The sequence below is a fragment of the Chloroflexota bacterium genome (assembly GCA_026708035.1).
Lineage (GTDB): Bacteria > Chloroflexota > UBA11872 > UBA11872 > UBA11872 > JAJECS01.
Map to the genome: position 1 here is coordinate 115,343 of JAPOVQ010000006.1, position 180,550 is coordinate 295,892.

Consider the following 180,550-nt stretch of genomic DNA (forward strand, 5'->3'; position numbering starts at 1 on the left):
GCCTGGGACATCGAGCGGATCGCCGCCGCCGTCACCCCGCGCTCGGTGGCCATCGTGGTCAACACCCCGGTAAATCCCACGGGCGTGGTGCTGGAGGAGGGCACGCTGCGCGCCATTGCCGACCTGGCCGAGCGCCGCGACCTGCTGATCGTGTCCGACGAGTCCTACGACACCATGGTCTACGACGGACGCCGGCATGTGAGTTGCGCGAGCATCGGAAACGCCGCCTCGCGCACCGTGCTGATTCGCAGCTTCACCAAGAGTTTCGCGATGCCGGCGTGGCGGGTGGGCTATATTGTCGGCCCCCGAAGCATCATCGACGCGAGCACCAAGGCGCTCGAATGGGAACAGCTTCACGGCAACCACGTCGCACAAGCCGGAGCTGCGGCCGCGATGCGCCATCCGGTGTATCCCGGGGACAGCATGGCTCGCGAATTCCAACAACTCCGCGACGTGATTCATCCATTCGTATCGTCCGATCGTCCGCTGCACGCCCTGAAGCCGGCCGGAGGGCCATTCGTGTTCATCAACGTGTCCGGGGCGTTCGACTCATCGACGCAGGCCTCGGCGGCCCTGCTGGAGACCGGCATCCCGACCACCGCGGGGCACTTCTGCCGGTCGGACCGGCACGTGCGCATGGCATTCGGCGCGTCTCCGGAAGTCCTTCGCGAAGCCGGACGCCGCATGGCGGACGTCGTCGCCACCCATACCAGCGATCAACCAATTCAAGCCGAGCAAGCAGCGAATAGGAGGGCCGTACTTAGCACCAGGTAGTTGAAGGACACACAGTCAAGATCATCCCGCTAGGACGTTCCTGGACATGGGCTGATCTGAGACGGGGAGGATGTTTGTGACAGGAAAACGAGCACTATCGAAGGCCCTCAGCCGCCGGATGATTCTGCGGAGCGGAGCCGCCGCCGTCGCTGGCGGCGTTGGCGCTGCCGCGCTCGCGGCGTGTGGCGAGGCTGAGGTCGTCGAAAAGACCGTGACGGTCACCGTCACCGAGGTCAAGGAAGTCGTCAAGGAAGTTCCGGTCGAGACGGTCGTCACCAAGGAAGTCGTCAAGGAAGTTCCGGTCGAGACGGTCGTCACCAAGGAAGTCATCAAGGAAGTTCCGGTCGTCGAGGTCAAAGAGGTCGAGGTCGAGAAGGTCGTAACCCAGGAGAAGATCGTCGAGGTCGAGGTCGAGAAGGTCGTGACGCAGGAGAAGGTCGTCGAGGTCATGGTCGAGAACCCGAAGGCCGACAGCCTCGTCATCGGGCTTCCGGTGACGGCGCGGGTCGACGATCTCGACGGATCGCAGGTCTATGAGTTCCAGACCAAGATCCACGCCTTCTGCACCTCGGAGAGCTTGCTGCTCTACGACTATCAGACCCAGACGCTGAAGCCCCGCCTGGCCGAGAGCTGGGAGGTCGCGCCCGACGCCACGTCGGTCACCTTCACCCTGCGTGAAGGCGTCACCTGGCACAACGGCGACCCGTTCACGCCGGAAGACGTGGTCTTCAACTTCAACCGGATCTTCCGGGACGACGACCCGTACCACGCCGAGGGCACGTTCTACTACAACGGGTTCGCGCAGCCGTTCTACGGCGACACCGAGGTGCTCGACGGCCGCACGGTGCGCGTAAACCTGACGCAGCCCGACGCGCTGGCGGCGGAGAAGTTCGGTGCGTTGGACAGCTCGTACATGGCCCATCCGCCGAGCGTGATGGAGCATGGCAACCGCGAGTACTCCACCGATGTGGACAAGTACGTCGGCACGGGGCCCTACATCCCCGTGGAGCTGAGACCGGCCGAGCTGGTGCGCATGGTGCGCAACGAGAACTGGTGGGGCCCCAAGCCCGACTTCGACGAGCTGATCTTCCGCCTCTTCCCGGGCGGGCAGGCAGGGGCCGACGCGCGGGTGAACGCGCTGCTGGCCGGCGAGGTCGACGTGGCGCTGTACACGCCGGCCACGCGGCGCAATGATCTGTTTCGCACCCCCGGAATCGGCGCCAAGTGGTTCTCCAACTTCGTGCTGGGGTACTTCTACATCAACCACACGTTCCCGCTGTTCCAGGACAACCGGGTGCGCCAGGCCGTGGCGCGATCGTTCGACCGCGTCAGCTTCTACGAGGCCACCGCCGGCCCAACCGTGCTGCCGTGGGGCAGGTTCTGGTTCCCCGGCTCGCCGTATCTGAACGACGCGGCGGAGCTGGACTACGACCCGGCGCAAGTCGCGTCGTTGATGCAGGACGCCGGCTTCTCCATGGGCGGCGACGGTGTGTGGGCCAATGGCGACATGCGGGCCGAGTTCAAGATCCAGTACTCTGGCGACCCGGGCGCGCCGCCGGACCGCGAGACGTTCTGGATGCAGGGCTTGAACGATCTTGGATTCTCCGTGGAGCTCGACGCCTGGGATCCCGCGATCCGCGCCGACTTCGACAGCGGCCCCTTCGCCCAGCAGAACCTGAACGTGGGCGGTTGGGGTGTCGGCGTGTTCCTGGGCGACCCGGCCTTCGCCTATCAGCGTTGGACGGCGGGCGATTTCTTTGCCCTCAGCTACATGGACAACGCTGAGATGAACCAGCTCTACCAGGACATCCTGGTCGAGGCCGACGCCGACAACCGGACGTCGAAGGTGCACCGGATGCAGGAGATCGCCGCCGATCAGGTCCCCTGGATTCCGTCCACGGTATCCACGCTCGGTGCGGCCTGGCGGGAAGAGAAAGTCACCAACGTGACCTCCGGCGCGACCCAGTACAGCTACCCGTGGCTGTACAAGGTGGCGCCCGTTTAGGAGTTGCCTTGGTGGCGGGGATTCGCGCTCGCGGTCTTAACGGACCGCAGGCGCGGGTCCCCGCTTCCCCGCCTCGCCACGGACCGGCCTCCCCATCATGACCCGATACATCGCGCGCCGTCTTCTGTCAGTCATCCCGCTGCTCATCGCGGTGAGCCTCATCGTGTTCGGGATGAGCAAGGCCTTGCCGGGCGACCCTGTCGCGATCTTCCTGCAGCAAGCGGACATAGCGAATCCAGAATTAGTAAACGCCATGCGGGACAAGTATGGCCTCAATGACCCATTGCCGGTGCAGTATTGGACCTGGCTCAGCCTTATGTTTCAAGGCGATATGGGCGAGTCGATTCGGCGGGGTGAACGCGTTTCCGACCTGCTCTTCCGGGGGATGCGAAACACGTTCAGCGTCGCCACCGCCTCGGTCGCTCTCGTGATCGTGGTCGGGTGGACGATGGGCGTCCTTTCCGCGGTCGTCCACAACCGCGCCTGGCCTCAGGCCATCACGCGTTTCCTGGCTCAGGCTCCGGTCTTGATGATCAGCATCCCCGGATTCGCCGTCGCGGTATTCATGGTGCTCATCTTCGGCATCTCCCTCGGATGGCTGCCCACCAGCGGTGTATCCAATCCCCGGGAAGGCGACGACGTCATTGACCTCGCCAAGCACCTCATCCTGCCGACTATCGGGCTGGCGCTGGCCTCGGTCGGCGGGAATTGGCGGCTGGCGCGAAACACCATGATCGAGGTATTGCGTGAAGACTATATTCGAATGGCCCACGCCAAAGGCCTACCGCTCTGGCGCGTCTACTTTGTGCATGGCCTTCGCACAACCCTTGTCCCGCTCCTGACAAGCGCCGGACTGCTGTTCGGATCTCTGCTGACGGGATCGTTCATCCTGGAATACATCTTCGCCTGGCCCGGCATCGGCTTACTTCTCGTCGAGTCTACGGTAAATCGTGATGTTCCGGTCGTCATGGGCGCAACAATCTTGATCGCTTCGCTGTATATCGTCCTTAACCTAGCAGTCGATATTCTCTACGCCATCGTCGACCCGCGTGTACGCTATGCATAGCGCGCTATCACCGAATAAACCCGCCGGGCAACGCTTAAGGCGGACTGCCACATTTCTGCGTGATCATCCGGTCTTGAGCGCATCGCTCATTCCCATTCTCCTCCTCATCATCATCGCCCTCATCGCACCGTTGCTGCCCATCACCGATCCGAATCGAGCCAATCTATCCGTTCGCTATCTTCCACCGCTATCCGAAGCCTATATCTTGGGGACTGATCGCCAGGGCAACGACGTCGTACACGCGGAACGAAACCCAGACCTGTTCCCCTCAAGCGTCGTTGAGCGCTATGAGCCTCCGGTACGCAAGCACTACGTTCTCGGGGCCGATAGCCTCGGCCGCGACATCGTCTCCCGGCTCATATGGGGCAGCCGCGTCTCATTGCTGATTGGCATTTTCGCCAATGTCGCGGTCGTGCTGATTTCGGTCTTCTTCGGCCTGCTCGCCGGATATCTCGGCGGGCGTGTGGACGGCGTGATCATGCGCCTGGTCGACATCGGGCTTGCGTTTCCGGGCCTGCTGCTGGCGCTCCTCATCCTTACCGTGCTCGGACCGTCGGTCATCAACATGGCGGTTGCCGTCATCCTGTCGTCCGTGCCACTCAACATTCGATTCTTCCGCGGCCAAGTGCTAACCGTGAGAAACGCCAAATACGTCGAGGCTGCGCGCCTGCTTGGGTACAACAATCTGCGAATCATGTTCCGAGAAGTGCTGCCGAACGTGATGCCGCTGATCATCACGGTGACGGCCCTGAATGCCACGAGCTTCTTCATTTTCACCGCCGGCTTCAGCCTGATCGGCATGGGTCTCCAGCCGCCCGACCCCGACTGGGGAACCATCATGTCGGACGGCCTGCGCGCGCTCTATGAGCAGCCCGCGGTGATCCTGGGCCCGACGATCCTAATCTCTATTCTGGCGATCTGCTTCAACATCCTCGGCGACGAGGTCCAGAAGATCCTCAGCCCGCGCGAAAGCCAGCTTTAGGATGAGCGTCACCGCCGCGACGGAACCGGTGCTCGCCGTGAAGGACCTGCACACGCACTTCTTCACCAAGACGGCGACGGTGCGCGCCGTCAACGGCGTGAGCTTCAGCATCTATCCCGGAGAGATCGTGGGTCTCGTCGGCGAATCCGGCTGCGGCAAGTCGGTAACCGCAATGTCCATTCTGGGGCTGGTTGACACCCCGGGACGGGTGGTGAACGGCACCATCACCTTCGATGGTCGCGACATGCGCAGGATGTCCGGCGGCCAGCTTCGCCGCGTCCGGGGTCATGAGATCGCCATGATCTTTCAGAATCCCATTGGCGCCCTGAACCCGGTGTTCAGCGTCGGGCGTCAGCTCGTCGAGGCCATCCGCACCCACCAGCGTGTCGGCCGCCGCGAGGCGTACCAACAAGCCGTCGGCCTGCTCGAGCGCGTCGGGATTCCCGATCCCGAGCAGCGGTTGCCGCAATTCCCCCATCAGTTCAGCGGCGGCATGGCGCAGCGGGTTGTCATCGCCATGGCGCTGGCCAACCGGCCCAAGTTGCTCATCGCCGACGAGCCGACGACGGCGTTGGACGTCACCATCCAGGCGCAGATCATCGACCTGCTGGCCGAGCTGAACCAGGAGTTCGGCATGGCCGTGCTGCACATCACCCACAACATGGCGCTGGTGGCCGAAAGCTGCGCCCGCACCATCGTGATGTACGGCGGAAAGATCGCCGAGAGCGGCGAAACGCCGGTGGTCTTCGACGATCCAAAGCATCCCTACACCCAGGCGCTGCTCGGGTCAGTCCCAGACCTCGATCAGCCCGACCAGATCATCGATCCGCTCGAAGGGTTCCCGCCCGACATCACCCGGGAGTGGCCGGGCTGCGAGTTCGAGCCGCGGTGCAGTCAGCGCTTCGAGCGCTGTCCGGTCGAAAACCCACTGCTGCGCGAGGTAGCCGTCGGACACGCCGTGCGCTGCCACCTCTATGAGGCGGCCTCATGAGCGACACCGTTGCCCCACTGCTGCAATGCGAAGGGCTGGTCAAGGCGTTCAGCCTGCCCCGCACAAAACTCATGGAACGGCGGCGGTCACTGCTCGCGGTTGGCGGGGTCGACCTCAGCCTCGACGCCGAGGAAACGCTGGGCCTGGTCGGCGAGTCGGGCTGCGGCAAGACCACGCTGGGACGCCTGATCGTCGGACTGGAGCAGCCCACCAGCGGCAGCGTCATCTTCAGCGCACGCAAGGCGTCGTCTTCCGGTGGAAATGAACGCCTCGACGTGGCGAGGAATGCTCAAATGGTCTTTCAGGACCCGTTGGGATCGCTCAATCCGCGAAAGCGCATCCGCGACGCCATTGCCGAGCCGCTGAAGATTCACGAGATCGTCCCCGACGACGCGATTGACGAGCGCGTCAACGATTTGCTGCAGGAAGTCGGGCTACCGATCGAGTTCGGCGCGCGCTTCCCGATGCAGGTGAGCGGCGGACAGCAGCAGCGCGTGGCCATCGCGCGAGCCCTGTCGGTGGAAAGCGAGTTGCTGGTCGCCGACGAGCCGTTGTCGTCGTTGGACGTATCCGTGCAGGCGCAGATCCTGGACCTGCTGCGGCACATCCGTGACCGGCGGCGCCTGAGCGTCATCTTCATTTCCCACGACCTGGCCGTGGTCCAGCAACTGTGCAACCGGGTGGCGGTGATGTACCTCGGCAAGATCGTGGAAGAAGGGGAAACTCGCAGGCTGTTTCAGCGCCCGCGGCATCCCTACACCACCGCCCTGCTCTCGGCGGTGCCCCGAGTCAAGACAGCCGCCGGCGAGCGAATCCGCCTGTCCGGTGAACCGGCCAGCGCCGCCAACATTCCGCCTGGATGCCCCTTCCACACGCGCTGCTGGAAGGCCGCCGATATCTGCCGCACCGACGTGCCGAAGCTTGAGTCCCTGGACGGCGCTCAGGTCGCTTGCCACTTTCCCGAGTGACGCGCGTGGGCTTGCTGCAAGATCGAGTCGCCATCGTCACCGGCGCCGGTGGCTTGCACGGCATCGGACGCGCCATCGCGCTGGCGTATGCCGAGCATGGCTGCCGCGTGGCCGTCGCCGGCGGCAGCGCCGTCGAGCAGGTCGCGGACGGAATCCGAGCGGACGGCGGAACAGCCATCGCCATCGACTGCGACGTGTCGATCCCCAGCGACATCGAGCATATGGTGGAGCGCACCGAGGCCGAGCTCGGCCCCATCGACATCCTGTGCAACAACGCCGGCATCCTGCGCCGAGGGCACTGGCACGAGATCACGCTCGAGGACTGGAATCACACGCTCGCGGTCAACCTGACGGGGCTCTTTCTTTGCACGCAAGCCGCGGCCACGCGCATGACGGCCCGCGGCGCCGGCGGCCGCATCGTCAACATCTCGTCGCTGTGCGCGCACCAGGGATGCCCCGGCCAGGTGAGCTACGCGGCCTCCAAGGCCGGGGTCGAGGGCTTCACCAGGTCAATCGCCGAGGACCTGGGAAAGCATGGCATCACCGCGAACTGCATTGCCCCCGGCCCCGTCTACACCAACATGACGGGCAAGGCAGCCCCAGCGGGCCAGCAGGCAGTGCGCTGGAGCGGGGCGCCGATACCCGACTTCGGGCTGCCGCCCGACGTGGCCGGCGCGGCGGTGTTTCTGGCCAGCGACCTCGCCAATTGGATCACTGCCGCCACCCTGGTGGTCGACGGCGGGCGGTTGGTGCAGTGACGCGCGGGGGCTCGCCGAAGCCGCCCACGCGCTAGACCGGCGGATCGAGCCGTGGCAGCCGTCAAGATCGTCGTCATCGGGGCCAGCCGCGTCTTCGCCCCAAGCATCGTGGCTGACCTCTGGCACGCCCGCGAAGACCTGGCCGGAAGCACTGTCGCCCTCTGCGACGTCGACGCGGACACGCTCAACGTCACCACGCGCGTCATCCAGCGCATGGTCGCCGAGCGGGATATGCCCTACCGGGTCGATTCGTCGACCGACCGCCGCGACTTGCTAGACGGCGCGGACTACGTGATTGTCGCCATCGCGCTGGACCACCGACGCCTGTGGACCATCGACCTCGACATCGCCGAGAAGCACGGCATGGTCCTCACCACGGGCGACACCGTCGGTCCCGGCGGGTGGTCGCGGGCCCTGCGCACCGTGCCGGTGTTCCAGGCGATCGCCGAGGACATGGAAGACCTGTGCCCCGACGCCTGGCTCTTCAACTACACCAATCCCATGTGCGCCATCTGCCGCACGCTGGCCAAGACGTCGGACCTCAAGGTCGTGGGCCTGTGCCACGGCATCGAAGGCACCACGCGGCGGCTGGCGCAGGTTCTCGACCTTCCCCAGCACGACCTCTCCGCGCGCGCCGCCGGCATCAACCACCTGCAATGGATTCTCGATCTGCGCCACAACGGCACGGACCTTTACCCCACGCTCAAGGCCGCCCAGCGCCCGCCCGCGAGCGAGCGGCTGGACGTGAGCTGGGACCTGATGGAGCTGTACGGCTTCTTCCCCTCACCCGGCGATCGCCATGTCAGCGAGTTCTTCCCCTGGTATTCGCGCCCAGGCGACGACGGCAAGCTGCCGCGCGGGCTGTTCAGCTTCGACATGGACGAGTACTTCGATCGCGGGGCCGAGGTTCAGCAGCGGTTCACGGAGATTGCCGGCGGATCGGCGCCGCTGCCCGACTCGCTGTTCAAGGCCACCAGCGAAAAGGCCGTCAAGCTGATCGCGGCCTTGGCGGCCGGCCGCGGCGGCAGCTACCACGTCAACATTCCCAACGAGGGCGCCGTCAGCAATCTCGCACCGTGGGCCAACGTCGAGGTGCCGGCCTGGTTCGACGCGAGCGGCATGGCCCGCGAGCCGGTGGGCGCGCTCCCTGAAGCCGTCGCCGGGACGCTGCGTCCCTGGATCGACCAACTGGAACTCCTCGCCGACGCCATCATCCAGCGCGACCGCGAGCTCGCCCTGCTGGCGCTCCTCGCCGACCGCACAATCGTGGACGTTGACGTCGGCCTCGCCATGGGCCGCGAGCTGCTGGACGCCCACGCCGACTACCTGCGCGAGTACCGCTAGGCTTCTAGGAGAGGAGTCCTTCGTCAACTACCGTCATTCCGGCGGAAGTCGGAATCCAGTCCGGGCGAACCTGGGGCGCGCTGAGGACTAGATGTAGGGGCGGGTCTCAGACCCGCCCGTCAGTGGTGCTGGCAGAATTCTCGACAAGGAGATCACCCAATGCCATTCGTCGACCCAACAACCGCCAATAACCTGACGCACGACGCCATCGCCGCCATCAAGCAGCGCAACGGCTCGGGCACCTGGCGCGAACGCATCAGCGCCACTACCGAGCACCGCAGCGTGCTGCTGCACTGGCCGCCGGGAACCGCCCAGGCCGCGCACTACCACCCCGACTGCGAAGAGGTCTTCGTCGTGCACGAGGGCTGCGCCGAGTTCACCTTCGACGACGAGCCGCCGCTCGAGGCGAGCCCCGGTTCGGTGCTCTACGCCCCCCGCGGCTACCGGCATTCGCTCCGCGTCGTCGGCGACGCCCCGCTGCTGATGATGTGCTTCCTCGCGCCCAACCTCCCGGACGACGAGGTTTCGGCCTGAGTCGACCAGCCGGCGGAACCTAGTCGTCCGCCCTCAGCGAGCCAACTCCAAACGCGGGTCGCGGTGGGCGTCGGGGCGCAGCTCGGATAGGCGGATCAGGCCGCGGTGCCAGGGGTATCCGCGCGGCACGCGCTCGGCGTTGATCGCCGGGCTCGTCCAGAAGTACTGGACCACCGCGTCTTCCGGCGCCGTATAGGTCTTGATGTGGTTGCCGGCCAGGTCTTCAAGCACGCCCACCCGCTGGCCCTTGCTCACCTTCTGACCGATGCTGACTTCCGACTGCCAATAGCCGCTCTCCAGCGATTCCATGCTCCACCGCCGAGGACCGAGGATCGCCTGCGGCGGAACCTCCACGGGCTCGCCGTCGATCATGTCGAAGCGCTTCAGGGCATTCGCTAGCGACTGGTACTGAAGCTCGATCTCCGCCGGATCCTGGACGCCGTTCTGACCGATCTCCGTCCAGACGTTCGCGACGCCCTCGCGCAGCAGCGTGAACGGCAACCCCTGGTCCAATTCGGAGAACTTGTCCTGGATGTCGGCCTGGCGCGGGTCCAGGTAGGGCACCGGCATGGAACCGGCCAGCCGCCAGGTGTCCCGCCGCAGGCGCTCGTTCGTCGTCGGGTCGGCGAACGCCACCCACGGGTCCAGCGCCTGCACGTATTCGCCCGCGTGCATGTCGACGTGAAAATCGAGGTCGCGCAGCAGATTGAAGACGCAGTCGATCTGGAATTCGGAGTAGTTCCCCTCGGGCCGGCCCGCCGGCTGGAAATGCAGCTCGCGCTCGTCGACCGGGGATAGCTGCGTCGACCGGGCGAAGAACGCCCGCGTGCTCATGATGGGGATGATGCGGACCTCGCCGCGCAGCGTCGCCGGATCGAGCTCGCGCCAGAGACGAATCGCGGCGCGCATGCCCGCAAACTCGCCCGAGTGCATGCCGGATGAGATGCCGAACTTGGGGCCCGACCGCGCCCCGACGACCGTGCCTACGGGGATCTCCAACTCCTCGCCCGAATGGTGGACATACCGCTCGACCCGAGCAGTCTTGGACCCGCCGCGAGCGCTCATGCCGCCTCCCACCCGCACCAGTCGAGGACGAAGGCAATCGCCGTCTTCGTCACCGGGGCCAGATCGTTCAAGTCGAAGAACTCATCCACCGAGTGCGCCCCGCCGCCGCTGCCGGGACCAAAGAGGCAGCCCGGCGTTGGCCGTCGCAGGCTGTGCTGGTGCAGGTCGCAGAAGCCGGTGATCGCCACCGGCCCGAGCGGCTGCCCCGTGGTGATCTGATGCGCCTCGGCCAGATGCTTCACCACGGCGTTGTCGTCCCCCATGTCCAGCGGCTCCAACGCCAGACCTTGGAACGTGACCTGCGGCGGATGATCCCGCAGCCATTCGTCCTGCGCGGCGGCCTGGGCCACGGTCGCCTCGATCTCCGCCCGCGCGTCGGCCACGGTCTCGGGCGGCATGAAGCCCAACGCCGCGTCCAGCACGCAGCGAGCGGCAACCGTGCCGACCCACTCACCGCCGGCGATGCCGTAGACGTTGAAGTGAATTGGTTGGTCGGTGCCGGCCCAGCGCGGCGGGATGCTCTCGTTCTTCTTCGCCTCGAGCTCGCGCAGCGCCCGGATCACCACCCACGCTTTCTCGATGGCGTTCACACCGTGGGTGGCCGAGATGTACGGCACCGGCTTGCCGTGGATCGTGACGCGGAAGGCCACGTGACCGGGGTGGGCCACGATCGCTCGACCCAGTCCGGTGCCGTCCAGCATCAGCACGCCGTCGGCCTCGTATCCCGCCGCGACCAGCGCCAGCGAACCGTTGCCGGAACACTCCTCGTCGATGGTGGTCTCGAGAATGAGGTCGCCCTTCAGACGCAGGCCCGCGTCCTGCAGCGCCTGCACCACGAACAACATCTCGCAGCAGCCGGCCTTGTCGTCCTGGGCGCCGCGCGCATAGAGGCGATTGCCGTCGATTTCGCCGCCCCAGGGGTCGCGGCTCCACAGCTCCACCGGCTCCGGGGAGGTGGTGTCCACGTGCGCGTTGAGGATCAGCGACCGCCCGCCGCCGGCACCGGGCCAGCGGCCCGCCACGTTCGGCCGGTTCTCATAGGACCAGTCGGTGGAGCTCCAGGTGGGATAGCGGGCCAGCGCGTCGGGGTCGCATTCGATCATCTCCACGTCCAGCCCGAGGTCTCGCATGCGGCGCGCCATCCACTGCTGCGCCGCCAGCTCCTCCCCGCGCGGGCTGGGAATGCGCACAAACTGCTGGAGGCTGGCGACGTGTTCGTCATGGCGCCGGTCGAAGGCCTCCCAGGCCGCCGCCCGCGCGGCGACGAGGTCAAGCGTCGCGGTCATCTCGACCTGCCTCCGCCACCGTGACCGTGCGCGCGAACCATGGATCGCCGTCAGGGTCGGGCTCGACATTGACGGCCATGCTGGTGGTAACCGCTAGGACCGCGCCGTCGAATGGCGCGGTCACCTCTTGGACTGGCTCGCCGAAGTAATCCCAGATTTGACCAAGCGTTTCACCGGCGGCTACTTTCGCCCCCGGACTGGTTGCCGGCACCCATAGCCCCGGGGAGTCGACCACGTGGCTCCAGATCTCCGGACCGACGACACGCAGCGGCACCGCGCGGTCCGTCACGACTCCGTCGATCACATCCAGGGCATCCAGCACGCGCAGCAGGTCGTCCAATAGGACCTGGGCGTCGCCGACGACGTCGCTTACGCCGCCGCCGCCCGTAACGATGAGCGCCGCGCGGCCTCGAGTCGCCATGTGACCGGCGGCACCCAATTCGATTGCCGTCGGGTCATTCGGATCCACGGCAACGCGCATCTCGACTCCGGAAGCCACGGCCAGGGCCAGGGACTCGAACTGCGAAGCCGCTGGCGGAACGGCGGCCCAGTGGGCGTGCAGCTCGGTCAGCTCGCCGCCGCGAACGTCGATGTGAACGTCGGCGTCCGCCAGGGCTTCGGTCACGGCCTGGGCGATACGGTCGCTCGCCGACGGCTTCCCCGCTCTCTCGGCGGCGGCGAAAGCCCCGGCCACTGCGCGGCCATCCAGCGGGCAGAAACGGGCGGCCCGTCCATAGAACCCCGTCACATCCACAACCGGCACGATGCGCACGCGTCCCCTGGTCAGAAGCCCAGGCAAGCGCTTGGCCAACATGCGGCACGCCGAGATGCCCGGATACGCCGTGCCGGCAAGGCCGCCGACGATGTTGATCAACGGCCCCGGCGTCGCGGCGGAGATTTCGGTCAGCGGGATTTCGGCCGAGGGATGCCCAGGCACGACAATCGCCCGAACTTCTCGCTCAGCCGTCATGCGTCAACCACCTGGCGCTGGCCCTTGCGATCAGACGATTTTGAGCGGCACGCATCGCATGCGTTGTCCGGTCGGCAATGCCGGAGCATGAAGATCCCAACAGGATTGCAGCGCCGGAGTTTAGCATTCTGACAATATGGGTGATTGTGATCTACGGACCGGAGACCGATAGAGTCGCCAATCAATTCCGGACTGCTTCCAATCACTTCACACGAATCTAAATTGTGCTTTATAAGTATATTCACCCCAACGTTTCTCTTGATATTCAAGCCGAATCTGACCACATGCTATCATTTACACCACCATTGCATTGATGCGTATCGGATCATTACATGGTCACCCCACGGCTTGCGGGCAAGATAGCCATCGTCACCGGCGCGGCGTCCGGCATCGGACGCGCCAGCGCCATTCGCTTCGCCCGCGAAGGCGCCAACGTAGTGATCGCCGATATCAACACAGCCGGAGGCGAGCGGACCGTCGAATTGATCGATCAAGAAGGCGGCGAAGCGTCGTTCATCCATTGCGACGTTTCCGACACCGAAAACGTGCAGGCACTCGTCGAGGAGACTCTCGCCACCCACGGCCGCATCGACATCCTCTTCGCCAACGCCGCCTACCTGGACGAGCTCTTCGGCGTGGCCGAGACCTCGGAGGAGGTCTGGGACCGGCACATCGGCGTCACCCTCACCGGCGTCTACCTGTGCTGCAAGTACGTCATTCCACACATGATTCAAGCCGGCGGCGGATCGATCCTCGCAACCTCATCGGTCGGCGGCTCGGTCGCCTTCGATCGTCAGTCGGCCTACTGCACCGCCAAGGCGGGCGTTGAGATGCTGATGAAGACCATCGCGCGGGACTACGGCCGCGCCGGCATCCGGGCCAACGCCCTCGCGCCCGGCGCCGTATATACGCCGGTGATGGAGGACGTAAAGCGCCGCAATCCCGACGGCTGGGACCAGGTGCTGCGCGACATGAGCCTGATGGAGCGCCTCTGGGCCGAGCCCGAGGACATCGCGGCCGCCGCCGCCTACCTCGTCAGCGACGAAGCGGCCTTCGTCACGGGCACCGTGCTCACCGTCGACGGCGGCTGGACGGCCCACTAGCCCTGGATCCGTCCGGTCGACCACTACGCCCGCTCGAGGAACACCTGGATAACCCGTCCATCGGTGCGAATCATGACGGCGCCGGCAAGGTCGGTGCGAAAGACCTCCGCGCCACGCGCACGGAGTCGACGCAGAGCGCCATCCCGCGGGTGGTCGAAGGCGTTGTAGCGTCCGGCTGACACCACCGCGATCTGAGGGCCGACGGCCTCCAGGAATGCAGCGGTGGACGAGCTATTGGAGCCGTGGTGCGGCACTTTGAGCACGTCGGCAGGCTGCAGGAGCCCGGACTCCAGGAGTTCCTGCTCCGCAGACGCTTCGATGTCGCCCGTCAAGAGCATCGCCGATGTCCGATAGGCCAGATGCAGCACGACCGACCGGTCGTTGTCGGCGTCCGGACCCGGTTCCGGCGGGTTGAGCACCGACAGGTCCACCCGTGGGTGCCATGCCAGCGCGTCGCCCCGCTTCACCGGCTGAACCACCACGCCGGCGTCACGGGCCAGGTCGATCACCTCGCGCATCACCGGATGGCTCAGATCATCATCGGCGTGCACCACGGTCCCGACGGCGAACTCGCGCATGACCGTCGGCGCGCCGCCAATATGGTCTCCGTCGGCATGCGTCAGTATTAGGTAGTCGAGGCGCTCCACGCCCAGTCGCCGCAGCCGCGGCACGATCGCCGCGCCGGCGGTCCGCGCATCGGGTCCCGCGTCGACCAGCATGGTCGCGTCGTCCAGCCGCATGAGTAGGGCGTCGCCCTGACCGACATCCAGTGCGCGCAGCTCGAGCTCGCCGCCCACGAGCGGCGGCAGCGCGCCCGAGTCCGGACGCGCCCGGATCACGCTGGCGACCACGATGAGCAGCGCCGCCAGCAATAGGAGCGCCGCCAGGCGGGGTCTCACCGCCGGACCGACGGGCGGCAATCCTGCCTGTCGCAGGCGCCGACCAATGGCGTCAATCCAGGCGGCGAAGAGCGCGATCAGTGGCACGAGCGAAGGCGTTGCGGGCCCGGTCCCGCTGCTACCGGATCAGGACGCGCTATTTGTGAGGCCGCGCCGCCGCGCAGGACGCCGCCGGCCACGTGCCGGGACAGAGATCGGCGGCAGACGGTCAGAGCGGGCGGACGTGCCCATCGCCGCGCACGACCCATTTGTACGTGGTCAGCTCGCGCAGGCCCATCGGCCCCCGGGCGTGCAGCTTCTGGGTGCTGATGCCCACCTCGGCGCCGAGTCCGAACTCGCCGCCGTCCGTGAACTGGGTGGACGCGTTCACGTACACCGCCGCCGCGTCGACCTCGTCGAGGAAGCGCTCGGCATTGGTGAGCGAGCGGGTCACGATCGCCTCCGAGTGGCCCGATCCGTGCGTCTGGATGTGGTCCAGCGCCTCATCGATGCCGTCCACGACGACCACCGACATGCGCAGGTCTTGCCATTCGGTGTCCAGGTCATCGCCCGTTAGGTTCACAACCCGGGCAAGGCCGTCCAGGAGCGGCAGCGCCTCGGCGTCAGCGTGCATCTCCACGTCCTTGTCCGCCAGGGCCTGCCCCACGGTCGGCACGAACTCCGACGCCACCGATCGATCGACCAGCAGGGTGTCGAGGGCGTTGCAGATCGACGGCCGCCGGGTCTTGGCGTTCACCACGATGCGCTCGGCCGCCGCCAGATCGGCGCCTGCGTCCACATAGGTGTGGCACACGCCCCAGCCGGTTTCGATCACCGGCACCGAAGCCGTCTTGGTCACGAATTCGATCAGCCCTTGGCCGCCGCGAGGCACCACGACATCCACGCCATGGCGCGCCTGCAACAGCTCGCGCACCAGGTCCCGGTCGGGATTGGTGATGGCCTGAATCGCGTCGGCCGGCACGCCGGCCGCCTGCAGCGCCTCGCGCGCCAGCCGAACCAGCGCGCCGGTGCTGTGCTGGGACTCGCTGCCGCCGCGCAGAATCACCGCGTTGCCGGACTTGAGGCCCAAGGCCGAGATATCGATGGCCACGTTGGGGCGCGACTCGAAGACTGCCCCGATCACCCCCAGCGGCACGCGACGTCGGGCCACCTCCAGGCCGTTGGGCAACCGACGCGCGTCGACCGACTCGCCCACCGGGTCGGGGAGACCGATCACCGTGCCGAGCGCGTCCGCGATCCCGTCGATCCGCGCCGGTGTAAGCGTGAGACGGTCGATATAGGCGTCCTCACGACCCGCGGCACGCGCTTGCGCCACGTCCCGCGCGTTTGCCGCCAGCACATCGGTCTGCTCGGCTCGGAGCGCCGCGGCCATCGCCTCGAGCGCCTGGTTCTTGGCGTCGGCGTCCAGCTTGGCGACTTCACGCGCGGCGCGGCGCGCCGCCGCGACCAGATCGGGAACGCTCGGCCGAACGGCGGTTGGCGCGTCAATTGCGGCGTTGATGACGACCTCCTCGGTCAGGCGTGGGCACTGTCGAGCAAGACCAGGTTATTGCGATGCACGGCTTCCGCCCCGTGGTCGTAATCGAGGATCGACGCAATCAAGTGTGACGGCCGACCCAAGATCCGCACCAAGTCGTGCGAGGCATAGTTTACGAGTCCGCGGGCGAAGACTCGTTCATCGGGCCCGGCCACCGCCACCACGTCACCCCGGATGAAGTCGCCATCCACGGCGCAGATGCCGGCGGGAAGCAGGCTCCGCCCAGCATCGGTGAGCGCTTCCTTGGCGCCTCCGTCGACGCGCAGGGTGCCGCGCTCGGTGGCCGCGGAGCTGAGCCAGCGGGCTCGGCTGGTGCGGGTCACTGGTCGCGGCGCAAATCGCGTGCCGATGCGCTCGCCGGCAGCGATGCGCGAAAGGACGTCGGGCTCGTTGCCGCTGGCGACGACGACCTCGATACCGTCGAAGCTAGCGCTGCGAGCCGCCTCGACCTTCGATCGGACGCCTCCCGAGCCGCCGGCGCCGGCCGCTCCCGCGGCGCTGGCCAACAACTCGTCCGTTATCGCATGTCCGTCCCGAATCAGCTCCGCGTCCGGATGGCGACGAGGATCCCCGGTATAGAGACCGTCGGTTGCCGTGAGCAGGATCAGCAGATCGGCGTCAACCAGCTGCGCAATCAGGGCCGACAGCGGGTCGTTGTCGCCAAACCGCAGCTCCTCCGTCGCAACCACGTCGTTCTCGTTGGCGATCGGCAACACGCCCTGATCCAGCAAGCCGGTGAGGGCGTTGCGCGCGTTGAGAAACCCGTCGCGCGTGGTCAGGTCGGCGCGGGACATCAACGTCTGCGCCACGGTGATGTCGTGCGCCGCGAACACCGTGCCGTAGCGGGCGATGAGCGGCGCCTGTCCCACGGCGGCCAGGACCTGGCGCGTGGTGAGCTGATTGCCTTGCAGGTGGAGCCTGGCGCGTCCTGCCGCCACCGCCCCTGAGGACACGAGCACCACCTCGGCGCCACCCCGCATGAGCGAGGAAATCTGCGCCGCGATCTGCTCGATGTAGGGCTCGTTGAGGCCGGCAGGCGTCGTGAGCAGCTGCGTGCCGCACTTGACGACGATGCGCTTTCGACCAGACATGGTGACCGGGGCTCCAGATCCGCCGTGCCGCTCGGGTGCGTGATTGTAGGGACTCGCCGATATAATGGCGCTCCCCCGCGCCGCGCGCCTTGTGGCGTGCCCAGCCCGAAGGAACTCACGGCCATGGATCGGGACAACAGCGACACGATCCGGAACGTGGTGTTCGTGGCGCACAGCGGCGCCGGCAAGACCTCGCTCACCGAGGCCATGGCCTTCGTGACCGGGCAGACTTCGCGTCTTGGTCGGGTGGAAGACGGCAACACCATCTCCGACTTCGACCCGGACGAGGTGGAACGGGGCATGTCGATCAACCTTTCGGTCGTGCCCTGCCCCTGGCGCGGCGCCACGGTCAACGTCATCGATACGCCGGGATATCCGGACTTCATCGGCGACGTGGTCTCGGGTCTGCGGGCGGCGGATGCGGCGATCGTGGTGATCGACGCCACCGCTGGCATTCAGGTCGGCACCGAAATCGTGTGGCGGCTCGTCGACCGACGGGACCGCCCGCGACTCGTGGTCGTGAATCGCATGGACCGCGAAAACGTGAACTGGGAAAACGTCGTCCAGGAGCTGCGCGACAAGTTTGGCGCGGCCATCGCCCCCATCCAGATCCCGCTGGGCGACGCGCCGGCGTTCGACGGCGTGGTCGATCTACTTGACGGCACGGCCCGCGCGTTCACCGACAGCGGCAGCGAGCCGATCCCGGTGCCTGACGAGTTGGCCGAGACGGTCGAGATCGCGCGCGAGCAACTCACCGACGCGGTGGCCGCCACCGACGACGACCTGCTTGAAAAGTATCTGGAGGGCGAAGAGCTCGAGCGCAGCGATCTCGAGCGGGCGCTGCGGGAAGGCGTGCGCGCCGGAGAGGTCTACCCCGTCGTGTTTACCGCCGCCACGGCGACCCACGGCGCGCGCGAATTGCTCGACGCCATCACCGCCGTGTTGCCGGCGCCGTCGGACCTGCCCGTCGCGCCCACCGCAAACGGCGCGACCATTGACTTCGCAAGCGACGGGCCGGTCGTCGCCCAGGTGTTCAAGACCCTCGCCGACCCGTTCGTGGGCAAGGTGTCCCTGCTGCGCCTCTACACCGGGACGATCTCGGGGGACGTCGAGTTGCGCAACCAGACCAGCGGCCGGAACGAGCGGCTCTCGGGCTTCCAATACCCCGTCGGCAAGGGCGGCGAGCAAGCGCGAGTCGTCGTGGCCGGCGACATCGCGTTCGTCACCAAGCTGGAGAACGTCGCCACCGGTGACACGCTGGTGTCGGACGGCTCCGCGGACAAGATGGGCGCGCTGGACATGCCCACGCCGCTGTTCGAGGCCGCCATCACGCCGGCGACCCAGGCCGACCTGGACAAGATGGGCCAGGTGCTCGCGCGAATCGCGGAGGAGGACCCGTCGCTGCGCGTGGGGCGCGACGAGCAGACCGGAGAGACCATCCTGGCCGGTCTGGGCGAGTCGCACGTGCATATCAGCCTCGAGCGCATCCGGCGCAAGTTCGGCGTGAACCTGTTGTCCGACGTGCCGCGGGTGCCCTATCTCGAGACCATTCGCAAGACTGTGAACGCGCATGGGCGGCACAAGCGGCAATCCGGCGGTCGCGGGCAGTTCGGGGACGTGCACATCGAGTTCTCCCCGCGGGAGCGAGGCGCGGGCTTCGAGTTCGCGGACCGCATCAAGGGCGGCGCGATTCCCAGGCAATACCTGCCCGCCGTGGAGAAGGGGCTCGTCGAGTGCTTTGCCAGTGGCTCGCTGGCGGGATACCCCGTGGTGGACATCAAGGCGGCGGCGTTCGACGGGCAATACCACGACGTCGACTCGTCCGACGAGTCCTTCCGCAACGCCGCCCGGCTGGCGGTGGAGGACGGCTACCACCAAGCCAGCCCCGTGATCCTGGAGCCGATTGTCAAGCTCGCCATCGAAATCCCGGACCTGAACACGGGTGACGTGATCGGCGACATCAGCGCGCGGCGCGGGCACGTGCTGGGCATGAATCCCGCCGATTACGACGGCGCCACGATCGTCGAAGTCGAGGTACCAAAGGCGGAGGTGCAGCGCTACGCCACCGACCTGCGCTCGATCACGCAGGGACGGGGACAGTTCACCAGCGCCTTCGTTCGCTACCAGGAAGTGCCGCCGCACGTGCAGGATCGCCTCGTCGCCGAGGCGGCCGCCGAGAACGGCTAGCGCGCCGGATGGACGACGCGGGCCGGGAGTTCCTGCAGCGGCTGATCGACGCGCCAAGCCCGTCCGGCTACGAGCAGGCGGTGCGCCGGGTCTGGCACGACACTGTCGCCGAGTTCGCCGACGAGGTGCGCGGCGACGTCCACGGCAACGTCATTGCGACACGAAATCCGGGCGGCAGCCCCAGGCTGATGTTCGCCGGGCACTGCGACGAGCTGGGCCTGCAAGTCAACTACATCTCGGACCAGGGGTTTCTGTACTTCAACACCATCGGCGGTCACGACCCGAGCCTGATCTCGGGGCGGCGCGTGATCGTCCACACCCAGGACGGCCCGGTGCGCGGAGTGACCGGAAGACTGGCCGTTCACCTGACGCCGCGAGACAAGCGCGGCGCGGCGCAAAAGGTCGAGGACATCTGGATCGACGTCGGCGTGAAGGGCAAGGCCGAGGCCGAGTCGTTGGTGCGCGTGGGCGACGCGGTGACCTATGAGCTCGGCATGCAACCGCTGCGCAACGGGCTGGGCGTGGCGCGGGCCTTCGACAACAAGATTGGCGCCTGGGTGGTGGCCGAGGCCCTGCGCCGCATCGACGCCGCCAACTGCTCGGCGGAGGTGGTATCCGTGGCCACGGTGCAGGAAGAGATTGGCCTGCGCGGCGCTATGACGAGCGCGTTTGGCATCGACCCGTTGGTCGGCGTGGCGGTCGACGTGACCCACGCCACCGACCATCCCAACGTGAGCAAGATCACCGCCGGCGACATCAGCCTGGACGGCGGTCCGGTCATCACCCGCGGCGCCAACGTGAACCCCGTGGTGGAGCGGCTGCTCATGGAGAGCGCCGAGGCGCTCGGGATGGAAGTCCAGATCGAGGCTGAGCCCCGCGGAACAGGCACGGACGCCAACGCCATGCAACTCTCACGCGCGGGCGTGGCGACGGGTCTGGTGAGCGTGCCGCTGCGCTACATGCACACGCCGTCGGAAATCATCTCGCTCGACGTGGCCAACCAGGCCGCGAATCTCCTGGCGGCTTTCGCCCAACGACTGACGCCGGAGATGGACTTTTCGCCATAGAGCGGGTCGGTCACAGTTCCGCTTGTCGTTGCTCGCGCTTTACCACCAATCGACGCGCCCGAACCGGCCACCGTGTCACTCCGAGCGCAGCAAGGTGTCTAAGGGGCGGCGAGAAATCCCAACGTCCTTAGATTCCTCACTGCGTTCGGAATGTCGAACTCGGCGCCAGGGCGTATGTCACCGCATCGGCAGCCCAGCACGACAGGCGGCCCTCTTTCGCCGGATTCGTCACACTGGCGTGCCTGGGACGAGGCTATGCTCGAAGCGTGGCTTTCACGCCGGTGAACGGCTCCATGCACTTTGCCGACATTTCTAGCGGCTGGCGGTCCCGGATACGTCTGCGAGGCGGACGAGGCCGGGCGCAGCCTGGCCGCGCGGCCTGGATGGCAGCGCTGATGGTCGGAATCGCAGTCATGCTGCTGGCTGTAGCGGCCTGCGGTGAGGACGAGCCGCCGCCGGAGCCGGCCACGCCGACCGTCGCGGCCGCGGCGCCTTCGCCCGCGCCGCAGCCGCCCACGCCCACCGCACCCGTGACAGCGGCACTCACCGCCGCGCCAACGGCCACTCCCACCCCGACGATCACGCCCACGGAGACTCCAACCCCAACGCCGACTCCAAGCCCAAGCCCCACGGCCACGCCTTCGCCGACTCCCACGCCGGAGCCGACTGCCGAGGCTCTCGACGCGTCCGACTTCGACCGAGATCGGCTGCACGAGGCCGTCGCGAACAACACGCCGGAGACGGTTCGCATGACGACCCAGGCTCGCCTGATTCCCATGGTCGAGGGCGAGATCGCGGTGACGCTCGAGCTCGTGCTCGCCGACGAGGCCATCCGAATGCTGATGGTGCTTGGGGCGGATGACCAGCAACTGAGCCTCGAGCTGATCGTGATCGGCGACACCCAGTACTTCCGCACCGTGGATCCGGACGGAACCGAGAGCCCGTGGCTGGCGTCGTCGATCAACCCCGGTGAACCGGCGCTTATCGACGCGCTGGGCGCCGGTGACCTGCTGGACGACATGATTCCCGACGACGACCAGGCGCCCATCGAAGCGGTCGGCGTGGAGGCCTGCGGCGACGGCCGGCAGTGCTTTGTGCTCACAAGTCCCGAGGAAGCCTGGGTGCAGCTGCTGGTGGATGCCGAGACCTATCTGCCCGTCGCATTTCGCGGCCCCGCGCTCGGCGAGGGCTTCGGAACGGACGTTGAGATGCGCTTGGAATGGAACGCCGATATCTCGATCAGCGCGCCGGAAGACTCGCAGCGCGTGTCCCCCGACGAATTCGGCCTCGCCCTGATCGGATTCTTCTTTGGCTCGGCGGGCATTACGCAGGGACCGACCCTGCCGCCCAGTACCGGGGGACAGCCCGGAACCGCCGTTGAAATCGTGGCCCCCGACGAGCGCGCCGCCTTGTGGCTGGAGCTCGGCGCGTCGCCCTATGGAGAGGCGCTCGACGAGACCGGCGATCTGTTCCACGGCGACCCCGGCGTCTCGCCGGTGCGCTACGACCCCACGGTGGACATCTGGAACTGGGGCGCAGGGAGCATTGAGCTGGCGGAGGCCACGGCGGATGAGCTGTTCGGGCCGGACGGCGCATTCCCCTGCGGCTCGCTGGATCCGGTGGTCGCCTGCGGCGCGGATGGCGTAGGTCCCGGGACCTACCTGCTGATCTGGAGCGAAATGCTAGACCCGGTCCCGCTGGATGACGCCGCCTACGTTCGCACCTTCTGGGCCCTGTTCCAGGACGGCGACCCGGCAAACGATTGGGAGGCGCTGCCGCAGTTCGCCAACGACGTGCTGGACGGCAGCGACTCGCACTACTGGATTGCGGCAATACCGGACGGCTGGGAGTTGCGCCGCACCTTCGGCCCACAGTTGGAGCCGCGGCCGACCGATGGCGCGGCCATGATCCTGGCGAACGTCGTGGTCTTCTGGGTGCCGGTGTCGGAGCTTGGCGATCTGGACGCCCTCAGCCTGGGCGTGGCCAGTTTCAGCGGCCCCGTGGAAGACCCCTACGGCGTGAACGGAACCCTCGACCGGTCACCCGAGCCGCAGCAGCCGCTGACGCCGCTCGACGAGGTGGGGTTCTAGGGAGCGCACTTCCCGCAACCGGTCCCACGCTGCACGCAGCGCGAGCTGCCGCGGGCGAGATTCGTCGCGGTGTTGCTGATTTGACCGTGTGACTATGCTTAGGATCTGCCGTTCGCCCTGGGTAATGAGACGCTGCACGGCGCAGGCAATCTCGACTCAATGCCAGGGATGCGGTCGCATGGATAAGTCGATGCCGCAATCTCGTGTCGCGGCGTGGGCGGGAATGCTGGCGATAGGGACGCTCCTGACGCTGGCCGTCGTTGGGTGCGGCGAGGACGAGCCTCCGCCGGAGCCGGCCACTCCGACCCCGACCGTCGAGGCTGCGGCGCCTTCGCCAACGCCCCAGACGCCCGCAGCCGTGACGGCAGCGCCAACCGCCACGGCCTCTCCTACGCCGACGGCCGCGCCAACGGCGACGCCGAGCCCAAGCCCAACCGCCACGGCCACTCCCACCCCGACGATCGCGCCAACGGCGACGCCGACGCCCACGCCGACCCCGAGCCCGAGTCCCACGGCCACGCCTTCGCCAACTCCGACGCCCGAGCCGACTGCCGCGGCCCTCGACGCGTCCGACTTCGATCGCAGCCGACTGCACCAAGCCATTGCGAGCAATCCGCTCGAGTCGCTGCGACTCTCCACCGAGGCCGGCCTGCTGCCGATGGTCGAGGGCGACATCGCGGTGACACTCGAGGTCGTGCCGGGGGACGATGCGGCGCGAATGCTGATGTCATTCGGTGCGGACGACCAAGAAGTGAGCCTCGAGCTGATCGTGATCGGCGACACGCAGTACCTGCGCGGAGTAGATCTGACGGGCATCGAGAGCCCGTGGGTAGCGACCAGGATCACTGCGAGCGCGCCGGCGCTGGTCGACGCCATCGGATCAGGCGACCTTGTTGACGACATAATCCCCGGCGACGACCAGGCGCCCATCGTGGCAGTCGGCGTGGAGGCCTGCGGCGACGGCCGGCAGTGCTTCGTGCTCACCAGTCCTGAGGACACCTCGGTGCGGCTGCTGGTCGATACCGAGACCTATTTGCCCGTGATGTCTCGCCGCCCGGCCGTCGGCGAGGATCTCGACACGGACGTCGAGTCGCTGATCGAGTGGAACGCCGAGGTTTCGATCAGCGCGCCGGCTGACGCGCGGCTTGTCTCCCACGATGAGTTCGCCCTCACCTATGCCAGCTTCTTCTTTAGCATGATGGGCCTCGCACAAGGGTCGCCCCCGCCGACCGCCACCATCGTCGGCCAAGAGACCATCAGAGAAGTGCCGGCGGAGACTGTCGTCACCAAGGAAATCGTCAAGGAAGTGCCAGTCGAGACAATCGTCACTCGGGAGGTAGTCAGAGAATTACCGGTCGAGGCAGTCGTCGACACCCAGCGATCGGCGTTGTGGCTGGCGTTGGGTGCATCGCTCTATGGAGAGGCTCTCGACGACAGGGGAGATCTTTTCCACGGCGACCCAGGCATTTCGCCGGTGCGCTTCGACCCCACGGTGGACATCTGGAACTGGGGCGCGGGACGGATTGAGCTGGCCGAGGCCACGGCGCGCGAGCTGTTCGGGCCGGACGGCGAATTCCCCTGCGGCTCGCTGGATCCGGTGGTCGCCTGCGGCGCGGATGGCGTCGCCCCGGGGGACTACCTGCTGATCTGGAGCGAGATGCTCGAACCGGTGCCGCTCGACGACGCCGCTTTCATTCGCACCTTCTGGGCCCTGTTCCAGGACGGCGATCCGGCGAACGACTGGGAGGCGCTGCCACAGTTCGCCAATGATGTGCTGGACGGTAGCGACACGCACTACTGGATTGCGGCAATTCCGGGCGGCTGGGAGCTACGCCGCACCTTCGGCCCGCAGCTGCAGCCCATGCCGACCGATGGCGCGGCCATGATCCTGACGAACGTCGTGGTCTTCTGGGTGCCGGTGTCGGAGCTTGGCGATCTGGACGCCTTGAGCCTGGGCGTGGCCAGCTTCAGCGGTCCCGTCGAAGATCCATCTGGCGTGGACGGAACCCTCGACCGGTCACCCGAGCCACAGCAGCCGCTGACGCCGCTGGACGAGGTGGGGTTCTAGGGAGCGCATTCCCGCCGCCGTTCCCACATGGCACGCGGGTCGCGGCGTGGCGTTCGAGACTCGCCAGGCTGGGGCTGCTCGGGCAGCGGCTATGCTCACGCCGTGCAATTGGCGTCGTAGTTCGGCTTCATGCGCTACACGAAGAGACTCCGCCCAATGATTGATACGTTGGTGCCAGGGAAGGCGCCGGGCATCCGCCGCACGGTCAGCGTCGTCACCCTGGCCCTTGGAACCGTGGTCATGCTCGCCGTTGCGGCCTGCGGCGAGGACGCCCCTCCACCCGAGGCGGCCACGCCGGCGCCCACGGCGGAGGCGGCGCTTTCCCCGACACCGCAGCCGGACACGACCACGCCAACTCCCACCGCAACCCCAACGGCAACACCCCAACCGACCGCCACTCCGGCGTCAACGCCGCAGCCCTCGCCGGCGGCGCCCGCCGATGCCTCGCTCGGCCGCGCCCAAGCCGTGGGCTTCGATGCCAGCCGGTTCGAGGACGCCCTCCAGAACGTCGCCGGAAACGCCACCCGGGTATCGATTGATATGGGCCCGCCGCTCTTCAAACCAGGGGAGCTCACGCTGATGGTCGAGACCGGGCCGGCGGGCGACACGATGCGCACGCTGATTACCAGCGCGTCTTCAGGCCGCCCGCTGAGCATCGAGATGCTTCGAGTTGAAACCACGGCATTTGCCCGTGGCCAAGACGCCGACGGCAACTGGACTCCGTGGGTGGGGTCGATCGTCGCCGACGACCTCGGCTTGCCTTCCGCCGCCATGGGGACGGCGATTGAAGATCTCGAGGCCCTCGGCGTCTCGGGCGACGATCCCGGCTACAGCGTCATCGGCACGGTCGGGTGCCCGGACGGCGGAACGTGCTTTCTCCTCCAACTCCCCGACTTTGGAGAAGGGCAATTCGCGGAGCTGCTGGTTGACACGGAGACATATCTGCCGGTGGTGATGCGCCTGCGACCCGAGGGATTCCCCGGCTTCTACGACATGCTCATCGACTGGAACGCCGACGTCGCCATCACGGCGCCGCAGGATGCGCAGTTGCTCACTCCGGAGGAGTTCGCAACGGCGGTCTCGAGGCTGATCGCCGTACAGACGGGCGCCAACGTAGATGCCAACCTGCCCGACCCGGCAACCGCGAGCGGCCAGGAGGGGGCCCTCCGGGAGTTGGTTCGGCTGCTTCCCGAGCTCGGCGCGTTGCCGGGCACCGAGGCGCGCGACGGCAGCGGCGACTTGTTCCACCCCGATCTAGACAGCGCGAACGTGCGCAGCGATTCCACGATTGATATCGACACCTGGGGCGCCGGAGTGGTCGACCTGAGCGACTCAGGGGCGCGCGAGCTGTTCGGACCGGACGGGACGCTGTCCTGCGGCCCGGCGAATCCCGGTGTGGTCTGCGGCGCCACCGAAGTCGCTCCCGGACAGTATCTCGTGGTCTGGATGGCGCTCGTCGACGAGCTTCGCCCGGACGACGACAGTCACTTCCACACCTTCTGGGCCGTGTTCGACGACGGCGACCCGGCAAACGACCCTCCGCAGCTGCCTATGATCTCCCGCGATGTGCTGGAGAGCGCCGACCAGAACTATCGGATCGAGGAAACGCGTAGCGGCTGGCGGCTTGTTCGCACCTTCGGGCCGGAGTTTGAACGCACGCCGACCGGCGGCGCGGCGATCCTCGCCGAGGCCGTCGTGCTCTTTTGGTTGCCCGTGTCGGAGCTCGGCGATCCGGAGGCGCTGAGTCTGGGCGTGGCCAGCTCGAGCGGCTCACGCTTGAATCCGTTCGGCCCGGATGGGGCCTTCGACCGGTCGCCGGACCCCGGGCAGCCGCTGACGCCGCTCGAGGAAGTCCTGCCGCCAGCTCCCGTGAAGCGCTAACCCTGATCGGCGCCGTAAAGCGTCGTGGCGGGGTGGAAGGACGACCAGCCGAGCCAGTAGGCCAGGTGGCCCGGTAGGCGGGCGAGCTGAGCGCCGTCGGGGCGCACCAGCGCCTCTTCGGTGACCTGCCAAACCGTTCCTTGCTCGTCGACGACCGTGCGCGGTTCGCTGCCCGGCGCGAATTCCCGCTCGGCGCGCTCGAATGCGCGCACCGCCGCCCCGGCGCTCCAGGAGACATTGCCCCGCCGCCGGTCGATGCCGTCGATCGTCAGTTCCTCCCCGAGCGCGACGAGCACCACCGGCTGGTCGGCGACGGTGTCGTTGAGCACCCGGGCCTGGACCACGTCGGCCACCGCATAGGCGCGGGCGGAGTCCCCCAGCACGAGCGCGAATACGCGGTCCTTGGGGGCCAGGCCATCCGCCGTCGGCGCCGGGAACATCAGGTCGGGGCCGGCGAAGTAGCCGCCGTAGGCCGCGCCGGGCGAATAGTCGCGCCGGTGGCCCGTGTTGATGCTGAGAACCGCGGTCGTGGGGTTGGCCGTGCGCCAGGCGTCCCAGGTGGTCGTGACGATGGGGATGACATCCAGCCGGCCCGGATCGGCCGCCAGCGGCCCAAGCACGGGCTCACCGGTCAACTGATTCCAGAGCGTGAACGTGCCGCGGTCGTACATCAGCTTGTTGCTGCGCATCAGGAAACCCGACGTGCCGATGCTGAGCACGTCGCCGCGGTAGCGCCGGCTGAACAGCACGCCCGCGCCGCAGAGGGTGCAGTAGGCCAGCGCCACGGGCTCGCCGCCCACAACGTCGTTGGCCATCTCGTGCCAGTCCAGGATACGGAGCGGATAGGCGCGATAGTCGCCGTTGATCGCGACGCCGAAGACCACGTCGTCGGGTTCCAGGTAGGCCGCACTCTCGGCCGCGACCATCGGGGCCGACTCCAGCGGTGGGATGCCGTCCAGGCGCACGCCGCCCCAGACGATCTCCTCGAAGCGGATGCTGCGGGGCGCGCGCTCGTCGAAGAATCGGGCGAACTGGGGATCGATGCGGCTGTAGATGCGGCCTTTCCAGGCGCCGAATCCCGGCACGGCGGTCAGGTCGGTCCTGGCGTACCACTCGGCCCACTCCGCCCACGATTCGTGTTGTTCGCCGGTGAGTTGGAACAGACCCTGCCGAGCGTTGTCCCACGCGTCGGGATGAAACGCCCCAAGCTGCGCCGCCCGCAGGACCTCGATGAGCACCGAAATCAGCCGCTCGTCGCCGGTCGTGCCCATGTATGCGACCAGCTCCACCTGCGCCTCCGGATAGGTCGGGTCGAGCAGCAGGCCGTCAAGCAGCGATTGCGCCTGCTCGTCCGATAGCCGGCGGTCGTCCGGCACCGGGGTGCCGGCAAGCGCCGGCCGCGGCGTGGCCTCGGCGGTCGGTGTGGGCGTGGGCGCGGCGGTTGGCGTCGGCGCGGGTGTGGCCGTGGGGCTGGGTGTTGGCGATGGAGGCGCGGTGACGATCACTCTGGCGGCAGCGGCGGGCCTGGTCGGCGAGGCTGTCGACGGGGTGTCGTCGCAAGCCGCCAGCGCGGCCGCCGCGCCCGCGGTCGCCAGCAGCCCAAGCGCACGGCGGCGCGACACCACCGCGCGTCGCGGGGCGGCTTGCTGTCTCCGCGCGCGCCCGGCTCCCTCTCCCCTGGAGAGAGAGGGCTGGGGTGAGGGGGATCCGAGACTCGGGCGTGGAAGATCGGCCATTTATGCAAGGGTCTCTTTCAAGGGGGACGGGACCGTACTTCGGCGGCGGTGGCGGGGTGTCTCACCCTGACCACAATGACCGGCTCCATCTTGAGCAGCCATGCGCGCCCTTGAGCTATCATCGCCGCTACTGTCAGTGGCCCCATTGTCAGGCCGCCGTATTTCACATGCGCTATTGACGTCCATTGCCAAGACTCCGGTGGGGGGCCTTCATCAAGCCATACGTATTCGGCCGCGATGCCGTTTGGCCTACCGTGGCAAAGCCACCGTTCGGGCACATGATGCCGACCATCTTGCCGAGCGGCTGACGTGACTGTCGACGCCAAGGACCTTCCCTCGCCCGAGGACCTGCACTTTGGGCACTTCGCGGCGGTGCCCGAGTATCGCCAAGTCAACCGCGAGCTCGTGCAAGAGCTGTTTCGCCACATGCCGAATCCCTTCGTGCACGTCGACCTGGCCACGGGCACGGGACTCGTGCCGCAGCTCCTGATCGAGGAGGCCGAGAAGCAGGGATTCCGGGGCACGATCATCGGCATCGACCGCAGCCCCAAGGCGCTGGAAATCGCCGAGGCCACCACGCCCCGACCGTCAAACATCGACCTGCGCTTCGTGGAAGCCGACGCGCGCTATCTCGAGCGGCTGCAAGGCGATGAGCTACCCGCCGACGGCGCCGACAGCCTGAGCATTCACGACGCCATCCACGAGATCACCGACCAGGAGGGGCAGCGCCAGGTCTACAGCGGCATGGCGGCCATCGCGCGCGAGGGCGCCCTGCTGTCGTCGAACAGCACGTTCACGACCGTCTCGATGGCAGTGGCGAACTCGATGCGGGGACACGGCGAGTGGAAGCTGCACTTCATGCGACTCACCGGCGCCCGCCGCAACGACAAGGGCGGCTCGCTGCCCTATCGCCGGCCCGAGGACTACCGCAAGATGATCGAGGAGGCGGGATTCAAGGTCGTGCACGAGCTGGAGCGGGCAATCCACCTCACGCGCGAAGCCCTCAAGGCCATCGCCCGCTATCCCGCGTTCGTGGAAGGCGTGGCAGGCGACCTGGACTTTCCGCGCAAATTCAGCCTGGCGGAGCAGAGCCACTACCTGAGCCTGGCCGTCGACAAAGTGCGCTACGACGGCCTGCCGCGCATCTGGCACGAGATCATCGGGCGGAGACGCGCGAAGCCGTAGGCGCGACTGTTCGTCGGCGCGCGAGTCCGTCATTCCCGCGAAAAGCCTGTCCCGAAGGTGGCTACTGGTGCGGGGGCAACATGCACTTCGGCGATGACGTCCCCTCATCCCACCCTTCTCCCCAGGGGAGAAGGAGCCGAACGAACCGCCCGATTAGCGACGCATCCGCCAAAAGACTCCCGCCCCACCCGCGGGCCGGGACCGCCGGTCCGGTCCCCTCTCCCACAGGGAGAGGGCTAGGGTGAGGGGCTCCGGCGCGGCTACCATGCCCCCATGCCGCGGCTGACGAACGCAGTCGAGCTTTCGAGCCTAGTCGACAACTTTTGCCCCACCGTGCGGGACTGGTTCGTCGAGCGGTTTGGCTCGCCGACGGATGCGCAGGCGGCCGGGTGGCCCGCGATCATGAGCGGGCGCGACACGCTGCTGGCGGCGCCGACCGGCTCGGGCAAGACGCTGGCCGCCTTCATGGCCGGGATCGACCGGCTGGTGCGTCAGGCCGAGGCCGGGAGCCTCGAGGCCGAAACCTCGATCGTCTACGTCTCGCCCTTGAAGGCTCTCAGCAACGACATCCAGCGCAACCTGGAAGAGCCGCTGGAGGGCATCCGCCGGCGCGCCATCGCGGAGGGTCAGGAGCCTCCGCCAATCCGGACCGGCCTTCGCACCGGCGACACGCCCGCCAACGAGCGGCAGCAGCTGGTGCGTCGGCCGCCGCACATCCTCATCACCACCCCCGAGTCGCTCTACCTGATGGTCACCGCGCAGCGCAGCCGCGAAACGCTGCGCCGCGTGACCACCGTGATCGTGGACGAGATCCACGCACTGGCGCGGGACCGCCGCGGCTCGCACCTGGCCCTCACGCTGGCGCGGCTGGACCACATTGCCGACGCGCGGCCGCAGCGGGTCGGGCTCTCGGCCACGCAGCGGCCCATAGAGGGGATCGCGCGATTCCTGACCGGCGTCGACGCGGATGCGGCGCCGCGGGCGTGCGATGTCGTGGATCTCGGCCACCAGCGCGACCTCGAACTGGCGATCGAAGTCCCGCCCACCGACCTGGAAGCCGTGGCGCCGGGCGAGCAGTGGGGCGAGATCTACGACCGCCTGGCCGAACTGGTCACCGCGCACCGCACGACGCTGATTTTCGTCAACACGCGCAAGCTGTCGGAGCGGGTGGCGCACAACCTGGCCGAGCGGCTGGGCGACGAGGCGGTGGCCAGCCACCACGGCAGCCTCTCCAAGGAGCGCCGGCACCGGGTCGAGCAGCGGCTCAAGTCCGGCGACCTCACGGCACTGGTGGCCACGGCCTCGCTGGAGCTCGGCATCGACATCGGCAGCATCGACCTGGTGTGCCAGATCGGATCGCCGCGCAGCATTGCGACGTTCGTGCAGCGCATCGGGCGCTCCGGGCACGCCCTGGGCCTGCGCCCCCACGGGCGACTGTTCCCGACGACGCGCGACGAGCTGATCGAGGCCGCGGCGCTGATTCGGGCGGTGCGCGCGGGCCGGCTGGACCGCATTCAGGTGCCCCAGGCGCCGCGCGACGTGCTGGCGCAGCAAATCGTGGCCGAAAGCGCCAGCGAGGACTGGCCGGAACACGAACTGTTCGACCTCATGCGCACCGCCGAGCCCTTCGCGGAGCTGGCGCGGGACGAATTCGATGAGATCGCGGAGATGCTCGCCCGTGGCATCGGCGAAGGCGCCGGCCGGTCCGCGCCGTTGATTCACCGCGATCGCATTCACGGCATGGTGCGGGGACGGCGGGGCGCCCGCCTCGCCGCCATCACCAACGGCGGGACCATCCCCGAGCTGGGCGACTACCAGGTCGTGGCCGAGCCCGACGACGCGGTGGTGGGATCGGTGAACGAGGACTTCGCCATGGAGAGCATGGCGGGCGACATCTTCCTGCTGGGCAGCACGTCGTGGCGCATCCGCCGGGTGGAGCAGAGCACCGTGCGGGTCGTCGACGCCCAGGGAGCGCCGCCCACGATTCCCTTCTGGCTGGGCGAGGCCCCGGGTCGAACGCGTGAGCTTTCGCAAGAAGTCGGCCAGCTGCGCCGAGACATCGCGGACGGCCTGGACGATCCATCTCGCCTGCACGCGCGACTGCAACAGGAATGCGCGCTTTCCCCGACGGCAGCGGCTCAGATGATCGACTACGTCCGCGCCACGCGCGACGGTCTGGGCCTGGTGCCGTCCGACCAGGATGTGGTCTACGAGCGGTTCTTCGACGATTCGGGCGGCATGCAGCTGGTGGTGCACGCGCCGTTCGGCCAGCGTGTCAACCGGGCCTGGGGCCTGGCGCTGCGCAAGCGCTTCTGCGTGCGCTTCGACTTCGAGCTGCAGGCGGCGGCCAACGACGATGCCATCCTGCTGTCGCTCGGTCCGCAGCACTCGTTTCCGCTCGAGGAGACCTTCCGCTACGTCACGTCGCGCAACTTGGCGAAATCGCTCCGGCAAGCCATTCTCTACGTGCCGCTGTTTCCAACCCGCTGGCGCTGGAACGTCACCCGCGCCCTGGCAGTGCCGCGCCAGCGCGGCGGGAAGCGCGTGCCGCCATTTCTGCAGCGCCTCAGATCCGACGATCTGCTCGCCGCCGTGTTCCCCGACCAAGTCGGCTGCCAGGAGAACGTCACGGGGCCGCTCGAGATTCCGGATCATCCCCTGATCGAGCAAACGGTGCGGGATTGCCTCACCGAGGCGATGGCCCTGCCGGAGCTCGTGGGCATCCTGGAGCACATCGAGTCTGGTGAGATCCGGCTGCACGCGCGAGACACCGTGGAGCCCTCGCCCATGGCCCACGAGATCGTGAGCGGCAAGCCCTACACCTACCTCGACGACGCGCCCATCGAGGAACGCCGCACGCGAGCCGTCAGCTTGCGGCGGGCGCTGCCCGAAAGCGCGCGGGATCTGGGCCAGTTGGACGCCGACGCCATCGCACGAGTCGCTGAGGAAGCCTGGCCGGATCCCCGCAATGCGGAGGAGGTGCACGACGCGCTGCTGAGCTTGGTGGCGGTTGCCGAACCGGTCGTCGGCGATTGGCTCGACTGGCTCCACGAGCTGCGCGCGGCCGGCCGGGCACTCAGTTTCTCCGTCGCTGACACGGACCTGTGGGCACCGGCGGAGCACGTGCAGGCCCTGCGGCTGCTGTACCCCGAGGCGTCCGTGCCGGACGTGCGGCTGCCTCCACGCGCCGAGCTTCCGGTCGACGACCGCGAATCGGCCCGTCAGCTCCTGCTTCGGGGCCATTCCGAGGTCCTGGGCCCGTTCACCGCGGACGAGCTCGCCGGGCGCACGGGACTGCCGGCCGACGACGTGGCGCGCGGGTTGGTGCAGCTCGAGGCGGGCGGCTTCGTGCTGCGCGGGCACTTCACGCCGGGTCTGGGCGAGGAAGAGTTTTGCGACCGGCGGCTGCTGGCCCGCATGCACCGGGCCACGCTCGACCGGCTGCGGCGGGCCATCGACCCCGTGTCGGCGCAGGACTACATGCGCTTCCTCGTCGAATGGCAGGGACTCGAGCCCGCCGGTCGGTTCGAGGGCCGCGCGGGCCTGCGCACCGCCATCCAGCGGCTCCAGGGATTCGAGGCCCCGGTGGCCGCTTGGGAGAGCGTGCTGCTTCCGAGCCGTGTGCGGGACTTCCAGCCCAGCTGGCTCGACGAGCTGTGCCTGAGCGGCGAGGTGGCGTGGGGCCGCCTGTCGCAGCCGCGCCCCAATGGCCACGCGCCAATCACGGGCTACACCCTGGCCGCCACGCGCGCGACGCCCATCACCCTTGTCCCGCGTCGGGACCTCCCCCTGCTGCTTGCGGCCGCACGCGGCGTGGATGTCGAAGCGGCCTTGCCCCCAACGGTGGGCGCCGGCGGCGAGATCCATCGGCTGCTCGAATCCCGCGGCGCGCTGTTCTTCGACGAAATCGCCGCGGCCCTCCGGCGTCTGCCGACCGATGTCGAGGAGGGACTGCGGGCCCTCATCGGCGGCGGGTGGGTCGCTTCCGACGGCTTCCACGGCGTGCGCGCGCTGGCCGGTCGGCGCCGCCGTGGTGGCTGGCGACGCCGGGGCGGCCGGCACGCCCTCGGCGCGGCGGCCTCACCACCCGGCCGATGGTCGCTGCTGGCCGCAGCTCCGGACTCCGAAGCCATGGCCGACGACCTGGCCGAGCGCGTGGCGCACGTGATGCTGGGGCGCTACGGCGTAGTCTTCCGCGACTTGCGCCGCCGCGAACCATTCACGCTGCCCTGGCGTGACGTGCTCCGCGCCCTCCGGCAGCTCGAAGCCAGAGGCGCCGTCCGCGGCGGGAGATTCGTGACGGGATTCGTTGGCGAGCAATACGCCCTCCCCGAGGCCGTGACGGCCCTGCGCCGCCACCGCTCCGAGGCGGCGAATGGCCGGCGCGTCCGGATCAGCGCCGTGGACCCGTTGAACCTGACTGGCATCGTGACGCCCGGCGAGCGCCTGCCGGCGTATCCGGGACGCTCGATCGAGCTGATCGACGGCCTGCCTTCCCTGGAGCACGACGCCGTCGCTCGCTGACAAGCCCGACGCGGCGCTGCACAATCCACCCAAGGGCCCAATGCGTACTGATTCAAGGAGACGGAGCGCCCACTGAAGCCCGCCCGACACGGTGGGCCGCTACAGACGCCATTGGCCACTTGGGGCGCGCGCAACCGCCCAGCGTCGGACGCGCGCCACCGCCGGGCAGCGGAGATTGAGCATGACGGATCGAATGCGTTGGCTAGGTCTGGCGGGGGCCCTCGCCGCCATCGTGGCGATCATCGCCGTCATCCTTGTCGTGGTGCAGCCGCCGCAGGCCGTCAGCGTGGTTCCCGGACCGGACGAACCGACCGCGCCCGAGACCGCGCCCACGGTGGCGCAGGCCGTACCGGCAACGCCGCAAGTCGCAGCCCCGGCGTCGTGGGCGGCGCCGGCCACATCGCAGGCGACGGCGCCGCCCACGCCCCAGGCAGCGGCAACGCCCGAGCCTTCGGGGCCGCTGGCGCCCGAGTTCGTGCGCGTCACCCAGTGGCTAAACAGCCCGGCGCTGAGCCTGGCCGAGCTGCGCGGCCGGGTGGTGCTGATCGATGTGTGGACCTTTGGCTGCTACAACTGCCGCAACACCCTGCCCTACCTCCGCGACTGGCACGCGAAGTACGCCTCCGAGGGCTTGCAGATCGTCGGGGTGCACACGCCCGAGTTTGAGTTCGAGCAGGTCGAGGCCAACGTGCGCGAGGCCATGATCCGGCTGAACGTGACCTGGCCGGTAGCCATGGACAACAACTGGGGCACCTGGCGCGCCTACCAGAATCGCTATTGGCCGCGTAAATACCTGGTGGATCAGCAGGGCCGAATCCGGTTCGACGTGATCGGTGAAGGGTCCTACGCGGAGATGGAACGCCGCATTCGCGAGCTGCTCACCGAGGGCGGGGCCTCGCTCGACCACATCCCCGTGGGCGGCGTGGACGAAGGCGCCGCGCCTGCGCAGACGGCGCTGTTCACGGGTGACTCGTGGGACGAAGGTCGGTTCCTGGCCGTCGAGGGCACGGGAGAAGCGGCCAGACTCGGGCTGCGCGGTGGCTGGACCGTGGAGTCCGACCGCGTGCAGCCGGACCCGGACGTGGGATCGACCGCTTGGGACGCGACCGTCGTCGTGACATCGGGCATGGCGAACCTTTCCGCGGCGGCGACCTCGGAAGTGCCGGTGCTCGTGAAGGTGACGCTGGACGGGATGCCTGTTCCGGAACCGCTGCGCGGTGCTCACGTCTTCGCGGGGTACGACGGCGCGACGTTTGTCGAGATAGGTGCCTTCGGCACCTATGGACTGCTGCGCAACGGCGACGCCGGACCGCGTGAGCTGCGGCTGCACACCTCCGACGCCGGCCTGTCGCTCTATACCTTCGTTTTCGGTGCGTAGCGCCTCCCGCCGTGGACCAATCGGTCAACCTGGCGGTGGCGTTCGGAGCGGGGGTGGCCTCGTTCATCGCGCCGTGCACGCTCGCGCTGGTGCCGGCCTACGTGCTCTATCTCGGCGGCCTCACCTTGAGCGACGGAGACGCGGCGGGCGCCCGCGCGACCCGCGGCGCGACGCTGCGAAGCGTCTTGGCCTTCACGGTTGGTTTCACGTCGGTATTCGTGATTCTCGGGGCTTCGCTCGGAGCGCTCACGCAGACCCTGGCCGACCATTCGGTGTGGCTGAACCGGGTGGGCGGCACGCTGATCATCCTGCTGGGGCTGATGGCCCTGGGGCTGCTGCGGGTTCCGCTGGCGCAGCGCGGCTTTGCGTTCCGCCCGCAGGTGTCCTCCCAGCTGCACGTGGCGGGCGCATTCCTGGTCGGCGGCACGTTCGCGGTCAGCTGGGTTCCCTGCGTGGGACCCATCCTCGGAGCGATCCTGGTGCTGGCGGCCACCACGGCATCCGTGGGCGAAGGTGCGCTGCTGCTGCTGGCCTACTCGCTGGGCATGATGCTGCCGTTCGCGGCCGCCGGGGCATTCTCCGGGTGGACGCGCGCGCTGCTCCAGCGCCACGGCCAGGCGCTCGGCTACGCGACCCACGCGGGGGGCATCCTGCTCATCGCGCTGGGGATCGTGGTTTTCACCAATCTCATGCCCGTTATCGCGAGATATATCCCAATTGGCGTATGACGGGCGCGACGAACGGAATAGAATGGAGCAGGGTCACGGATGTGCGGCGACGCGCGACGGGCGCGGCCGGCGCAGGGCCTGGACCCTAGGACGGAGCGAGGAACATGAACAGCACGCCGGACAGCCAGGCCGCGGCGCGGCTCGCCGCCGCCGTTGGGCAGATCCTTCCCGTGGATGGCGAGCGCTCGCTGATGGCGGTTGCCGCCAAGTACGACCTCGAAGTCGCGCCCGCCGATGACGGGGAGACATTCGCCGGCCAATTGATCGTCGCGGCCGGCGAGGCCGACCGCCTCGATGACGTGGTGCGGGACCTGGTCACCGAGAGCGTCCTGTACCGACGGGAAGCGCGTGAGCCGGTCGACTCCGTCGAATACGGCGAGCTGTCGGCGGCGGCGCAGGCACTTGGAGTTGCGGCGCCGCTATTGGAGGAGATCGACGGCGCAACCGCGGATGTCGACGGCGCCGAGCGGCGCACCCGGCTCTTGGGCGCCATGTTTGCGCTCTACTCCGACATGATGAGCGGTCCGGAAGAGGATCGGCCCCTGAAGCTGGCGAATGTCCTCGGCGGGCTGCTGCGGGCCAACGAAATCGACATCTTGCGTCTGCCCCAAGCCCGCGCCGACGATGTGCGCGGCGTCGTGCGCATGGGCGGCATCGAGCACCTCCTCACGGCCGTGTGGGAAGCCGGTGACGACCCGCTGACGGTCGACACGTCGGAAGAATCCATCCAGGCGCAGGATCGGCGCACGCTGATCGTGGCGCTCCAAGGGTTCCCGCGCGAAATGCGGCTGCATCCGGAACGTGACCGCCGCAAGATCCTGCTCGACGGCCGCGATCTGACCCTGCTGCTGGAAGGCCGTTGGACCGTGCCGCACGCCGTGCGCTGGAAGGCCCGCGAGCAGCGCGAAACGGGAGTGTTTGCGCGCCTGCCAATGGCCCCGCCCGAAAACGATCCGACGGCGCTGGCGCTGTCGTCGGACACCGCCGAGATCGTCGAGGTTGAGGCCGACCAGAAGACGCTGGCGGCCAACGTCGCCGAATTCGACCAGACGATCTCGGAGGAGATCGAGGCGTCGGAAGCGGAAGCCAAGCGCCTCCGCGTCGTCGGATTCATTCTGGCCGGAATCGCCGCGGTCGTGATCGCGGGTCTGTTCATCAATTCCAAGGTCCAAGAGTCGATCGCGGCCGGGAACCTCGACGCCGCCAGCGTCACGGCCATGCGCGCCGCCCAGGCGCAAGAAGATGCCCTGGAACGGCTTGAGATCACCGGCCTGAACCGGTACTTCTCTGACGACGTCATTGCCAGCATTCGGCAGCAAATCGAAAGTTTGCGCGCGAACAACGTTTACATCACCGCCCGCATCGACCGCGAGGTCTTGCGCGAAAACTCAGGCGTACAAGACGAGTTGGCGTTCATCGCCTTTCGCGAGACGGGGGAAACCGAGCTGCGCGGCCAGGGCGACGGGCGCATTATCAGCAGTGATCCGGCGTACCGCGCCGTTCTGGGCTTCATCATGTCTCGGAGCGAGGCCGGCCAATGGATGGTCACGGACCGGCGCGTGTTCGACAGCAGCTAACGCCGCGACGGGCTGAACCGGCCCGAATCGCCGTTAGGTATTCTGGCGCGCGGTTCGGGGCCGCCAGGGCGACGTAGCCAAGTGGTAAGGCGGGGGTCTGCAAAACCCCTATTCCTCGGTTCGATTCCGAGCGTCGCCTCCAATTGAGGTCCTGATCGGACCGACCGCGACTCTCCCACCGGTCGGCGCGCCTAACCGTGCGCCGCGCGCCGCACGCGCTCCCACACCTGCTCGACGAGTTCTCGATCTAGGCCACCCGGAGGCGCCGGCAGAAACTCGTCCCGCCCGGCGCGGGCGTGCAGCCACGAAATGACGATATTGCGATGGTCGTCCGACACGGACTCATTGGACTGGCGGGGCTTTAGGAGGTCCTGCAGCGCGCGGCGAATCCCACCGCGGCGCGGGCGCGTCAAAACCACGTGCCGCGCGATCTGGCCGTCGGCGATGAGCGCAATCTCCGCGTCGCCCGGCCGCCGACCGCTGTCCACGACGATCACGCGCTCGCCCCCGAGACCACCGGCGAGTGGCAGACGCTCGGCGCGCGAACGTCGCAGCCGCCGCACGATCGACTCCCGCTCCTCGGCCGGTGCATCGGCATCGGTCACGACGGCGATCGCCGCCTCTCGGCCACCGCGCAGATAGTCCAACGCCGCGGCACGCCGCCAGGGTTCGACGGAGCACGCGCCCCGAGCCGGCAAGTCCAGGAGCCGGCGCGCGGCCTGTGCGGCCAGCCGCGCGTCCCGGGCCGTAGGGAACGGCCCCACGTAGTCGCCGGACTCACCCCGCATCGTCGCTGCGGTGTTGACCACCGCCGCCACCGCCGGACCGACGTGGACCAATAGCCGCGAGGCGCGGCGTTGGCGCTGCACGTTGTAGATCGGCGCTAGCTCCGCGATGAGCTCCGCCTCGCGCAGGAGCGCGCGCAGCTCCGATCCCGTGACCTCCCAATCTATGTGATCGATTCGCGGCAGCATGTCGGCCCGTTGGCGCACGAAGCTGTGCGACGTGGTGAAGTGGGCCCGAACGCGGCGCTGGAGCGAGACGGTCTTGCCCACGTAGAGCGCTCGACCGGAGGGATCACGAAACACATAGGCGCCGGGAGACGGTGGCAAGTTTCGCGAGGCCCAACGCGCCAGCTCCTTGGCCCGCTGGGGCATCTGTCCCTCGGGACCGCCCTCCGCGCCCAGCGCGCGCAGCGCCTCGACGGTGGTGACGTCGCGGGCGCGCGCCCGGTCCACCAGCGCGGCGAATAGCCGATGCGTGGCGCGAGCGTCCGGCAGCGCCCGGTGGCGGGGCGACTCCTGCTCGCCAAGCAGCTCCAGCGCATCCGCCAGGCCGGAGACTTCGGCCTCCGGCATCAGCACCTGCATCAGCTCCATGGTGTCCAGGCCGTCGCCGGGAAAGAGCGGGCGCTGGGCCCACACGGCCTCCCGGTTGAGGTAGCCGAGATCGGTGGGCAGGTTGTGCGCGACGAGCACCGCGCCCGATTGAAATTCGCGGAAATCGTCCAGCACTCGCTCGATCGGCGGTGCGTCAATCAGCATCTCGTCGGTGACGCCGGTGTAGCGCGTGATGAACTTTGAGACGCGACCGGGAATGCGGACCAGGGTTTCGAACGTGCCGACGACCGTTCCGCCGCGCACGCGCTCGGCGCCGACTTCGAGGACACGATGCCGCCCTCCACGTCCGCCATTCGTCTCGATGTCGAAGATCACGAACTCCGCGTCGTTCAGGTCTTCAGCGCGGTGCCGCCACGCGGCCAGCTCCCACTGCCCTGCCGGCGCCTGCCGCAGTCGCTCGTCCTCCAGCAAAAGCGGCTCGAGCGCCCGAGTCGCCACGGCCGCGGCCTTCGACTCCACGTGGAGCACCGCCCGAGCCAGATGTTGCAGCGACAGCGGCCGGTCGGCGTCGGTGAGCTCGCCGATGGCGGCCTCAACGAGCGCGCTGCGCCGCGGACGGGCCGGTCCGTCCGCCACGGTCACGCGGCGTGAGCGCGGCGCGTCATTCCTTGCGACCGCCGAGCAAAACGGACCCGACCATGTTGATCACGCCGACAATGATCGAACCGATCACCGCGCCGACCACGGTGCGAATCTCGATGGCCTCCACCGCTTGCGCCGCCAGCCAAAAGACCCCCGCGCTGACCAGCACGTGCGATAGCCCGAGGGTGAGGACGCCTAGCACGCAGGTGACTGGCTTGAGCAGCACATCCACCACCGGTCGCACGTACGCATTTACCAGCGCCAGCACGGCGGCAAACGCCGCGATCGTGGTCCAGAAGTCGCGCGTGCCCTGCGGCGGAAACACGATGCCGTCGGGCACAAAGGCCGCCACGGCCATCGCCGCGAAGAAGCAGGTGACGAAACGCGCGAGGAGATAGCGCAGCTCGCGGGTCATGCACGACCCGTCGCAACACCGGCGGCAGCGGCCGCATGGCTACGCGGAGTCGCCGGAGCGAACCTCCACACCCGCAAGCTCCTCGAGCGGCTTGATCAGCGCCGCCGCATCCAGGTCGCCCAGCCCCTTGTGGCGCACCTCTTGATAGAGCTGGTCGGCCAGCGTCGTCGCCAGCAGGCGCACGTTGCTGCGCCGTCCCAACTCCAGCGCGAGGCCCAGGTCCTTGAGCAACAGCTCGACGCCGAATCGGGCCTCGAAATCGCCCGGAAACACGAGATTCGGCATGTCCACTTCCATGCAGCGGCTGGCGGCGTAGGCCCCCATGAGCGTGTCGAAGAGCTGCTGGGGGTTGATGCCGTTCTTGACCGCCAGCACGTAAGCCTCCGCGTTGGCGGCGCGAACCCCGGCAATGATCATTTGGTTGGCCAGCTTGGCCACGCAGCCCGCGCCCACCGGGCCGAAGTGCTGCACGTTGCCGCCCACGATGTCGAGCAGCTCCTGGCCGGCTTGCCAGTCCTCGGCCGTGCCGCCGACGAATACGGCAAGCGTGCCCGCCGTTGCGCCGGCCGGACCGCCGCTCACGGGAGCATCCAGGTAGCCAACGCCCTTGCCCGCGGCCTCGGCGGCGCAATGCTGCGCGGTGTCGGGACCGTTGGTGCCGAAGTCGATCCAAAGCTGGCCGTCTCGGGCCGTCTCGATGGCCCCGTTCTCGCCCAGCAGGATCTCCAAAGAGTCCTGCGGCAGCGGCACGTTGAGGCACACCACGTCCGACTGTGCGGCGACTTCCGCCGGCGTGTCGGCGGCCGTGCCGCCGTCCGCGACAAAGTCGTCCACCTTGCCGCGGCTGCGGTTGTGCACGATCAGGTCGTGCCCGGCCGCTCGCAGGTTCGTCGCCATGGGGAGGCCCATCTTGCCGAGGCCGATATATCCAATTCGCATGCGCGGCTAGCTCCTTAAGTCACTCAGTCAATTCGGCGGCGCGCCGCAGCCCTGATCCCGCCCGCGGGTGTGACCGTTCGGCGTCCGCGCCGCCGCTGGGGCATTCCCAGCCTCCGCAAACCATACCAACGGACTCAGACGCGCGCCCACGCCGCGGCAAAGGTGCGCTTGGCGTTGCCGATGATTTCGGCGGTCGTCTGGTAGGGCGCCGGCTTCATCTCGAAGCTGACCAGCGGCATGGGCGTCGGCAGGTCCTTGTCGAAATAGCCGATCTCGAACAGCGCGCGCAGGAACGCAGTCAACTCGGGCACGTCGTTCACCCCGCCCGGCTCACCGAACACCGGATGCTGGTCGCCCCATTGCGGGTGGGAGCGGTCGCTGATGAGGCAATTGCCGATGTGGGCCTGGATGATGTGATCCGCCGCCTTTCGCACCGAGGTCGGCGGGTCCTCGCCCAGCAGCGGCAGATGGCTGAGGTCCAGGCAGAGCCCGAAGTTGGGCGTCTCGGCCCGAACCATCTCGCTCACGCGAATACACAGCTCGACCGGACCGAGCAGCGAGCACTTTTCGATGTCGCGGTCGAACTGCTCCAGCGCGATCCATATGCCCAAGCGGGCGGCGTGGTGGCAGATCTGCTTGAGCGAGTCGGCCAGGCGGACCAGCGCCGGTTCAACGTCGTCGTCGGTCGCCGGGGCCGAGTTGGGACCGTCGAGCACGCCGACCAGCGTGGCGTCCAGCTCGTGCGCCTCATCGACTCCGCGCAGCATCGCCTCGATGCCCCGCTCGCGCACGTCGGGATCGGCCGATGAGAGATCGAGCTTCTCCAGCAGCAGCGCCGGGTGCGCCCCGTAGCCAAGCGCCAGCCGGGCCGTGCGCGCGCGGCGGGCCAGCTCCGCGCGCGTCGCGTCGTCATTGACGTGCGTGACCTCGAGCGCGTGAAAGAAGCCGTCGGTGGCCAACGCCTCGACCGATTCGAGAATCGGCCCGTCGCCGCTTTGCAGCTCCGGATGCAGCATGAAGTGCACGATGCCCACGTGCATGTAGGCCTCGGGTGGTCGGTCCATCGCACGGTCCTCCGTCACACGGCATTGCGCGCATCTTGGCCCGAGAGGCTGCGCCTGTCGAGATTCCGGGCGGTGGGGCTAGTTGGATTCGGCCGGCGCCCGCTCCACCACCACGTTGTCGGGTTCGTACTCCCGGGCCACTTGCGCCACCAGCTCGGGGCTGGCGCTCACGGCCTTGGGCCAGCGCAAGCGCGTCACGTCGCCGTCGGGCGCCTCGACGTGCAGGTCGAGCGGAACCTCGCCGGGATGGGCGGCGGCCGCTTCGTCCAGCCGGCGCAGCAGGTCGATGTCATGCCCCAGGTCCGGGCTGCGGCGCAGCACCACGACGACGCGTCGCGGCGCGCCGCCGTTCGTCGCGCCGTTCGATTCCCCGGATACCGCGCACGCATCGTCGCCATTCGCGGAACCGTGCGGCGCGTCGTCATCGCTCGGCGGCACGTATTCGCTGCCCGCGGCTTGGACCTCCAGGCTGCCGGCCACGGGCGTCGACTCGACCGGAGCATCGGCATCTGCCGCCGGGGCGGCTGCCTCGGCGCCCATCGCGTCGCCGTTGACCGCGGGTTCAACGTCCACCACCGGATCGTCGCCGATGTCCGAAGCGCTTGGCATCGCCACGGCCCCGACGTCGGCCGCAGGGACCTGGCCGATACGGGCGTCGGGTTCTAATTCGCTTACGGGCATCGCCGCATCCTGCGAATCATCTGCGGTGGGTTGTGGCGGGAATAGGTTCTCCGCGACCAGCTGCAGCGATCCCCGCCGGTCCTCGAGCCTGCCCCGGGCCACGATCACGCGGTCGATCTCCAGACTGTCGCCAATCTGCGCCCATATTCGCGGGAACACGACGACTTCAATCGTTCCCGGCGCATCCTCGAGGGTGACGATGGCCATGGTGTCACCCTTTTGCGTGATGAGTTGCCGCACGTCCGCCACCAGACCTCCAACGCTGAGGTTCTGGCCGACGTGCGACGGGTCCAGATCGAATATCTGGGTGTCGACGCTGGCGCGCAGGGCCTCGCGTATGCCCGGGTTCGACAGGGGACTGGGCGAGACATGCAGCCCGAGCAGATCCTTCTCCCAGCGCCGTCGATCGGCGTTGTCAGCCGGTTCGACATCCGGCAATGCGTCGTCGCTGGTCTCACTGGCGGGCAGCGCACCCATTTCGAACATGGTGGTCTGCCCCGCCACGCGGTCGCTCCGCGCCTGCTGGCCGCGCTTGAACGCGGCTTCCAGTCCGGCAAGCAGCCCATTTCGCTCGCCCAGGCCGTCGAGGGCGCCGACTTTGATCAGCGCTTCGATGGTTCGGCGCGTCACGACCCGTCCGTCGATCCTGGCGCACACGTCGGCCAGCGACTCGAACGGCCCACCGTCCTCGCGCGCGTCCAAGATCGCGACGACCGCCTGCTCCCCGACGGTCTTCACGGTCCCGAGGCCAAAGACGATCTGGCGTCCGCGGTGCACGAAGGAGGCGCCGCTCCGGTTGACGTCGGGCGCCAGCACGTCCAGATCGAGCACCTCGGCCTCGGACTTGGCCCGGGCCACCTTGGCCAGATCGCCGCTGTCGGTGTCCAGCAAGGCGGTGAGGAATTGCACCGGATAGACCGCCTTCAGCCAGGCCGTCCAGTAGGCGATGACGGCATAGGACACCGCGTGCGCCTTGTTGAATCCGTACCCCGCGAACGGCTCGATCAACCCGAACACGTCCTCGGCGACGGCCGGCGTAAGCCCGTTGGCCGTCGCCCGTTCGATGAACTCCGTGCGCTCCTTCTCCAGCGCCGCGCGAATCTTCTTGCCGACGGCCTTGCGGAAGCGATCGGCTTCGTCCCAGTCATAGCCCGCCAGTTCGCGCACCACCCGCAGCACCTGGTCGGCGTAGACGAGCACCCCGTGCGTCTCGCGCAGGATCGGCTCGAGCTTCTCGTGGGGGTACGTGGGCTGCACGCGCCCGTGCATCGTGTCGATGTAGCGGTCGATGTGCTGCATGGGACCGGGGCGATAGAGGGCGATGATCGCCGCCAGATCGTCAATCGTCCTGGGTTGCAGGCGGCGCAGGGTGGAGGTCATGCCGCTGCTCTCGAGTTGGAACATGCCCACCGTGCGCCCGGCCCGCAGCATGGCGAAGGCCCGGTCGTCGTCCAGCGGGATTTCCTGCGGCGCAATCTCGTCTCCGGTGTCCTCGCGGACCAGCTCGAGCGCGTGCGTGATCGTCCGGAAGTTGGACAGCCCCAGGATGTCGAGCTTGAGGATGCCGATGCGATCAATGGTCTGCCCCGTGAACTGCGCCACGGGCTGACCATCGGCCGAGCGCATCAGCGGCACGTGCTCGATGAGGGGCTCCCGCGACACCACCAGCCCCGCGGCGTGCGTCGAGGCGTGTCGGGACACCCCCTCCACCTCGCGCGCCCGGTCGAGCAATCGCCGGATCTCGTCGTTGGCGTGGTAGAGCTGCTGCAGCTCCGTCACGGTTTCCAGCGACCGCTCGATGGTGAAGGGATTCACCGGATTCACCGGAATCAGCTTGGCCACGCGGTCCACGTCGGGCAGCGGCAGGTCCATCACGCGGCCCACGTCGCGCACGGCCGCCCGCGCCGCCAGGGTGCCGAACGTCGCGATCTGCGCCACGTGATCCGACCCGTAGGTGTCGGAGATGTAGTTGATGACCTCGTCCCGCCGGTCGCTGGGAAAGTCGAGGTCCACGTCGGGCATGGACCCCTTGCGCCCGACGGTGAGGAAGCGCTCGAACATGATGTCGTGCTTGATCGGGTCGATGTCCGACATGCCCATCGCAAAGGCGACCAGGCTGCCGTTTACGGAGCCGCGCGGGGCCGTGAGCATCCCGCCGTCGCGGGCGAAGCGAACAATGTCGCCGACGAGCACCAGGTACGACGCGAACTCGGTCTGCTCAATCACATCCAGCTCGTACGCCAAGCGCTCCGCATAGACGGGCGACGGGTCGGCGGCCAGCCGCGTTCGCAAGCCCCGCTGCGCCTGGTCGCGCAGGTAGTCGATGGCGCTGCCTCCGCCGGGCAGAGCGATTTCGGGCATCGCAATGCGTCCGAACGGCAGGTCGATGTCGCACCGATCCGCGATCGTCACCGTGTTCGCCAGGGCGTCCGGAACGTCGGTGAACACCCCCGCCATTTCCTCGGGCGCGCGAAGGTGGAAGTCGCCCTCCATCCGCAGGCGTGACGTGTCCGAGAGCGTGCGCCCGGTCTGAATGCAGAGCAGCGTGTCGTGGGCGTCGCGGTCCTCCCGGCGCACGTAGTGCACGTCATTCGTCGCCACCAGCGGCAGACCCAGGCCGTCGGCCAACTCCATCAGCCGTTGGTAGTTCGACTCCAGCTCCGGCTGCGAGCGCTGGACTTCGATGTAGTAGTTCCCCTCGCCGTACACCTCGGCGTGCCAGCGCGCCACGGACTCCGCGTGCGCCATGTCGCCCGCCTCGATGGCGCGCATCAGCTCACCCGAGGGGCACCCGCTCAGACAGATCAGCCCCTCGCTGTGCTCGCGCAGCAGTTCGCGATCTACCCGTGGGCGGTAGTAGAAGCCCTCCAGGTGCGCGCGCGAGGTGAGCTTGACGAGGCTGCGATAGCCCTCGTGGTTGCGCGCCAGCAGCGTGAGATGAAACGCGCGCCGGTCGAGGGTGGCATCGCGGTCGGTGCGGGACCGCGGGGCGACGTAGACCTCGCAGCCGATGATCGGGCGCACGCCGGCGTCCTTGGCCGCCAGGTAGAAGTCGGCAGCGCCGTACATGACCCCGTGATCGGTGAGGGCGACGGCGTCCATCTCGAGCTCGCGGGTGCGGTCGAGGATGTCGGGAATGCGGCAGAAGCCGTCGAGCAGGCTGAATTCGCTGTGAACATGCAGATGGGCGAAATCAGCCACGCCGCGCCTCCCCGGTCAGCCGGCGGCATTGTAGGCACCGAACATATTGCGGACAAACGGGGGGCGCCGACGGCCCTGTAGGGGCGCCCCTGGTGGGCGCCCGAATCTCGGCGCCGGTGGGACCGCCGGCGGGCAGCCACAAGGGCTGCCCCTACAGCCGGAAGGCCCAGGCCGCCCGGTGGACCCATCTCGGCTCGAGTCCGGTCCCCTCTCCCCGCAGGAGAGGGTTAGGGTGAGGGGAACGGCCGATCCCACGCTGCACGCAGCGCGGGCCACCGGACGCGCAGCGCGGCCTACCAGGTGCGCCCGTAGAATGGCCGCGCCGTTCATCCCGGGGGTCTCTGCGTGCTGCGTGCGCCTCGCATGGCCCCGTTCGGCTGGCTCGCGGCCGCCAACTTTGCGTTCGGTTTGGCCATGGGCATCTACCAGACGATCTTCTTCAACTTTATCGGCCAGGACCTCGGCATCAGTCCCAATGAACTGGGGCTGCTGGAGACGGTTCGTGAGATTCCGGGGCTGCTCACGGCCGGCATCGCGGCGCTGGTGATGACGGTGGCGGAACCGGTGGTGGGAGCCGTGGCGCTGCTGATGCTTGGCGTGGGATTCGTCAACTACTTCCACATCGACGGCATCCCGAGCCTGATCCTCTTCTCGCTCGTGGCCAGCGTGGGCTTCCACATGTGGATGCCGATATCCAGCACCCTGGCCCTGCGCCTGAGCCGCGTCACCGAGCAGGGCAGCCGGCTGGGCCGGCTCCGCGCCGTGGCGGCGGTGGCCAACCTCGCCGGCATCGGGCTCGTGGCGCTGGTGGCGGGAGCGAGTGGGCTGCGGCCGCTCTTCGTCGTGGCCGGCGTGCTGGCGATCGCCGGCGCGCTACTGGTCCTGCGCGTGCGCGGGGTGCCGCGCACCAAGCGTCCGCCGCGCATCCTGGTTCGGCGGGCATATGGGCTCTACTACGCGCTGACCTTTCTCGACGGCGCCCGCCGCCACATCTTCATGACCTTCGCCCTGTTCCTGCTGGTGCGAGATTACGAATCGCCCGTGCAGACCATCGCGATCCTCAGCCTCATCAATGGCGTCGTCAGCATCGCGGCCGTGTACCAATTCGGCCGCCTGATCGACCGGTTCGGCGAGCGCCGCATCCTCATGGTCGCCTACGGCGCGCTGGCCCTGATCTTCGTCGGCTATGCCGCCATCCCCGTGCTCGCCGTGCTCTTCGTGCTGTACGTGCTGGACAACCTGTTCTTCAGCGCCGACACGGGCGTCACGACCTATCTCGGCAAGATCGCGGTCGACCCCGCCGACATCAGGCCAAGCCTGGTGACCGGCATGACGGTCAACCACATCGCCGCGGTCATCATCCCCATCACCGGCGGGATCCTCTGGGAAGCCTATGGCCACTGGGTCCCGTTTATTGCCGGCGCAATCCTGGCCGTTGCCTCGCTGGCGTTGAGCTCACGCATTCGCGTGCACGTGAAAGAAACCGCTCCGTCGCCGGTGGCCAAAGCCATGGATTCGCCCTAATCAGACACCCGATTACGGCAGAGAGTTCCGTTCCGTCCAGTCGATGATTTCGGTGGTGAGCATGTATTCGATGGGCTGTTCCTCGGTGCGCTCGGCCAGCCAGGCATCGAGCTTCCGCGCTCGCAGCGTTCGAGCGTGCTCCGCGCTCAGCGGACGCTCGTCCACGCGGTCGGTCACGCGGAGCAGATACCAGCCCAGGTTGCCTTCAAAGGGACCGACGAGCTCGCCGATCGGTGAGGTAAAGGCCACAGCGTCCCAGGCCTCCGGGCGGATGCCGCTGGGCGTCCAATCGACCTCCCCGCCGGCGGTGCGCGAGACGCTATCGACCGATACCTCGCGCGCCACGTCCTCCATCGACTCGCCGTCCTCGATGCGCTGGATCACCTCGGCGGCGTCCTCCTCGCGGGCGAGCACGATTTCCACGGCCTTGACGTGGGCGGGCATGGGGTCCGTTTCGGCAAATAGCTCATCGGCGAGCCGCTGCCGGCGGAAGCTGTCCGCCGCGAATCGCTCGATGGTCGCGGCGTCGAGACCGGTAGCCTCCCGGATGGCCTCGACGGCCGCTGCCTGGGCGTCCTCCCGTTCCGGCGCCACGCCGGCCAGCGCCACCAGCTGCGCGCGGAGCTCGTCCGGAGCGACCTCACGGCCTTCCGCCGTCCAGGCATCGCGGATCAGGACCGCATGCGCCAGATGGGACACGCCGTTGAACACCACGCCCCCGAGCTGCGCGCGCAGGTCGCCCGCCCGCGCCTCGTAGTCCGCGACCGTCTCGTCCGCGTCCAGGGCCGCAAGCTCTTGCTGCAACTGGTAGCGGCGGAACGACAAGAAGTCCCGGTACTCGGTTGCCGTGACCGGTTCGGACCCAACCGTGGCCACGGCCGAGTTCGGCAGCGCGCCATACTCCGAGTAGAAGGCGCTCCCGACGAGGCTGAGCACCACGGCGGCGGCCAGGCCGGCCACGAGCGTCATCCATTTCGCCGCCGCGGCGGTGCGCTGGGGACGGCTGAGCATGCGCCAGTCCCGCACGGCGACCATGAGGTCGCGCCAGCCGATCGTCGCGGTGCGGGGGCGGCGCTGCTCCCGCCGGCGGTCGCGCTCGGCACGGCGCCGCTGGGCATGGGTGCGCGGGGCCATGCGGCGCCTGCGACTAGGCGCTACGCGTGCAGGCGGCGACGCACGACGTACGGCAGCAGGGCGAGGTAGCGCGCGCGCTTGATGGCGCGGGCCAACTCACGCTGGTGACGCGCGCACGTCGACGTCTTGCGGCGTGTCTCGATTCGACCCGAATCGGCGATGAATCGGCGCAGGAGTTGGGCGTTCTTGAAGTCGATCGGCTCCCGCGTCTCGCAGAAGTAGCACGCGCGACGGCGAAAGCCGCGCCCGCCCCGCCGCGACCGCCCGCCGCGTCCGCCGCCGCCACCGCCAGCGCCGCCACCCGAGCGTGTGTCGGGCGTCGTCGGTCGGGCGTCCTCGCGGATCTGCCGCGCCGAAGCCGGGGCGCCCTCACTCGGAGCGCCGGAACCTTGGTCAGTCATGCAACCTCACGGTGAAACACGGAGACCTCAAAAGGGGAGGTCGTCGGCGGTGATCGAGTCGTCATCGTTGGCGCGGCCGCCCTGGGGCTGCTGACCGCGAGGTTCGCGCCGGTCCCCGCCGCCGCCGTCGTCGTCGCGCGGCGGCCCATCGGCGTCGTCGCGCCCGCCGAGCATGATCAGGTCGCGCACGACAAGCTCGGTGCTCGTGCGGTCGTTGCCCTCGCGGTCTTGCCATTCGCGCGTCTGAAGGCGACCTTCCAGATACACCCTGGCGCCGCGCCGGAGATACTGATTCGCAACCTCGGCCAACTGGCTCCAGACGACAACGCGGAACCATTCGGTGCGCTCGCGCTGCTCGCCGCCGCGGCTGCGCCAAGTCTCGTTGACCGCCACGGTGAAATTGGCGACCGGCGTGCCGTCCTGCGTGAAGCGCAGCTCGGGATCACGGCCAAGATTGCCGATGATCTGCACCTTGTTGAGCCCACGGGACCGACCGCGGCGACGGCCGCCGTCGTCGTTCATCGCCGGCCTTCGCTCTCGACCGCCAGCGCGGGCGACATATCGAACTCTTGACGTGCAATCAGGAAACGCATCACGTCCTCGTTGATGCGCAGCGACTGCTCGAGATTCCAGATGCGAGACGGATCGGCGGAGAACTCCAGCAGCACATAGTGCCCTTCGCGCTCGTCTTGAATGGAGTAGGCGAGCTTGCGCTTGCCCCAGCTGTTCACGCTGTTGACCTCGCCGCCCGCGCCGCTGATGTGGTCCGCCACGGTGTCAATGTGACTCGAGGTCAGGGTGGGGATGCGCTCGACGCCATAGATCACCACGAGCGCGTAGTCGCGTACCAAACGGCCCTTCCCACTGGGTTTGCACGGCTCGAAAAACGGCCGCGCCGAAAGGGTTCTTGCGTTCGTTGCCATACTAGCACGGGGTATCTCCGAGGCTGACGCATGGCGTCCTGGTCCCAACTGCTATGGCTGGCTGCGCTGGCGGGCGGCGCCTGGGCGGCGACGCGCGGGCGACCGCAGCCGTTTGACGTGGAAGCCCACCTGGACGGGGGAACGCTGCGGCCGGTGTCGGAAGGACGGCTCTACCACCGGGCGGTAGGCGCCGGACCCGACCTGGTGATGCTTCCGGGCTTCGGCGGCAATGTCAGCACCTGGGAATTCATCACCCCGCCGCTGGCGGAGACCCATCGCGTGCACTGGGTGGACCTGCTGGGGCACGGGCTCTCGGACAAGCCGGCCGCAGCGAACTATGGCGCTCCCGCGCAGGCCGAGCGGCTGGGCCAGCTGCTCCGCGCCGAGGGGCTTGAGCGCGTGGTCATCGTGGGCAGCTCGGCCGCCGGTCAGCCCGCCGTCGCCCTGGCCGCGCGGCATCCAGACCGGGTGGCGGGGCTGGTGCTGGTCGATCCCTTCCTGGTCGCCGGGCCCGGGGTTCGCCTGGGCATCTGGCTCACCCGGCAGCTGCCGGGCACGTCGGGAATCGTGCTGCGCACGCTGAGCTCGCAGCGATGGTACGTGCGCCTGAGCAACATGATCGGCCGGCGGCATCCGCTGACCGTGGACCGGGCGACGGTGGACCGGCAGTACCTGCCCTATGGCGCGCCCGGGTTCCTGGACGCTCTGCCCGCACTCCTTGCCGGCGTCGATCCCGCCCCGGCGCAAGCATCGATCGGCCAGGTGCGGTGCCCGGTGCTGTTGATCTGGGGCGCGGCGGATCGACTGGCGGGCCGCGGTCAAGCCCTGGCCCTGGCGGCAAGTTTCCAGGACGCCGAACCCGTGATCCTGGAAGACGCCGGCCACGTGCCCCAGGAGGAAGTGCCCGAACAGGTGGTCGCCTGCATGCGACCGTTCCTGGAGCGCGTACACCGTCAGAGCCTCTCTCAGAATGGTCGGGGAGTCGCGCCGCCGGGATGAAGCGCGGGGCGCCGCGCTCACCGAGCTCCAACAGCGGATCGCCGACTGCCGGCGCTGCCCGCGATTGGTGGCATGGCGGGAGCGGACCGCGCGTGAGAAGCGCGCCGCCTATCGCTCCGAGACCTATTGGGGGCGTCCGGTGCCCGGATTCGGCGACCCGACGGCTCGGATTCTCATCGTCGGTCTCGCGCCCGCCGCGCACGGCGGCAACCGCACCGGACGGGTGTTCACCGGCGACCGCTCCGGCAACTTCCTGTTCGGCGCCCTGCACCGGGCGGGTCTGGCCAACCAGTCCACGAGCACCCACCGGGGCGACGGCCTACGGCTGCGCAACGCGTTCGTCACCGCCACGGTGCGCTGCGCGCCGCCCGCCAACAAGCCGACCACCGAGGAGCGCGAGAACTGCCGCGCCTACCTGGAGACCGAGCTCGACCTGCTCGCCGACGTCCGCGTGATGATCGCCCTGGGCGGCTACGCCTGGTCGCAAGTCGTGCGCATTTGCCGCGCTCGGGGGGACGTGCCGTCGCCCACGCCGGCGCGCTTCGGCCACGGCGCCGAGGTCACGCTGGGCGACCGGACGCTGCTCGGCTCCTATCACCCCAGCCAGCAGAACACATTCACCGGCCGCCTCACGCCGGACATGCTGGACCACGTGCTCGAACGGGCGGTGGGGCTGGCGGGCGAGAACGCTCGTTAGCCTACGCGTCGTCCGCGGCTCCGGTGGCCACTGAGTCCTCCGACTTGATCGCGCGGAACACCGCCAGCAGGTTCCGCCGCCGCGCCACGGCGTAGGCCACGAACGCCACGAACATCAGCACCACCAGCGCACCGAACAGAGCGAACGCGGCGGCCAGTGCGTACCAGAGCACCGACCAGAACACCACCAGCAGCACCAGGCCGATCACCAGCAGCAGCGCCGGGCCCAGCACGGCGAACCGCACCCAGCCCTTGACGGTGTGCGGACGCAACCGGTCGAGCAGGCGGCGACGCCAGCCTGGCGACTGCGCGGAGTCCGGGAATGCGGTCGTCACGTCAGGTCGCCACTTCGACAGGGGCTCGCCGCGGCTTGGGCGTTCTCATGGACTCTATCCGTCGAGTCGCCGGTTGGGTCGCTCTGGTCGACCCGCCGTCGCCCGACTCCACGTCCGCGCACCGCTTGAGATGCACCAGCAGCACGGCAATGTCCGACGGTGTAACGCCCTCGACGCGCGCCGCCTGGCCCACCGTGGCCGGCTGGAACTTCTCGAGCCGCAGCCGCGCCTCCGTGCGCATGCCGTGGATGTCCGGATAGCCGATCGTCGCCGGGATGCGCGCCTGCTCCATCTCGCGCGCCCGCGCGACCTGCGCGGTCTGTTGCCGCACGTAGCCGGCATAGCCGATGTCGAACTCCACCGCCGCGGCGGCGGCCGGCGAGACCGACGGACCGCCGCCCGCCAGCTCGACGCTGAGGTCCAGGGTGACGCCGGGACGGCGGAGGAACTCGGCGGCGGGCAGCGTTTGGGTCACCGGCGGCAGGCCGAGCTGCCGCAGCCGCTCCGCGACGGCCGGCGTCGCGGGAACGCGGGCGTCCGCGATCCAGGCCTTGGCCCGCTCAATCTCGTCCCGCGTCCGACGCAGCCGGCGGACCCGAGCCTCGCCGGCCAGGCCGACGCGATGGCCAATCTCGGTGAGCCGCATGTCGGCGCTGTCGTGGCGCAGCAACAGGCGGTACTCGGCGCGCGAGGTGTGCAGGCGGTACGGCTCGGTGAGGTCTCGGCTCACGAGATCGTCAATCATCACGCCGATATAGGCCTGGTCGCGGCCCAGGACCAGCGGCTCGGCGTCTTGGATGCTCCGCACGGCATTGATCCCCGCCATGAGGCCCTGGGCCGCCGCCTCCTCATAGCCCGTCGTGCCGTTGATCTGCCCGGCGAGGAAGAGACCGGCGGCGCGCTGGGTCTCCAATGTGCGCGTGAGTTGGAAGGGGCGGACGAAGTCGTACTCCACCGCGTAGCCCAGGCGGATCACCCCGGCGTCGCGCATCGCCGGCACGCTGCGAATCATCTCGATCTGGATTTCGGCGGGAAGGCTCGTGTTCGCGCCCTGCACGTAGACCTCGGGCGTGGCGAAGCCTTCCGGCTCGAGAAACAGGGTGTGCGCGGGCTTGTCCGCGAAGCGCACGACCTTGTCCTCGATGGAAGGGCAGTAGCGCGGACCGGGGACCGTGATCGCGCCGTTGAACATGGGCGCGCGGTGCAGGTTCGCGCGGATCACCGCGTGCGTGCGCTCGTTGGTGGCGACCCGATAGCAGGGCATCTGCACCCGCCATCCTTGTTCCGGCACGTGGGGGTAGGCGGCGTGCCGCGGCTCCGCGAGCCGCTCGTCGACGGGTACGGGATCGAAGCTGAAGTGCAGCGGGTCGGTGGATCCCTGCTGGACCTCGGCGCGTGAGAAGTCGATCGTGCGTGCGTCCACGCGCGGCGGCGTGCCGGTCTTGAGTCGACCCAGATCGAACCCATGGCGCGCCAGATCGTCCGCCAGGGCCGTTGCCGGCGCCTCGTCCGCGCGACCGCCGGGCGTCGACTCGTCGCCCCGGATCAGCCGCCCTTTGAGGAACGTGCCCGTGGTGACAACCACCGCTCGGGCCGTGTAGGCGCGGCCGTCCGCGGTGCGAACGCCGACGACCCGCCGGCGTCGCTCGCCACTCCCCGAGACCTCGCGCCAGATTAGGCGCTCCACTTCGCCCTCGACCAGGTCGAGACCGGGTTGGCGCTCGACCACCTGCCGCATGGCGATGCCATAGAGCCGCTTGTCGGATTGCGCCCGCAGCGCGCGCACCGCCGGTCCCTTGCCGGTGTTCAGCTCCCGGATCTGGATGAGGGTGCGGTCGGTGTTGCGGCCCATCTCGCCGCCCAGCGCGTCGATCTCGCGCACCAGGTTGCCCTTGGCGGGACCGCCAATGGATGGATTGCACGGCATCAGCGCCACGCTGGACGTGCCCAGGGTGAGCATCAGGGTGCGGGCGCCCATGCGGGCGGCGGCCAGCGCGGCCTCACAGCCCGCATGGCCCGCGCCGACCACGATGACGTCGTAGTTCGCGGCGGATGCCATGGTCAGGGGCGGCGCGAGACGGCGCCAGTCCGTCCCGGTCCGAGACGAGGGTCGCGGGCTATAATTGGCGTCAACGTTGGCCGGCCGATCGTTCCGTTGGTCGCGCTCCGGAGCCCATTATCGTTACCAGCGGGCCTGACTTCACCACCCAGGTCGTCGATGCGTTCGTCGTGCCCACCGAAACCGGGGCCGCGTTCTTCGTCGATGCGGACTACGCGGAGTTGGACGCCGCCAACGGGCCGGTGCAATTGGCCATCTACAGCCCCTATGAGGTGTCGCCGGGCGAGGTCGCGGTGGTTCGCGGGCGTCTGGAGGCAGACCTTTTCAGCTATGCGGCATCGGCGGCCGGCCTGGGACGGTCGTGGATGCGCCACGCGCTGCTGGCAATCCTCGAGCTCACGATCCTCGGGGTGCTCGTAGCGTTTCTGATTGCCAATCCATCGCGCGTCGCATTCATCGTGGGCTGGGCGCTGCCCTTTGGGTTCTTCATCGCCACTCGCTCGGCGCTGCACGCGTTCGCGCAGCGTGGCTACGGCGCGCGCGCGCGCCGTCTGATGGAATCCGGGGCAGTGCTCGCCGAGCCGGCCATTTCGCAGTTTGGCGGCAGCTTGGCCCACGTGCGCGACATTTGGCGCGGGCTGGAGGAAGGCGCGTTTGCCCGCGACACGGTGGCGCTTGAGCTCGCCTCCGAGCGGCTGCTGCGCTGGCCCGGAGCCGTCGCGTTCTATCGCTCGCAGCGACATGCGGACGAGCCCTCGCAGCCGCGGCCGCTGCGAAGTCGGCTGGCGCGCCTGCTCCTCCCCAAACGACCCGTCGCCCCGCTGACGACGCTGGTCGCTCGACCCCGCCCATGATGCAACTGGTGTGCTGGGCAGTCCCTGTGCGCGGCGGTTATGTGCTGCGCGCCGATCAGGCGGCGCGGGCCGCCGTTCTGGCCGCGGATGGGCGCCGTCCCCAATTCGTTGACTGGGCCGTGGCCATCGTGCATCCCGGGTCTTCGGGCTTCTCCGCCGCGCGCGTCCACCGGCCAACCGTCCTGGCGATCGAATCGGCAATGCGCCGCGGCGCGCAGACGCGCCCCAACCCCGCCGGACGTTTAGAGCGCCTGCGCCGCTCGTGGACCTCGCTGGCGCTGGGCGCGGCGCTGCTGGTGCTTTCCGGAACGCACTGGGTGCTCGCGCTGGCGGGCGCGTGGCTGCTCGCCGGGCGCCCCTGGATGGCGGCGCTGCTGGGCATCGGACCGTCGGATTCACCCGCCACCGCTTGGACCGCCGCGGACGTGCAGGTCACCGCCGCGCCGCACGCGGGTCTCGGCCAGGTCGCCGACGCGCTCGAGCGCGCGCCTGACGACGCCGGAGGCTACGGCGAGGCGCTCGCGGCAGCCCAAACGCTGGGGCTCGACGAGGCCGCCGAGGTCTACTCGGCATTGATCAAGCACCCAAACCCAATGGCGCTGCCGGTCGAGGTCGGCATGTGGACGCCCGCGGCGTCGGTCGAAGATCGAGCGCCGGGCGGCGCACTGCCCGATGTCGCCGAGGCGTCGGACCCGCCGAACGAAGGCACCGACGCCGTCGCGGAAATCGAGCCCGGTGACGAGGCGTCCGACGATCCAATGGACCGCCTCCCATGATTACGACAGGGGCGCGGAGCCTCGAGATCCCCATGGACATCGACCGATTCACGGACAGTCTGCGGGGCAGCAAGTGGCGCGAGATTCGGCAGACGCTGGGCGACACCTACGAGGTGCGCACGCTGTACGAGGGACCGCTGCCGGGCCTTCCGCGGGCGCAGGTCGTCCGACTGTCGTCGGGCGATCCCGACAGCCCCATTCGAATCCTGTTCGACGCCGTGCCCCTGAGCCTGTCGCGGCCGGTGCTGGTCGCCGGGCGCGCGGTGACCCGGGTCTTCACCTCGCGGGCACGCGAACGCGCCGAATTGCTCGATCGCATTGCCGTGCGCATCCACGTGATCGAGGTCGACGGCGATGCCGCCGATATCCCGCCGTTGCCGCTGGCGAAAGGACTCGATGGCGGATTGCGTCTGGCGCACAGCGTCGCCAACGAGCAGGCGTGGAGCGCGTTGCGCGAGTCGGTGCAACGGTTCCGGCCGACCCTCGCCATGGACCTGCGCGATGCCGGGGCCGCGGTCCCCGACGCGAACCTGGCCCTCGTGGTGCATAGCCTCACGCACGCGGCCGGGGCAACCGACGCCGAGGCGCTCCCGGGAACGACCGAGGGCAGGGCCATTGCCCGAGACGTCAGCAGGCGCGGTATCTCGCCCTACCGGGGAACGCCGCGCGAGCGCGCGGCGGCCGGATTGCGGCAGTTCGGCCACGGCGCCCTCACGCGCATGAGCCCGCGCGACCCTTCGCGATCCGTGGCCAGCCTCGCGACCGATCTCGTCGCAGCCGTCGGGATCACGGCGCTGTCGTTGGGGCTGCGGGAGCTTGACCGAGCGATCGCGTTGACCGAGGCCGCGGGCGCGGGCGTCGACGAGTCCATCCGCGAGTTTCGCCGCATGGGGGCTTAGGTGGCCGGGGAAGGGCGACCAACGCAGACCGCCGGCCTCGATCCCGTGCGCCACGCCCCCAGCATCCCCGTGGAGTACGCGCCCATTCCGGTGGGTCCCGACGAAACCGAACTGGTGGCGCACGACCGGCACCGCTTGAACGACGCCCTGGTGCGAGGAATCCCCGTCGCCCGCACCCTTCGGATTGATGAGCTTCCCGACGACGTGGCCACCGTTGCCCGGATCGAGGTCGGCGCGATTCGCCGCCTGCGGCAGGCGGCGCGGGCGGCCCAGGCGCGCCGCTGGCGAGTCTATGTGGCGGCGGCCGCGCTGCCATTCCTGACCGCCACGCTGCTGGGCCTCCTGGGCGTGTGGCTGGGCACGGTTCCGATCATCGGCGAGCCGGTCGGCGAATTCGTGGCCACTGCCGGCGGCAACGTGGGAGGGCTGCCGCTCGCGGCGGTCATTGCGGCGCTGCCGTCGGTGTGGTGGATCCGGCGCGTTCGCCGCGCGGCGCGGGCGGCGCCACAGCCCAACCTGCGCCAGGAGTCGATGGCAACGAGCGAACTCACCGTCAACGACGACCTGGGACCATTCCTCGCTGACGCGCGCGAGACGATGCGCGACATCGGCGGCATTCTGAGCGGCAACCCGCGACCGGGCGGCGAACAGGCGCACCGACTGGCCATCCGATTCGGGGCACTGGCCCGCATCGCGGCGCGGCACGACGTGCCGTCCGTGGTTGCCCTTGCCGCCGACGCCGGCGAGCAGTTTCGCATCGCGTCACAGCCACCCGCCCGGCTCATCCCCGGCCTGCGCTTGCGGCGCCGTCCGGCCAGCGTCGTCAAGATCCTCGCCCCTTACATGCAGCGGCGGACATCGCGGGTGCAAGCACGGGCATCGCGCCTCCTGGGAATCGCCAGCGGGCTGGTCGTCGCGGCGGCCGCGTTCTTCGTCGCCGGTGTGTTCGGCATCCGAGGCGACGAAGCCCTGCTGCTGCGAACCAACGAAGCCATCGTCTTCCCGTCGTCGGGCACCGTGCTCGCGCTCCGGCATGGCTTCGACGGTCCCGCGGACTCCGGCACGAGCACGCTCACCGTGGTGCAAGGCCCCGGCATCTTTTGGAGCTGGCCGCGGCCGATCACCGAGCGCCGACTGGTGCCGCTCACCAACCGCGCGCTAGAAATCTCAGTGCCCTTCCCCGGCGACCCTCCCGACCAGCATCTGAATGTTGAGTTCCGCTACGAGATCGACGACCTGAAGTCATTCGTCGCGACCATGGAGTCCCTCGACGAGATCGACTCGGCGCTGGCCCGGGTGGTATCCGCCGAACTGGCCAGAGGCTTTGCCGAGCGCTACGAGACGGAGCTGGCGACGCCGAACGCGCTGCCGGCGCCGTTCATCGTGGCCGGCCTCCAAGAGGGCGCCGGCGAATTGCTCGGAAACTTCGTCGAGTTCACGGAGTTCAGCGACGCCTTCGCGGCGTTTGGCGTAACCCTGCGGCCCGAGCCGTCCCACAGCTTCTCGCGCGACTAGGCGGCGGCAGCGTGGCCGTCTCACGGCTCGGCGGCGGGTAATAATTCCCGCATGGCTTCGCTTGGCGAACAGCTTCGGACGGCACGGGAAGCCGCCGCGCTCACCATCGAGGAAGCCGCCGTCGTCACGCACATCCCGCGCGAGCACTTGGCGGCGCTGGAGTCGGACAACCTGGCGGTGCTCCCCGGACCGCCCTTCAACGCCGGATTCATTCGCATCTACGCCGAAGCATTGCAACTGCCGGTCCAGCCGCTGCTCGACCTCTACTTCGCGCAAGCGGGCGAGGTCCCGTCGATCGTCGGCGCCGGTCCGATTCCCGCCATGCGGCGCGGGCGTCAGCGGCTGCTGGCGTCACTGTTGCTCGTCGTGGCGCTGGGGATCGTCCTGGCCGTTCTGCTGATCACCAACTTTGGCGGACTGGCCGACGATGGCGGGGCGACGAACGGCCGCGATGCCGTTACGCCGTCGATTGTCGACCGGGGCGCTGTGTTCGAACTGGTCGTGCTAAGCGACACTCAGGTACGCATCGAGGTCGACGGACGCGCGCTCGTGGACGAGATCCTCGCGACCGGTGAGTCGCGCCAATGGAGCATGGAGCGGGAAACGGTGCTCGACGTCGGCGCCGGCGACGCGGTGACCATCACCATCAACGGACAGCCGCTCCCGCCGCTCGCCGACCCGGGCGAGCCGGCCCGGCACACCTGGCGAGTGGACATTCCGGCAGCGCCCACCGCCGCGCCGCGACCCACGAGCAACTGACCCGTGGCATCCGCTCCCGAGGACGCCCGCGCCGCGCCCAAGCAGTGGCAGACCTATCTGCCCAACGCCCTCACGATCGCCCGTGTCGCGTCGATCCCGATCATCGTCTGGCTGCTGTTCTGGGACTGGTGGTTCTCGAACCAGATGGCCGGATTCGTGTTCGCCGCCGCCGGCGCGAGCGACGTCTTCGACGGCACGCTGGCGCGGCGCTATGGCACAGGCTCGCAGCTGGGTATCTTTCTGGATCTGGTTGGCGATAAGCTGCTGGTCGCCGCCGTGCTCTTCACCATGGTCGAGCTGGGCTGGATGCCGGGCTGGCTGGGCGCCAGCTTCATCGCGCGCGAGTTCGCGGTCATGGGCCTGCGGGCCTATGCCGGCGCCCAGGGCGTGACCGTCGCCGCCGGCCGCCTGGGCAAGGCCAAGATGATGTGGCAGTACATCGCCTTCAATGCGCTGATGTGGGAACGCACCGCCCTGCCGTGGTTCCTGGTCGGCGTGGCCCTGCTGCTGACGCTGGCCTCGGGCATTCACTACGCCGTGGGCGTCTGGCGGGGCCTGCGGGCCCGACCGGCGCCCGATATTCCGGAAGTAATCTAAGCCGCAACCCTCAGGTGCGTGGACCGCGGGAGAGCCGTCGCGCCCCGAATCCGGCCGGTTTACCATTGGGACCGTCGCGTTTGGAGCACGGATTGGCGCAGATGACGCGCTTGGCGTTGGTCGGCCACGGGCCGGACGACGAGTCCTATGTCCGCATCGCGCCGCGCGCCGGCGCCGCCGGCATCGCCGCCGTCACCGACGGCGCGCAGGGCGACTCTCACAACGTCGTCGCGGCAGCGATGCTTGCCGAGCTGCTGGACGTGCACTCAGACGCGATCGACGCCGTGATTATCCAGACGCCCACCGACGAGCGGGCGAGCCACATCGAGGCGGCGGTGACGGCCGGCAAACATGTGCTGGTTAGTGGTCCGCTGGGGCGCTCGGCCAGCGAAGCGCGCGAAACGGCCAAAGCCTGCGCCGGCGCCAACGTGGTGCTCATGGCCGGGCAGATCGATCGCTACCGACCGGACGTCGGGGCCGTGCGCGCGAGCATGGACGCGGGCCAGATGGGCCGACCCGGTCTCGTGCGGAGCCACCGCTGGCAGCCGCCCACGGACGGCCCCACGGCCTGGCGGCTGGACCCAAACCGCAGCGGCGGAATCTTCATCCATGAGCTCACGCGGGATATCGACGTGGCGGCTTGGCTGTTCGACGCCCCGCCCAACACCGTCTTCGCAGTCGCGCGTGGTGCAGACCCCGACCGACCGGATGCGGCGGTGGTGCATCTCGGGTTTCCCGACGGCGGGATGGCCGTGCTGGACGTGACGACCGGTCTGCCCGAGGGCGAGGGCTATTGGTCGCTGCAACTGATCGGCGCGGACGGCGCCGTGTACGCCGACGACCAGCACAACATGCAGCTGCTCTACGCGGGCGGGTCGCCCGCCGCGCGGCTCACCAGCACCGGCGACGCCACGGTCCTCGCCCAGCTTGAGGCATTCGTGGATGCGATCGACAACGGCTTGGACCCCGCGGCGAGCATTGAGGACGCAGTCCTCGCCCTCGAAGTCGCCGAAGCCGCCATGGCGTCGGCGGCGTCCGGCCGCGCCGCCACGCGCACTGAGGACGGCTATGTCCTCGTCTAGCGCCAACTCGATCTTCCGCGTGGCGGTGCTGAGCGTCGTCAAGCACGACTACGTGCCCCTGGGCCTCATCACGCACCCGCGGTTCGATCCGGTCGTGGTGGCGGACGACGCCGCGCAGCCGGAATGGGTCCACGAGCGCAACCAGAAGCTGGCCGACGAGCTGAACATTCCCTACGTGCGCGACGTGGAGGCGGCGATGCGTGACTACGACGTCCAGGTCGCCTGCGTGAGCCCCGAGGCCGAGCGCCACGCGGACCTCAGCGTGCGGGCCGCCGACGCCGGGCTGCACGTGGTGCAGGACAAGCCCATGTCGACCCTGGTCTCCGAGTGCGACCGCATCGTGGAGGCCGTGGAGCGCAACGGCGTGAAGTTCCTGATGTGGAACCGCGACATGCTGCCGGCGATGCTGCTCGCCCGACAGGAGCTGCAAAGCGGCGCCATCGGTGACGTGCGCGCCGTGCACGTCGACTTCTACTTCGCCAAGGACGCCGGTCCGCGCCGCGGAGAGAGCCCGGCCGGCTCACCCAAGATCGACTGGCTGGAAGCGCTCAAGGCCGCCCACGTGGACGGCTCGGACGGCGGTGTGGGCCACGCTCCGATGGGCGAGTTGCAAATCGAGGGCATCTATCCGCTGTCGCACATCGGGCTGCTCACGGGCGCGCGCGTCGAGCGCGTGTTCGCCCGCACGGCGGCCCACTTCCACCAGCGCAACGTGGACCACGGCATCGACGACCTCGCGTCGGTGACGCTGGAGATGGACAACGGGATCGTGGGCACGCTGTGCATCGGGCGCATCGGACGCGCCAAGCACGACAACGATGGCGAGATCAAGGTCCGCATCCTGGGCACCGCCGGCGCGATGGTCATCGACGAGCCGCGGCCCGCGGTGCGGGTCTTCTACCGGGGACGGACCGCCGGCGATTCGCCCGCGGCGCGCGTGGGCGGTGACGCCGACTGGCTCCTGATGGAGAATTTCGCCCAAGCCATCGACACCGACGGCGACACGATTCTCAACGCACGCGTTGGGCGCAACATCGCGGCCACGGTGCAGGCCGCCATCGACTCGGGCCGCACGGGCCGCCCGGTCGAGGTGACTTAGGAGGCTCCTGCCTGAACCCCTTCCCCCTGACAGGGGGAAGGTTGGGATGGGAGTCAGAAGCCACCGCCCCGCCCAATCCGTTCGCCCTGAGCTTGTCGAAGGGGTTACCGAACGGATTGGATACCCGGCGTGCCCCGGGGGCTTCACTCGTTTAGAGGTTCACTAGGCCTCGTACGGGGCGTCGAACTCCGCCGTCTCCACCCACGCCCCACGCTCGGCGGAGGCCACGGCGGCGTCCGTGAAGATCTGCACCCGCCAGCCGCCGTGCAATTCCGGCATCTCCGTGGGCTCGCCGGCCATCGTCGCCAGCAGCGCGGGATGGACCATGTCCCTGAAGTTGTTGAGGGCATCGGGCGGCGGCACGTTCTCGAGGTGCTCCGAATCCCACGGCTTGCGCGAGATGCGCAGATCGCCGGTCCAGCGGTCGACGGCAAGGGAGGCCTCTTCGCCGTGCAACTCGATATCCGGCGCCAGCCCCGTTCGCAGATACGGCGCGTGCGAAACCAGGAGCACGCCGACGGCGCCGTTGTTCATCTCGAACGTGAGATTGCCGTAGTCGAACGCCGTGCCCTTGCGCCGCGACTCCGCGGCCGTGGCGTCGTGCGCTTCGCTCCAGGCAAGCGCCTCCTCGAGATTGGGCTCGCCCAGGTCGGGCTTGGGCGGCGCCAGCACGCCGGCCTGCGCGAACACGCGCCGCGCCTCGAGGCCGGTGAGCCAGCGCAGGGTGTCGTAGGCGTGGGAACCGCCATCGGCGACGCTGCCGGCGGCCGACTGCTCGGCGTCGTCACGCCAGGTGAAGGGTATGGATGTCAACCGCGGGTTGTGCCAGCGATAGACGACGCCTCGGACCTCGCCGATCAGGCCCTCGGCCAGCAGCTGCCGCACACGCGCGATTACCGGCACGCCGCGGATCCAAAACGGCACCATATGCCCCAACCCGCCATCGCGGTAGGCGGACCAGACGTCATGGGCTTCGCGCGCATTCATGGCCACCGGCTTCTCGCACACGATGTGCTTGCCCTGCGCGGCGCATTCCAGGGCAATCTCGTAGTGCATGACGTCAGGAACCACCACCACGACGACGTCGACATCGGGATGGGCCACCACTTCACGCCAGTCGGTGGTGACGAGCGCGGCGCCGTCCTCGCGCCCGGCCGCCTCCAGCAGATCGCGGCGACGCGCGCAGACCGCGACGATGTCGAATTGCTCCGGGACCTCCCGCATCTCGCGCCGATAGGGCACGCCGATGAACCCCGACGCGCCGATGACGCCAACTCTGAATCGCATGGCTCTACCTCGCGGATGCCGCGCCGCATCATCAAACCGCGCGCGCTGGGCTTTGTCCACTTGGGCCGGCGCCTGGCTCGGGGGTTTCGGGAAATTCACCCATGCACGGGCGGGTCAGAGACCCGCCCCTACGTCAGGTGAGATGCCAGGGTTCATTCCCCCTCACCCCAACCCTCTCCCACGGTGGGGAGAGGGGGCATGGGCGCCGCTCATCCCAAGCCCCCCGCGAGTGCCACATTGACGGACGCGGGTAGCGGCGGGTTTCAAACCCGCCCGTTCGGTGTAGGGGCAGCCCTCGTGGCTGCCCTGGTCATCGGCGGCGCGGGCGCCCGCGAGGGACGCCCCTAGATGCCCGTGCAAGGGTCGCGCCGGGATAGCGGGGGATCGCTTGGTCCCCCACCATCCCCGGAGCACTCAGCCCGAGGGACTCCGCGCCCTGGCCGCCCTCAGCCGGCGTTCGATCCGCGCCAGCCGGTGCTCCAACGCGGGTCGCGCGAGCGGCTGGGGTAGGGCGTCCAAGAGACGATCGGCGTGCGCCAGGGCTTCCACCGTGCACTCCCGCGCCGAATCGAACGCGCCCGCCCGATGCTCGTGGTACTTGGCCAGCTCGACCAGCGCCCACACGGCGCCGCGTCCCTGGCGTCGCCGCATGCCCTCCCACACCTCCAGCGCCGGCGGCCAGGCGCCGCGACGCTTGTGGGCCAGGCTCAACGGCGCCTGCGCCAGCGGTTGCAACGCCTCGTCCAAGCCAAGCTCCAGCGCCCGGGTGTAAGCCGCCAGCGCCGCCTCCAAGTCACCGGCCAACTCGAACGACCGCGCCGCACCCAGCACCTGGGCTGGCTGCGCCGTGGGGCTTCGCCAGCCGCCAAATGCATCGCAGGCCCTCACCAGCAACGCGGCCATGGACACCATGTCCGTCCGGTTGTGGGCCACCACCGGCACGAGCTCCTGAGCGTCGCCGGTGCGCAGATAGCGAAAGTAGATGTCGGGAATCTCATGGCTCGGCACGTCGAGCTCCCGCTCGACACCCAGTATTTCCCGCTCCAGCGTTCCCAGGTCGCGGCGCGAGAGCTGGTAGCGCCACAGGCGCCGCGCGACGTGCAGCAGGTCAAGCGCGCCCAGCGCCTCGAGAGACGTGCGTCGTCGGTTCATGATGAAGCGCGTTCGCAGCAGCGGCAGATCGAAGCTCTTGCCGTTGAAGCTCACCGTCCAGTCGAATCTCGAGATCAGGTTCGCCAGGTGCGCCATCATGGCCGGCTCGTCGGCGTGATCGCGCATGAAGTACTGCTCGACCCGCAGCGCGCCATCCTCCACCCAACCGCATCCCACCAGGAAGGCGTACGTGCCCGTCCCGCCGGCCAGCCCGGTGGTCTCCGTGTCGACGAACAGCGCCCGTTCAAGCTCGAAGTCCGCGAGCTCCGGATCGCCGCTGAGCGTGGTCAACGCGCGCCGGTCGGCCTCTCCGGGCCAGACCTGCGACAGCCCGCGCGGCAACGGGTGGGTCTCACTGATGACGACGAACGACCCGGCGTCGCTGGATTCGAGCACGCCGCCGACGACATCCTCGACCGGCACGCCCGGTGCAACCGTTCGAGTCGCAACCGCAGGCGCCGGCTCCACCGGCTCCCACGGCCGGTTCCAAGCCATCGTCCGTCCGCTTGTCATGAGTGAGCGTCAATCACCGTAGGGGCAGCCGTTGGGGCAGCCCTTGTGGCTGCCCGGATCCACCCGGACCAGCGCCCACCAGGGACGCCCCTACTAGGGCACGCAACGGTCCGACATTCCCGTGAAGGGAGGCGCCTGAGCAACCCCTCAAGCAGAGATTGGAGAGCGGGTCCGGTCCCCTCTCCCTTGATGGGAGAGGGTTAGAGCCTGCCCCGGACTCGATCCGGGGGTGAGGGTGATCCGAAGCTCGGGCGCCGGTCGTCGACCGTTTACGCAACGGTCTCGTCCACGGACAAGGCACCGGCGCGAGGCGCGGCGGCTAACGCCGCTACGGCCACGCCCGCGCGCGCCCGGAGCACCCGCAGCGTGGCCTGCTTGGCGCTGATGCCCGATGCCACCGGCGGCCCCACGCAGGCCGGGCAGCCCTCGGTGCAGTCGCAGCCGGCGGCCAGCTCCGCCGCGGACTGCATCACCTGGTCGAACGTCGCGTACAACCGCTCGCTCAGCCCCACGCCGCCCGGATAGCGGTCGTAGAGATACAGCGTCGGCGCCTGGGTGAAGGGCGACTTGATCTCGCTGACGACGCCCAGGTCGTGCGGGTCGCACATCAGATGGACCGCCGCCACGTTGGGCAGCAGGTGCCGCGCGCCCCAGAGGCCGGATTCGATCTCGGCGCGGGAGAGCGCCTCGGTCAATTCGGGGCGCATCCAGGCCCAGCAGGCCTGGGTGTGCATCTCCTGCTCGGGGAGATCGATGGTCCCCCAGCCCACGTTGTCGTCGTCGCTGATGCGCAGCTTCTTGAAAATCGTGGGCCGCGCGGTCACACGCACCTCGCCCCACGAACGACCCAGCGGCGCGTCGGCCTGCCGCTCGAAGTCGTCGAGCACGGCGACGTTCACGTTCATGCTGGCGACGGTGTAGTGCTCCACCGACACCTCTTCGACATACGCCTTGCCCTGCTCCCAGTCGAGGCGATTGACGTGGTACTGGCGCCCGTCGTGGAGATAGATCGCGTCCTCGTGCACGCGCGTGGGCGCGGAGAAGCGGTCCACCTGGCCGATCACCTCGGGACGGCTCTCGTCGGTGACGATGACGATGTTGTCCAACGTGCCGGTGCGCAGGCTCACGAACTGCGCGGGGTAGTCGTCGGCGTTCCAGTGATAGGTGCCGCCCGCCGGGTGCAAGATGCCCTCGTCGACGAGCATCCGCACCCCGCCGTCCGTAGTGGGTACGCCAAAGGTCTCGTCCTCGACCAGCGGCAGCTCGAACGCGGCGCACTTGAGGTGGCTGGTGTAGACGTAGACATTGTCGGGATTGATGAGCGCCGACTCGACCGACTCGCGCAGCACGAAGTCCGGATTGCGCGCCACGAACTGGTCCAGCGGGCTCGATCCGGCCACGTAGACGGCCACCGACGACTCGCGGCGGCGTCCCGCGCGGCCCACCTGCTGCCAGAAACTCGCCAGCGACCCCGGATAGCCGCACAGCACGGCCGCCTGGGCTTGCCCGATGTCCACGCCCAGCTCCAGGGCGTTGGTGGCGACGACCGCCCGCACCGTGCCGTCGCGCAGGCCCGCCTCGATCTCGCGGCGCTCGGCCGGCAGGTAGCCGCCGCGGTAGCCGCGCACCTCGCCGCGGCCCAGGTGCGGACCGCCGCGCAGCTTGCTCAGCAGCAGCTCGGTGGCCGTGCGGCTGCGGGCGAACGTGAGCGTCTGGATGTCATTGCCCAGCAGCACCCCGGCGATCTCCGCCGCCGCGTCGATCTCGGAGGCCCGAATCCCCAGCTGCGCGTTCACGACCCGCGGGTTGTAGAAGATCAGGTGCTTTTCGCCGCGCGGCGAGCCGTCGTCGTCCACCACGCCCAGGTCGCGCTCGGTGAGCCGGTCGGCCAGCTGCTTGGGATTGGCGATGGTGGCGGAGCAGGCCACGATCTGCGGTCGCGAGCCGTAGAACTCGGCCACGCGCAGTAGGCGCCGCAGCACGTTGGCCAGGTGACTGCCGAAGATGCCGCGATAGACGTGCAGCTCGTCGAGCACGATGAAGCGCAGGTTCTCGAACAGCCGGGTCCACTGGGTGTGGTGCGGCAGGATGCCCTGGTGGAGCATGTCGGGATTCGTGATCACCACGTGCCCGGCCTGCCGCAGCTTGCGCCGCGCGGTCGTCGGGGTGTCGCCGTCGTAGGTGTAGGTCTTGATATCCGCCTCGGCGACCTGGATCAGCGAGTACAGCTCGTCCAGCTGGTCCTGCGCCAGGGCCTTGGTGGGAAAGAGATAAAGCGCCCGGGCCTGGGGATCGTCCAGGATGGCCTGCACGACCGGCACGTTGTAGCAGAGGGTCTTGCCCGAAGCCGTGCCAGTGACGATGCAGACGTCCTCGCCACCGAGCACGCGCGCGATGGCCTCGGACTGGTGGGTGTAGAGCTCGCGCACGCCCCGCTGCTCCAGCGCCCGCCGCAGCACCGCCGCGACGCCCTGAGGCCAGTCGCCATACCGCGCCTCGCGCGCGGGCCGCACCTTCCAGGCGGTAACGCCGCGGGCAAAAGTGGCATCGCCCGAGAGCCGGTCGGCAAGCTGCGCGGCGTTCATGCTGGTATTGGGTAGCTATACAGGAGTACGCCCCGCGTCACGCCGAGCATCGCCCGCCCACCCTAACGCACCATTCCCCACCACACAAATACCGAACACTCCGCTGCCGCAAGCCCTTGCGAGCGGACGTGGCGTTGGTCTATTTGTCGCGAACTCTGCCCTTGCGACGGGTTGACCGGCCTTTTGCGACCGTGGGACATTGCTGGTTTCAAGCTGATCTGTTCGGAATACTCCAGGCGTTTGCCATCCCTTGATGAAGTGGCTAGAGGAGGCTCAACATGTTGGTTAAAACACTTCCATTGGGAATGGTACGTGTCTTTGCACTGAAGCTGACATTGATCTTGCTAATCACCGTTTCTTTGCTGTTCACGGATTCGCGTCATGTGCGGGCATGTACATGCGAAGAACCGATACCACTACCTGAGATCCTCGACTACTTCCCCATGGTTTTCGCAGGAAGGGTCATTGATGAGCGTCTACTGTATAGCCCTTACGCAGGAATGTCTCCTTTTAGTTTCGAATTACCGGATGCAGCCGAAACTGTTTACACCTTCCTCGTTAGCAAGATCTGGAAAGGCCCACTCTATGAGACGGTTTACATCCAAGAGTGGAAAGCTCAGTCATCATGTTCCGATCGATCGTTCGAGCTGGGCGAGGAGTATCTCATCTACGCCGAGCCGCCGAATATGACGGTGTCCTTTTGCAGTGCATCAAAACCCCTGGCATCTGCGCAGGAAGATCTTGGATACTTAGGAGCCGGCCAAGCGCCCGAAGCAGGAAGGGTCGCTCCCAGGCCATTCGGCCTAGAATACTGGCATTCCAAGGAGGAATTGATCGCAACTGTCAGAAGACTTCTTGCCCGCTGGGGTCCAGAGCCCTTTCCAACTTTCCCTGCAACGAGGTCGACGGCCATGTCAACGCCTACGCCCGTGCCGGGAACCCCCACCCCGCAACCGACACCTACGCCCGCATCGACGCCAGAAACGCCCGCGGTAGCAGCCACTCCAGAGCCACCGCCCATCCCCAGTCCACATCCTGCGGGAATCAGCCAGGACGCGAGCGATCCGGTATGGCTCATTCCCACCGTCGCGGGCGTATCGGGCGTCATCGTGGGCGTTCTCGCGACCACACTCCTTGTGCGACAGCGACGCGGCGGCACCTAGGCTTCGGGCGCCGCCCGGCCGGCGTTGACTACATACCTGGCGCAGAGCCTGCCCCGTAGTTGATACGGCGGGCAGGTTTGAAACCTGCCCCTACCGGAGACGCGCGCCACGTCGGGCGTAGGGGCGGGTTTGAAACCCGCCCGTTCCGGCATATGCACGGGCTTCGCGCGTGGCGTCGAGGTCAGGCCGCCCAGCTTGCGACGAAATCGTCCACGGTCACCGGCTGCCGCGGCTCGGCGTGGAGGCGTTGCGCCAGCCAGTCGCAGCGGCGCCACAGCTCGTTAGTCTCGGCGTCGCTGAACCACTCGCCGAAGTCCGCTCCCCAGCCCAGCGTGAGCGGATGGAGAGACTTGGCCTCGCGCTGCAAGTCCTCCGGCAGCTCGTCGAAGTCCGGCTGCCTGAGCAGGTAAATGTGCCGCGCGGCCTCGGCCACGCATGCCGTAAGGGTCAGCTTGGACGCGGGGCCGGCGCCGGGGTGCAAACGCTCGAGCGCCGTGCGAAAGGCCGCCGCGTCGCCGTCCAGGACGCCCTTCAGCGCCCGCGCCGTGAGGTCCCGCTGCTCCGCGGCGAGGCGATTCCAGCTCTGGAACGCGGCGGCGGACGAGGGCGAGAGGTGGCGCGTGAAGCCCGGATCACGCGGCATGGCGTGCACCGAAATGCCGCCGTGCACGGTGCGCCGCAGCTTCGTGCTGTAGTTGCTGCCCCAGTGCAACATGCTGTGGTAGTAGATCAAGCCGTCGCCGGCCTTGAGCTTCACGGGCATGCCGCCCGGCAGCGGCGACCGCGGATCATCCCTGAGCCGCCGGTCCTCCTCGGGCGTGTTCAGTCGGCGGTGGCTGCCCGGAACCACCCAGAACACGTCGTCGTCGTAGAGCGGCAGGTTCCACTGCAGGTAGCGCGGGCCGGTTTCCGCCAGCTCCTCTTGCAGCAGCCACAACGGCGCCACCCCGTTGTTTCCAATGTCGCGGTGCCACTTGGCGGGGCCGTGGTCGACGCGTGGGTTGCACATCATCATCATGTGCATGGGCACCGCCTCGGTTCCGCTGAGCAGCTCGCGGCTGGTGCCCATGACCGGCTCGCTGAGCCATAGCTCGACCGCCGGCGCGGTTTCCTCGTCCACCAGCGCGTGAAAGTCGGGCACGCGCGGCTGCATGTGTTTTTCCCACATGCCGCCGGGCGGATCGTCGGGTCCAGCCTCGCGGCGCCAGACCTCGCGCTGTCGTTCCAATAGACCCTCGCAGGCCTCGCGTACCGCGTCGATCCGGTCGGCCGGGATGACGTTGCGCACGAAGAGATAGCCGTCGCGACGGAGCAGGGACTTGTTCAGGCTGGGCATGGGGTCTCCGATGTTGGGCGACGCGCGACGCCTCGGTTCAGACGAGGCGTTTCACGAAGTGTGCTTGAGCGCTGAGTTTCCCACGCTGCCCACAGCGCGGGCCACCGGACCGAGCCCGTTCGGTGTAGGGGCAGCCCTAGTGGCTGCCCGGATCGAATTGCACGGGCGCCCACCAGGGGCGCCCCTACGCGGACCTGGCCGTCGCCGGGTCTGGATTCCCGCCCCGTTCGGTGTAGGGGCAGCCCTAGTGGCTGCCCGGATCGAACCGGACGGGCGCCCACCAGGGGCGCCCCTACGCGGGCAACGGGGTCGCTCGGCCTACGTGCCCCAGCTCGCGGCGAACTGGTCCAGCGTCACCCGCTGCCGGGGCTCGGCCTGGAGACGCTGCGCCAACCACTCGAAGCGACGCCACAGCTCGTCGGCCTCCGCGTCGCTGAACCGGTCGGCGAAGGCCGGACCCCAGCCCAACGTGAGCGGGTGGAGGTGCGTGGCCTGTCGCTGCATCGCCTCCGGCAGGTCGTCGAAGCCCGGCTGCTTGAGCAGGTGAATGTGACGCGCGGCTTCGGCCAGGCATGCCGTGAGGGTCAGCTTGGACGCGGGACCGGCACCGGGATGCAAGCGCTCGAGCGCCGCTTCAAAACCCGGCGCGTCGCCGGCCAAGACTCCGCGCAGCGCCTGGTCGGTGAGGTCCCGCTGCTCCGCCGCGCGGCGATTCCACGTCTGGAACGCAGCGGCGGACGAGGGCGAGAGATGGCGCGTGAAGCCGGTGTCCCGCGGCATGGCGTGCACCGCCATGCCGCCGTGCACCGTGCGCCGGAGCTTCGGGCTGTAGTTGCTGCCCCAGTGCAGCATGCTGTGGAGATAGATCAAGCCGTCGCCGGCCTTGAGCTCCACGGGCATGCCGCCCGGCAGCGGCGACCGCGGATCGTCCGCCAGCTGCCGATCCTCCTCCGGGGTATTCAGCCGGCGGTGGCTGCCCGGAACCACCCAGAGCACGTCGTCGTCGTAGAGCGGCAGGTTCCACTGCAAGTAGCGGGGGCCGGTTTCCGCCAGCTCCTCTTGCAGGAGCCACAGCGGCGCCACCTCGAGCGGCCCGATGTCGCGGTGCCACTTGGCGGGACCGTGGTCGGTGCGCGGGTTGCACATCATCATCATGCGCATGGGCACCGCCTCAGGCCCGCTGAGCAGCTCGCGGCTGATACTCATGACCGGCTCGCTGAGCCAGATCTCGACCGCCAGCGCGGTTTCCGCGTCCACCAGTGCGTGAAACTCGGGCACGCGCGGCTGAGGGCGCATGTCCCACACGCCGCCGGGGAGATCGTCGGGCCCAGCCTCCTGGCGCCAGATCTCGCGCTGCCGGTCCAGCACGCCCTCGCAGGCTTCGCGCACTGCGTCGAGCCGCTCGGCCGGGATGACGTCGCGCACGATGACGTAGCCGTCGCGACGGAGCTGGGATTGGTTCAAGCTGGGCATGGGGAATCCTGTGCTGCGTATCGCAATGTGTAGCGGTTCATGTGGAACGTCTCACGAAATGCATTTGAGCCCTGAGCTTCCCACACTGCACGCAGCGCGGGCCACCGGGCAAGCGGTCGCTCCGGTCCCCTCTCCCGCGGGGAGAGGGATAGGGTGAGGGGACGGGCGCCCACTAGGGGCGCCCCTACGCGGACCTGGCCGTCGCCGGACCTGGATTCCCGGCCCGCTCGATGTAGGGGCAGCCCTTGTGGCTGCCCGGTTCGACCCGGACGGGCGCCCACTAGGGGCGCCCCTACAGGGATAGGGGCGTCTCCGGGCCTGGATTCCGGCCTCCGCCGGAATGACGAAGGACTGGACACGCCCTACGACCCGTCCACGCCGATGTATTTCATCACCTGGTCCACCCACACGTCGTCGTAGCCCCTGCCTTCCCAGAGGCGGATCAGCGGCGCGTCGGCATCGGTGGGATGCACGCCCGCGGGATCGTGATCCAGCACGCCGAGGAGCTGCCGCCGCACGGGGTCGGCGCGCGCGATCAGCTCCGGCGAGCTGGCCACGCGATCGCCCAGCCGCATCCAGATCGGGGAGTAGACGTAGAAGAGGTTCTTGCGCCGCACGTTTGAGGTGTTACGCGACACCGAGTGCCAGAGCGCGTTGTGAAACAGCATCGCGTCACCCGCGCGCAGCAGCAGCTGCTTGGCGCCCGGCACGCCGGCGTCGATCTCGTCGACCTCCTGGAAGCGGCTCGGCGAGGCGAGGGTTTCGGCGTCGGCGACCTCGTGCGGAAAGTTGCCGCGGTGGCTGCCGGGAATCAGCAGGAAGTTGCCCATGTCGGGCGCGTCCACGTCGGTCAGGAACCAGCCGATCTTCAGGTGCAGCAAAGGCGTCAGCCCGCCGGCGCTCGGAAACGGATAGGGCTTGGGGCCGTCGTAGTGCCAGCGGCTGCCCGGATGCGGCGTCGGTGGGCGCACCATCACCTGCGACGCAAGCAGCTGGATCGTGGCGCCCATCAGGTCCATCACGATGCCCAGGTGATTGGGGTGATCGATGAGATCGAGGAAGGCCTCGTCCTCCTCGATCACGTTGAGGGTGCTCAGCCACTCGTTGCGGGAACGTCCGGCGCGCTGCGAAGCCTCGTCGAGGCGATCCACGGCGTCGCTGAGCCGCGCGATTTCGTCGGACGACAGCACGCCGGGCAGCACCAAGTAGCCCTGCGTGTCCCAGTACTCACGCTGCGCCGGCGTCAGGCGCGTGAGGGTCTTGATGTCGATCACGGGCGCACCTCCCGGCGGGCTGCCATCCGGTGTTCGTGCCTTGGTCGGCAACAGCGTAGCGCGGGCAACCGTGGAACGTTTCGAGGCCGTCATTCCGGACGCAGCAAATGCCATTCCAAACGCCGTGAGGAGTCTAAGGACGTTCTGCCTTCTCCCCGCCCCCTGGATTTCTCGCTTCGCTCGAAAAGACATGAGCAGGGCCATTGCTTCGACCTCGAAATTAAACGCCGAACGTGTATAAAAACCCCTGCCCGAGGTCCGCCCGCAGGCGCCCTACCAGTTGCCGTTGACCACCCAGCCGCCGTCGGCGAAGAGGCAATGGCCGGTGACGAAGCTCGACTCATCCGACGCCAGGAATACGGCCGCCGCGGCGATCTCCTCGGGGGTCCCCAGGCGCCCGGCCGGGACACGCAACAGCAGCGGCGCGATGGCCTCGTTGCCCTCCTCGCGGGCGCCGCGGAAGAGGGGCGTGTCGGTATAGCCGGGGCCGATGGAGTTGGCCCGCACGCCATGCTCCGCCAGCTCGACCGCCATGACCTGCGTGGCCATGATGACCGCGGCTTTCGAGGTGCAGTAGGCGATGCGCTCGCTGACCGCCAGACCGCCGTATATCGAGGCGATGTTGATGATGGAGCCGGCGCCGCCGGCCACCATGCGGCGGGCCGCCGTCTGGGCACTGAAGACGACGGCGTCGAGATTGAGGTCCATCAAGCGGCGCCAGTCCTCGCGCGTGTGGTCGAGGAACATGGCTCCTATCGAAACGCCCGCGCTGCCGACCCAGACGGTGAGGCCGCCGAGGTCGCTCACGACGCCGTCGACAAAGTTGTCCAGGTCTTCCTGCCGGGTCACGTCGATCGGCATGTCCACGGCGCGTCGGCCGAGCGCCCGCACCTCGTCGGCCACGCCGGCGGCCCGTTCCGGATCGAGGTCGCCGATCGCGACGTCCGCTCCCTCGCGCGCGAATGCCAGCGCGCAGGCGCGGCCAATGCCCGAGCCGCCGCCGGTGATGGCGGCGATCTTGCCCTCCAGCCGCATGTTCAGCCTCCTTCGATCTTGGGGTGCACGGTTTGGCTGCCGCATTGTCGCGAGAATTCGCGGACGGCGGGGATGAGTCCGGAATCTCCCTCACCCTATCCCTCTCCCACGGTGGGGAGAGGGGACCGGATCGACCACCGGCCGGTGGACGGCGTCCTTCGGTGGCCCACGCTGTGTGCAGCGTGGGAGCGGCCGTCCCCCTCACCCTATCCCTCTCCCACGGAGAGAGGGGACCAGACCCGAACAGCGACGGGCTTGCTCGGTGGTCCCCAGCGGGCAAGACCAGGTCCGCGTAGGGGCAGCCCTCGTGGCTGCCCAGTTCGACCCGGACTGGCGCCCACTAGGGGCGCCCTACAAAGGCGGAGCGTTGCAGGGCCTGGATTCCGGCTTTCGCCGGAATGACGAGGGGTTAGGCCAGCGACTAGCAACTGCGTCAGAAACGAACGGGCGGCCCCTCCCAGGCGCTATCCTTTGCGCAAGCGACGAGCAGCGCGCGGCCGGGAGCGGCCGCCGACGCACCCCTAAACCGGAGGATGTCCCATGCCCCCTAGCAGCGAACGCGCCATACAAGAGTTGCGCGGCCCCGCCGCCCTGGTGATGGCGCCGTTCGACGACGACTTGAGGCTGGACCTTGACGCCCTCACCTCGAACATCCAATTCCTGCTGGACGGGGGACTCGAGACCGGCAAGGGATTCATCATCTCGCCGTGCGGCAGCGGCGAGTACCTGACCCTCTCGCCGTCGGAGCACCGCGACATGGTCGCGGCCTCGGTCGAAGCCGCCGCGGGCAAGATCCCGGTGGTGGCGGGCGCCGCGAGCCTGAACCTGGACGAGGTGATCGCCCTCTCACGGGGCGCGGTGGACGCCGGCGCGGAGTACGTGATGATCTCCCCGCCCTGCTACTACCCGATCAGCCAGGAGGGCATGTACGAGTGGTACCGGATCCTCACCGAGTCGATCGACGCCGGGATCATGATCTACGACCAGTCCTGGCGGCAGGACATCGGCACGTCCCTCGGCGTGGAGCTCATCGGGCGGCTGGCCGAGTTTCCGGGCATCGTGTCGCTCAAGTACGGTGCGCCGAACATCATCGAGCCCATGGTCGAGGCGCTGGATCGCTACGCCGACCGGTTCGCCTTCATCGACAACTCGCTGGGCTACACCTCCACGCTGGCCTACATGCACGGCGCCAGCGGGTTCATCTCCGGACCGGCGACCTGGTGGCCCGAGTTCGAGCTGGAGTTCTTCCGCCTGCTCGAGGCCGGAGACTTCGCCGGCGCGGACCGCTGGCACGCGAAGATCGGGCCCTACATGTGGCTGCACCAGAGCGAGGGCGGCCCCGGATGGCGGGAGCTGCAGGACTCGGCCATCATCAAGGCCGCGTTGGACTTTGTGGGGCTGCACGGCGGACCGACCCGGCCACCGTTCCGCGGCGTCAACGACGAGGAACGACTCGTGATCAATGCGGTTCTCGATGACCTGGGCGTGCGGCAGGCGGTGCCTGTCTAGCGGCTGATCCGCGCGGTCAGCCTTGCCCTAGTGCGATGCGCACGTCTTCGGTCGTGTCGCGGAGCACGGTTGGCCGAATCGAGATTTCCTCGATGAGCGTGCGCCCGGGCGTGGCGGCGCAGAAGACGATGGCGTCGGCGACGTCGTCGGCCCCGATCATGGTGGCGCGGTCCTCCGCCGTCGGCGGGCGCGGTCGCTGCGCGAGCAGCGGCGTGTCCACCTCGCCGGGCAGGACCGTGCAGGCGCGGATACCCCGGTTGCGGAACTCGGCGTTGACGCTGCCCATGTAGTTGAGCAGCGCCGCCTTGGACGCCGCATAGGCCGCGCCGCCCAGCGGCCCCGGGCTGTAGACCGCGAACGACGCCACGCTCACGATCGTGCCGCCGCCGCGCTCGATCATGCCGGGAATCAGCCCACGGCAGAGGATCGCCCCGGCGGTGACGTTGATGCGGAAGAGCTCATCGAGGGCGGCGTCCGCCGTCGCCGAGCTGCGGTGGGGCGAGTTGGCGCCGGCGTTGTTGACCAGCACGTCGACCCCTCCCAAGGTCTCCGTCGCCCAGCACGCGAGCGCCTCGACCTGGGATGGGTCCATGAAATCCGCGACGTAGGTCGGGACCTCGGCGCCGCTCGCGTCAGCGACGGCGGCCGCGGCGACGGCCAGGCGATCGGGGCTGCGGCTGGTGAGCGCCACCCGAGCGCCGGCGCGCACGAGCCCGAGCGCGGCGGCGGTGCCGATGGCGCCTCCGGCTCCCGTGACCAGCGCGACCTGACCGTCCAAACGACCCATGCGTCCCTCCGCCGTGGCGACCGCGGACCGCTACTGGCTGCGGCCGCGCGCGGTGACGTGCCAAACGGCCTCAACGATACCCTCCCGCGCGGCGAAGGCATGGTCGTAGAGATTGACGCAGGGACAGATGTGGTTGGGAATGACGCGCAACGTCTGACCGATGGCGAAAGCGCTCGCGTCCGGCGCGGCGATCACGCCGTGCTCGTCGGACACGCTGGTGATGACGGCTTCCGGATGGCCTACCACCATGCCGTGACCGGTGTTTGCCAGCACGCCGGGGCCGCGACGGTCGGAGGTGAGCGCCTTGGCGCCGGCGTCGATGACCACCCGATCGGGCGCCGGCAGGTTCACCACCGTGGCCAGCACCGTCGCCGCGCACCACTCGGTGTGCCCCAGCAGGTGCGCGTGCGACGCGTCGTTGAACACGGCCGTGCCCGGGCGCAGCTCGTCGATGGGCGCGTGGAACGACTCGAGCAGGAACGACGGCGACGAGCCCATGCTCACCTCGCACGGAGCACGGGTCGCAGCCCGGATCGCGTCGGCGACGCCGGTCATCAGCTGCTGGGACTCCGCGGCGGCGGCATGGACGCCGGCCGGATCCGCGGCCTGATAGTCATGCCCTTCGTGGGTGTAGATGCCGCGCAGGTTGAGGCCGTCGGTGTCGAGCGTCTGCCGCGCGAGTTCGACGGCAGCCTCGGCAGTCGCAACGCCGGTGCGACATTGGCCGGTATCGATCTCGATTGACACGTCGATCGTCGCGCTCGCCGACGCGAAGGCCGCGCCGAGCATCCGCACGTGCTCCGCATGATCGACGCCCACGGCGAGGCGGGTGCGCTCGGCGAGCTCCACGAGGCGAATCAGGCGCGACGCGCCGACGACCTGGTTGGCGATGAAGATGTCGTCAAAGCCGGCGTCGGCAAAGGCCTCGGCCTCGCCGACCTTGGCGCAGCAGATGCCCTCGGCGCCCGCCTGCCGCAGACGCGCCGCGACCGTCGCCATGCGGTGGGTCTTGACGTGCGGACGCAGCCGCGAGCCCGCCGTGCGCGCGGTGGCCACCATGCGCGCGATATTGGCGTCGAGCACGGCGAGGTCGATCACCAGCGCCGGGGTTTCGAGGTCCGCCACGGCTCGCCCGACGGCGGCGGAAGGCTCCCGGCTGGAGAGCACGGCTTCGGACGTCATGGGTCTTCGGCGCGGTCCTGCGCTGGCCCGAGTGTACGGCCTGAGGCGCACGTGTCGGTCGTTCGGTGTAGGGGCAGCCCTTGTGGCTGCCCGGTTCGAGTCCGAGGGGCGCCCACAAGGGGCGCCCCTACAAGGCACTGCGCGATGGCGCGATGCCGTGGGCCAGGCGCCGGATGTCGTACCGTTCGATACGTGGATCGGGAATCATATGGGCAGCACCACGCATGAACGTCACGGGTGGTCGGAGGTTGGGTCGGCATGGGCGCTGAGGTCAGGCGGCTGAGCAACTGGATCAATGGCGAGTGGGTGGAATCGGCCAGCACCGATCGCCTGGACGCCGACAATCCGGCGACGGGCGAGGTGATCGCGAGCGTCCCGCTGTCGACCGAGTCTGAGATCGACGCGGCCGTGCAGGCGGCCAAGGCGGCCTTTCCGGCCTGGCGCGACACCCCGGCCGTCGATCGCGGACGGGTGCTATTTCGGCTGCATTCGCTGATGCGGGACCGGTTCGAGGAGCTCTCCCGCACCGTGACCATCGAGAACGGCAAGACGCTGGAAGAAGCCCGAGGAGAGGTCTTGCGGGCCGTCGAAAATGTCGAGGTGGCCGCAGGAATCCCAACCTTGCAGCAAGGCTCGTTTTCCAGCGACATCTCGGCGGCCATCGACGAGCACTCGATCCGCGAACCGCTGGGCGTATTTGCGCAGATCGGACCGTTCAACTTTCCAGCGATGGTGCCCTTCTGGTTCGCGCCGCTGGCGGTGGCCTGCGGCAACACCTTCGTGACCAAGCCCTCGCAAAAGACGCCGCTGAGCCAGACGCTGCTCACGGAGCTGACGGCGGAAGCGGGATTCCCGCCCGGAGTGATGAACCTGGTGCATGGCGAAGGCGAGCAGGCGCAGGCGCTGAGCGCGCATCCCGACGTGGCCGGGGTGTCGTTCGTGGGCTCGACGCCGGTGGCGCGGGCGGTGTACGAAACCGCCACCCGTCACGGCAAGCGGGCGCAGTGCCAGGGCGGGGCGAAGAATCACCTGGTGGTGCTGCCGGACGCCGACCTGGACGCCGCGATTCCGAATATCTGCGGTTCGACCTATGGCTGCGCCGGCCAAAGATGCCTGGCCGGGTCGGTGGTGGTGACGGTGGGCGACGTGCGCGAGGAGCTCACGGAACGGCTGGTCGAAGCAACATCTTCAATTCGGTTGGGTGACGGGCTCGATCCCGACACGGGCATGGGCCCGGTGATTTCCGCCGAGTCGCGCGACCGCGCGTTCACGTATATCGATCAAGCGATCAAAGGCGGCGCTGAAATGCTGCTCGACGGGCGCGGCGCGACGGTCGAGGGGCTGCCGGGCGGCTATTGGGTGGGCGCGACGGTGCTGCACGAGGTGACCCCCGACATGCCGGTGGTGCGCGACGAGATCTTCGGGCCGGTGGTGAGCCTGATGCACGCCGAGACGCTGCAGGACGCCATCGACATGGTAGAAGCCAGCCCCTTCGGCAACGCCGCCACGCTCTACACCAACAGCGGCGGCGCGGCGCGCGAGTTCACGCGGCAAGTGAACGTCGGCAATGTCGGCATCAACGTCGGCGTGGCGGCGCCGATGGCCTTCTATCCCTTTGGCGGACGCAAGCAATCGTTCTTCGGCGACATCCACGCCCAGTCCACCGAGCTGGTGCGGTTCTACACCGACCCGAAGGTCGTGATCACGCGCTGGCCGGACAAGTCGGACGGCCGGGACCCGTGGGACTGAGCGCGCGGGAGGAGCGGCCCAATGGCGCATGAGTATCGCCACTCCGGCGAGCGGCACATTCGCGATAGCGCCTACCTGGAGCGCATCCACCCCGACATCGGTCCCGTGCTGCTCGGCATGGAGGCCGAGGCCGACCGCGACGGCCTGCCGATCACGGAACGGCCGAGCACGCGCCTGCTGTCGCTGGTCGTGCGAGCCATGGGCGCACGCCGCGCGCTGGAGATCGGCACCAACATCGGCTACTCGGCCATCGCCATCGCCTCGGCGCTGGGCGACGGCGGCGAGCTGGTCACGCTGGACATCGACCCGGAGATGCATGAGCGTGCGCGCGTCAACGCGGATCGCGCGGGGGTGGGCCATCGGGTAACGCTGGTCACCGGACCGGCGCTGGAGACGCTCGCTGGAATCGATGGACCGTTCGACTTCGCCTACGTGGACGCCGACAAGGGCTCGTATCCGCAGTACCTCGATGCGGTGGTGGAGCGGCTGCGGCCCGGCGGCGTGGTGGCGCTGGACAACCTGCTGTGGCTGGGTCAGGCGGCGCACGAGCCGGAGGACAGCGACTTCCATCGCGAGTCGACGCCGATCATCCGCGCCTTCAACGAGGCCTTTCTTGCCGACACGCGGCTCGACAGCACGATCGTTCAGGTCGGCGACGGCGTTGGGCTGGGCGTGAAGCGACCGTCTGTTGACTGATAGCCGGATGGCGCGTAGCGTCGCGCCGCGGAACGTGCGTGCCTGAAGGAACTTCCCGATGCTGACCAATCGCGCGAAGCAGCGGCTCCAGAGCGGCAAGGTGGCGCTCGGCGTCAGCTGCGGGATGGGCGCGCCGTTTCTGGCCGAGGTGCTGGCGCGCGCGGGGTTCGACTGGGTGATGGTCGACAACCAGCACGGCATGTGGGACCGGCAGTCCTCGTCCCTGGCCATGATGGGCGTGCGGGCGGGCGGGTCGACGCCCATGGTGCGCGCGCCCGAAAACGACTACTACGCCATCGGCCGGCTACTCGACGAGGGCGCATTGGGCGTGATCGTGCCCATGGTGGAGAACCGCGAGGAGGCCGAGCGGGTGGTCCAAGCCTGCCGCTATCCGCCCGTCGGCAGCCGCTCGGACGGCGTCAGCGGCGCGAGCGTGTACGGCCCCAGCTATCGCGAGCAGGCCAACGACGAGATTCTGGTGGCGATCCAGCTCGAATCACGCGAGGCCATCGAGAGTGCCGACGCAATCATGTCGGTGGAGGGAATCGACGCCTGCTGGCTCGGACCGGCCGACCTGGCGAACTCGCTGGGCCACGCGCGCAACACGCCCGAGCACGACGCGGCGGTAAACGAGATGATCGCGGCCTGCAAGCGGCACGGAAAGGCCGCGGGCATCGCTGCGGGCAGCGTGGAGCAGGTCGAGAAGTGGGTGGCGGCCGGCTGCACCTTCGTCAGCGCCGGCGGCGACAAGATCTACGTGGGAAGCAGTGCGGCGGCGGAGTTCAACGCCCTGGCGAGCTTACGGGAGTAACGAGACATGGCACGCATCGACTCATTGACCAATCCCGTCAAGGCCAAGCTGCGCCGCGGCGAGGTGGCCCTGGGCGTCGGTGTCGCGCTCGGCAGCCCAAACATCGTGGAGCTGCTCGCGCGGCAGGGGTTCGATTGGGTCTTGATCGACAATCAGCACGGCACCTGGGGGCGGGAATCCACCTCGGCGGCGTTCATGGCGGCGAGGGCCGGTGGCGCGGTGCCCATTCCCCGAGTGCTCAGCAGCGAGTACACCGCCGTCGGGCACCTGCTCGACGAGGGCTGCACCGGGATCGTCGTGCCGATGGTGGATTCGCCCGAGGAGGCGGAGCAGGTCGTGCACGCCTGCAAGTATCCGCCCGCGGGCGGCCGGTCGCTCGGCGCGGCGGGGGCGATTGCGCAGTGGCCGGAGTACATGAACCGGATCAACGACGAGCTGCTCATCATGGTGCAGATCGAGTCCAAGCAGGCCGCCGAGGCGGCCGACGAGATCATGGCGGTGGACGGCGTCGACGGAACCTGGGTCGGCCCGGCCGACCTTGCCGCGTCGATCGGGCACGCGCAGGGAAGCACGGAGCACACGGATTGCGTCGTCGGCGTGTTCGAGGCCTGCCGGAACCAGGGCAAGATTCCGGGCATCTCCGCCGGCCCGCCCGACTCCGCGAAGCGCTGGATCGAGCACGGGGCGCGCTTCGTCACCCTCGGTGCCGACGTGCTCTACGTGCTCCAGGGCGCGCAGGCGGAGCTGGAGGCCTTCGGCCGCGAGCCGGGCTTGGGCGACTGGTCGTAGCCCAAGCGTCCGCGCCTCTGGCTCACCAGGGTGTCCAACCGTGAGATCAAGTCCCGTTCGTGGTGAGCCCTTCGGCAGGCTCAGGACAGACTCCGTCGAACCACGCCCTTGGACCAGCCCAGAGCCTGCCCCGTGCTTGACACGAGGGCGAACGGATAGCCGCCGCTCCCCCGACATCCAAAGCCGAAGCTAGCCACCCGATGAGACCTGGGAGCCAGGGTCCGGGGCCGCTGAAGGTCGATGAGGTCCGCAGGCTCCTACAGGCAATCGATGAAACGCCTGAGACGGTCATCCCGATCCACTTGCTGCGCTTCGGGACGAGCCAGGCCTACGCCGTTGGAGACGCGGGATCGCCTGACGCGGTGGTCGTGCAGAGAGACAGCCTGCCGGAGGAGCCGTTCGGACTAGGGACCAATGCGCAGGGGCTCTGGGACCTGCTGCGCGGCCTCGACGGTTGGACGTGCGTGGAAGTGGTGCCGGCGGTGGCTCCTCGGCTGGGCGCGCTGATGAACGAAGCCACGGGAGTTCGCGTCCGCTACTACGAGGGCGTCTACCACACTCTCACCGAGCCGGCGCCGGTATTCGAAGATTCGGCAGTCCGGCAATTGGGCATCCGTGACGCCGGCCTGCTGGCCGGCTACGGAATACACGGCGGAGACTTCGGCAGCTTGTCCAGGCTGTTGCTCGAGGGTGTGGTCGCGGGCGCGGTGGTGGATGGCCAAGTTGTCGGAACGGCCCACACCAGCGCCGTCATCGACCGATACGCCGACATCGGGGTCGAAACGCAGGGAGCCTGGCGCGGGCGAGGATTCGCCACGGCCGCCGCGTCCATCGTGGCGAGGCGGGTCCAAGAGCAAGGTCGAATCCCCGTCTGGAGTTGCGGCGAGGACAACCTGGCGTCGCTCCGAGTCGCCGAGAAGCTGGGGTTCGAGGAAGTTTCCCGCCTCACCTACGTGATCAAGGGGACCTGAAGCGATACCAGTCGCGCCCCGCGTGAATCGGGGGCAGGCTCACCTCCAGGTTTCCCATGCGCCTCCAGATTCAACCGGACTGGATTCCGGCCTTCGCCGAAATGACGGCGGGGTTACACATTGGCCTCTTTCCAGGGGATAGGGACCCGGTGCAAAGTCTCCTACGGAATCAGCAGCAGCTTCCCGGTCGTGGCGCGGCCTTCGAGGTCGGTGTGGGCTTGCGCGGCGTCGGCCAGGGCGTATTCGCCGTGGATCTTCAGCTCCAGCGAGCCGTCCGCGACCCAGCCGAGCACGGACGAGGTGCGCCAGGCGAACTCTTCGGAGGTGATGAGATGGTGCCCAAGGCTCGGACGCGCCAGGAATAGCGAGCCCTTCTGGTTGAGGACCTGCGGGTCCATGGGCGGCACGGGCCCGCTGGCGGCGCCGAAGAGCACCATGTAGCCGCGCGGCTTGAGGCAGTCGAGCCCACGGTCGAAGGTGGCCTTTCCGACCCCGTCGTAAACCACGTCCACGCCGGTCCCGTCGGTGAGCTCGCGGACCCTGGGCAGGAAGTCCTCCTCGGTGTAGTTGATGACGTGATCCGCGCCAACGTCGCGCGCGACTTCCGCCTTGGCGGGCGTGCCGACCGTCGTGATGACTTCCGCGCCTGCTTTCTTCGCCATCTGAATGATCAGACGACCGGCGCCGCCGGCGCCCGCGTGCACCAATGCGGTGTGGCCGGCGCGCAGCGGAAAGCTCGACGTCGTGAGGTAGTGCGCCGTGCAGCCCTGGAGCATGACGGCAGCGGCGGTGCGGGTATCCAGCGCTTCCGGAATGCGGACCAGCCGGTCGGCCGCGACGGCCTGCAATTCGGCATTTGAACCGATTTCGGTGCCGTGCGCGACGCGATCGCCAGCCTCGAGCGTCGTCACGTCCGACCCGACCTCCACCACCACGCCCGCGCCTTCCATGCCGAGGGTGAAGGGCGGCTCAACCGGGTAGCGGCCGGTGCGCTGGTAGGTGTCGATGTAGTTCACCCCGGCGGCTTCGGTGCGCACCAGGACTTCGTTGGGCGCGGGCGACGGGTCGGGGATGTCTTCGTAGCTGAGCGCCTCGATGCCGCCCGGCGTGTTGACGCGAATGGCTTTCATGGGTGTGTCCTCTGCGGCGAGAAAACGCCAGCATAGGACGCGGCGCGGCAGCGCAGGAACGCGCGTGCCTTATATTCCGGCCCGTGCGCATCCCCGACGTGCTTCAAACGCTGCGCCCGCTGATCGCCGGCGTGTATCTGCCGGCGTTCCTGATGTTCTTCGGCGTCGGAATGCTGACGCCCACGCTGCCGCTGTTCGCGGCGGAGCTGGGCGTGAACTACACGCTGGTGACGCTGGCGGTGGCGGTGACCGGGCTGGGCACGCTGCTCTGGAACGTCCCGGCCGGTCTGCTGCAGGCGCGCTGGAGCGAGCATCGCTCGGCGATCGTGGGACTGCTGGCGGTGGCGGCGGCGACGCTGGCGATGGGCTTCACGCGCGACTACACCTTGGTGGTGGTCTTCCGCGCGCTGGCGGGAATCGGCATGGCGACCTGGACGATCTCGCGCATGTCGCACCTGGTGGCCGCCGTGCCGCAGCACCACCGCGGACGGGCGATGTCGCTGTTCGGCGGGATCATGCGTATCAGCCTGTTTCCCAGTCCCGCCATCGGCGGCGCATTGGCGGAGCTGGTGAGCTACGAGGCGTGCTTCCTGGTGGCGGGACTCTTTGCCGCCGTCGGTGTGCTGCCGATGCTGCTGATGCGGCACCGCGTCGAGCGGCCGCTGGGCAGCGTGCCCGCGCGGCACGTGGCGCCCGCCAGCCTGTGGGCGGTGCTGCGGGGGCACTGGCGCGACCTCGCGACCGCCGGCACGGGGCATGTGCTGGCGTCGGCCGTCCGCGCGGGACGACAGGTGATCATTCCAATCTACGGGGCATTCGTTCTCGGTCTGGACGCGGCGGAAATCGGCGTGGTGGTGAGCGCCTCGGCGGCCATCGACATGACGCTGTTCCCGGTTGCCGGCTACGTGATGGACCGGTTTGGGCGCAAGTTCACCAACGTGCCGTCCATGTTCATGCTCGGGGCGTCGATGGCCGTGCTGCCGCTGGCGCAGGACTTCGTGGGATTGATCGTGGTGGGGCTCTTCGCCGGCGTGGCCAACGGGTGGGGGTCGGGTGCCATGCTGACCCTGGGCTCGGACCTGGCGCCCCGCGAGTCGCCGGGCCCGTTCCTGGGCGTCTGGCAGTTCATGGGCAACACGGGCATGACCGGCGGGCCGCTGATCGTCGGCGTGGTGGCGGATGCCGCCGGTCCGGACGCGGCGCCGTTCTACCTGGCGGCGGCGGGGTTCGCCAGCGGGCTGATATTCCTGCTGTTGGTGCGAGAGACGCACCGGGTGCGAGGGCAGCCGGCGACGGCGTCGGCGTAGGTGGGGCCTTGGCGCCATTCGGTGCGGGCGGGTCTCAGACCCGCCTCTACCTGACGCTCAGTCCCACGCTGCACGCAGCGCGGGCCACCGGGCCGGTGTAGGGGTAGCCCTTGTGGCTGCCCGGATCGAACCGGACGGGCGCCCACTAGGGGCGCCCCTACGCGGACGGGGGCGTTACCACGGCATGTCGGGTGGACATACGTTCCAGTCGCTCCGGATCGGGTTCGGGAAGGCCCTCCGTAGCCGGCGCGAAGGTCAGATCCGGTTCGATCTCAAGCGCCGGCGCCGCCAGGTCCTGGCGGTAGAACTTCGACGACGGGAACAGGTCGCCGGGATAGGTGAAGTTGGGCAAGGTGGCCAACTCGACGCAGAGCGCCGCGCCCACGGAGCTCTCGAGCATCCCGCCGATCCATACCGGTATGCCGGCGTCGCGGCAGACGTCGTGCATGGCGACCGAATTGGTGAAGCCGCCCGCGCGGCCGGGCTTGATGTTGACGTAGTGGCAGGCGCCGATGCGGATGGCCTGCTCCACCATCTCCAGGTCGCGCGCGGATTCGTCCAGGCAAATGGGCGTCTCGATGGCTCGCGCCAGCTCCGCATGGTCGAGGATGTCGTTCCAGCCCAGCGGCTGCTCGATGAAGGCCAACCCCAGCTCGTCGATGGCCTCGAACGTGTCGAGGTCGTCGAGGGTGTAGCCCGCGTTGCAGTCGATGTGGATGAGGTGATTCGGAAACGTCGAGCGCACGGCACGCAGCATGTCGACGTCCCAGCCCGGCCGCACCTTGAGCTTGGTGCGCGGGAAGCCGGCGTCCACGGCCTGCTGCATGTTGCCGATCAGCATGTCGATGGAGTCCTGCACGCCGAAGTCGGCGCCGGCGATGACCGGGCGCGTCTCGCCGCCGAGCAAGCGGTGGACCGGCGTGCCGGTGATCTTGGACTCCAGCGTCCACCAGCACAGCTCGACCGCCGCCTTGGCGAACCCGTTGCCCTTGGCGAAGGCGAGCCGGTCGTGCAGGTCCCGGGCGGTGTCGTACTCACGCCCCACGACGTGCGGGCCGAACACCTCGGCCACCAGGTAGAAGACGCCGCCGGCGCACTCGTTCACGTAGTGCGGGGCAAAAAACGGGGTCGCCTCGGCCCAGGCCTCGTGGTCGCCGCTGGTGGCCTTCACGAGCACGGAGTCGATGTCGTGGTCCTCGCCATAGGCGGTCCGCCAGGGGTAGATGAGCGGCATTCGGACGTAGTAGACGTCCAGGCGGTCGATGCGCATGCGGGCCTCCTCTGATAGGCATGGTGACGGGACGGGACACGGGATGCAATAGGAGTCCGGCGGCGAGACCCGGCGGAGACCCGCGGCTAGTTCGGAGCTATGGCGTGCGGCGTTTGCGGAGGGCGACCGTCGGCTTGGGCGGAGCCGCGACCGAGCCTTCCAGTCGGACTTGCGGCAGCCAGCGCAACGGTCGCGGCAGCCACCAGTTGCGCGAACCCAGCAGCTTCATCGAGGCCGGCACCAGGATGGAGCGGATGAGCGTGGCGTCGATGGCGACGGCAACCGCCAGCCCGAAGCCGATCTGCTGGAACACGACGAGGTCTCCGGAGGCGAATCCGCCGAACACCGCCACCATGATCAGGGCGGCGCCGGTGATCAGCGCGCCCGTCCGCCGCAGGCCAAACGCCACGGACTCGGCGTTGTCGCCGGTCCGTTCGAAGCGCTCGCGAATTCGGCTCAGCAGGAACACGTGATAGTCCATGGAGAGTCCGAACAGCACGGCGAAGAGCAGAATCGGCACCCAGGCCTCGATGGCCGCGACCTTCTGAAAGCCGAGCAGATCGGCGGCGAAACCCATCTGGGAGACCAGCACGATCAGGCCATAGGCGGCCCCGACCGCCAGGAGATTCATGAGGATCGCCTTGGCGGGCACGATTAGCGAGCGGAAGACGACCAGCAGCAGGACGAAGCTGATGCTGAGAACAATGCCGAAGACCACCGGGGTGTATTGGGTGGCCACGTCGAAATAGGCCACGTTCTGCGCCGTGACGCCGGTGACGTAGGCCTCGGCCTCGACATCGGCGAGCGCCCGCGGAATAACCTCGTCGCGCAGACGGCGGACGGCGTCGGCGCCGGCTCCACTGGTGGGTTCGGCGACCAGCGGCACCGTGATAAGCGCGGCCGAGCCGTCGCGGCTGATTTCGAGGCGCGAGGGACCGAAGTCCGGGGCTTCGGCGAGCGCCGTCTGCAGCCGGGCGACCGCTGCCTGCACGTCGGCAGCCGACGTGTCGCCGTCGATGACGATCTGGGCCGGCGAGACCAGGCCGCCGAGGAAGTCGCCCTGCAGCACGGCGAGCCCGTCGTGCGTCCGAGTCCCCGGCGGCAGGCTCGAAAGGCTGGAGGAGCCCGTGTTGATGCCAATGTTGGGCACCGCGGCCGCGGCCAGCAGACTCACGACGATGACCAGGCTAACGATCGGTCGGCGCATGACGGCGTATGACAAGCGGTCCCACAGCGGGCGGCCGCGCCGGCGCTTTGCCATGGCGGCGAGGCGCCCCAGAAGCGGGATGCTAAACGCATCGACGCGGTCGCCCATGAGGCTGAGAACCGCCGGGAGTAGCGTGAGCGCCGCGAACACCGCGGCGGCGACCACGAGGATCGCGCCGGCCGCGAGTCCCTGGAACACGTTGACGGGAATGACCAGCAGCCCGAGCAGGGCCACGATGACGACCAGGCCGCTGATCAGCACCGCACGGCTCGCGGTAGCTCCCATGGTCGTGATCGCATCAACGGTGTCGCGGCCCGCGCGGCGCTCCTCGCGGTAGCGGGAGACGACAAATAGCGAGTAGTCGATGCCGACGGCCAGACCCATCATCGTGACCATGTTGACCACGAAGAACGAGAGGTCGAACACTTGGCCGATCAGCGCGGTCACACCCAGGGCGATGACGATCGCCACGCCGGCGAGAATGATCGGGAGCAACGCCGCGGCCAGGGCGCCAAAGACCAGGACAAGAATCAGAAAGGCGATTGGCAGGGCCACCAGCTCACCCTTTTGCAGGTCGCGCTCGGCAATCTCCCGGAAGTCCTGGCCGCCGGTGGCGCGACCGGTCACGTGCGTGGTGAAGCCTTCGGCTTCCATGGCGTCGACGACCGCGTGGACGTGGTGGACGTTGACGATGGCGTCCTCGAGTCCGCCGCTCATGAGCACCGGCAGCAGCAACGATCGGCGGTCCCGCGATACCAGCGAGGGATCGCCGGTCTGGTAGTAGCTGAACACGCCCTGGACCGTTGCCGGGCCGAGCGCGGTGAGGTCGGCTTGCAGTTGCTCGACCACGGCGCGGAAGGACGGCTCCTCCACGACGCCCGCCTCGGACCGCACGATCACAAGCTCGGTGACGCCGTCCGGACGGTCGAACCGTTCGGCGATGATCCGATCGCCGCGCGCGTAGTCGGGGTTGTTCGAGATCCGCTGATCGGTCGTCAGCGTGCCGCCCAGCTGCGTCGCAACCAGCGCGCTCGCCGCCACGAGCATGGCCGCCCAAATGACGATCGTGCGCCAGGGGTGGCGCGCGCAATGGGCGGCGAGCCCTCCCAGCGAGAGCTCGGGAATAGGAATGCCGCCGCCGGCTCGAAGGCCCTGCACGCGGCGCACAAACCGCCTCATCGATCCGCCCCCGGGCCGCGCTTGACCAGGCTAGATTCCAACTAGCTCCCGTCTGCGCCTACGCCGCGCGTGGCACGTGCGAAACAAGAGGCGGCGCTCCCGGACGTACGCACCACGATTCTCGAGTCGCGGAGAGCGGCAATCAGAGCCGCATGCTAGGTCCAGCCAGTGTGTGGCGCGCACGGACGGCGCCTGTGTGAGTTCCGCGACGCCGAGAGCGAGCGCGCCGGCGCTTTGTAAGGAGACTTACATTGCCGATTGCGCCGCGAGGTCCGGCGCTCCCCCAGCTTGGATGCGCAGACGTGACCCGTAGGGGCGGGTTTGAAACCCGCCCCTACCCCGAAGGCTTTCGCCTAGACCGGCTTGCCGCCGTGGACCATGAGCACCTGGCCGGTAGCCAGGCGGTTGTGGACCACGAAACCCATGATTGCGTCGGCCACGTCCTCCGGTTCGCAGACGCGCTGGAGATAGGTGCCGGTGCGGGCGCGTTCGCGGTTGGTGTCGGCGTAGGTGGGGTCGGGATGGTCGTAGTGCCACTCGGTGTTGATGAACCCGGGCGCGACGCAGTTGACCCGCACGTCGGGAGCCAGCGCCCGCGCGAGCGTGCGGGTGAGGCTGTGCACGGCGGCCTTCGAGGCGCAGTAGGGAATCGAGCTGCCGGAGTCGCCGATGCCGGCGACCGACCCCACGTTCACGACCACGCCCGCGCCGCCGGCGCGCAGGTGGGGCGCCGCGGCGCGGGTGACGTTGAACAGACCCTGGACGTTGGTGGCGAAGATGACCTCCCAGGCTTCGTCCTCCACGCTGTCGAGGTTCAAGACGTCGCTGAAGCGGGTGACCGCCGCGTTGTTGACCAGGATGTCGAGGCCGCCCAGGGCATCGGCCGCCTCGGCGACGAGCGTGCGCGCGGCGTCCGGCGAGCTGACGTCCGCCGCAATGGAAACAGCGGTCACGCCGTGGGCGCGGGCCCCTTCCACGACCGCATCGGCGCGGTCTTTCGAACGCACGTAGTTCACGGCGACGGAGGCGCCGCGCTCGGCCAGCATCTCGACCGTGGCGGCGCCGACGCCGCGGCTGCCTCCAGTGACCAGTGCGCGTTTGCCGCTGAGCGTCATTGCTGGGACTCCTTCGATCCGCCTGTTGGACTGGCATGGTACGCGTCCACCGTTGGCGGCAAGCCGGACGGCGGGTGAGAATCGGGGGCCGCCCGGACCGCCGCGCGGCTCACCGACGGGTTTCCGCGTGCCCAACCGCTTAGCCGCCGAGTCCAGCCCCTACCTCTTGCAGCATCAGCACAACCCGGTGGACTGGTTTCCCTGGGGCGAAGAGGCGCTGGCCAAGTCGCGCGACGAGAACCGGCCGATCTTCCTGAGCATCGGCTACGCGGCCTGCCACTGGTGCCACGTGATGGAGCACGAGTCGTTCGAGGATGACGACACGGCGGCCTATCTCAACGAGCACTTCGTGTCGATCAAGGTGGACCGCGAGGAGCGGCCTGACCTGGATCAGATCTACATGAGCGCGGTGACGGCGATCACGGGGCACGGCGGATGGCCGATGACGGTGTTTCTGATGCCCGACGGGCGTCCGTTCCACGGCGGCACCTACTTCCCGCCCGAGCCGCGCTACGGCATGCCGTCATTCCTCCAACTGCTGCAGCAGGTATGGGAAGCCTGGGTGATTCGGCGCGACGACCTGGACAACGGCGCCCAGCAGCTCGTGGAGGCGCTGCAGCGCGTGCAGGTGGGCGCGTCGGCAAGCGAGCTCACGGAGCACACGCTCAGCCAGGCCAGCCGCGTGCTGGCGGCCAGCCACGACCGGCAGCACGGCGGCTGGGGCGCGGCGCCCAAATTTCCGCAGCCCATGGCACTCGAGTTCCTGCTGCGTCGGCACTTGGCCACGGGCGAGGGGCTGCTGCGAGAGGTGGTGGAGCGTTCCCTGACGAAAATGGCGCGCGGCGGCATCTACGACCAGTTGGGCGGCGGCTTCCACCGCTACAGCGTCGACGCCGAGTGGCTGGCGCCCCACTTCGAAAAAATGCTCTACGACAACGCGCAGCTAGCGCGGGTGTACCTGCACGCCTGGCAGATTACCGGCAATCCCGAGTACCGGGCGGTGGTGGAGGCGACGCTGGATTACGTGGCGCGCGAGATGACGCACCCGGCCGGCGGATTCTTCAGCACGCAGGACGCCGACTCGGAAGGCGAGGAGGGCAAGTTCTTCGTCTGGTCGCTGGCCGAGGTGGATGAGCTGCTGGGCGACGACGCGCCGCTATTCCGCGATGCCTATGACGTTTCGCCGAACGGCAACTGGGAGGGCAAAACCATCCTGCGGCGGGTGCGCGACGCCGACGTGCTGGCATCGATGCACGGTCTGGCGGCCGAGGAGGTCGAGGCGCGGCTGGCGCTGGGGCGGGCGGCGCTGCTCGCGCGGCGCGAGGGCCGCATCCGTCCCGGTCTGGACGACAAGGTGCTGACGGCGTGGAACGGCCTGATGCTGGCGACGGCGGCGGATGCGGCGCGGGTGCTCGATCGCAACGACTACCTCGACATGGCGGTGCGCGCCGGCGAGTTTGCGCTGCGCGAGCTGCGCCGTCCCAACGGACGACTGTGGCGCACGTGGCGCAACGGGCAGGCCAAGCTGAACGGCTATCTGGAGGACTACGCGTGCCTCGCATCCGGACTGGTGGAGCTTTACCAGACGACGTTCGATCCCCGATGGTTCGAGGGGGCGTGCGAGCTGGCGGACGCGATGCTGGCGCACTTCGCCGATCCCGCCGGAGGCTTCTTCGACACCAGCGAGGACCACGAAACACTAATCACCCGACCTAAAGACGTGCAGGACAACGCCACGCCGTCGGGCAACGCCATGGCGGCGACGGTGTTGGCGCAGCTTGCCGCGCTGACGGGCGACGCCCGATACGCCGATGCGGTGGCGCAGGCGCTGCCGCTCGTGGGGCGATTTGCCGGCGAGCATGCCACCGGGTTCGGACAGTGGCTGTGCGCGGCCGATTTCACGCTCGCGGGCGCGCACGAGGTGGCGATCGTGGGCGACCTCGAGGATCCCGGCACGCGCGGGCTGATCGACGCCGCCTTCGCCACCTACCGACCGCGCCAGGTGGTCGCGGCGGCGGCGCCTTCCGAGTCGACCGCGGTGCCGCTATTGGCCGGTCGGTCGGCGGTCAATGGGGCGGCGACCGCCTATGTGTGCCGCAACTTCGCCTGCGAGTTGCCGGTCACGGATGCCGCCGGCCTCACGGCGCAACTGGCCGGATAGCGCCGGGTCGGTAGGATGGGGCAAATGCGAAGTCGGGAGCTGCGATGGACGTCCTGCGAATAACGCCGCGGGGATTCTGCCATGGCGTCGTGGACGCCATCCGCCTGGCGCAAGAGGCCGGTCAAACGCACGAAGGCCCCGTGTACATGCTGGGCTATCTGGTGCACAACGCCCACGTGGTGCAGGAGCTGGCCCAGTACAACGTGAAGCTCATCGATCTTGACGATCGGTTTGCGGGGCTGGAGAAGATCGAAAGCGGCACCGTGATCCTCACGGCGCACGGCGTATCGCCGGCGGTGAAATCCCGGGCGATGGACCGCGGGTTGACGGTGATCGACGCCACCTGCTCCGACGTCTATGTGACGCACGACCTGATCATCGACCTGGTCGACAAGGGCTACCAGATCATCTACGTGGGCAAGCCGGGCCACCCCGAGCCGGAAGGCGCAATCGGCGAAGCGCCCGACCATGTGCATCTGGTCTCGTCGACGGACGACGTGGCCAAGCTCGATCTCGGTGCGGAGCACATCGCCGTGACGACGCAAACCACGCTGAGCGTGTGGGACACCGAGGACATCATCTCCAGCATTTTGGACAAATACCCCGACGCCGAGGTGCACAACGACATTTGCCTGGCTACCCAGGATCGCCAGGAAGCGGCCGTTGCCGCGGCCGACGAATGCGATCTGGTGCTGGTCGTGGGAAGCGAGCGCAGCTCCAACTCACGGCGCCTGGTCGAGGTGGTGCGTGACATCAAGGGCAAGCCGGCGTATCTGGTGGACACCGTCGCGGAGATCGATCTGCAGTGGTTCGTGGATACGAAGCGCGTGGGGATTACCGCCGGAGCTTCAACGCCGGCGCGGGTGACCCGCGAGGTGATCGAGTTCGTGGAGGCCTACGAGCCGGCGATCTCGGCCCCCAACGGGGGAACCGAGCAGGACTAGAGCCGCTCGGACGAACCGGTTTGCCCGGCTTCCGCGTTGAGGTCGTCGACGACAAATGGCAGCAGCGGCACACCCAGTTCGCGCGACTCGTCGAAGCGCTCCCACTCGATCTCGCCGGGCACGTAGATGCGCGACGTACCTTCCACGCGAGCACAGTCGTGGAACAGCGCGATCTGCTGATCGACGAGGGCGGTGAACGCATCGGGCGGCATGAAGGCCGCGACGTCGATGGCGTGAAACCAGTGGCCGGTGTCGCCCTGGCTCCCATCGGGCTGCGGACGCCCCACCTTGGGACCAAAGCTGGCGCCGGCGAGCACGCCGGCCAAAAGGTCGACCACTTGCGCCAGACCGATGCCTTTGGGCCCGCCGATGGAGACGCCGGAGCCTTCGGCGAGATCGGCGGGATCCCGGCTCGGCTGGCCGTGGCGGTCCAAGATCCAGCCCTCGGGCACCGTCTGCCCCAAGCGTTCGGCAATCGCCACGCGCGAGTTGGCCGAGACGGACATGGCCATGTCCAGCACGATGGGGCGCTCCCGAGCCGCGGGAATGGCGAAGGCGATGGGGTTGTTGCCGACCATTCGCTTCCGCCCGCCAAAGGGGAACATCGTGGGCCCGGCGTTGGTGGCGGCAAACCCGATCATCCGGTGCGGCAGCGCCATCATGGCGAAGTGGGCCGCCGCGCCGAAGTGGTTGCTCCCCCTGGTGAACCCGGTGGCCGCCCCACTGGCGCCGGCTTTCCGAATGACTGCCTGCATGGTGAAGTGGCCCGCAACCGCACCTGGGGCGCGATCACCGTCCACGTGAACCGTCGCAGGCGTCTCGCTGACGATTCGTGGCTGCGCGGTCACGTTGGTCGATCCGCGCCGGATCTCCTTGCAGTACTTCGGCAGCATCACGTGGCCATGGGTCCGGACGCCGCGCATGTCGGCGGCAATGAGGTTATCGGCCAGGATGCCGGCGTCGTCGGCGCTCAGGCCGACACTTCGCAGAAGCGCGAGATCGAAGCGGCGGAGGTCCGCTTCGGGGATGCGGACATATTCATCGGGCGACATGATGTGGCCGATTCGGGGAATGCGGAATGCCTCAGAATCGTACGCCAAGCATGGATCGGCGAAGGCCCGGAGCGCGCGGCGCGTGCGATCTCGGTCGTGTCGGCCGGTGCGCCGCGGGCGACGCCGGTCCGGGTTGCTACGATCGTCGCCGCCGGTCCGACTGGAACAATGCCATGCCCGCGCTCGACGATGCCGCCATGGAAGCCGTGGTCCAGGCGCTTTACGCGCATCCGAACCGCCGCCACGCGGTTCCGGTTGATTCCGAGGACGCCGTGGGAAGTCTGCGGCTAGGCCTAGAGGCGACGGTCACGCGGCTGCACGGAAGCGACGCCATGTGGGGTCGAGGCGTTCGGATCGAAGTCGAACGCGACGATGACGGCATACCGCATCGGGCATGGCTCTGGCGCGGACTGGTCGGTGGACAGCGACCGATGCGGGACGGTTTCAGCAGCGAGCCGCGACGCGTCCGCGCCTAGCCTGCCGCCGCTACACAACTTCCTACCTCGCCCACCCATCCGAACCTAGGACCTGTCAATCCACCACACACTTCCCGTCATCCTCCTACACCCCATTTGGGAGGACAGTGCCGTCTTCCGCGGCAGTCCCGTAATCCATAACCTGCTCGACCGATTGCTTCGGGCACCCTGGCCCCACCACATCCACAAAGTCCCCGGCGGATCGTGAAGTGAAGCTCGCGCGCGGCAGCAGGCTCAGCAGGAGCCCCAAACTCACGAGGGCGAGAACCGCGGAGGCTAATCGGAACCGCAGGTTAACTTTCCGACTCCCGCGTCGCCTCCTATCGACCGAGACGCTGCTCGTGCACTAACATCCGCGCGATCAACCTGATTCGTCAACGACCAACCGATCATCCAAACGTCCAAGTCCAAAGTCGAAATAGTAGTCCAATATCACTCGAAACACGTTCACCGAGGTAATCCCTGAGTAGACCGCACTCCGACCGCCTTTCGGAAGATAGTATGCCGCCAGAATATCGTGAGTATTGATGAGCTCCGGCAAATAACCGTGATCAGACATGATAACGATCATTGGCGGGGTCTCAGTCGAGTCAAGAATTGCATCGATCACATCAAGCAATTCTGAATTCAGCCAAGCGACCTGCCCATAGAAAGCACGCCCAACAGAAGGATCATGATCGTCGCTCCACTCCCGTAACTCCAGCTCCCCGTCGCTTCGAGTTGTATAGGAGGTATTGCCATATCGATCAAAATAGTAGGGGAAGTGCGGCTTCACCAAATGCGCAACCACCAGTTTTGGACTATCTCGATTGCCAATCTCTTTCATGTATTCGATCCATTGAAGCGCCCTATGTGGATGCTCCGAACTGAATGATCCCGAGACTATACAGTTCAGACAAGGATCGCGATCGATGTGCTTTACAAGCGTCGTCTGGAGGAAATGACGCATAAATCTGTTAGAGACGTTGATTGCATTCCCAATCGTATAGGGGTAGTGGGTGATAAGATCCGTCTCCCTATATCTAGACTCGATTGGCCCTGAACTCGTAAAGTCCACCACGAGATCGGCATTGCGATTGGTGGTGGTCATGAACCACCCTGATGAGACATGAATATATTCGTATCCAATATTGGTGAGAATCTTCCCAAGTGCATGGTCGAGGCTTGCATAGTATATCTGGTATATGTCCGTAATTGAGCTCCACCAATTGGCGGTTGCGCTTCGATTGCTCTTGTCAGTCAGATAGCTCATATTAAGCGACGATGTGGTTGAGGATGGCGTCGACGTATAGTTGCTGGTCGCTTGTGGATCTACATAAAAGCCACGGTCTTCCAGCTCACCGACAAACTCGCTGTTGTCGAATGACGCCGGCGATCCACTTCGAGGATAGGCGTCTGGGATGATGTAGTAGATATCCGGCATCTCACTCGGATCAATCCTCCCCGTAACCTCGGTGATTCGCTCGTCAATGACTATCGGGTCTTTGAGCGCTCCAACGTCCTGGGCGTCGGGTGCGGCAAAGAGGACGAGCCCGATCTGGTACAGCGGCGCCACGAGCAGGAGGCAACTGGCGTAGTTCAAGACTCGCCCGATCGCGTGCGGGAACGCCGAGCGCCCTCGCAGGACCAGGACCAGGGCGCCGATCACCGGTACTCCCAAGCCAAGCAGAAATCGACTGTCGGGATGATCCTCGGGACCAACGAAGATGTGCCCGTAGGAAAAGAAGCCCATTCCAAGGAGTCCGGTCAGCAATGCCGCGGATGCCGCGCTCTTGAGGAGGACGCGCAGCCCGAGGAAGACGCCCGTGACACCCGCCAAAATGACCGCTCCCGGCACAATTGCTTCATGCGCTTTGAGGAGAAACAGATTGCTGGAGAGATAGTGGAGGATGGCGAACACCGGGATCAGCCATGGATAGACGTAGATCGCTCGACGCCTTGATTCAGGCGCGGCTGGCCGGCTCGTCACGCTCAGCCAGGCGCCAACCGGCCGTAGCCTCCCGGCGATCTGCCTGAATGCTCGACTGAGGCGGCGAGCAACCGGGGGGCTGAGCAGCAGCGCCAACAGCCCGGCGGCAATCCCGCCCGCGAGGCGCAACCGATCCAGCCAGGAGCCTTCCAGCGCCGCTCGCCAGCCGTCACCCCGCCATATCAATTCATACGCCAGCGGGCCCTGCTCGGTCGCATCGAGATTGAGCGTCGGTCCTCCACCCTCACCGCCGGCCGCCGTGGCGCCGAAGATGGCGTGATTCCTCCGCTCATCCGACACCCAAAGCTGCAGAATCAGCGCCTCTCCGGGCACTGGATAGTAGGGCGGGAATTCAAGCACGTATGCCTGGGGGAGATGACTGGGCTTAATCGCAACCCGGTGCTGGCGGACGACCTCTCGGTCCGGTCCTTGCACCAGCGCGGCCACCACCGGCGCCTCGCCGCGCCCCACACCGGCAGCACCCCAGATGCGAATCTCCGACACCGCGCCAATCCCGTCATCCAAGACCTGCTCGACCGAATGCTCGGGCCACACTGGGCCCACCACATCCACAATGTCATCGGCGGATCGTGCAATGAAGCTCGTGCGCGGCAACAGGCTCAGCAGCAGCCCCAGGCTGACCAGGGCGAGAAGCGCGGAGGCTAGCCGGAGACGCGAGTCAGGCAGAGGAATTGCCTCGAGGTCGGAGAGACGCAGTTGCACATCCGCGATATCGGCAGATCACGCGGGGAGGGGCACGCGCTAGGAGGTTTCGGCTTCCAGTGCCGCGAGCGCCTCGGCGGCCTTCTGCTTCTTGGCCGGGTCGGGATCCCGGGCGACGATGCGCTGCAGGGTGGCGCGGGCCTCGATGCCGCCTTTGGCGGCCACCTCGAAGGCCATGGCATCGCGCTTTTCGTTGTACTGCGTGTCGAACTCGCCCATGTTGAGGTCCCAGTCGCGCCAGTAGTACTGGTGCTGACCCGACGCCCAGCCGGCGTAGATGTCCTCCCACGTGACATCGGGGTCGTGTGGATTCAAGCTGCCAGGCAAGATCGGATCGGCGAGCCGCTGAAAGCGCAGGTCCACCGACAGGCGCAGCCGCATTCCTGTGGCCGGCGCGCCGCGATGGACCGTCATGCTGTGGAAGAACAGCACGTCGCCTTGCCGAAACGTGCCCCCCACCCATGTCCCATGCAGCGGGTCCGAAATCTCCGTGCCGCTGGCGCCGAGCGCCGGGACAAAGTCGAAGACGCCCTTCCGGTGCGATCCGGCGGCGATCTCGAGCCCGCCCATCTCCGACGTCAACTCGGTGAGGGGAATCCAGGCGGTGATGGTGTCGGCGGCGCCCTGCACGGGCACGAAATCCTGGTGCGCCGGGGTGGTGTAGGCCGTGCGCTCGGGAAATATCACGCGGGCGATGACGCGCGGTTGCGGCATGACGGGGGCGTCCAAGACACGCTCCATCAGGTCCATGAGCTCCGACCGGTGCTGCAGGGCGTGAAACGCGGGCACGCTGTAGAGCCGGTTGTAGACCTTCTGGTATTCCGGCTCGGGCTCAACGGCGAACGCGCTGGGATCGGCGATCTGGTCAGTCGCCGGGGAGTCGGCCGCGATCCAGCCGGAATCACGCAGCACGGGAAGGAATTGGCCGCGCAGGTCTTCGACTACGGGCGGCGGCAGAAGGCCGCGAACGAAGAGGTAGCCGTCGCGGTCGAAGCGACTACGCACATCGGCGGCGTCGCCGGCGATTTCGGTGGCGTCGAAGAATGGCCGCACGTCGTTCATCGTCAGACTCTCAGGAGACGTGTCGTCGTGCGTGAGTGTAGCGAACGCGCTAAGGCCTGGCGCCGGCGGCTCCGCGGAAAGCGCCGCGCGCTATGCGGTGTCGGCTTCGAGGCCGGCGAGCGCCTCGGCGGCCTTGCGCTGCTTGGCGGGGTCGGGGTCGCGGGCGACGATGCGAAGCAGGGTGGCTCGGGCCTCGACGTCGCCCTTGGCGGCCAGCTCCAAGGCCATGGCGTCGCGCTTCTCGTTGTATTGCGTGTCAAACTCCGCAACGTCGAGGTCCCAGTCGCGCCAGAAGTATTGGTGCTGCCCCGGCGCCCATCCCTCGTAAATCTGCTCCCAGGTGACATCGGGGTCATGCGGCTTGAGGCTGCCCGGCGCGATGGGATCGGCCAGCCGCTGAAACCGCAGGTCGACCGACAGTCGCAGCCGAGCGCCCGTGGCCGGCGCCCCGCGATGGACCGTCATGCTGTGAAAGAACAGCACGTCGCCCTGCTGGAAGGTGCCGCCCACCCAGGCGCCGTGCAGCGGATCGGTGATTTCCGTGCCGCCGGCGCCCAGCGCCGGCACGAAGTCGAACACGCCTTTTCGGTGGGTGCCGGCCGCGATCTGGAGTCCGCCCATTTCCGGAGACAGGTCGGTGAGCGGAATCCAGGCCGTGATGGTGTCGGCCGCGCCCTGCACGGGGACGAAGTCCTGGTGCGCCGGCGTGGTGTGGGCGGTGCGATCCGGGAACAGCACCCGGGCGATGACGCGCGGCTGCGGAATCACGGGAGCGTCGAGCACCGCTCCGATGAGGTCCAGCAGCTCGGCGCGGTGCTGCAGGGCGTGAAACGCGGGCAGCCTGTAGAGCTGGTTGTAGACCTTCTGGTAGGCCGGCTCGGGCTCGACGGCGAAGGCGCGCAGGTCGGCGACTTGGTCGTCCGGCGGGGAGTCGGCGGCGATCCAGTCGGCATCGCGCAGCACGGTGAGGAATTGGCGGCGCAGGTCCTAGACCACGGGCGGCGGCAGCAGGCCGCGCACGAAGAGGTAGCCGTCGTGGTCGAAGCGGCTGCGGGCCGCGTCGGCGTCGCCGGCGATTTCAGTGGCGTCAAAGAAGGGCCGCACGTCGCTCATCGTCAGACTCTCAGGAGCCGTGTCGTCGTGCGTGAGTGTAGCGAGCGTTAGGCCGGGAGAATATCCAGGGGCGGCACGCTTTCCAGCAGGCCGGCGTCGGTCGCGCGGCGGTAGAGCTCTTCCAGACCGGCGGCGCCCGGCGTTCCCATGTCGCGGGTCAAGTCGTTGACGTACATCCGCGTGAACGCCGCCGTGAGGTCCGAGTCAACCTCGGGCGCAAAGCTGCGGGCGTAGGCCAGCGCGGGCTCGGGATGCGCCTCGGCCCAGGCGATGGATGCGCTCAGGGCAGCCGCCAACGCGTGCTGTTCGCCCTCACCGAGTCCTCGCCGCACGACATTGAGGCCCAGCGGCAGGGGCAGACCGGTCGAGGCGAACCAGCGCTCGCCGAGGTCGACCTGCTTGGTCAGCCCGTAGTCGGCGTAGTTGAGTTGGCCCTCGTGAATCACGATCCCCGCCGTCACCGAGCCGTCCCGCACGGCGGGCAGCACGTCGGCAAAGGCCATCTCGACCGGCTGGAACGGGGGAAGCAAAATCCGGCTGAGGAGGTAGGCAGTGGTGTGCTCGCCGGGGATCGCGACCGGCGCGGCGCGAACATCGGTATCGGCGCCTCGGGCTACGACGATGGGGCCATAGTTGAGACCCATGGACGAGCCACACGCCGTGATGCGGTAGGTGTCCGCGACATAGGGATAGGCGCCGGCCGACACCTGGGACATATCGAGATCGCCGGCGAAGGCCCGTCGATTCAACGCCTGGATATCGGCGTGGACTTCGGCATAGCCGTCGGGTTCGACGCCCTCGATTGCGACCTTGCCGTGGGCCCGCGCGTAGAACATGAAGGCGTCGTCGGCGTCGGGGCTGTGGCCCACCGTCACCCGCGTCATGACCGGCTGCCGGTCATGCGCCGTTGGGCGTCTCGTCGAAGGTGCGCAGGATCTCGTAGAAGCTGTTGCGCTGGGCCGGGACGAATCCGGCTTCGCGGATCATGGTTTGGGTCTCGGCAATGCTGGTGCGGGCGTAGTGCCCGGCTTCTTGCATCACGTTTTCCTCGAACAATGTGCCGCCGAAGTCGTCCGCCCCGAAGTGGAGCGCCACCTGCCCGACCTTCTTGCCCTCGCTGAACCACGACGCGTCCACATGGTCCACGTTGTCCAGAAACAGCCGTGACGCGGCCAGGATGCGCAGGTAGCGATTGGCCGACGCCCGCTTGCCCTTGAGTTTGCGTCCCAGCGGCGTCCCGCCGGGGGCGAAGCTCCAGGGAATGAAGGCCGTGAACCCATCCGTCTCGTCCTGCAGGTCCCGCACGCGCGAGAGGTGCTCCACCAGGTCATCGTCGGTTTCCACATGCCCATACATCATCGTGGCGGTGCTGCGCACACCGGCGAGGTGCGCGGCGCGATGCACCGCGATCCACTCGTCGGCGTCCATCTTGAGCGGGCTGATGACGTCGCGGACGCGGTTGGTGAGCACCTCCGCGCCACCGCCCGGAAACGTGCGCTGGCCGGCCGCGAATAGCGCGGCCATGACCTCGTCGTAGCTCAGTCCCGAGACCATGGCCATCTCGTAGACCTCGGGCGCCGACCAGAAGTGGGGCGTGAGGCCGGGAAACCGCTCCCGCGTGGCGCGCACCATGTCCGTGTAGTAGTCGAACGGAAGCTCGGGGTTCAGGCCGCCCTGCATGAGCACGGTCGTGCAACCCATCTCGACCGCCGCCGCCATGCGCTCCAGCATCTCGTCGACGGTGTGCGTGTAGGCATCGGGCGCGGTGCTGGTGTGCGGTCGGTAGAAGGCGCAAAACGAGCAGTAGGCGTCGCAGAGGTTGGTGTAGTTGAGATTGGTGTCGACCACGTAGGTGACGACGGAGTCGGGATGACGCTCGAACCTGACCTCGTTGGCCAGCGCCCCCAGGTCCATGAGCGGCGCGTCGCCGAGCAGATAGGACGCGTCGGCGGTCGAGAGCCGTTGGCCCTCCCGCACCTTGGCTTCAATCGTGCGAATCATGCGGCATCGTGCTGGACGCTCACCTGGGCATCGAGCTCCCGAAAGCGGTCGACGGCCGACCAGGCGCGCGGTCCAAAGCGGTACTCAAACGTCTGGAGGTAGCGGCGAACCGCCGCCGCGTCGAGCCCGCAGTCGGGGCGCCGCGCGGCCAGCGCCCCCAGATCTTCAAGGTTGATGGTGAGCTGGCGATCCAGGTAGTCCACCGCCGCCGCGGCGTTCGCGGGCGCCACGCCTGCACGCTGCATCCAGGCGGCAAATACGAAGGGCAAACCGGTCCATTCGTGCCATGCCGCCGCCAGGTCGGTGACGTGGGGATAGCGGGGATCATGCGGCGATTGCAGCAGCGCGCGGTCGCCGATGAGCAAGACGGCGTCGGCCGCGACATCCAACGGCACCAGCCGGTAGCCGCCAACGGCGTAGTAGCGCTGCAACAGCACGCTCAGCAGCCGGGCTGACGTGGCCGTGTCGTCGATGACGCCAATCGGCCGGCCGCCCAAGTCGGCTGGCGGCACTTGGGAGAAGAGGAGCACGGACTTGGCGTCGGCCTGGGTGGCGATGCCCATGTCGCCCACCGGCACGAACAGGTCGGGATGGTCGAACGAGGCGACGATCGGCAGCGGGGCCACGTCGACCTGACCGCCGCGCACCAGATCGATCATGCCCCGGGGCGTCGCCGTGCGCGCCTCGACGCGCACCGGATCATCGCCGAAGAACGGCTCGGTGTTCAGATAGGGAATGCGCCCGAGGCTAGGCAGCATGGGTGCGCATGACGGTGTAGGTGGCGTTGCGCTCCACCGGCACCTTGCCGGCCGAGCGAATGAGCCCTACCAGCCGCGTGCGGGCGACGCCGACCGGGCTGTCGGCCAGCGCCGCGTGCGCGATGCGCTCGGTGCCGATGGTGCCGTCCAGGTCGTCGGCGCCGAAGTTTAGGCCGATCGAGGCGGTTTCTTCGCCCGTCATCACCCAGTAGGCCTTGATATGCGGGAAGTTGTCGAGCATCAGCCGGGCGGTGGCGATCATGCGCAGATCGTCGATGGCGCTGGCGTGACGTGGCACGAGATTCGTGGTGCCGAGCTGATACTCGAGGGGGATGAAACACAGAAACCCACCGGTCACGTCCTGAGCTTCCCGCAGGCGGATGAAGTGGTGGATGCGCTCCTCGTGCGTCTCGATGTGGCCGTAGAGCATCGTGGCGTTGGAGTGCAGGCCCATGCGGTGGGCCAGGTGGTGGATCTCGATCCAGCGGTCGGCCCCCGCCTTGCCGCGGAATAGCTCGCGGCGCACCCGCTCGGAAAATACCTCCGCCCCGCCGCCGGGCATCGAGCTGACGCCCGCGGCAATCATGCGCTCGAGCACCTCGGCGTCCGACAGCTTGAACCGTTTGTGAAAGTAGTCGACCTCGGCGGCCGTGAACGCCTTGATCTGGACGGTGGGCCGCTCGTCCTTGATCGCGCGCAGCAGGTCCTCGTACCACGCGAACGGGATGTCGGGATGGTGGCCGCCGACGATATGCACCTCGTGCACGTCCGGCGGAATCTGGCCCAGGATCTCCGAGATCGAGTACTCGTAGGCGTGGTCGTCGCCGCGCTTGGCGGCGAAGTCGCAGAACTTGCACGACAGCACGCAGATATTCGTCGGATTGATGTGGACGTTGAGCGTGAAGTACACGCGATCGTCGGAGCGCCGGCGGGCCGCCCAATCGGCCATTCGTCCCAGGCCGACGATGTCCGGCGTCTGGAGGCAGCGGAGCCCGTCGGCCGCGCTGAGGCGACGTCCTTCGCGGACGCTGTCCCAGATGGGCTCCAGCGCGGCGTCGCGGAAGCGCATGTCGGGAGCGGTGACCGCCTCAGGCATGGGCCGGAGTCCTGTCGGCCGGGAGCTGGTTGATGTCGATGCCCACGCTCTGCAGCAGCAAGTGCCGCAGCGCCGGATAGGTCATGTGCAGCGGCCCATGGTCGGGATCGTGCAGCCAGCGGACGACGATTTCGCTGATGGCTCCGAACCAGGCGGTGGCGATGAGATCGGTGTCGCAGGGTTCGAGGGTGCCCTCGGCGACAGCGGCATCCAGGTGCCGGCGAATCAAGGCGGCGAACTGCTGCCGGACGAAGAGCAGATCGTCGCTGAAGGCGCGGCCGGCGCCCGCGACCTCGACCAGCGTGACGCGCGCCAGCGTGCGGTGCTTGGTGAAAATGTCGATGACCGATAGCAGGGCGGCGTCGAGCCGGTGGATGGCGGTGGGCTCGTCGACAAGCTCCCGATCCACGCGCTCGACCAGATAGGACGCCAGCTCCCGGACCAACGCGCGGAAGATGGCCTCTTTACTGGGGAAATGAAAATAGGCCGTGCCCTTGGAACGTCCGGCGCGGGTAACGATTTCGTCAACCGCGGCGCGGTGATAGCCCTTTTCGCCAAAGACGTTGAGGGCGGATTCGAGCAGCGCGCGCCGCGTGGCGTCTCGCTTGGTTCCGCGACGGGCCCCAGGCAGGCGAAGTTGCAACGGCCGATCACCAAAACTGACTGCTGAGTCAGTTTGTCCCAGGTTGGATTCCGGCGTCAACTGACGGGCTTGGCCTAGACCCGGATGCGGGCGAAGTTCATCCGCAACGGTGCGAGGGCATCTCGGTTGAGAATCGCGGTGGCGGGCATTGGGTCGCGCTTCTGAACCGGCATGGCCCACGCGCCGAATCGATCTCCCAGCAGGGTGGCGCGTGTGGTGACCCACATGCGCCCGCCGTCGAACGGCGACATGAGCATGGTGCCGATGGCTTGCTCGCCGCCGGACAGCGCGGCGGCGAAAACCAACCCCACCTGCGCGCCGGACACCGCGCCAAACGCGGAGTCCCACAGCTGGGCCATGAACTGGCGCTCGATCATGCTGGCAGCGGCGCGGCGTGGACCGCTCACGTTCACGCCCTGCGCCCGAATGCTGGCCTCGGCGGAGGCGATGAGGGTGTCACGCGACTTGAAGAACTGGTCGCGCGCCGCTTCGACGCGGGTGCGGTAGGCCTCGGTGGGATCGAAGGGCAGCAATACCACCAGGGTGGCCGGCACGTGCCGCGGATCGACGTCGAGCGCCACACGCACCTGATACGGCGGCGAGGGCTGGGTGCGAGCTTCGGCGTCCTTCTGGGGTTCGGTGGTCGCCGGTGGAGCATCGGCCGCCTGCGCCTCGGCAGCCGGAGGCGACTCGGACTCCGCGGGGGCCGGCGGCTCCGCGGCGGGCGGAGGCTCCGGCGGCGGAGAGGGCGCGGCCGGCAGCGGCTGGCCGCTGGGACCAAGGAGCACGGGTCGCTTGTTCCTCGACTGGGCCACGGCATCACGTTGCGGGAGCGGTGCGGGGCATGCTACCGCACTCGCGGCCGCGGATTACCCCCAAGCCATGACGAGCGCGGCGTATTCTTGGTCGAACGTCACAGCCGGCAGCCGGCCGGCGGGTCGTTGCGACGGGCGAGAGAGGAGACGGTCCGATGGCGCTGCTGCCCATGCGCGTGCTGCTCGATCACGCGGCCGCCAACAACTATGGGGTCGCGGCCTTCAACGTGAACTTCATGGAGCAGATCCAGGCCATCATGGAGGCGGCCGACGAGGCCGACGCGCCGGTGATCATCCAGGCCAGCCGCGGGGCCCGTGAGTACACCAACGACCTCTATCTGCGGCACCTGATGCTGGCGGCCGCGGAGCTCTATCCGCAGGTGCCGATCGCCATGCACCAGGACCACGGCAATAGCCCCGCGACCTGCGCCAGCGCGATCGAGCACGGATTCACGAGCGTGATGATGGATGGGTCGCTGGAGGCAGACGGCAAGACGCCGGCTTCGTACGAGTACAACGTGGCCGTGACGCGCGAGGTCGTGAGGCTGGCCCACGCGAAGGGCGTGACCGTCGAGGGCGAACTGGGCGTGCTGGGAAGCCTGGAGACCGGCATGGGCGACCAGGAAGACGGGCACGGGGCGGAGGGACCGATCGATCGGGAGCAGTTGCTGACCGATCCCGCACAGGCCGAGGACTTCGTGGCCGCGACGGGCGTGGACGCGCTGGCCGTGGCTATCGGCACGAGTCACGGGGCCTACAAGTTCAGCCGAAAACCCGACGCGGGTGTGCTGGTGATGGATCGGATTCGCGAAATCCATCGCCGCTTGCCGAACACGCACCTCGTCATGCACGGCAGCTCGTCGGTGCCGCAGCACTTGCAGGATGTGATCAATGCCAACGGCGGCGAGATGCGGCAGACGTATGGCGTGCCGATTGCCGAGATTCAGGAGGGCATTCGCCACGGCGTGCGCAAGATCAACGTGGACACCGACAACCGCATGGCCATCACGGGCGCTATTCGCCAGGTGTTTCACGAGGACCCGAGCGAGTTCGATCCGCGCAAGTACCTGGGGCCGGCGCGCGACGCGATGAAGCAGGTGTGCCTGGCGCGCATGGAGGCGTTTGGGATGGCCGGCCAGGGGTCGCGCGTGCCGCACGTGGGGCTGGACGCGATGGCCGGCGAGTACGCGGCGCTCGTTTAGTCGGTCGCCGGATTTCGGTGCGAATCGATCGGGAGGCGCTGCAGGCGCTCCGCGTGTGCGGCCGGACTGCGGCCCGCGCCTGGGCGATCGGCTGCGCACGCGAAGCCCTGGACGAGATTGGCCGGTCGGCGGGTGCGCCCGAGTTTCGGAGCCCCGGAACCGAAGCGATCAGCCCCCAGGCGGCGACACACCTTGGTCGCGCCATCGCCGAGGCCCTGGGCGAAGAGGCTGATGGCAGTGAAACCACGCTGACCCTGGCCGCGGCGTTGCTCGCGTCGCCAAACCCATCCCTTCGAATGGTCGGCCCGCATCTGCTCACGCCATTGGCACGGGAGAGACCCGCCTGCGCCGGCCGCGTCATGCAGCTGGCCGATCTTTGCGCCGATCCGGCGGCTACGGCCGCTCTGGCGATCCCGTTGGCGGCGGCCGTCACGCGCGACCTTTCGGCAGCGGCGGCCAGCTTGGGACAGGCCGGGGATTCCGCGCGGCGACGATTGGCGCTGCAAGCAACTCGCCAAGCCCTCGCCACGAGGAATCCGGAGCTGGCGCGGATGTTGTCGGACGCGATTGCAAAGGCCGCTCGGAACGCGCCGCCAGCCGACTAGGCGTCACCCTCCTGCGTGGCGCCAAAGCCGTCGGCCAAGGCTCGCAAGCTCTCCCAGGGATAGATGCCCGTGGCGTGGCCGTCCGTCCAGGTGAAGGTGAGGGCGTAGTGGCCAACCGGCGCGATGCGCACCGCGCCGATGTCGGCCGGGACCGTGTCCGGATCGAGCTGCGGCGCGCCCGTGACCTCGTTGACGCACACCGCGCAACCGCAGGCCAGGCGGATTTCGCGCAAGGGCAAGGTTGACTCGGCGCCGTCGGCCCAGGTGATGCCCAGCGCCTGCTCACCCACCCGTCGCAAGCCGGTCGCCGTCGTCGCCGCGCTGGTCATGCCGGGCGAGCGTCCGCGCCATTGCGCGCCGCGCGTGCGACGAACGAGCCGATCTCATCGGCCAGCGTCTCCGCCAGGGCTTGCGTGCCGGCTTCGGCCAGAATGCGAAACGCCGGCTCGTCGACATCCGGAACGACGACCGCGCGCTCGCCGGGGGCGCCGATGACCACGCCGTCCAGCGGGCCCTCGTCGCGGCGCCGGCTGTGGCTGTTGAGGCGCCGCATGACGGCCCCGCGGCGCTCCCAGTCCACGCGAATCTCGCGACGGGCGACGGTGAATGCCGGCAGCGCCGCCACATAGGCGCTTACCGGCCGCTCCGCGCCGGCCAGCCCGGCCACGAGGCGGACGACCGTCGCCATGGGGTCGGGTCCGGCGTGCAGCGACGGGAAGCCGAAGGCGTCGCGGCCGTTGATGGTGAGCACGGCGTCGCGCTGCATCGCCGCGCGCATCATCGCGGCGGCGTTCGTGGGCGTGCGGTGGGGCGCAAACCCCAGATCCGCGGCGTGGTTGAACACGCTATCCGGCACCGTGACCGGGAGCGCGACCGTGCCCGCAAGCCCGGCCTCGCGCAGCACCGCCACCACCAGACCGGCCGCCTCGAGCGCGTCCAGCGCCCGGCCGCGCTCGTCCGTGATCCAGACGCGGTTGCCATCCGCATCGATAAGGGCCCCGAACGCCGCCCCGACGGCCGGCACGATGCGCCCCAGACGGGCGCGCCGCGCCTCGATATCGGCGGGCGTGGGCAGGGACGCGCTGCTTGACGAGGCGTCGATGGCCGTCTCGCGCACCCCCAACCTCGCGAGCAGCGGCGGCAGAACTTCGCCGCAGGCGCCGCCCATGTAGTCCACGACCAGTCCCAGCGTCCGTTCGAGCGGTTGCGGAATCTCGCTCAGCAGCGCATCCCCGTAGTCGCTCGCCGGATCGGCCAAGGTGATCTCGGCAATCTCGGCGGCGCCGACGCGGCGAAAGTCCTCACGGCTGAAGGTGGTTTCGATCTTGCGCTCGTCGCTCGGGCGAATGTCGATGCCGCGCTCGTCCAAAAAACGAACGTCAATGGCATCCGGGTCATAGGGCGAGCGCCGAATGTGGATGCAGCCGGCGGCGTCGAATTGCTGGGTGGCGAAGCGCGCCACGGGAAACGGCATGGCGCCGATGTCGACGGTTCGGACACCGACCGAGGCCAGGCCGGCCATGAGCGCCCGCTTGAACATTCGCGCGGGCCGCGTCTCGTCGCGGTTGGCGGCCACGGTCGATCCGGGGGCCAGCGCCGAGCCCCAGGCAGACCCGAGCCGCGCCGCGAACTCCGGGGTGAGCTCGACATTGGCCAACCCGGCCACTCCGCCGTGCACGAAGATCGTGCGACGCGCCCGACTGCCGTGGACCAGATTGCGGTCAATCACCACACGGTCTTCCACGAACTTTCGCGGCCAGACGCTGATGCCGGCCCGCACGTTGACTTCGGCCCCGAGCGTGGTCCCGTCGCCGACCACCGCGCCCTGCCCGACGGCAGCGGCTCGGCCGAGACGGCAGTGGCGCCCGATGACGCAACGATCGAGATTGGCGCCGACGCCGATGTAGGCGTTACTCAGCACGGTGGATTCGTGCACCTCGGCCCGCTCGTCCACCAGCGTGCGGTCGCCGACCATCGCGGGGCCGCGCACGAGGGCGCCGGCGCGAACCTCGGCCTCCCGGCCAACGTAGACCGCGCCCTCGATCAGGGCCGAGGGATCCACGCGGGCCGTGGGGTCGATGGTGGGGCGCGTCGCGCTATAGCCGGGCGCGCTCGGAACCCGCACCCGGCCGCTGACCAGATCGGCATTGGCCTGCCGGTAGGCGTCCAGCATGCCGACGTCGGTCCAATACCCGTCGGCCACGTAGCCGTAGACGGCCTCGCCGCGCCGCAGCATGGCCGGGAATACGTCGAGGCTGAAATCCACCTCGCGCCCGGGCGGAATGTCGTCGAGCGCCGACGGATGCAGCGCGTAGATACCCGTGTTGACGGTGTCGCTGAGCACCTCGCCCCAGGAGGGCTTTTCCTGGAATTGCCGCACCCGGCCGTCGTCGTCGGTGATGACCACGCCGTACTCGAGGGGATTCTCCACGCGATAGAGCAGCAAGGCAGCCTGCGCGGACCGCTCGGTGAAAAAGCTCGCGAAGGCGGAGAGATCGACATCGGTCAGCGCGTCGCCGGAGATCACCAGGAACGGCTCGTCCAGCACGTCGCGGGCAAGCGCGACGCTTCCGGCAGTCCCAAGCGGTCGGTCCTCGTGCGTGTAGGTGATGTTGACGCCGAGCTCCTCCCCGGTCCTGAAGTAGTCCTCGATGACCGACCCGAGGTAGTGGAGCGAGATGACGATGTCGGTGATGCCGTGATGCTTGAGCAGGCGCAGGATGTGCTCAATGGCCGGGGCGTGGCCCAGGGTGATCATGGGCTTGGGCCGCTCGAGGGTGAGCGGTCGAAGGCGGGAGCCTTCGCCGCCGGCCATGACCACCGCTTTCATGCGGGATCACGCGCTGCACGATGGGACTGGAGTTCCAGCATGCGGGACCCGATGGCGCGGACCTTCATCCGAGTCTAGCGACTGCGAGCGTCGGCGCTCGCGGTAATTCCCACCAAAGCCGTCGACAAGGACCGGCGTTAGCCGGCGTCCGCCACAGCCTCATGGTCGTCGTGCCGGGCGGCCGCCAACTCCGCATAGATCTGGGTCGTGGCCAGACTGGCGTGCCCGAGCATCCGCTGGACCTGCCGCACGTTGCCGTCCGCCCGCAGCCGATGCTCGGCAAACGAATGCCGCAGCGTGTGGGGCGTGATGTGGGCCTTGATTCCAGCACGCCGGGCATACGTCTTGACGATGAGCCAGAAGCCCTGGCGCGTGAGCCGGGCGCCGCGGTGATTGAGAAAGAGCGCCGGTTCGTCGGCGCTGGGCTTGAGTCTGGCGCGGCCGGCCGCGAGATAGTCCTCGACCGCAGCCAGGGCGCGGCCGCGGAGCGGCACGCGGCGTTCGCCGGCGCCGTTGCGCGCCAGGGTGATCGTTTCCTCGGCCTGGTCCACGTCGGCAAGGTCGAGCGCCGCCAGCTCGGAGACGCGCATGCCGGTGGCGTACAGCGCCTCGAGCATGGCGCGGTCGCGCAGGTTGTCCGGTTCACGGCCGCGGGCCGCTTCTTGCAGCACACGCTCGACCTGAGCCCGGCTGAGCGTCTGCGGCAGGCGCTTCTTGACCCGCGCCCCATCGAGTCCCGCCGTGGGATCACTGCTCACCACGCCCGAGCTCAGCAGATAGCGGTACAGGGATTTGAGCGCCGCCAGCTTGCGCGCCTGCGATGAGGGTTCGTATTCGCGTTGCACCAACTCGTTCATAAACTGGCGCACGAACGCCGGAGGGACGCTCCACGAGCCGCGCTCGGCGCGAGCCATGTACTCGCGAAACTGGTTGAGATCGCTGCGATACGCGGACAGCGTGTTCGCCGACAGCCCACGCTCGATGCGCAGGTGTTCGACGAAGTCCTCGATCGTGGCGTCCATCGCACCGCTTTCAGCAAAATGGGGGCATCTCGAGGCGGTGGTCCGAGGGCCCGCGATCGCCCCGCCGCAGGCTATCCCCCACGGGGATATTATGTTAACACAATCGCGAATGGGCATCGGTCAAGCGGTGCTTACAATCTCCCGACATTTGGCGGAGGATCGACAGTGCGCGTGACCCTGGCCTACGGAACCACCGGCTTGCCGGTGGACTTTGGGCGCCCGGTTGACGTGATCGAGCCAACGGGCGGTGAACCGCTGGAAGACTCGCGCGAGTCGCTGCGTACGGCGCTGCGCCACCCGATCGAATCCCGTCCGCTGCGTGAGCTCGCGGCGCCGGGCGATCAGGTCGTGATCGTCATGTGCGACGTCACCCGCCCCGCGCCCAACCGCGCCATGGTCCGGGCGCTGCTGCACGAGCTGGCGCACGTGCCGCCGGATCGGATCACGCTGCTAATCGCCACGGGCCTGCACCGGCCGTGCACGCCCGCGGAGATCGAAGGCATGCTCGGGGCCGATATCGCGTCGGCCTATGCGGTCCGCAATCACGACGCAGAGGCCGAGGACTCATGCCGATCAATCGGGCGCACGTCGTCGGGACGCCCGGTGGCGATCAATCGCGCCTATCTGGACGCGGACGTGCGCATCACGGCGGGGCTCATCGAGCCGCATTTCTTCGCCGGGTTCAGCGGCGGCGCCAAGCTGGTGCTGCCGGGCGTGGCCGCCGCCAAAAGCATCATGAGCAACCACGACGCCACGCTCATCGGCGACCCGATGGCGCGCTGGGGCCAACTGGCCGGCAACCCCATCCATCGCGAGCAGCGCGAGGCAGCACGCCTGGCCGGGTGCGAGTTCGCGCTCAACGTGACGGTCAATCCGGCGCGTCAAATCACCGGCATCTACGCGGGGGCGTTGGAACCGGCGCACGATGCCGGGTGCCAGGCGCTGGCCCGCGAAGTGATGCGCGGCGTGGATGAGCCCTACGACGTGGTGGTGACCACGAATAGCGGGTTTCCGCTCGACCTCAACCTGTATCAGGCGGTCAAGGGCATGGACGCGGGCGCCCAGGTGGTGCGCGACGGCGGCCACGTGGTGTGCGCGGCGGAGTGCCGGGAGGGGGCCGGCCACGGAGCGTTCGTGCACATGCTGCGTGACCACGAGTCTCCGTCCGACATGCTGGCGAGCATCGTGGCGCCGGGGCATCACCAAGTGGACCAGTGGCAGAACCAGATCTTCGCGCGCGTCTTGGACCGGGCCACGGTGCACCTGCACGCCGAAGGCCTGGACGATGCGGCGGTGCGCGAGGCGTTCTGCGAGCCGTGCCCAGACATCGCCGAGCGAGTGGAAGAGCTGGCCGGCGGCGAGGGCCGGGTGTGCGTGCTGCCACGAGGACCGGAAACGATCCCCTACGTGGAGACCAGTCGCTAACCCCTCCGTCATTCCGGCGGAGGCCGGAATCCAGTCCGGTCGAATCTAGAGGCGCGACGGATGCTTGGCGTCGGGCGGGTCTGAGACCCGCCCCTACCCGATTCTGCGAAGGGCGTCTCGACGGCGGAGACCGGTTCCCTCTCCCTCTTGATGGGAGAGGGTTAGGGTGAGGGTGATCCGGGGCGTGGCACGTCGATCACCTTTTCGATGGTCTCTACGCGGAGGCGGCCCGAACCGCCGGCTTCAGCGCCGGCGCAGCAGCCGCTGGAACTCGACGCGCAAGCAGCGGTCCTGCACGGCCTTCAAGCCTCCGGCCTCGGCAATCGCCATCGCCTCGTCATTGCGAATGCCCTGCTGGAGCCAGAGCGCGCCGGCCCCAATCTCGACCGCCGCCCGCGCAATGTCCGCACAGTATTCGGGCCGCCGGAACACATTCACCATGTCCACCGGACCGTCGATCTGCCCGAGGTCCGCGACCGCATCCGCCCCGAGCACGACGGTTTCGTTGGGATTGACGGGCACGATGTCGAAGCCTCTGGCCTTGAGGAACAGCGCCACGCCGTTGCTCGGGCGCGCGGAATTGCTGGAAAGTCCGACGACGGCGATGCGGTGGCTGTGCTCGATGACTTCGCGCAGGTCGTCGTCACTGGTGACGGGCATGCGTGGGACCTCGATTCCCCAGCGACGACCGGCGCCGCCGTCTGTCAACAACTACGAAGCCTGCACCCATCTGGTTCCCGGGCGCCACACACGCGCCGGACGCTCTCCATCTCTCGGTTGACACGCGGGGATGGATTCCCGCCTTCCCAGACTAGTCGGTAACCCCTCCGTCATTCCGGCGGAAGCCGGAATCCAGTCCGGTCGAATCTGGAGGTGCGACGGATGCTTGGCGTCGGGCGGGTCTGAGACCCGCCCCTACCGGACTTTGCAACAGCCTCCCTTCGCGGGGACGACCAAAGACTAACCCGGCACTCGCCTCATATGGGTGCGAGGGTCAAGGGGTAGACTGCGAGCGGCGCGGCGCGCGCACCCGACGAGAGGTTGTCCCCGTGGCTGACGAGCCCCACGAGCACATCTTCCAAGAGATCTACCAGAGCGATACGGTCGCGATCTCCGAGGAGACGACCCACCAGACGATCACCGTGGAGCTGTTCGACCGCGGCGTCGTCATCCACATGGAACGCGACGAAGCGCTCGAGTTGGCGCGGGCGTTCACGGCCGCCAGCCGCTATCTCGACGAGACTTAACGCCGGGTTGGGGGGCGGGAGCGCGAATTCCACGCTTGCCCATTGAGCCAGCCACGGGTCTTGGATAGAATTGGCACTCGCCCGGTTCGGCGACCACCCAACCAAGCACGCGCGTTCGCGCGACGCCGTCCCGGAAAGTCAGCGTGTTGTACGGAGGAGATCTGAATGTCTGAAGTGGCGACGAAGGTCCGCCCGATGGGTGACCGCATCCTCATCCGAACCGTGAGCCGTGAGGAAACGACCAAGAGCGGGCTGGTGCTGCCGGATACCGCTAAAGAGAAGCCCATGGAGGGCGAGGTGATCGCGGTCGGCCGCGGCCGGACGACGGACGACGGCAACGTGATCGAAGTGGACGTGAAGGAAGGCGACCGGGTGCTGTTCGCCAAGTACTCGGGCACCGAAGTTCGAATCGATGACTCAGACCTTCTCATCATTGCGGAGCGCGACCTGCTGGCGGTCCTCAGCTAGCCCGCCGTTCCGCGGAGGCCGCAGCGGTCGCTTCCCCTAGCACCGCGCGGCCGAAGCTCGTTCGCTTTGGCGCGCCCGCTCGCGAGGCATTGCGAGCGGGCGTAGACCTTGCCGCCAATCTCATCGGGGCCACGCTCGGGCCGGGCGGGCGCAACGTGGCCTACGCGCGCAGCATGGGCGCCCCACGGTTGACCAACGACGGGGCCACCATCGCGAACGAGCTGGAAGAGGTGCGCGATCCGGTCCTGGATCTCGGCCTGCAACTCATGCGGCGCGCGGCGCAGACCGCCGACGATGCCGGGGGCGACGGCACCACGACCGCGGTGGTGCTGGCCCAGGCCATCGTCCATCGAGGTCTCTACAACATAGCGGCCGGCGCCAACGGCATGCGCCTGCGCGAGGGGCTGGAGCGCGGATTCGCGGCGGCGGCGGCGGCGCTGCGGGACCTTGCACGCCCGGCGGAGTCGACCGAGCAGCTGCGGCACGTGGCGACGGTGTCGTCGGAAGACCCGCCCATGGGACGTCTGATCGCGGACATGGCCACGGCGGTCGGTCCGGACGGACTGATCCTGGCCGACTATCACCGCGGCACCAAGCGCCTCGAGGCGCGCTACATCGACGGCATGCAGATCGACCGCGGCTGGCTCTCGCCGCTCTTCAACGAAGGGGCCAATCGCATCCAGGTGACGCTGGAACAGCCGTACGTGCTCCTGACGGATCGCGACCTGGACCATGAGCGCGACCTGGTGCCGGTGCTCGACCAGGTGCGCGCCAGCGGACCGGCGACGATCCTGGTCGTGGCCCGGAACGTGCGGGACCGCGCGCTGCACCTGCTGCTGCAAAACCGCGCCCAGGGACGGCTCAACGTCATCGCCGTCAAGGCCCCCTCGTTCGGCACGGAGATGCTCGAGATGCTGGAAGACCTGGCGGCCCTGACCGGCGCCACCGTCGTTTCGGAAGGCGTGGGCGCGACCTGGGACGACGTGCCGCTGGAATGGCTGGGCCGCTGTCGTCGCGCCGTGGTGAATCGGACGACCACGGTGATCCTGGAAGGCGAGGGGCGCGAGCCCGAGATCCGGGACCGGCAACGGCAAATCCGGGCGCAGGTCGCGCAAGCGCTCACCGACGTGGACCGGCGGCGGCTCGAGCGCCGCGTCGCGCGCTTGGGCGAAGCGGTGGGCATGATGCTGGTCGGCGGCATCACCGAGCAGGAACGCCGGGCGCGCAAGGACAAGGCCGACGATGCCGTGGCCGCGGTGCGCCGCGCCCGGGAGTCCGGGGTGGTGCCCGGCGGCGGCGCGGCCTATCTGCGCGCGCAGGACGCGGTCGCCCGCGCGGCCGAGGCGCTCACCGGGGACGCCGCCACCGGCGCGCGCACCCTGCACGACGCGCTGGAAGCCCCGATCCGGCGGATCGCCAGAAACGCCGGGGAGCGGCCGTCCGTGGTCCTGGACCGCGTGCGGCGGATGGAGCCGTGGGGCACCTGGGACGCGCTGCGGCGCGACTACGTCGACGCCTATGCTGGCGGCCTCCTCGATCCGCTGGCGACGAAGCTCTCCTCGCTGCAAGCCGCGGTCAGCGTGGGCCAAATGGTGCTCACCACCGACGCCATCGTCTGCGAAAAGCGATCGGTGCCGGTCCCGCGAGCTCCCCGCGCCGCCGCCACGCGCGGGCCGTTCTAAGGCAGCTCAGACAGAATTCCAGCAGAGGCCGGAATCCAGTCCAGGCGAATCTCGCACCAGGAAAGTGACTCTGGACCCCGGCCTTCGCCGGGGTGAGGGACGGGACGCGGGTATGGCGGGGAACCCCTCACCCCGACCCTCTCCCCAAGGGAGAGGGCGCCGGACTCGAACGGAGAGAGCAATGGAGAGCCGTCGACCGGGCGTTTTCCCCCTCACCCCAGCACTCGCCCTCCAGGGGAGAGGGAGTTTGCCCGCCCGTGTGCCACGATGACGCCGCGCGCCGTGCTTTCACCTGAGGCGACCCCAACTGCCGGAACCATTTGACTTCGAGCCGTCGCTGAGCGCCGCCGGGCGGCGGCGTGGGCGCGGCAGCGCGATGGTGACGCCGAGTCGCTCGGACGGTGCCCTGGTGGCGGATCTGACGGTGGGTCAGCCCGCGGTTGACGTGCTGCCGCTGGAAGAGCTGGCGGAGGCGGCGCGAGCCGCGCTGCCCGGCAATCCCAAGGCGCTGCTGTATACGCACACCGAAGGCGCGGCGGAGCTGATCGACGTGGTCCGGGCCAAGCTGCGGCACTACGAGGGGCTGGACCTTGGCCGCGACCAGATTGCGATCACCAACGGCTCGAGCCAGGCGCTCGACCTGGTGCTCCGGACCTTCACCGAACTCGACGGGCCGTTGGCCATGGACGAAGTGTCGTACGGGGCCATTCCGGCGCGTCGGCTGACCGGTCGCGTCGACCACATTCCGTTCGACGACGACGGACCGCAGCCGGAGGCCGTCGCCCGGCATGCGCGGGCGCTCGACCGGCCGTTCGTGTTCTACACCATGCCAACCTTCCAGAATCCGACGGGCCTGACCGTCGGCGTGACCCGCCGACGCGAACTGCTCGACGTATGCCGCGCGGAGGGCGTTCCGATCCTGGAGGACGACGCCTACTACGAGCTGCGTTACGAGGGCGAGCGGGTGCCGTCGCTCTTGGAGCTGGACGGCGGCAGCGGGCTCGTGGTGCGCACCGGCACGTTCTCGAAGATCCTCGGGGCCGGTATTCGCCTCGGGTGGATGGCAAGCTCGGCGCCCCTGATCAACCGGGTGCTGCGGCTGAAGCCGGACAGCGGCACCAGCCCCTTCGCCTCGGCCATTGCGGCGCGGTTCATGCAGGACCACATGGAATCGCAGATCGCGCGGGTGCGGGCCTTCTATCGCGACAAGCGCGACCTGATCATGGAGGCGCTCGACCGACATCTCGAGGATCGGGCGACCTGGCGGACTCCCGAGGGCGGGTTCTTCGTGTGGATCACGTTCGACCCGTCGCGCGACGTGGCGGCGATCGTGCGTGAATGCGCCGAGCGCGGCGTGCGCGTCCGCAGCGGCGCGGAATTCCGAGTGGACGGGGACACGCGCCACGCCATTCGGCTGGCGTTCAGTCACACTGAGCCGCAGGCTATCGAGAGAGGCGTGGAAATCCTGGGCGAGGTGGTGGCGGAGAACCCCTCACCCCAACCCTCTCCCTCAAGGGGAGAGGGAGTCGGACTCAAGGAGAGTGGGAGTCGGGCGGAGGAATGACTGAACCACAATGACCTGTGACCCTCGCATGGACCACCAAACCATGCGGACGTTCGCCGCCGACGTGATGGCCGCCGCCGGATGCTCGGCGGCGGAGGCGGCGAGCGTCGCCGACATGCTGGTGGAAGCCGACCTGCGCGGCTTGTTCTCGCACGGCGTGATGCGGCTGACGATCTACACCGACTGGATTCGCGAAGGCCGGATGCGCCCCGGCGCCGAGATCCGTGAAGTCGTTTCGGGACCTGCGGTGGCCGTCTTGGACGCCGACGGGGCCCTGGGCCCGGTGTCCGCCGCTCGCGGCGTCGACCGCGCCGTTGAGCTTGCCCTGGCGGGCGCCGCGGCGTTCGTCTTCGTGAAGAACGGCACCCACTTCGGGCCGGCGGCGCATTGGGCGCTGCGAGCGGCCGAGCACGACTGCATCGGATTCTGCTCCAGCAACGGCGGCGGCGTGGCCGGCGTGCTGGCCTACGGCAGCCGCGAGGTGGCCCTGACCAACGGTCCCATCGCCTGGGCATTGCCGGCGGCCAGGCACCCGGCGCTGGTGGCCGACATGGCCGTGGGCGCGGCCGCGATGGGCAAAGTGCGGGTGGCGCGGGCGGCCGGAACGCCGATTCCGGACGACTGGGGCGTGGATGCAGACGGCAATCCGACCACCGACCCGGCCGCGCTCGTCAACCTGATTCCGTTCGCGGGACCCAAGGGCTACGGCATGGGCATCGTGACCGAGACGCTGGCGGGAATCCTGGCGGGCGCGGTGGCGCGGGTGAACCGGAAGCCCGACGATCCGCAGCCGGTCGGGCAAGTGTTTGGCGCGATCAACATTGCCGCGTTCCGGCCCGTGTCGGAGTTCATGGCGGATGTCGACGATGCCATCGACCGGCTCCACGCCATCCCGCCGGCGGAGGGATCCGACGGAGTGATGGCTCCCGGCGAACCGGAGTGGCGAAAGCGTGAGCGGTCGGTGGCTGACGGCATCGAGTATCCGGACGGCCTGCTCGACGACCTGGCCGTCACCGCGCGAGGCCTGGGCGTCGCCCCGGCCTGGAGCTGATCCCATGGGCGCCGCGACACACACCACCTACGACACCAGCGGCCCGCGGGTCGCGCGCGGTGAGCTCGAGGCGTTCGCGGGCAAGCTGCTGGAAGCCGTGGGGGTGGACGCGGCGGGCGCTGCTCTGACGGCCCGGACGCTGGTGCACGCGGACCTGCGCGGGGTGCACTCGCACGGCGTGCGGATGCTGCCCCTTTATCTCAGGACGCTTGCGAACAAATCCCTGAATCCCAGGCCGACGGTGCGGGAAGTCAGCAGCGGTCCGGGCCACGCGACGTTCGACGGCGACAACGGGATGGGTCAGGTCGCGTCCGAGATCGCGATGGGCCGGGCGATTGAGCTGGCGCACGAATTCGGCGTGGGAATGACGATCGTCGACAACACCGGCCACTTCGGCGCGGCCGGCTATTGGGTCATCATGGCGGCGGAGGCCGGTTGCATGGGCTATTGCGCCAGCAACCTGCGCGGCCCCGTGCTGCTGGCGACCGGGGGACGCGGCGGGGCCGCCGGCAACAACCCGCTGGCCTGGGCCTTTCCCGGCCGGCGCCACCGTCCCACGGTGCTGGACATGGCAACGGGAGCGGTGGCGCTGGGCAAGATCGCGGCGCTGGGCGAGGGCGGATTCCTAGCGCCGGAGGGCGTCGCGGCCGACGCCGAGGGCCGGCCCACCCGCGATCCGGCCAAGGTGGCCTTTGTGGCGCCAGCCGCGGGTCCCAAGGGATATGCGCTGGCCGTGGTGCACGACGTGCTGGTGGGCGCGCTGACCGGCGGCGGATCGGCGCTGCAGAAGGAGCCGCTGGTGCTCGGCGGTCCGCTGGACGGCGGCCTGTTCTTCATGGCCATGGACATATCGGCGGTCATGCCGCTGGCGGACTTCACCGTCGCCATGGACGCGCAGACCGACGCGGTGAACGGCCTCGAACCCGCCGCAGGCGTGGATCGGGTGAGCATGCCGGGGCAGATCGAGTGGGACCTCTACGACGAGCGCGTCGTGACGGGCATTCCATTCCCGGCGGGCGTGCTCGATCCCCTGGCCGGGGTCGCGGCGCAGTACGGCGTGGCCGCGCCGTGGGTCGGATAGGCGCCGTGTCTCCCAGGCAAATGCTTGTGATGGCCCAGTCTGGGGCAATTCAGCGGGCCGACGGACCAGTCGCACGCGGGCTGTCGGAAGCCGCTTCGTCACCCCGGCGAAGGCCGGGGTCCAGAGTCCTTGCCCCGGCGCGAGATGCGACCGGACTGGATTCCGGCTTTCGCCGGAATGACGGAGGGTATTCGCAAAGCTCTCGTTTAGGAGAGAAGGAACTCAATCAGAGGACTTCAATGGCCGGAGGTTTGCGATGACCACCGCGCGCACGGACGGGAACCTCGATTCCGTGCTGGGCGCGATCGGCAATACGCCGGTCGTGACGCTGTCGCGTCTGACGCGGGGGCTGCCGGGGCGCCTGGTGGTCAAGCTGGACTACTTGCAGCCCGGGTTTTCGAAGAAGGACCGCGTGGCGCTGCGGATGATCGAGGACGCCGAGGCCAGCGGCGAGCTGCGGCCCGGGCAGCCCGTGGTGGAGCTGACCAGCGGCAACGCCGGCACGGGATTCTCCATCGTCTGCGCGATCAAGGGCTATCAGTTCGTGGCGGTGATGTCGCGCGGGAACTCGGAGGAGCGGGCGCGCATGATGCGCGCGCTCGGCGCCGAAGTGGTGCTGGTGGACCAGCTGCCCGAATCGACGCCGGGCAAAGTCTCGGGGGCGGACCTCGACCTGGTGGAGGCGGAAGCCCAGCGCATCGTGCGGGAGCGCGGGGCCTTTCGACCGGACCAATTCCGCTTGCAGAGCAACTTCCGGGCGCACCGGGACACGACCGGTCCGGAGCTGGTGGCGCAGACCGGCGGGGCCATCGACGCGTTCTGCGACATGGCCGGGTCGGGTGGAACCGTGGGCGGCACGTCCGCGGCGCTCAAGCAAGCGATTCCAGGCGTCAAGTGCTTCGTGGTGGAGCCGGCCGGCGCCGCCGTCCTCGCGGGGAAGCCAATCGTGAACGCGGATCACCGCATCCAAGGCGCGGGCTATTCGCGCGCGGAGCTCGCGAACATTCCGTCGGAGGTGGTGGACGGATTTCTGACCATCGACGACGAGGCGGCGACGGAAATGACGCGTCGTCTGGCGCGCGAGGAAGGGATCTTCGCCGGCTTCTCGTCTGGAGCGAACGTTTCGGCGGCCCTGGAGCTATTGCAGGGCGAGTTCCAGGGCGGCACGGTGGCCACGATCATCAACGACTCGGGACTCAAGTACCTCAGCACGGACCTCTGGGACTAGCCCGAGCACGGGCGGCCGATTGACCGTGGGTCGTGATCCGCGCGCATCTGCGACACAATGGCGGCCATCGACATCGAGCGGGCGCTGAGACCGCCCACCACCCATCCGAGGCCCAAGGAGCAGACACGATGAGCATCAACCACCGAGACGACCGCCCGATCATCGACATGGGCGACGGCATACAGCGCCGCACGATGGTGTGGGGCGACCGCATGTTGCTGGCGGAGATTCACATGGAGACCGGCGGCACCGTGCCGCGGCACGATCACGTCTACGAGCAAATCGGCTATTGCATCAGCGGCAGCCTGGAGCTTGACGTGGGCGACGACACGACCGTGGTCGGGGCCAACACGTCGTGGGTGATTCCGGGCGACGTGCCGCACGGGGCGCGGGCCTTGGAGCCGTGCTTCGTGATCGAAATCTGGAACCCGGCGCGCGACGACTACAAGGACTAGCGCCGGCTTCCATCACAGTGCCCCTCATGCCGATTGAACCGGCGTCGCGGCGGATGGACGCGGCCGATTGAGCACGCGTGGCGGCGTCGCCGGGCGTATGTCGCGCGCGACCATCGAGATCCTGCGCGATAACCTGACGCTCATACCCTTCGTCACCGCGGGTGGGCTGGCGGCCGCGGGGTTCCAGGTTTTCCTGTCGCGCACCCTCGAGAAGACGGTCTACGGCGAGACGTTTGTCGTGCTCGGGGTGCTTTCCGTGCTGGGGGCGTCCACCCTGGTCATCCAGACCGTCATCGCGCGAAGCAGCGCGCGGCTCTTCGCGTTGGAGCGGCTGGCGGATATGCGCCTGGCGGCGTGGACCGCCGGCCGGCGGCTGACGATTGCGGCGATCCTGCTCACCGCGATTCTCGCCGCGCTCACACCACTGCTGGTGCGCGCCCTTCAACTGACCAGCCCCTGGCCCATGCTGGTGGCCGCGGTCGGGGCCGGCTTGGGGCTGGTGGAGCCGCTGTTCCGCGGCATCACGCAAGGGGCGAGGGACTTCGTGGCGCACGGCGCCGTCGTGGCAATGCATGGGTTTGGCCGGCTGGGCGTCGGTACCGTCGGCGTGCTGGCCGGCGGTGGTTCAACCGGCGCGCTGCTGGCAGGTCCCGGAGGCGCACTCGCCTCCATAGGCATGGGTGTGGTCGCGCTGCGACGTCTGCTGCGCGGCGATTCCGAGCCGGCCGACGCGGCGAAGTCAGGCGAGCCGCCGTGGGTGCACATTCGCGTTGGCCTGATCGTCACCATCATGGTCGCCATGCTGCACCTGGACGGGCTGGCGATGCGCGTGTTCCATCCCCCGGACGTCGCCGCCGACTACGCCGTGCTCGCGGTCATCGGCCGGATGGTCTACTGGAGCGGGATCACGATCGGGCTGGTGCTGCTCCCCTTTGTGGTCCAGGCCGCCACGCGCGGTGAGGACTACGTGCGGGCCTACCTGATCAGCGTGGGGCTGATGGTGTTTGCCGGGTCAATCGTGGCGGTAGTCGTGCTGCTGCGGCCCGAGTTCGTCTACAGCGTGGCGTTTCGAGACGAATACACGCTCAACACGGCGCTGCTGCCGAAGTACGTCGCCGCGGCGGCGATGCTGGCCATCGCGACGATGACGGCGAGTCTCCACATCGGCGCATCCAATCTGCGAGTGTGGCTCCCCTTGGCGGTCTTGGTGGCGGCGACCCTCGTTGCATTTGCCGTGGCGCATGAAAGCGCGCGCCAGGTGGTGACGGTCATCCTGGTGGCGGACGCCGTGGCCTTCGTCTACCTGCTTGGCGAAGCCGCGTTGTTGGCTCGAAGGCCCCCGGCGCCTGCGTAGCGTCCGCTCGGGCGGCGGCCCCGAGCGACGCTGCCGAATCTAGTCGGGCGAGCGGCCGTAGTCGTCGGAAAAGCGCACTACGTCGTCGGGGTGTGGGGTGGACACTTCGAGCACCCGCACGTCGCCGTAGGGGGCGGCGAAGCGATGCACGGTCCCGGCTCGCACACGGAAGGCCTGGCCGGACTCCATGTCGCGGGTCTGCACCGTCTCCGGCGCGGAACCGACGGTCAGGGCAAGTCTTCCGTCAAGCACGTAGATCGTCTCGTCCTTCTCCACGTGCGCTTGCAGGCTGAGCCGGTGGCCCTCGCTGATCTCGATCACCTTGCCCAGGTAGTGCTCGCAGCTGGCGTAGATGATCTCGCGACCCCAGGGCTTGTCCACGATGGTGACGTCGTCCGAGGGTGCGCTCATGGGACCCCGGCGGCGGACCGCCCAATGTCGAGCAGCCGATCCACGCGATCGGCGGATGTCGTCTCGCAATAGATGCGGAGCAGCGGCTCGGTGCCCGAGAAGCGCACCAGCAGCCAGCTTTCGTCGGCCAGGTAGTACTTGAAGCCGTCGAAGTCGCCGCGTCGAGCCACGGGCGTGCCGTCGATGCTCTCGGGCGCCCAAGCCTCCATGCGGGACATGATCGCCGCTCGCTCCTCGGCCGGAAAGCGCAGGTCCAGGCGGCGGTAGTGGTACTCGCGTCCGAGCTTCTCGAAGAGCATCCGGACGAGCTGCGACGGGGTCTTGTCCTCGCAGATCATGAGGTCGAGGAAGAACAGGCCGGCGACGATGCCGTCGCGCTCGGGCATGTGCAGGCCGAACACATAGCCGCCGCTCTCCTCGCCGCCCATCACCGCGTTGGTGTCGCGCATGGTCGGGGCCACGTATTTCATGCCCACGCCGGTCTCGTGCACCGGCACGTCATAGAGCCGCCCGAGCCGCTCCAGCATCGCGGACGTGGTGAGCGTCTTCACGAGGGGCCGGCGGTCGTCGCGATGCTCCAGCATGTAGTAGGCCAGCAGCGCGATGGTGCGAAGCTGATCCACGAACTGGCCGTGCTCGTCGACCACGCCCAGGCGGTCGGCGTCGCCGTCGACCGCCAAGCCCACGGCGGCCCGCGCCTCGCGGACCGCGTCCCCAAGGGCGTCCGTTTGGGGCGGGATGGGCTCTGGTCGCGCCAGACCCGGAAACGCCGGGTTCCACTCGGAGTGGATCTCCTGCACCCGGAGCTTGCCGCCTTGGAGCAAGCGCGGCAGCCAGCCGGCGCCCGAGCCGTACATGGCGTCCACGACCACGCGGCGGTCGCGCTGCCGCAGTCCGGGCAGGTCGAGCAGGTTCGGCACGTGCCTGAGATAGGCAGAGCCCGGGTCGAAGGTCTTGACCTGACCGGCCTGGGGCGCGCCGAGGTTGCGAATCGACTCCGGCGTGACGCGGGCGACGGCCGCCTCGACCTTCTCCAGGCTCGCGGGCGGAAGGGCGGCGCCGCTGGCGGTGCGGATCTTGAAGCCGTTGTCGCTGGGCGGATTGTGGCTGGCGGTGATCATCACGGCGCCCGCCGCGCCCACGCCGGCGATGCTGAACGCCGCGACGGGGGTGGGACAGGGCCGGTCCACGAGGAAGGCCGGGATGCCGTTGGCGCCCAGCACGTCGGCCACGGCGCGGGCGAACTCAGGCGATCCGAAGCGGCGGTCGTAGCCGACGACGATGCCGTTTTGCCAGGACCACTCGCGGCGCACGAAGTGGGCGAATCCCTGGGCGACGCGGCGCACGTTGGCAAAGGTGTATTCGTCGGCGATGCCCGCGCGCCAGCCGTCGGTGCCGAAGCGGATCGTTTCGGCGGTCATGGCTGCCTTGGGACGGCGCGGCTCACGCGACGATCGGCACGGACGAGGCGAGGCGCTCGCGCACTTCGGTCAGGCCATCTCGCAGCGAGTCGTCCACGGTCCGGCTGACGCGCCAGCCGGTGTCGCGGGCAATCAGGGACGGGTCGCCGACGACGACGCGGCCCTGTGCCGCTGCATTCGACCCACCTTCTTGAATCTCGGCTTGAATGCCGGCGATCTCGATGAGCCGGTCGACCACCGCGCGCAGGGGCGTCGCCTGCCCGGAGGCGACGTTGTAGGCGGCGCCGGTCCGCCCACGCGCCGCAACGGCCTGAATGGCGTCGGCGGCGTCGCGCACGTCAACGAAATCCAGGGTGTCGCGAAGGCTCAGGGTGCGAATCAGCGCTGGGGCGCCACGGTCCAGGATCTCGGCGGCCTGCCTGATTTGCGGGGCGGGGAAGTACTCCTCGGGCCGGCCGGGACCGATGACGTTGAAGAGGCGCAGCCGGACGATGTCCAGGCCGTCGGAGCGGTGGTGCTGGGCGGCCTGCACGTCCGCCGCCGCCTTGGTCGTGGCATACACCCCTTCGGGTCGCTGGGGATCGTCTTCGCGGACCGGACGGTCATGTCCGTCCCGGCCATATTGCAGCGCCGAGCCGAGGACGATCAGCCGCGCATCCGGGGCCAGCTCGCGCAGGGCCAGAATGACCCGCAGCTGCCCGAGGACGTTCACGTCGTAGGCCGCCAGGGGGTCGGCCTCGGCCTGTCGCGGATCGGCGACGGCGGCGAGGTTGATCACGACCGCGGGCTGTGTCGATTCAATCGCCGCACGGACGGTGTCACCGTCGCGCAGGTCCAGCTTGGCGTCGGCATCCCCGCCGCGGTCGGCGGCGATGACCTCAGCGCCGGTTGCCTCCAAGCCCGCGACGAGATGCCGGCCGATGAATCCGCGAGCCCCGGTGACCAGCACCCGGGCGCCGTCCCACGAGCACTCGGCCGCGCTCACGCGCCGTGCCGCGACGCCATGATCTGCGCGTGCGCCAGCTCGCTCCCCACCAGCTCCATGTCGGCATCGACCATGATGGTCACGAGCTCTTTGAAGGTAACGCTCGGCTCCCAGCCCAGCTTCTCGCGGGCCTTGGTCGGGTCGCCGATCAAGCGGTCGACCTCGGCGGGCCGAAACAGGTCTTCGCTGGTGTAGATGTGATCGCGGGCGTCCAGGCCGAGATGCCCGAAGGCCAGCTCGGCAAACTCCTCGCCGGAATGCGTCTCGCCCGTCGCCAGCACGTAGTCGTCGGGCTCGGGCTGCTGCAGCATGAGCCACATGGCCCGCACGTAGTCGGGCGCATAGCCCCAATCACGCGTGGTCGTGAGATTGCCGAAGGGCACCTTGTCGATGATCTCGTGGTGCACGCGGGCGGCGTTGTAGCTGATCTTGCGGGTGACGAACTCGAGCCCGCGGCGCGGCGACTCGTGGTTGAAGCAGATGCCCGAGCAGGCGTACATGTCGAAGCTCTCGCGGTAGTTGATGGTGATCCAGTGGGCGTAGAGCTTGGCGACGCCGTAGGGACTGCGCGGATAGAAGGGCGTGGACTCGCTCTGCGGCCACTCCTGCACGGCGCCGAACATCTCGCTGCTGGAGGCCTGGTAGAAGCGGATGCTGGGATCGACCGCGCGCACGGCCTCCAGCATGCGCGTGGCGCCGAGGGCCGTGACCTCGCCGGTGAGCACCGGCTGGTACCACGAGGTCTGCACGAACGACTGGGCCGCCAGGTTGTAGACCTCGTCGGGCCGGTGCTTCTTGAGAATCTCGATCAGCGAGTACTGGTCGTGCAGATCGCCGGGTTCGAGCGTGATGTCGTCCTGGATGTGCGCGATGCGGCCGTTGTTCTCGGTGCTCGTGCGGCGCACGATTCCGACGACGTGGTAGCCGCGCTCGAGGAGAAACTCGGCCATGTAGGAGCCGTCTTGGCCGGTGATTCCGGTGACGATGGCGGTCGGCATCAGTTGCGTGTCTCGATGCTCGGTTACGCGTTCAGTGTACGCGGCCCCACGGTCTGGCCTACGCCGACCCGTCCAGGGGCGACGGAAACTCCACGCCGACGGCGGCGCCGGTTTCGGTGAGGGTGGCGATGATGTCGTCGGTGAGCGGGCAGCCGTTGGCCTCGCGGTCGGCGGCGTTGGCGGCCTCGATGTCGCCGGGGGCGAAGACCTGGTCGAATCCCGGCCGCCGGGCCACCTCGCGCATGGCCGCCAGGGTGCCGGCCACCCGGGACTTGAATTCCTCGAGCGGCATCATGCGCGACACGTCGACGGCCAGGAAGCAATGCCCGACGCGCTGGGGACGGTCCTTGTGCTGCCAGTACATGCTGCCCACGTCGACGGTGGACGCGGCGCCGGAGAGGATGCCGGCCATGACGTCGATGAGCAGCGAGAGCCCGGCGCCCTTGTATCCGCCCAGGGGCAGCAGCGAGCCGCCGTCGAGAAAGGCCGCCGGGTCCGTCGTGTCGTTGCCGTCGGCGTCGAGCGCCCAGCCCTCCGGGATCGGCTCGCCGCGGCTCTGCGCCAGGAAAATGTGGCCGGCGGCGACCTGGGTGGTGGCCATGTCGAGCACCAGCTCGTCGGGCGGATCGGTGGGCATGGCGATGCAGATGGGGTTGGTGGAGACGAACTTCTCGCTGCCGCCCCAGGGCGCGACGATGGCCTCACCGTTGGTGAAGGCCCAGGTCATCAGGCCGGCGCGCGCGCCGCGCAGCGCCCAATAGCCCTGCGAGCCGTTGTGGTTGGACTCGCGGATGCCGGTCCAGCAGGCGCCGTTGGCCTTGGCACGCTCGATGGTGGCGTCGATGGCGAAGTCGCACACCACGTGCCCGAGCCCGTTGTCGCCGTCGACCGCGACGGTGGTGGGCGATTCGGTGACGATCCGGGGCCGGGCTTGGGCGTTGACCAGACCCGCGTGGAGCCGCTCCAGGTAGATGGGTATGCGCGTGATGCCGTGCGTATCGACCCCGCGCAGGTTCGAGTCCACCAGCCCGTGCGCCACGACCCGCGCGTCCTTGTCCGCGACGCCCGCGGTGCGGAAGATGGCGGCGGTGAACGCGCGGAGATCGTCCGCGCTGAATCGCTGCGCTGGGGGTGAAGCGGTGCCCATCGATCACTCCTTCGCCGAGATCGGTCGGCGAACCATGCCGCCGCCGGCCGCCTCCCGGTTTGGCTGCGGCTGATGCCTCATCGGGAACTCAGGCCAGTTGACGTGGCGAGCATAGCGGCGCCTGGCGACATCGTCGCCATCGTGGGCGCCGGTGGCAAGACTTCGACCATGTTCGCGCTGAGCCGCGCGCTGGCCGCGGCGGGGCGGCGCGTGCTGACGACCAAGTCCACGATCATCTATCGACCGACGATGGCCCAAAGTCCCGGCGTGGTGGAGATTCCGCCGGAGCGCTGGGCCACCGAGCTGCGCGGTCTGCTGGACCTTCGGCGCGAGGTGACGGTGGTGACTGGATCGGCGGGACCCGATCGCTGGCAGGGCGTGTCGGCGGACCGGGCGTCGGAGCTGCGGGACGCGGCGCGGGCCGACTGCGTGATCGTGGAGGCCGACGGGGCGCGGGGAAGACTGCTCAAGGCCCCGGCGGACCACGAACCGTCGATGCCCGCCAGTGCGTCGCTAGTGATGCCGGTCGTGAACCTGCGGGCCGTGGGGCGGCGAATTGATTCCGAGCAGGTGCACCGGCCGGAGCAGGTGGCGGCGCTGCTGGGAATCTCGGTGGACGGCGTGATTGGCCCGGAGCACGTGCCGAGGGTGTTGCTGGACGAATCGGGCGGTCTCAAGCGGGCGCCGGAGAACGCCCGCGTGTGGCCGGTGCTCGCGGGCGTGGACGCCGTGGAACTGCCGGAGGTTGAGGCGTTGCTTCGGCGACTGGTTGAGCATCCGCGGGTCGTCGGGGTGGTCATGGCCGATCGGGAGTGGCGGTATTCGGCGTTGGTGCCCTGACGGCATGGCCCAGAGCGTCGTTCCGATGGGTCCCCCTCACCCTAGCCCTCTCCCATCGAGGGAGAGGGGACCGGACAGCTCCCCTCCGACTGAGAGCGAGCCTGGCTGGATTCCGGCTTGCGCCGGAATGACGGAGGGAGCGCATGTTCGGGCGCGTGGACGGGGTGGGATGACCCTCACCCCAGCCCTCTCCCTTCCAGGGAGAGGGAGCCGGACCCGGTCGAAGCTAAATCAGCCGCGCACCGCGCGGAGGATGTCGCCCAGGCGCAGGCGCCGGCCGTATACCAGCAGGCCGATGCGGAAGACTCGCGTGCTGATCCAGAGGCCGATGGGGACGCAGGCGGCCAGGATCCCCACGCTGATCGCCAGTGACAGCGTGTCATGCGAACCGGCCGCCACGCGCAGCAGTCCGCCGACGGGCGCGGTGATGGGAATCCAGCTGAGCACCACGGCCAGCGTGCCGTCGGGGTCTCCCTGGATAAACGCGCTCAGCATGAAGGGGACGATGGACGGCAGGATGAGGTACGCGGCGAGCTGCTGGCTCTCCTTGAAGGTGGTGGTCATGGACCCCACGGTGGCGTAGAACGCCGCGAACAACAGGTAGCCGAGCAGCAAGTAGGCCAGGGCGAGCGGGAGCACCGCGAGGTTGAAGGTCAGGTCGCCGAGGTCGTCGAACTGGGCGAGCAGCACCGGCACCAGCACGAGCGCGGGGAGCACCCACGCCAGCAGCTGCGTGAGGCCGGCCAAGGCCTGACCGGCCACCTTGCCGAGCAGCAACTGGTCGGGCGTGACCGACGACAGCACGACCTCGATGACCCGGGTCTCCTTCTCCTCGCTCACGCCTTCCAGGAGGTATCCGGCGCTGGTGAAGACGACGATCATGAAGAGAATGGCGGCCACGTAGGGCACCACGGAGTCGAAAATCACTCCGGCGCCAAATCCTCGCGGCGGGGAGCCGTCCACGTTCGAGGCACGCAGCGCGACGGGCTGCTGGATGCGGGGCGCGATCTCGGGCGCCACGTGCACCTCAAGCAGCGCGTCGAGAAGCACGGAACGGATGGCGCGGCGGGCATCACCCTCGCGCTCGCCGAACGTGCCGAACTCCTCGGCCACGAAGCGCACGTCGCCGGACGCCATGTAGTCCTCGCCGACCACGAAATAGCCGTCGACGGCTCCCTGTGAAAGCGCCGCGCGCGCCGCCGCCTCGTCGGCAAAGCGCTCCAGTCCCGGCGCTAGCTCGCGCCCTTCCAACACGCCGGCCTGATCAATCAGCCCGTAGCCGTCGGCGGGTTCCGACGTCGTCGCCTCGGCGGCCGCCGCCCCGATGCGGTCGCCGAAGATTACGAAGACCAGGACCGTGATCAGCAGCAGCACGGGCACGGTGGCCGTGCTGATGAGAAAGCCCTTGCGACCCACCGTGCGCCGCAGCTCCCAGGCGGCCACCACGGCCGCGTTACGCATCGCGGCCCGCCCCGCGCACGGCCTGGATGAACACGTCGTCGAGCGAGGCCAGCGCGCGCTCGAAGCGGTCGATGCGCACGCCGCGCTGCACCAACTCACGCAGGACAGTCTCGGGCGCGACGCCCTCGTCGAGCACGGCGTAGTAGGCGCCGTCCTCCTCGCGAAGCTCGTCCACGCCGGGAAGATTGGCGACGCGATCGGGCGATACAAACCGAACGGCGTTGGGGGCGTAGGCGCGACGGACGTCCGCCACGCGGCCCTCGATCACACCGCGGCCGTCAGCGATGAGGTAGATGCGGTCGGCCAGGTCCTCGACCTGGCTCATGACGTGGGTGCTGATGACGATGGCGGCGCCTGCGTCGCGGCGCTCGCGGATGATGTCGAGCAAGAGCTTGACGTTGATCGGGTCCAGGTTCTGCGTCGGTTCGTCCAAGATCAGGATGTCCGGGTCGGTGAGCAGCGTGGCCGCGATCTGCGCTTTCTGCGCCATGCCACGGCTGAGCTCATCGGTTTTTCGAGAGGTCGCGTCACCAAGGTCAAGCCGCCCGAGCCAGGACTCGGCGCGGTAGCGGGCCTGGGCTCGGCCGAGCCCCTTGAGCCGGGCGAGGTATTCCACGGCGTCCAACGTGCGCACGCCGCGATGGAGCCCGCGTTCCTCCGGGAGATAGCCGATGCGGCGTCTGAGCTCGATGGACGGCGTCTGGCCATGAATGCTGATGTCTCCGGCGTCGGGCGCCACGATGCCCATGACGGCGCGAATGGTGGTGGTCTTACCGGCGCCGTTGGGTCCGAGCAGACCAAGAATCTCGCCCGGATTGACGGTGAGCGACACGTCGCGAACGGCGGTCACGTCCGCGAACGACTTGCGCAGTCCTCGAATCTCAAGCGCGGGCATGGCGCATGTTTAGCACGCCCCGTGTGCCAAAAGCTGCTTACATCGGCCAAATCAGCCAAAATGCGCTGTTTGGTCCCGCGGAGACCCAAGGCCCATGCCCGATCTCGTCCCCATCGATCACGACCGCCTGCTGAAGACGTTCCTGCGCCTGGTGCGCATCGACAGCTATCACGGCCACGAGGATCGGATCGTGGAAGTCCTCGAACCGATGCTTCACGCGGTGGGCCTGACGACGGAGGTCGACGCCCACGGAAATCTCATCGCCCGCTGGGACGCCCAGGACAGCGACGCCGCGCCGTTGATGCTCAACGCACACATGGACACCGTGTGGCCGACGCCGGGCATGGAACCCGTGGTGACGGACGAGGGCGTTGCGTCGGACGGCTCGAGCGTTCTCGGCGCGGACGACAAGGCGGGCGTGGCGGTCATCATGGAGGGCGTGCAGGCAGTGGCGGACGCGGGCCTGCCGCACGGGCCAATCGAGCTGGTTTTCACGGTCGGCGAGGACGTGGGACATATCGGGTCACGCGCGTTCGATCCCGAAACCATCGAATCGCGCCGGGGGCTGGTGTTCGACGGTGACGGGCCGGTCGGCACGGTGGTGACGGAGGGTCCGTCGGCGCAGGCGTTCACGGCGGTGTTTCGCGGGCGCGCGGCGCACGCCGGCGTCGAACCCGAGAACGGCATCAGCGCCATCGCCATGGCGGCGCGGGCCATCGACCGGATGAAGCTGGGACGCATCACGCGTTACACCGTGGCCAACATCGGCACGATCAACGGCGGGCAAGCGATGAACATCGTGCCGCCGGAGGTGACACTGGTCGGCCAGGCGCGCAGTTTGCGCCCGAGGGCCCTCGAGCAGCAGATCGCGCACATGCGCGAGGTCATGGAAGAGGCGGCCAGCGAGTTCGGCGGCACGGTGGAATATGAGGAAACCATGCGAATCGACGCGTTTGGCTTCAACCAACAGAACCCAGTCGTTCTGTGGGCCAACCGCGCGATTCGGGCGGCCGGACTCGAGCCGTCGCCCGTCTTCACGGTCGGCGGCAGCGACGCGCACGAGTTCAACGCCAAGGGCATCTGGTCGGTCATGCTGGGCATGGGCTGCACCGGGGCGCACTCCGTGGAAGAGTTCGCGCCGCACGAGGCGCTGCGGCAGCTGGCGCAGGTCGCGGCGCAGGCGATCGTCGTTGGGTAGTCAGCACCAAGGCCGGCTGCCCGGTTGCCGCGCGCCGGAGCAACGCGATGCCTGAAAGCCCGGGCCTGGTGCCGATCAACTGGGACCGCATGCTCGACAACTTCATCAACATGCTCTCGGTCGACAGCTACTACGGTGACGAGGAGCGCGTGGCGGCGATCATTCGACCCGCGCTGGAGCCATTGGGCATCCGGTTTCGGCAGGACGAGATCGGAAATCTGATCGGGCGCTGGGCGGGCCGTGGACGCAGCGATGGGCTCATCATGCTCAACGCGCACATGGACACCGTGCAGCCGACGCCGGGCATGCGGCCGGTGGTGGACGCCGACGGGGTGCGGTCCGATGGGTCGAGCGTGCTGGGCGCGGACGATAAGGCCGGGTTGGCCGCGATCATCGAAGCCGTCCGCGCGATTGACGAGACCGGTCTGGATCACGCGCCCATCGAGCTGGTGATTACCGTGGGCGAGGAAGTCGGGCACATCGGGTCGAAGGCCTTTGACCCGCAGTCCATCGAGGCTCGTACGTCATTCGTGTTCGACGCCGGCGGGCCGGTTGGCACCGTGGTGATGCGCGCGCCGGGCCAGATTCGCTGCACGGCCACGCTGCACGGACGCGCGGCGCACGCGGGGATCGAGCCGGAACTGGGCATCAGCGCCATCAGCCTGCTGGCGCGGGCGGTGGACCGCATGCCGCTGGGACGCGTTGACGCCGAAACGACCGCCAACATCGGACGCATCGAGGGCGGGCAGCAGTCGAACATCGTGGCGCCCACGGCACGGATCGAGGCCGAGGCGCGCAGTCTCAGCGAGGACCGGCTCGCGGCGCAGATCGACGCGATGCGAACGGCGGTCGCCGACGCGGCGACCGACCTGGGCGGCTCATTCGACTTCGAGGAGCGCCGGTTCTACGTGGCGTATCAATTGGCGGAGGACGAGCCGGCCGTGCAGCTGGCCGACCGCGCCGTCCTGGCGTCGGGGCTGACGCCGCGGCACGTCAGCACGGGCGGCGGGAGCGACGCGCATGAATTCAACCTCAACGGCATCACGTCGGTATGCCTGGGGGTCGGCTACATCGACGTGCACACCACCGACGAGTTCATGCCGCACAACGCCCTGCGCGACATCACCCAGGTGGCGGCGCAGCTCATCACCCAGGCCTGATCCGAGCACCGGGCCGGCTGCTACTGCGGCATCGTCCCGTGGAGCATGGGGGGGCCGGTGGGGCTGCTCGGGCTTTCGTGCATCGGCTCCTCGGTGACCTCGAACGCGTGGAAGACGTGCACGGGGTGGTCGCTCACCACCAACACCACGGCGCTGCCCGCGTGGTCGGTGCTGAAGTTGGCGCCGCTGACGCGGGCACCGCTCTCGTCAACCATCCAGAAGTGATAGACGTGCTGGTCGCGCGGGGCGTGAAGGCCGTCCACCACGAGCATGACCTCGGAGCCCGCGTCGTCGAAGATCAGTTGCGCCCAGGCGTCGTCGGCCCCAGGCATACCGTGCAGCGTGACGATGTGGGGTTGCTCCGCATGAATGCCGACGAGCGCGGCGCTCTGGGCCGACAGCTCGTCCTGCATGTCGTCAACCGTCTGCTGGAGATCGCCGATTCGCAGCGCGAGCACGATGACCGCCGCGACCGCCGCCGTGCCGACCGTGGACATGCCCGCGAATCCAAGCATGGGCCATGACGGCATTCGGAGGCGTCGCCTGGGCGGCGCGGCGACCGCCATGACCCGACCGCGGAGGTCCGCCGGCGGGGCTTGAGCGCCCGCGTCGAGCGCCAACGTCTCAAGCGCCTGGCGCACGGCTTCGGCCTCGCGGCGCAGCGCGGGATCGCGCGCCAGGACCGCCTCGAGCTCGCGGGCTTCGGACGCGTTGAGGTCGTCGAGCGCGTAGCCGCCGATGAGGTCGTGGATGTCCGGTGAGGCCATGAGCGCTAGCCCAGCAGGTCCTGGTCGCCCAGGCGTTCGCGCAACTTTCGCAAGCCGGCGCGCGTGCGCGTCTTGACCGTGCCCAGCGGCACGTCCAGGCGCTTCGAGATTTCCGATTGGGTGTAGCCGAAATACGCCAGCCAAAGCACGTCCTGCTCGGTCTGACTCAGGCCCTGGATCGCCTGGCGCAGCTTCTGCCGGCGCTCGGCGAGCCAGGCGTGCTCCCACGGGGCGGGCTCGCCGTCGGCCTGCTGCCGAGCGTCGAGATCGACCTCGTAGGGATAGAGCTGGGGACGGGCGTTGGCGGCGCGAATGGTGTCGGTGATGCGGTTGCGCGCGATGCGCAGCACCCAGGCGGCGAGCGAGCCGCGCGACTCGTCGAACTGGTGGCGGCGCGTCCAGACCTGCATGAATACGTCCTGCACGACATCCTCGGCAACCGCCTGGGGAAAGGCTCGCCGCGCCATGGACCACACCGTTGGGCTGAGCAAGTCGTAGACGCCGCCCAGCGCGTCCGGTTCGTTGCGCACCAGGCGACGCCCGAGGATCGCGTCGGGGCGTTCGGCCGGTTCCGTGCGTTCGCTAGTCATGCGCGCTGGCGCTAGAGTGCCACGCCACTCGACCGGACCTATAACGAGGCGTCGCGGGAAGGGAAGCCTCAGCGCGGGCGCGCCCGCGCTAAGTCCGGCAAGGCCCGGAAGTTCAGCGGCGATGGCGTCGCCGGTCACGCCGCCAACAGTCACGCGGCTGCCGCTCCGGATTTCGCCATGCGTCCGGGGCCCGCATGACCCGTCGTCGATACCTCGGTCGCGCGGTGTCGATCATGGAGCGGCGGCATAGGCGACAGTGCGGCGACAGGCCGCGGCGTGAAAGGGGGTTCGTGGACTGCTACGTAGGTTTCGTCACCGCGGATTGGCTGCCGCGTGCGCGGAGCAGGGCGTACTCGTAGCTGTCCTTCAACGCCAACCACGAGGCCTCGATGATGTTGGCCGAGCTGCCCACCGTGCCCCACTCGCCGTCGCCGTCCGACGACTGGATGAGCACGCGCACCGCCGCGTCCGTGGCGGCGCTGGAATTTAGGATGCGGACCTTGTAGTCGGCCAGATGCATGGCGCCCAGCTCCGGGAAGAACCGCTCCAGCGCCTTGCGGGCGGCGCGGTCGAGGGCGCTGACGGGGCCGTTGCCCTCGGCGGCGGTGTGGAAAATCTCCTCGCCCACGCGGATTTTCACCATGGCCTCGGAGAGCATGTCGCGCCCGCCCCGGGTCTCCGCCAACACGAGGAAGTCCACGAAGGCAAACGGCGGCTCGTAGTCCCCGGACAGACGACGAAGCAATAGCTCGAACGACGCTTCGGCGCCCTCGAACTGGAAGCCGCGCTCTTCGAGCGCCTTCAACTCGTCGACGACCTGCGCGGCGTCGGTGTCGGAGCCCAGGCCCAACGCGTCGGCTCGAGCCACGACCGAGCTGCGCCCGGCCAGTTCGGAAATCAGGATGCGGGAGTCGTTGCCGACCAGCAGCGGGTCGATGTGCTGATAGGCGTCGCTGTGCTTGCGCATGCCGCTGCCGTGATAGCCCGCCTTGTGCGCAAAGGCGCTGTGGCCGGCGAACGGCGTCTGGGGGTCGAGCGTCACGTTGGCGATCTCTGCGATATAGCGCGCCAACGCGGCGGTCTGTTGAAGCTGAGCGGGCGCGACGCAGTCGTGGCCAAGCTTGAGCTGGAGCGTCGGGATCAGGGTGAGCAGGTTGGCGTTGCCGCAGCGCTCGCCGAGTCCATTGGCCGTGCCCTGGACCTGGCGCGCGCCGGCCTCGACTCCGGCCAGGGCGTTGGCCTCGGCCAGGTCCAAATCGTCGTGGGTGTGAATGCCCAACGGCAGCTCCGTCCAGGCCGCGGCCGCCAATGTTCCCTCCTGGATTCCGGCGGGCAGCGACCCGCCGTTGGTATCGCAGAGCACCAGCCAATCGGCGGCGGAAGCGGCGCGCACGCACTGCTCCACGTAGGCGCGGTCGTGATCGAGGCCGTCGAAATAGTGCTCCGCGTCCACGATGACCTCGCGGCCGGCGCTCTTGAGGAAGGCCACCGAGTCGCGAATCATCGCCAGGTTCTCGTCGGGCGTGGTCTCGAGCACCGACTCGGCCTGGAACCGCGAGAACTTGGCCACAATGGTCACCGTGGGCGTTTCACTGGCCAGCAACGCTTGCAGGTTCTCGTCCGACTCGGCGCGGATGCCCTTATAGCGCGTGGCGCCGAACGCGGTGATGCGCGCGTGCTTCCAGGATCGTTCGGCGGCGCGGGTGAAGAATTCGCGGTCCTTGGGGTTGGATCCCGGGAAGCCGCCTTCGATGTAGTGCACGCCGTACGCATCGAGGCGCTCGGCGATGCGGAGCTTGTCCTCGGCGGAAAACGAGATGCCCTCGGTCTGCGCGCCGTCGCGCAGCGTGGTGTCGTAGAGCGAGAGTTGCATGCGGAAATTCCTCGGCAGGTGTGGAGGGTTGAGAACCCGAACGGGTGTGGGCCGTGGCCCACCGGCCGGCGGTTCGGCTAGCGAGCCGCCACGCGGACTGCCGCGGCAATGTCGACCGCGCCCGTGAATGTGGACTTCACGGGTCGCGGAGAATCCTTGCGTCGGGCAGTCATGGACTTGGGCCTGTCTCGATCAGTGAGGCGGGCGCTGCCGCCGAGGGCATTGTAAGGCGTCGCACGCCGCCCCCTCACCCTATCCCTCTCCCCAGGGAGAGGGAACCGGCCCGTCGCTGCGGGCCCGCGGGTGACAGCAAGACATTCTTGGTGGATTCGCTGCCAGCCCGGCAGCTAGTCCGGCTCCTTCTCCCCAGGGGAGAAGGGTGGGATGAGGGGACGGAATCGCCGATGCGCATATTGTCGCCCTCACCCCTGGATCAGGTCCGGGGCAGGCTCTTCGTCCGAATGACGGAGGGTGTTGCCCGTCGGCCTGGATTCAGGCTTTGGCCGGAATGACGGAGAAGGGACCGGACTGGCGGCGCGCCGGATGCCAATTACGAGGACTCGCCGCCGAAGCCGGTGAGGTACGGCAGGCGGTCGCTCGTCGCGCGGACCTCGTCGGCGTTTTCGAGAAGCTGTCCCAGGGCGTCCCAGCGGCCCGTCAGGAAGCTCGCGCGGGCGCTGGCGGGGATCGAGGCCGGGTAGGCGCCCTGGTCCGTCACGATGCGCTCCGCCTCCACGTCGACGGTGAGCTCAGTGTCCGGCGCCTCCTCGAGCAGCGCTTGCAGGGCATCGGCGTGCTCGGGAGTCGTCGTCAGGCAGGGCAGACCAATCGCCACGCAGTTGCCAAAGAAGATCTCGGCGAAGCTCTCGCCGACGATCGCCTTGATGCCGCGACGAAGCAACGCCTGCGGCGCATGCTCGCGGCTCGACCCACAGCCGAAATTCTCGTTCACGACCAGCACACCGGCGCCGTCGAAGCGCGGATCGTCCAGCGGGTGCGCGCCGTTGAGGGCGCGGCGGTCGTCCTCGAAGGCATGCGGGCCGAGGCCTTCGAACGTGATCTCGCGCAGATAGCGCGCCGGAATGATCCGGTCGGTGTCGATGTCATTGCCCCGCACCGGCACGCCGCGGCCGACGATGCGGTCGATGACTGCCTCGTCGCTCATGACGCAACCATCCGCCGCACGTCGGCAACCTCGCCGGCGAGCGCCGCGGCGGCGACCATGGCCGGGCTCATGAGGAGCGTGCGGCCCGTGGGGCTGCCCTGACGGCCCTTGAAGTTGCGGTTGCTGGACGAGGCGCAAACCTGGTCGCCCTGCAACTTGTCGGGGTTCATGGCCAGGCACATAGAGCAGCCGGCTTCGCGCCATTCGAAGCCGGCCTCCTGGAAGATTTCGTGCAAGCCGGCGGCCTCGGCCTCGGCGCGAATGCGCTGCGAACCGGGCACGACCAGCGCCTTGACGCCTTCGGCCACGCGCCCGCCCTGGGCCACGCGCGCGGCCTCGTGGAGGTCGCTGAGCCGGGCGTTGGTGCACGACCCAACGAACGCCACGTCGATGGGAATGCCGGCTATGGAGCGTCCGGGCTCGAGGGACATGTGCTCCAGGGCCTCCGCGGCGGCGGCTCGCCCGGGTCCATCGAGCGTTTCGAGCGACGGCACCACGTCGTCGACGCCCGTGACCTGGCCCGGGTTGATGCCCCAGGTGACCATGGGAGCAATGTCGGCGCCGTCCATCGTCACGACATCGTCATAATTTGCGTCGGGACTCGAGGCGAGCGAGCACCACCACGTGGCCGCGCGCTGGAACTCGTCGCCGGCCGGCGCGAACTCGCGGCCCTCGATGTAGGCCTCGGTGGTGGCGTCGGGGTTGACGTAGCCCACACGCGCGCCGCCTTCGATGGACATGTTGCAGATCGTCATGCGCTCGTCCATGGACATGGCGTCGAGGACCGCGCCGCCGTATTCGTAGGCATAGCCCACGCCGCCCTGCACGCCGAGGCTGCCGATGATGTGCAGGATCACGTCCTTGGCGAAGACGCCCGAGCTGAGCCGGCCATTGACTTCAATGCGGCGCAGCTTGGGCTTGGCCACCGACATGCACTGGGTGGCCAGCACGTCGCGCACCTGCGAGGTACCGACGCCGAACGCCACCGCGCCGAACGCGCCGTGGGTGCTGGTGTGGCTGTCGCCGCAGGCAATGGTCATGCCCGGTTGGGTGAGGCCAAGCTCGGGTCCAATGACATGCACGATGCCCTGGCGACCGGTTGCCCGGTCGAAGAACGGCAGGTCGTTGACCCGCACGTTCTCTTCGATGGCGGCGAACATCTGCTCGGCCATGCCGTCGGCGTAGGGCCGCTGCTGCGCGTCGGTGGGGATGATGTGATCCACCGTGGCGAACGTCCGCTCGGGATAGCGCACGCGCAGACCGCGCTCGGCAAGCATTTGGAACGCCTGCGGGCTGGTGACCTCGTGCACAAGGTGAAGGCCGATGAAGAGCTGAGTTTCGCCGTTGGGGAGGCGCCGCACCGTGTGCAGATCCCAGACAGTGTCGAGCAAGGTGTTGGCCATGGCGTCCCCTAGCCTTCGCTCGGCGGCGCGTGCACGATGGCCTGCGCCTCGGGCGTGGCCGACCAGTCCTTGCCCAATCCGGCCAGCATCCGGTTGAGCGCGTTGATATAGGCCTGCGCGCTCGCGACCAGGATGTCCGTGTCGGCGCCGTGGCCGTTGAAGACCTTGGCGTCGGCTTCGATGCGAATCGTCACCTCGCCGATGGCGTCAATGCCGCTGGTGACGGCATTGACGGAGAACTCGATGAGACGGTTTGGCACGCCGACGATGCGGTTGATGGCCTGGTAGATCGCATGCACCGGACCGTCGCCGATGGCCGCATCCGAGAACTCGGTGCCGTCGTCCGACAGCAGCCGCACGGTGGCCGTGGGCATGGAGCCGGTTCCCGCGCTGACCTGGACGTGCTGCAAGACGAAGGCCTGGTGGAACGCCTGGCGTTGCCGTTGCTGCGCGATGGCCTCGAGATCGCGGTCGGTGACCTGCTTCTTGCGGTCGGCGATGTCCTTGAAGGCGCGGAACACTTCCATGAACTCGTCCTCATCCAAGGCATAGCCCATGGACTTCAGGCGGTCGCGCACCGCGTGCCGGCCCGAAGTCTTGCCCAGGACGATGCTGCTGTCGCTCACGCCCACATCGGCGGGATGCATGATCTCGAAGGTCGTGCGTTCCTTCAGCATGCCGTCCTGGTGAAGGCCGGAGGCGTGCGCGAAGGCGTTGCCGCCGATGATGGCCTTGTTGGGCGGCACCAGCATGCCCATGAAGTTGGACACGAGGCGACTGGTGCGCGAGAGCTCTTTGGTGTCCAGGCGCGTATCGGCCTGGAAGTACTCCCGCCGCGTGCGCAGCGCCATGGTGATCTCTTCCAGGGCCGCGTTGCCGGCGCGCTCGCCGACGCCGTTGATGGTGCACTCGACCTGCCGGGCGCCGGCCCGAACCGCCGCGAGCGAGTTGGCGACCGATTGGCCCAGATCGTCGTGGCAGTGCACCGAGAGCACCACGTCGTCGATTCCCGGCGTGTTCTCGGTGACGTAGGCCACCATGCGGCCGAACTCGTCGGGCTGGGCGTAGCCGACCGTGTCGGGGAAGTTGACGACCGTGGCGCCGGCTTCGATGGCCGCGGCAAAGATGCGGCAGACGTAGTCCAGGTCCGAACGCGTGGCGTCCATGGCCGAGAACTCGATGTGCGAGGTGAACTGCCGCGCATAGGCCACGGCGTCCTGCGTCAGATCGAGCACGTGCTCGCGCCGGGCGCGCAATTGGTGCCGCAGGTGAATATCGGAGGTCGAGATCACGATGTGCAGCAGCGGATTGGCAGCCGGCTCCAGCGCCCGCCAGGTGCTGTCGATCTGCTCGCGCTTGAATCCGCTCAGGGCGGCAATTTCGACGTCGCGCAACTCCTGCGCCAGCAGATTGACGGCCCTGAAGTCGCCAGGCGAGGTGTGGGGAAACCCAGCCTCGATGACGTCGACGTTCAGTCGCGCGAGCTGCCGGCCAATCTCCAGTTTTTCGTCGATTGTCAGCGCGCCGCCGGCAGCTTGCTCGCCGTCGCGCAGCGTCGTGTCAAATATTCGGATGTGTCGCATCGGTCCAACCCTCGGTCAGATGTGTGGGCGGTCGCGGGACGACCGCATCTAGGCTCCCTAGCTCCCCTCTCGCAGCGGAGAGGGGCCCGGAAGCGCAAGATCTAGGGCCAGGTTGGCGGTGACGAGGGTCACCATGTCGATGCGAAGTTTCACTCGCGAGTCTTTGGCAGCCAATCCATCATACTGCGCAATTCGCTGCCGACACGCTCGAGCTCATGATTTAGGTCGGCATTGCGCAAGGCGTTGTATGCCGGACGGCCCGCCTGGTTCTCCAGAATCCAGTTGCGAGCGAAGGTGCCGTCCTGGATTTCGGTCAACAGCTGACGCATCACCTGCCGCGAATTCTCGTTGACCACGCGCGGGCCGGACACGAGGTCGCCGTACTCGGCGGTGTCGCTGACCGAGTGCCGCATGTAGGTGAGGCCGCCCTGGTAGATGAGGTCCACGATCAGCTTCAGCTCGTGCAGGCACTCGAAGTACGCCAGCCGCGGGTCGTAGCCGGCTTCGACCAACGTGTCGAAGGCTGCCTTGATGAGCGCGGTGGTGCCGCCGCACAGGACGCTCTGCTCGCCGAATAGGTCGGTTTCCGTCTCGTCCTTGAAGGTCGTCTCGATCAGGCCGGCCTTCGCCGCGCCCAGCGCTTTGGCGTACGACAACGCCACGTCGCGCGCGCGGCCGCTGGCGTCCTGCGCCACGGCGATCAGCGCGGGCACGCCGACTTCCTGCTCGAACATATCGCGCACGATGTGTCCGGGGCCTTTGGGCGCCACCATGACCACATCGATCTCCCGCGGCGGGATGATCTGGCCGTAGTGAATGTTGAACCCATGGGCGAACATGAGCGCCTGACCGGCCTTGAGATTGGGCCGGATCTGGGTGTCGAACGCCTCGGCCTGGGTCTGATCGGGCAGCGCGATCATGGTGGCGTCGGAGACGGCGACGGCCTCGTCCGTGTCGAGCACGACCAGGTCGGCGTCCTCGGCGCGCTCGCGCGAGGAGCTGCCGGGCCGCAGGCCCACCACGACGTCGACGCCGGAGTCGCGCAGGTTCAGCGCATGGGCGTGCCCCTGGCTGCCGTAGCCGAGTACGGCGACCTTCTTGCCCTCCAACTCGTCGGAGGCGATGTCGGACTCGTAGAGAACTTTGCTATCCACGTGCGCTCCCATTCCGCGAGGCTTTGGTCCCACGCGCCATGGCGACGACGCCAGTGCGCGTCAACTCGTCGATGCCGTACTCGGCGATCACGTCCAGGAATCGGTCGATTGTCTCGGAAACACCGGTGATCTGGACAATCATGGTGTCGCGTCCCACGTCGACGATCTCGCCGTGGAAGATGCTGGCAATGTCGGCCAGGCCGGGACGGTCCGCCGCGGACACGCGCACGCGAACCAGCGCGGTCTCCGTCTGCACGGCGGAGACGTCGGTGAGATCGCGGACCGTGATGACCTCCACCAGCTTGTAGAGCTGCTTCTCGAACTGCTTGACCTCGTCGTCCGTGCCCCGGACCTCGATGGTCATGCGGGAATAGCCCGGCTCCTCGCAATTCCCGACGGCCAGGCTGGCGATGTTGAATCCGCGCCGGCGAAACATGCTGGCCACGCGGGTGAGGACACCCGGATGGTCGGCCACCATGGCCACGAGCGTGTGGCTGCGGCTGGTCCCGTTCATCGCGGGTCCTCGATCACGCTGCGGACGCCCGTGCCCGGCACGATCATGGGATAGACGTTCTCGACGCGGTCCACGTGGACGTCGAGCACCACCGGTCCGTCGTAGGCGTGGGCGTCGGCGATGGCCGTGTGCAGCTCGTCGCGCGAGCTCACGGAGACGCCGCGAAGGCCGAAGGCCTCAGCCACTTTGGCGAAGTCGGGATTGTCGAGAAACGCGCCCATGTAGCGGCCGTCGTAGAAGAACTGCTGCCATTGGCGAATCATGCCGAGGTGCGCGTTGTTGAGGATGGCGACCTTGACCGGGATCTTCTCCGCGGCCAGCGTGTTGAACTCCTGGATGTTGATGAGCAGCCCGCCGTCGCCGGTGACGCACCAGACGGGCTCGTCCGGCGCGCCCATCTGCACGCCCATGGCCGCCGGCAGGGCGTAGCCCATCGGGCCCAGGCCGCCGGCGCTGAAGAAGCGGCGCGGCTTCTCGTACCAGAAGTGCTGGGAGGCCCACATCTGGTTCTGGCCGACGTCGGCGATGACGCGCGCGTCGCCGCCCGAAGCGTCGTAGATCGACCGCACGACTTCCTGCGGCAGCACCGTGTCGGGGCTGTCGGGGATGTCGAGCGACGGGTGGTTCTCGCGCCAGTCGTTGAGCTGACCGATCCACGGGCGCCGCTCGCGATGTTCGATCAGCGGATTCAGGGCCTGGAGGGTGAGCTTGAGGTCGCCCACGATGGGCACCTCGGTGTCGAGCACCTTGCCGATCTCAGCGGGATCGACGTCGATGTGCACGACCTTGGCGTTGGGGCCGAACTCGTCGACCTTGCCCACGGCCCGGTCGTCGAAGCGCACGCCCAGGCCGATGATGCAGTCGGTCTCACCCATGGCGAAGTTGGCATAGGCCAGCCCGTGCATGCCGAGCATGCCGAAGGACAGCGGGTGGGTTTCGGGAAACCCACCGACGCCGTGCAGCGTGGTCACCACCGGGATGTTGCCGCCCGTCGCCAGCTCGAAGAGCTCGGGCGCGGCGCTGGAGATGTCCACGCCGTGGCCGGCCATGATCATGGGCCGTTCGGACGCGTTGATGACCTCCGCCGCGCGGCGCACCATCTTGAGATTGCCGGCGCGGACGGGTCGATAGCCGCGCAGGTTCACGCGATCGGGCGCCGGGACGGTGGTTTCTTCGAGAAACACGTCCTTGGGCACGTCCACCACGACGGGACCGGGGCGGCCGGACTTGGCCAGGTAGAAAGCCTCGGCCATGACGCGGGGCAGCTCGTCGGCGTGCATCACCAGGTAGTTGTGCTTGGTGATGGGGATGCTGATGCCCGTGATGTCGGTTTCCTGAAAGGCGTCGGACCCAATGGCCGGGCGCGCGACCTGACCGGTGATGTAGACCACGGGCACCGAGTCCATGTGGTCGTTGGCCATGCTGGTGACGAGGTTTGTCGCCCCAGGGCCCGAAGTGCTCGTGGCCACGCCGACCTTGCCGGTGGCCCGCGCATAGCCATTGGCCGCGAAGCCGGCGCCCTGCTCATGGCGCGCCAGCACGTGGCGGATGCGGTCCTGGTAGTGGTACAGCGCGTCGTAGAACGGCAGCGAGGCGCCGCCGGGCATGCCGAAGATCACGTCGATGTCCTCGGCCAGGATGGCTTCGCAGATCACCTGGCCGCCCGAGCGGGCGGGCACGGCGCCGTTGGTCGAGCCGTTGGATTCAGAGGCGGTCATTGGGGGGGTGCTCCTGTCAGAGTTGAAGAGTTGCGGGATCGAGGGGGGAGCCGCGAACCGGCGCGCTATCGCCGGTTCGCGCCGCCTACCGCGACAGGCAGCGCCCAACCAAGCGGCTCGCCGGCGCGAGCGGCTCGGCAATCGTCGCTCGGACTTGCCGTCACGTGATCGTTCATCCTGTCCTCAGCACGTACAAAAGCCCGTCCCCAGGGGACGGGCTCAACCCGCGGTACCACCCCGATTGCCCGACATCCGTCGGACCTCTCGGCGCCCCGCTAACGGTGGGCGACCGGGCCGGCCTCCCCGTGGATCGACCGACCGGCTCAGGGGCGACCTTCGGTCCCCACAACCCGCTGGCTCGCACCGTTCCCAGCTCGCTCAGGGTTGGAGGGGGATCTACTCTTCCCCGTCAACGCCGTTGGATCTTCGGCTCCCGCCACGCGCCGACAAGACGCCGCCTGACAGGTTCGGCTCCAACGTATCAGGCGGTTCGGGGCTGGGCAAGACCTTTGGCCGAACGATTGCGGGCAGATTCTTCGGCTGGGCGCTGTCGAATTCTCCCGCGGCTGATCAGGAATCGACGGCGTCGCTGCCTTGTGCCGGCCCCTTGGCTTCCTCGCTGCGCTCGGAGTGCCAGGAGGTGAGGCGAAACGCTTCCTTCGTTCCATCGGCGCGAAGCCGCGGCGCAATCCCGCATAATGCACGGATGCCTGCGACGCCCGAGAAACCCGCCGCCAATCGGCGCTACGTGGTGTGGGATGTCGAGACGCTGCGGCTGAGCTACGAGGTCCCGGGCGGTTGGAGCCGAATCCGAGATTTCGGCCTGGCGGTCGCGGTGACCATCGACGACCAGGGCGTGCAGCGGTCCTGGGAGGAACCCGACGCCGGCGCCCTCATCGAGTACCTCGAAGGTTTCCCCCACGTGGTGGGCTTCAACTCGTTGCGGTTCGATTGCGAAGTGATGACGGCGTACGGACCCGTCGGCACGCTGCGGGAACGCAGCCTGGACCTCTTGGCGGCCATCCAGCGCGAGACCGGCCGCCGCCGCGGGCTGAGCCTGCAAAACATCGCGCGGACGATGTTCGGTCAGGAGAAGACGCTGGAGGACGGCACGGAGGCGGTTCGGCTCTGGCGGACGGGGCGCCCGGACGATCGGCAGCGGGTGATCGACTACTGCGCGCAGGACGTGGTGCTCACGCGGCGGATCCTGGATTTCGGCATTGCCAACGGCTACGTGCTGGCGCCGGTTCCCGACGTGAACAACGGCGGTGCGCCGGTGGGGGTGCACGTGCCGGCGTCGTGGGGTGAATTGGCCGGCATGGCCGGCGCAGCGACGGAGTCCGAGTCCTAGCGAGCCAAGCGGCGTGAGGCGGCTAGCCGAAGATCACGAGCGCCGCCACGGTGCCGGCCACGGCGCCGATCGCCGCGCCCATGACCAGGGCCACGAGCATCCACATGGCGCCCGAAGGACCGGGAGCCGGCGCGGATGGGAGCGGCGAGGATGCCGCGCGCTGGCCGGGGCTGCCGGGCTGATTGACGTCGTCGCCGCCGATGAGTCGGGGTTGGTCGATTTCCGTTTCCGCCCGGGCGGCGCGACGCTCGCTCATGCCGCAGGCTATCACGGGGATATTTCGGACCCGTGCTGGCACGACTCCGCAAATTCACGGGGCGCGGGCGGTCCGCGCGCGGGTCGTCCCAGCGGCTATTTCGCGTCGAGCAGGTCCTGGACCAGATCGAGCACGGCGTCGGCCACCGCCGTCTTGCTCCGCAGCGAGACCATGCGGCGCCCGCCGTCGCGGGTGAGCATGGTGACCTCGTTGGTCGAGGCGGCGAAGCCGCGATCCGCGGCGGCCACGTCATTGACCACCACCGCGTCGAGCTCGAGCTCGTGCAGCTTGGCCTGCGCGTTGGCTTCGTGGTCGTCGGTCTCCGCGGCGAAGGCGATGCGCACGAAGTCTCCGCTGAGCGCCGCCAGCAGACTCGGGTTTTCCACCAGGCCCACCGTGGGCACGCCGGCGCGGCGCTTGATTTTGCCTGCCGACTGCTCGGCCGGACGAAAGTCGCCGACCGCCGCGTTCATGATGAGGGCATCGCAATCTTGGGTCGCGGCTTGCAGGGCCTCCAACATGGCGTTGGCCGACTCGACGCGCTCGGTGGCGACTCCATAGGGCGGATCCACGGTTGCCGCACCGATGACGAGCCGCACGTCGGCCCCACGTTCGAGCGCGGCGCGAGCGAGGGCGACGCCTTGCCGGCCCGTGGCGCGGTTCCCCAGGTATCGCACAGGGTCAAGGAACTCGCGCGTGCCCCCGGCGGAGACCACGATCGAGCGGCCCGCCAGCGGCCCCAAACGCCCCAGCACAAGCCGCACGGCATCGACGAGAGTTTCCGTGGGCGGCAACCGGCCCTGCCCGGTCGCGCCCGACGCGAGCCGCCCCTCCTCGGGCGGCACGACGTGCACGCCGCGGCCCCGCAGTACCTCGAGGTTGGCTTGGGTGGCCGGATGCTCCAGCATTCCCGGCTCCATGGCGGGCGCGACGACGACGGGCGCCGCGCTGACCAGCGCGATTTCCGTGACGGCGTCTTCGGCCAGTCCGAGCGCCAGGCGCGCGATCGTCGTCGCGGTGGCGGGTGCGATGACCACGATGTCGGCCGCGCGGCCCAGCTCCACGTGGGCGATGCGATGCTCGGGCGTCATTGGCGTGTCCGCCGTGACGACCAGGCCCTGGGTGAGCGCCTCGAAGGTCATCGGGGCCACGAATTGCTCGGCGCTCCGCGAGAGCGCCACGTCCACGTGCGCGCCAGCCTGCGTGAGCGCGCTGGCCAGCTCCGCGGCCTTGTAGGCGGCGATGCTGCCGGTGACGCCGAGGACGATCCGCGCGCCCGCCAGCACGCTCATTCGCCGGTCATCGCCTGGTGAATACGGGCCAGACCCTTGAGCGTAAAGTCGGCGTCCACGCGCTCGAATCCCCCCACGTCCGCGGCAAGCCTGGCCGCCAGGCCGCCGGTGGCGACGACCTTCCACGGTCCGCCGGGCTCGGATTTGAGCCGACCGATCACGCCGCGCACCAGCTCCACGTAGCCCCAATAGACGCCGGCGCGCATGGCGTCCACCGTGTTGCGACCCACGAGCCCCTCGGGTCGGTCGATGTCGATCTTCGGCAATTGTGCACCCGATGCCGTCAGCGCCTGGCCCAGCGCGCGGATGCCCGGTGCGATGACGACGCCGCGCAGGTCGCCCTGGGCGTCGACGACGTCGAACGTGGTGACGCTGCCCAGGTCGGCGACGATGACCGGCCCTCCGACCGCCTCGCGCGCGGCGATGGCGTTGGCCACGCGGTCGACGCCCACCTGCGCCGGTTCATCTACGCGCAGTCGGATTCCCGGCACCGCCTCAGCGCGCACAACGAGGGGCGGCATCGCCGTGACCGCGGCCAGCGCATCGCTGATGCGCGGCGTGAGCGCCGGAACCACGGAGCCAATGACGGCGTGGATGATCGGGCCGGCATCGACGTAGGCCAGCATTGCTCGCAGCAGATCGGCGAACTCGTTCTCAGTGCGATTGAGGTCGCTGTGCAATGCCCAGCGCGCTCGGACCGTGGCGTCGTCGATGACGCCGCACGTCACGTCGGTATTGCCAATGTCGACAGCCAGAATCAACGGCGCCGCCTACCTGTCCCTCGCGGGTCACGGCGCCTGCTTCGGCGTCGGAACCGCGCAAGCGTTGCTCGCATTCACCCTCACCCTAACCCTCTCCCATCGAGGGAGAGGGGACCGGACTCTCGTCCCGTCGTGCAAGAGGTGGGTGGAACGCCGTTTCAGCTACAAGACAAAGGACGGGAACGATCTGAATGACGAAGAAGCGCCTGAACCTGAGCGACGTGACCCACGGCTCACCTGCCAAGCCAAGGTTATGATAGCCGTCGCTCGCCGCCACCCCCTGCGCATGGCTGACCTTCCTCGACCACTGCGACTGACCCACATGACCTGGCCCGAGGTCGAGGCGGCGCGCGACGGGGTACGGCTGGTGGCCATCCCTCTGGGGTCAATCGAGCAGCACGGACCGAACACCTCGCTCGACACCGATCTCGTCATCGCCGAGGACCTGACGCTGCGCCTGGCGGAGCGGTTTCACCCTCAGATTCTCGTCGCGCCGACCATTCCCTACGGCATGTCGGCCTATCACATGGGCTTTCCCGGCACCGTCACGCTGCGCCCGCAAACCTATCTGCACGTGATCGAGGACAACGTGACGTCGCTGCTGCATCACGGGTTCGACTCGTTCCTCTTCACCAACTGGCACACCGGCAACGAGTCCGCCCTAATCCTGGCGCTGCAAACCTTGCCCGCGCGTCTCCCGGTGCGCTTCATGGCCGGCATATCGATCTACGATCTGGAAGACGACGCGCTCGCCAAGCGCATCATGCAATCGGGCACGGGGGGGCACGCCGACGAATTGGAGACGGCGGAACTGCTGGCGGTGCGGCCCGACCGGGTGAAGACCGCCGCGCTGGAAGCCGCGGCGCTGCGCGGCGGCCTGCGTTCGCCGCGCAATCGCTTTTGGCGGCGCGGCATCCGCATGAACACCGACTTCTCCGACTTCACTGCCAACGGCGCGGTCGGCGACGCCAGGCTGGCGACGGTGGAGGACGGTCGCGAGATGATCGAGGCGATCGAGCGGCGCACCGACGAGTTGATCCGGCATTTGCTGGAAGCGCCTGACGACCTGATCGCGCAGGGACGCCTGCTGCGGTGGCGCGATGGGACGAATAGCGCATGACCGCCGCGTCGCAGCCGCCCATGGTCCTTGCCCAGCAGTCGTGGTCCGAACTGGCGTCGGTGCTGGACGATATCGAGCTCGTGCTCATCCCGATCGGGTCCACCGAGCAGCACGGACCGAACCTAGGGCTGGGGCAAGACCACCTGATCGCGCAGGCGTTCTGTGAGCTTGCCGCCGAGCGGCTGCGCCCGCGCTTGCTGTCGGCGCCGGCGATTCCGTGGGGCATCTCCGATCACCACATGAACTTTCCCGGCAGCATGACGCTGCGGCCGGAGACCTTTCTCGATCTGCTCGAAGACGTGATCAACAGCCTGGTCCACCACGGCTTGCGTCGGTTTCTGCTGGTGAACGGCCACGGCGGCAACAACGCGCTGGCCGGGGCCGCCATCCAGGACTTTGGCATGCGGCTGGACGTGGACTTCGTGGGCGCGGTTTCTCACGGCATGCTCGACCCCAAGGAGGCGCGTGACTCCATCCGCGGCGACCTGCCCACGGGCCACGCGGACGAGTTCGAGACGGCGTATTCCTACTATCTGGATCCGACGCTCGTGCGCGAGGGCGCGCTGGTCCGCGCCGAGATGGACGAGCGCTTCGACGCCTTCCGCATGAAGCTGGCCGACTTCGACCTGGAATGGCCGAATCCCCTAGGCGCGCGAACCCGCAACGGGGCGCTGGGCGACGCGACCCGCGGCACCCGCGAGGCCGGCGAGGCCTTGATCGAGGGCGGGATCGCCGAGCTGGGGGACATGGTGGAGTTCCTGCGCGAGCACGCGCCCCGATGGAACGGCCCGCCCAACGGCCGGCTGCGGTGGGGGCGTCGCGCGGGGGGCTAGGGGTTCGGTCGGGCGCCGTTCGAGTGGCTTCCCAGGTTGCGCGCAGCCTGGGCCACCGGACGTAGTCCACCCGACCCGCCCACGAGCGGTCCGAGTCGCGGCCTAGTCGGACCCGCGTTCCTCGCTTGGCGCGCCGTTGTCGGAGGCGGAGCCGTTCGAACCACTCGCGCCATTCGAGGCGTCGTCGCTGCCGAACACGTAAGGCTCGGGCGCAGACACGCCGGCCGTGACCAGCACGGGCGGCTCGGGCAGCGCCTTGGGCTCGTTGCCGGCGGCGATCATCTCGTCGTAGCGCGTCACGAGGTCCTCAACGTCCTGGCCGTCGACCTCATCCTGATCGATGAGCAGCTGCGCCAGGTCGTGCATGGCGCCGGAGTACTGCGTGAGCAGGGACTTCACCTTGCGGTATTCCTGGTCCAGGATCTGGTCGATCTTGCGCTTCATGTCGGGCGCGGTGGCGGACACGGCCGGGCCGAACGGCAGGGTCGAGTAGAAGCTGCCGTCCATGCCCCACACGCTCAGCATGTGGAAGGCCATGTGCGTGGCGTGGGCGAAGTCCGAAGTGACGCCGACGGTCGGCGAACCAATGAACAGCTCCTCGGCCGCGCGGCTGGCCAGCGAAACCTGGATGCTGGCGAGCAGCTCCTCGCGCACCAGCACGCGCTTCTCCTCGACCGGCTTGTAGGCCGCCAGGCCGAGGGCGCTGCCGTGCCGAATGATGGTGACCTTGGTGAGCCGCTCCCAGTGCTTGAGCTTGACCTGGGCGATGGCGTGCCCGGCCTCGTGGTAGGCGAGGCGGCGGCGGTCTTCCTGCGTTAGACCGCGAATCGGCTCGCGCAGGCCCCACTCGTGGTTCTCACGCGCGCGTGAGAAGTCCGCGTACGAGATGGCGTCGCGCCCGTCGAAGTGCGCGTGAATCACGGCCTCGTTGATGACGTATTTGATCTCGACCGGGCTGTAGTCGATCGTGTCGTTACCCATGCGGTCGATGGGCATCTCTTCGTGCCGCACCTTGGCCAGGTAGTACTCGATGATGTCTTTGCGGCCTTCGAAGTCCGGCTTGTCGACGTGGATCTTGCGGTCGAAGCGGCCGGGACGCAGTAGCGCCTGGTCAAGCACGGAGGCGATGTTGGTGGCCCCAACGGTGAGCACCGGCGGCGGCATGGCGCGGCCCTTCTTGAGGCCGAGCGTGCGCAGTATCCGGGCGAAGAGGCCGTTGTCGAAGTTGGGCGGGTCCATCTGCAGCAGCAGCTCGTTGAGCAGCCCCAAGCCGCCGCCGCCCATCATGCCGCCCATCATGCCCATGCCCATGCCCCCGCCCATCTGGCTGGTGCGGGAGGTGCCGATGGCGTCGATCTCGTCGATGAAGACGATGCACCCGCCATGCCGCCGGGCCAGCTTGCGCGCCTTGCCGTAGAGCATGCGGACGCGCAGCGGGCCGATGCCGATGAACATGGCCTGCAGGCTCGGGGCGGAGAGGTAGCCGAACGGCAACCCGGCCTCGCTGGCCATGACCTGCGCCAGATAGCTCTTCCCGGTGCCGGGCGGTCCCTCGAGCAGCAGACCGCGGATGGTCTCGCCGCCCATGCGCTTGAACTCGCGCACACCGCGCAGCAGCGTCACCACGCGCCGCGCGACCTCCAAGATCTGGTCGTTCCCGCGGTAGTCCGAGAACCACACGCCGGTTTCACCCGGCTGCACCCAATAGGTCCGACCCCGCCCCAGGATGTAGAACAGCGCGCCGAACTGGACGATCAGGAACATCATCGCGAACAGCAGCTGCGCGATGAACTGCAGGATCCCGACCGTGATCTCGGTGGCCTGGGTCAGCCCCAGCAGCAACGCACCTGTGATGACCAGGTAAAGAGTGATCGCGCGCCAGTTCTCGCGCACGAAGGTCAGCGGGCTCCGCCGGGCGGCGGCCCGTCGCCGAATATCAGAGTCGATGGTCATGCCCATGCCGGCGTCTCCCCCCGAGCGTGGCCTCTGGCGCGTCGCTCGCGGCGCGCACCATGCCGCCTGGCGATGAACGGCAAGTATACCCCCGGAGGCGGCGCCAAAGGTGAAGATACGCACGTAGCGACCGCAACCCCGATGGCCAAGTGGCTGGAGAACCGCTGAATACTCACGGGGGCCCGGGCCTGCGCGTGTCCCAATCCGTTCGATAGTCCCTACGACTCGCGTAGAGCTATCGGATTGGGCCGGCCATCATCGACCGATTCGGACGATCGCTAGCGGGCGGGGCCGTCGTGCCAGCGGCGGCCGAACAGGGCCAGACGCGCCTGCACCATGCCGAAGACCGAGTCCGGGCGAAAGCGAACGCTCGCGCCGGCGGATCCGGCGGGCACGCCCGTGAGCAACTCGATGCCGCCGCCGATCGAATCCGCGGTGTAGACGTGGAACTGCCCGGCGTCGATGGCCTTGGCCACGTCCCAGCGCAGCGTGAGGTGCCTGGCGTTCGCGGCCGGCAGCAGCACGCCCTGTGCGCCGGTGAGCCCGCGCCGGCGGCACAGATCGAAGAACCCCTCGACCTTCTGCGTGACGCCGCCGACGGCCTGGACCTGACCGTGCTGATTCACCGAGCCCGTCACGGCCACGTCTTGGCGCAGCGGCAATCCGCTGAGGCTGGAAAGCAGGGCGTAGAGCTCCGCGGACGAGGCGCTGTCGCCCTCGATGCCGCCGTAGGACTGCTCGAAGACCAGGGTGGCGCTGAGGCTGAGCGGCCCCTCGATCCCGAAGGTCCCGCTCACGAACCCCGACAGGATCATGGCGCCCTTGTCGTGGATCGGCCCGGTGAGCTTGGCCTCGCGATCGATGCTGAGCACGCCGTCGCGTCCGGGGTAGGTGCGCGCCGAAATCCGGTGCACCTGGCCGAACTCGTGGCCGCCCAGGCCGACGACGGACAGTCCATTGACCTGCCCGACCGCCGCCCCCTCGATCTCCACCATCACGGTGCCGTCCGCGATCCGGTCGCGAATCTTCTCCTCGGTCAGGTTGCTGCGGCGGATGCGCTCGTCGATCGACGACCAGACGTGCTCCTCGCCGACCACGTCGGCCCCCGCACGGCGCGCCCAGTGCCCGGCTTCCCGGATGATGTCGCTGAGGTCGCCAAACCGGGTCGACAGGCGGCGGCGGTCCTGCGCCAAGCGCACGCCTTCCTCGACCACGCGCGCGACGGCCGTGCGGTCGAAGTGCGGCAAGTCTTCGTCGTGACAGCGGGCGGCGATGAACCGGGCATAGCGGTTCATGTTGGCGTCGTTGAGCTCGATCTCGGTGTCGAACTCGGCGCGGACCTTGAACAGGTCGCCGAAGTCGGGATCGACGTCGTGGAGCAGGTAGTAGACCCACGGTGCGCCCACCAGCGCGACCTTGACGTCCAACGGAATGGGTTCGGGATCGAGACGCGCCGGTGGAGCCAACCCGAAGCCCTCAGCCGCGGTCTCGATGCGGATCATCTGATCGCGCAGCGCCCGCTTGAGGCCGTCATAGGCCGCCGCATTGGGGAGCACGTCCTCCGCCTGCACGACCAGGAATCCGCCGTTGGCCGCGTGGAGCGCGCCGGGCTTGATCATGGTGAAATCGGTGGTAACGACGCTCATGGTCTGGCGCTGCTCGATCTGGCCGAAGAGGTTGGGGTAGGTCGGGTGTCCCTCGCGGACCAGCGGCGCCCCGCTTTCGGTGGCGTGGGTGACGAGCACGTTGACCTGATAGGGCAGCAGGGAGTCGACCTGCTGCCGGGCCGGGCGGTCCGGCGTCGCGTCGCCGTCCTCGCGCTCACGGAAGACTTCGAAGTTCTCGGTCGCGTGGCGTTCGACCGCGAGCAAATAGGCTGTGACGCCATCGTGGCCGCGGTAGGCCTCACGCAAATCTTCGAGCGGCGGCCGGACGACGCTGCGCGCGACGTCGACGTTCAGCGCATGCAGCTGGTCGCGCGCCTGTCGTTGCCGCCGGCGCAGCGCCCGCATGGTGCCGGCCAGGGCCTCGTCCAAGACCTGCCGGGCTTGCTGCATGGCGCTGTGCTCCGACTCCGGCAGTTCCCGCAGCGCCTCCGGCGTCAGCGGCTGACCGTCGCGAACCGCGGCCACGCTGAGACCCACCGGTGTCTGGACGATCGCCAGGCCGGCCGCCTGGGCTCGACGGTTCAGGTCCTGCAGCGCCGCCTGCCGCTCGGCCTGTTCCAGCTGCGCGATGCCGCGCCGCTGCGCCTCGTATTCGTCGGTGGCGAAGGCCCGCGCCATCTCGATTTGGAGCGCCGCCACCAGATCGGCCATGTGCCGGCGAAACTCGGGCGCGGCGCCCGGCGGCAGACGCAGTGCACGCGGGCGGTGCGGCTCGTCGAAGTTATGGACGTAGCACCAATCCGGCGGCGTGGGGCGGCTGTCCGCCACGGCGCGCAGCCGCTCGAAGATCATGGACGTGCGCCCGGTGCCCGGAAGCCCCATGGCGAAGATGTTGAATCCGGGGCTGCGGATGTCCACGCCGAACTCCAGCGATCGCTCGGCGCGTTCCTGGCCGATCAGCGCGTCCGGCCGCTCGAGCTCGGCGGTGGACTCGAATCTCAGCGTGTCGGGATTGCAGGTCCAACGCACCGCGTCGGCGGATAGCTCGGTCACGCCCGAGGGGAGGCCGCGCGAATCGCGGTGAACGGAGTCGGAATACAGCGGGGCGCCCTCGGGATGGAACGCGGCGAAGTCTAGCAGTGGCCCTAGCGCGGGCCGCCTACACTGACGCGCGTGGGCCACAGCGCCGGAGAAACCGAGGAAACCTTGAACGTTGTGATCGACTACCCGATGGGCACAAGCGCCGACTGGGATCCCATGCGTGCCGAGTTTCCGGACGACCAGTTCGCCTGGACCGCCGAGCTCGACGCGTCGTTGCCCGCGTTGAGCGACGCGGAGGTGATCGGTGCCGCACGGCCGCTCGGTCCCGGCGTCCTCGACGCGGCGCCGAACGTGCGCTGGGTCCAGGTCTTTTCGGCCGGCGTCGAGACGTACCTGAAATCCCCCGGCCTCCTAGATCGCGACCTCGTGTTGACCAATGTGAAGGTAGTGCTGGGCAGCCACGTCGCCGAAACCGGCATCGCCTTGCTCACCGGCCTCTCGCGCGGCATCGCGCCGGCGGTGCTGGCCCAGCAGGAGCATCGCTGGGATCCGTCGATTCCGGTCGATGAGCTCACCGGCAAGCGGGCGCTGGTCGTCGGCGCGGGCGGGATCGGACGCGCGCTGGCCCGCCGGCTGGACGGCCTCGAGGTCGAGGTCCGCGCCGTGGACATTTACCCGCAGGAACCGGACGACTACATCCGCGAGGTGCGGCTGGTGAGCGAAATGCCCGCCATGCTGCCCGAGACCGACATCCTGGCGATCTGCTGCCCCAGCACCGACGCCACGCAGCGACTCATCGACGCGAGCGTCTTCGATTTGCTGCCCGACGACGCCTATCTGATCAACATCTCGCGCGGCGCGGTGGTGGATACACCGGCGCTCGTCGAGGCGCTGCGCGGCGGCAGGCTACGCGGCGCGGGGCTCGACGTGCTCGACCAGGAACCGCCGCCTCCCGATCACCCGATCTGGACCTTTCCCAACGTGATGATCACGCCGCATAACGGCGGGGCGTCGCCCCTGCGCGTGGTCCGGATCCGCGAGTTCTTCGCGAGCAATCTGCGCCGCTACAAGGCGGGCGAGCCGCTGGAGAATGTGGTGGACGTGGAGGCCGGATTCTGAGGGGGGCGGAAGAATTCCCCCTGCCAGGAGACGCTTGCAAAACCCGAACGGGCGGGTCTGAGACCCTCCGCCACCGAATCTTCAGTTCGCCCCGGGTTCGACCGGACTGGATTGCGGCTTTCGCCGGAATGACGTAGGAGTTACGCAGGGGTTTCCTTCCAGGGGGAAGGAACGGGGAACCGAGATCTCCTAGATGACGTTGCCCGTGCCGCCGTCGATGGCGACGGCGGTGCCGGTGATGTAGGCGGCGCGCGGCGAGACGAGGAATGCCACCAGGTCAGCGACCTCTTCGGCGCGTCCGATCCGTCCCAGCGGGATGTCGGTCCCCATGCTGGCGTAGTAGTCCTCGAGCGAGACGTTTGTCGATCCGCTGCGCCAACGGCGCTCCCACTGCATGCTCCGTATCGAGCCCAGCATGACGGTGTTGACGCGAATTCGGTCGGGGGCGAGGTCCTTGGACAGCGCCTTGGTGAGCCCGATGCCCGCGGCGCGGCTCACCGAGGTCGGCACCGACGCGGCGGCGGGCTGCTTGCCGCCGACGGTGGTGATGTTGACGATGGCGCCGCCGCCGGCGGCGCGGAGATGCGGGATGGCCGCGCGCGTGCAGCGGATAGCGCCGTAGACCTTGAGCTGCAAATCGGCCTCCCAGGCCGCGTCGTCTACGTCCTCGAACGGCGCGGCGGCGGACGTGCCGGCGTTATTGACCAGGATGTCCAGGCGGCCAAGCCGCCGGGCCGCGGCTTCCACGAAGTCGTGCGGCTGTTGCGAATCGGTCACGTCCAGCGGCAGCGCCTCGACGCGGCGTCCGGTGGCGGCGCGAATCTCCTCAGCGGCCCGCTGCAGCGGTTCGGGACGGCGGGCGCCGATGGCCACGTCGCAGCCCTCGGACGCCAGGGTGGCCGCGATGGCCCGGCCGATGCCCTCGCTGCCGCCGGAGACGGCGGCGGCAAGTCCGGTCAGCCGCAGGTCCACCGGGGTTCGCTAGGCGTCGCCGACGACTACGTCGGCCGTGGCGTCACGCTCCGCGAGCAGGATCTCGCGTCCCTTGCGCACGATCTCCTCGCGCTGCCGCTGCTGCCAGCTCGTGCCGGTCTTCGAGAGGAACCACAGCCGCCGGGAGTACCGCGGCACGGCGATCCACACGACTTCCATCCACGGCGGCAGGCGCGCCGGCGGGGCGACGTCGTCCCAATGCACCGGCGTCTCGTTGATGGTCAGCGCCACGTTGTTCTCCTTGCATTTGCGGCGGGGATGAGATTGCGGACGTTCACAAGTTGAGCCTCCGACGGACGTTGTCGACGAGCGTGCGATGGGCCTCGGGCCTCCGCCGCCGCTCCTCCAGCTTTTTCGCCACCGCGCGGTCGCTGTAATAGCGCACGGCGGCGTAGCCGGCAACTCCGATGAGGGCCATCACCGCAACGACGCCAATGACGTTGGACAGCTCCTCGCGAAAGAAGACGAAGCCGTGGAGATATCGCACGCCGATCAGGATGAGATACACAGTCACGGTGACGGAAATCGTGTAGGCCAGCCGCCGTCGCAGGCCGCCGTAGATCAGCAGCGGCACGGTGGTGATGATGGCGATGATCAACAGGGTGCGAAACACAGGCTGGCCCGAGGCTTACGCCGCCGGCGATGCTACTACAGGGGCAATCGCCCTTGACGATGGCATCCATTCCGCGACCTCTGCGGTACGATGGCGCCCAAGTGGCGGGCATCGTGCGCCTTTTCGCCACGCAGCCGCAGGGCTGCCCGACGAGTGCGCCGCAACGGCGGCGAGCATTGGTTGGGGCTGCACCATGACACCGAAACGTCAGCAGGAGGGATCGCTGTATATGCATCGAGCCGCGCTCCTGCTAGGCCTGTGCCTTCGCGCTAGCTGACCGTACGCCCACCGTCATGCACTCGACCGGACCTCTCACCACTGGCGACCGCACCCCGCGGCCGCCCGGCCCCTGGGCCGAGCACGATGCCTGCGGCGTCGGCTTCATCGCGGACATCCAGGGCCGTCGGTCGCATCGCACGGTGCAGCAAGCGGTGCAGGCGGTCTCTCGCCTGGGCCACCGCGGCGCAATTGCCGCGGACCGCAAGACGGGTGACGGCGCCGGCGTGCTCACGCAGCTGCCGCAGGAGTTCTTCGCCGCGCAGATCCGAAGCTTCGGCGAGCGCGCCGTCGATCCCGCCGACATCGCCGTGGCGATGGTGTTCCTCGACAACCGCAATCCGCGCGGCGCCCGGCGCTTTCGCACGCTGGCGGAAGAAATCTGCGGCGACCGCGGCATCCGGGTCGTCGGCTGGCGCCAGGTACCGGTCGATACCTCGGTGCTCGGCGCCGGGGCCTACACCGACCGGCCCGACATTCAGCAAGCGTTGCTCGTGCGCGGTCCGTCGATCCCATCCGCCGACGAGTTTGAGCGCCGGCTCTACCTGGCTCGGCGCGAGCTTTCGGGTCGCGCGGCGCGGGAGGCGATCGAGACGAACTACGTGGTGTCCATGTCGTCACGGACGATCGTCTACAAGGGATTGGTCGTCGGCGCCGAGCTGGGGCACTTCTACCCGGACCTCAGCGATCCGCGCTTCACCTCGGCGCTGGCGGTGTTCCACCAGCGGTACAGCACCAACACCCATCCGACATGGCAACTGGCTCAGCCCTTCCGAATGTTGGCGCACAACGGCGAAATCAACACCCTGGACGGCAACCGCAATTGGATGGCCGCGCGGTCGGGTGCGTTGACCAGCGAGCGGTGGGGGCGCGACCTGTCCACACTGCTGCCGGTGACCGACGACCGGGGGTCTGACTCCTACAGCCTGGACCACACCTTGGAGTTCCTGGTTGCCAGCGGTCGCTCCATTACCCATGCCGCCATGATGCTCGTCCCCGAGGCGTGGGAGCACATGGAGGAAATGCCCCGCACGCTGCGGGACTTCTACGACTACCACCGGTGTCTCACCGAGCCCTGGGACGGACCCGCGGCGCTTGCCTTCAGCGACGGGCGCTGGGTCTGCGCGGCGCTGGACCGAAACGGCCTCCGTCCCTCGCGGTACGTGATCACCGACGACGGCACGATTTGCGTGGCGTCGGAAGTCGGCGTGCTGGACATCGACGCGGGGCGCGTGGTGGAGAAGGGCCGGCTCGGGCCGGGGCAGATCATCGCCGTCGACACGGAGCTCGGGCGGCTGCTGCACAACGACGAAGCCAAGCAGCGCATCGCGATCCGAGCGCCCTATGGGGATTGGCTGTCCGAGCACCTTGTTGATCTGGCGTCCTTAACCGCCGCGCCGGACGCCGCGAACGGTGACGGCGCGGCGACGGTCCTTGCCAACGGCACGCTCACGCAATACCAACATGCCTATGGATTCACGCGCGAAGACCTGACGCACATCCTCGATCCGATGGCGCGCGAGGGCCTTGATCCCGTGTTTTCGATGGGCAACGACGCGCCGCTGGCGGTGCTTTCGGACACGGGTCCGAGCGTGTTCGGCTACGTCAAGCAGCGCTTCGCGCAGGTGACGAATCCGCCCATCGACCCGCTGCGCGAGTCGCTGGTGATGTCGCTGGACGTGCGCATGGGACCGCGCGCCAGTCTGCTGAGCGAGGTGCCGGAGGCGGCGCACTTGGTCCACCTGCGCTCCCCCGTGATCCGACCGGCCGACCTCGCGGCCATCGAGTCGCTCACCGATCCGGCCTTCCGCACGGCGCGCGTGGATGTCACGTTTCCGGCGCTCGAGGGCCCCTATGCGCTGGCCGACGCAATCGACGCCGTCTGCCGCGATGCCGTGGGCGCCGTGGACCGCGGGGCGCATCTGCTGATCCTGACCGACGAGGCCGTCGACGACGAACGCGCGCCAATTCCGATCCTGCTCGCCGTCGGCGCGGTCCATCACGCCTTGATCGCGGCCGGTCGCCGCATGCGCGCCGACCTCATCGTCTCCAGCGGGCAAGTGTGGGACGTGCATCACTTCTGCGCGTTGCTGGGCTACGGCGCCAGCGCGGTGTGCCCGTGGCTGGCCCTGCAGAGCGCCGATGCGCTCACCGCCACGAACGGCGACGGCGCTCAGTCCGGCGCGGACAACTTCGTGATCACGGCCGAAGCGGGCATCCGCAAAGTGATGTCGAAGATGGGCATCTCCACGCTCAGCAGCTATCGCGGTGCGCAGATCTTCGAAGCCGTCGGGCTTGCGTCGGAGTTGATCGAGCAGTGCCTCCCCGGGACGCCGTCGACCATCGGCGGAGTCGGCGCGGTGCAACTCGCCGAAGACGTGCTGGCGAGACACGACGCGGCGTTCAGCCAACCCGACCAGCGATTGCCCGATACGGGATGGGTCCGGTTCCGCCGGAACGGCGAATTCCACGCGGCCAATCCCACGCTGGTCAAGGCACTGCAGCGGGCAGTACAGACGGACGATCCGGCTGACTTTGAGGCATTCGAACGCGCCGTCGACGATCGGGAGCCGTACGCGATTCGCGACCTGCTGCGGTTCCGGCCCGCCGGTCCTCCCATTCCGCTGGACGAGGTGGAGTCGGTGGAGTCGCTGCTGCCGCGGTTTTGCACGACGGCCATGTCGATCGGCGCGCTGAGCCCGGAGGCCCACAGCACCATCAGCAAGGGCATGAACCGCATCGGCGCCCGGAGCAACACGGGCGAAGGCGGCGAGGACGCCACGTGGTACGCCCCGGACGCCTCCGGCGAGTGGCCGGACAGCCGCATCAAGCAAGTCGCGTCGGCGAGATTCGGCGTCACGCCGCAATACCTGGCGATGGCCGAGCAGCTCGAGATCAAGATGGCGCAGGGCTCCAAGCCCGGCGAAGGCGGCCAGATTCCGGCAACGAAGGTCTCGGAGTACATCGCCGGGCTGCGATTCACGGTGCCGGGGATCCCACTAATCTCGCCGCCGCCGCACCACGACATCTACAGCATCGAGGACCTGTCGCAGCTGATCTACGACCTCAAGGAGGTCAATCCCCGCGCGGCGGTTGGCGTGAAGCTCGTCGCGGAATCCGGGGTGGGAACCATCGCGGCGGGCGTGGCCAAGGCTTACGCGGACTATGTGCTCATCAGCGGACACGACGGCGGCACGGGAGCCTCGCCGCTCAGCTCCATCAAGAACGCCGGCGTGCCGTGGGAAATCGGTCTCAGCGAGACCCAGCGCGTGCTGGTGCGCAACGACCTGCGCGATCGAATTCGCGTGCGAACGGACGGCGGCCTGAAGTCGGCCCGTGACGTGGTGATCGCCGCCCTGCTGGGCGCGGAGGAGTTCGGCTTCGGCACGATGGCGGCCATCGCGGTTGGCTGCATCATGGCGCGCCAGTGCCACCTCAACACCTGTCCAGTGGGCGTGGCCACGCAGCGCGAAGACCTGCGCGCGCGCTTCACCGGCGAACCGGTCTACGTCGAGCGATATTTCCTGCATCTCGCCCGCGGCGTGCGCGCGATCCTGGCGCAATTTGGGGCCCACCGGCTCGAAGACATCGTGGGCCGGGTGGAGTTGCTGGAACCGGATCCGGACAAGCTCCACGATCGAGCGGCCGACATCCATCTCGGGAGCATTCTGGCTCCGGCCGACGAGACCCGACGCTCGCCGCGCATCCAGCAAGTCGCTCGCAACGACCGCCCGGGAAGACCCTCGCTGGACGTGGACATGCTGGAAGCCGCGCGGCCCGCGCTTGACGACGGCCAGCCCGTGCGGCGGCGCTATCACCTGACGAACGACCGCCGCGCCGTCGGCACGCGCCTGAGCGGGGAGATTGCCCACCGCGTCTCCCACCACGGCCTCCCGCCGGGCACGATTCACCTTGATTTCACGGGCTCCGCCGGGCAGAGCTTCGGCGCCTTCGGCATTCGTGGGTTGCGGCTGCGACTGGTCGGCGAGGCCAACGACTATGTGGCGAAGGGGTTGGGCGGGGCCGTGGTGTCCGTGCAGCCGCCACCGGATTCACGCTTTGCGGCTGAGGAAAACGTCATCGCCGGCAACACCTGTCTCTACGGCGCCACGGCCGGCGAGCTGTACCTGGCCGGTCGCGCGGGCGAGCGATTTGCCGTGCGCAACAGCGGCGCCACCGCCGTGGCCGAAGGCATCGGCGACCACGGCTGCGAGTACATGACCAGCGGCGTGGTCGTGGTTTTGGGTCCGGTGGGTCGAAACTTCGCCGCCGGGATGTCCGCCGGACGAGCATTTGCCTACGACCCCGCAGGCACCTTCCCCTCGCGAGTGAACCACGAGCTTGTGACCGTGAGCCGGGTGACGGACGAGGAGAGCGCGGAGCTGCTGCGGGACGTCATCACTCGCCACGTGGCGGCCACGGACAGCCATCTGGGTCAGTCGCTGCTGGATCGGTGGGACGATGTGCTGCCGGACTTTTGGCAGGTCGTGCCGTATCCGCCGCAGGTCGACACGAGCACCGAGGCCCAGGTTGACGCCGAGCGCGCGGCCAAGCGCGCCGCGGCTCGCGAGCGCCGGGCCCGCCAGGCCGTGGCGGCCGGCAGCCGCGGCTAGGGCCGCGCGTCTAGGAGATCCTCCAATCGAGAGGTAGGGGCGGTTCGCGAACCGCCCTCCTTGGTTGGCTAACAGGTTGAGCGTCCGCTGGATTCCCGCCTGCGGGGACCTTTGCGTAATCCCTCCGTCGGAGCCTGGAGCGCAGGTCCGGCCCCCTCTCCCCTGGAGGGAGAGGGTTGGGGTGAGGGGGAGCCGAGGCTCGGGCGAGGGATGTCGATGTTCATGCACGGGCCTCCCTCCGCCGGAATGACTGAGTGGCTACCCAAGGGTCGCCCTAGCGCGACGCCGCCGGATCGTCCCAGTAGAGCGCTGTGCGTCCGTCCGGGCGCCGCAACTCGGCGGAATCGGGAAGCTCGTTATGCCAGACGTGGCGCTGACCGAAGGCGACGTCACCCTGGCTGCTGCCTGAGGCGACCGTGAGGCTCGTCCCCGACTGAAGAATGGTGCCGGCCGGCAACTCAACCGACTGCGGTCCCCGCAGGCTCACAAGGCGCCACCCGGCCAGATCAACCGGAGCGCCGCCGTCGTTGGCGATCACCACGGTCTCGGCCACTTTGTCCACCACCATGCCGAGTCCCGGCACGGGCGGCGCCCAGAGCCCGCGGGCCGCCGTGCGCGCCTCGCGCTGGGCGTCGGCGATGGCGCCGAAGAGCAGCGTGTTGGGTGTGTATTCGTGGGCGCGCACCCAGCCCTGCCGGGCCAGCTCCACCGAGAACACGAGATTGCCGCGCGCCACGTGCCGCAGCAGCCGCCCGCCGTCGTCGCGCAGCTTGCCACCCGCAGTGAGGGTCACCGCGCCGTCGCCTACGAGCGCCGCAAGGGCGGCTGTCGCTTGCTCAGCCAGCGCGGCCTGTCCGCCGGGGTCGCCTAACTCGGGCGCGTCGATGCCGAGCAGGCGCACTGTGTGCTCGGCCCCATCCATCCGGACGACCATGGTGTCGCCATCGATCACGCGCACGACCTGGGCCTCCTCACCGGCCGGCAACCGGTCCAGCGGCGGGGGACCGGTTGGGTCCGGCGGTGGCTCGGGCGTGCCGGAAGAGGTTGGGGTTATTGGTTGGTCAGCGGCCGTCGTTGGCGAAACGGTCGCGGTCGGCACCGGCTCGGATGTCGATATTCCAGCTGGCTCCGAACGCGCCGCCCGGGCGGTGACGACCAGCACGGGGACATCGGATTCCTCGGGAACGCATGCCGCCGCTACGAGCGCCGCGCATGTCACGGCAACGACGCCGAGTCGCCATCGCGTGGCGCGGCCGGCGAACACTAGCGAGGCGGGATCAGCCGTTGGAGCACCATTTGTGATTGCCTATGCTAGTGGCGGGAGCCGCTGATTGACGAGCGGCAAAGACAGGGTGGACAAGCAGATGGAAATGCCGGAATCCGAAAAGCGCAAGATGACCCGCCGAAACCTGCTACGTGTGGCCGGCGGCAGCCTGCTCGGCGTCGCCGGCGGGGCCGTGCTCGCGGCCTGCGGCGAAACGGAAACCGTCACCCAAGAGGTGATCAAGGAAGTCCCGGTCGAGACCGTCGTCACGCGCGAGGTCATCAAGGAAGTCCCGGTTCAGACCGTCGTCACGCAAGAGGTGATCAAGGAAGTTCCGGTCGAGACCGTCGTCAGGCAAGACGTCATCAAAGAGGTCCCAGTCGAGAGGATCGTGGAAGCGCCGATGCTTGCGCCGCTGATCGTCGGGCAGCTCAACGCCTTCACCGGCTCGCTGTCGTTCTTCGGTCCCATCCATCGCAACGCTGCCGCCCTGGCGGCCGATCACGTCAACCGTGCGGGCGGCGTCGGCGGCGGGTCGCTGATCATCATCAGCCGCGACACCGGCGTGAATCCGGTGCAGGGCGTCGAGGCGGCGCGCGCGCTGGTGGAAATCGAGAACGCCGTTGCCATCGTCGGCGCCCTGGCCAGCGGCGTGACGATCCCGGTCGCCACGTCGGTCACCGTGCCGAATCAAGTCGTGCAGATCTCCGGCGCATCCACGGCGCCCAGCATCACCGTGCTCGACGACAACGACTTCCTCTTCCGCACCGCGCCCTCCGACGCCGCGCAAGGCGTGGTCCTGGGGCGTCTGGCCTGGGAGCAGGGATTCCGAAACGTCGGGGTCATGTACATCAACAACCCCTACGGCGAGGGTCTGGCCGAGCGTTTCGAGGCGACGTTTACTGGCCTCGGCGGAACCATCGTCGACGCCGTGCCGCACGAGGACGAGCAGCCCACCTTTGCCTCCGAGTTGGAGCGCGCCACCGCCGGCGGCGTTGACGCGCTTATCGCCATCAGCTATCCCGGCCAGGCGCAGACCTATGTCCGGGAGTCGCTCGAAGGCGGCTACGCCGACAAGTTCCTCTTCGTGGACGGCACCAAGTCGGCGGAAATGAACGAAGCCATCGGCTGGGACCGTCTCGAGGGAACCTTGGGCACGGCGCCCGGGTCGGTGGACAGCCCGCAGCTCGCGGCCTTCGCGAGCGCCTACACGGATGCGTACGCCGTTGAGCTTCCGGTGGAGCCCTACCTGGCGGAAACCTACGACGCGGTGGCCGTGATCGCGCTGGCGGCGGCCAAGGCGGGCACCACCACCGATGCGGTGGCGATCCGGGACGCACTGCGCTCGGTCGCGAATCCCCCTGGCGAGATAGTCGGCCCCGGCGTGGAGGGCATTGGGCGGGCGCTGAGCCTGATTGCCGACGGTGCGGACGTCAACTACGAGGGGGCTTCCGGCGCCGTGGACTTCGACGAGAACGGCGACGTGTTCGGCCCGATCGAGATCTGGCAGATCACCGGCGGCGAGATCAAGTCCACCGGCCGCTTCGAGACGCCCTAGCGGCTGAGCCGGTCTCCAGCCAAGCATTGGACGGGGGCGGCTCGTTGAGCCGCCCCTCCGTCATTCCGGCGAAGGCCGGAATCCAGTCCGGTCGAATCTGAAGGCGCGCCGGATGCTTGGCGCCGGGCGGGTCTGAGACCCGCCCCTACCGGACTCTGCAGAAGTCTCCGGAGGCGGAGATCCACTCTTCGTTGAAACTGGACCGGACGCGCGAGTCGTGGTGACGCGGAAATGGGGGAGGGGTGGGTTCCCGCCGTCGCGGGAACGACGGACGGGGTGCGTGGGAATTCCCCGGACCGTGGCGCCGCTCCTCGGCGCGACGTCACCCGTCGTCGAGACGGACGGCCGACCGTTCCCCGCGGCGCCGCGTCACGCGCCGCAGCTCGCCCAGAATGCCGCCCGGGCGCAGCAGGATCACGGCGACGATCAGCACGCCGACCATGAAAAAGCGGACGTTCGGGTCGGCGAGCTCGCCCGGCAGGAATCGCGCGCCGACCCAAAGCCCCCACACCACAAACGCGCCCAGGATGGCGCCGAGATTGTTGCCGGCGCCGCCCACCATCAGCATGGCCCAGATGATGAAGGTGCCCAGCAGCGGATCGAACGTCAGCGGCGAAACGAAGCGGATGTGGTGAGCGAAGAGCGCCCCTCCCACGCCCATGATGACGGCCCCCAACACAAACGCCTGCAACTTGAACCTAAACACGTTCTTGCCGCTGGCCGCGGCGGCGACCTCGTCCTCGCGGATGGCTCGCAGCACCCGGCCCCAGGGCGACTGCATGACTCGCTGCACCATGATGAACAGCGCGGCCAGAACCACGATGACGACGACCATGTAGAGGTAGTTGTATTTGTCGGACGGCAGCCAGCCCTCCAGGAACTGGGGGATCTGGTACAGGCCCTTTGACCCGTTGGCGACCCATTTCTCGTTGAGAAAGAAGAGCCGCACGCTCTCGGCGATGCCCAGCGTGGCGATAGCCAGATAGTCGTCGTTCAGGCGCAGCGTGACGTAGCCGATCGCAAGCGCGATGACGCCGCACACCGCTCCAGCCGCGGCTAACGCCAACACGAACCACAGGTCGATCCCGAGGTCGAGGAATCCGATTTGCGCCCAGTCGCCGCCAAACACGAACTCCTCGAACAGCAACGGGTCCGCCGTCGGCGAGGTCAGGAGCGCGGCCGTGTATGCGCCGAGGGCGAAGAACCCGGCGATGCCGATGTTGAAGAGACCGGTGAAGCCCCAATGCACGTTCAAGCCGAGGGCGAACACCGCGTAGATGCCCGCCATGACGACGAACCCGACCGTGTAGTCGACTACCCCAATGACGCTATCGATGGCTCATGGCTCCCTGTCAGGTGGACCCTCCCAAGAGGCCCCGCGGTCTGGCCAGCAGCAGCACGATCATGATGATGAAGGCGATGGCGTGCTTGTAGCTGGGCGTGATCCACTGGGTCGAGACTTCCATGCTGACGCCAATGACCAGCGCGCCCACCAGGGCTCCATAGGGATTGCCGATGCCGCCCAGGATCACGGCGGCGAACAGCGGAATCAGGAACTCCCAGCCCATGCTGGGGAGCAGCTGCGCCTGAAACACCGCCAGGAGGATTCCGGCAATTGCCGCCAGGCCTCCGCCTATGGCCCAGGTGGCCCAGATGACGCGTTCCGTCGGAATGCCGCTCACGCGAGCCAGGTCGGGATTGTCGGCCGTGGCGCGCATGGCCTTGCCGATCTTGGTGCGAGTGAGCAGCACGTAGACCCCGATGACGAGGACGACGGCGAGGCCCCCGATGAAGATGCTGTCCGGGGGAATGCGAACGTCCATGGGCAGGTGGTAGACCTGCCGCGACTCACGCGGGAATTGGAGCTTTTCACTCGTCCAGATGATCTGAATGAGACCGCGCACGGCGATCGCCAGTCCCAGCGATGCCATGGCGATCACCACCTGGTTGACACGGCGGTTTCTCAGCCGGCGGTAGATCCCCGCGTCCAGCACGATTGCGCCGAGGGCGACGATGGCGGCCGCCACCGGCAGCGCAATGAGCAACGGGTAGCCGAAGGTGAACGGCCCGAATCCCTGCCCTTCGATTCCCACCAGGGGCAGGAGACCGGTGATGATCGTGAACGCCACGTAGGCGCCCATGGCCATGTAGTCGCCGTGGGCGATGTTGGCGAAACCCAGGTTGCCGTAGATCAGCGTGAGACCGATGGCGCCGGTGGCGATGATGGACCCCAGCACGAAGCCGTTGACCACCAGGCCCATCTTGACGAACGGCAAGAATCCGACGACGAGCATTGCCGCGATGGCGGCGGCTACGGAGTATCCCGGCATCCACGCCGCGCGAAGTCTCTGGACGGCGGTGCGCAAGGCGGTCAGTCGGCGTCCGACTCCCTCCGCCTTGGCGAGGCGTCCGACTCCCTCTCCCGTGGGGAGAGGGTCGGGGTGAGGGGACCAACTTGTCACTTCAATACCGTCCATGACCGACCGTGAGGGTGAGGCATTGGTCCTGCCCTCACCCACCCAGATACAGGCGGGCCACTTCGGGATTGTCCAGCAGCGCCGGGCCCCGGTCCTCCAGCCGGACCTCGCCGCCGGACATCACGTAGCCCCGGTCCGACAGCTGCAGGGCCTCGCGCGCCTGCTGCTCGACTAGGAGCAATGCCACGCCGGTCGCATTGATATCGCGGATGCGCTCGAACACCAGGCCCATGATCGCGGGCGACAGCCCGGCCGAGGGCTCATCGAGCAGCAGGAGCTGAGGGTCAAGCATGAGGGCGCGGGCAAGAGCCAGCATCTGGCGCTGGCCTCCCGACAGGCTGCCGGCTCTCACCTTCGGTCGCCGCGCCAAATCGGGGAACAGGCCAAACATCTCGTCGATACGCGCCTGCCCGTCATCGCCGCGCGTGAAGGCGCCCATCTCCAGGTTCTCCCGAATGCTGAGGGACGGAAAGACGTTGGCGGACTGCGGGACGTAGCACAGGCCCTCCCGCACGACCCGCTCGGGGGCGTGCTGGGTGATGTCGGCGCCCCGAAAGGTGACGCTTCCGGTCCGCACCTGAACCAGTCCCACCACGGCTTTCATGAACGTGGACTTGCCGCAGCCGTTGGGACCGATGATGGTCACGATTTCCCCCTCGTTCACGACCAGGGAGACGCCGTGCAGGATCTCGGTTTCCCCGTAGCCGGCGACAATGTCGCGGGCCTCAAGCAGCGCCATGGACCATGCCGCCAAGATAGGCCTCCAGCACCTGCGGATCGCGCTGGACCTGCCGCGGCGATCCCTGGGCGATGACCGCGCCGTCGGCCATGACGATGACCGGGTCGCACAGGCGCGAGACGAGGTCCATGTCGTGCTCGATGAGCAGGAAGGTGACGCCGCGCTCGGCGCTGGCCCGCCGGATGTTGTCCGCCAGCGAGTTGAGCAGGGTGCGGTTGACGCCGGCGCCCGGCTCGTCGAGCAGCACGAGCTTCGGTTCCGCCATCAGCGTCCGCGCAAGCTCCAGCAGCTTCTTTTGGCCGGTGGAGAGGTTGCCGGCGTATTCGTCGGCCAGGTGCGCGAGATTGACGAACTCCAGCACTTCCAGCGCCCTGGACTCGATGCGGCGCTCCTCCCGAGCCACGGTCCAAGGCGTGAGCCACGCGGCCCACATGCGCTCGCCACGCTGATTCGCGGGCACCACCGCCAGGTTCTCGAGCACCGTCAACCGCTGGAACTCCCGGGGGATCTGAAACGTCCGCATGATGCCGAGGGCGAAAGTCTGGTGCGGCCGCAGACCGCTAATGTCGTGACCGTTGCAGAGAATCCGGCCGCTCGTGAGCGGCAGCGCCCCGGAGATTAGATTGAACAGCGTGGTCTTGCCCGCGCCGTTGGGACCGATGAGGCCGGTGATCGTGCCGGGCATCACGTCGAACGAACAGTGGTCGACGGCACGCACGCCGCCGAAGTCCTTCACTACGTCGCGGACTTGCAGCAGGGGGTCGGCCGCCATCATGAGGCCCCCGATTCTTCCTGCGAGTCGCGCAACCTACCGTAGCGCCGCACGACGGGTCGCCGTGCGGCGCTCAACTGCCAGAGTCGCGCACCACCGACCCAGCAGTCGTGGGCCGATCCGACTTCGGCTGGGCCGTCGCGTCGCTAACCCCTCCAAAGGCGCTTTCCCATGCTGATGCGCGGCTCGACCTGGTAGCCATGGCGCTCGTAGAACGCGACCGCTGCCTCATTGCCTGCCACGATCTGGAGGTTGACCTTGATGCACCCGAGCTCGGCAAGGCGGGCCTCGGCGTGGCGCAGCAGTCGGGAGCCGATGCCGCTCCTCCGTTGGTCCGGCAGCACGGCGAGGGAATAGATCCAGCCGCGGTGGCCGTCGTATCCGGCCATCACCGTGCCGACCACCGACTGGCCGAGCCGCGCGACGAAGAACAGCCCATCGCGTTGCTCCAGCTTTTTCCTGATGACCAGCGCCGGCGCGTTGTGCGGGCTGTCGTAGGCGAATACCTCGCGCCACAGGGCCGCGACCTGCTCGAAATCACGTGAAGATTCGAACCCGTCGATGGCCGCGGCGCCGAGCGCTGTCATCGGCCGAGCGTAGCGGACAGGCGCCGGACACCCGCTGTGCGGGCGCGGGAATTGGGAGGGGCCTACGTGGACCCACACTCTTCAGCCGTGGCGGGCGACCGAACGCGCCTGTCCATGGGAACCGGAACTTGGCTCCGCCCTTAAGGCCCAACCGGACTGCATCGTGCCCGCAGCCATCTAGAACAAACCCTCGACGTTCTCCAGGAGGTTCCGCCACCACTCCCGGTCCGATCCACGGTCCGCTACGAAGTGGACGGCGTATGCGCCGTCTTCCTCTACCCGGAGCCATCCGGCGAGGGTCACCACACGGTCCTGGCGGATTCCTCGAAGGGCCTCCCACGGGTCGCGGACGTTCACGCGCTGCACGTACTCACCCCGGTCGATCTCCATCACCAGCTCGTCGATGCCCTTGGACACGACCGTGCCGCGGACTCTCACGCACCCATCGCGGAACAGGTCTCCGGCCACCGCGATCTGCGCGGGCGTCGGGATTGGGGGAGAGTTCAACGGACACGGTTTGTCGCGGGGCGAGAGCACGTCGAGGCTGAACAGGACGACCAGGGCCACCACCCCCGTGCCCAGCAGGCTAATCGCCCACATGAGGCACCCTCGAAGGCATCCGCAACCCTTGAGCTCTTCAGTCGGTCTCTCGCCTGGGTGCGGTTGATCCTCTTCCGATGGCGGGGCCGGGGCGCCTTCCAGAAGATTCCCCTGCGCTTCCGGTTCACGCGCAGTGTCCTGGACTTCATCGGCGGTCCTGGGGCAGGCAGTTGTCCCGGTATCCGGCAACTCCAATTGGACTTCGTCGGCGGTCCTGGGTCGGGCAGGTGACTCGGAGTCGGGCGACTCTTCTTCGAGCAGCTCAAGCTCGAGTTCATACCCCACCCCCGCGGCCGCCTTCGCCGCATCGCCCGACCGTCCGGCCAGCCACCACTCCGATGCATGCATGAAGGCGTGATAGGCCGCGTCCAGGTCGGCGCCCCGGAGTGGGGGCGCACTGCCCGAGCCAAACCACGGCGGAGCCTTGCCCGCGACGCCGAGCCACCGCTGGGCCGCATTCAGCCCGACGGCGTGGGCCAGCATGGAATCGGGTCTGTCCGCAACGCCCGCCAACTCAGGTCTGGCCAGGGACTCTTTCCAGCCAAGCCACTGACCGATCTCAGCCGCTCCCGCCGGCGTTGGCGTCAGCATGCCCGTCCTTGGCATCGTCATCTGCACTGTCGCAAACGAGTACCCGAGGCCTGCGAACGCGCCGATCAGGACGTTCGCCCACCACTGGTCCAGCCAAAGGGCCGCCCAAAGCCCGGTGCCAACACCCGTCAAGATGCAAGCGAGCATCCACCAGGTGCCTCCGTCGTCGGAGTTTTCCCGCCTGACCCGCACCGGGTTGTCGTGGAACAGGCCACGCTGCCGGAGGTAGTCCCCAATCTGGTCGCCGACGGCGTCTTCGCGCTTCTTGATCGCGTCATGGAGCGCATCAAGCGTTGTGGGGCGCGACGGCAGGCTGTCGCATATGGTTCGCTCCCACTCGTGCTGCGTGAGACCCTGGCGAGACAGCCGGTAGAGGAATCCGACCTTTGTTCCGACGGGCTCGATGCGCAGCGTGCCGCGCTGGCACATCTCGATGATGGAGGCCAGCAGGGTTGGGGTCCATGTCATGTGGCCTTGAAGCACTGATACCGCAGCCGCGGGCATCGAGTCGGGCCGAGGGGTCCCCGAATACCATGGGCTCGCCTGTGGGGGCCGGTACTCGGGCCAAAGCCACAGCGCGATGATGAGCAGCTGCGCGACGACGACGCCTATCGTGCGAAAGCCCCAGGCCGCCAGCTGCGCCAGGTCCATTTGCTGGAAGTCGGGAAAGCCGCTTTCGGCGATTGCCCCGCCTGGGTCCATTGCGAAGAGCAGGCCGACGGCGAGAATGACCGCCCCGGCTGTCGCCATGCTCACGACGGCCTACCTTCTCTGATCAGATATTCCCTTCCAAGACGGGCCAGACCATGATGGAGTACGCGCGGACCTGACGACAGGTCCAGCACGAGGGTCGATGTGAACGTTCTTGATTGCGTCAAGCGTGGTGGACGGAATGGGACTCGCCCCCCGACTACATTATGTCAATGTGTCGTCCTTACCGGCTGAGCCATTCGCGAATGGCGCAGCTCGCCGTGCGAGTGGGCCGCAGCGGACCTCGTCGGCGTACGCGCCCCCAGCGCGTGCGGCGCATACTTGGGGCGCGCGCGATCGAGAATCCGTCCCATGACCACGCCCGACCCGGTGCCGGTGTCGGTGACCGACATCCACCGAATGAAAGGCTGAGGAGGGGGCCTCTTGGCTTCAGCCGGCGCCGAGGAACGCATCCGGTACGAACCCGACGAGCGATGTCCGCCGTTGGTGGCGATTGGCGTCGGCATTCAGGGGGTTTTGCTGGCGCTCGCTCCGCTGGTGGTCGTCGCCGCCATCAGTGGCGTCGCGGCCGGCCAGGACGAGCGCCAGCTGAGGTGGACCCTGGTCGCGGCCCTGGCCGTCGGCGGCATCGTCACCATCCTCCAGGCGGCGCGCGTCGGGCGCGTGGGCCTCGGGCACATCATGATCATGGGGGTCACCCCCAACTACATCGCGGTCTCGGTGTTGGCGTTGGCGGAGGGCGGGCCGTCCACGCTGGCGAGCCTCCTCGTGCTTTCGTCGGTGTTCTACTTCGCCGTGGCGGCTTGGCTGCCGCAGTTGCGACGCGTCATGACCCCCGCCGTATCCGGCACGGTGCTGATGCTCATCGCGGTGACCCTGCTCCCGATCGCCTGGGATCGGCTGGTGGAAGTTCCTGACGGCGCGCCGGCATTCGGAGGACCGGGCGTCGCCGCCGTCACGTTGGTCGTCACCACGATCCTCGCCCTGCGTGCGCCTCGGCAATGGCGGATCTGGTCGCCGCTGGCGGGGATCGGGGCCGGCTGCGTCGCTGCGGTGCTGCTCGGCCTCTATGACTTCGGGCGCGTGGTCGACGCCCCCTGGTTTGGGCTTCCCGACGCCGGGTTTCCCGGACTGAACCTCACGCCGACGGCGGGGTTCTGGGCGCTGTTGCCGATGTTCCTGGTGGTAACCGTCGTCCAGTCGATCAAGGCCGTCGGCGACGGTGTGGTGGTGCAGCTAGTCGCCTGGCGCCGGCCGCGGGCGACTGACTTCCGTCTGATTCAGGGGACGATCTACGCGAGCGCGTTGGGCACGCTCATCGCAGGCCTGGCGGGCACGCCGCCCACGAGCGCGTTCTCGGCGTCGACGGTTTCGCTGATCAGCTTCACCGGGGTCGCCGCGCGCCGCGTCGCCTATGCCATGGGGATCATCCTCGTGGGACTGGCCGTCTTGCCCAAGCTGACGGGCCTGATGCTCACCATTCCCAACCCGGTGATGGGAGGGTTCCTGTTGACGGCCGTTGGCATGCTCTTCGTCGAAGGCGTGCGGACGGTCGCTCGCGGGGGGCTGGACGCACCAACGACCCTGGTGGTGAGCCTGGCGTTTGCGCTGGGCGTGGGATTCGAGCAGCACAACGTTCTTGAAGGCGTGGTCCCCAGCCCCTGGAGCTCGTTGCTTGGCAACGGCATCACCGTCGGCGCCGCAACCGCGATCGGCCTCACCCTCTTCCTCGAGGTCACCAAGCCCAAACGCCGGCGCTTCGAGGGTCGGCTCGACATGGCCGACCTGCCGCGACTCGACGCCTATCTGCAGGAGATTGCCGCGGCCATGCGGTGGAACGCCGCATCAACCGAGCGGCTGCGATCCGCCGGCGAGGAGACGCTTTCGAGCTTGATGCAGCCGGCTGACGGCCACGCCGAGGGCAAGCCGCCGCGCCTGGTCGTCACGGCAAGTCCCGAGGGTCCGGCGGTCGAACTCGAGTTCGTGGCCGCAGTCGACGAGGAAAACCTGGCCGATCGCCTGGCCTATCTCTCCGACCACGACGAGTCACCGGCTGAGTGGGATGTCTCATTTCGCCTGCTCCGCCACTACGCGTCCTCGGTCCGGCACCAGAAGTACCACGGCATCGACGTCGTCACCGTGCGGGTCGACGGATCGCCCTGACACCGGCTGACGCGATGGCTTCGGGCGGTCAGTCGCCGTCAAGCTCCGACAGAAAGCCACGCACCACCTCGGCGCAGGCTTGCGGTTGTTCCAGCTGCAGGAAGTGCGTCGTCTCAGGCAAAAAGTCGTAGTCGACCATGAGCACGTGGCTGAGATCGAAGGTCGGAAGATATGAATACGGCAAGGTTGGATCGGCGCCGACGACCTTGACGGGGCACTGCAGCGCATCGAAGTCCACCAACACGGCAAACGCGCTGGCGTAGTCGATGATTTGGGCCTCGAATTCGCGCGGGCATCGCAGCTCGAAACCCTCGCCGTCGGCGGACTTCCGCAGCGTGGCGCGCGCCACGAGATCGAACACGCCGGGGACGCTGCGGTAGTAGGTCGGAATGAAGCTCAGCAGATCCGCGAGCTGTTCCGTGCTTTGAAACCGCTCGGTGCGGCGACGGGCCGCGGCGGCCGTTCGCATGGCCGCGGCGTCAAAGTCTTCATAGCTTCGGCCGGGCTTGCAGAGCGGAGGGTCGAAGAGCACCAGCGCGTCGAATTCGCCGCCCGTGGTCGGCGACAGCAGGGTCGTAAGCGCCGAAAATGAATGGAATATGCCGACTTTCGGCTTGCTTCCGAAGTGTCGATCGATCGCTTGCATGATTCGGTCGTGATCGAGAACCAGCGTCGGCACGTTGTGGTCGGCCAGGGAAGTGACGGCGTTCCAGCCGTGATTTCGCAGGTCGTAGACGATCAGGTCGAAATCATCGGCCAGGAGCGACCAAAACGGGTAGTAGAGGTCGATTGCCAGACCGTTGCCGTGGCTCAGGACCAGCCGCGGGCCTGCCGGATTCCCGTGACGACGCAGCGTGACCACGGTGTCGTCGTCCACGCGCACTTCGTGAATGGAAAGCGGCTCCGGCACCTGCCACACGGTTTCGTCGGTCGTCATGAGTTCGCCGGCGTTTCCAGCGCGCTGCCGTTGCCGCGGCTGGGTCCGGGCGCGGCGCAAAGTTCGTGGGCGACGGCAGCGGCGAATTGGTCGTTGCTCAGATCATCCAGCCGCCACCGAACGCCCGGAATTTCGGGCGATTTCAACGTGGACCGGGTCGTGCCGCCGAGCATGGCCGACGGGATTTGAACGCGAGACGGATCCAGGGCCATGCCCTTCCCGTGGGCTTTGATCAGCGCTTCCTTCATCGTCCAGAGCTTGAAGAACAAGTGTGTCCGCGCATCGCCGCGCGTGCGGGCGAGTAGCGCTTGCTCCTGTTCGCCAAGCACGGTCTCCACCAGGAGATCGAGATTGCGGTGAGCGACGCGCTCCTCGATATCCACCCCCAGCCGGCCGGCCGGCGCGAACGCGATCAACCCATGGCCGCCGCTGTGGCTCACGTTGAAACTTTCGGGGACCGGCATCCCCTCCACCGTGGCAAACGGCTTGCCGTGCCGGGACTCCTCAAACGCCAACTGCCCGTTCTCGCACTCGAGCCGGCGACAGAGAATGGCGCGCAGGGCCGCGCGGCACAAGCCAAACCGGCGCCGGGGACCGGCGAACTGAAAACGTCGCCAGCGGGATTGCTCGGACTCATCCAGCCACCCCAACGCCTCGGCCTCTCGGGCCGCGTTCGGCGTCAGGTCGACGTGGATGACCGTCGCGTCGCCCACCAGCTTGAACGGGCGCCACCAGTCCCCGACACGCGAAGCACTCATGGTCTAGCCTGGCGGTTCGCGTCGGCTCCCCATGCGCAACAGCATGGCCCCCTCGCGGGAGCGTGACGCTAGGCGGCTTGGGCGTCGATGTACGCGGCCAGGTCCTTCAGGGTGCTGAAGCCCGCGCAGTCGTCGGGCGTGAGCGGGACGTCGAACTCGGCGACGATGACCTTGGCGAACGCCACGAAGTCCATGGAAGGAACCCCGGCATCGGAAAGGTTGGCGTTCAAGTCGTCCGGAACGGACACGGGCTGCCCGTCCACTTCGAGGTTCTCTGCAACGAGCTTCTGGATGCGTTCTGCCGTCGACGCCATGGATCAATCCTGTCCTGGAAACACCAGTTGGGCAAAGAGGCTGCCAGTGTAGTGAGCGGACGGAAGGCAATCAATGTGGCGGGAAGTGGGCGAGTTGGAGGCCGTCATTCCGGCGGAGAGATCGTCGAAGGGCCCCAAGCGGATTGCGGTCAAGCCTCGAACTGTAGGCTGGCTCCTCCACGTTCCAGTACGCGCCGGTCGGCCCGCGTCCTTCGAGTGTCATTCCACAGTCCCCACCATGTCTCTTCGAGCGAAGCGAGAATTCTAGGTGGGACGCGAGAAGGCGCGGCGTCCTTAGATTCCTCGCTGCGTTCGAATGACATTTCCGTCAAACCGGCGAAGGGCTTGCCCCGTGCGCGAGGTGGGGCCGAAATCTAGGCCCAGTGATGCCGGCGCTGGAAGGGATAGCTTGGCAGTGCAACCCGGCGCCGCGTCTCGCCCACGAACAGCGCTGGAAGGTCAATCCCGAGGCCGGCCTCGTACGCGCCGGCGACCGCCGCCACGAATCCGAATTCGGATTCCGAGCTCGGGCCATCGTCGGCCGGCTGCCGCAGGCTGCTGATCACGACCGGCGCTGCAACGGCTTCGGCGCCGGGCGCCGCATTCGGCCAGGCGGGAGCGACCTGCGGTCCCAGCGCCGCATGGGGCCCGATCTCGACGACTACGTCCACGCTCAGGGTTGCCAACGTCTCGACGCAACGGCCGAAGGCCGCCGGCTCGCGCGCCTGGCGATGCCAGTAGGCCGCATCGAGCGCGTCGTCCGATGCGAGCACACGGCCGGTTACGCCGCTGACCAGGGTCGACGACGGACTCGCAACCGCAACATCCTCGAGCGCGGCCTCCAGGCTGCCTTCGAGAGCCAATCCGGGTCCCGGCAGCGCCGACATGAGCGCGCCGCGCGCCACGGCAAAGCGCAGGCCGTCTTCCAGGCTCAACACTCCCGCCGCCTGGGCCGCCGCGATCTCTCCGAGCCCATGTCCCACCACCACGCCGGGCCGAATGCCCAGGCTCGCCCAAAGCGCCGTCAGCGCGCACTCCAGGGCATAGATGCCTGGATGCGCCCAGGCGGTGTCGTTCAAGTCGCCCGCGGCATCGCCCCGACCGAACATCACGTCGAGCAGCGACGCGCCGCGCACGTCACGGACGACCGCGTCACAGCGCTCCAGCACCGCCCGCGCCACCGGCTCGGTCTCGTACAGCGTCTGACCCATCCCGGGCCACTGGCTGCCCTGGCCGGTGTAGGCAAAGGCCACCCGCCGCGGCGTCTCCGGCTGCGGTTCGAACGGCGATTGGGCGATGGTCCGCAACCGCTCGCCCAGCGAAGCGGCGTCGTGGAACACCACGCCCGCGCGATGGTCAAGGTGACTGCGCCCCACGCTCGCCGTCCAGGCCATGTCCGCGAGGTCGGGACCGCCGACGGCGCCGTTGCTTGCGGCCGGCCCGCCTTGCTCGCCGAGCCATGCCGCGTAGCGTTCGGCCAGGTCTCGCAGCGCCTGGTCGGACTTGGCGGAAAGCGGCAGCAACCGCGTCCGGCGCTCGCCGATTCCGTCTGTCGCTGCCGGCAGGTCAGCCAGCGACTCGGGCAGCGACACCGGCACGGGCTGCCGGGCCCCGGTCGGGACGCCAACGTTGTCGGATGTAGCAGACGGGCCCTGCGGCGAGTCGTAGCCCGCCACGACGACGTTGGCGTTGGCGCCCGACATGCCAAACGCGCTGACAGATGCCAGGGGCGGCCGATCGGGAGTCTGCGGCCAGGGGATGTCGCTTGACGCCACGCGGACCGGCAGCCGGTCCCAGTCGATTTGCGTGCTTGGGGTGTTGAAATGCAGCTGCCCGGGAATAACCCCCTGGTGCATCGCCAGCACAGTCTTGATCAAGCTGGCAATGCCCGCCGCCCATTCCGTATGGCCGATGTTGGCCTTGACGGAGCCGAGCACCAGTGGGCGGTCCGCGTCGCGGCCCTGGCCGTAGACGGCCGCCGCCGCATGGACCTCGATCGGGTCGCCCAAGGCCGAGCCGGCGCCGTGCGTCTCCAAGTAGTCCACGTCCGCAGGCGCAACGCCGGCCCGCGAGAGGGCATCTTGAAGCAGCCTCTCCTGGGCCGGACCGTTTGGCACGGTGAGGCCCGCGCTTGCCCCGTTTTGATTGACCGCCGCGCCGCGAACGACGCCCCAAATTCGGTCGCCGTCCGCTTCGGCATCCCGCAAGCGCTTCAGCACCACCATGCCGCACCCGTCACTGCGCACGAAGCCGTCCGCGTCCGCATCGAAGGTCCGAGAGCGCCCGCTCGGCGACAACATTCCGAGATCGTTCAGGAACCGCGTGATTCCGCGGGACAGCGGGATACTCACGCCGCCGACCAGCGCCATATTCACCTCGCCGCGCTGGAGACCGGCCACTGCCTGGTGCACCGCAACTAGCGACGACGCGCAGACCGCGTCCAGTGGAATCGCCGGCCCTTCCAGCCCAAACACGAAGGCCAAACGTCCAACGGCCATGCTGCCGGCGGTACCGACAAAGCTGTCGGGCTGGCCGCTGGCCGCGATCACGTCGCGGTATTCGTTGCCGCCAAGCCCTACGTAAACGCCGGTGCTGCTGCCACGGAGTCGGTCCGGATCGATGCCCGCATCCTCGAGCGCGTGCCAGGTCGTCTCCAGCAGCAGCCGCTGGCGCGGGTCCATGCCGCGCGCCTCGATCGGCGAGATGCGGAAGAAGCGCGAGTCGAATTGCTCGATGCCTTGGATAAACGCGCCGCGGCGAAACACGGGGTCTTCGGCCGCCGGGTCTCCAAACAGCCCCGTCCAGGAACCGGCCATGTCGCGCGCCTCCGTCACGGGGTCCACGCCCGCTTCGAGCTGCCGCCAGAAGTCCAGCGGGTCGTCCGCGCCGGGGAAGCGGCATGCGATGCCGACGATCGCGATGCCGTCATCCTCTTGCGGGAACTGGGAAGCGGGCGCGGGCGCCTCCGGCTCCGGCGCCGGCGCGACGCCGCCGACCTGGCCGAGCTCGTCGACCAGATGGCGCGCGAGGCTGGCGACGTCCGGATAGTCGAACACCAGCGTGTTCGAGGCCACGTATTCGTCCGCGAACGCCCGGTTCAGCCGGTTTCGCAGCTCCACCGCCATCAGCGAGTCCATGCCCAGGTCGAAGAACCCGACCGTCGGCGAGGGCGTGGAAGTCAACCGCAGCACCGCCTGCAACTCCTGCTGCAGGAAGGACACCAGCACTTGCTCGGGATCGGCCGCCGGCGCACTTCGCAGTTGGGTCAGCAGATCATCCGACGAGGTCGCGGCATCGGCTTCGTCGTCGGCGCTTGAAGTGAGCATGTCTTCCAGCAACGGCGGGCGGTCCTGGACGGCCTCTTCGAAGACCGACCAGTCCATCGACATCACCACGGACGTCGTGGTGTCCTGGCGCACCAGCCGTTCGAGGGCCTGGATGCCCTGCTGCGGGGTAAACCAGCGCCCGCCCAGGGCCGCCCGCCGCTGCTCGATTCGTTCCCGTTGTTCGGCGGCTTCGCCGATCTCCGACCACGCGCCCCAGGCAATCGACTGCCCCGGGAGACCGAGCGCGCGACGGTGTCCGGCCAGCTGATCCAAGAAGGCGTTGGCCGCGGCGTGGTTGGCCTGGCCCGGATTCCCCATGACGCCGACCCGGCTGGAGAAGAGAATAAAGAGGTCCAGATCGCGGCCCATGGTTGCGCGATGCAGGTGCCAGGCGCCCACGATCTTCGGCCGCAGCACTCGCTCGAAGCTCGACCAGGTCTGATTGGTCAGCGCGGCGTCCGACAGCACGCCCACGCTGTGGATGACGCCTCCGAGCGGCGGTAGCGTTTCATCGATGCGCGCCAGCATGTCGTCGATTGCGTCGGTATCGGTCACGTCGGCAAGCTCGACCTCGACCCTGACCCCACGGCGGCGCAGGGCGTCAATGGCCGCCTGCGCCTCGGGGTCGGGGTTTCTCCGGCCATTCAGCACGATGGCGCCGGCGCCGTGCCCCGCCAGCCATTCAGCCACGGCGCAGCCGATGCCGCCGAGACCGCCGGTCACCAGGTACGAGCGGTCCTGCCGCAGTTGGCCCCGCAGCAGCGGCGGCGGCGTGAGGACGATCTTGCCGATGTGCCGGGCCGATCGCATGAAGCTAAGCGCGGCTCCGGCCTCGGCCAGCGGCCACCGGCTGTGGATGATCGGTTGCAGCTCGCCCGCCGACAGCCGCCCCATTACCTCTCGGAGCACCTCGCCAACCCAGGCGGGATCGGTTTTCTTGAGAACGTCCAGCTCCAAGATGTCGTAGGAAACGTCCGGGCGAACCGCGGCCATCTCTTCGTGGCTCAGGATGTCCCGCCGGGCCAGCTCGACGAACCGACCGCCCTGCGCGAGGCAAGACAGGCTGGCGTCGATGAATCCTTCGCTGGTGAGGCTGTTGAGCACCACGTCAACGCCCGCGCCGCCGGTGGCTTCCAGGATTTCTTCGCCGAATGTGGTCTGGCGGCTATCGAATAGGTGCTTGACTCCGACTGACCGAAGGTATCCCTGCTTGGGAGCGCTGGCCGTGGCGAAGACCTCCGCGCCGGCGGCTTGGGCCAGCTGGATGGCCGCCAGTCCCACGCCGCCCGCGCCGGCGTGAATCAGCACGCGGTCGCCGGCTTCCAGGCCCGAGTAGTGGTAGGACAGCGCGGCCGAAACGAACGCGCTCGGGATGGTTGCCAGGGCCGACACGGACATCGCCGACGGCGCCGGCGCCACCAATTCCTCGCGCGTGATCATTTCCGGCCCAAACGCGCCGAACCCCAATCCGACCACGCGGTCGCCGACGGAGACGGTCGACACGTCGGCACCGATGTCGAGGACATGGCCGCACATCTCCCGGCCCAGATCGCCCTCCTCGATGAAGCCGAGCGAACGGAACACGTCCCAGAAGTTGAGCCCGGTGGCCTCGACCGACACGCGAACATCGCGTGGCTCGAGGGAACGTACCGGGAGCGGCTTGATCTCTGGACTGTCGAATATGCCGCTCGAGTCCGGAGCCAGCACCCAGTCCGGGTCCGCCGGCAGCTCCAGCCGCTCGCCAGCGGCGTTGGGCCGAACCAGCCGCGCCACCTGGCGACTCCCCGAGCGGTAGGCGATGTGGTTTTCCTGGTCGGGATACAGCAGCTCATTGACGAGATCGGCCAACGGCAGGGGGGCGCCGGGGTCCAGATCGAGCATTCGCGGCTGCAAGTGGGCCGCTTCCAGCGTCACGACCTTGCCGAAGCCCCAGAGAACCGCGCCGGCAAGCTGTCCACGCTGCTCACGCTCGAGCACCTGCGCCCCGCGCGTGACGAACCACACGCCGTGTTCCGGCACGACGTCGGAGTCGGCCAGGCCTTGCACCATTGCCAACGCGCTCGCCCCGGCCTCGGTCACGTCCTCGAATACTTCCTCGGTCGCTGCCTGCCGGCCGTGGCCGTCGAGCCCCGCGAGATGCACGACGCCGTTGAACGGCACGTCTCCAGGCAGACCTTCGAGCAGCGATTGCCACGACTCGCGATTTCCGGGGTCCAAGGCGGTCTTGACGATCATGGAGCCGAGGGCTGCCGTGGCGCCGTTCTCGGCTCCGTCTCGACCTGCCAGGATGACCGTCTGGCTCCGCGCCGCCAACGCCGCCGCGAGATCCTCCGCGACGCCGCCGTGGTCCGACGTCAGGACCCACAGACCCGGGGCTTCAGCCACCTGCGCGGGACCCTGGGCCACGATGACGCCCTTGTCCAGCATTTCGAACGTGAAAGAATCATCGACCCCCAGGACCTCCACTCCCGTGAAGCCCACGTCGCCGAGAGCGCGCCGCCATACCGACGGTTCCGCCAGGGCATGGTGGGGCCGGTAGTCATCGGCGAACCGCCACCAGCCGTCCAATTGCCCGAAGGTGAGGTCCATCCAGCCCAGGCCGCGGAGGTTCTCGAGCGCCACCAGGTGAGCCGACGGCGCGAGCAGGTCGGCGCAGTGCGCCAGCGTCTCTTGGAGATAGCGGGTGGCATGGAGCACGTTGGAGGCGATCAGCACGTCGTAGCCGTGAGGATCGAAGCCCTGGGCTATGGGGTCCCGCTCGATATCCAACGGGCGGTAGTCGATGCCGTTGCTCCCGAACCGGGCCTCCGCCTCGGCGAAAAAGCCCGCCGAGATATCCGTGTAGGTGTAGTCGAATCGCCCTTCCGGAAGCTCCGGCAGCACGGACGCCGTGGCCGAACCGGTTCCCGCTCCGACCTCGATCACCCGGAGGCGCCGGCCTTGGGGCAGCGCGGCGACCAACGCCTGGATGGCCTCGGACAGCATCTGGTTCGCGGCGCGCGCCACCGGCGCCTTCAGGTACAAGTCGGCCGCCGTCGGTTCGCCGCTGCTGAACAGCAGCGTCAGCGGGTCCTCGTTGCCGCGCAGCACAGCGGCCAGGGCGCGGCCCGACCGCCGAAAGAGCCCGATCTCGATCTGACCGTCGGGATAGATCCCCGCCATTCGATCGGCGAACTCGTCCACATCGCGCGGCATGTGTTCCGGCAACGGGTCATCCGGCCCCACGAGCACCAGAAAGCCGGCCTCGGTCTCCTCCACCACCCCGGAGTTGGCGAGCATTTCGAACATGCGGCGAAATACGCGCTGGTGGTCCGGCAGGACGTCGAGCCGTTGCCGCAGATCCTCGGGGTCCACGACCTCGCCCGCT

The 180,550-nt window shown here is 68.4% G+C and carries 143 protein-coding genes, 1 tRNA gene, 2 pseudogenes and 1 other annotated feature (1 of these 147 only partly in view); of the genes and pseudogenes, 65 read left to right on the plus strand and 81 right to left on the minus strand.

Annotated features, from left to right (window positions below):
* From OXG33_02250 to OXG33_02290, 9 genes are all read left to right on the plus strand, one after another.
* Nucleotides 1-774, plus strand: partial view of a pyridoxal phosphate-dependent aminotransferase gene (locus OXG33_02250; GenBank protein MCY4112747.1) — the 3' portion only. Its footprint begins 492 nt before the window's first position; only the last 774 of its 1,266 coding nucleotides appear in the window; its start codon lies beyond the left edge, outside the window; the stop codon is at nt 772-774.
* 76 nt (nt 775-850) lie between these two features.
* Nucleotides 851-2,779, plus strand: a complete 1,929-nt coding sequence (locus OXG33_02255) for an ABC transporter substrate-binding protein (protein MCY4112748.1) — start codon at nt 851-853, stop codon at nt 2,777-2,779.
* A 97-nt stretch (nt 2,780-2,876) separates the two neighbouring features.
* Nucleotides 2,877-3,845 (plus strand): ABC transporter permease, encoded by a 969-nt coding sequence (locus OXG33_02260; protein MCY4112749.1) that lies wholly within the window; start codon nt 2,877-2,879, stop codon nt 3,843-3,845.
* On the plus strand, nt 3,838-4,827 hold the full coding sequence (locus OXG33_02265; GenBank protein ID MCY4112750.1) for an ABC transporter permease: 990 nt from the start codon (nt 3,838-3,840) through the stop codon (nt 4,825-4,827). Before OXG33_02260 ends, OXG33_02265 begins: the two co-directional genes overlap by 8 nt.
* Before the next feature lies 1 nt (nt 4,828).
* Complete coding sequence (locus OXG33_02270) at nt 4,829-5,818, plus strand: ABC transporter ATP-binding protein (protein ID MCY4112751.1); 990 nt, start codon at nt 4,829-4,831, stop codon at nt 5,816-5,818.
* Entirely contained in the window at nt 5,815-6,786 is a 972-nt protein-coding gene (locus OXG33_02275; protein ID MCY4112752.1) for an ATP-binding cassette domain-containing protein, read from the plus strand. Before OXG33_02270 ends, OXG33_02275 begins: the two co-directional genes overlap by 4 nt.
* 11 nt (nt 6,787-6,797) lie before the next feature.
* The gene (locus tag OXG33_02280) at nt 6,798-7,544 is read left to right on the plus strand and encodes a 3-oxoacyl-ACP reductase FabG (protein ID MCY4112753.1); all 747 of its coding nucleotides are present in this window, start codon (nt 6,798-6,800) and stop codon (nt 7,542-7,544) included.
* Between the two features lie 51 nt (nt 7,545-7,595).
* The gene (locus OXG33_02285) at nt 7,596-8,888 is read left to right on the plus strand and encodes a hypothetical protein (GenBank protein MCY4112754.1); all 1,293 of its coding nucleotides are present in this window, start codon (nt 7,596-7,598) and stop codon (nt 8,886-8,888) included.
* A gap of 159 nt (nt 8,889-9,047) precedes the next feature.
* Nucleotides 9,048-9,422 (plus strand): cupin domain-containing protein, encoded by a 375-nt coding sequence (locus OXG33_02290; GenBank protein ID MCY4112755.1) that lies wholly within the window; start codon nt 9,048-9,050, stop codon nt 9,420-9,422.
* Between the two features lie 33 nt (nt 9,423-9,455).
* On the opposite strand, the gene OXG33_02295 is transcribed toward OXG33_02290, so the two are convergent.
* Genes OXG33_02295 through OXG33_02305 form a run of 3 tightly spaced genes read right to left on the minus strand, consistent with a single transcriptional unit; the run spans nt 9,456 to nt 12,743 of the window.
* Nucleotides 9,456-10,487 (minus strand): succinylglutamate desuccinylase/aspartoacylase family protein, encoded by a 1,032-nt coding sequence (locus OXG33_02295; GenBank protein MCY4112756.1) that lies wholly within the window; start codon nt 10,485-10,487, stop codon nt 9,456-9,458.
* Nucleotides 10,484-11,773 carry an ArgE/DapE family deacylase gene (locus OXG33_02300; protein ID MCY4112757.1) on the minus strand — a complete coding sequence of 430 codons (1,290 nt, stop codon included), beginning with the start codon at nt 11,771-11,773 and terminating at the stop codon, nt 10,484-10,486. Before OXG33_02300 ends, OXG33_02295 begins: the two co-directional genes overlap by 4 nt.
* Nucleotides 11,757-12,743 carry a succinylglutamate desuccinylase/aspartoacylase family protein gene (locus OXG33_02305; protein MCY4112758.1) on the minus strand — a complete coding sequence of 329 codons (987 nt, stop codon included), beginning with the start codon at nt 12,741-12,743 and terminating at the stop codon, nt 11,757-11,759. The genes OXG33_02300 and OXG33_02305 overlap by 17 nt, the downstream gene beginning before the upstream one ends.
* 332 nt (nt 12,744-13,075) lie before the next feature.
* On the opposite strand from OXG33_02305, the gene OXG33_02310 reads away from it, so the two are divergent.
* Complete coding sequence (locus OXG33_02310; protein MCY4112759.1) at nt 13,076-13,846, plus strand: SDR family oxidoreductase; 771 nt, start codon at nt 13,076-13,078, stop codon at nt 13,844-13,846.
* 23 nt (nt 13,847-13,869) lie between these two features.
* On the opposite strand, the gene OXG33_02315 is transcribed toward OXG33_02310, so the two are convergent.
* The 3 genes from OXG33_02315 to proB all read right to left on the minus strand — a co-directional run bounded on the left by OXG33_02315 (nt 13,870) and on the right by proB (nt 17,373).
* Entirely contained in the window at nt 13,870-14,832 is a 963-nt protein-coding gene (locus OXG33_02315) for a ComEC/Rec2 family competence protein (GenBank protein MCY4112760.1), read from the minus strand.
* Between the two features lie 121 nt (nt 14,833-14,953).
* Nucleotides 14,954-16,234 carry a glutamate-5-semialdehyde dehydrogenase gene (locus OXG33_02320; protein MCY4112761.1) on the minus strand — a complete coding sequence of 427 codons (1,281 nt, stop codon included), beginning with the start codon at nt 16,232-16,234 and terminating at the stop codon, nt 14,954-14,956.
* Between the two features lie 26 nt (nt 16,235-16,260).
* Nucleotides 16,261-17,373, minus strand: a complete 1,113-nt coding sequence (gene proB, locus OXG33_02325; protein MCY4112762.1) for a glutamate 5-kinase — start codon at nt 17,371-17,373, stop codon at nt 16,261-16,263.
* A 123-nt stretch (nt 17,374-17,496) separates the two neighbouring features.
* Here proB and fusA point away from each other — a divergent pair, with 123 nt between their 5' ends.
* The 5 genes from fusA to OXG33_02350 all read left to right on the plus strand — a co-directional run bounded on the left by fusA (nt 17,497) and on the right by OXG33_02350 (nt 26,666).
* The gene (gene fusA / locus OXG33_02330; GenBank protein MCY4112763.1) at nt 17,497-19,560 is read left to right on the plus strand and encodes an elongation factor G; all 2,064 of its coding nucleotides are present in this window, start codon (nt 17,497-17,499) and stop codon (nt 19,558-19,560) included.
* A gap of 8 nt (nt 19,561-19,568) precedes the next feature.
* Nucleotides 19,569-20,627, plus strand: a complete 1,059-nt coding sequence (locus OXG33_02335; protein ID MCY4112764.1) for a M42 family metallopeptidase — start codon at nt 19,569-19,571, stop codon at nt 20,625-20,627.
* Nucleotides 20,628-21,040: 413 nt separating this feature from the next.
* A complete protein-coding gene (locus tag OXG33_02340; protein ID MCY4112765.1) occupies nt 21,041-22,717 on the plus strand; it encodes a hypothetical protein in 1,677 nt (558 codons plus the stop codon).
* Between the two features lie 190 nt (nt 22,718-22,907).
* Nucleotides 22,908-24,785: a hypothetical protein gene (locus OXG33_02345; protein MCY4112766.1), complete on the plus strand. Its 1,878-nt coding sequence runs from the start codon at nt 22,908-22,910 to the stop codon at nt 24,783-24,785.
* A gap of 156 nt (nt 24,786-24,941) precedes the next feature.
* The gene (locus OXG33_02350) at nt 24,942-26,666 is read left to right on the plus strand and encodes a hypothetical protein (protein ID MCY4112767.1); all 1,725 of its coding nucleotides are present in this window, start codon (nt 24,942-24,944) and stop codon (nt 26,664-26,666) included.
* Here the strand turns inward: OXG33_02350 and OXG33_02355 are convergent.
* Nucleotides 26,663-28,288, minus strand: a complete 1,626-nt coding sequence (locus OXG33_02355) for a DUF3179 domain-containing protein (GenBank protein MCY4112768.1) — start codon at nt 28,286-28,288, stop codon at nt 26,663-26,665. The two genes, OXG33_02350 and OXG33_02355, sit on opposite strands and share 4 nt — an antisense overlap.
* Nucleotides 28,289-28,711: 423 nt before the next feature.
* Here OXG33_02355 and OXG33_02360 point away from each other — a divergent pair, with 423 nt between their 5' ends.
* The 6 genes from OXG33_02360 (at nt 28,712) to OXG33_02385 (ending at nt 37,936) form a co-directional block, all read left to right on the plus strand.
* The gene (locus OXG33_02360; protein ID MCY4112769.1) at nt 28,712-29,587 is read left to right on the plus strand and encodes a class I SAM-dependent methyltransferase; all 876 of its coding nucleotides are present in this window, start codon (nt 28,712-28,714) and stop codon (nt 29,585-29,587) included.
* A gap of 273 nt (nt 29,588-29,860) precedes the next feature.
* Nucleotides 29,861-34,111, plus strand: coding sequence for a DEAD/DEAH box helicase (locus OXG33_02365; protein ID MCY4112770.1), 4,251 nt, complete (start codon nt 29,861-29,863; stop codon nt 34,109-34,111).
* 181 nt (nt 34,112-34,292) lie between these two features.
* Complete coding sequence (locus tag OXG33_02370; GenBank protein ID MCY4112771.1) at nt 34,293-35,489, plus strand: redoxin domain-containing protein; 1,197 nt, start codon at nt 34,293-34,295, stop codon at nt 35,487-35,489.
* Between the two features lie 11 nt (nt 35,490-35,500).
* Nucleotides 35,501-36,217 carry a sulfite exporter TauE/SafE family protein gene (locus tag OXG33_02375; GenBank protein MCY4112772.1) on the plus strand — a complete coding sequence of 239 codons (717 nt, stop codon included), beginning with the start codon at nt 35,501-35,503 and terminating at the stop codon, nt 36,215-36,217.
* Between the two features lie 104 nt (nt 36,218-36,321).
* Nucleotides 36,322-37,794 carry a hypothetical protein gene (locus OXG33_02380; GenBank protein ID MCY4112773.1) on the plus strand — a complete coding sequence of 491 codons (1,473 nt, stop codon included), beginning with the start codon at nt 36,322-36,324 and terminating at the stop codon, nt 37,792-37,794.
* A gap of 67 nt (nt 37,795-37,861) precedes the next feature.
* Nucleotides 37,862-37,936, plus strand: a tRNA-Cys gene (locus OXG33_02385).
* 49 nt (nt 37,937-37,985) lie between these two features.
* Here OXG33_02385 and OXG33_02390 read toward each other — a convergent pair.
* The 5 genes from OXG33_02390 to dnaE form a co-directional block, all read right to left on the minus strand.
* Complete coding sequence (locus OXG33_02390; GenBank protein ID MCY4112774.1) at nt 37,986-39,776, minus strand: exonuclease domain-containing protein; 1,791 nt, start codon at nt 39,774-39,776, stop codon at nt 37,986-37,988.
* A 19-nt stretch (nt 39,777-39,795) separates the two neighbouring features.
* The gene (locus tag OXG33_02395) at nt 39,796-40,191 is read right to left on the minus strand and encodes a phage holin family protein (protein ID MCY4112775.1); all 396 of its coding nucleotides are present in this window, start codon (nt 40,189-40,191) and stop codon (nt 39,796-39,798) included.
* A 39-nt stretch (nt 40,192-40,230) separates the two neighbouring features.
* The gene (locus OXG33_02400) at nt 40,231-41,130 is read right to left on the minus strand and encodes an NAD(P)-dependent oxidoreductase (protein MCY4112776.1); all 900 of its coding nucleotides are present in this window, start codon (nt 41,128-41,130) and stop codon (nt 40,231-40,233) included.
* 134 nt (nt 41,131-41,264) lie between these two features.
* On the minus strand, nt 41,265-42,194 hold the full coding sequence (locus OXG33_02405) for a TIM barrel protein (protein MCY4112777.1): 930 nt from the start codon (nt 42,192-42,194) through the stop codon (nt 41,265-41,267).
* Nucleotides 42,195-42,272: 78 nt separating this feature from the next.
* On the minus strand, nt 42,273-46,076 hold the full coding sequence (gene dnaE / locus OXG33_02410) for a DNA polymerase III subunit alpha (GenBank protein ID MCY4112778.1): 3,804 nt from the start codon (nt 46,074-46,076) through the stop codon (nt 42,273-42,275).
* Between the two features lie 345 nt (nt 46,077-46,421).
* Here dnaE and OXG33_02415 point away from each other — a divergent pair, with 345 nt between their 5' ends.
* Nucleotides 46,422-47,600 (plus strand): MFS transporter, encoded by a 1,179-nt coding sequence (locus OXG33_02415; protein MCY4112779.1) that lies wholly within the window; start codon nt 46,422-46,424, stop codon nt 47,598-47,600.
* A gap of 12 nt (nt 47,601-47,612) precedes the next feature.
* Here the strand turns inward: OXG33_02415 and OXG33_02420 are convergent, their stop codons facing one another.
* From OXG33_02420 to rpsF, 4 genes are read right to left on the minus strand one after another with little or no spacing between them, the layout of a single operon-like run.
* A complete protein-coding gene (locus tag OXG33_02420) occupies nt 47,613-48,734 on the minus strand; it encodes a peptidylprolyl isomerase (protein ID MCY4112780.1) in 1,122 nt (373 codons plus the stop codon).
* Nucleotides 48,735-48,754: 20 nt separating this feature from the next.
* Nucleotides 48,755-49,135, minus strand: coding sequence for a 30S ribosomal protein S18 (gene rpsR / locus OXG33_02425; GenBank protein MCY4112781.1), 381 nt, complete (start codon nt 49,133-49,135; stop codon nt 48,755-48,757).
* 27 nt (nt 49,136-49,162) lie between these two features.
* Nucleotides 49,163-49,657: a single-stranded DNA-binding protein gene (locus tag OXG33_02430; protein ID MCY4112782.1), complete on the minus strand. Its 495-nt coding sequence runs from the start codon at nt 49,655-49,657 to the stop codon at nt 49,163-49,165.
* Nucleotides 49,654-49,986: a 30S ribosomal protein S6 gene (rpsF, locus tag OXG33_02435; protein ID MCY4112783.1), complete on the minus strand. Its 333-nt coding sequence runs from the start codon at nt 49,984-49,986 to the stop codon at nt 49,654-49,656. Before rpsF ends, OXG33_02430 begins: the two co-directional genes overlap by 4 nt.
* 102 nt (nt 49,987-50,088) lie before the next feature.
* Here rpsF and OXG33_02440 point away from each other — a divergent pair, with 102 nt between their 5' ends.
* A complete protein-coding gene (locus OXG33_02440; protein MCY4112784.1) occupies nt 50,089-51,057 on the plus strand; it encodes an alpha/beta hydrolase in 969 nt (322 codons plus the stop codon).
* The gene (locus OXG33_02445; protein MCY4112785.1) at nt 51,029-51,754 is read left to right on the plus strand and encodes a uracil-DNA glycosylase; all 726 of its coding nucleotides are present in this window, start codon (nt 51,029-51,031) and stop codon (nt 51,752-51,754) included. The genes OXG33_02440 and OXG33_02445 overlap by 29 nt, the downstream gene beginning before the upstream one ends.
* A gap of 1 nt (nt 51,755) precedes the next feature.
* On the opposite strand, the gene OXG33_02450 is transcribed toward OXG33_02445, so the two are convergent.
* The gene (locus tag OXG33_02450) at nt 51,756-52,088 is read right to left on the minus strand and encodes a hypothetical protein (protein ID MCY4112786.1); all 333 of its coding nucleotides are present in this window, start codon (nt 52,086-52,088) and stop codon (nt 51,756-51,758) included.
* A 121-nt stretch (nt 52,089-52,209) separates the two neighbouring features.
* Nucleotides 52,210-54,147 (minus strand): annotated as a pseudogene (gene mnmG / locus OXG33_02455) (tRNA uridine-5-carboxymethylaminomethyl(34) synthesis enzyme MnmG).
* Between the two features lie 170 nt (nt 54,148-54,317).
* Here mnmG and OXG33_02460 point away from each other — a divergent pair.
* The 8 genes from OXG33_02460 (at nt 54,318) to OXG33_02495 (ending at nt 61,728) form a co-directional block, all read left to right on the plus strand.
* Nucleotides 54,318-55,001: a hypothetical protein gene (locus OXG33_02460; GenBank protein MCY4112787.1), complete on the plus strand. Its 684-nt coding sequence runs from the start codon at nt 54,318-54,320 to the stop codon at nt 54,999-55,001.
* Nucleotides 54,998-55,777, plus strand: coding sequence for a hypothetical protein (locus OXG33_02465; protein ID MCY4112788.1), 780 nt, complete (start codon nt 54,998-55,000; stop codon nt 55,775-55,777). The genes OXG33_02460 and OXG33_02465 overlap by 4 nt, the downstream gene beginning before the upstream one ends.
* Before the next feature lie 32 nt (nt 55,778-55,809).
* Complete coding sequence (locus tag OXG33_02470; protein ID MCY4112789.1) at nt 55,810-56,676, plus strand: hypothetical protein; 867 nt, start codon at nt 55,810-55,812, stop codon at nt 56,674-56,676.
* The gene (locus OXG33_02475; GenBank protein MCY4112790.1) at nt 56,677-58,191 is read left to right on the plus strand and encodes a hypothetical protein; all 1,515 of its coding nucleotides are present in this window, start codon (nt 56,677-56,679) and stop codon (nt 58,189-58,191) included.
* Nucleotides 58,192-58,242: 51 nt separating this feature from the next.
* Nucleotides 58,243-58,950 carry a DUF4115 domain-containing protein gene (locus OXG33_02480; protein ID MCY4112791.1) on the plus strand — a complete coding sequence of 236 codons (708 nt, stop codon included), beginning with the start codon at nt 58,243-58,245 and terminating at the stop codon, nt 58,948-58,950.
* 3 nt (nt 58,951-58,953) lie between these two features.
* Nucleotides 58,954-59,547 carry a CDP-diacylglycerol--glycerol-3-phosphate 3-phosphatidyltransferase gene (gene pgsA / locus OXG33_02485; GenBank protein ID MCY4112792.1) on the plus strand — a complete coding sequence of 198 codons (594 nt, stop codon included), beginning with the start codon at nt 58,954-58,956 and terminating at the stop codon, nt 59,545-59,547.
* A gap of 101 nt (nt 59,548-59,648) precedes the next feature.
* Nucleotides 59,649-60,629: a Gfo/Idh/MocA family oxidoreductase gene (locus OXG33_02490; GenBank protein MCY4112793.1), complete on the plus strand. Its 981-nt coding sequence runs from the start codon at nt 59,649-59,651 to the stop codon at nt 60,627-60,629.
* Nucleotides 60,616-61,728, plus strand: a complete 1,113-nt coding sequence (locus OXG33_02495) for a Gfo/Idh/MocA family oxidoreductase (GenBank protein ID MCY4112794.1) — start codon at nt 60,616-60,618, stop codon at nt 61,726-61,728. The genes OXG33_02490 and OXG33_02495 overlap by 14 nt, the downstream gene beginning before the upstream one ends.
* Before the next feature lie 162 nt (nt 61,729-61,890).
* Here the strand turns inward: OXG33_02495 and OXG33_02500 are convergent, their stop codons facing one another.
* The 3 genes from OXG33_02500 to OXG33_02510 all read right to left on the minus strand — a co-directional run bounded on the left by OXG33_02500 (nt 61,891) and on the right by OXG33_02510 (nt 67,265).
* Nucleotides 61,891-63,015: a Gfo/Idh/MocA family oxidoreductase gene (locus tag OXG33_02500; protein MCY4112795.1), complete on the minus strand. Its 1,125-nt coding sequence runs from the start codon at nt 63,013-63,015 to the stop codon at nt 61,891-61,893.
* A 414-nt stretch (nt 63,016-63,429) separates the two neighbouring features.
* Nucleotides 63,430-64,662, minus strand: a complete 1,233-nt coding sequence (locus OXG33_02505) for a ribonuclease H-like domain-containing protein (protein ID MCY4112796.1) — start codon at nt 64,660-64,662, stop codon at nt 63,430-63,432.
* 287 nt (nt 64,663-64,949) lie between these two features.
* Nucleotides 64,950-67,265, minus strand: coding sequence for a DEAD/DEAH box helicase (locus tag OXG33_02510; protein MCY4112797.1), 2,316 nt, complete (start codon nt 67,263-67,265; stop codon nt 64,950-64,952).
* A gap of 278 nt (nt 67,266-67,543) precedes the next feature.
* On the opposite strand from OXG33_02510, the gene OXG33_02515 reads away from it, so the two are divergent.
* Nucleotides 67,544-68,428: a hypothetical protein gene (locus tag OXG33_02515; protein MCY4112798.1), complete on the plus strand. Its 885-nt coding sequence runs from the start codon at nt 67,544-67,546 to the stop codon at nt 68,426-68,428.
* A 181-nt stretch (nt 68,429-68,609) separates the two neighbouring features.
* Here OXG33_02515 and OXG33_02520 read toward each other — a convergent pair whose 3' ends face one another.
* The 4 genes from OXG33_02520 to OXG33_02535 form a co-directional block, all read right to left on the minus strand.
* Complete coding sequence (locus OXG33_02520; protein MCY4112799.1) at nt 68,610-69,764, minus strand: phytanoyl-CoA dioxygenase family protein; 1,155 nt, start codon at nt 69,762-69,764, stop codon at nt 68,610-68,612.
* Between the two features lie 318 nt (nt 69,765-70,082).
* Entirely contained in the window at nt 70,083-71,237 is a 1,155-nt protein-coding gene (locus tag OXG33_02525) for a phytanoyl-CoA dioxygenase family protein (protein ID MCY4112800.1), read from the minus strand.
* A gap of 362 nt (nt 71,238-71,599) precedes the next feature.
* Entirely contained in the window at nt 71,600-72,511 is a 912-nt protein-coding gene (locus OXG33_02530) for a phytanoyl-CoA dioxygenase family protein (protein MCY4112801.1), read from the minus strand.
* Between the two features lie 273 nt (nt 72,512-72,784).
* Nucleotides 72,785-73,546 (minus strand): SDR family NAD(P)-dependent oxidoreductase, encoded by a 762-nt coding sequence (locus OXG33_02535; protein ID MCY4112802.1) that lies wholly within the window; start codon nt 73,544-73,546, stop codon nt 72,785-72,787.
* A 540-nt stretch (nt 73,547-74,086) separates the two neighbouring features.
* Here OXG33_02535 and OXG33_02540 point away from each other — a divergent pair.
* Nucleotides 74,087-75,055 carry a dihydrodipicolinate synthase family protein gene (locus OXG33_02540; protein MCY4112803.1) on the plus strand — a complete coding sequence of 323 codons (969 nt, stop codon included), beginning with the start codon at nt 74,087-74,089 and terminating at the stop codon, nt 75,053-75,055.
* A gap of 16 nt (nt 75,056-75,071) precedes the next feature.
* Here OXG33_02540 and OXG33_02545 read toward each other — a convergent pair whose 3' ends face one another.
* Nucleotides 75,072-75,842, minus strand: coding sequence for an SDR family NAD(P)-dependent oxidoreductase (locus tag OXG33_02545; protein ID MCY4112804.1), 771 nt, complete (start codon nt 75,840-75,842; stop codon nt 75,072-75,074).
* Nucleotides 75,843-75,872: 30 nt separating this feature from the next.
* Entirely contained in the window at nt 75,873-77,024 is a 1,152-nt protein-coding gene (locus OXG33_02550; GenBank protein ID MCY4112805.1) for an alanine racemase, read from the minus strand.
* Nucleotides 77,025-77,282: 258 nt separating this feature from the next.
* Between OXG33_02550 and OXG33_02555 the strand changes: the two genes are divergently transcribed.
* The 5 genes from OXG33_02555 (at nt 77,283) to OXG33_02575 (ending at nt 82,040) form a co-directional block, all read left to right on the plus strand.
* On the plus strand, nt 77,283-78,773 hold the full coding sequence (locus tag OXG33_02555; GenBank protein MCY4112806.1) for a CoA-acylating methylmalonate-semialdehyde dehydrogenase: 1,491 nt from the start codon (nt 77,283-77,285) through the stop codon (nt 78,771-78,773).
* 21 nt (nt 78,774-78,794) lie between these two features.
* Complete coding sequence (locus OXG33_02560) at nt 78,795-79,469, plus strand: O-methyltransferase (GenBank protein ID MCY4112807.1); 675 nt, start codon at nt 78,795-78,797, stop codon at nt 79,467-79,469.
* A gap of 58 nt (nt 79,470-79,527) precedes the next feature.
* Complete coding sequence (locus tag OXG33_02565; protein ID MCY4112808.1) at nt 79,528-80,280, plus strand: aldolase/citrate lyase family protein; 753 nt, start codon at nt 79,528-79,530, stop codon at nt 80,278-80,280.
* A gap of 6 nt (nt 80,281-80,286) precedes the next feature.
* Entirely contained in the window at nt 80,287-81,069 is a 783-nt protein-coding gene (locus tag OXG33_02570; GenBank protein ID MCY4112809.1) for an aldolase/citrate lyase family protein, read from the plus strand.
* Nucleotides 81,070-81,269: 200 nt separating this feature from the next.
* Entirely contained in the window at nt 81,270-82,040 is a 771-nt protein-coding gene (locus OXG33_02575) for a GNAT family N-acetyltransferase (protein ID MCY4112810.1), read from the plus strand.
* Nucleotides 82,041-82,201: 161 nt separating this feature from the next.
* Here the strand turns inward: OXG33_02575 and OXG33_02580 are convergent, their stop codons facing one another.
* The gene (locus tag OXG33_02580; GenBank protein MCY4112811.1) at nt 82,202-83,170 is read right to left on the minus strand and encodes a quinone oxidoreductase; all 969 of its coding nucleotides are present in this window, start codon (nt 83,168-83,170) and stop codon (nt 82,202-82,204) included.
* A gap of 98 nt (nt 83,171-83,268) precedes the next feature.
* Here OXG33_02580 and OXG33_02585 point away from each other — a divergent pair, with 98 nt between their 5' ends.
* Nucleotides 83,269-84,477 (plus strand): MFS transporter, encoded by a 1,209-nt coding sequence (locus tag OXG33_02585; GenBank protein MCY4112812.1) that lies wholly within the window; start codon nt 83,269-83,271, stop codon nt 84,475-84,477.
* Between the two features lie 157 nt (nt 84,478-84,634).
* On the opposite strand, the gene menC is transcribed toward OXG33_02585, so the two are convergent.
* The 3 genes from menC to OXG33_02600 form a co-directional block, all read right to left on the minus strand.
* Nucleotides 84,635-85,747: an o-succinylbenzoate synthase gene (gene menC, locus OXG33_02590; GenBank protein ID MCY4112813.1), complete on the minus strand. Its 1,113-nt coding sequence runs from the start codon at nt 85,745-85,747 to the stop codon at nt 84,635-84,637.
* A 97-nt stretch (nt 85,748-85,844) separates the two neighbouring features.
* The gene (locus OXG33_02595; protein MCY4112814.1) at nt 85,845-88,133 is read right to left on the minus strand and encodes an MMPL family transporter; all 2,289 of its coding nucleotides are present in this window, start codon (nt 88,131-88,133) and stop codon (nt 85,845-85,847) included.
* 353 nt (nt 88,134-88,486) lie between these two features.
* The gene (locus OXG33_02600) at nt 88,487-89,248 is read right to left on the minus strand and encodes an SDR family NAD(P)-dependent oxidoreductase (protein ID MCY4112815.1); all 762 of its coding nucleotides are present in this window, start codon (nt 89,246-89,248) and stop codon (nt 88,487-88,489) included.
* Nucleotides 89,249-89,375: 127 nt separating this feature from the next.
* On the opposite strand from OXG33_02600, the gene OXG33_02605 reads away from it, so the two are divergent.
* Nucleotides 89,376-91,409, plus strand: a complete 2,034-nt coding sequence (locus OXG33_02605) for a thioredoxin domain-containing protein (GenBank protein ID MCY4112816.1) — start codon at nt 89,376-89,378, stop codon at nt 91,407-91,409.
* A 44-nt stretch (nt 91,410-91,453) separates the two neighbouring features.
* Nucleotides 91,454-92,353: a 4-hydroxy-3-methylbut-2-enyl diphosphate reductase gene (locus OXG33_02610; GenBank protein ID MCY4112817.1), complete on the plus strand. Its 900-nt coding sequence runs from the start codon at nt 91,454-91,456 to the stop codon at nt 92,351-92,353.
* On the opposite strand, the gene OXG33_02615 is transcribed toward OXG33_02610, so the two are convergent.
* Nucleotides 92,350-93,453, minus strand: a complete 1,104-nt coding sequence (locus OXG33_02615; GenBank protein ID MCY4112818.1) for an Ldh family oxidoreductase — start codon at nt 93,451-93,453, stop codon at nt 92,350-92,352. The two genes, OXG33_02610 and OXG33_02615, sit on opposite strands and share 4 nt — an antisense overlap.
* A gap of 125 nt (nt 93,454-93,578) precedes the next feature.
* Between OXG33_02615 and OXG33_02620 the strand changes: the two genes are divergently transcribed.
* Nucleotides 93,579-93,881, plus strand: a complete 303-nt coding sequence (locus OXG33_02620; protein MCY4112819.1) for a hypothetical protein — start codon at nt 93,579-93,581, stop codon at nt 93,879-93,881.
* A 361-nt stretch (nt 93,882-94,242) separates the two neighbouring features.
* On the opposite strand, the gene OXG33_02625 is transcribed toward OXG33_02620, so the two are convergent.
* The 10 genes from OXG33_02625 to OXG33_02670 all read right to left on the minus strand — a co-directional run bounded on the left by OXG33_02625 (nt 94,243) and on the right by OXG33_02670 (nt 104,034).
* Entirely contained in the window at nt 94,243-96,573 is a 2,331-nt protein-coding gene (locus OXG33_02625) for a sulfatase-like hydrolase/transferase (GenBank protein MCY4112820.1), read from the minus strand.
* A 39-nt stretch (nt 96,574-96,612) separates the two neighbouring features.
* Complete coding sequence (locus OXG33_02630; GenBank protein ID MCY4112821.1) at nt 96,613-97,635, minus strand: phytanoyl-CoA dioxygenase family protein; 1,023 nt, start codon at nt 97,633-97,635, stop codon at nt 96,613-96,615.
* A 90-nt stretch (nt 97,636-97,725) separates the two neighbouring features.
* Entirely contained in the window at nt 97,726-98,598 is an 873-nt protein-coding gene (locus tag OXG33_02635; GenBank protein ID MCY4112822.1) for a phytanoyl-CoA dioxygenase family protein, read from the minus strand.
* A 24-nt stretch (nt 98,599-98,622) separates the two neighbouring features.
* A complete protein-coding gene (locus OXG33_02640; GenBank protein MCY4112823.1) occupies nt 98,623-98,748 on the minus strand; it encodes a hypothetical protein in 126 nt (41 codons plus the stop codon).
* A gap of 47 nt (nt 98,749-98,795) precedes the next feature.
* Entirely contained in the window at nt 98,796-99,632 is an 837-nt protein-coding gene (locus OXG33_02645; GenBank protein MCY4112824.1) for an ABC transporter substrate-binding protein, read from the minus strand.
* A 13-nt stretch (nt 99,633-99,645) separates the two neighbouring features.
* Entirely contained in the window at nt 99,646-100,749 is a 1,104-nt protein-coding gene (mqnC, locus tag OXG33_02650) for a dehypoxanthine futalosine cyclase (protein ID MCY4112825.1), read from the minus strand.
* The gene (locus tag OXG33_02655) at nt 100,746-101,507 is read right to left on the minus strand and encodes a menaquinone biosynthesis protein (protein MCY4112826.1); all 762 of its coding nucleotides are present in this window, start codon (nt 101,505-101,507) and stop codon (nt 100,746-100,748) included. The genes mqnC and OXG33_02655 overlap by 4 nt, the downstream gene beginning before the upstream one ends.
* Nucleotides 101,497-102,603, minus strand: a complete 1,107-nt coding sequence (gene mqnE, locus OXG33_02660; GenBank protein MCY4112827.1) for an aminofutalosine synthase MqnE — start codon at nt 102,601-102,603, stop codon at nt 101,497-101,499. Before mqnE ends, OXG33_02655 begins: the two co-directional genes overlap by 11 nt.
* On the minus strand, nt 102,596-103,246 hold the full coding sequence (locus OXG33_02665; GenBank protein ID MCY4112828.1) for a TetR/AcrR family transcriptional regulator: 651 nt from the start codon (nt 103,244-103,246) through the stop codon (nt 102,596-102,598). The genes mqnE and OXG33_02665 overlap by 8 nt, the downstream gene beginning before the upstream one ends.
* Nucleotides 103,247-103,320: 74 nt before the next feature.
* The gene (locus OXG33_02670; GenBank protein MCY4112829.1) at nt 103,321-104,034 is read right to left on the minus strand and encodes a hypothetical protein; all 714 of its coding nucleotides are present in this window, start codon (nt 104,032-104,034) and stop codon (nt 103,321-103,323) included.
* A 182-nt stretch (nt 104,035-104,216) separates the two neighbouring features.
* Between OXG33_02670 and fba the strand changes: the two genes are divergently transcribed.
* On the plus strand, nt 104,217-105,263 hold the full coding sequence (fba, locus tag OXG33_02675) for a fructose-bisphosphate aldolase class II (protein ID MCY4112830.1): 1,047 nt from the start codon (nt 104,217-104,219) through the stop codon (nt 105,261-105,263).
* A gap of 17 nt (nt 105,264-105,280) precedes the next feature.
* A complete protein-coding gene (locus tag OXG33_02680; protein ID MCY4112831.1) occupies nt 105,281-105,868 on the plus strand; it encodes a hypothetical protein in 588 nt (195 codons plus the stop codon).
* Here OXG33_02680 and OXG33_02685 read toward each other — a convergent pair.
* The 3 genes from OXG33_02685 to OXG33_02695 all read right to left on the minus strand — a co-directional run bounded on the left by OXG33_02685 (nt 105,865) and on the right by OXG33_02695 (nt 109,720).
* Complete coding sequence (locus OXG33_02685) at nt 105,865-106,197, minus strand: DUF971 domain-containing protein (protein MCY4112832.1); 333 nt, start codon at nt 106,195-106,197, stop codon at nt 105,865-105,867. The genes OXG33_02680 and OXG33_02685 overlap by 4 nt on opposite strands.
* Nucleotides 106,194-108,698, minus strand: coding sequence for a sugar phosphate nucleotidyltransferase (locus OXG33_02690; GenBank protein MCY4112833.1), 2,505 nt, complete (start codon nt 108,696-108,698; stop codon nt 106,194-106,196). Before OXG33_02690 ends, OXG33_02685 begins: the two co-directional genes overlap by 4 nt.
* Nucleotides 108,699-108,835: 137 nt before the next feature.
* Nucleotides 108,836-109,720 (minus strand): tyrosine recombinase, encoded by an 885-nt coding sequence (locus OXG33_02695; protein MCY4112834.1) that lies wholly within the window; start codon nt 109,718-109,720, stop codon nt 108,836-108,838.
* Between the two features lie 171 nt (nt 109,721-109,891).
* On the opposite strand from OXG33_02695, the gene larA reads away from it, so the two are divergent.
* Nucleotides 109,892-111,145: a nickel-dependent lactate racemase gene (gene larA, locus OXG33_02700; GenBank protein ID MCY4112835.1), complete on the plus strand. Its 1,254-nt coding sequence runs from the start codon at nt 109,892-109,894 to the stop codon at nt 111,143-111,145.
* Between the two features lie 243 nt (nt 111,146-111,388).
* Here larA and OXG33_02705 read toward each other — a convergent pair whose 3' ends face one another.
* Complete coding sequence (locus OXG33_02705) at nt 111,389-111,805, minus strand: CoA-binding protein (GenBank protein ID MCY4112836.1); 417 nt, start codon at nt 111,803-111,805, stop codon at nt 111,389-111,391.
* A 389-nt stretch (nt 111,806-112,194) separates the two neighbouring features.
* Between OXG33_02705 and OXG33_02710 the strand changes: the two genes are divergently transcribed.
* The 9 genes and pseudogenes from OXG33_02710 (at nt 112,195) to OXG33_02750 (ending at nt 121,275) form a co-directional block, all read left to right on the plus strand.
* Nucleotides 112,195-112,392, plus strand: coding sequence for a hypothetical protein (locus tag OXG33_02710; GenBank protein ID MCY4112837.1), 198 nt, complete (start codon nt 112,195-112,197; stop codon nt 112,390-112,392).
* 165 nt (nt 112,393-112,557) lie between these two features.
* Entirely contained in the window at nt 112,558-112,860 is a 303-nt protein-coding gene (gene groES / locus OXG33_02715) for a co-chaperone GroES (GenBank protein MCY4112838.1), read from the plus strand.
* A 62-nt stretch (nt 112,861-112,922) separates the two neighbouring features.
* Nucleotides 112,923-114,542: pseudogene (groEL, locus tag OXG33_02720) on the plus strand (chaperonin GroEL).
* Nucleotides 114,543-114,951: 409 nt separating this feature from the next.
* The gene (locus tag OXG33_02725) at nt 114,952-116,106 is read left to right on the plus strand and encodes a PLP-dependent aminotransferase family protein (GenBank protein MCY4112839.1); all 1,155 of its coding nucleotides are present in this window, start codon (nt 114,952-114,954) and stop codon (nt 116,104-116,106) included.
* Nucleotides 116,107-116,134: 28 nt separating this feature from the next.
* Nucleotides 116,135-117,157, plus strand: coding sequence for an Ldh family oxidoreductase (locus OXG33_02730; protein MCY4112840.1), 1,023 nt, complete (start codon nt 116,135-116,137; stop codon nt 117,155-117,157).
* A 4-nt stretch (nt 117,158-117,161) separates the two neighbouring features.
* Entirely contained in the window at nt 117,162-118,238 is a 1,077-nt protein-coding gene (locus OXG33_02735) for an Ldh family oxidoreductase (protein MCY4112841.1), read from the plus strand.
* A gap of 256 nt (nt 118,239-118,494) precedes the next feature.
* Entirely contained in the window at nt 118,495-119,466 is a 972-nt protein-coding gene (locus OXG33_02740; GenBank protein ID MCY4112842.1) for a cysteine synthase family protein, read from the plus strand.
* 128 nt (nt 119,467-119,594) lie between these two features.
* Nucleotides 119,595-119,921 (plus strand): cupin domain-containing protein, encoded by a 327-nt coding sequence (locus OXG33_02745; GenBank protein MCY4112843.1) that lies wholly within the window; start codon nt 119,595-119,597, stop codon nt 119,919-119,921.
* 67 nt (nt 119,922-119,988) lie between these two features.
* Nucleotides 119,989-121,275 carry a hypothetical protein gene (locus OXG33_02750; protein ID MCY4112844.1) on the plus strand — a complete coding sequence of 429 codons (1,287 nt, stop codon included), beginning with the start codon at nt 119,989-119,991 and terminating at the stop codon, nt 121,273-121,275.
* 39 nt (nt 121,276-121,314) lie between these two features.
* Here the strand turns inward: OXG33_02750 and OXG33_02755 are convergent, their stop codons facing one another.
* Genes OXG33_02755 through OXG33_02775 form a run of 5 tightly spaced genes read right to left on the minus strand, consistent with a single transcriptional unit; the run spans nt 121,315 to nt 126,237 of the window.
* Nucleotides 121,315-121,686, minus strand: coding sequence for a cupin domain-containing protein (locus tag OXG33_02755; protein ID MCY4112845.1), 372 nt, complete (start codon nt 121,684-121,686; stop codon nt 121,315-121,317).
* Nucleotides 121,683-123,107: a phosphoglucomutase/phosphomannomutase family protein gene (locus tag OXG33_02760; protein MCY4112846.1), complete on the minus strand. Its 1,425-nt coding sequence runs from the start codon at nt 123,105-123,107 to the stop codon at nt 121,683-121,685. The genes OXG33_02755 and OXG33_02760 overlap by 4 nt, the downstream gene beginning before the upstream one ends.
* Nucleotides 123,108-123,129: 22 nt before the next feature.
* Entirely contained in the window at nt 123,130-124,092 is a 963-nt protein-coding gene (locus OXG33_02765; protein MCY4112847.1) for an NAD-dependent epimerase/dehydratase family protein, read from the minus strand.
* Nucleotides 124,089-125,090 carry a GDP-mannose 4,6-dehydratase gene (locus OXG33_02770; protein MCY4112848.1) on the minus strand — a complete coding sequence of 334 codons (1,002 nt, stop codon included), beginning with the start codon at nt 125,088-125,090 and terminating at the stop codon, nt 124,089-124,091. The genes OXG33_02765 and OXG33_02770 overlap by 4 nt, the downstream gene beginning before the upstream one ends.
* A 58-nt stretch (nt 125,091-125,148) precedes the next feature.
* Nucleotides 125,149-126,237, minus strand: coding sequence for an Ldh family oxidoreductase (locus tag OXG33_02775; protein MCY4112849.1), 1,089 nt, complete (start codon nt 126,235-126,237; stop codon nt 125,149-125,151).
* Between the two features lie 102 nt (nt 126,238-126,339).
* Between OXG33_02775 and yqeC the strand changes: the two genes are divergently transcribed.
* Nucleotides 126,340-127,077 carry a selenium cofactor biosynthesis protein YqeC gene (gene yqeC, locus OXG33_02780; GenBank protein ID MCY4112850.1) on the plus strand — a complete coding sequence of 246 codons (738 nt, stop codon included), beginning with the start codon at nt 126,340-126,342 and terminating at the stop codon, nt 127,075-127,077.
* Between the two features lie 231 nt (nt 127,078-127,308).
* On the opposite strand, the gene OXG33_02785 is transcribed toward yqeC, so the two are convergent.
* The gene (locus tag OXG33_02785; GenBank protein MCY4112851.1) at nt 127,309-128,538 is read right to left on the minus strand and encodes an ABC transporter permease; all 1,230 of its coding nucleotides are present in this window, start codon (nt 128,536-128,538) and stop codon (nt 127,309-127,311) included.
* Nucleotides 128,531-129,433 carry an ATP-binding cassette domain-containing protein gene (locus tag OXG33_02790; protein MCY4112852.1) on the minus strand — a complete coding sequence of 301 codons (903 nt, stop codon included), beginning with the start codon at nt 129,431-129,433 and terminating at the stop codon, nt 128,531-128,533. The genes OXG33_02785 and OXG33_02790 overlap by 8 nt, the downstream gene beginning before the upstream one ends.
* Before the next feature lie 94 nt (nt 129,434-129,527).
* On the opposite strand from OXG33_02790, the gene OXG33_02795 reads away from it, so the two are divergent.
* Nucleotides 129,528-130,631, plus strand: a complete 1,104-nt coding sequence (locus tag OXG33_02795) for a M20/M25/M40 family metallo-hydrolase (GenBank protein ID MCY4112853.1) — start codon at nt 129,528-129,530, stop codon at nt 130,629-130,631.
* A 47-nt stretch (nt 130,632-130,678) separates the two neighbouring features.
* Nucleotides 130,679-131,791 (plus strand): M20/M25/M40 family metallo-hydrolase, encoded by a 1,113-nt coding sequence (locus tag OXG33_02800; protein MCY4112854.1) that lies wholly within the window; start codon nt 130,679-130,681, stop codon nt 131,789-131,791.
* Nucleotides 131,792-131,811: 20 nt separating this feature from the next.
* Here the strand turns inward: OXG33_02800 and OXG33_02805 are convergent, their stop codons facing one another.
* The 9 genes from OXG33_02805 to ilvB all read right to left on the minus strand — a co-directional run bounded on the left by OXG33_02805 (nt 131,812) and on the right by ilvB (nt 142,558).
* Entirely contained in the window at nt 131,812-132,558 is a 747-nt protein-coding gene (locus OXG33_02805) for an anti-sigma factor (GenBank protein ID MCY4112855.1), read from the minus strand.
* A 5-nt stretch (nt 132,559-132,563) separates the two neighbouring features.
* Complete coding sequence (locus OXG33_02810; GenBank protein MCY4112856.1) at nt 132,564-133,148, minus strand: sigma-70 family RNA polymerase sigma factor; 585 nt, start codon at nt 133,146-133,148, stop codon at nt 132,564-132,566.
* 298 nt (nt 133,149-133,446) lie between these two features.
* Nucleotides 133,447-135,021 carry a citramalate synthase gene (cimA, locus tag OXG33_02815; GenBank protein MCY4112857.1) on the minus strand — a complete coding sequence of 525 codons (1,575 nt, stop codon included), beginning with the start codon at nt 135,019-135,021 and terminating at the stop codon, nt 133,447-133,449.
* Between the two features lie 550 nt (nt 135,022-135,571).
* Complete coding sequence (locus OXG33_02820; GenBank protein MCY4112858.1) at nt 135,572-136,186, minus strand: 3-isopropylmalate dehydratase small subunit; 615 nt, start codon at nt 136,184-136,186, stop codon at nt 135,572-135,574.
* Nucleotides 136,183-137,589 (minus strand): 3-isopropylmalate dehydratase large subunit, encoded by a 1,407-nt coding sequence (leuC, locus tag OXG33_02825; GenBank protein MCY4112859.1) that lies wholly within the window; start codon nt 137,587-137,589, stop codon nt 136,183-136,185. Before leuC ends, OXG33_02820 begins: the two co-directional genes overlap by 4 nt.
* Nucleotides 137,590-137,597: 8 nt before the next feature.
* Nucleotides 137,598-139,172, minus strand: coding sequence for a 2-isopropylmalate synthase (locus OXG33_02830; protein ID MCY4112860.1), 1,575 nt, complete (start codon nt 139,170-139,172; stop codon nt 137,598-137,600).
* 149 nt (nt 139,173-139,321) lie between these two features.
* Nucleotides 139,322-140,326 carry a ketol-acid reductoisomerase gene (gene ilvC, locus OXG33_02835; GenBank protein MCY4112861.1) on the minus strand — a complete coding sequence of 335 codons (1,005 nt, stop codon included), beginning with the start codon at nt 140,324-140,326 and terminating at the stop codon, nt 139,322-139,324.
* Nucleotides 140,319-140,840 (minus strand): acetolactate synthase small subunit, encoded by a 522-nt coding sequence (gene ilvN / locus OXG33_02840; GenBank protein MCY4112862.1) that lies wholly within the window; start codon nt 140,838-140,840, stop codon nt 140,319-140,321. Before ilvN ends, ilvC begins: the two co-directional genes overlap by 8 nt.
* On the minus strand, nt 140,837-142,558 hold the full coding sequence (gene ilvB / locus OXG33_02845; GenBank protein ID MCY4112863.1) for a biosynthetic-type acetolactate synthase large subunit: 1,722 nt from the start codon (nt 142,556-142,558) through the stop codon (nt 140,837-140,839). Before ilvB ends, ilvN begins: the two co-directional genes overlap by 4 nt.
* 206 nt (nt 142,559-142,764) lie before the next feature.
* Nucleotides 142,765-142,980 (minus strand) — a binding site (T-box leader).
* 284 nt (nt 142,981-143,264) lie between these two features.
* Between ilvB and OXG33_02850 the strand changes: the two genes are divergently transcribed.
* A complete protein-coding gene (locus OXG33_02850) occupies nt 143,265-143,909 on the plus strand; it encodes a ribonuclease H-like domain-containing protein (GenBank protein ID MCY4112864.1) in 645 nt (214 codons plus the stop codon).
* Between the two features lie 22 nt (nt 143,910-143,931).
* Here the strand turns inward: OXG33_02850 and OXG33_02855 are convergent, their stop codons facing one another.
* The 3 genes from OXG33_02855 to OXG33_02865 all read right to left on the minus strand — a co-directional run bounded on the left by OXG33_02855 (nt 143,932) and on the right by OXG33_02865 (nt 146,218).
* Complete coding sequence (locus OXG33_02855; protein ID MCY4112865.1) at nt 143,932-144,165, minus strand: hypothetical protein; 234 nt, start codon at nt 144,163-144,165, stop codon at nt 143,932-143,934.
* A gap of 95 nt (nt 144,166-144,260) precedes the next feature.
* The gene (gene coaBC / locus OXG33_02860; GenBank protein ID MCY4112866.1) at nt 144,261-145,457 is read right to left on the minus strand and encodes a bifunctional phosphopantothenoylcysteine decarboxylase/phosphopantothenate--cysteine ligase CoaBC; all 1,197 of its coding nucleotides are present in this window, start codon (nt 145,455-145,457) and stop codon (nt 144,261-144,263) included.
* The gene (locus OXG33_02865; protein ID MCY4112867.1) at nt 145,454-146,218 is read right to left on the minus strand and encodes a type III pantothenate kinase; all 765 of its coding nucleotides are present in this window, start codon (nt 146,216-146,218) and stop codon (nt 145,454-145,456) included. The genes coaBC and OXG33_02865 overlap by 4 nt, the downstream gene beginning before the upstream one ends.
* Nucleotides 146,219-146,504: 286 nt before the next feature.
* Between OXG33_02865 and OXG33_02870 the strand changes: the two genes are divergently transcribed.
* Nucleotides 146,505-147,338 (plus strand): creatininase family protein, encoded by an 834-nt coding sequence (locus tag OXG33_02870; protein MCY4112868.1) that lies wholly within the window; start codon nt 146,505-146,507, stop codon nt 147,336-147,338.
* Nucleotides 147,335-148,171 (plus strand): creatininase family protein, encoded by an 837-nt coding sequence (locus OXG33_02875; protein ID MCY4112869.1) that lies wholly within the window; start codon nt 147,335-147,337, stop codon nt 148,169-148,171. Before OXG33_02870 ends, OXG33_02875 begins: the two co-directional genes overlap by 4 nt.
* Before the next feature lie 102 nt (nt 148,172-148,273).
* On the opposite strand, the gene OXG33_02880 is transcribed toward OXG33_02875, so the two are convergent.
* Entirely contained in the window at nt 148,274-150,130 is a 1,857-nt protein-coding gene (locus tag OXG33_02880; protein MCY4112870.1) for an AAA family ATPase, read from the minus strand.
* 272 nt (nt 150,131-150,402) lie between these two features.
* Nucleotides 150,403-152,784 carry an ATP-binding protein gene (locus OXG33_02885; GenBank protein ID MCY4112871.1) on the minus strand — a complete coding sequence of 794 codons (2,382 nt, stop codon included), beginning with the start codon at nt 152,782-152,784 and terminating at the stop codon, nt 150,403-150,405.
* A gap of 162 nt (nt 152,785-152,946) precedes the next feature.
* Here OXG33_02885 and OXG33_02890 point away from each other — a divergent pair, with 162 nt between their 5' ends.
* On the plus strand, nt 152,947-153,891 hold the full coding sequence (locus tag OXG33_02890; protein MCY4112872.1) for a D-2-hydroxyacid dehydrogenase: 945 nt from the start codon (nt 152,947-152,949) through the stop codon (nt 153,889-153,891).
* Between the two features lie 189 nt (nt 153,892-154,080).
* Here the strand turns inward: OXG33_02890 and OXG33_02895 are convergent, their stop codons facing one another.
* From OXG33_02895 to OXG33_02905, 3 genes are read right to left on the minus strand one after another with little or no spacing between them, the layout of a single operon-like run.
* On the minus strand, nt 154,081-154,863 hold the full coding sequence (locus OXG33_02895) for an SDR family oxidoreductase (protein ID MCY4112873.1): 783 nt from the start codon (nt 154,861-154,863) through the stop codon (nt 154,081-154,083).
* A 9-nt stretch (nt 154,864-154,872) separates the two neighbouring features.
* Nucleotides 154,873-155,115 (minus strand): hypothetical protein, encoded by a 243-nt coding sequence (locus OXG33_02900; GenBank protein MCY4112874.1) that lies wholly within the window; start codon nt 155,113-155,115, stop codon nt 154,873-154,875.
* A 43-nt stretch (nt 155,116-155,158) separates the two neighbouring features.
* On the minus strand, nt 155,159-155,497 hold the full coding sequence (locus OXG33_02905; protein ID MCY4112875.1) for a hypothetical protein: 339 nt from the start codon (nt 155,495-155,497) through the stop codon (nt 155,159-155,161).
* Between the two features lie 293 nt (nt 155,498-155,790).
* Between OXG33_02905 and gltB the strand changes: the two genes are divergently transcribed.
* A complete protein-coding gene (gene gltB / locus OXG33_02910) occupies nt 155,791-160,386 on the plus strand; it encodes a glutamate synthase large subunit (protein MCY4112876.1) in 4,596 nt (1,531 codons plus the stop codon).
* Between the two features lie 274 nt (nt 160,387-160,660).
* Here the strand turns inward: gltB and OXG33_02915 are convergent, their stop codons facing one another.
* Nucleotides 160,661-161,344: a thermonuclease family protein gene (locus OXG33_02915; GenBank protein ID MCY4112877.1), complete on the minus strand. Its 684-nt coding sequence runs from the start codon at nt 161,342-161,344 to the stop codon at nt 160,661-160,663.
* A gap of 373 nt (nt 161,345-161,717) precedes the next feature.
* Between OXG33_02915 and OXG33_02920 the strand changes: the two genes are divergently transcribed.
* Nucleotides 161,718-163,208, plus strand: a complete 1,491-nt coding sequence (locus OXG33_02920) for an ABC transporter substrate-binding protein (GenBank protein ID MCY4112878.1) — start codon at nt 161,718-161,720, stop codon at nt 163,206-163,208.
* Nucleotides 163,209-163,530: 322 nt separating this feature from the next.
* Here OXG33_02920 and OXG33_02925 read toward each other — a convergent pair whose 3' ends face one another.
* From OXG33_02925 to OXG33_02950, 6 genes are all read right to left on the minus strand, one after another.
* Nucleotides 163,531-164,544: a branched-chain amino acid ABC transporter permease gene (locus OXG33_02925; protein ID MCY4112879.1), complete on the minus strand. Its 1,014-nt coding sequence runs from the start codon at nt 164,542-164,544 to the stop codon at nt 163,531-163,533.
* Nucleotides 164,545-164,560: 16 nt separating this feature from the next.
* Nucleotides 164,561-165,574 (minus strand): branched-chain amino acid ABC transporter permease, encoded by a 1,014-nt coding sequence (locus OXG33_02930; protein MCY4112880.1) that lies wholly within the window; start codon nt 165,572-165,574, stop codon nt 164,561-164,563.
* A gap of 145 nt (nt 165,575-165,719) precedes the next feature.
* Nucleotides 165,720-166,424, minus strand: a complete 705-nt coding sequence (locus tag OXG33_02935; protein MCY4112881.1) for an ABC transporter ATP-binding protein — start codon at nt 166,422-166,424, stop codon at nt 165,720-165,722.
* A complete protein-coding gene (locus tag OXG33_02940; protein ID MCY4112882.1) occupies nt 166,411-167,196 on the minus strand; it encodes an ABC transporter ATP-binding protein in 786 nt (261 codons plus the stop codon). The genes OXG33_02935 and OXG33_02940 overlap by 14 nt, the downstream gene beginning before the upstream one ends.
* A gap of 146 nt (nt 167,197-167,342) precedes the next feature.
* Nucleotides 167,343-167,783 carry a GNAT family acetyltransferase gene (locus OXG33_02945; GenBank protein MCY4112883.1) on the minus strand — a complete coding sequence of 147 codons (441 nt, stop codon included), beginning with the start codon at nt 167,781-167,783 and terminating at the stop codon, nt 167,343-167,345.
* Nucleotides 167,784-167,960: 177 nt separating this feature from the next.
* Nucleotides 167,961-169,724 carry a DUF2207 domain-containing protein gene (locus OXG33_02950; protein ID MCY4112884.1) on the minus strand — a complete coding sequence of 588 codons (1,764 nt, stop codon included), beginning with the start codon at nt 169,722-169,724 and terminating at the stop codon, nt 167,961-167,963.
* Between the two features lie 384 nt (nt 169,725-170,108).
* On the opposite strand from OXG33_02950, the gene OXG33_02955 reads away from it, so the two are divergent.
* On the plus strand, nt 170,109-171,848 hold the full coding sequence (locus OXG33_02955; protein MCY4112885.1) for a hypothetical protein: 1,740 nt from the start codon (nt 170,109-170,111) through the stop codon (nt 171,846-171,848).
* A 28-nt stretch (nt 171,849-171,876) separates the two neighbouring features.
* Here OXG33_02955 and OXG33_02960 read toward each other — a convergent pair whose 3' ends face one another.
* The 4 genes from OXG33_02960 to OXG33_02975 all read right to left on the minus strand — a co-directional run bounded on the left by OXG33_02960 (nt 171,877) and on the right by OXG33_02975 (nt 180,537).
* Complete coding sequence (locus OXG33_02960) at nt 171,877-172,785, minus strand: alpha/beta hydrolase (protein MCY4112886.1); 909 nt, start codon at nt 172,783-172,785, stop codon at nt 171,877-171,879.
* Complete coding sequence (locus OXG33_02965; protein MCY4112887.1) at nt 172,782-173,543, minus strand: 4'-phosphopantetheinyl transferase superfamily protein; 762 nt, start codon at nt 173,541-173,543, stop codon at nt 172,782-172,784. The genes OXG33_02960 and OXG33_02965 overlap by 4 nt, the downstream gene beginning before the upstream one ends.
* Nucleotides 173,544-173,611: 68 nt before the next feature.
* Nucleotides 173,612-173,857: an acyl carrier protein gene (locus tag OXG33_02970; protein MCY4112888.1), complete on the minus strand. Its 246-nt coding sequence runs from the start codon at nt 173,855-173,857 to the stop codon at nt 173,612-173,614.
* Between the two features lie 374 nt (nt 173,858-174,231).
* Nucleotides 174,232-180,537 (minus strand): SDR family NAD(P)-dependent oxidoreductase, encoded by a 6,306-nt coding sequence (locus OXG33_02975; protein MCY4112889.1) that lies wholly within the window; start codon nt 180,535-180,537, stop codon nt 174,232-174,234.
* Nucleotides 180,538-180,550: the final 13 nt, after the last annotated feature.

Bases quoted from the DNA above. Each gene is read 5' to 3' on its own strand.
- OXG33_02260 (MCY4112749.1), top strand. From the start codon at position 2,877: ATGACCCGATACATCGCGCGCCGTCTTCTGTCAGTCATCCCGCTGCTC.
- OXG33_02265 (MCY4112750.1), top strand. From the start codon at position 3,838: ATGCATAGCGCGCTATCACCGAATAAACCCGCCGGGCAACGCTTAAGG.
- OXG33_02270 (MCY4112751.1), top strand. From the start codon at position 4,829: ATGAGCGTCACCGCCGCGACGGAACCGGTGCTCGCCGTGAAGGACCTG.
- OXG33_02275 (MCY4112752.1), top strand. From the start codon at position 5,815: ATGAGCGACACCGTTGCCCCACTGCTGCAATGCGAAGGGCTGGTCAAG.
- OXG33_02290 (MCY4112755.1), top strand. From the start codon at position 9,048: ATGCCATTCGTCGACCCAACAACCGCCAATAACCTGACGCACGACGCC.
- OXG33_02295 (MCY4112756.1), bottom strand. From the start codon at position 10,487: ATGAGCGCTCGCGGCGGGTCCAAGACTGCTCGGGTCGAGCGGTATGTC.
- OXG33_02300 (MCY4112757.1), bottom strand. From the start codon at position 11,773: ATGACCGCGACGCTTGACCTCGTCGCCGCGCGGGCGGCGGCCTGGGAG.
- OXG33_02305 (MCY4112758.1), bottom strand. From the start codon at position 12,743: ATGACGGCTGAGCGAGAAGTTCGGGCGATTGTCGTGCCTGGGCATCCC.
- OXG33_02310 (MCY4112759.1), top strand. From the start codon at position 13,076: ATGGTCACCCCACGGCTTGCGGGCAAGATAGCCATCGTCACCGGCGCG.
- proB (MCY4112762.1), bottom strand. From the start codon at position 17,373: ATGTCTGGTCGAAAGCGCATCGTCGTCAAGTGCGGCACGCAGCTGCTC.
- fusA (MCY4112763.1), top strand. From the start codon at position 17,497: ATGGATCGGGACAACAGCGACACGATCCGGAACGTGGTGTTCGTGGCG.
- OXG33_02335 (MCY4112764.1), top strand. From the start codon at position 19,569: ATGGACGACGCGGGCCGGGAGTTCCTGCAGCGGCTGATCGACGCGCCA.
- OXG33_02340 (MCY4112765.1), top strand. From the start codon at position 21,041: ATGCTGCTGGCTGTAGCGGCCTGCGGTGAGGACGAGCCGCCGCCGGAG.
- OXG33_02345 (MCY4112766.1), top strand. From the start codon at position 22,908: ATGCCGCAATCTCGTGTCGCGGCGTGGGCGGGAATGCTGGCGATAGGG.
- OXG33_02350 (MCY4112767.1), top strand. From the start codon at position 24,942: ATGATTGATACGTTGGTGCCAGGGAAGGCGCCGGGCATCCGCCGCACG.
- OXG33_02365 (MCY4112770.1), top strand. From the start codon at position 29,861: ATGCCGCGGCTGACGAACGCAGTCGAGCTTTCGAGCCTAGTCGACAAC.
- OXG33_02370 (MCY4112771.1), top strand. From the start codon at position 34,293: ATGACGGATCGAATGCGTTGGCTAGGTCTGGCGGGGGCCCTCGCCGCC.
- OXG33_02380 (MCY4112773.1), top strand. From the start codon at position 36,322: ATGAACAGCACGCCGGACAGCCAGGCCGCGGCGCGGCTCGCCGCCGCC.
- OXG33_02395 (MCY4112775.1), bottom strand. From the start codon at position 40,191: ATGACCCGCGAGCTGCGCTATCTCCTCGCGCGTTTCGTCACCTGCTTC.
- OXG33_02400 (MCY4112776.1), bottom strand. From the start codon at position 41,130: ATGCGAATTGGATATATCGGCCTCGGCAAGATGGGCCTCCCCATGGCG.
- OXG33_02405 (MCY4112777.1), bottom strand. From the start codon at position 42,194: ATGGACCGACCACCCGAGGCCTACATGCACGTGGGCATCGTGCACTTC.
- OXG33_02420 (MCY4112780.1), bottom strand. From the start codon at position 48,734: ATGGCCCCGCGCACCCATGCCCAGCGGCGCCGTGCCGAGCGCGACCGC.
- rpsR (MCY4112781.1), bottom strand. From the start codon at position 49,135: ATGACTGACCAAGGTTCCGGCGCTCCGAGTGAGGGCGCCCCGGCTTCG.
- OXG33_02430 (MCY4112782.1), bottom strand. From the start codon at position 49,657: ATGAACGACGACGGCGGCCGTCGCCGCGGTCGGTCCCGTGGGCTCAAC.
- OXG33_02440 (MCY4112784.1), top strand. From the start codon at position 50,089: ATGGCGTCCTGGTCCCAACTGCTATGGCTGGCTGCGCTGGCGGGCGGC.
- OXG33_02445 (MCY4112785.1), top strand. From the start codon at position 51,029: ATGGTCGGGGAGTCGCGCCGCCGGGATGAAGCGCGGGGCGCCGCGCTC.
- OXG33_02465 (MCY4112788.1), top strand. From the start codon at position 54,998: ATGATGCAACTGGTGTGCTGGGCAGTCCCTGTGCGCGGCGGTTATGTG.
- OXG33_02470 (MCY4112789.1), top strand. From the start codon at position 55,810: ATGGACATCGACCGATTCACGGACAGTCTGCGGGGCAGCAAGTGGCGC.
- OXG33_02480 (MCY4112791.1), top strand. From the start codon at position 58,243: ATGGCTTCGCTTGGCGAACAGCTTCGGACGGCACGGGAAGCCGCCGCG.
- OXG33_02490 (MCY4112793.1), top strand. From the start codon at position 59,649: ATGACGCGCTTGGCGTTGGTCGGCCACGGGCCGGACGACGAGTCCTAT.
- OXG33_02495 (MCY4112794.1), top strand. From the start codon at position 60,616: ATGTCCTCGTCTAGCGCCAACTCGATCTTCCGCGTGGCGGTGCTGAGC.
- OXG33_02500 (MCY4112795.1), bottom strand. From the start codon at position 63,015: ATGCGATTCAGAGTTGGCGTCATCGGCGCGTCGGGGTTCATCGGCGTG.
- OXG33_02505 (MCY4112796.1), bottom strand. From the start codon at position 64,662: ATGGCTTGGAACCGGCCGTGGGAGCCGGTGGAGCCGGCGCCTGCGGTT.
- OXG33_02510 (MCY4112797.1), bottom strand. From the start codon at position 67,265: ATGAACGCCGCGCAGCTTGCCGACCGGCTCTCGGGCGATGCCACTTTT.
- OXG33_02515 (MCY4112798.1), top strand. From the start codon at position 67,544: ATGTTGGTTAAAACACTTCCATTGGGAATGGTACGTGTCTTTGCACTG.
- OXG33_02520 (MCY4112799.1), bottom strand. From the start codon at position 69,764: ATGCCCAGCCTGAACAAGTCCCTGCTCCGTCGCGACGGCTATCTCTTC.
- OXG33_02525 (MCY4112800.1), bottom strand. From the start codon at position 71,237: ATGCCCAGCTTGAACCAATCCCAGCTCCGTCGCGACGGCTACGTCATC.
- OXG33_02535 (MCY4112802.1), bottom strand. From the start codon at position 73,546: ATGCGGCTGGAGGGCAAGATCGCCGCCATCACCGGCGGCGGCTCGGGC.
- OXG33_02540 (MCY4112803.1), top strand. From the start codon at position 74,087: ATGCCCCCTAGCAGCGAACGCGCCATACAAGAGTTGCGCGGCCCCGCC.
- OXG33_02545 (MCY4112804.1), bottom strand. From the start codon at position 75,842: ATGGGTCGTTTGGACGGTCAGGTCGCGCTGGTCACGGGAGCCGGAGGC.
- OXG33_02550 (MCY4112805.1), bottom strand. From the start codon at position 77,024: ATGACGTCCGAAGCCGTGCTCTCCAGCCGGGAGCCTTCCGCCGCCGTC.
- OXG33_02555 (MCY4112806.1), top strand. From the start codon at position 77,283: ATGGGCGCTGAGGTCAGGCGGCTGAGCAACTGGATCAATGGCGAGTGG.
- OXG33_02560 (MCY4112807.1), top strand. From the start codon at position 78,795: ATGGCGCATGAGTATCGCCACTCCGGCGAGCGGCACATTCGCGATAGC.
- OXG33_02565 (MCY4112808.1), top strand. From the start codon at position 79,528: ATGCTGACCAATCGCGCGAAGCAGCGGCTCCAGAGCGGCAAGGTGGCG.
- OXG33_02570 (MCY4112809.1), top strand. From the start codon at position 80,287: ATGGCACGCATCGACTCATTGACCAATCCCGTCAAGGCCAAGCTGCGC.
- OXG33_02575 (MCY4112810.1), top strand. From the start codon at position 81,270: ATGAGACCTGGGAGCCAGGGTCCGGGGCCGCTGAAGGTCGATGAGGTC.
- OXG33_02580 (MCY4112811.1), bottom strand. From the start codon at position 83,170: ATGAAAGCCATTCGCGTCAACACGCCGGGCGGCATCGAGGCGCTCAGC.
- menC (MCY4112813.1), bottom strand. From the start codon at position 85,747: ATGCGCATCGACCGCCTGGACGTCTACTACGTCCGAATGCCGCTCATC.
- OXG33_02595 (MCY4112814.1), bottom strand. From the start codon at position 88,133: ATGAGGCGGTTTGTGCGCCGCGTGCAGGGCCTTCGAGCCGGCGGCGGC.
- OXG33_02600 (MCY4112815.1), bottom strand. From the start codon at position 89,248: ATGACGCTCAGCGGCAAACGCGCACTGGTCACTGGAGGCAGCCGCGGC.
- OXG33_02610 (MCY4112817.1), top strand. From the start codon at position 91,454: ATGGACGTCCTGCGAATAACGCCGCGGGGATTCTGCCATGGCGTCGTG.
- OXG33_02620 (MCY4112819.1), top strand. From the start codon at position 93,579: ATGCCCGCGCTCGACGATGCCGCCATGGAAGCCGTGGTCCAGGCGCTT.
- OXG33_02630 (MCY4112821.1), bottom strand. From the start codon at position 97,635: ATGAACGACGTGCGGCCATTCTTCGACGCCACCGAAATCGCCGGCGAC.
- OXG33_02640 (MCY4112823.1), bottom strand. From the start codon at position 98,748: ATGAGCGACGTGCGGCCCTTCTTTGACGCCACTGAAATCGCCGGCGAC.
- OXG33_02645 (MCY4112824.1), bottom strand. From the start codon at position 99,632: ATGACGCGGGTGACGGTGGGCCACAGCCCCGACGCCGACGACGCCTTC.
- mqnC (MCY4112825.1), bottom strand. From the start codon at position 100,749: ATGATTCGCACGATTGAAGCCAAGGTGCGGGAGGGCCAACGGCTCTCG.
- OXG33_02655 (MCY4112826.1), bottom strand. From the start codon at position 101,507: ATGCTGCCTAGCCTCGGGCGCATTCCCTATCTGAACACCGAGCCGTTC.
- mqnE (MCY4112827.1), bottom strand. From the start codon at position 102,603: ATGCCTGAGGCGGTCACCGCTCCCGACATGCGCTTCCGCGACGCCGCG.
- fba (MCY4112830.1), top strand. From the start codon at position 104,217: ATGGCGCTGCTGCCCATGCGCGTGCTGCTCGATCACGCGGCCGCCAAC.
- OXG33_02685 (MCY4112832.1), bottom strand. From the start codon at position 106,197: ATGACCAGCGCGGCGACGACGGCGACCGGCTTGCGACGGGTGGGTGAG.
- OXG33_02690 (MCY4112833.1), bottom strand. From the start codon at position 108,698: ATGAAAGCGGTGGTCATGGCCGGCGGCGAAGGCTCCCGCCTTCGACCG.
- OXG33_02695 (MCY4112834.1), bottom strand. From the start codon at position 109,720: ATGGACGCCACGATCGAGGACTTCGTCGAACACCTGCGCATCGAGCGT.
- OXG33_02705 (MCY4112836.1), bottom strand. From the start codon at position 111,805: ATGCCCGTCACCAGTGACGACGACCTGCGCGAAGTCATCGAGCACAGC.
- groES (MCY4112838.1), top strand. From the start codon at position 112,558: ATGTCTGAAGTGGCGACGAAGGTCCGCCCGATGGGTGACCGCATCCTC.
- OXG33_02730 (MCY4112840.1), top strand. From the start codon at position 116,135: ATGGACCACCAAACCATGCGGACGTTCGCCGCCGACGTGATGGCCGCC.
- OXG33_02735 (MCY4112841.1), top strand. From the start codon at position 117,162: ATGGGCGCCGCGACACACACCACCTACGACACCAGCGGCCCGCGGGTC.
- OXG33_02740 (MCY4112842.1), top strand. From the start codon at position 118,495: ATGACCACCGCGCGCACGGACGGGAACCTCGATTCCGTGCTGGGCGCG.
- OXG33_02745 (MCY4112843.1), top strand. From the start codon at position 119,595: ATGAGCATCAACCACCGAGACGACCGCCCGATCATCGACATGGGCGAC.
- OXG33_02755 (MCY4112845.1), bottom strand. From the start codon at position 121,686: ATGAGCGCACCCTCGGACGACGTCACCATCGTGGACAAGCCCTGGGGT.
- OXG33_02760 (MCY4112846.1), bottom strand. From the start codon at position 123,107: ATGACCGCCGAAACGATCCGCTTCGGCACCGACGGCTGGCGCGCGGGC.
- OXG33_02770 (MCY4112848.1), bottom strand. From the start codon at position 125,090: ATGCCGACCGCCATCGTCACCGGAATCACCGGCCAAGACGGCTCCTAC.
- OXG33_02775 (MCY4112849.1), bottom strand. From the start codon at position 126,237: ATGGGCACCGCTTCACCCCCAGCGCAGCGATTCAGCGCGGACGATCTC.
- OXG33_02785 (MCY4112851.1), bottom strand. From the start codon at position 128,538: ATGCGTAACGCGGCCGTGGTGGCCGCCTGGGAGCTGCGGCGCACGGTG.
- OXG33_02790 (MCY4112852.1), bottom strand. From the start codon at position 129,433: ATGCCCGCGCTTGAGATTCGAGGACTGCGCAAGTCGTTCGCGGACGTG.
- OXG33_02795 (MCY4112853.1), top strand. From the start codon at position 129,528: ATGCCCGATCTCGTCCCCATCGATCACGACCGCCTGCTGAAGACGTTC.
- OXG33_02800 (MCY4112854.1), top strand. From the start codon at position 130,679: ATGCCTGAAAGCCCGGGCCTGGTGCCGATCAACTGGGACCGCATGCTC.
- OXG33_02805 (MCY4112855.1), bottom strand. From the start codon at position 132,558: ATGGCCTCACCGGACATCCACGACCTCATCGGCGGCTACGCGCTCGAC.
- OXG33_02810 (MCY4112856.1), bottom strand. From the start codon at position 133,148: ATGACTAGCGAACGCACGGAACCGGCCGAACGCCCCGACGCGATCCTC.
- cimA (MCY4112857.1), bottom strand. From the start codon at position 135,021: ATGCAACTCTCGCTCTACGACACCACGCTGCGCGACGGCGCGCAGACC.
- OXG33_02820 (MCY4112858.1), bottom strand. From the start codon at position 136,186: ATGAGCGACGAGGCAGTCATCGACCGCATCGTCGGCCGCGGCGTGCCG.
- leuC (MCY4112859.1), bottom strand. From the start codon at position 137,589: ATGGCCAACACCTTGCTCGACACTGTCTGGGATCTGCACACGGTGCGG.
- OXG33_02830 (MCY4112860.1), bottom strand. From the start codon at position 139,172: ATGCGACACATCCGAATATTTGACACGACGCTGCGCGACGGCGAGCAA.
- ilvN (MCY4112862.1), bottom strand. From the start codon at position 140,840: ATGAACGGGACCAGCCGCAGCCACACGCTCGTGGCCATGGTGGCCGAC.
- ilvB (MCY4112863.1), bottom strand. From the start codon at position 142,558: ATGACCGCCTCTGAATCCAACGGCTCGACCAACGGCGCCGTGCCCGCC.
- OXG33_02850 (MCY4112864.1), top strand. From the start codon at position 143,265: ATGCCTGCGACGCCCGAGAAACCCGCCGCCAATCGGCGCTACGTGGTG.
- OXG33_02855 (MCY4112865.1), bottom strand. From the start codon at position 144,165: ATGAGCGAGCGTCGCGCCGCCCGGGCGGAAACGGAAATCGACCAACCC.
- coaBC (MCY4112866.1), bottom strand. From the start codon at position 145,457: ATGAGCGTGCTGGCGGGCGCGCGGATCGTCCTCGGCGTCACCGGCAGC.
- OXG33_02870 (MCY4112868.1), top strand. From the start codon at position 146,505: ATGGCTGACCTTCCTCGACCACTGCGACTGACCCACATGACCTGGCCC.
- OXG33_02875 (MCY4112869.1), top strand. From the start codon at position 147,335: ATGACCGCCGCGTCGCAGCCGCCCATGGTCCTTGCCCAGCAGTCGTGG.
- OXG33_02880 (MCY4112870.1), bottom strand. From the start codon at position 150,130: ATGGGCATGACCATCGACTCTGATATTCGGCGACGGGCCGCCGCCCGG.
- gltB (MCY4112876.1), top strand. From the start codon at position 155,791: ATGCACTCGACCGGACCTCTCACCACTGGCGACCGCACCCCGCGGCCG.
- OXG33_02935 (MCY4112881.1), bottom strand. From the start codon at position 166,424: ATGGCGCTGCTTGAGGCCCGCGACATTGTCGCCGGCTACGGGGAAACC.
- OXG33_02940 (MCY4112882.1), bottom strand. From the start codon at position 167,196: ATGGCGGCCGACCCCCTGCTGCAAGTCCGCGACGTAGTGAAGGACTTC.
- OXG33_02945 (MCY4112883.1), bottom strand. From the start codon at position 167,783: ATGACAGCGCTCGGCGCCGCGGCCATCGACGGGTTCGAATCTTCACGT.
- OXG33_02950 (MCY4112884.1), bottom strand. From the start codon at position 169,724: ATGGCGACAGCCGGGGCGGTCATTCTCGCCGTCGGCCTGCTCTTCGCA.
- OXG33_02960 (MCY4112886.1), bottom strand. From the start codon at position 172,785: ATGACGACCGACGAAACCGTGTGGCAGGTGCCGGAGCCGCTTTCCATT.
- OXG33_02965 (MCY4112887.1), bottom strand. From the start codon at position 173,543: ATGAGTGCTTCGCGTGTCGGGGACTGGTGGCGCCCGTTCAAGCTGGTG.
- OXG33_02970 (MCY4112888.1), bottom strand. From the start codon at position 173,857: ATGGCGTCGACGGCAGAACGCATCCAGAAGCTCGTTGCAGAGAACCTC.